Annotated in this window: 205 protein-coding genes, 2 tRNA genes, 4 pseudogenes and 1 riboswitch (2 of these 212 running past the window's edge); of the genes and pseudogenes, 87 read left to right on the top strand and 124 right to left on the bottom strand. The window is 70.5% G+C overall.

Features of this window, described 5'->3' with window-relative positions; genetic code table 11:
• From iolC to galE (ACIBW9_RS17855), 7 genes are all read left to right on the top strand, one after another.
• A protein-coding gene (gene iolC / locus ACIBW9_RS17885) for a 5-dehydro-2-deoxygluconokinase (protein WP_398955981.1) crosses the window boundary here: on the top strand, positions 1–141 show its 3' end. The gene continues 822 nt to the left of window position 1, outside the view; only the last 141 of its 963 coding nucleotides appear in the window; its start codon lies off the left edge, out of view; the stop codon is at positions 139–141.
• A 14-nt stretch (positions 142–155) separates the two neighbouring features.
• The gene (locus tag ACIBW9_RS17880; protein WP_398955979.1) at positions 156–1,034 is read left to right on the top strand and encodes a deoxyribose-phosphate aldolase; all 879 of its coding nucleotides are present in this window, start codon (positions 156–158) and stop codon (positions 1,032–1,034) included.
• 28 nt (positions 1,035–1,062) lie between these two features.
• Positions 1,063–1,977, top strand: a complete 915-nt coding sequence (iolB, locus tag ACIBW9_RS17875) for a 5-deoxy-glucuronate isomerase (protein WP_398955977.1) — start codon at positions 1,063–1,065, stop codon at positions 1,975–1,977.
• Positions 1,977–3,854 carry a 3D-(3,5/4)-trihydroxycyclohexane-1,2-dione acylhydrolase (decyclizing) gene (iolD, locus tag ACIBW9_RS17870; protein WP_398955975.1) on the top strand — a complete coding sequence of 626 codons (1,878 nt, stop codon included), beginning with the start codon at positions 1,977–1,979 and terminating at the stop codon, positions 3,852–3,854. The genes iolB and iolD overlap by 1 nt, the downstream gene beginning before the upstream one ends.
• Positions 3,855–3,894: 40 nt before the next feature.
• Positions 3,895–5,397: a CoA-acylating methylmalonate-semialdehyde dehydrogenase gene (locus tag ACIBW9_RS17865; protein ID WP_398955973.1), complete on the top strand. Its 1,503-nt coding sequence runs from the start codon at positions 3,895–3,897 to the stop codon at positions 5,395–5,397.
• Positions 5,398–5,429: 32 nt separating this feature from the next.
• Positions 5,430–6,212, top strand: a complete 783-nt coding sequence (locus ACIBW9_RS17860) for a GntR family transcriptional regulator (protein WP_398955971.1) — start codon at positions 5,430–5,432, stop codon at positions 6,210–6,212.
• Between the two features lie 95 nt (positions 6,213–6,307).
• Entirely contained in the window at positions 6,308–7,408 is a 1,101-nt protein-coding gene (gene galE, locus ACIBW9_RS17855) for a UDP-glucose 4-epimerase GalE (RefSeq protein WP_398955968.1), read from the top strand.
• On the opposite strand, the gene ACIBW9_RS17850 is transcribed toward galE (ACIBW9_RS17855), so the two are convergent.
• Both ACIBW9_RS17850 and ACIBW9_RS17845 read right to left on the bottom strand, forming a co-directional pair.
• A complete protein-coding gene (locus tag ACIBW9_RS17850) occupies positions 7,356–9,179 on the bottom strand; it encodes a glycoside hydrolase family 15 protein (protein WP_398955966.1) in 1,824 nt (607 codons plus the stop codon). The genes galE (ACIBW9_RS17855) and ACIBW9_RS17850 overlap by 53 nt on opposite strands.
• A 240-nt stretch (positions 9,180–9,419) precedes the next feature.
• On the bottom strand, positions 9,420–10,262 hold the full coding sequence (locus ACIBW9_RS17845) for a hypothetical protein (RefSeq protein WP_398955964.1): 843 nt from the start codon (positions 10,260–10,262) through the stop codon (positions 9,420–9,422).
• An 81-nt stretch (positions 10,263–10,343) separates the two neighbouring features.
• On the opposite strand from ACIBW9_RS17845, the gene ACIBW9_RS17840 reads away from it, so the two are divergent.
• From ACIBW9_RS17840 to ACIBW9_RS17795, 10 genes are all read left to right on the top strand, one after another.
• On the top strand, positions 10,344–11,789 hold the full coding sequence (locus tag ACIBW9_RS17840; protein ID WP_398955962.1) for a hypothetical protein: 1,446 nt from the start codon (positions 10,344–10,346) through the stop codon (positions 11,787–11,789).
• A complete protein-coding gene (locus ACIBW9_RS17835; RefSeq protein ID WP_398955960.1) occupies positions 11,789–12,784 on the top strand; it encodes a hypothetical protein in 996 nt (331 codons plus the stop codon). Before ACIBW9_RS17840 ends, ACIBW9_RS17835 begins: the two co-directional genes overlap by 1 nt.
• Entirely contained in the window at positions 12,781–13,926 is a 1,146-nt protein-coding gene (locus ACIBW9_RS17830) for a glycosyltransferase (protein ID WP_398955957.1), read from the top strand. The genes ACIBW9_RS17835 and ACIBW9_RS17830 overlap by 4 nt, the downstream gene beginning before the upstream one ends.
• Before the next feature lie 23 nt (positions 13,927–13,949).
• On the top strand, positions 13,950–15,401 hold the full coding sequence (locus tag ACIBW9_RS17825) for an RtcB family protein (RefSeq protein WP_398955955.1): 1,452 nt from the start codon (positions 13,950–13,952) through the stop codon (positions 15,399–15,401).
• Complete coding sequence (locus ACIBW9_RS17820; RefSeq protein ID WP_398955953.1) at positions 15,398–16,663, top strand: phosphotransferase family protein; 1,266 nt, start codon at positions 15,398–15,400, stop codon at positions 16,661–16,663. Before ACIBW9_RS17825 ends, ACIBW9_RS17820 begins: the two co-directional genes overlap by 4 nt.
• Entirely contained in the window at positions 16,651–17,964 is a 1,314-nt protein-coding gene (locus ACIBW9_RS17815; RefSeq protein ID WP_398955951.1) for an O-antigen ligase family protein, read from the top strand. Before ACIBW9_RS17820 ends, ACIBW9_RS17815 begins: the two co-directional genes overlap by 13 nt.
• Positions 17,961–19,400, top strand: coding sequence for a polysaccharide biosynthesis C-terminal domain-containing protein (locus ACIBW9_RS17810; RefSeq protein ID WP_398955950.1), 1,440 nt, complete (start codon positions 17,961–17,963; stop codon positions 19,398–19,400). Before ACIBW9_RS17815 ends, ACIBW9_RS17810 begins: the two co-directional genes overlap by 4 nt.
• Positions 19,321–20,298 carry a methionyl-tRNA formyltransferase gene (locus ACIBW9_RS17805; protein WP_398955949.1) on the top strand — a complete coding sequence of 326 codons (978 nt, stop codon included), beginning with the start codon at positions 19,321–19,323 and terminating at the stop codon, positions 20,296–20,298. The genes ACIBW9_RS17810 and ACIBW9_RS17805 overlap by 80 nt, the downstream gene beginning before the upstream one ends.
• Positions 20,295–20,957, top strand: a complete 663-nt coding sequence (locus ACIBW9_RS17800) for a PIG-L deacetylase family protein (protein WP_398955947.1) — start codon at positions 20,295–20,297, stop codon at positions 20,955–20,957. Before ACIBW9_RS17805 ends, ACIBW9_RS17800 begins: the two co-directional genes overlap by 4 nt.
• Positions 20,958–21,031: 74 nt before the next feature.
• Positions 21,032–21,667: a sugar transferase gene (locus ACIBW9_RS17795; RefSeq protein WP_398955945.1), complete on the top strand. Its 636-nt coding sequence runs from the start codon at positions 21,032–21,034 to the stop codon at positions 21,665–21,667.
• A 52-nt stretch (positions 21,668–21,719) separates the two neighbouring features.
• Here ACIBW9_RS17795 and ACIBW9_RS17790 read toward each other — a convergent pair whose 3' ends face one another.
• From ACIBW9_RS17790 to ACIBW9_RS17780, 3 genes are all read right to left on the bottom strand, one after another.
• Positions 21,720–22,280 carry a hypothetical protein gene (locus ACIBW9_RS17790; RefSeq protein WP_398955943.1) on the bottom strand — a complete coding sequence of 187 codons (561 nt, stop codon included), beginning with the start codon at positions 22,278–22,280 and terminating at the stop codon, positions 21,720–21,722.
• A 393-nt stretch (positions 22,281–22,673) separates the two neighbouring features.
• Positions 22,674–23,627 (bottom strand): LCP family protein, encoded by a 954-nt coding sequence (locus tag ACIBW9_RS17785; RefSeq protein WP_398955941.1) that lies wholly within the window; start codon positions 23,625–23,627, stop codon positions 22,674–22,676.
• Between the two features lie 77 nt (positions 23,628–23,704).
• Positions 23,705–26,335 carry a DegT/DnrJ/EryC1/StrS family aminotransferase gene (locus ACIBW9_RS17780; RefSeq protein WP_398955939.1) on the bottom strand — a complete coding sequence of 877 codons (2,631 nt, stop codon included), beginning with the start codon at positions 26,333–26,335 and terminating at the stop codon, positions 23,705–23,707.
• Positions 26,336–26,577: 242 nt separating this feature from the next.
• Here ACIBW9_RS17780 and ACIBW9_RS17775 point away from each other — a divergent pair, with 242 nt between their 5' ends.
• Positions 26,578–27,339 (top strand): TetR/AcrR family transcriptional regulator, encoded by a 762-nt coding sequence (locus ACIBW9_RS17775; protein WP_398955937.1) that lies wholly within the window; start codon positions 26,578–26,580, stop codon positions 27,337–27,339.
• 45 nt (positions 27,340–27,384) lie between these two features.
• Positions 27,385–28,386, top strand: a complete 1,002-nt coding sequence (locus ACIBW9_RS17770) for a glycoside hydrolase family 43 protein (protein ID WP_398956485.1) — start codon at positions 27,385–27,387, stop codon at positions 28,384–28,386.
• A 29-nt stretch (positions 28,387–28,415) separates the two neighbouring features.
• On the opposite strand, the gene ACIBW9_RS17765 is transcribed toward ACIBW9_RS17770, so the two are convergent.
• The 7 genes from ACIBW9_RS17765 to ACIBW9_RS17735 form a co-directional block, all read right to left on the bottom strand.
• Positions 28,416–29,714 (bottom strand): phosphatidylserine/phosphatidylglycerophosphate/cardiolipin synthase family protein, encoded by a 1,299-nt coding sequence (locus tag ACIBW9_RS17765; RefSeq protein ID WP_398955935.1) that lies wholly within the window; start codon positions 29,712–29,714, stop codon positions 28,416–28,418.
• A 234-nt stretch (positions 29,715–29,948) separates the two neighbouring features.
• Positions 29,949–31,820: an RICIN domain-containing protein gene (locus ACIBW9_RS17760; RefSeq protein WP_398955933.1), complete on the bottom strand. Its 1,872-nt coding sequence runs from the start codon at positions 31,818–31,820 to the stop codon at positions 29,949–29,951.
• A 74-nt stretch (positions 31,821–31,894) separates the two neighbouring features.
• Positions 31,895–33,631 (bottom strand): amylo-alpha-1,6-glucosidase, encoded by a 1,737-nt coding sequence (locus ACIBW9_RS17755; RefSeq protein ID WP_398955931.1) that lies wholly within the window; start codon positions 33,629–33,631, stop codon positions 31,895–31,897.
• Between the two features lie 177 nt (positions 33,632–33,808).
• On the bottom strand, positions 33,809–34,633 hold the full coding sequence (locus tag ACIBW9_RS17750) for a carbohydrate ABC transporter permease (protein WP_398955929.1): 825 nt from the start codon (positions 34,631–34,633) through the stop codon (positions 33,809–33,811).
• Complete coding sequence (locus tag ACIBW9_RS17745; RefSeq protein WP_398955927.1) at positions 34,630–35,622, bottom strand: carbohydrate ABC transporter permease; 993 nt, start codon at positions 35,620–35,622, stop codon at positions 34,630–34,632. Before ACIBW9_RS17745 ends, ACIBW9_RS17750 begins: the two co-directional genes overlap by 4 nt.
• A 10-nt stretch (positions 35,623–35,632) precedes the next feature.
• Positions 35,633–36,880 carry an extracellular solute-binding protein gene (locus ACIBW9_RS17740; RefSeq protein ID WP_398955925.1) on the bottom strand — a complete coding sequence of 416 codons (1,248 nt, stop codon included), beginning with the start codon at positions 36,878–36,880 and terminating at the stop codon, positions 35,633–35,635.
• A gap of 163 nt (positions 36,881–37,043) precedes the next feature.
• Positions 37,044–38,066 (bottom strand): LacI family DNA-binding transcriptional regulator, encoded by a 1,023-nt coding sequence (locus ACIBW9_RS17735; RefSeq protein ID WP_398955923.1) that lies wholly within the window; start codon positions 38,064–38,066, stop codon positions 37,044–37,046.
• Positions 38,067–38,473: 407 nt separating this feature from the next.
• Here ACIBW9_RS17735 and ACIBW9_RS17730 point away from each other — a divergent pair, with 407 nt between their 5' ends.
• Positions 38,474–42,088 (top strand): LamG-like jellyroll fold domain-containing protein, encoded by a 3,615-nt coding sequence (locus ACIBW9_RS17730; protein WP_398956483.1) that lies wholly within the window; start codon positions 38,474–38,476, stop codon positions 42,086–42,088.
• Positions 42,089–42,167: 79 nt separating this feature from the next.
• On the opposite strand, the gene ACIBW9_RS17725 is transcribed toward ACIBW9_RS17730, so the two are convergent.
• Positions 42,168–43,196: a LacI family DNA-binding transcriptional regulator gene (locus tag ACIBW9_RS17725; RefSeq protein WP_398955921.1), complete on the bottom strand. Its 1,029-nt coding sequence runs from the start codon at positions 43,194–43,196 to the stop codon at positions 42,168–42,170.
• Positions 43,197–43,810: 614 nt separating this feature from the next.
• On the opposite strand from ACIBW9_RS17725, the gene ACIBW9_RS17720 reads away from it, so the two are divergent.
• From ACIBW9_RS17720 to ACIBW9_RS17710, 3 genes and pseudogenes are all read left to right on the top strand, one after another.
• The gene (locus ACIBW9_RS17720) at positions 43,811–44,149 is read left to right on the top strand and encodes a putative quinol monooxygenase (protein ID WP_398955919.1); all 339 of its coding nucleotides are present in this window, start codon (positions 43,811–43,813) and stop codon (positions 44,147–44,149) included.
• 534 nt (positions 44,150–44,683) lie between these two features.
• A pseudogene (locus tag ACIBW9_RS17715) lies at positions 44,684–44,875 on the top strand (transcriptional regulator); the annotation flags it as partial.
• 185 nt (positions 44,876–45,060) lie between these two features.
• A complete protein-coding gene (locus ACIBW9_RS17710) occupies positions 45,061–45,330 on the top strand; it encodes a hypothetical protein (protein ID WP_398955917.1) in 270 nt (89 codons plus the stop codon).
• A gap of 50 nt (positions 45,331–45,380) precedes the next feature.
• Here ACIBW9_RS17710 and ACIBW9_RS17705 read toward each other — a convergent pair whose 3' ends face one another.
• From ACIBW9_RS17705 to ACIBW9_RS17685, 5 genes are all read right to left on the bottom strand, one after another.
• Positions 45,381–45,971, bottom strand: a complete 591-nt coding sequence (locus tag ACIBW9_RS17705) for an SUKH-4 family immunity protein (RefSeq protein WP_398955915.1) — start codon at positions 45,969–45,971, stop codon at positions 45,381–45,383.
• A 44-nt stretch (positions 45,972–46,015) separates the two neighbouring features.
• The gene (locus ACIBW9_RS17700) at positions 46,016–46,807 is read right to left on the bottom strand and encodes a nucleic acid/nucleotide deaminase domain-containing protein (RefSeq protein WP_398955913.1); all 792 of its coding nucleotides are present in this window, start codon (positions 46,805–46,807) and stop codon (positions 46,016–46,018) included.
• A complete protein-coding gene (locus ACIBW9_RS17695) occupies positions 46,804–47,532 on the bottom strand; it encodes a hypothetical protein (protein WP_398955911.1) in 729 nt (242 codons plus the stop codon). Before ACIBW9_RS17695 ends, ACIBW9_RS17700 begins: the two co-directional genes overlap by 4 nt.
• 127 nt (positions 47,533–47,659) lie before the next feature.
• A complete protein-coding gene (locus ACIBW9_RS17690; protein ID WP_398955909.1) occupies positions 47,660–49,471 on the bottom strand; it encodes a WD40 repeat domain-containing protein in 1,812 nt (603 codons plus the stop codon).
• Positions 49,472–49,482: 11 nt separating this feature from the next.
• Positions 49,483–50,328: a nucleic acid/nucleotide deaminase domain-containing protein gene (locus tag ACIBW9_RS17685; RefSeq protein ID WP_398955907.1), complete on the bottom strand. Its 846-nt coding sequence runs from the start codon at positions 50,326–50,328 to the stop codon at positions 49,483–49,485.
• A gap of 155 nt (positions 50,329–50,483) precedes the next feature.
• On the opposite strand from ACIBW9_RS17685, the pseudogene ACIBW9_RS17680 reads away from it, so the two are divergent.
• Together ACIBW9_RS17680 and ACIBW9_RS17675 are read left to right on the top strand one after the other, a co-directional pair.
• Positions 50,484–50,809: pseudogene (locus tag ACIBW9_RS17680) on the top strand (nuclear transport factor 2 family protein); the annotation flags it as partial.
• A gap of 636 nt (positions 50,810–51,445) precedes the next feature.
• Positions 51,446–53,734 carry a transglycosylase domain-containing protein gene (locus ACIBW9_RS17675; RefSeq protein ID WP_398956481.1) on the top strand — a complete coding sequence of 763 codons (2,289 nt, stop codon included), beginning with the start codon at positions 51,446–51,448 and terminating at the stop codon, positions 53,732–53,734.
• 10 nt (positions 53,735–53,744) lie between these two features.
• Here the strand turns inward: ACIBW9_RS17675 and glpK are convergent, their stop codons facing one another.
• Positions 53,745–55,259: a glycerol kinase GlpK gene (gene glpK / locus ACIBW9_RS17670; RefSeq protein ID WP_398955905.1), complete on the bottom strand. Its 1,515-nt coding sequence runs from the start codon at positions 55,257–55,259 to the stop codon at positions 53,745–53,747.
• A gap of 42 nt (positions 55,260–55,301) precedes the next feature.
• Positions 55,302–56,069 carry an IclR family transcriptional regulator gene (locus ACIBW9_RS17665; protein WP_398955904.1) on the bottom strand — a complete coding sequence of 256 codons (768 nt, stop codon included), beginning with the start codon at positions 56,067–56,069 and terminating at the stop codon, positions 55,302–55,304.
• A 146-nt stretch (positions 56,070–56,215) separates the two neighbouring features.
• On the opposite strand from ACIBW9_RS17665, the gene ACIBW9_RS17660 reads away from it, so the two are divergent.
• A complete protein-coding gene (locus ACIBW9_RS17660) occupies positions 56,216–56,650 on the top strand; it encodes an ATP-binding protein (protein ID WP_398955902.1) in 435 nt (144 codons plus the stop codon).
• Positions 56,651–56,676: 26 nt separating this feature from the next.
• On the opposite strand, the gene ACIBW9_RS17655 is transcribed toward ACIBW9_RS17660, so the two are convergent.
• Positions 56,677–57,054 (bottom strand): hypothetical protein, encoded by a 378-nt coding sequence (locus tag ACIBW9_RS17655; protein WP_398955900.1) that lies wholly within the window; start codon positions 57,052–57,054, stop codon positions 56,677–56,679.
• A gap of 272 nt (positions 57,055–57,326) precedes the next feature.
• Between ACIBW9_RS17655 and ACIBW9_RS17650 the strand changes: the two genes are divergently transcribed.
• Positions 57,327–58,073, top strand: coding sequence for an SDR family oxidoreductase (locus ACIBW9_RS17650; RefSeq protein ID WP_398955898.1), 747 nt, complete (start codon positions 57,327–57,329; stop codon positions 58,071–58,073).
• Positions 58,074–58,130: 57 nt separating this feature from the next.
• Here the strand turns inward: ACIBW9_RS17650 and ACIBW9_RS17645 are convergent, their stop codons facing one another.
• Positions 58,131–59,069 carry a Ku protein gene (locus ACIBW9_RS17645; RefSeq protein ID WP_398955896.1) on the bottom strand — a complete coding sequence of 313 codons (939 nt, stop codon included), beginning with the start codon at positions 59,067–59,069 and terminating at the stop codon, positions 58,131–58,133.
• A gap of 6 nt (positions 59,070–59,075) precedes the next feature.
• On the bottom strand, positions 59,076–59,984 hold the full coding sequence (locus ACIBW9_RS17640; RefSeq protein WP_398955894.1) for a hypothetical protein: 909 nt from the start codon (positions 59,982–59,984) through the stop codon (positions 59,076–59,078).
• A gap of 220 nt (positions 59,985–60,204) precedes the next feature.
• On the opposite strand from ACIBW9_RS17640, the gene ACIBW9_RS17635 reads away from it, so the two are divergent.
• Together ACIBW9_RS17635 and ACIBW9_RS17630 are read left to right on the top strand one after the other, a co-directional pair.
• Positions 60,205–60,696, top strand: a complete 492-nt coding sequence (locus ACIBW9_RS17635) for a DUF2975 domain-containing protein (RefSeq protein ID WP_398955893.1) — start codon at positions 60,205–60,207, stop codon at positions 60,694–60,696.
• Positions 60,696–60,917, top strand: a complete 222-nt coding sequence (locus tag ACIBW9_RS17630; protein ID WP_351468990.1) for a helix-turn-helix transcriptional regulator — start codon at positions 60,696–60,698, stop codon at positions 60,915–60,917. Before ACIBW9_RS17635 ends, ACIBW9_RS17630 begins: the two co-directional genes overlap by 1 nt.
• A 567-nt stretch (positions 60,918–61,484) precedes the next feature.
• On the opposite strand, the gene ACIBW9_RS17625 is transcribed toward ACIBW9_RS17630, so the two are convergent.
• Positions 61,485–61,558, bottom strand: a tRNA-Pro gene (locus ACIBW9_RS17625).
• 100 nt (positions 61,559–61,658) lie between these two features.
• Between ACIBW9_RS17625 and ACIBW9_RS17620 the strand changes: the two genes are divergently transcribed.
• From ACIBW9_RS17620 to ACIBW9_RS17610, 3 genes are all read left to right on the top strand, one after another.
• Positions 61,659–62,201, top strand: coding sequence for a DUF309 domain-containing protein (locus ACIBW9_RS17620; RefSeq protein WP_398955891.1), 543 nt, complete (start codon positions 61,659–61,661; stop codon positions 62,199–62,201).
• 84 nt (positions 62,202–62,285) lie between these two features.
• The gene (cobF, locus tag ACIBW9_RS17615; protein ID WP_398955889.1) at positions 62,286–63,062 is read left to right on the top strand and encodes a precorrin-6A synthase (deacetylating); all 777 of its coding nucleotides are present in this window, start codon (positions 62,286–62,288) and stop codon (positions 63,060–63,062) included.
• A 125-nt stretch (positions 63,063–63,187) separates the two neighbouring features.
• Positions 63,188–63,673 (top strand): hypothetical protein, encoded by a 486-nt coding sequence (locus ACIBW9_RS17610; protein ID WP_398955887.1) that lies wholly within the window; start codon positions 63,188–63,190, stop codon positions 63,671–63,673.
• On the opposite strand, the gene ACIBW9_RS17605 is transcribed toward ACIBW9_RS17610, so the two are convergent.
• The 4 genes from ACIBW9_RS17605 to rpmG form a co-directional block, all read right to left on the bottom strand.
• Positions 63,660–64,406 carry a cobalt-precorrin-6A reductase gene (locus tag ACIBW9_RS17605; protein ID WP_398955885.1) on the bottom strand — a complete coding sequence of 249 codons (747 nt, stop codon included), beginning with the start codon at positions 64,404–64,406 and terminating at the stop codon, positions 63,660–63,662. The two genes, ACIBW9_RS17610 and ACIBW9_RS17605, sit on opposite strands and share 14 nt — an antisense overlap.
• 94 nt (positions 64,407–64,500) lie before the next feature.
• Positions 64,501–64,623 carry a type B 50S ribosomal protein L36 gene (ykgO, locus tag ACIBW9_RS17600; RefSeq protein WP_398955883.1) on the bottom strand — a complete coding sequence of 41 codons (123 nt, stop codon included), beginning with the start codon at positions 64,621–64,623 and terminating at the stop codon, positions 64,501–64,503.
• Positions 64,624–64,658: 35 nt separating this feature from the next.
• A complete protein-coding gene (locus ACIBW9_RS17595; RefSeq protein ID WP_398955881.1) occupies positions 64,659–64,919 on the bottom strand; it encodes a type B 50S ribosomal protein L31 in 261 nt (86 codons plus the stop codon).
• A gap of 72 nt (positions 64,920–64,991) precedes the next feature.
• Positions 64,992–65,156: a 50S ribosomal protein L33 gene (gene rpmG / locus ACIBW9_RS17590; RefSeq protein WP_115910518.1), complete on the bottom strand. Its 165-nt coding sequence runs from the start codon at positions 65,154–65,156 to the stop codon at positions 64,992–64,994.
• Between the two features lie 123 nt (positions 65,157–65,279).
• Here rpmG and ACIBW9_RS17585 point away from each other — a divergent pair, with 123 nt between their 5' ends.
• Positions 65,280–66,131, top strand: a complete 852-nt coding sequence (locus ACIBW9_RS17585) for an HAD-IIA family hydrolase (protein ID WP_398955879.1) — start codon at positions 65,280–65,282, stop codon at positions 66,129–66,131.
• A 5-nt stretch (positions 66,132–66,136) separates the two neighbouring features.
• Here the strand turns inward: ACIBW9_RS17585 and ACIBW9_RS17580 are convergent, their stop codons facing one another.
• A complete protein-coding gene (locus ACIBW9_RS17580) occupies positions 66,137–66,910 on the bottom strand; it encodes a sulfite exporter TauE/SafE family protein (protein WP_398955877.1) in 774 nt (257 codons plus the stop codon).
• Between the two features lie 158 nt (positions 66,911–67,068).
• Positions 67,069–68,256 carry a thiolase family protein gene (locus tag ACIBW9_RS17575; RefSeq protein WP_398955875.1) on the bottom strand — a complete coding sequence of 396 codons (1,188 nt, stop codon included), beginning with the start codon at positions 68,254–68,256 and terminating at the stop codon, positions 67,069–67,071.
• Between the two features lie 152 nt (positions 68,257–68,408).
• On the opposite strand from ACIBW9_RS17575, the gene ACIBW9_RS17570 reads away from it, so the two are divergent.
• The 5 genes from ACIBW9_RS17570 (at position 68,409) to ACIBW9_RS17550 (ending at position 71,688) form a co-directional block, all read left to right on the top strand.
• On the top strand, positions 68,409–69,218 hold the full coding sequence (locus ACIBW9_RS17570; RefSeq protein WP_398955873.1) for a lysophospholipase: 810 nt from the start codon (positions 68,409–68,411) through the stop codon (positions 69,216–69,218).
• Positions 69,219–69,316: 98 nt separating this feature from the next.
• Complete coding sequence (locus ACIBW9_RS17565) at positions 69,317–69,799, top strand: Dps family protein (RefSeq protein WP_398955871.1); 483 nt, start codon at positions 69,317–69,319, stop codon at positions 69,797–69,799.
• A gap of 42 nt (positions 69,800–69,841) precedes the next feature.
• Positions 69,842–70,174 (top strand): DUF3140 domain-containing protein, encoded by a 333-nt coding sequence (locus ACIBW9_RS17560; protein WP_398955868.1) that lies wholly within the window; start codon positions 69,842–69,844, stop codon positions 70,172–70,174.
• Positions 70,171–70,818 (top strand): endonuclease, encoded by a 648-nt coding sequence (locus tag ACIBW9_RS17555; protein ID WP_398955866.1) that lies wholly within the window; start codon positions 70,171–70,173, stop codon positions 70,816–70,818. Before ACIBW9_RS17560 ends, ACIBW9_RS17555 begins: the two co-directional genes overlap by 4 nt.
• 57 nt (positions 70,819–70,875) lie before the next feature.
• A complete protein-coding gene (locus ACIBW9_RS17550; RefSeq protein WP_398955864.1) occupies positions 70,876–71,688 on the top strand; it encodes an SAM-dependent methyltransferase in 813 nt (270 codons plus the stop codon).
• A gap of 265 nt (positions 71,689–71,953) precedes the next feature.
• Here the strand turns inward: ACIBW9_RS17550 and ACIBW9_RS17545 are convergent, their stop codons facing one another.
• Positions 71,954–72,397, bottom strand: coding sequence for a MarR family winged helix-turn-helix transcriptional regulator (locus tag ACIBW9_RS17545; protein ID WP_398955862.1), 444 nt, complete (start codon positions 72,395–72,397; stop codon positions 71,954–71,956).
• A 70-nt stretch (positions 72,398–72,467) separates the two neighbouring features.
• Here ACIBW9_RS17545 and ACIBW9_RS17540 point away from each other — a divergent pair, with 70 nt between their 5' ends.
• A complete protein-coding gene (locus tag ACIBW9_RS17540) occupies positions 72,468–73,109 on the top strand; it encodes a maleylpyruvate isomerase family mycothiol-dependent enzyme (RefSeq protein ID WP_398955860.1) in 642 nt (213 codons plus the stop codon).
• A gap of 32 nt (positions 73,110–73,141) precedes the next feature.
• On the top strand, positions 73,142–73,495 hold the full coding sequence (locus tag ACIBW9_RS17535) for a hypothetical protein (RefSeq protein ID WP_398955858.1): 354 nt from the start codon (positions 73,142–73,144) through the stop codon (positions 73,493–73,495).
• A gap of 177 nt (positions 73,496–73,672) precedes the next feature.
• Here the strand turns inward: ACIBW9_RS17535 and ACIBW9_RS17530 are convergent, their stop codons facing one another.
• The 10 genes from ACIBW9_RS17530 to ACIBW9_RS17485 all read right to left on the bottom strand — a co-directional run bounded on the left by ACIBW9_RS17530 (position 73,673) and on the right by ACIBW9_RS17485 (position 83,661).
• Positions 73,673–74,362 carry an SDR family NAD(P)-dependent oxidoreductase gene (locus ACIBW9_RS17530; RefSeq protein ID WP_398955856.1) on the bottom strand — a complete coding sequence of 230 codons (690 nt, stop codon included), beginning with the start codon at positions 74,360–74,362 and terminating at the stop codon, positions 73,673–73,675.
• Complete coding sequence (locus tag ACIBW9_RS17525) at positions 74,359–75,234, bottom strand: cupin domain-containing protein (RefSeq protein WP_398955854.1); 876 nt, start codon at positions 75,232–75,234, stop codon at positions 74,359–74,361. Before ACIBW9_RS17525 ends, ACIBW9_RS17530 begins: the two co-directional genes overlap by 4 nt.
• Positions 75,231–76,598, bottom strand: coding sequence for an amidohydrolase family protein (locus tag ACIBW9_RS17520; protein WP_398955852.1), 1,368 nt, complete (start codon positions 76,596–76,598; stop codon positions 75,231–75,233). Before ACIBW9_RS17520 ends, ACIBW9_RS17525 begins: the two co-directional genes overlap by 4 nt.
• A gap of 22 nt (positions 76,599–76,620) precedes the next feature.
• A complete protein-coding gene (locus ACIBW9_RS17515) occupies positions 76,621–77,619 on the bottom strand; it encodes an alpha-ketoacid dehydrogenase subunit beta (protein WP_398955850.1) in 999 nt (332 codons plus the stop codon).
• Positions 77,607–78,587 carry a thiamine pyrophosphate-dependent dehydrogenase E1 component subunit alpha gene (locus ACIBW9_RS17510; protein ID WP_398955848.1) on the bottom strand — a complete coding sequence of 327 codons (981 nt, stop codon included), beginning with the start codon at positions 78,585–78,587 and terminating at the stop codon, positions 77,607–77,609. The genes ACIBW9_RS17515 and ACIBW9_RS17510 overlap by 13 nt, the downstream gene beginning before the upstream one ends.
• Positions 78,587–79,921 carry a M24 family metallopeptidase gene (locus ACIBW9_RS17505; RefSeq protein WP_398955846.1) on the bottom strand — a complete coding sequence of 445 codons (1,335 nt, stop codon included), beginning with the start codon at positions 79,919–79,921 and terminating at the stop codon, positions 78,587–78,589. Before ACIBW9_RS17505 ends, ACIBW9_RS17510 begins: the two co-directional genes overlap by 1 nt.
• 52 nt (positions 79,922–79,973) lie before the next feature.
• The gene (locus ACIBW9_RS17500; protein ID WP_398955844.1) at positions 79,974–80,630 is read right to left on the bottom strand and encodes a helix-turn-helix domain-containing protein; all 657 of its coding nucleotides are present in this window, start codon (positions 80,628–80,630) and stop codon (positions 79,974–79,976) included.
• 83 nt (positions 80,631–80,713) lie between these two features.
• Positions 80,714–81,568, bottom strand: a complete 855-nt coding sequence (locus ACIBW9_RS17495) for a Cof-type HAD-IIB family hydrolase (RefSeq protein WP_398955842.1) — start codon at positions 81,566–81,568, stop codon at positions 80,714–80,716.
• Between the two features lie 79 nt (positions 81,569–81,647).
• On the bottom strand, positions 81,648–83,054 hold the full coding sequence (locus ACIBW9_RS17490; RefSeq protein WP_398955840.1) for a cytochrome: 1,407 nt from the start codon (positions 83,052–83,054) through the stop codon (positions 81,648–81,650).
• 139 nt (positions 83,055–83,193) lie between these two features.
• Positions 83,194–83,661, bottom strand: a complete 468-nt coding sequence (locus tag ACIBW9_RS17485) for a potassium channel family protein (RefSeq protein WP_398955838.1) — start codon at positions 83,659–83,661, stop codon at positions 83,194–83,196.
• 246 nt (positions 83,662–83,907) lie between these two features.
• Between ACIBW9_RS17485 and ACIBW9_RS17480 the strand changes: the two genes are divergently transcribed.
• From ACIBW9_RS17480 to ACIBW9_RS17460, 5 genes are all read left to right on the top strand, one after another.
• On the top strand, positions 83,908–84,726 hold the full coding sequence (locus tag ACIBW9_RS17480) for a hypothetical protein (protein WP_398955836.1): 819 nt from the start codon (positions 83,908–83,910) through the stop codon (positions 84,724–84,726).
• Between the two features lie 113 nt (positions 84,727–84,839).
• Entirely contained in the window at positions 84,840–85,649 is an 810-nt protein-coding gene (locus ACIBW9_RS17475; RefSeq protein WP_398955834.1) for an SAM-dependent methyltransferase, read from the top strand.
• 39 nt (positions 85,650–85,688) lie between these two features.
• Positions 85,689–87,092 carry a glutamine synthetase family protein gene (locus tag ACIBW9_RS17470; protein WP_398955832.1) on the top strand — a complete coding sequence of 468 codons (1,404 nt, stop codon included), beginning with the start codon at positions 85,689–85,691 and terminating at the stop codon, positions 87,090–87,092.
• A 2-nt stretch (positions 87,093–87,094) separates the two neighbouring features.
• Positions 87,095–88,225, top strand: a complete 1,131-nt coding sequence (locus ACIBW9_RS17465; protein ID WP_398955830.1) for an amidohydrolase family protein — start codon at positions 87,095–87,097, stop codon at positions 88,223–88,225.
• Between the two features lie 15 nt (positions 88,226–88,240).
• Positions 88,241–88,777 carry an NUDIX hydrolase family protein gene (locus ACIBW9_RS17460; protein ID WP_115910498.1) on the top strand — a complete coding sequence of 179 codons (537 nt, stop codon included), beginning with the start codon at positions 88,241–88,243 and terminating at the stop codon, positions 88,775–88,777.
• Here ACIBW9_RS17460 and ACIBW9_RS17455 read toward each other — a convergent pair.
• Both ACIBW9_RS17455 and ACIBW9_RS17450 read right to left on the bottom strand, forming a co-directional pair.
• Complete coding sequence (locus tag ACIBW9_RS17455; RefSeq protein WP_398955828.1) at positions 88,740–89,570, bottom strand: DUF427 domain-containing protein; 831 nt, start codon at positions 89,568–89,570, stop codon at positions 88,740–88,742. The genes ACIBW9_RS17460 and ACIBW9_RS17455 overlap by 38 nt on opposite strands.
• 209 nt (positions 89,571–89,779) lie before the next feature.
• Entirely contained in the window at positions 89,780–90,139 is a 360-nt protein-coding gene (locus tag ACIBW9_RS17450) for an excisionase (protein WP_398955826.1), read from the bottom strand.
• Between the two features lie 68 nt (positions 90,140–90,207).
• Here ACIBW9_RS17450 and ACIBW9_RS17445 point away from each other — a divergent pair, with 68 nt between their 5' ends.
• The 4 genes and pseudogenes from ACIBW9_RS17445 to ACIBW9_RS17430 all read left to right on the top strand — a co-directional run bounded on the left by ACIBW9_RS17445 (position 90,208) and on the right by ACIBW9_RS17430 (position 93,168).
• Positions 90,208–91,179 (top strand): Clp protease N-terminal domain-containing protein, encoded by a 972-nt coding sequence (locus ACIBW9_RS17445; RefSeq protein WP_398955824.1) that lies wholly within the window; start codon positions 90,208–90,210, stop codon positions 91,177–91,179.
• A 51-nt stretch (positions 91,180–91,230) separates the two neighbouring features.
• Positions 91,231–92,238, top strand: a pseudogene (locus tag ACIBW9_RS17440) (sigma-70 family RNA polymerase sigma factor); the annotation flags it as partial.
• Between the two features lie 64 nt (positions 92,239–92,302).
• A complete protein-coding gene (locus ACIBW9_RS17435; protein WP_398955822.1) occupies positions 92,303–92,860 on the top strand; it encodes a dihydrofolate reductase family protein in 558 nt (185 codons plus the stop codon).
• Positions 92,857–93,168, top strand: a complete 312-nt coding sequence (locus ACIBW9_RS17430) for an EthD family reductase (protein WP_398955820.1) — start codon at positions 92,857–92,859, stop codon at positions 93,166–93,168. The genes ACIBW9_RS17435 and ACIBW9_RS17430 overlap by 4 nt, the downstream gene beginning before the upstream one ends.
• Positions 93,169–93,297: 129 nt before the next feature.
• On the opposite strand, the gene ACIBW9_RS17425 is transcribed toward ACIBW9_RS17430, so the two are convergent.
• Complete coding sequence (locus ACIBW9_RS17425) at positions 93,298–94,029, bottom strand: flavodoxin family protein (RefSeq protein WP_398955818.1); 732 nt, start codon at positions 94,027–94,029, stop codon at positions 93,298–93,300.
• A gap of 169 nt (positions 94,030–94,198) precedes the next feature.
• On the opposite strand from ACIBW9_RS17425, the gene ACIBW9_RS17420 reads away from it, so the two are divergent.
• Positions 94,199–94,651 carry an SRPBCC family protein gene (locus ACIBW9_RS17420; RefSeq protein WP_398955816.1) on the top strand — a complete coding sequence of 151 codons (453 nt, stop codon included), beginning with the start codon at positions 94,199–94,201 and terminating at the stop codon, positions 94,649–94,651.
• 8 nt (positions 94,652–94,659) lie between these two features.
• Positions 94,660–94,989, top strand: a complete 330-nt coding sequence (locus tag ACIBW9_RS17415; protein ID WP_398955814.1) for a TfoX/Sxy family protein — start codon at positions 94,660–94,662, stop codon at positions 94,987–94,989.
• A gap of 12 nt (positions 94,990–95,001) precedes the next feature.
• Here the strand turns inward: ACIBW9_RS17415 and ACIBW9_RS17410 are convergent, their stop codons facing one another.
• The 7 genes from ACIBW9_RS17410 to ACIBW9_RS17380 form a co-directional block, all read right to left on the bottom strand.
• Complete coding sequence (locus tag ACIBW9_RS17410; protein ID WP_398955811.1) at positions 95,002–95,985, bottom strand: aldo/keto reductase; 984 nt, start codon at positions 95,983–95,985, stop codon at positions 95,002–95,004.
• A 90-nt stretch (positions 95,986–96,075) separates the two neighbouring features.
• Complete coding sequence (locus ACIBW9_RS17405) at positions 96,076–96,738, bottom strand: NUDIX domain-containing protein (RefSeq protein WP_398955809.1); 663 nt, start codon at positions 96,736–96,738, stop codon at positions 96,076–96,078.
• A gap of 57 nt (positions 96,739–96,795) precedes the next feature.
• Positions 96,796–98,244: an alpha-amylase family glycosyl hydrolase gene (locus ACIBW9_RS17400; protein WP_398955807.1), complete on the bottom strand. Its 1,449-nt coding sequence runs from the start codon at positions 98,242–98,244 to the stop codon at positions 96,796–96,798.
• Complete coding sequence (locus ACIBW9_RS17395; RefSeq protein ID WP_398955804.1) at positions 98,241–100,994, bottom strand: MGH1-like glycoside hydrolase domain-containing protein; 2,754 nt, start codon at positions 100,992–100,994, stop codon at positions 98,241–98,243. The genes ACIBW9_RS17400 and ACIBW9_RS17395 overlap by 4 nt, the downstream gene beginning before the upstream one ends.
• 93 nt (positions 100,995–101,087) lie before the next feature.
• Positions 101,088–102,644 (bottom strand): protein kinase, encoded by a 1,557-nt coding sequence (locus tag ACIBW9_RS17390; protein ID WP_398955802.1) that lies wholly within the window; start codon positions 102,642–102,644, stop codon positions 101,088–101,090.
• Between the two features lie 301 nt (positions 102,645–102,945).
• Positions 102,946–104,034: an FAD-dependent oxidoreductase gene (locus ACIBW9_RS17385; RefSeq protein WP_398955800.1), complete on the bottom strand. Its 1,089-nt coding sequence runs from the start codon at positions 104,032–104,034 to the stop codon at positions 102,946–102,948.
• Positions 104,035–104,420: 386 nt separating this feature from the next.
• Positions 104,421–104,915, bottom strand: coding sequence for a PaaI family thioesterase (locus ACIBW9_RS17380; RefSeq protein WP_398955798.1), 495 nt, complete (start codon positions 104,913–104,915; stop codon positions 104,421–104,423).
• Between the two features lie 101 nt (positions 104,916–105,016).
• Here ACIBW9_RS17380 and ACIBW9_RS17375 point away from each other — a divergent pair, with 101 nt between their 5' ends.
• Entirely contained in the window at positions 105,017–105,484 is a 468-nt protein-coding gene (locus tag ACIBW9_RS17375; RefSeq protein WP_398955796.1) for a winged helix-turn-helix transcriptional regulator, read from the top strand.
• Positions 105,485–105,541: 57 nt separating this feature from the next.
• Here the strand turns inward: ACIBW9_RS17375 and ACIBW9_RS17370 are convergent, their stop codons facing one another.
• Together ACIBW9_RS17370 and ACIBW9_RS17365 are read right to left on the bottom strand one after the other, a co-directional pair.
• A complete protein-coding gene (locus ACIBW9_RS17370; RefSeq protein WP_398955794.1) occupies positions 105,542–106,090 on the bottom strand; it encodes a DUF1062 domain-containing protein in 549 nt (182 codons plus the stop codon).
• Between the two features lie 190 nt (positions 106,091–106,280).
• The gene (locus ACIBW9_RS17365) at positions 106,281–108,260 is read right to left on the bottom strand and encodes a heavy metal translocating P-type ATPase (RefSeq protein ID WP_398955792.1); all 1,980 of its coding nucleotides are present in this window, start codon (positions 108,258–108,260) and stop codon (positions 106,281–106,283) included.
• A gap of 110 nt (positions 108,261–108,370) precedes the next feature.
• Between ACIBW9_RS17365 and ACIBW9_RS17360 the strand changes: the two genes are divergently transcribed.
• Positions 108,371–108,730, top strand: a complete 360-nt coding sequence (locus ACIBW9_RS17360; RefSeq protein WP_398955790.1) for an ArsR/SmtB family transcription factor — start codon at positions 108,371–108,373, stop codon at positions 108,728–108,730.
• Here the strand turns inward: ACIBW9_RS17360 and ACIBW9_RS17355 are convergent, their stop codons facing one another.
• On the bottom strand, positions 108,731–109,900 hold the full coding sequence (locus ACIBW9_RS17355; RefSeq protein WP_398955788.1) for an acyltransferase family protein: 1,170 nt from the start codon (positions 109,898–109,900) through the stop codon (positions 108,731–108,733).
• Between the two features lie 134 nt (positions 109,901–110,034).
• Complete coding sequence (locus ACIBW9_RS17350) at positions 110,035–110,952, bottom strand: SGNH/GDSL hydrolase family protein (protein ID WP_398955786.1); 918 nt, start codon at positions 110,950–110,952, stop codon at positions 110,035–110,037.
• Between the two features lie 287 nt (positions 110,953–111,239).
• Here ACIBW9_RS17350 and ACIBW9_RS17345 point away from each other — a divergent pair, with 287 nt between their 5' ends.
• The 6 genes from ACIBW9_RS17345 to ACIBW9_RS17320 all read left to right on the top strand — a co-directional run bounded on the left by ACIBW9_RS17345 (position 111,240) and on the right by ACIBW9_RS17320 (position 117,853).
• Positions 111,240–111,491 (top strand): hypothetical protein, encoded by a 252-nt coding sequence (locus ACIBW9_RS17345; RefSeq protein ID WP_398956479.1) that lies wholly within the window; start codon positions 111,240–111,242, stop codon positions 111,489–111,491.
• A gap of 15 nt (positions 111,492–111,506) precedes the next feature.
• Entirely contained in the window at positions 111,507–112,694 is a 1,188-nt protein-coding gene (locus tag ACIBW9_RS17340; RefSeq protein ID WP_398955784.1) for an SPFH domain-containing protein, read from the top strand.
• Between the two features lie 160 nt (positions 112,695–112,854).
• Positions 112,855–113,976: a PP2C family protein-serine/threonine phosphatase gene (locus ACIBW9_RS17335; RefSeq protein ID WP_398955782.1), complete on the top strand. Its 1,122-nt coding sequence runs from the start codon at positions 112,855–112,857 to the stop codon at positions 113,974–113,976.
• Between the two features lie 145 nt (positions 113,977–114,121).
• The gene (locus ACIBW9_RS17330; RefSeq protein ID WP_398955780.1) at positions 114,122–114,811 is read left to right on the top strand and encodes a transglycosylase SLT domain-containing protein; all 690 of its coding nucleotides are present in this window, start codon (positions 114,122–114,124) and stop codon (positions 114,809–114,811) included.
• 136 nt (positions 114,812–114,947) lie between these two features.
• Positions 114,948–116,903: an ArnT family glycosyltransferase gene (locus ACIBW9_RS17325; protein ID WP_398955778.1), complete on the top strand. Its 1,956-nt coding sequence runs from the start codon at positions 114,948–114,950 to the stop codon at positions 116,901–116,903.
• A gap of 104 nt (positions 116,904–117,007) precedes the next feature.
• Positions 117,008–117,853 (top strand): trypsin-like serine peptidase, encoded by an 846-nt coding sequence (locus ACIBW9_RS17320; RefSeq protein WP_398955776.1) that lies wholly within the window; start codon positions 117,008–117,010, stop codon positions 117,851–117,853.
• Between the two features lie 134 nt (positions 117,854–117,987).
• Here the strand turns inward: ACIBW9_RS17320 and ACIBW9_RS17315 are convergent.
• From ACIBW9_RS17315 to ACIBW9_RS17275, 9 genes are all read right to left on the bottom strand, one after another.
• Positions 117,988–118,061: transfer RNA gene (locus ACIBW9_RS17315), tRNA-Pro, on the bottom strand.
• Positions 118,062–118,258: 197 nt separating this feature from the next.
• Positions 118,259–119,653, bottom strand: a complete 1,395-nt coding sequence (locus ACIBW9_RS17310) for an MFS transporter (RefSeq protein WP_398955774.1) — start codon at positions 119,651–119,653, stop codon at positions 118,259–118,261.
• 168 nt (positions 119,654–119,821) lie between these two features.
• Complete coding sequence (locus tag ACIBW9_RS17305; RefSeq protein WP_398955773.1) at positions 119,822–120,181, bottom strand: MmcQ/YjbR family DNA-binding protein; 360 nt, start codon at positions 120,179–120,181, stop codon at positions 119,822–119,824.
• 53 nt (positions 120,182–120,234) lie between these two features.
• Entirely contained in the window at positions 120,235–120,768 is a 534-nt protein-coding gene (locus ACIBW9_RS17300) for a GNAT family N-acetyltransferase (RefSeq protein ID WP_398955771.1), read from the bottom strand.
• Positions 120,765–121,349 (bottom strand): helix-turn-helix domain-containing protein, encoded by a 585-nt coding sequence (locus ACIBW9_RS17295; RefSeq protein ID WP_398955769.1) that lies wholly within the window; start codon positions 121,347–121,349, stop codon positions 120,765–120,767. The genes ACIBW9_RS17300 and ACIBW9_RS17295 overlap by 4 nt, the downstream gene beginning before the upstream one ends.
• Positions 121,350–121,412: 63 nt before the next feature.
• Positions 121,413–122,315, bottom strand: a complete 903-nt coding sequence (locus ACIBW9_RS17290; protein WP_398955767.1) for a LysR family transcriptional regulator — start codon at positions 122,313–122,315, stop codon at positions 121,413–121,415.
• A gap of 36 nt (positions 122,316–122,351) precedes the next feature.
• Positions 122,352–123,545: a glycine C-acetyltransferase gene (locus tag ACIBW9_RS17285; RefSeq protein ID WP_398955765.1), complete on the bottom strand. Its 1,194-nt coding sequence runs from the start codon at positions 123,543–123,545 to the stop codon at positions 122,352–122,354.
• Between the two features lie 36 nt (positions 123,546–123,581).
• Positions 123,582–124,610 carry an L-threonine 3-dehydrogenase gene (tdh, locus tag ACIBW9_RS17280; RefSeq protein ID WP_398955763.1) on the bottom strand — a complete coding sequence of 343 codons (1,029 nt, stop codon included), beginning with the start codon at positions 124,608–124,610 and terminating at the stop codon, positions 123,582–123,584.
• Between the two features lie 194 nt (positions 124,611–124,804).
• Entirely contained in the window at positions 124,805–125,146 is a 342-nt protein-coding gene (locus ACIBW9_RS17275; RefSeq protein ID WP_398955762.1) for a hypothetical protein, read from the bottom strand.
• 29 nt (positions 125,147–125,175) lie between these two features.
• Here ACIBW9_RS17275 and ACIBW9_RS17270 point away from each other — a divergent pair.
• Positions 125,176–126,216 (top strand): annotated as a pseudogene (locus tag ACIBW9_RS17270) (YbfB/YjiJ family MFS transporter); the annotation flags it as partial.
• A gap of 13 nt (positions 126,217–126,229) precedes the next feature.
• Entirely contained in the window at positions 126,230–126,835 is a 606-nt protein-coding gene (locus tag ACIBW9_RS17265; RefSeq protein ID WP_398955761.1) for a GPP34 family phosphoprotein, read from the top strand.
• 380 nt (positions 126,836–127,215) lie between these two features.
• Here ACIBW9_RS17265 and ACIBW9_RS17260 read toward each other — a convergent pair whose 3' ends face one another.
• The 7 genes from ACIBW9_RS17260 to ACIBW9_RS17230 form a co-directional block, all read right to left on the bottom strand.
• Positions 127,216–127,797, bottom strand: a complete 582-nt coding sequence (locus tag ACIBW9_RS17260; RefSeq protein ID WP_398955759.1) for a GAF domain-containing protein — start codon at positions 127,795–127,797, stop codon at positions 127,216–127,218.
• 60 nt (positions 127,798–127,857) lie between these two features.
• The gene (locus ACIBW9_RS17255; protein WP_398955757.1) at positions 127,858–128,457 is read right to left on the bottom strand and encodes a GTP-binding protein; all 600 of its coding nucleotides are present in this window, start codon (positions 128,455–128,457) and stop codon (positions 127,858–127,860) included.
• On the bottom strand, positions 128,435–128,806 hold the full coding sequence (locus tag ACIBW9_RS17250; RefSeq protein WP_030936141.1) for a DUF742 domain-containing protein: 372 nt from the start codon (positions 128,804–128,806) through the stop codon (positions 128,435–128,437). The genes ACIBW9_RS17255 and ACIBW9_RS17250 overlap by 23 nt, the downstream gene beginning before the upstream one ends.
• 2 nt (positions 128,807–128,808) lie before the next feature.
• Positions 128,809–129,243 (bottom strand): roadblock/LC7 domain-containing protein, encoded by a 435-nt coding sequence (locus tag ACIBW9_RS17245; protein ID WP_398955754.1) that lies wholly within the window; start codon positions 129,241–129,243, stop codon positions 128,809–128,811.
• Positions 129,244–129,317: 74 nt separating this feature from the next.
• Positions 129,318–131,510 carry an ATP-binding protein gene (locus ACIBW9_RS17240; protein ID WP_398955752.1) on the bottom strand — a complete coding sequence of 731 codons (2,193 nt, stop codon included), beginning with the start codon at positions 131,508–131,510 and terminating at the stop codon, positions 129,318–129,320.
• 384 nt (positions 131,511–131,894) lie between these two features.
• The gene (locus tag ACIBW9_RS17235) at positions 131,895–132,305 is read right to left on the bottom strand and encodes a VOC family protein (protein WP_115913750.1); all 411 of its coding nucleotides are present in this window, start codon (positions 132,303–132,305) and stop codon (positions 131,895–131,897) included.
• A 100-nt stretch (positions 132,306–132,405) separates the two neighbouring features.
• The gene (locus tag ACIBW9_RS17230; protein WP_266529597.1) at positions 132,406–132,798 is read right to left on the bottom strand and encodes a helix-turn-helix domain-containing protein; all 393 of its coding nucleotides are present in this window, start codon (positions 132,796–132,798) and stop codon (positions 132,406–132,408) included.
• A 251-nt stretch (positions 132,799–133,049) separates the two neighbouring features.
• On the opposite strand from ACIBW9_RS17230, the gene ACIBW9_RS17225 reads away from it, so the two are divergent.
• Positions 133,050–133,250: a hypothetical protein gene (locus tag ACIBW9_RS17225; RefSeq protein ID WP_398955749.1), complete on the top strand. Its 201-nt coding sequence runs from the start codon at positions 133,050–133,052 to the stop codon at positions 133,248–133,250.
• A 195-nt stretch (positions 133,251–133,445) separates the two neighbouring features.
• On the opposite strand, the gene ACIBW9_RS17220 is transcribed toward ACIBW9_RS17225, so the two are convergent.
• Positions 133,446–133,673 (bottom strand): hypothetical protein, encoded by a 228-nt coding sequence (locus ACIBW9_RS17220; protein ID WP_398955746.1) that lies wholly within the window; start codon positions 133,671–133,673, stop codon positions 133,446–133,448.
• Between the two features lie 528 nt (positions 133,674–134,201).
• On the bottom strand, positions 134,202–140,654 hold the full coding sequence (locus tag ACIBW9_RS17215; RefSeq protein ID WP_398955745.1) for an RHS repeat-associated core domain-containing protein: 6,453 nt from the start codon (positions 140,652–140,654) through the stop codon (positions 134,202–134,204).
• Positions 140,655–141,090: 436 nt separating this feature from the next.
• On the opposite strand from ACIBW9_RS17215, the gene ACIBW9_RS17210 reads away from it, so the two are divergent.
• Both ACIBW9_RS17210 and ACIBW9_RS17205 read left to right on the top strand, forming a co-directional pair.
• On the top strand, positions 141,091–146,070 hold the full coding sequence (locus ACIBW9_RS17210; protein ID WP_398955742.1) for a LamG-like jellyroll fold domain-containing protein: 4,980 nt from the start codon (positions 141,091–141,093) through the stop codon (positions 146,068–146,070).
• Between the two features lie 24 nt (positions 146,071–146,094).
• Positions 146,095–147,033: a LysM peptidoglycan-binding domain-containing protein gene (locus ACIBW9_RS17205; RefSeq protein ID WP_398955740.1), complete on the top strand. Its 939-nt coding sequence runs from the start codon at positions 146,095–146,097 to the stop codon at positions 147,031–147,033.
• Positions 147,034–147,594: 561 nt separating this feature from the next.
• Here the strand turns inward: ACIBW9_RS17205 and ACIBW9_RS17200 are convergent.
• Both ACIBW9_RS17200 and ACIBW9_RS17195 read right to left on the bottom strand, forming a co-directional pair.
• Positions 147,595–147,852: a hypothetical protein gene (locus ACIBW9_RS17200; protein WP_398955738.1), complete on the bottom strand. Its 258-nt coding sequence runs from the start codon at positions 147,850–147,852 to the stop codon at positions 147,595–147,597.
• 49 nt (positions 147,853–147,901) lie between these two features.
• The gene (locus tag ACIBW9_RS17195; RefSeq protein ID WP_398955736.1) at positions 147,902–149,128 is read right to left on the bottom strand and encodes an MBL fold metallo-hydrolase; all 1,227 of its coding nucleotides are present in this window, start codon (positions 149,126–149,128) and stop codon (positions 147,902–147,904) included.
• Positions 149,129–149,415: 287 nt separating this feature from the next.
• Here ACIBW9_RS17195 and ACIBW9_RS17190 point away from each other — a divergent pair, with 287 nt between their 5' ends.
• Both ACIBW9_RS17190 and ACIBW9_RS17185 read left to right on the top strand, forming a co-directional pair.
• Positions 149,416–150,594 carry a Glu/Leu/Phe/Val dehydrogenase dimerization domain-containing protein gene (locus tag ACIBW9_RS17190; RefSeq protein WP_398955734.1) on the top strand — a complete coding sequence of 393 codons (1,179 nt, stop codon included), beginning with the start codon at positions 149,416–149,418 and terminating at the stop codon, positions 150,592–150,594.
• Positions 150,595–150,737: 143 nt separating this feature from the next.
• Positions 150,738–151,358, top strand: coding sequence for a TetR/AcrR family transcriptional regulator (locus ACIBW9_RS17185; protein WP_398955732.1), 621 nt, complete (start codon positions 150,738–150,740; stop codon positions 151,356–151,358).
• A 48-nt stretch (positions 151,359–151,406) separates the two neighbouring features.
• On the opposite strand, the gene ACIBW9_RS17180 is transcribed toward ACIBW9_RS17185, so the two are convergent.
• The 3 genes from ACIBW9_RS17180 to ACIBW9_RS17170 all read right to left on the bottom strand — a co-directional run bounded on the left by ACIBW9_RS17180 (position 151,407) and on the right by ACIBW9_RS17170 (position 155,941).
• Positions 151,407–152,192: an SGNH/GDSL hydrolase family protein gene (locus tag ACIBW9_RS17180; RefSeq protein WP_398956477.1), complete on the bottom strand. Its 786-nt coding sequence runs from the start codon at positions 152,190–152,192 to the stop codon at positions 151,407–151,409.
• 300 nt (positions 152,193–152,492) lie between these two features.
• Entirely contained in the window at positions 152,493–153,392 is a 900-nt protein-coding gene (locus tag ACIBW9_RS17175; protein ID WP_398955730.1) for a peptidoglycan DD-metalloendopeptidase family protein, read from the bottom strand.
• 4 nt (positions 153,393–153,396) lie between these two features.
• A riboswitch (cyclic di-AMP (ydaO/yuaA leader) is annotated at positions 153,397–153,555 on the bottom strand.
• A 316-nt stretch (positions 153,556–153,871) separates the two neighbouring features.
• Positions 153,872–155,941, bottom strand: a complete 2,070-nt coding sequence (locus ACIBW9_RS17170) for an alpha-galactosidase (RefSeq protein WP_398955728.1) — start codon at positions 155,939–155,941, stop codon at positions 153,872–153,874.
• Between the two features lie 170 nt (positions 155,942–156,111).
• Here ACIBW9_RS17170 and ACIBW9_RS17165 point away from each other — a divergent pair, with 170 nt between their 5' ends.
• A complete protein-coding gene (locus ACIBW9_RS17165; RefSeq protein WP_398955725.1) occupies positions 156,112–156,909 on the top strand; it encodes a tyrosine-protein phosphatase in 798 nt (265 codons plus the stop codon).
• Between the two features lie 17 nt (positions 156,910–156,926).
• Here ACIBW9_RS17165 and ACIBW9_RS17160 read toward each other — a convergent pair whose 3' ends face one another.
• The 20 genes from ACIBW9_RS17160 to ACIBW9_RS17065 all read right to left on the bottom strand — a co-directional run bounded on the left by ACIBW9_RS17160 (position 156,927) and on the right by ACIBW9_RS17065 (position 177,974).
• Positions 156,927–157,037 carry a DUF6126 family protein gene (locus ACIBW9_RS17160; RefSeq protein WP_398956475.1) on the bottom strand — a complete coding sequence of 37 codons (111 nt, stop codon included), beginning with the start codon at positions 157,035–157,037 and terminating at the stop codon, positions 156,927–156,929.
• 11 nt (positions 157,038–157,048) lie between these two features.
• The gene (locus tag ACIBW9_RS17155) at positions 157,049–157,654 is read right to left on the bottom strand and encodes a helix-turn-helix domain-containing protein (protein ID WP_398955723.1); all 606 of its coding nucleotides are present in this window, start codon (positions 157,652–157,654) and stop codon (positions 157,049–157,051) included.
• A gap of 67 nt (positions 157,655–157,721) precedes the next feature.
• Positions 157,722–159,107 carry an aspartate aminotransferase family protein gene (locus ACIBW9_RS17150; RefSeq protein ID WP_398955721.1) on the bottom strand — a complete coding sequence of 462 codons (1,386 nt, stop codon included), beginning with the start codon at positions 159,105–159,107 and terminating at the stop codon, positions 157,722–157,724.
• Positions 159,104–161,038: a 1-deoxy-D-xylulose-5-phosphate synthase gene (gene dxs, locus ACIBW9_RS17145; RefSeq protein ID WP_398955719.1), complete on the bottom strand. Its 1,935-nt coding sequence runs from the start codon at positions 161,036–161,038 to the stop codon at positions 159,104–159,106. The genes ACIBW9_RS17150 and dxs overlap by 4 nt, the downstream gene beginning before the upstream one ends.
• A 27-nt stretch (positions 161,039–161,065) precedes the next feature.
• Positions 161,066–162,220, bottom strand: coding sequence for a flavodoxin-dependent (E)-4-hydroxy-3-methylbut-2-enyl-diphosphate synthase (gene ispG / locus ACIBW9_RS17140; protein ID WP_389078299.1), 1,155 nt, complete (start codon positions 162,218–162,220; stop codon positions 161,066–161,068).
• Between the two features lie 4 nt (positions 162,221–162,224).
• On the bottom strand, positions 162,225–163,247 hold the full coding sequence (hpnH, locus tag ACIBW9_RS17135; RefSeq protein ID WP_351468710.1) for an adenosyl-hopene transferase HpnH: 1,023 nt from the start codon (positions 163,245–163,247) through the stop codon (positions 162,225–162,227).
• 5 nt (positions 163,248–163,252) lie between these two features.
• The gene (locus ACIBW9_RS17130) at positions 163,253–163,894 is read right to left on the bottom strand and encodes a 1-hydroxy-2-methyl-2-butenyl 4-diphosphate reductase (RefSeq protein ID WP_398955716.1); all 642 of its coding nucleotides are present in this window, start codon (positions 163,892–163,894) and stop codon (positions 163,253–163,255) included.
• Entirely contained in the window at positions 163,894–165,900 is a 2,007-nt protein-coding gene (gene shc / locus ACIBW9_RS17125) for a squalene--hopene cyclase (RefSeq protein WP_398955714.1), read from the bottom strand. Before shc ends, ACIBW9_RS17130 begins: the two co-directional genes overlap by 1 nt.
• A gap of 116 nt (positions 165,901–166,016) precedes the next feature.
• The gene (locus ACIBW9_RS17120) at positions 166,017–167,081 is read right to left on the bottom strand and encodes a polyprenyl synthetase family protein (protein WP_351469142.1); all 1,065 of its coding nucleotides are present in this window, start codon (positions 167,079–167,081) and stop codon (positions 166,017–166,019) included.
• A 68-nt stretch (positions 167,082–167,149) separates the two neighbouring features.
• Complete coding sequence (gene hpnE, locus ACIBW9_RS17115; protein ID WP_398955712.1) at positions 167,150–168,580, bottom strand: hydroxysqualene dehydroxylase HpnE; 1,431 nt, start codon at positions 168,578–168,580, stop codon at positions 167,150–167,152.
• Complete coding sequence (locus ACIBW9_RS17110; RefSeq protein ID WP_398955710.1) at positions 168,577–168,714, bottom strand: DUF6380 family protein; 138 nt, start codon at positions 168,712–168,714, stop codon at positions 168,577–168,579. The genes hpnE and ACIBW9_RS17110 overlap by 4 nt, the downstream gene beginning before the upstream one ends.
• The gene (gene hpnD / locus ACIBW9_RS17105) at positions 168,714–169,664 is read right to left on the bottom strand and encodes a presqualene diphosphate synthase HpnD (RefSeq protein WP_398955708.1); all 951 of its coding nucleotides are present in this window, start codon (positions 169,662–169,664) and stop codon (positions 168,714–168,716) included. The genes ACIBW9_RS17110 and hpnD overlap by 1 nt, the downstream gene beginning before the upstream one ends.
• Positions 169,661–170,548: a squalene synthase HpnC gene (gene hpnC, locus ACIBW9_RS17100; RefSeq protein WP_398955706.1), complete on the bottom strand. Its 888-nt coding sequence runs from the start codon at positions 170,546–170,548 to the stop codon at positions 169,661–169,663. The genes hpnD and hpnC overlap by 4 nt, the downstream gene beginning before the upstream one ends.
• A 401-nt stretch (positions 170,549–170,949) precedes the next feature.
• Entirely contained in the window at positions 170,950–171,738 is a 789-nt protein-coding gene (locus tag ACIBW9_RS17095; protein WP_398955704.1) for an ABC transporter ATP-binding protein, read from the bottom strand.
• A complete protein-coding gene (locus ACIBW9_RS17090) occupies positions 171,731–172,660 on the bottom strand; it encodes an ABC transporter permease (RefSeq protein WP_398955702.1) in 930 nt (309 codons plus the stop codon). The genes ACIBW9_RS17095 and ACIBW9_RS17090 overlap by 8 nt, the downstream gene beginning before the upstream one ends.
• Positions 172,661–172,753: 93 nt before the next feature.
• The gene (locus ACIBW9_RS17085; RefSeq protein ID WP_398956473.1) at positions 172,754–173,626 is read right to left on the bottom strand and encodes a glycosyltransferase family 2 protein; all 873 of its coding nucleotides are present in this window, start codon (positions 173,624–173,626) and stop codon (positions 172,754–172,756) included.
• 5 nt (positions 173,627–173,631) lie between these two features.
• Positions 173,632–174,411 (bottom strand): CDP-alcohol phosphatidyltransferase family protein, encoded by a 780-nt coding sequence (locus tag ACIBW9_RS17080; RefSeq protein WP_398955700.1) that lies wholly within the window; start codon positions 174,409–174,411, stop codon positions 173,632–173,634.
• Complete coding sequence (locus tag ACIBW9_RS17075; protein ID WP_398955698.1) at positions 174,389–175,450, bottom strand: iron-containing alcohol dehydrogenase family protein; 1,062 nt, start codon at positions 175,448–175,450, stop codon at positions 174,389–174,391. The genes ACIBW9_RS17080 and ACIBW9_RS17075 overlap by 23 nt, the downstream gene beginning before the upstream one ends.
• Positions 175,438–176,190: a sugar phosphate nucleotidyltransferase gene (locus ACIBW9_RS17070; RefSeq protein WP_398955696.1), complete on the bottom strand. Its 753-nt coding sequence runs from the start codon at positions 176,188–176,190 to the stop codon at positions 175,438–175,440. Before ACIBW9_RS17070 ends, ACIBW9_RS17075 begins: the two co-directional genes overlap by 13 nt.
• Positions 176,187–177,974 (bottom strand): DUF5941 domain-containing protein, encoded by a 1,788-nt coding sequence (locus tag ACIBW9_RS17065; RefSeq protein WP_398955694.1) that lies wholly within the window; start codon positions 177,972–177,974, stop codon positions 176,187–176,189. Before ACIBW9_RS17065 ends, ACIBW9_RS17070 begins: the two co-directional genes overlap by 4 nt.
• Before the next feature lie 276 nt (positions 177,975–178,250).
• On the opposite strand from ACIBW9_RS17065, the gene galE (ACIBW9_RS17060) reads away from it, so the two are divergent.
• From galE (ACIBW9_RS17060) to idi, 3 genes are all read left to right on the top strand, one after another.
• Positions 178,251–179,216, top strand: a complete 966-nt coding sequence (gene galE, locus ACIBW9_RS17060; protein WP_398955692.1) for a UDP-glucose 4-epimerase GalE — start codon at positions 178,251–178,253, stop codon at positions 179,214–179,216.
• 149 nt (positions 179,217–179,365) lie between these two features.
• Positions 179,366–180,307, top strand: a complete 942-nt coding sequence (locus ACIBW9_RS17055) for a cation diffusion facilitator family transporter (RefSeq protein ID WP_398955690.1) — start codon at positions 179,366–179,368, stop codon at positions 180,305–180,307.
• Positions 180,308–180,562: 255 nt separating this feature from the next.
• Positions 180,563–181,156, top strand: a complete 594-nt coding sequence (gene idi, locus ACIBW9_RS17050) for an isopentenyl-diphosphate Delta-isomerase (protein WP_115910424.1) — start codon at positions 180,563–180,565, stop codon at positions 181,154–181,156.
• A 6-nt stretch (positions 181,157–181,162) separates the two neighbouring features.
• On the opposite strand, the gene ACIBW9_RS17045 is transcribed toward idi, so the two are convergent.
• Positions 181,163–181,675: an ATP-binding protein gene (locus ACIBW9_RS17045; RefSeq protein WP_398956471.1), complete on the bottom strand. Its 513-nt coding sequence runs from the start codon at positions 181,673–181,675 to the stop codon at positions 181,163–181,165.
• Positions 181,676–181,920: 245 nt separating this feature from the next.
• On the opposite strand from ACIBW9_RS17045, the gene ACIBW9_RS17040 reads away from it, so the two are divergent.
• Entirely contained in the window at positions 181,921–182,670 is a 750-nt protein-coding gene (locus ACIBW9_RS17040) for an enoyl-CoA hydratase/isomerase family protein (protein WP_398955687.1), read from the top strand.
• Here the strand turns inward: ACIBW9_RS17040 and ACIBW9_RS17035 are convergent.
• Positions 182,657–183,292, bottom strand: a complete 636-nt coding sequence (locus tag ACIBW9_RS17035; protein WP_398955685.1) for a DJ-1/PfpI family protein — start codon at positions 183,290–183,292, stop codon at positions 182,657–182,659. The two genes, ACIBW9_RS17040 and ACIBW9_RS17035, sit on opposite strands and share 14 nt — an antisense overlap.
• Positions 183,293–183,302: 10 nt before the next feature.
• A complete protein-coding gene (locus ACIBW9_RS17030) occupies positions 183,303–184,268 on the bottom strand; it encodes a GlxA family transcriptional regulator (RefSeq protein WP_398955683.1) in 966 nt (321 codons plus the stop codon).
• A 113-nt stretch (positions 184,269–184,381) separates the two neighbouring features.
• Here ACIBW9_RS17030 and ACIBW9_RS17025 point away from each other — a divergent pair, with 113 nt between their 5' ends.
• The 4 genes from ACIBW9_RS17025 (at position 184,382) to ACIBW9_RS17010 (ending at position 189,117) form a co-directional block, all read left to right on the top strand.
• Entirely contained in the window at positions 184,382–185,251 is an 870-nt protein-coding gene (locus ACIBW9_RS17025; RefSeq protein WP_398955680.1) for a hypothetical protein, read from the top strand.
• A 612-nt stretch (positions 185,252–185,863) separates the two neighbouring features.
• Complete coding sequence (locus ACIBW9_RS17020; protein ID WP_344400315.1) at positions 185,864–185,995, top strand: LPFR motif small protein; 132 nt, start codon at positions 185,864–185,866, stop codon at positions 185,993–185,995.
• Between the two features lie 100 nt (positions 185,996–186,095).
• On the top strand, positions 186,096–188,498 hold the full coding sequence (locus ACIBW9_RS17015; protein ID WP_398955678.1) for a Tex family protein: 2,403 nt from the start codon (positions 186,096–186,098) through the stop codon (positions 188,496–188,498).
• A 55-nt stretch (positions 188,499–188,553) separates the two neighbouring features.
• On the top strand, positions 188,554–189,117 hold the full coding sequence (locus ACIBW9_RS17010) for a putative glycolipid-binding domain-containing protein (protein ID WP_398955676.1): 564 nt from the start codon (positions 188,554–188,556) through the stop codon (positions 189,115–189,117).
• Between the two features lie 29 nt (positions 189,118–189,146).
• Here ACIBW9_RS17010 and ACIBW9_RS17005 read toward each other — a convergent pair whose 3' ends face one another.
• Both ACIBW9_RS17005 and ACIBW9_RS17000 read right to left on the bottom strand, forming a co-directional pair.
• The gene (locus ACIBW9_RS17005; RefSeq protein WP_398955674.1) at positions 189,147–190,787 is read right to left on the bottom strand and encodes an ABC-F family ATP-binding cassette domain-containing protein; all 1,641 of its coding nucleotides are present in this window, start codon (positions 190,785–190,787) and stop codon (positions 189,147–189,149) included.
• A 182-nt stretch (positions 190,788–190,969) separates the two neighbouring features.
• Positions 190,970–191,992: an oxidoreductase gene (locus ACIBW9_RS17000; protein ID WP_398955672.1), complete on the bottom strand. Its 1,023-nt coding sequence runs from the start codon at positions 191,990–191,992 to the stop codon at positions 190,970–190,972.
• 66 nt (positions 191,993–192,058) lie between these two features.
• Here ACIBW9_RS17000 and ACIBW9_RS16995 point away from each other — a divergent pair, with 66 nt between their 5' ends.
• Positions 192,059–193,015, top strand: a complete 957-nt coding sequence (locus ACIBW9_RS16995) for an FAD-dependent oxidoreductase (protein WP_398955670.1) — start codon at positions 192,059–192,061, stop codon at positions 193,013–193,015.
• 108 nt (positions 193,016–193,123) lie between these two features.
• Here ACIBW9_RS16995 and ACIBW9_RS16990 read toward each other — a convergent pair whose 3' ends face one another.
• Entirely contained in the window at positions 193,124–195,091 is a 1,968-nt protein-coding gene (locus tag ACIBW9_RS16990; RefSeq protein ID WP_398955668.1) for a Xaa-Pro dipeptidyl-peptidase, read from the bottom strand.
• Positions 195,092–195,287: 196 nt separating this feature from the next.
• Here ACIBW9_RS16990 and ACIBW9_RS16985 point away from each other — a divergent pair, with 196 nt between their 5' ends.
• Positions 195,288–196,775, top strand: coding sequence for a M1 family metallopeptidase (locus tag ACIBW9_RS16985; protein WP_398955666.1), 1,488 nt, complete (start codon positions 195,288–195,290; stop codon positions 196,773–196,775).
• A 93-nt stretch (positions 196,776–196,868) separates the two neighbouring features.
• Here ACIBW9_RS16985 and ACIBW9_RS16980 read toward each other — a convergent pair whose 3' ends face one another.
• Genes ACIBW9_RS16980 through ACIBW9_RS16970 form a run of 3 tightly spaced genes read right to left on the bottom strand, consistent with a single transcriptional unit; the run spans position 196,869 to position 199,770 of the window.
• Positions 196,869–197,777: a PfkB family carbohydrate kinase gene (locus ACIBW9_RS16980; RefSeq protein ID WP_398955663.1), complete on the bottom strand. Its 909-nt coding sequence runs from the start codon at positions 197,775–197,777 to the stop codon at positions 196,869–196,871.
• A 1-nt stretch (position 197,778) separates the two neighbouring features.
• Positions 197,779–198,261 carry a macro domain-containing protein gene (locus ACIBW9_RS16975; RefSeq protein ID WP_398955661.1) on the bottom strand — a complete coding sequence of 161 codons (483 nt, stop codon included), beginning with the start codon at positions 198,259–198,261 and terminating at the stop codon, positions 197,779–197,781.
• A 42-nt stretch (positions 198,262–198,303) separates the two neighbouring features.
• Positions 198,304–199,770, bottom strand: coding sequence for an amino acid permease (locus tag ACIBW9_RS16970; protein ID WP_398955659.1), 1,467 nt, complete (start codon positions 199,768–199,770; stop codon positions 198,304–198,306).
• 219 nt (positions 199,771–199,989) lie between these two features.
• On the opposite strand from ACIBW9_RS16970, the gene ACIBW9_RS16965 reads away from it, so the two are divergent.
• Positions 199,990–200,754, top strand: a complete 765-nt coding sequence (locus ACIBW9_RS16965; protein ID WP_398955657.1) for a MerR family transcriptional regulator — start codon at positions 199,990–199,992, stop codon at positions 200,752–200,754.
• A gap of 168 nt (positions 200,755–200,922) precedes the next feature.
• Here the strand turns inward: ACIBW9_RS16965 and ACIBW9_RS16960 are convergent, their stop codons facing one another.
• The 5 genes from ACIBW9_RS16960 to ACIBW9_RS16940 all read right to left on the bottom strand — a co-directional run bounded on the left by ACIBW9_RS16960 (position 200,923) and on the right by ACIBW9_RS16940 (position 207,179).
• The gene (locus ACIBW9_RS16960) at positions 200,923–203,097 is read right to left on the bottom strand and encodes a 3-hydroxyacyl-CoA dehydrogenase NAD-binding domain-containing protein (RefSeq protein ID WP_398955655.1); all 2,175 of its coding nucleotides are present in this window, start codon (positions 203,095–203,097) and stop codon (positions 200,923–200,925) included.
• 49 nt (positions 203,098–203,146) lie between these two features.
• Positions 203,147–204,361 carry an acetyl-CoA C-acetyltransferase gene (locus ACIBW9_RS16955; RefSeq protein WP_099932695.1) on the bottom strand — a complete coding sequence of 405 codons (1,215 nt, stop codon included), beginning with the start codon at positions 204,359–204,361 and terminating at the stop codon, positions 203,147–203,149.
• A gap of 40 nt (positions 204,362–204,401) precedes the next feature.
• Positions 204,402–205,544, bottom strand: a complete 1,143-nt coding sequence (locus tag ACIBW9_RS16950) for an acyl-CoA dehydrogenase family protein (RefSeq protein ID WP_398955653.1) — start codon at positions 205,542–205,544, stop codon at positions 204,402–204,404.
• On the bottom strand, positions 205,541–206,677 hold the full coding sequence (locus ACIBW9_RS16945) for a CaiB/BaiF CoA transferase family protein (protein ID WP_398955651.1): 1,137 nt from the start codon (positions 206,675–206,677) through the stop codon (positions 205,541–205,543). Before ACIBW9_RS16945 ends, ACIBW9_RS16950 begins: the two co-directional genes overlap by 4 nt.
• A gap of 121 nt (positions 206,678–206,798) precedes the next feature.
• Positions 206,799–207,179 carry an MmcQ/YjbR family DNA-binding protein gene (locus ACIBW9_RS16940; RefSeq protein ID WP_398955649.1) on the bottom strand — a complete coding sequence of 127 codons (381 nt, stop codon included), beginning with the start codon at positions 207,177–207,179 and terminating at the stop codon, positions 206,799–206,801.
• A gap of 90 nt (positions 207,180–207,269) precedes the next feature.
• On the opposite strand from ACIBW9_RS16940, the gene ACIBW9_RS16935 reads away from it, so the two are divergent.
• Positions 207,270–208,448, top strand: coding sequence for a saccharopine dehydrogenase family protein (locus tag ACIBW9_RS16935; RefSeq protein WP_398955647.1), 1,179 nt, complete (start codon positions 207,270–207,272; stop codon positions 208,446–208,448).
• A gap of 9 nt (positions 208,449–208,457) precedes the next feature.
• Here the strand turns inward: ACIBW9_RS16935 and mmpA are convergent, their stop codons facing one another.
• The 5 genes from mmpA to ACIBW9_RS16910 form a co-directional block, all read right to left on the bottom strand.
• A complete protein-coding gene (gene mmpA, locus ACIBW9_RS16930; protein WP_398955645.1) occupies positions 208,458–208,601 on the bottom strand; it encodes a morphogenic membrane protein MmpA in 144 nt (47 codons plus the stop codon).
• Positions 208,602–208,668: 67 nt separating this feature from the next.
• A complete protein-coding gene (locus ACIBW9_RS16925) occupies positions 208,669–209,043 on the bottom strand; it encodes a hypothetical protein (RefSeq protein ID WP_398955643.1) in 375 nt (124 codons plus the stop codon).
• A 52-nt stretch (positions 209,044–209,095) separates the two neighbouring features.
• Positions 209,096–209,791: an endonuclease V gene (locus tag ACIBW9_RS16920; protein WP_398955641.1), complete on the bottom strand. Its 696-nt coding sequence runs from the start codon at positions 209,789–209,791 to the stop codon at positions 209,096–209,098.
• A 106-nt stretch (positions 209,792–209,897) separates the two neighbouring features.
• A complete protein-coding gene (locus ACIBW9_RS16915) occupies positions 209,898–210,230 on the bottom strand; it encodes a plasmid stabilization protein (RefSeq protein WP_398955639.1) in 333 nt (110 codons plus the stop codon).
• Positions 210,231–210,284: 54 nt separating this feature from the next.
• Positions 210,285–211,358 carry a WD40/YVTN/BNR-like repeat-containing protein gene (locus ACIBW9_RS16910; protein WP_398955637.1) on the bottom strand — a complete coding sequence of 358 codons (1,074 nt, stop codon included), beginning with the start codon at positions 211,356–211,358 and terminating at the stop codon, positions 210,285–210,287.
• A gap of 250 nt (positions 211,359–211,608) precedes the next feature.
• Between ACIBW9_RS16910 and ACIBW9_RS16905 the strand changes: the two genes are divergently transcribed.
• Complete coding sequence (locus ACIBW9_RS16905; protein WP_115910400.1) at positions 211,609–212,025, top strand: SsgA family sporulation/cell division regulator; 417 nt, start codon at positions 211,609–211,611, stop codon at positions 212,023–212,025.
• Positions 212,026–212,066: 41 nt separating this feature from the next.
• On the opposite strand, the gene ACIBW9_RS16900 is transcribed toward ACIBW9_RS16905, so the two are convergent.
• Positions 212,067–212,900 (bottom strand): isocitrate lyase/phosphoenolpyruvate mutase family protein, encoded by an 834-nt coding sequence (locus ACIBW9_RS16900; protein WP_398955635.1) that lies wholly within the window; start codon positions 212,898–212,900, stop codon positions 212,067–212,069.
• Between the two features lie 75 nt (positions 212,901–212,975).
• Positions 212,976–213,647, bottom strand: a complete 672-nt coding sequence (locus tag ACIBW9_RS16895) for a GPP34 family phosphoprotein (protein ID WP_398955633.1) — start codon at positions 213,645–213,647, stop codon at positions 212,976–212,978.
• 298 nt (positions 213,648–213,945) lie between these two features.
• Between ACIBW9_RS16895 and ACIBW9_RS16890 the strand changes: the two genes are divergently transcribed.
• From ACIBW9_RS16890 to ACIBW9_RS16880, 3 genes are all read left to right on the top strand, one after another.
• Entirely contained in the window at positions 213,946–215,595 is a 1,650-nt protein-coding gene (locus ACIBW9_RS16890; protein WP_398955631.1) for an ABC-F family ATP-binding cassette domain-containing protein, read from the top strand.
• A 101-nt stretch (positions 215,596–215,696) separates the two neighbouring features.
• The gene (gene ddaH, locus ACIBW9_RS16885) at positions 215,697–216,473 is read left to right on the top strand and encodes a dimethylargininase (RefSeq protein WP_398955629.1); all 777 of its coding nucleotides are present in this window, start codon (positions 215,697–215,699) and stop codon (positions 216,471–216,473) included.
• A 215-nt stretch (positions 216,474–216,688) separates the two neighbouring features.
• Positions 216,689–217,663 (top strand): acyl-ACP desaturase, encoded by a 975-nt coding sequence (locus ACIBW9_RS16880; RefSeq protein WP_344400290.1) that lies wholly within the window; start codon positions 216,689–216,691, stop codon positions 217,661–217,663.
• Positions 217,664–217,732: 69 nt separating this feature from the next.
• On the opposite strand, the gene ACIBW9_RS16875 is transcribed toward ACIBW9_RS16880, so the two are convergent.
• Entirely contained in the window at positions 217,733–217,978 is a 246-nt protein-coding gene (locus tag ACIBW9_RS16875; RefSeq protein WP_398955627.1) for a WhiB family transcriptional regulator, read from the bottom strand.
• A 214-nt stretch (positions 217,979–218,192) separates the two neighbouring features.
• Between ACIBW9_RS16875 and ACIBW9_RS16870 the strand changes: the two genes are divergently transcribed.
• Positions 218,193–218,978 carry a VOC family protein gene (locus ACIBW9_RS16870; protein ID WP_398955625.1) on the top strand — a complete coding sequence of 262 codons (786 nt, stop codon included), beginning with the start codon at positions 218,193–218,195 and terminating at the stop codon, positions 218,976–218,978.
• Between the two features lie 21 nt (positions 218,979–218,999).
• Here the strand turns inward: ACIBW9_RS16870 and ACIBW9_RS16865 are convergent, their stop codons facing one another.
• Positions 219,000–219,677: an ANTAR domain-containing protein gene (locus ACIBW9_RS16865; RefSeq protein ID WP_398955622.1), complete on the bottom strand. Its 678-nt coding sequence runs from the start codon at positions 219,675–219,677 to the stop codon at positions 219,000–219,002.
• Positions 219,678–219,809: 132 nt separating this feature from the next.
• On the opposite strand from ACIBW9_RS16865, the gene ACIBW9_RS16860 reads away from it, so the two are divergent.
• Positions 219,810–220,160 carry a helix-turn-helix transcriptional regulator gene (locus tag ACIBW9_RS16860; RefSeq protein ID WP_398955620.1) on the top strand — a complete coding sequence of 117 codons (351 nt, stop codon included), beginning with the start codon at positions 219,810–219,812 and terminating at the stop codon, positions 220,158–220,160.
• A gap of 50 nt (positions 220,161–220,210) precedes the next feature.
• Here ACIBW9_RS16860 and ACIBW9_RS16855 read toward each other — a convergent pair whose 3' ends face one another.
• Both ACIBW9_RS16855 and ligD read right to left on the bottom strand, forming a co-directional pair.
• Entirely contained in the window at positions 220,211–221,248 is a 1,038-nt protein-coding gene (locus ACIBW9_RS16855; RefSeq protein WP_398955618.1) for a LacI family DNA-binding transcriptional regulator, read from the bottom strand.
• Positions 221,249–221,372: 124 nt separating this feature from the next.
• Positions 221,373–222,398, bottom strand: a complete 1,026-nt coding sequence (gene ligD / locus ACIBW9_RS16850; RefSeq protein WP_398955615.1) for a non-homologous end-joining DNA ligase — start codon at positions 222,396–222,398, stop codon at positions 221,373–221,375.
• 74 nt (positions 222,399–222,472) lie between these two features.
• Between ligD and ACIBW9_RS16845 the strand changes: the two genes are divergently transcribed.
• Entirely contained in the window at positions 222,473–223,543 is a 1,071-nt protein-coding gene (locus tag ACIBW9_RS16845; RefSeq protein ID WP_398955613.1) for an ATP-dependent DNA ligase, read from the top strand.
• Positions 223,544–223,638: 95 nt separating this feature from the next.
• On the opposite strand, the gene ACIBW9_RS16840 is transcribed toward ACIBW9_RS16845, so the two are convergent.
• On the bottom strand, positions 223,639–224,829 hold the full coding sequence (locus tag ACIBW9_RS16840; RefSeq protein ID WP_398955611.1) for a zinc-dependent alcohol dehydrogenase: 1,191 nt from the start codon (positions 224,827–224,829) through the stop codon (positions 223,639–223,641).
• A 262-nt stretch (positions 224,830–225,091) separates the two neighbouring features.
• Between ACIBW9_RS16840 and ACIBW9_RS16835 the strand changes: the two genes are divergently transcribed.
• Positions 225,092–225,216 carry the 5' portion of a DUF3048 domain-containing protein gene (locus ACIBW9_RS16835; protein ID WP_398956468.1) on the top strand. 823 nt of this gene lie beyond the right edge of the window, so 125 of the gene's 948 nt are visible here — the first part of the coding sequence; the start codon lies at positions 225,092–225,094; its stop codon lies beyond the right edge, outside the window.

Raw genomic sequence — 225,216 nt, 5'->3', positions numbered from 1 at the left:
CTGCTGGCCGGCTGGGAGTTGGCCGAAATCATGCGGTACGCCAACGCGGCCGGCGCCCTCGTCGCCTCCCGTCTCGCCTGTTCCTCCGCGATGCCCACCGAGGCCGAGGTCGAGGACCTCCTCGCGCGAGCCACCCTCTGAAACGGAGCTTCCCCTTGTCCCTCAGCCTCCCGGACCTCGTCTCGGTCAGGGCCCGCCATCCCGAGGCGATCGCCGAGGCGGCCGCCCGGCGCACGCGCCGCCCGCTCATCGGCGACAGCGGCCGCCTGATGATCGTGGCTGCCGACCACCCGGCCCGCGGCGCCCTCGGCGTCGGCGACCGGCGGCTGGCCATGGCCGGCCGCGCCGATCTGCTGGAGCGCCTGTGCGTCGCGCTGTCGCGGCCGGGTGTGGACGGGGTGCTGGCCACCGCCGACATCCTGGAGGACCTCCTCCTGCTCGGGGTGCTGGAGAACAAGGTCGTCATGGGGTCCATGAACCGCGGGGGCCTCGCGGGCGCCGTCTTCGAGATGGACGACCGCTTCACCGGCCACCGCGCCGAGGACATCGCCCGGCTCCGTTTCGACGCGGGCAAGCTGCTGCTGCGCATCGACTACGACGACCCGGGCTCACTGACCACGCTGGAGTCCACGGCCCGCGCGATCGACGACATGGCGGCCCACCGGCTGCCGCTGTTCGTCGAGCCGTTCATCTCCCGCCGGATCGACGGCCGGGTCAGCAACGACCTGTCCGCCGAGGCCGTCACGAAGTCCATCGCGATCGCCGCAGGTCTGGGCGGCACCTCCGCCTACACCTGGCTGAAGCTGCCCGTCACCGACGACCCGGACGACATGGGCGAGGTGCTGGAGACCTCCACCCTGCCGACCGTGCTGCTCGGCGGCGAGGTGGGCGAGGATCAGGAGGGTGCGTACGAGCGCTGGCGCAAGGCCCTCAGACTGCCGACCGTGCAGGGCATGGTCGTCGGGCGGTCGCTGCTCTACCCGGCGGAGGGCAGTGTGGAGACGGCGGTCGACACGGCCGTAGGACTGCTGTGACGTGGCTCGTGATACGGAGGAGTGCCCTATGACCTACCACCTGCCCGCCGGAAAGGCCCTCGGCGGCCCCTACGTCGTGGACGTCACCCCGGAGAAGGCCGGCTGGGGTTACTCCAGCCTGCGTGTGCTGGAGCTGCCGCCGGGCGGCGCGCACACCTTCGACACCGGCGACAGCGAGTGGATCGTGCTGCCGCTCAGCGGCGGCTGCACGGTCGCGGCCGCCGACGACTTCGGCCACGACACCTTCGAACTCACCGGCCGGGACAGCGTGTTCAGCGCCGTCAGCGACTTCGCGTACGTACCAAGGGACGCCCGTACGACGGTCACCTCCGCCGGCGGTGGACGGTTCGCCCTCACCGGCGCGCGCTGCACCCGTCGGCTGCCCGCCCGCTACGGCCCCGCCTCCTCCGTACCGGTGGAGCTGCGCGGCACCGGGAACTCCTCCCGCCAGGTCAACAACTTCGGCGCGGCAGCCCGCGCCGGAGGCGCTGATGGACAGGGTTTCGAGTGCGACAAGCTCATCGCGGTCGAGGTGATCACGCCGGGCGGCAACTGGTCGTCGTTCCCGCCGCACAAGCACGACGAGCACCGGCCGGGCGAGGAATCGGTCCTCGAAGAGATCTACTACTTCGAGTTCGCCGCCCACGACGGCATCCCCGGTCTCGGCTACCAGCGGGTCTCCCCCTCCGGGCAGGGCCGCAACACGGATGTGCTGGCCGAGGTGCGCGGCGGTGACGTCGTGCTGATCCCCGACGGCTGGCACGGACCCTCCATGGCCGTGCCCGGCCACGACATGTACTACCTCAACGTCATGGCGGGCCCGGAGCCCGAGCGTGCCTGGCTGATCTGCGACCACCCTGATCACGCCTGGGTCCGCTCCACCTGGCCCGAGCAGCCCGTCGACCCCCGCCTCCCCCTCTACACGGCCCCGGAGAAGTCCTGATGAGCACCACCACCCGCCGCCTGACCGTCGCTCAGGCCCTGGTGCAGTTCCTGTCGGTCCAGTACACCGAGCGCGATGGCGTGCGCCGGCGGCTGATCGCGGGCACCTGGGGGATCTTCGGCCATGGCAACGTCGCCGGGATCGGCCAGGCCCTGCTGGAGGCGGGCGAGGAGACGATGCCGTACCACCAGGGCCGCAACGAGCAGGCCATGGTGCACGCGGCCGTGGGCTACGCCCGCCAGCTCGACCGCCTGTCCGCGCAGGCGGTGACGACGTCCATCGGCCCGGGCGCCACCAACCTGGTCACCGGCGCCGCGCTCGCCACCATCAACCGTCTGCCGGTCCTGCTGCTGCCGGGCGACTACTTCGCCACCCGGGTCGCCGACCCGCTGCTGCAGCAGCTGGAGCATCCGACCGAGGCGGACGTGTCCGTGAACGACACCCTGCGCCCCGTCTCCCGCTACTTCGACCGCATCACGCGCCCCGAGGCCCTGATCCCCTCGGCCCTCAACGCCATGCGGGTGCTCGCCGACCCGGCCGAGACCGGTGCCGTGACTCTGGCTCTTCCCCAGGACGTGCAGGCGGAGGCGTACGACTGGCCGGAGGAGTTCTTCGCCGAGCGTGTGTGGCATGTGCGGCGGCCGGCTCCCGATCCGTACGAGTTGGCGGAGGCGGTGGCGGCGATCCGCGCGGCCGAGCGGCCGCTGATCGTCGCGGGCGGCGGCATCCACCACAGCCAGGCCGAGGACGCGCTCGAGGCGCTGGTGGACGCCACCGGTATCCCGGTCGCCTCGACCCAGGCCGGCAAGGGCTCGCTGCGCCACGACCACCCCGCCGACCTCGGCGGCATCGGGCACACCGGCACGGCGGTCTGCGACGACATCGCCCGTACGGCCGACCTGATCATCGGGGTGGGAACGCGCTACACGGACTTCACCACCGCCTCCAACACGCTCTTCCAGCGGCCGGAGGTCCGGTTCGTCAACCTCAACATCGCCGCGTTCGACGCTCACAAGCTGGCGGCGCGGACCGTGGTGTGCGATGCGCGTGCGGGGCTCACAGCGTTGACGGAGGCCCTCGCCGGTCACCGTGTGAACTCGGTTTACGAGGCCGAGTACCGCACCGGCAAGGAACGCTGGGAGCAGGTGGTCGACGCCGCTTTCACCGCCGCCGACGAGAACGCGGTACCCACCCAGACCCAGGTGCTCGGCGCCCTGGACGCGGTGGTCGGCGACGAGGACGTGGTGATCAACGCGGCCGGTTCGCTCCCCGGCGACCTGCACAAGCTCTGGCGGGCCCGCAGCCGGCGCCAGTACCACCTGGAGTACGGCTACTCCTGCATGGGCTACGAGATCCCGGCCGGCATCGGCGTCCAGCAGGCCGCCCCCGGCACCCCGGTGTGGTCCCTGGTCGGCGACGGCACGTACCTCATGATGCCGACCGAGATCGTCACGGCCGTCCAGGAGGGCCTGCCCGTCAACCTCGTCCTCATCCAGAACCACGGCTACGCCTCCATCGGCGGCCTCTCCGAATCGGTCGGCGGCGAGCGCTTCGGCACCGCCTACCGCTACCGGGCGGCCGACGGAACCTTCTCCGGCGCCCCCCTCCCCGTCGACCTGGCCGCCAACGCGGGCAGCCTCGGCATGGACGTACTGCGCGCCAAGACGGTCCGCGAACTGCGCGAGGCGCTCACCGCGGCCCGCGCCTCCGACCGCCCGACCTGCGTCTACGTCGAGACCGACACCGCCGGCCCGGCCGCTCCCCCGGCCGAGGCCTGGTGGGACGTTCCGGTCGCCGAGACCGCGTCCCGCGAGGCCGCCGTACAGGCCCGCGAGGAGTACGACCGGCAGGTCGCCGGGCAGCGCCGCCACCTCTGACCTCCCCACGCACGACCCCTTTGTGAAAGGCCCCCGCACCATGAAGACCATCACCCACTGGATCGACGGCAAGCCCGTCGAGTCCGCCTCCGGCCGCCACGGCGCCGTATACAACCCGGCGACCGGCGCACAGGAGAAGCAGGTCGGATTCGCGACCGTCGACGAGGTGGACGCCGCCGTCGCCTCCGCGAAGACCGCCTTCGAGACCTGGGGCGCCTCCTCGCTGGCCAAGCGCACCGCGATCCTGTTCAAGTACCGCGAGCTCCTCGACGCCCACCGCGACGAGATCGCCGAGCTGATCACCGCCGAGCACGGCAAGGTGCACTCCGACGCCCTCGGCGAGGTCGCGCGCGGCATGGAGATCGTCGAGCTGGCCTGCGGGATCAGCGTGCAGCTGAAGGGCGAGCTGTCGACGCAGGTCTCCACCCGCGTGGACGTCGCCTCGATCCGGCAGCCGCTGGGCGTGGTCGCGGGCATCACGCCGTTCAACTTCCCGGCCATGGTGCCGATGTGGATGTTCCCGCTGGCCATCGCGTGCGGCAACACCTTCGTGCTCAAGCCGAGCGAGAAGGACCCCTCGGCCTCCTTCCGCCTGGCCGAACTGGCCGCCGAGGCGGGCCTGCCGGACGGCGTCCTGAACATCGTGCAGGGCGACAAGGTGGCCGTCGACCGCCTGCTGGAGCACCCGGACATCGAAGCCGTCTCCTTCGTCGGCTCGACCCCGATCGCCAAGTACATCCAGCTCAAGGCGGTCGAACACGGCAAGCGCGTCCAGGCCCTGGGGGGCGCGAAGAACCACATGCTCGTCCTGCCCGACGCCGACCTGGACTTCGCCGCCGACCAGGCGATCAACGCGGCGTACGGCTCGGCGGGCGAGCGCTGCATGGCCGTCTCCGTCGTGGTCGCGGTCGGCGACACAGGCGACGAACTGGTCGCCAAGATCGCCGAGCGTGCGAAGAACCTGAAGATCGGCCCCGGCAACGACCCGTCCTCCGAGATGGGCCCGCTGATCACCCGCGAGCACCGCGACAAGGTGGCGTCGTACGTGACCTCGGCCGCCGAGCAGGGCGCGGAGGTCGTGGTGGACGGCACCGGCCACACGGTCGAGGGACACCCCGAGTGCGCGGACGGCTTCTTCATCGGCGTATCACTGCTGGACAAGGTGCCGCTGACGGCGGACGCCTACCGTGACGAGATCTTCGGCCCGGTCCTGGCCGTCGTCCGTGCCGACTCGTACGACGAGGCCATCAAGCTGATCAACGACTCCCGCTGGGGCAACGGCACCGCGATCTTCACCCGGGACGGCGGCGCCGCCCGCCGCTTCCAGCTGGAGGTCAAGGCGGGCATGGTCGGCGTGAACGTGCCGATCCCGGTGCCCGTCGGCTACCACTCCTTCGGCGGCTGGAAGGACTCCCTCTTCGGCGATCTGCACATCTACGGAGGCGACGGCATCGCCTTCTACACACAGGGAAAGGTGATCACCACGCGCTGGCCGGACCCGGCCGACGCGGGCATCAACCTCGGTTTCCCCAGCCACTCCTGACGTTTCGTCAGCACTCAGAGGGAGGTACGCCCATGGCGAGGACCGGCGGCACCACACGTGCCGCGACGGCCGCTGTCGACTCGCTGGACTTCGCCCTGGACCGGGGCAGTCCGGTGCCGCTGTACTACCAGCTGGCCCAGCAGCTGGAGGCGGCGATCGAGCACGGAGCGCTCGCCCCGGGCAACCTCCTGGGCAACGAGATCGACCTCTCGACGCGCCTGGGCCTGTCCAGACCCACCGTCCGCCAGGCCATCCAGTCCCTGGTCGACAAGGGGCTGCTGGTGCGCCGCCGAGGGGTCGGCACTCAGGTGGTGCACAGCCAGGTCAAGCGCCCGCTGGAGCTCAGCAGCCTCTACGACGACCTGGAGTCGGCCGGGCAGGGCCCCAGCACTCAGGTGGTGCGCAACGAGCGCGAGCCGGCTTCCCCGGACGTCGCGGCCGCGCTCGGCATCGCGGAGGGCAGCGAGGTGATCGCCCTGGAGCGGCTGCGCCTCACCCACGGCCAGCCGGTCGCCCTGCTGTGCAACTACCTCCCCGCGACCCTGCTGGAGCTCGACTCCGCCCGCCTGGAGGCGACCGGCCTGTACCGGATGATGCGCACCGCCGGCATCACCCTGCACAGCGCCCACCAGACCATCGGCGCCCGCTCCGCCACCGCCGAGGAGGCCGTCCGCCTCGACGAGGAGGAGGGCGCGGCCGTGCTCACCATGCAGCGCACGGCGTACGACGACACCGGGCGACCGGTCGAGTACGGGACGCACATCTACCGCGCGTCCCGCTACGCGTTCGACTTCCAGCTGCTGGTCAGGCCGTGAACCGGCGCTCTTGACTCCCGGGGCCGGAAAGTGCACTGTCTTGGGTATACGCCGTAAACATACGACGTCCTTCTCCTCCCGCCCGACGAGGAACCGTGGACAAGTACCGGCGAGCGCGTGCACGCCCGGGGGCCGCACCCTCCTGGGCTCCCTCCACCGTCCTCGTCACCGGCGGCGCCGGGTTCCTCGGCAGCCACGCCTGCGTCGAGCTCCTCGACCATGGTTACGAGGTGATCGTGGTCGACGACTACGCCAACAGCACACCCCATGTCTTCGCGCGGGTGGAGCGGATCGCGGGCCGGTTCGTCGGGGCCGTCTACGAACTGGACATACGGGACCGGCGCGCCCTGTCGGCCGTCTTCGACCGGCATCCCGTGGACGCCGTCATGCACCTCGCCGCGCTCAAGTCCGTGAGCGGATCGGTCGAGTCGCCGGTCGAGTACTACGACACCAACGTGGGCGGCACCACCTCCCTGCTGCGCACGATGCACGAGCACGAAGTCCACCGGCTCGTGTTCTCCTCCTCGTGCTCGGTCTACGGCGACGCGGGCGCGGGCCCACTCGCCGAATCGACCCCGGCAAGTCCGACCAACCCCTATGCGGCTTCGAAGCGTGTCTGCGAGCAGGTCCTCGCCGATGTGTGCCGGCGCCGCCCCGAGTACACGGTGCTGTGCCTGCGCTACTTCAATCCGGCCGGCGCGCATCCCAGCGGACTGCTCGGCGAGGACCCGCAGGGCGCCCCCGACAACCTCATGCCGCGCGTGGCGCAGGTCGCCCTCGGCCACAGCAAGCGGCTGCAGGTGTTCGGCGGTGACTACCCCACCCCTGACGGCACGGCGGTCCGGGACTACATCCACGTCATGGACACCGTCGAGGCGCACCGCATCGCGCTCGACCACCTCGCCGACGCCCCTGGCATGCATGTGTTCAACCTCGGCCTGGGGCGGGGCATTTCGGTCCTGGATGTGATCGACGCGTTCTCCGAGGCCAGCGCCAAGCCCATTCCGTACGAAGTCGGGCCGCGCCGTCCCGGAGACGTCGCCACACTCGTCGCCGACGCGAGCGCCGTCAGTCGCGCCTGGGGCTGGCGGCCCACCCGAACCCTTGCGGACATGTGCCGGGACGCGTGGCGCTTCCAGCGGCTCAACCCGAACGGGTACGCGGGCGCCGAGCGGCGCCCGGACCCGAAGCTCTGAGGGCGAACGCGGTCTCCACCAGGGCGATGTGGCTGAACGCCTTGGGGGCGTTGCCCAGTTGACGGCCCGCGTCGGGATCCCACTGCTCCGAGAGCAGGCCGACGTCGTTGCGCACGGCGAGCACGCGCTCGAAGAGGTCCCGGGCCTGTTCGACGTGGCCGGTCGCGGCAAGGGCGTCCGCGTACCAGAGGGAGCAGGACACGAAGGCGCCTTCCGAGCCGTGCACACCGTCCACTTCATGGACGCCGTCGCCGTCCGACGCGTAGCGCCGTACGAAGCCCCGTAGATCGAGCCGGCTCATCGCGCGGACGGTGCCGCGCATCCGCTGGTCGTGGGCGGGCAGGAAGCCGAACCGTGGCATCAGCAGGACCGACGCGTCCAGCGCCGACGAGCCGTAGGACTGCACGAAGCTGCACTGTCCGGGGTCCCAGCCCTCCTGGCAGACCTGGCGGTGCACCTCGTCCCGCATGGCGCGCCATTCGCCGGAGGAGCCGTTGCGGCCGAGCAGCTCCCCCATCCGCAGAGCGCGGTCGGCGGCCACCCAGGCCATGACCTTGGAGTGCACGAACTGCCGCCGCGGGCCCCGCATTTGCCACAGCCCCTGGTCCGGTTCGCGCCAGTGCCGCTGCAGATAGCCCATCATGGCCTCCACCAGATGCCACACATGGGCCGGCATCGGGATGCCGGCGCGCAGCGACAGCCAGAAGGTGTCGAGGACCTCGCCGTACACGTCCAGCTGGAACTGGTTCGCCGCGGAGTTGCCGAAGCGGACGGGCCGCGAGCCCTCGTAGCCGGCCAGCCAGGGCGCCTCGGTCTCGGGCAGCAGGCGCTGTCCGCCGACGCCGTACACGGTCTGCAGATCGCACGGGTTGCCGGCGATGGCCCGCACCAGCCAGTCCAGCCAGGCCGTCGCCTCCTCCCGGTAACCGCTGTGCAGGAGGCAGGACTGGGCGAAGGTGGAGTCGCGCAGCCAGCAGTACCGGTAGTCCCAGTTGCGCTCGCCGCCGATGCAGCCGGGCAGCGAGGTGGTGGGGGCTGCCACGATGCCGCCCGTGGGGGCGTAGATGAGCGCCTTCAAGGTGATCAGTGACCGCACCACGGCGTCCCGCCACGGCCCTTCGTAGCAGCACTGGGCGGTCCAGGTCCGCCAGTAGTCGGCCGTCTCCTTGAGCAGCGTCTCGGCCGGGAGGCTCAGCGGCGCGGGCGGTTCGGGCAGGTGCGAGGGCGACCACGCCAGCGTCAGCGCGAGTCGCCGTCCGGCCGAGACGGTGAAGTCGTAGACCGTGGCGTCGACGCCGCCCGGTTCCCGTACGGCCCCGTCGGCGCCCAGCCACACGGCGTCCGGGCCGGCGACCGCCACCGCGCACTGATCGACGGCCCGGACCCAGGGCACGACCCGACCCTGGTGGAAGCGCAGCCGCAGCTCGCTGCGCATGGACACGGAGCCCGAGAGTCCCTCCACCACCCGGACCAGACAAGGCACCCCCGCCCGCGGCGGCATGAAGTCCGTGACCCGCACCACCCCCGTCGGGGTCTCCCACCGCGAGTCCAGGACGAGCGTGTCGCGCCGGTACGACCGGTGCGCGCAGGGACCGCCGCCGACGGGGGCGACCCGCCAGAACCCGTTGCCCGGCGTGCCGAGCAGCGCGGCCAGGCAGGCGGGGGAGTCGAAGCGGGGCAGACAGAGCCAGTCGATGGAGCCATCCCGGCCGACCATGGCGGCTGTTTCCAGGTCACTGAGGAGGGCGTAGGCCTCGATGGGTGTGCTCATGACCGGAGAGGAACCCTCTCCCTCCCTTCAATCCCCAGCAGGACGATAGGGCATTCGGCGTATATTTACGCCGTATACGTACATCTTCTCCCCTCAGGACAGCGCGGTCAATCCGGGCGGTCCGGGGTCATCGCTGACGCTGATCGCCCGGACGGGTTGACGGCACCCCCAAGAGGGTCGAATCTGTATATATACGACGTAAACGTACAGATTTGGCCGCGCCCCCCGTGACCGTTGAGCTCAGGGAAGTGGGAAGAGTCCGTGCGGTGCCTCATTCAGCCTCTTCAGCACACGGAGCAGCTCCGGGTGGTCAGTCAGTTCGCCGCCCTTGTAGTGCCAGGAGAACGTCAGCTGACCCAGCCAGCGGGAGCGCTGCCACTGCGCGATCATCCCGGTCAGTTCGTCGGCCGTGGGCCAACGCCACTGCGCATAGGAGAACGCCTGGAGCATGCCCATGTAGCGGGTGACTCCCGCGGCGCGCAACCGGGACAAAGCCCGCGGGATCTTCGACCAGTCGCACGGCCTGGCCACCAGACATGGATACACATCGACACTCATCACATCCGTCGCGCCGCGGAACGCCGCGAACTGGTTCGGATCGTCCACGTTCACCAGCGTGAAGTGGTCGGTGTCCCGATCGAGGGAGCGCACCAGAGCCGACCGGGCGCGGACCTCGGCCGCAGCCCTTGGGCAGTTGAGGTCCGTGTTGGGCTCATCCGCCACGAAATAGCCGGCAACCCGGGACGAGCGGGCGAGTCCGTACCGCGCGAATCGCGTCCTGATCTCGCCGTCGCTCCACTTCCAGCGACAGCGAGCCTTGTCGTACCCGCCGAGCCACACCAGGGCACGCTGATCGGTAGTGATCTTCGAGACGTGTTCGGGCGTGACGTCGACCAACGAGTAGCCATAGCGCGCTGTGACCGGATCCGTGGTGTTGAGCGCCACGGAGAGGAACCCCGCCGCGAAGCCGTGGCGTTCGCGCTGCTCCCCGTGACAGGAGAGCGTGGCCACCAACAGGAGGGCTGCCGCGAGGACCGCACGGCTCTTGTGCCGCCATCCGCGCCGGACGTCGGACTTGGTCATCGGTCATCTCCCCCATCCGCTCGACATTCCGAACTTTTCCGACATTCAGACAAGAAAATGTGATCTTACTGAGGACGCACGATGGAATTCAACGAGACTCTGCGCCGCACCGTCAGCGGACGCTGGCGGGTGCTCGTACTGTTCATCGTCCTGCCGATGCTCGTTGTTGGAGCTCTCGGGCTCAGCAACCCGACTCTGTACGTCTCCAAGGCGCGCGTTCAAGCATCGGCAACGCTGCCTACGACGGATGTCCAGGCCAACGCGATGCTCAGCCGGGTGAGGGCCGTCGTCACCAGTGGCTCCGTCATCAGACCGGCTCTCAAGGACTCGAAGGTCGCAGACCGTACTCAGGCCCAGGTGGCCCGCGAGATCAAGGTCTCACGGCTCGGCGGCAGCGCCGTGTTCAACGTCAGGGTGACCGACCGCGATCCGAGAACTGCCGAGAAACTCGGGAGCGCGGTGTCGGAAGAGCTCGTGCATTTCTTCAACAACACCGGAAACCTGCTGGTCACACAGCTGACGGACCGTGAGAGCAAGCTCCAGGACCAGCGGACACAGATCGCCGCCCAGCTGCCCGATGCCAGGACCGCGTCGGAGTCCGGGCAGCTCACCGCCAAGCTCGGCTCCCTCGACCAGCAGATCCTCGACGTCCAGGCCTCACTACGTGCCGCGCAGGCCGCCGGCCTGGGCGACCGGACAGCCTCGCTGCTGTCCTCGGCCAGCGACGCAGAGCGGGTACCGCAACTCTCCGGCTCCACCATGGTTCTGGCCGGTGTGATCGGGCTGGTGGCCGGATTGGTGGCGGTGACGCTGCTCGAGGTGTTCCGGCCACACGTGGCGGGACCGGGCGCGTTCGCCCGCGAGCTCGACACGCCGGTCCTGGGCCGTCTCCCCGGCACCCGCCGCCGGTCCCAGGAGGGCGACAAACGGTCCCGCATCGACGACGAAACGGTCCTTGCGCTGCGCCGGGCTGCCGCCCGCGCCGGAGCGGGAACGGTCGTGCTGACCGGGCCTGGCGGCGAAGAACACCTGGCCCGCCTGGCGGTGGAACTCCGGACGCGGCTGGCCGGTTCGGGCGACTCCGCCGCTCCGGGGGACACCGAGCCCTTCGCACCCGGCCCCGACGGTCCGTACGGCGTCGGACCGAAGCCCGATGAGAACGGCGGACGCGATCGCCCGGCGCAGCTGCAGACACTGGCACCGGGGTTCGGGATCGCCTCCCTGGCGGACCGCCGCGTCGCCCAGGAGACCGCCGTGCGCGAGTCCACCGTTCCCACCGTCCAGGTCGCTGCACTGCACCAACTGGACACCGCCCATCACCCCGCCCCGCACGTCTTGGTCGCCGTGGAGCCCGAGCTTCCGGCCTACGCCGAGCTGGACAGAGTGAAGAACCTGGCGGCCACCACCGCCTGGCCGGTCATCGGGGTACTGGGCGATCCCGCGCACCCGCGTTCCGGTGAGGAAAGCCGGTTCGAGAGGCCTGCGAGCATCGCCCGCCTGGCGCGAGCCCGAAAGGAGGCGGGCTGATGCGCGCCATGCTCGTCCAGGCCGGGGAACGCCTCCTGGTCGACTGCCGTTGGGCACCGTTTGCCCGGTTGCTCACCGAAGGCGGCGCCCGGGCCTGGCGACCCCCGGACGGACTACCCGCCGATGTGCATGTCGAGGTGCAGCGGCAGCGCACCCCGTTCGACGTGCGCGGCTGGGAGCCGTTCACCCGCTGCGGCCATGCCCGGAACGGAGCGGTGGTGTTGTCCAATGCCTGTGGCAGCGGCTTCGACCTGCGGCTGACGGTCGGCGAGGGACAACTCCGGGTCGAGGCCCGGTGGCGACCACAGGTCCGGGAGCGTCTCGCCGCGACGCTGCTGCGCTCCCGCTTCCATCTGCTGGCCCGGGCGGTGCTGCTGCAGTACCCGGCCCTGTGGTGGGCAGGTTGCCGTGGGCGGGTGCCCCTGCATGCTTCCCCGGTCACCGTCGGCCCGATCGTGCCGTTGCTGGCCGGACCGGGCGGCATCGGCCGCTCGACGCTGCTGCTGGGCGCCGTCGCTGCCGGTGAACGCACCTGTTCCGACAACCTGTGCGTCACCGACGGCCGGACGTGCCACGGCCTGGTCGAACCGATGCGCGTCCAGGGTGGCAACGGTCGGCGCATGGCCTACGGGCGCACCGAGCGTCCGCTGCCCGGGCGGGTGGACGCCCTCTGCCCGGACCGGCTCGTGCTGTTGCGCCGCACAGCCTCGGCCGGCCCGGTGGTGCGTTCCCTGACCCCCGAGCGGGCGGCACGCGCACTGGCCGGCGCCACCTACCTGGCTGGGGAGCTGCGCCGCTACTGGCCCTTCGCCGCCTCCCTCGCGTTGGGCATCGGCCTGGGTCCGGCCCACCCACCGGTTGCCGAGGCAGCACGGGAGATCGCCCGGCGGCTTCCCGCTCACGAGCTGATACTCGGCGATTCGCCGGGGGAAGGACTCGCCGCGCTGTACGGCCTTGCCACCGAGGCTCCTGAGACGGTGGAGACACTCCCATGAAGACAGAGCAGAGACTACGAGTGGCCACCGTGATCACCCGGTTCGAGGCCGGAGCCGGCATCGTCGCCCTGCGCGGAGTGCAGGCCCTGGACCCGGCCGCGTATCGCACCACCATCGTCACCGGGAGCGGCGACCGGCTGCTCGGCCTAGCCTCCGACGCCGGCATCGAGGTCATCGTCGAATCCACCCTGCGCTCGCCGATCGCGCCCGCGGACGACATACGGGCCCTGCACCGGCTGACCCGCCTGTTCACCAGACGCGGATTCCACATCGTCCACACGCACAGCGCCAAGGCGGGCACGCTGGGACGGCTGGCAGCACACCGGGCCGGCGTGCCGCACATCGTCCACACCTTCCACGGGCTGCCCTACCACGAGTTCCAGTCTGCCGCCCGGCGCGGCGCATACATCCGCATCGAGCGGTACGTCGGTCAGCTCACCGACGCAGCTCTCTGTGTGGGCTCGGCCGTGTCCGTCGAGGTGGTGCGGCGCGGCCTGGTGCGCCCGGAGCGTGTGCGTACCATCGGCGTCCCGGTGGATCTCGACGCGCCGGTGCGGACACCGGCCACCCGGGCGCGGGCCCGCGAGGCGCTCGGGCTGACCGGCGCCGGCCCCGTGGTGGGGGCCGTCGGACGGCTCGCCCACCAGAAGCACCCCGAGGCCTTCGTCCGCGCGCTGGCCGCGATGCGCCGGCCCGGTCTCACCGGAGTGTGGATCGGCGGCGGCGAACTGGCCGATCGAGTACACAAGTTGGCCGTCCGCGAGGGCGCACCGGTGTTGTTCGCCGGGGAGCGCCCGGATGTGCCCAACCTGCTGCCGGCCTTCGACGTGTTCGCCCTGCCCAGCCGGTACGAAGGGCTTCCGGTCGCGATCGTCGAGGCGATGGTGAGCGGGGTACCCGTCGTGGCCACCGCTGTCAACTCGGTGCCGGACGTGGTCGTGCCGGGCCGCACAGGGCTGCTCGTGCCCCCGCAACGGCCCGACCTGCTCGCCCTCGCCGTCGGTCATCTGCTGGATCACCCGCGCGAAGCGGCCCGGCTGGCCGCCGAGGCCCGAGCGCGGATCGGCGACGGCTTCAGCAGCAAGGCGCTCGGCGAGGAACTGGCCGACGCGTACACCCCGCCTCGCGCAGCCCGCCCCTGACCGCCCGCACCCGAGGAGTTCCCGTGCGCGTCGACATCATCAGCGGACAGCAACCCGGCCCCGCCACCGGATCCCGGGCCGGCCTCGCCGTCTTCGACAGTGCCGAGGCACCAGCCGATCCGGCACTGCTCACCCGGGTCCGCGAAGGAACCGAGACAGCCGACCTGGCCGCGCCTCCGGTGGTACTTCCGGACTTCTGCCACAAGGGCAAGTCCGAAATGCCGTCGAGCATCGCCGTGGCCACCCGGGGGGCGATCCGGCCCGCCCTCACCGACGCCGCGCTCAACTGCGGCATGGCGCTGGCCGTGCTGGACGTGCCCCGGCCCTCCACGGCCGCGGTGGAGGAGTTCTATCGACGGGTCCGGCAACGGTACCCGGACCCGCCGCGCTGGAGATTCGAGCTCTCCCGTGCCGAGGTGCTGCGGGCCGCTGTGGAGGGCGCCCGGTTCTCCGCCGAGCGATTCGGCGTCGACGCCTCGGACGTCGACCGGATCGAGGAGTTCGGGAACCTGCCCGTCGAGGAGTACGGCGGTGCGCACCGCGCCCGCCGTGAACTGCCTTGGATCTGCATACAGTTGGCCCGGCTTCGGTTCGGCGGCATCGGCCCCAGCACACACTTCCTGGAACTCCAGGAAGTCGAAGAAGTGCTGGAACCGGGCATCGCAAGTCTGCTCGGGCTGCACCAGGGCCAAGTGACCCTGCAGTACCACAACGGCGGCGGCGTCCTCACCGGCCAGCTCGGCGAGCTGTATGCGCGGCGGCTGGCCGCCTCCCGGCAGCTACGCGCCGAAATGGCCGTGCAGAAGCCGCTGTCGCACCTGCTGCGGGCCGGCACCCTGGCCGAAGCCCGGCAGCGGTACGCGCTGTACTTCCGGCACGGTTGCCCCTCGGTGCCGATCGCGGGCGAGGAGGGCCGGCGGATGCTGCTCGCGCAGCGACTCGCCATGAATTACGGCTTCGCCTACCGTCTCGCCACCTACGCCTCGCTGCGCACCTTCGTCCGGCTGTCCTTCGGGGCCTCACTGCGACTCGTGGTGGACTCCCCGCACAACTCCGTCTACGAGGAACTCGTCGACGGCGAACCGGCCTTCGTTCACCGGCACAACGCGGCCCGGGCCTGGACGGCAGAGATGATGCCAGGGCACCCCGCCTTTGCGCGCACAGGCCAGCCGCTGCTGGTGCCCGGCACCAACCGCACCTCGTCGTTCCTGTGCGTCCCCGCTCCGCGGGCCCACCGCAGTCTCTACACCGCGTGCCACGGTACTGGCAGCATCATCAGCGATTTCGAGCGCAGCGGCCGCAGCGGACCTGACCCTCTGCACCGGCACACCCTGCGCTTCACCTACGACCACGCCGCACCGCGCCAAGTGCCCCAGCTCGACGACGCCGGGGTCGACGCCGCGCTGGCAGTCCTCTCCAGCAACGAACTGGTCCGACCTGTCGTCCGGCTCCGGCCGTTCGCGGTGCTGTCATGACGACCGCAACGCCCGCACGGGACCGGATGTGGCGCGAACTGCTCCCCGCGGGGCGGCGCTATGTGGTCCTGCCTTCCCGGCGGCACCCGGTCGTGGTCGCCGAGGACCGGGCAGCGGTGCTGTCCTATGTACGTGAGGCGCTGCTCGCGGTACCCCCGCCCCTGCCCGCATGGCTCTATCCAGCTGCCCGAGCCGCGCTGGCGGTTCCGCCGGTGCGGCGCTGCGTCCCGCGGCTGAAGGTCCCCTCCCTCGATGGCGACTGCCCTCCGGGCGAGGTCAGCCATCTGCTCGCCACCGCCGGTCCCCTGATCCTGCTCGATCACAGCCACGACCCGAACGCCCGGCTCGTTCTGCTGCTCTTTCCGCCCGGTTCAGCACTCCCCTCACTGGCTGTGAAGGTCCCGACCGGGCCCGACGCCGCGGCAGGCGTCGTCCGCGAGGCCGACCGGCTGCGGGCTGTGACGGCGCTGCCGCTCGGGGAGGCCCGGGCGGCCGTGCCCACCGTCGTCGGGCTGCTGCGACACGACGGCCTGCCTGCGCTCGTGACCACCGCACTGCCGGGCGTGCCCATGCTGGTCGCCTACCACCGTCCGGCGCACCACGCACGCCTGGCGCCGGTCCGCGCGGACTTCGCCGCGGCCGCGCTCTGGCTGGCCGCGCTGCAGTCGGCCACCGCCGGTGACACCGCGCCGGTGGATCTCGCGCCGCATGTGGCCGATGTCCTGGACCGGCGCCTGGGCAGCGGCCCCGATGCGGAGCGTGCCCAGGAAGTCCTGACGGCGCTGCGCCGCCGACTGCGCCGGTGCGCGGCCCCCCTGACCGCCGTACACGGGGACTTCTGGCCCGGGAACGTGCTGTTGCGCGGCGGCCGGGTCTCCGGAGTCGTCGACTGGGAGCGCGCCCGCACCGCAGGCAACCCGCTCGCCGATCCGGCCCGATTCGTTGTGGCCTACTGCGAATACCTCGACCGGCGTACCAGGCCCGGGCACCGGGTCCCCGGCCATCCGGCGCTGATCGCAGGAGAGCCCGGGGCAGCGCTGGCCTATGCCCTGGACGGCGCGGGCTGGTATCCGCGCCTGGTCCGCGGCTTCCTCACGGCGACGCTGCGACGGCTCGGTCTGCCCGCCACGTGCGGCCGGGACGCTGTACTGGCGGAGCTGGCCGCGACGGCTGCCGAAGCCACGGACCCGGAGTTCGCCCGCGCACAGGTCCGCGCGTTCACCCGTCTGGCCGTTAAGGAGGCGCCGTCATGGCCGCCGTGACCGAAACCGGGTTGCTGCCCCTGGCATCCCGGCCCGCAGCCCGGCCGGAGCCAATGGCCCGCACGGCGACGCTCGTCGCCTGCGCGGCCATGGTCTTCCAGCCGATCCTGCGCCCCGCCGGCCCCGGCAACAGCTCGCCGGTGGACCTGCTCACCGTGGCCACGGTACTGGTGGGTGCCCTGTGGGCTGCGACCTGCGGGCGAAGGCTGGGCGCACCCTACGGCGTGGCCGCGGCCCTGCTCCTGCTCAGCGGTGGCATCGCGGGCATCGCCGGACCGCTGCCGGGTATTTCACTGGTGAACCTGGTCAAGGAACTGGCGCTGATCGCCTGGTGCATCACGCTCTACAACCTCGCGCGCCGGCCGGGCGTTCTGCGTCTGCTCACCTCGGCGTTCGCGTACGCGGCCGTGGTCTGGGCGTCCGTCCTCGTGGCCGCGACGCTCGCCCAAATCACCGCCATCGAGGGGATATCCCCGACCGAGGGCGACCGCAAGCTGTTCACCCTGGGCGACCCCAACTACGCAGCCACATACTGGGTGGTTTCGATCTTCATGGTGTTCGCCGCCCAGCGGCCGCGCGCCCGCCTCCTGCGCTGGTTCGGCTACGCGATGCTGGTCTGGGCGCTGCTGCTGTGCCAGTCGAACGGCGGCATGCTCGAGCTCGGCGTGGGCCTGGTCTTCCTTGCCACCTACTGGGCGTACCGCAGGAGTGGACCTGCCGGTGCGGCCGCCGTGGTACTGGCTGTGGTCCTCGCCGGCATCGGCGCCCTCACGACGAACGCCGTGTCCGAGGTGCGGGACTGGGCCCAACTGTCGCAGCGCACGGAGCTGGTGAACACCGTGGGTCGCAGTGGAACGAGCACCGAGCAGCGGACCACGCTGATGCGCGAGAGCCTGCAGATGTACGAGGACGAATGGCTGACCGGTTCGGGACCGGGTACCACGAAACAGCTCTTCCAGGACCGGCAGTTCCCTTACGCCAAGGAAGCCCACAACGACTACATCGCGGCCCTCGTCGAACGCGGCCCGCTCGGCGTGATCGGCCTGTTGACCCTGGTGCTGTCGGCGGCCTGGCGGTCCGTCCGAGCCCTGCGCGCCCCGCCCGGCTCGCGTTTCGCCGCCCAGGTGCCCCGGCCTGCCGGACTCGTCGCGGCACTCCTGGGCCTGACCGTGGCAGGCGCGTACTACGAGGTCCTGCACTTCCGGTTCCTCTGGGCGCTGCTCGCGATGGTGGCCGTACTGGCCTCCGCACCCGAACCGGACGGGCCGGACCGTCCCGGCGCACACGGGGGGCTGCCATGACCGGGGCCGCCGGGCAGAGCCACGAGACCACGCAGCAGTCTCCGGCGCTGGGGCGCCGCAGCATGGTCGGCAACCTGGTCGCCCAGGGAAGCGCCGTGGCGGTGGTCTTCGTCGCGAGCCTGCTCGTCGCCCGGCTGTCCGGGGCCGAGGTGCTCGGCGAGTACGCCCTGCTGCGGGTGCTGCCCTGGCTGACGGGGGTCGTGGTGAGCTGCGGACTGCCGCTGGCGAGTGCGTACTTCCTGGCGGGCGAGCGACGCGACGATCCAGCGCTGCGGCCCACGCTGGCACTGCTCGCCGCGGCCGGGTCTGCCGCCGGTGCGCTGCTGTGGCTGGCCGCGGTGCCCCTGCTCGCCCCGCTCTTCCCCACCGTACCGGTGTGGCAGCTCACCCTGCTGGCAGTCACCGTGATCACGCAGCTGCTCACCGTGTGGGGCAAGGCCTGCTGTCAGGGACGAGCAGACATGCGGGGGGCCAACCTGGTCATCGTCGCGGAGGAGTTCCTCTTCCTGCCCGCCTACGGCGCCGCCCTGCTGGTCGGACTGCGCGATGCCGACGCGGTGGTCGCCGGACTCGTCGTCGGCGGCACGGCCGCCACGGTCACCTCGCTGGGCAGGCTGGCGCGCACCGGATTCGGACGCCGTTGGGGCCGGCCGTCGCACCCGCTCGCCCGGGAGGTTCTGCGCTACGGTGCCAGTGGCCAGCTGGGCAATGTGCTGCTGCTCGTCAACCTCCGGCTGGACTTCGTCATCGTGGACGCGCTGTCCGGTCCCGCCGTGCTCGGTGTCTACGCCGTCGCCTCCAAGTTCGCCGAACTGATGCGACTGCCCGCCCTCGCGATGCACTACGTGCTCTATCCGCGGTTCTCCCGTGCCGGTGCGCGGCGCGCGGGCGATGAGGTGCGCCGCCTCCTGCCGCGGGCCACGGCGCTGACCGCCGCGCTGGTACCGCTGATGGTGGGAGCCGCGGTGATCGCGCTGCCGCTGCTCTACGGGCAGAAATTCGACAGCGCCGTCGTGCCTGCCTGCATCCTGCTGGCCGGACTTGCCGTCGAGGGCGCGGCAGCCGTGTCCACGGCCTATCTGTTCGGCGTCGGCCGACCCGGGATGAACTCCTTGGGTATGGGGGTCGGCGTCGCCGTCACCGTCGTACTGGACTGGCTGCTCATCCCCCGGTACGAGGCTGTGGGAGCGGCCGTGGCGTCCAGCATCGCGTACTTGGTCACCACTGCAGTACTCGTGACCCTCACTCGTCTCGTGGTCAGGGCCCGCACCCGAACCCGAAGGAGCCGCTATGCGCAACCCGTCCTATCGGCCCTCCGCCGAACACCGACCCGGGCGCGTCGTCTTCATCGGCGCCGTGCACGAGGCCCAGGCGGCTCTGACGGCCCTGCTTCGGTCGCCGCTGGTCCGCGTCACGGCCGTGATCACGCCGCCTGACGAGAACCGGAACAGACTGTCGGGCGCCGCCGACCTGCCGGGTGCCGCCCGGGCAGCCGGGGTCCCACTCCTGCGCGAGAACGAGCTCAACACGCCGGAGATGGTGGCGAGGATCCAGGCACTGGACCCGGACCTGATGGTCGTCGTCGGCTGGACCCGGCTGCTCGGCCCCGAGTTGCTCTCCGTTCCGCGATACGGCTGCGTCGGCTTCCACGCGTCCCTGCTGCCGCGCCATCGTGGTCGCGCCCCGGTGAACTGGGCGATCCTGCGCGGCGAGCGGGTCACCGGCAACACGATGATGATGCTCGACCCTGGCGTGGACACCGGCGACATCGTCGACCAGCGCGCCGTGGTCATCGGGCCAGAGGACACCTGCGGCACGGTGTACGACCGGGTCGCGCAGGCCGGTGCCGACATGCTGCTGGCGCATCTTCCGGCCCTGCTCACCGGCACCGCGCCGCGCCGTCCACAGGATCCCGCCGAGGGAGACGTGCTGCCCCGCCGCACTCCCGCCATGGGGATCATCGACTGGGACCGCCCGGCGTCCGCGGTGCACGACTGGGTGCGTGCCCTGACCACGCCGTACCCAGGGGCGTTCGGCGTGCTCGACGGCGAGCGGGTGATGATCTGGCGTACTCTCCCGCCCAGCGGTGATGAGCCCGGTGGGCCGCCGGGATCGGTGCTCGCCGTGGAACCGGACCGCGGTGTTCTTGTGGCCACCCGCACCGGCGGGGTGCTGGTCACCAGGATGAGCAGCCCCTCCGAGCCGCCCCACCCCGCGGCGCCCTGGTCCCTGCGGGCCGGTGTGAGGCCCGGCCACCGGTTCGAGGCGGTGCCCGACGGGGTGGCCCGCTGGGTGCTCGGCGAGGGCCCGCGGCCCGAGGGGGTGACGCGATGAGCACCGTACTCGTCCTGGCCGCACACCCCGACGACGAACTCCTCGGGCCGGGCGGCACCCTCGCCCGGCACGTCCGGGACGGCGACGCGGTACACGCCGTCGTCCTCACCGAAGGGGCCTCGAGCCGGTACCGCGAAGGGCTCGCCGAGGATCTGGCCAAGTCGGCGCAACGGTCGGCGCAGGTGCTGGGGCTGGCCTCGCTGGAACTGTGGTCCCTGCCCGATCAGCGGCTGGACACGCTGCCCCTGATCGACGTGGTCCAGCAGGTGGAGACGGTCGTGGACGCGCTGCGCCCGGACCTGGTCTACACGCACTTCCCGGGGGACGTGAACTCCGACCACGGGGTCGTGGCCCGCGCCGCGTGGACGGCCTGCCGCCCCTATGTACTGCCCAGGCTGCGCAGGTTCGCCGTGTTCGAGACGCCGTCGTCCACCGAGTGGGCGTGGTCGACCGACGATGCGTTCACGCCGTCCCTCTACGCGGACGTCACGCGCACCCTCCAAGTCAAACTGGAGGCGATGAGCTGCTACGAGACCGAGTTGCGGGATCATCCGCACCCCCGGTCGCTGCGCGCCCTGCAGGAGCGCGCGGCGTACTGGGGCAGCCGGGTCGGGCGCCCGGCAGCGGAACCTTTCCAGGTACTGCGGGAGATGTGGTGATGATGGTGTCCGGGCGGATCCGGCCGGCGCCGGCCGGGACGCAGGTACGCGAGGACAGTCGGCTACGTCGTGCGGTGGACATCGGCGTCGCCCTGATACTGCTGGTGGTTCTGCTGGTGCCGATGATGCTGGTCGCCGTCCTGGTGCGGTGCACCAGCCGAGGGCCTGTCCTGTATCGGCAGTGGCGCGCGGGCCGGGGACTGCAGCCCTTCGTCATCCTGAAGTTCCGCTCGATGTCCGTCGGCGCCGACCGCGCGGGACCCGCGGTGAGCGGCAGCATGGACCCCCGCGTGACGCGGGTCGGGAGGTGGCTGCGCCGCAGTCATCTCGACGAACTGCCGCAGCTGGTCAACCTGTTGCGCGGTGACATGACACTTGTGGGTCCGCGACCGGAGGTCGAGCGGTTCCTGCCGTACTACACCCGGGGCGAGCTGCGACTGCTGGACGACCGGCCGGGCATCGTCGGCCCAGGCGCGCTGTACGTGGCGAAGCGCGGCGACGAGTTGGACGTTCCCGGCCATGCCGAGGAGCTTTATGTGGAGAGGCAGTTGCACACCAAGCTCGCCCTGGACCTTGCCTACCTGCGCGATCGCCGGCTCGCGACGGACGTGCAGCTGGTGGCGCAGGCGCTGTGTGTGAGCCTGCCTCGCTTCGCCGACGGTCGCTCCGCTCGCGTCGCAGCCCATGTCTCGCGCGGGTCGCGGGTCTGACCGGCTCCCCGGCCCGCGTTCCGACGCGGGCCGGAGAGCCGAGCCGGCTGTCTCAGGTGGCCCGGAAGGCCGCGGCGACTGCGTACCAGTCGGTCGAGGTGGCCAGGCCGAATCGTGCGTTCTGCGGGCCGGGCGCACTGGAGAGAATGCCCTCGATGGTGCATGACCTGCTGCCGTTGTAGGCCTCCAGGACCCCCTGGCTGCTGCCCGGCGTGACGGTGAGCGGTTGACCACCGGTGATCATCGCACCGAAGCCCAGTTCGCCACCGGGAACCGAGGCGGTCGGACCGGAGTCCGCGGAGGTTCCGATCCCCCGGCCCACCGCTCTCTGGTCCAGGGCGTTGGAGGTGGCCACCCCCGAGTACTCGGCGACCGCGCTCGGCAGATACGTCGGACCGGCTGCGGTCATGGTGACGGTCAGTGAGGCGGCGGCCCGGGTGTTCTGCACGTAGTACAGCGCGAGGTCCCCGCCCCCGTTGTTGAAGTGCTCGGACGCGGGCGCCCGGGTCCAGGCGCCGTTGACGTTGTCCGAGACATGCACCGTCCCTCGGGCGTTGTACTCGGCGAACCAGCCGACGACGAGGCCCCCGGACCGCACCTGCCCAGGCAGCACGACCGACAGGGAGGGGACTAGCTGGAGGTGGAGAACGCCTTGCCCTGGACGAAGGCCGGCGTGGCCGCCTGGGCCGTGGCCGGGAGCGCGATGAGCCCCGCCAATGCGAGGATTGCGGTGACGGCGCACCGGAGAACGGGTCGGAAAGCGGAAAGACGCAGTCGTCGGCGTCTTCGCACGGTTGCCTCTCACGTCCATCGGGCGGGGCAGCGCATACAGCGCCTGTCAGTCCCGGCCCAGCCTGGTGTGAGCGGCTCGAAGCGGCCAACGATGTTGCGTCATGCGCGTGAACACAGCAGAGCGAACGGGTGGAATTCACTCGGCGCGGGTCACGCGGTCGTCGTGTCCCGGACCGGGAACGCGCCGACGACCGGGGTGACGGTCGACCGGTCCTCAGGAACCCTTCTCGACCTCGTGCCAACGGACCCGCAGCTTTGCACGGTCGAGGATCAGGGCGTACTGCCCGCGGATCATCTCCGAACGGACGATGGGCGCGGTGGTGAACCGGGCGTCGGACTCGTCCAGGTGGCGCAGACCGATCACCAGGTCGCGCAGATCACCGTTGGACATCCGGTCGTCCACGCTGACCGCGCGTGTAACCGCGTCGAGCATACGGGCGGTGCCGAAGGGGTTGGTGAGACTGACCTTTCCGCGCATCTCGCCGACCAGGCTGCGCAGGAACTGCTGCTGGTGCTTGATCCGGTCCAGTTCGCCGCCGGGCACACCGTGACGTTGCCGGACGTAGGCCAGCGCCTCGTCGCCGTGCATGACGTGGGTACCGGCGGCGAAGTGCCGTTGCAGCACAGGGTCGTAGGAGTCCGCCGCCACGGTGATGCGCACGCCGCCGACGGCGTCCGTGAGGGCCTTGAAGCCGTGCCAGTCGATGACGCCGAAGTGGTCGACGCGCGTCCTGGTCAGCTGTTCCACCGTCTGGATCATGAGAGGCGGGCCGCCCCAGGAGAACGCCGCGTTGACCTTCGCCGAACCATGGCCCGGGATGGGCACCCAGCTGTCCCTCGGAATGGACATCACGTGGACAGTGCGCTTGTCGCCGCTCAGGTGCACCAGCATCATGGTGTCGCTCCGCTGAGCGCCATACCGCCACAGCCGGGTGGTCGCGTTGGTTCCGGTGGTCGGCCGCTTGGAGCGGCTGTCGACTCCGGCGAGCAGGAAGGTGGTTCCACCGTGGTGAGCGGTGGGTCCGGGCGGGCGTGGGCCGGTGGGGAAGGCGTCGGGAATGCGGGCGACCTGGTCTCCGTAGTGGTTGGTGCCCCACCACACCGCTCCCGCACCGAGGCCCAGCAGGGCGAGCACGGTGGCCAGTGCGAGCACCAGCAGTCTGCGCAACAGCCGGTGCCGTGACCGCGTGCCACCCGGAGGGCTGGGCCTCGGTGGCCATGGGGGCCACTGGCCGAGGGCGGGCATCAGAAGTCGTCCGGATACGGGTCGGTCAGGGCGGCGTGCGCGCGCTCCACCGGCTTCGCGGCAGGGAATCCCGGGAGAAGCTCTGCGAGGATGCGGCGCACGTCACCGGCGTCGTTGTGCTCCGCGGCCGTGTAAAGGGCGGGGAGTTGCCGGGCCAGAGCCGGCGGGCGGGCGACCGGCGTTGCGGCGAGGATGCGCGGGTGGGCGGTGGGTGTGTGCTTCTCCTGCGTGGAGAACAATGTCTCGTTCAGTTTCTCGCCCGGCCGCAGCCCGGTGAATCGGATGTTCACATCCGATACGTGCACAGAGCGAGCGAACTTGTGGACCAGGTCCACGATGCGTACCGGCCCGCTCATGTCCAGCACGAACACCTCCCCACCGCGGGCCATGCGTGCCGCTTCCAGGACCAGGCCGACGGCCTCTTCGACCGTCATGAAGAAGCGCGTCACGTCGGGGTGGGTGACGGTCACCGCGGAGCCGGTGCCCAGTTGTTCGGCGATGACGGAGAGCAGCGAGCCACGGCTGCCGAGCACGTTGCCGAAACGGACGGACGTGAGCACGGTACCGGGCGGGGCGTCCTGCTGACTGCTCTGCACGACGAGTTCGGCCAGCCGCTTCGTCGCCCCAAGGACCGACACCGGATCGGCGGCCTTGTCTGTGGAGATCAGCACGAAGCGCGCGGTTCCCACGGCGGCCGCGGCGCGGACCAGGTTCTCGGTGCCTCGCACGTTCGTCTTCACGCCTTCGCACGGGTGCAGTTCGAGCAGCGGCAGGTGTTTGTGGGCGGCTGCGTGGAAGACGACCTCGGGGCGCAGTTCGCGGAAGATCTGGTCGATGCGGGGGCGGTCGCGAATGTCCGAGATGACGATGTCGTCACTGCGCAGGGCATTGCCGTCAAGCTCCAGTTGCAGCCGGTGCAGGTTCGACTCGTCGTGGTCGAGCAGCAGCAGGCGGCTCGGGCCGAAGGCTCGTACCTGGTGACACAGCTCGCTGCCGATCGAACCACCTGCGCCGGTGACCAGTACCCGCCGCCCGGCGACAACCGACCGTGCCGCGGCGCTCACCACGTGCATCTCGGCGCGGCCGATGAGCGCTTGCACGTCGAGTTCACGCATGTCGCTGCCGACCACGTCACGGCGCAGGGCCGCGGTGAACGAGGGCAGGTAGCGCACGCTCGCTCCCTCGGCCTCCGCGGCCCGGGCGACGCGCCGGAAACGATCCGGGTCCAGCCCGGGTATGGCGACGACCACGGCCTCGATCCGGTGGTCGTGCACGGCCGATCGGGTGGCGTCGAGTTCTCCGAGTACGGGCAGGCCCCCGGTCACGTCGGCTCGGCGCTTGGCCGGATCGTCGTCGAGGAAGCCGACGGGATCCAGTCCGAAGGCCGGGGTGCGGGCCAGATCCCGGGCAAGCGCCCGCCCTGCTTCCCCGGCGCCGATCACCAGGGTGCGAAGTCCCGGCAGCCGGCGGGCAGCCGGCCGACCGGCGGTGGGCGGGGAGGCGTGCTCGGCCAGTGCCGCACAGACCCGATCCACGGCGGCCTCGGTGAGGTCCGGATACAGAGGCAGGGACAGCAGCTGGGGGAAGAGCTCGTCGGCGCCCGGCAGACCGCCCGGCGGGATGACAGTCCGGTCGCGGAAGTAGGGCAGACGGTGCAGCGGCAGGAAGTGGACGGAGGCGCCGATACGGTGCTCGGCGAGCCGCTCGATCAGTTCGTCGCGGGTCGTGCCGTACTCGTCGCGCACCCGCACCACGTAGAGGTGCCGGGCATGCCGACCGGGAGTGTCGGAGCGCAACGGTTCGAGGCCGGGAACGGCCGCGAGTGCTTCGGTGTACCGCTCCGCAAGGGCGTGACGGCGCCGCTGCCAGTCGTCGAGATGCCTGAGCTGGGCACGTCCCACGGCAGCCTGGACATCCGTCATGTTGGCCTTCAGGCCGTCCTCCTCGACGGTGTACCGCCAGCTGCCGCCCGGCAGGTTGCGGCGCCAGGCGTCCGCGGACATGCCGTGCAACCGGGTCCGTCGGATCCGCTCGGCGAGCGACGGGTCGTCGGTCGTGACCATGCCGCCCTCGCCGATCGGCAGGTTCTTGGTGGCGTAGAAGCTGAAGCAGGTCGCCCGGGACAGGCCGCCCACCGGCCGGTCGCCCACCGCCGTGCCCAGCGCATGCGCGGCGTCCTCGACGACGCGGGCCAGGGGCAGATGGGCGGCGTCCGCCAGTTCGGCGACCGGGGCGGGGGCGCCTGCGTAGTGCAGGACCATCATCGCCTGCGGACATCCGCAGGCCCGCGCCGCACGGACGACGGTGGCGGGTGTCACCAGTGCGGTGCGTGGGTCGACGTCGACCAGCACCGGTCTCAACCCGGTGTGCAGGATCGCCTGGGCCGCGCCGCAGAAGGTCACTGACGGGATCAGGACAGTTCCGCCGGGCGGCAGCGACAGGGCGCCCAGCGCCAGTTCGAGCGCTGCTGTGCAGGAGCTCACCGCGACTGCGTGCTCCACGCCGACGTACGCCGCGAACTCGCCCTCGAACCGCTCCGTCTCCGGGCCCGTGGTCACCCAGCCGGAGGCGAGCACACGCCTCGCCGCTCTCCTGGCCTCCGGACAGATCCGAGTGACGGCGAAGGGCACGCCATCGGCCCCTCCCCCGTGTGCGACAGCCCGTTGGCGGGGCCGCAGGCGATGAACTGTCATGGGGTTTCTCCCCGCGGTTCCTCGGTGGCCGTTCCTGGGGAATGGTTACGCCGTCGGACGGGCCGGCAGCGCGTCCATTCGATGTATATTTACGACGTATACGTACACTTTGCCCCTGAAGATGGATAGAGTCAACCTCGAAAGAGGACAAGGCGAGGCCGATCAGCGGGAGGCGAAGCATGGCCAGGAAGCAGGCCGCGGCACGCAGACTCGAAGAGGGCTCCGAAACCCGCCCTGCGCGCCGCGCCAGTGACCGCGGCCACTATGGTCGGCTGAGCCGGGAGCGTGTGCTGATCAGCGCGCTGGAGCTGGTCGACCGGGACAGCCTGTCGGCGCTGAGCATGCGTCGCCTCGGCGCCGAGCTCGGGGTGGAGGCGATGGCGCTCTACCGGTATGCGGCGAGCAAGGACGCCCTCCTCGACGGCCTCGTCGAAGCCCTGTACCTCGAGCTGGAGGAGCGCCTGGCAGCCGCCCCCAAAGCCGACTCGACGAACGCCGTCCCCGCCTGGCGCGCCGAACTCCACCGCATCGCCCGCGCCACCTACGACGTCTGCCTCGCCCACCCCCAAGCCGTCCCACTCCTCACCACCCGCATGCTCGCCGTCCCGCTCGCGCGTCGTCCGCTTGCCGTGCTCAAGGATCACGAGAGGGTGCTCGCGCTGCTCAGGGAGGCCGGGCTCGACGATGCCGGTACGGCGGCCGTCTTCCGGGCCTTCACGGCCTGGCTGCTGGGCTATGTGTCCGTGGAGCTGCGGCCCATGGTGGACAACCCCGACGAGCAGGACCCGGCGTTCCGTCTCGGTCTGCACCGCATGCCGCCCCAGGAGCTGCCCGGGCTGCGCGAGGCCGCCCCCGCCCTCACCGAGCCGGGCGGACCGGAGGGCCTTGCCGCGGGCCTGGACGCGCTGCTCGACCGGTTCGGGGAGATCGCCGGAAAGTAGGCATCCGTCGGAACGTATTCTTCGGCGGTGGCCGAGAACGAGCTGATGCAGCTTCCCGACATGCCGTTGCACGATCCGTTCATCGTCGCCGACAGGGCGACTGGCACGTACTACCTCTACACCTCCAACGAGCCGTCCGTATCGGGCGTGGACGGCACCGGCACGATGGTCTACCGCAGCCACGACCTGCGCGACTGGACGCGACCGGTCGTGGTCTTCCTCGCCGGCAACCAGAGCGGCAGCTGGGCGACGGACGGCGCGTGGGCGCCGGAGGTCCACGAACTGGACGGCAGGTACTACCTGTTCACCACCCTCCACAACGAGGACCGGCCCCTCCCGGTGCCCCCGGCCAACCAATGGGGCACACCGTTCCAGCTCCGCAACTACATGCGCGGCACCATCACCGCCGTGTCCGACTCGCTGCTGGGTCCGTTCACCGCCGTCGAGCCCGCCCGGCCCACCCCGCCCGAGAACCTGATGACCCTCGACGGCACCCTCCACGTCGACCGGTCCGGTCAGCCCTGGATGGTGTACGCGCACGAGTGGCTGCAGACCATCGACGGAACCATGGAGGCGGTCCGGCTGACCCCGGACCTGGCGGGAACCGTCGGAGATCCGGTCTTCCTGTTCAAGGGCTCGGACGCGTTCTGGCTCGGCGAGCAGATCCCCGCCGGCGTCCCGGCCCAGCTCCCGCCCTACATCACCGACGGCCCCCAGCTGCACCCCGCGCCCGACGGATCGCTGCTCATGCTGTGGTCGACGTACGAGAAGAACCTGGTCGGCAAGGACGGCACCGTCAGCGGCGGCTATGTGCAGACCTACGCCGTCTCCGAGTCCGGCGAGATCACCGGGCCCTGGCGGCAGCACCGGCCGCTGGTCCGGGACGACAGCGGTCACGGCATGCTGTTCCACACCTTCGACGGCCGGCTGATGATGGTCCTTCACCGCCCGTTCGAGAACGCCCGCGGGAAGCTGTACGAGATGCAGCTCGTCGGCCACGAGCTACGCGTGCTCCGGCAGCGGACGGACCTCGACGGCGGTGGATGACGGCCGAGAAGGGGTGGCAACGGGGCCCGTCAACCGCCGCAGGCTGAGCGGATCTTGTAGAACGTGCTCAGGTATTTGGCGTGGTACGACGCACTGGCGATCCGCACGATCGCCTCGTCCGCCGAGCGCAGCGACGAGCCGGTCAGGTTGGCGCTGCCCGTGTAGACGCGCGGTGTGATGTCGCCGCCGAAGGAGCCGTCGATCAGGATCTCCTTGTTGTGCGGGCGGACGTCGATTCCCGGGCCGTGGGGGATACGGCATCTGCGGTGCTGGATACCGGCGTTGGTCAGTTTGCCGGTGATCCTGCTGTCGCTCTCGGCGTAGACGATGTCGATCCAGCAGCCCCTGCCCCGTAGCTGAGCCAGCTTGTCGGCGACCTGGACGCGCGAGCCCTGGAAGCTGTGCATCACGATGCGGATGTCGGTCTGGTGCCGTTTCCCGTCCGTGCCGGTGTAGCGGCAGGCGACCTCGTCCAGCGAGTTGACGATGGTGTCGGTGGCCGGGTTGTTGTACGAGGAGTCACCGCGCGGGAAGAAGAAGCCGCGGTAGGCCGAGCCGGTCGGGGTGGAGAAGTACACGTGGTTGTCGCCGCCTGGGCGGGCGCGCGCGGTGCGCTGCTTCTCGTGGTACGAGGCGTAGCCGTCGTACACGGCGGCGTTCGCGAAGGTCACGGAGTCGTTGAAGGACTCGACCTTGTACCAGTCGGAGAGGTTCGAGGAGGTCTGGAAGACCACCTTCGAGTAGCTGGTGCCGTCGTCGAAGGGTCCGATCCTCGAGAAGATGAAGAACTTGTTGTGGTTGTAGGCGGGCTCGGGCGGGGCGACGCTCAGACAGCCGCGCTCGACGTCGTCCACGCCGTCCTGATCCTCGAACCTGTCGTCGCAGACGACGATCCAGGAGCGGGCGGCGTCGTTGGTTCCGAGCCCCGCCCGCAGCGACCGGAAGGCCGGATTGGGGAACTCCTTGCTGTCACCGTCCACATAGGTCGAGTCGTCGACGATGATCCTGACGTTCACGCCGCGCCGGTGGGCGGCGAGCAGCGCGTCGGCGACGTCCTGGTCCTGGAACTCGTGCATCGAGCCGCGGATCGTCGCTCCGGCGGGCGTCGCGTCGATCAGCCGGATGAGCTGGGTGAAGATCGCGCCCTGCTGCGCCGGCGTACCCAGGGGGTCGTTGAACACGGGCCCGTTGACGACGGGCTTGGTCAGTGCGGCGGCCGGTGCCGCACCGCCGACGAGGAGAGCGGCCACCAGATACAGCACGACGGTGACGAGCCGCAGCGCTCGGAGCGGACGGATCGGGCGCGGGACCGCGGTCGAACGGGTCATCTTCGCCTTCCTCGAGGTGAGTGCACGAGCGTTTCAGGCATGACCAGCTCAGTCGGATCACGGCGGCAGGACAATCACTTTGCGTCGTATGAGCCCGGCCGGCGGCGGGAGATCAGCCGTTCGGAGCAGTCGGTGTGCTCCACGAGTGGTGCGCGCCCGGCCTCGGCGCCCTGCGCACAGCACGGGTGGCCGTCCGGCGGCGACACCGGACGGCCGCACGTCTGTGAAGCGTCGTCAGCTCTTGCCGAGGAGCCGCCAGATCTGGTTCCTCTTGTTGTTCAGCGCGCTCGCCGGGTCACAGGTCCACTGGTGGATCACCGCGCCGGGCGTGGTGGAGACCCCGCTGACGTCGACGCACTTGCCGCTGTGCACCGCGACCAGCTGGTAGTCCTTGCTGTTGCCGAGCGCGGTCACCGGGTTGAGGGTGAACATCTGGTTCGTGGTGCCGCTGCAGGTCCACTGGATGACGGCGGCGCCGTCGGCCGTGGAGGCACCCGAGACGTCCAGGCACTTGCCGCTGTGCTCATCCACGATCGTGTAGGTGTTCGCCCGTCCGGCGACCGGCTTGAAGTCCAGCATCTGCTGGTAGCCGCCCTCGCAGGAGTACTGCTGGTACTGCGTGCCGTCGGCGGTGCTGAGGTTGGTGTCGTCCAGGCACTGGCCACTGTGCTGGGCCACCGCGACGGTGGAGACGGTGGTGTTCGACGGCGGCAGCAGCGTGACCGTGTAGCCGTCCGCGGAGTCCGTCCACGGCACGCTCACCGAGGCCGAGTTCCCGTTGACCGTCAGGGTCTGGTCCAAGACCGTCACCGGACTCGTCACCGCGCCGCCGCCGTTGTTCGGTATGCGCTGGACTATCGCGCGCACCCGGCTGTTCTCCACGACCGAGGTGGTGTCGAGACGGTTGAGGCTGACGGTGACGTTGCCCGTGTTGCCGTTGCTCCCGAGAAGGATCTTCGCGTTCCGCGCGGAGTTGTCCTTCGTCGCCAGCCCGTCGGTGTTCGTACCGGGCGTGAGGTTCACGATGTTTCCGGTCTGGGAGCCGTAGTACCGGTACAGGAACCACTCTCCGAGCGGCAGGTACTGGCCGGAGCTGTTCTTGGTGAGCAGGCCGGCCGCGTAGTCGTGCAGGCTGGGGCCCCCTCCCCAGTTGGAGCGCAGACCGTCGGCGCCGGCCCGCTCCAGGCGGCTGATGAACCAGCCGCCGCCACCGGGGTTCTGCTGCTCGCGCCCGGCGTACTCATTGATCTGGTACGGGCGGGTGTTGGTCAGGCCCGCGGCGGCGATGGTCGAGTTGGCGTTGGCGACGGCCGGGACGGGGTCGTGCGGAATGGCATGCCAGCTGTAGATGTCGGGGGCGACGTTGTTGACCTTGACGTAGTTCAGGTAGGTGGTCCACCAGGTGTTGGAGGAGCTGGGCGGGTTGGCCATGCTGGGGCCGACGATGAGCTGACCGGGGAGGTCGGCCCGCACGGCGGCGTGGAAGCGGGACCACATCTGCAGGTACTGGCTCTGGGACCGACCCCAGAAGCCGCTGAGCTCCGGCTCGTTCCAGAGGTCCCATTCCACCGTCATGTTGTTGGCCTTGACGTCGGAGATGAGCTGGTGGACGAAGTTGTCGAACAGCGTCCAGTTGCCGTTGTCGCCGGGAAAGCCCTGGCTGGTGGTGCCGTCGGCGCCCCACAGGTCGTGCGGCAGGATGACGAACGTGCCGCCGAGCGCCTTGGTGCGCTTGTACTGGGCGAGGGTGGCGTTCCAGCGGGTCTGGTAGTCGGCGAGGCTGGTGGCGTAGCCGCCACCGTTGAGCTGGGCGCCGCCGGCCCGCTCGAAGTGCCACTTGATGTCCTTGAAGAAGTGGTCCGGCGGCAGCGACCCGTCGGGGGTCATCCCGTACAGGGTGCCCGAGGCTCGGTAGGTGGGGGCGCCTCCGGCGACGGAGAAGTCGACGGCGACGGTGGTGTCCGCGGCCTGCGACGGACCGGCAGGTACCAGGGTGGCGGCCAGAGTGGCCAGGAGGACGGCCGCGGACGAGATGGCTCGGCGTGACGCGATGGCTCGGCGTCTGGTGCGCCGTGCGCGTCCGGACGGTGCGGAGAGCGACTTCATTGTGCGGCTCCTAACAGGGTGGGGGGGGAAGGACCGGGGACTGAACGGCCCCGGAGTTCGCGGAAGGCGGCCGGTCAGCGGCTGCCCCGGTGTGCGTGTGCTTCGGCCAGCAGGAGGTAGCTGCTGGCGGTCCAGGTGTAGGCCCGGTCGCGCAGGCCCGTTCCGGTGAGGGCGTCGAAGTTCTCGGCGAAGCCGTGGGTCTCGCACAGGGCGCGGAAGCGCGCGCTGACGTCGTCGGCCAGCCGGTGGTGGCCGGCGCGGCGCAGGCCGTCCTCGACCAGGACGGTGGCCGGGGCCCAGATGGGGCCGCGCCAGTAGCCGTCGGCGAGGTAGTGCGGGGAGGTGGTCAGTTCGGTGGCGAGGCCGTACGGGGTGAGGTGCGCCTTGATGTGGTCGGCCAGTGCGCTGCTGATCTCACCGGGCAGGTGCTCGCCCAGCACGATGGGCATCAGGTCGAGGAGACTCGCGCTGCCCCAGGTGTCCCCGCCGGCGGCTCCCCGGGCGACGAACCGTTCGCCGGTCCACAGCTGGTCGAGCAGCGCCGTCTGTGTCTCCTCGGCGGCGGCCGTCCATCGGAGCGCCGCATCCGCCTCACCCAACTCCTCGGCCAGTCCGGCGAGTTCGTGCAGCTGGAGGACGAGGAAGGCGGCCAGGTCGGCGGTGACGACCACCCGCTCCGGGTCGAAGGTGGTGGCGTTGTCCCAGCCGCTGTCGTTGCCGTGCTGGTAGTAGGGCAGCTCGGCGCCGGGGGCTCGACGTGCGGTGAGCCAGAAGTTCGTCCAGCGCTCCAACCGGGCGTACGCCTGGGCCAGTTGAGCCCGGTCGGGAGGTGTCGGCAGACGGCGGCGCAGGTGGCCGAAGGCCCAGCCGTGGATGGGGGGCTTGACGAAGTTGTGAAGGACCTCGGAGTGGGTGACCGAGTCGGGCAGGGCGCCTGCGGCGTCCTGGTGGTCGAAGGGGAGATGGAACTGATCCAGCGCAAGTTCCGGCGAACCCGGCGCCAAGGCAAGGGCGTTGAAGCAGTGGTCCCAGCTCCAGACCTTGTCCATCCAGTGCTTGGACATCAGCACGGCGGGCCGGGTGACCAGGCCCGTGGGCCGTACCGTCGCCGACCAGACCACGTAGGCCGCGAGTTCGGCGGCGGGGGTGGCGGACGAGCGCCAGGGGGCCACCGCGTCGACGAAGTCCGCGAACGCGCGCCGTGCGCTCTCCACGATCTCGTCGAAGGTCGCCGAGGACTCGTACGGCGGGCGGGCGGTGTCGAGTTCCTCGACAGTGATCTCCCAACTGCCGCCCACGTCCTCGGTGATGGCCAGACCGCGGTCGGCGCTGCCCAGGGCCTGGGCTCCGACCGCCTCCGTGAGGGTGCCGGACAGCACGGTCATGCGGTAGCGGCGACCGGTCTCGTACGACGTGAACACGTGCGCGCCCGCCGCCGGATCGTGGAAGAAGTACGTCCCGCTGAACGGGGTCAGTGCCTGCGCGGCGGCGTGGACGCCGATGCCCAGGCCGCTCCCCCGCAGCCGTACGGTGTCCGGCGACTCGTAGGCGAGGTCGACACGCCCGCTCTCACCGATCCAGCTGAGCAGGCCCGGCGTCGCCTCGACGCGGGTCTCGGCGCGGTCGCTGATCGCCGGGTTCACGGGGACCAGGCGCAGGACACCGTGCATACCGTTCTGGTGCGAGACGAGGTGGAGATCCTCGGCGTACGTCTTCTCCGCGATCACGGGCGAGATGTCGAACCAGGATCCGCGGGTGCTGAACGGAATGTCATGGACGGAAAAGGCCGGGCCGGTAGGGGCGGCGGTCATGTGGCGTGACTCGTTTCTGGAGCAGGGGCGACAAACGGGGGCACTGAGCAGACCAGCAGGAGCGCCACCGCCCTCAAGGGGCGCGGGGCTGTGTCTGATGTGCGGCTACCGCCGCGTGGGCGCGACCAGCCACGACGAAGCCGCAGACAACCGACAGCAATCCCAGTACTGGGCGGCTCAGTCCTTCACCGCACCGGCGGCGACGCCGGCCGCGACGTACCGCTGGGCGAGAACAAGAATCACCGCGGCCGGCAGCGAGGCCACGACGGCGGTGGCCATGATGGCGTTCCACTGCTGGTTGTTGTTGCCGATGTAGTGGTAGATGCCGAGGGTGATCGGCTCGTGGGCGCCGCCGTTGACCAGGGTGCTGGCGAAGACGAAGTCGGACCAGGACCACAGGAAGGCGAACAGGGACACCGTGACGACGGCGTTGCGGCTCATCGGCAGCACCACGGACCAGAAGGTCCGCAGCGCCATCGCCCCGTCCATCTGCGCGGCCTGGAGGAGTTCGCCGGGGATGCCGGACATGAACGCCGTGAAGATCAGCACCGCGAACGGGACGGCCAGGGTGGAGTCGGCGACGATCAGGCCGGGAACGGACTGCAGCAGCCCGAGTTGGAGGTAGATGGCGTAGAAGCCCATCGCCATGATGATGCCGGGGATCATCTGCGCGGCCAGCAGCACGAAGCTGAGGATGCCGCCGCCGCGCGGGCGCAGCTTGGCCAGTGCGTAGCCGGCGGGGGCGGACAACAGTACGGTCAGCAGGACGGTGCCCAGGCCGATGACGAGGCTGGTGCCGAGGTAGGGCAACTGCTCGTCGAGGACGGTGCGGTAGCCGGCCAGGGTGCCGTGCAGGGGCAGCAGGTCCGGTGGGCTCTTGCGCATGTCCTGGTCGCGGGTGAGGGACACGTTGAGCATCCAGTACACCGGGAAGAGCATGATCGCGGTCAGTACGACACCGATCGTGGTCTTCACCCACGTACGCCTGCGGATGCGGCTCATGACAGGGCCTGCTTTCTCTGCACCCGGACGTAGACCAGGCCGAAGACGAGCGCGGCGACCACGAGCAGGTTGCCGACGGCCGCGCCCGGGCCGAAGGCCGGCAGGAGGTTGCCGAAGCCGAGCTGGTACGACCAGGTGGCGAAGGTGGTGGAGGAGTCTGCCGGGCCGCCCTTGGTCATGATCCAGATGATGTCGAAGACCTTGAGCGTGTAGACCAGCCCGAGCAGCAGGGTGATCGCGGACACCGGGCGCAGCAGTGGGAAGGTGATGCTCCAGAACCGCCGCCAGGCACCCGCCCCGTCCAGCGCGGCGGCCTCGTACAGGCCGGCCGGGATGGACTGCAGACCGCTGTGGAGCACGACCAGGTTGAACGGGACGCCGATCCAGATGTTGGCGATGATCACTGAGGTCAGTGACCAGGACGGCGAGGTCAGCCAGTTCACGGGGTCGATGCCGACGGCGTGCAGGGCGGCGTTGACGATGCCGGAGTCGGTGTTGAGCATCCATGACCAGGTGGACGCCGACACGATCAGCGGCAGCAGCCACGGTACGAGGAACAGGGCGCGCAGGGTCGCGGAGAGCCGGAAGTGCTGGTTGAAGAAGACCGCGAGGGCGAGCCCGATGGCGTACTGGAAGACCAGGCAGACGGCGGTGAAGAGCGCGGTGTGCAGCAGGGCCGGGGCGAAGGTGGGGTTGTCGAAGACGGTGCGGTAGTTGGCGAGGCCGGTGAAGGGGGCGTCGCCCTGGACGAAGGAGCGGACGGTGTAGTTGCGCAGGCTGAGGTCGATGTTGCGGTAGAGCGGATAGGCGTAGAAGAGGGCGAGGTAGAGGGTCACCGGGGCGAGGAATCCCCAGGCCGCCCACTGGGTGGAGGCGGGCCGGCGGCGCTTGCCGGTGCGGGCCGGGGGCGGGGCGGCTGTGGCCGCCCCGTTCCGGTCGTCCGCGGCCCGGGGGTCCGGCGGACGGGTCGTCTGCTTCAGCTGCTTCATGGGGCTCATGTCACTTGGCCGCGGCCTGCGCCGAACTCAGCGCGTCCTTGGGCGACTTGGAGCCGCTGAGGGCGGACTGGACGGCCTTCCACAGCTGCTCGGAGATCTTGGGGTACTTGGTGCCCAGGTCGTCACTGGTGCGGCCCTTGGCGGCCTTGACGGCGTCGACCCACGGCTTCAGATCGGCGTTCGCGGCCACCTGCTTGGACTGGACCTCGCTGGTGGGGGCCACGTAGGACAGCGTGGTGTCGGTGTTGTAGAGGTTGTCGCCGCTGGTCAGACAGGTCACCAGCTTCTGGGAGGTGGCGTAGCGGCCACTGTCCTTCTGGACCGGGACGGTGACGAACTCGCCGCCGGTCGGGGCCGCCGCGCTGCCGCCCGTGGCCGCGGGGATGGGCAGGACGCCGTAGTCGAAACCGGCCTTCTTGGCGTTGGCGAGCTGCCAGGTGCCGTTCTCGCTGAACGCGTAGTCACCGCTGGCGAACTCCTGCCAGCTGGTGGTCTGGGTGTTGTTGAGGACCGAGTTGGGGGCGTAGCCCTGCTTGAGCCAGTCCTTCCAGAGGGAGAGCGCGGACACGGCCTGGGAGGAGTCGAGTGCGGTCAGCTTGGCGCCCGAGCCCCAGAACCAGGGCAGGAACTGGAAGCTGCCCTCCTCGGTGCCGATCGCGGAGAAGGTGATGCCCTTCTTGCCGGCCTGCTTGACCTTCGCGAGGGCCGCCGTGAGCGACGTCCAGTCCTTGATCGAGGCGACGTCCACGCCGGCCTTCTTCAGCACCGCCTTGTTGTAGTAGAGGGCCAGGGTGTTGGCGCCGATCGGCGTGCCGTAGGTCTTGCCGCCCGACTGGCCGGCCGCGAGCAGGTTGGGGTCGACCTTCGAGGTGTCCAGCTTGTTGTCGTCGGTCGTGGTGAGCACGCCCGCCTCCGCGAGGGTGGACACCACCGGGTTGTCGACGATCAGGACGTCCGGCGAGTTTCCCTGCTGCGCGGCCAGCAGCGTCTTGTTGCCCAGGTCGCTGGTGTCGAAGGCGGTCCGCTTGACCTTCACTCCGGCCTTGGTGCCGCACTGGTCGAGCAGCTTCGCCCAGTCCGAGCTCTTGTCGAACTGCGGGTACGGGTCCCAGATCGTGTACGTGCCGCCGCCGGCGCCCTTGGTGTCGGTGCTGCCCGAGCCGGAGGAGCAGGCGGTGGCGGAGACGGCCACGGCGAGCGCGGTCACGGCCGCGGCGGTCAGACGGCGCTGTCTGGAGGAGCTGTTCATGGCGAGGGTTCCTTTGTTCTGGGCATGCGGGTGCCGAGGGCAGGGGTGGCGCAAGGCCTGTCCCGGCAGCACGAGGACAGGCGGGCACGACGAACGGCGCAGTGTCGGGCGGTGCGAACGGCCGGTGAGATGAAAGGAGTTGAGGAGTACTGCGCGGGCGTGGTCAGGGCGCGGTGACGGTCCCGGCCGGCCCGGTGCTGGCCCGCAGGGAGATCGGCGGTGCGAGGAGGTGGTGGCGGGGCGGGGCGTCGGGGTGGTCGAGCCGTTCCACGAGCAGGTCGACGGCTCGCCGGCCCATCTCCTCCGCCGGTACGTCGGCGGCGGTGAGCTGCGGGGTCACCGTCTCCGCCCAGCGGCCGGCCACGACCCCGGTGACGGAGAAGTCGCGCGGCACATGGCGGCCCGCCTGGGCGAGCCCCCGGTACAGGCCGCCGAGAGCGGCCTCGTTCAAGGTGACCAGGCCGGTGGTGGCCGGGTCGTCGTGCAGGATCTGTTGCAGGCAGGCCTCGCCGGAGGCGGCGTCGTCCCCGCAGCAGTACGTCCGCACGGTCAGCCCGCGTTCGGCCGCGGCCTTGGTGAAGCCGTCCAGGCCGCGGTGTGCGGACTCGTATCCGGCCCGCAGCAGTTGCTCGGGACGGTTGACGAAGGCGATCCGACGGTGGCCGAGGTCCGCCAGGTGGTGGACGCACGCCGCCGCCAGCGCGGTGTGGTCCAGGCCGACCCACCAGCCGCCTTCCGGGTGGGCGGTACGGCCGATGGCGACGGAGGGGAAGCCCAACTCGGCCAGGTGGTCGACCCGGTCGTCCTCGAGCCTGATCTCCATCAGGATTGCGCCGTCGACCCGCCGCTCCCCCAGCAGCCGCTGGAACGAGCGGTCGCTGTCGACGCCGCTGGGTGAGAGCAGTACGTCGTAGTCGTAGGCCGCGGCGGCCTCCACCACGCTGCCGATGAAGTCGAGCTGCATACCGGTGTAGTGGTTGCCGGCGGGCGGGAAGACGAGGCCGATGGTGCTGGTGCGGCCGTTGGCGAGGGCGCGGGCGCTGGCGTTCGGGCGGTAGCCGAGCTCGTCGATGACCTGCTGGATCTTCCGGCGGGTGTCGTCCGAGACCGGGCGCTTGCCGCTCAGTGCGTAGGAGACGGTGCTCCGCGAGACACCGGCCCGGCGGGCGATCTCTCCGATGTTCACGGGCGCCTCCTCGCTCGAATCCTGCTCGAACCTTGCGCGAACCGGTTCGAGTTCTCCGTGGAGAGAGTACTCGCAAGTCGGGTATCGAACCGGTTCGCGTGAAGTGAAGGTAGGAATCTGACCGGACGCCTGTCAACACCTCTGACAACACTGCCGCGCCCGCCGGAAGGTCCGGGTTTGTTGGTGCGGGAGGGATTGCTGGCCGGGATTCCCGGTGCTAGCTTCCCCGAACCGGTTCGATGACCGATCGGAGCCGCCTCTTCCGCGCCGGCTGTACATGCTCCCTTGCCTGTGCGGCATGGCAGTCGAACCGGTTCGCAGCATGCCGATACGCCGACAGACAAGGATTGAGGACGCAATCCATGCCATCCGCTGACAGATCCGCCCGGCGCCGGGCCCCGGCCGCCATGGTGGTGGCTCTCGGTGCGGGCCTGCTGGCCGCACCGGCCGTCCCCGCGCAGGCAGCCGATACGCCCCGGCCCGCCGCCCACTACACCTTCGACCAGGACGACCTCGCCTCCGGCAAGATCACCGACAGCTCCGGCAACGGGCTGACGGCGACCCTGGTGAACGGCTCCACCGCCCAGTCCGTGGAAGGCTCGGACGGCGGCAAGGCGCTGTCCCTGCCCGGCGGGGCGCCCACCTCGGACGGCGCGTACGTCCGCCTCCCCCGCGAAGTGCTCGGTGACGCAAGCGACCTGACGGTCTCGGCCCGGGTGAAGTGGAGCGGGGACAAGTCGGCCTGGCAGCGGATCTTCGATCTGGGCACCGACACCGGCAAGTACCTGTTCACGACGCCGTACAACGGCAGTGTGCTGCGCACGGCCGTGACCACGGGCGGAGGGGGTGCGGAGGCACAGGTCTCCGGGTACGCGCCGCTGCCCGCCGACGGCTGGCGGACCGTCACCGTCACCCTCGACAGCGCCGCCCACCGGGTCACCACCTACCTGGACGGCGTGGCGGTCTCCTCCGCCGCGACGAACGTCAGGGCCAAGGATCTGCTGGACGGTTCGGCCACCGCGGCCGGCTACATCGGCAAGTCCTTCTACCCGGACCCGCTGCTCAAGGGCACGGTCGACGACTTCACGGTCTGGCACTCGGCGCTCACCGCCGAGCAGGTGGCCGGCACGGTCGGGACGCTACCCACCCTCGACCAGCTCTCGCAGACCTCCTTCGAGGTCCGTACGACGACCGGGACGGCCCCCTCCCTGCCCGCGGCCGTCCGCTCCTCCTTCTCCGACGGCTACGACCGCGACACCCCCGTCGCCTGGGACGCCGTACCGGCCGAGAAGTACGCGCAGCCGGGCACCTTCGCGGTGTCCGGTACCGCCGCCGGACGCGCGGTGAAGGCGACCGTGACCGTGGTCCGCGAGGGAGCCCTGACCGTCGACCTCGGCTCGGACACCGGCACGTTCCACGGCGGTGCCTCCGGCACCCTCTACGGCGTGTACGGGCCGGGCGTCCCCACCAACAACCTCATCGAGGGCATGGGCCTGCGCACCGTCTCCACCAAGGCGCAGGACGGTCCGCAGCACCCCGGCGCCGACGCGCTGGACGTGGTGAAGCCGCTGGCCGACTCCACCGACGGCGACGTGTACATCTACATGACGGACATCCACCGCGGCTTCCCGTACGAGTGGCCCGGCGCCACCCCCGCGGAGAAGCTCAAGCTCTACGAGGAGAAGATCGCCAAGCAGGTCGACCAGGTGCTGCAGCTGCCCAAGCAGTACCAGGACAACATCGTCTTCGTGCCGTTCAACGAGCCCGAGGGCAACATGTTCGGCACCGGCGAGTGGAGCTACGACAAGGTCAGCTGGCTGAGCGACCCCAAGGACTACTTCGCCGCCTGGGACTCCGCCTACAGGCTCATCAAGGGCAAGATGCCGGACGCCCGGATCGCGGGCCCCAACACCAGCATCCTCTACGACCAGGTGAAGGGCTTCCTCACCCACACCCTGGCCGCCGGCACGCTCCCGGACGTCGTCACCTGGCACGAGCTGAGCCACCCGGAGGCGGTGCGCGAGAGCGTGGTCAAGTACCGGGCCTGGGAGAAGGACCTGTTCAAGGGAACCGCCCGCGAAGGGACCCGGCTCCCCGTCAACATCAACGAGTACGCCTTCAACTACCACACCTCCGTCCCCGGCCAGATGATCCAGTGGGTGTCCGCGATCGAGGAGTCCAAGGTGGACGCCGACATCGCGTACTGGAACATCGACGGCAACCTCTCCGACTCCGCGGTGCAGTCGAACCGCGGCAACGGCCAGTGGTGGCTGCTGCACTCGTACGCCTCGATGAGCGGGCACACCGTGCAGGTGACCCCGCCGTTCCCCGGCCAGAACTACACCATGCAGGGCGTGGCCACGCTCGACGAGAAGAAGAAGCAGGCCCGGCTGATCTTCGGCGGCTCGACCGGCAAGGGCCACATCACCTTCGCGGGCATCCCCAAGAAGGTCTTCGGGGATCAAGTCCACGCCTGGGTGCGGGAGATCGACTGGAGCGGGCAGATCGGCGACAACTCCGGCCCGAAGCTGCTGACGGAGACGAACCTGAAGGTCGGTGCCGACGGGGCGGCCGTCGTGGACTTCGGCGAGGGCACGCTGCCGAGGCTGAAGGAGTCCTCGGCGTACGAGATCGTCCTCAGCCCGGCCGGCCAGGCGAAGGGCACGCAGTCCGCGCCCGTTCGCTGGCAGGGGTCGTACGAGGCGGAGGACGCGGCCCACACCGGGTCCGGCTACTCCAGGAACGGCCCCGAGGGCTCGACGGCCGACGTGTCGAAGTTCTACACCTCCGGCGGCTACGACGTCGGCGGCCTGCGCACCGGCTCGGACGTCACACTCGACTTCACGGTGGACGTGCCCGCGGACGGAACGTACGACCTCAGCGTCTTCGCCAACTCCCTCAACACCTTCGACAAGGTGAAGGAGCAAGGCCCCACCAACGTCTTCCTGCGAGTGGACGGGCAGGCGGGCAGCGAGCAGGAGCTGTACCTGCCGCTCGGCTACAAGTGGGTGGTGTGGGACCACACCGACACCAAGGTGCAGCTCACGAAGGGCAGGCACACCCTGACGCTCGCCGCGAAGAGCCTCGACGGCAAGCGCGCCACCAAGGGCGACGCCATCGTCGACCGCCTCACCCTGTCCCTGCCGGACCCGTCGGCGGCCACCGAGGTCCACGAGGGCGAACTGGCCTGGCTGGGTGGCGGGGCGCGGCCCGTCTACGACCTGCCGAAGGAGGCCGGGGCCCCCGCCACGGGCTCGGGCGCGGCCCGGCTCGCGAAGGGCCAGACGGCCACGTTCTGGGTCTACTCCCCCGCCGACCGCGAGGCCACCCTCGACGTCGGCACCCTCGGTGCCGCGGACGCTCGGCTGTCGGTCAACGGGCATGAGGTCCTGCACGTGACCAAGGCCAGGCACAAGGTCGCCGTCTCCCTCTCGGGCGGCATCAACAAGGTGACGCTGACCGGGAGTTCAACCGCCACCCTCGTCGACCGGCTGAGGGTCACACCCACCGAAGGCACACTCAAGACGCGCACATATGAGGCGCAGGACGCCAAGCTGGCGGGCTCGGCCACGCTGACCTCGCTGCCCCTGGCGACGGATGGTACGGCGATCACCGGCATCGGCGGGGACCCGGGCAACGGCAACACGGCGACGTTCTCCGTCACCGCGGACAAGCCCGGCCTGTACGCGCTGCGCATCCGCTACTCGAACCCCGAACAGTCCGAGGCCACCCACTACAACCCGGACCCGCTGGCCCGCCACGCCGACATCACCGTCAACGGCGGCACGATGCAGCGCGTCAGCTTCCCGCACACCTTCCACCAGGACAACTTCTGGGAACTGACGATCCCGGTCCACCTCGAGAAAGGCCAGAACACCGTCACCTTCCGCTCGGAGGAACTGCCGAACTTCGACGGCACTACGTACGCCTCCGACACCTTCCCGGGAGTGCTGCTCCGCTCCCGCTACGCACCGCTGATCGACCGGATCGTCGTGGCGCCCTATGCGCGGGAGGTGCGATGAGTTAGGCGCCGGGCGCTGCGGGCAGACCCCGGTTCCGCCAGGTTTGGCGGAACCGGGGTTTCGGTGTTTCCGACGGGGGTCACGTCGTGCCGCGGACTTTCAGGCTCGGTGTCAGGAAGATAGGGGGTGGCATTTCGCCCGCGAGGAGCTGGTCGACCTGGTGGATGGCCAGTTCGCCCAGGCGTCGCTTGTCGAGGTGGACGGTCGTCAGCGGCGGGTCGATCAGATCGACGACGCTCAGTCCGTCGTAGCCGACCAGTGCGCAGTCCTCCGGTACTTGGACGCCGAGCCGACGGGCGGCCCGGAGCGCGCCGATCGCCACCATGTCGTTGAAGGCGACCACAGCGGTCAGTTCCGGGCGCGCGGCATACAGCGCCTCGAACCCGGCGGCGCCCCCGGCCGGGGACTGCTCGGTCATGACGATCCAGTCCTCGTCGACCGGCAGCGCGTATTCGCCGGCGACTTCGAGGAAGGTCCGGCGCCGGACCAGCGGGGCGCTCAGGCACTCGCAGTCGATCAGGCCGATCCTGCGATGACCACGGTCGATGAGGTGCTGCAGCCCGGCCCTGATTCCCGTCGCGGTGTCGATGTGGACCAACGCGTGGTTCGACGAGTCCAGCCCGCGATCGACCAGGACCAGCGGCGTCCCGCCCAAGTACGGCTCGAGCTGCTCGTCGGGATGGCTGATGTAGCCGACGAGGGCGTCCACCTGCTGGGCGAGTGAGCGGACCAGTGCCAGCTCCCGGGACCGGTCGTTCTCGGTGCTGGCCACGAGCACCTGCCAGTCCCGTTCGTCCGCGGCCGCGATCACTCCTGCCACGAACTCCGGGAAGAAGGGGTTGACCACGTCGGGGACGACGAGCCCGACGGACACGACGTCCGGGCGGACCAGCCCCCGGCCGAACCGGCTGGGCCGGTACCGCAACTGCCTTGCGACATCGAGCACGCGTTGCTGTGTTGCCGGGTCGATCTCCCCCTTGCCGTTGATCGCCCGGGAGACGGTCTGGTGGGACACGCCCGCCGCCTGGGCGACGTCGCGGAGCGTGACGCGCTTGACGGTTCCCGCACCCCGCGCCCGCTGGTCTTCCGTACCCCGCTGTCCGGCCACGCTGCCCACTCACTTCTGTTCCTGTGCCGCCCTGCGTCCCAGTCAATCAGGTTCACCGGCCTGGCGTGCCGTCACCCGTCCGGCGGTGGGCGTTGACGGACTCTCCTCCCCTGGGCAACAATCACGTTACCGGTCACGTTAACGGTAACGAAGCAAGCGAAGGAGAACGCAGTGGCTTCATCGAGGGGTCCTCTGCCGCACGAACCCCACCCGGTGTTCCGTGGCGTGTTCAGCGGCTGGCATGCAAAGGCCGGCGCCTTCTCGGCGCTGCCGGACGCACCTGTCGAGCCGGATGATCCGCCGCCTTGGTGGCGGCAACTGAGGGTTCGGTGGCAGAAACCGAGCAGCGGCGGGTCTTCAGTCAGCCGGTACACGGCGCGGCCCCGGGGCTGCCCTGCTCCCGGGGACGGCCGCAGCTGACGAGAGGGCCCGCCCTTCGGTCGGGCGCACCGCCGCTGGCAGGTCGCCAAGGTGGCGCAGCCATGTGTGGCCTCGCAAGAGTGGTCCCGGAAGCACTCGCTGAGGACCCCGACGAGGCGACCATGTAATACGAAGAGCACGGCCACGCTGAACACAGCCGGTTCAGCCCACCACTCTCCCCGAGGAGCCCTGAGATGATCTTCATCACGGCGAAGTTCCGTGTCCTGCCCGAGCACGCGGACGACTGGCCGGAGATCGCCGCCGACTTCACCCGGGCGACGCGCGCCGAACCCGGCTGCCTCTGGTTCGACTGGTCCCGCAGCGTCGACGACCCGGCCGAGTACGTCCTCGTGGAGGCCTTCCGCGACGGCGAGGCGGGCGCCGCGCACGTCGGTTCCGAGCACTTCCGGACCGCCCAGAAGACGCTGCCGCCCTACCTCGCCGAGACCCCGCGCATCATCAACGCGACGGTCCCACAGGACGACTGGTCCTTGCTCGGAGAGATGGCCGTTCCTCGGCCCGCTGACGGATGAGGGCGGGTCAGTTGTCGCTGAGCAGCTGACCGAAGCCGGTGAGCATGGGCTCGTAGGCCGGTGTCGAAGGAGTGCTTCGCGCGCGTGTGGTCGGTCGGGGTCCGATCGAGTACGGCGCTGAGGTGCGGGGCTGTTCCGCGGGTGACGTCCCAGAACATGACCGGCGGTGGGACCGGGTCGAGGGCCGAGCCCAGGACGAAGCCTCCAGGGCGTTGACCAGGGGCATGACCTGGGCTTTTGGCGAATCCCGCGGCGAGCAGGAGTTCGGCGATCTTCTCTTGCATGGCGTGCATGAAGGGCTCAGCGAGCGGGGCGACGGCGAGCAGCGGCACCGCGCCGGGGTGAGCGGCGAACGCGGCGAGGCAGGAGCGGGCCCAGGCCTCCAGGGCCTGCTCCCAGGGCTGGGACCAGTCCTGGTCGGCGCCGCCGGTGGTCAGCCCCGGCTCCTCAGTTCCTGCTGTGGGTGAACACCCCCGGCGTGGTCGGCATCCTGGCCCTGCAGCCGCCGGCGGCGTGCGCCGTCTGCTTGCGGCCATGACGGAGGTCCCGGCGCTCGTCCTCGACCGCCGCAACGACGTCCTCGCCTGGAACCGGCTGGGCCACGCGCTGCTCGCCGGACACCTGCCACCCGACAGCCCCGGCACCCGAGGTGCCCGCGCCAACCTGACGCGGATGCTCTTCCTGGACGAGCACTACCGGGACCCGTACACGGACTGGGTCGAGGAGGCCCAGCTCGCCGTCGCCTCGCTGCGTCTGGTCGCCGGCCGGGCACCCGGACGACCGCCGACTGGCCGAGCTCGTCGGCCAACTCACCGTGCAGTGCGACGAGTTCGCCTCTCGCTGGGCCCGCCATCCGGTACGCACCTGCACCTCGGGGGTGAAACGACTGCGTCAATCCGCTGGTCGGCGCCATGGCCCTCAGCTTCGAGAACCTCGTCATCCCCGGCTCGTCCGGCCGGCGCCTGATCGCCTACACGGCAGAACCGGGCTCGCCCTCCGAGGCGGCTCTGCATCTGCTGGGCAGTGTCAGCGCGACGAGGACCACGGACGCCACCGCAGCAGTGCGAGGCCGGAAGGGCACGGGCCTTCCCGGAGAACCGGACGGACGCGATCAACAACAGGATCGGCCTTCAACAGGTCAGCCGACCACGCGAATTGACCTGGAGACAGCCCCGACCTGATCCGGGCGTCACTGTTCAGGCTGCACCGCGGGGGCGCCGGCAAGTGGTCCTCATTGGAAATGGTGTTCGGGGTCCACGATGTACGTGAGGATCCCGTGCCAGCGGGAGTCGGGGTTTTCCAGGGCCGCGGGATCCACGGACATCATTGCGCTTCGGACTCGGGCCTGCGCTGCCTCGGGGTCGTATGGCACCTCGATCTCGCTTTCCCATTCCGCGTCGAAGTGCGGGCGTTCCAGTTGGAGGAGGTACAGGAAGTGCACGAAGGAACGGAGCGAGCTGTTCCAGAGGTAGATCTCGGAATCGTCGGGCAGGCAGTAGACCCTGCCGGTGTCCGGGTCGAAGGCAATGCCGTCATAGGGGATCATGCCCAGCCCGATCCAGTTGCCCGCTCCCTCCGGGACGACGGAGTAACGGTCGGCGAGCTTCTCGTCCCAGTCCTCGACGCGCCCGAACCGTTCCGCGATCCCGTCCTCCATGTCGAACCACGGGTTGTCCCAGACCGGGATTCCCAGCGTTCCCAGGACTTCCCTGGCGTCGGGGTCACCGACAGCGGGAAGGTTCTCTTCCGGGGCAACCATCAGTTCGGCCGGATCGAAGACGGTCTCCAGCATCTCACGGGTGAGGGCGGGGGGACGATTCATACTCTTTCCCTGTCATTTATGGCCGGGCACGGACGCGTAATATATCATCTGCTGGCCTGCAGTTCGGGGAGATAAAACTGCATCTCGTCGTTCCCCGCACCGAAACTGTGCGTGACCTCAGTGTTCGGTAATCTCTCCGCCATCCAGGCACTACAGTTCACCCCGGTATCGCATGGCGCTCTTTCGGTATAGAGCTGGGTTATTCTGTTTTCCTCCCCCTGTCTCAGGAACGGAGTACCGATCATGCGCTCAGAATGCCGGTACCCGTTGCTGCGCGCGACCAGTATGAAATCGCCCTTGCCGTTCGCGCCGTCCACCCTGGCCGCGGCATAGTTGTTGCTTGTGAAGTTTCCCTTCCGGTCCAGGCCGCCATAGCCCTGGTCCGCGTGCCGGGCCATCTGGGTCGCCACGGAGAGGTCGGTGCTCCCCGCCGCCACCTGCTGCGACGACACCTGCGGCCGCGGAGTGTCCTTGCCCTCCTGGTCCGTTTTGAGCCGGGCATTCCGTTCTCCGAGCCTCGGGCGCCCGATGTTGGCTTCGTCGAGTCCCAGACGCTCCTTGTCCTCGGCCGTGAGCTCGGAATGACCACCGCCGGGATGCAGTCGGCGAATGCTTCCGTCGTCGGCCATGTGGTAGACCGGCGTCTCACCCTTGGCTAGCTTCTCGATTTCCGCCGCATGCTTGGCGTCTGCCTCAAGATAGTTGTGCGAGACTTTCTTCAGGCGGGCGTGTGTATCGTGATAGAGGGCCTTGATGGATTTGCCGGCGTCTTCGCCGAGTGTTTTACCCAGCTTCTTCGCGCCGTCCTCCAGCGCCGCGGTAATCTTGTTGGTCATTCGAACGTCATCCCGGCAGCCCGAATTCTGAACTCCTCCGCGTGCGCGGCGACCGTGCCGGCGTGTTTCTTCATCAGCTCGGCACGGTTCTGGAGTTCCTCCGGATGGACGGAGAAACCGGTCCCCGCTCCCCCGGCATCGGCCGTCACGCCGAGTGCGGACTCGGCGGTCTTGAACATCAAGCCGCTCGCCGCCCGCCCGACGACTTCGACCAGCGGGTTGACCGCGGCCTCGATGACCGCCCCGATGATGTATTGCTCCAACTGTTGCTCGAGGTAGTCCACGGCCTTTTCCGCCGCCTCCACGATCAGCACCTCGGCGGCCTCCGCCAGTCCGAGGGTGGCAACGGCGGCCGCCTGATCGGCCACGAACGATGCGGCCAGGACCACGAGCTCGGCGATGGCGGCTTCCTTCATGCCCACGATGACGTCGGCAGCCACGTCCAGCGCAGTGGCCACGGCGTGGCAGGCGGCCAGCAGCTCGGACATGTGGCCGTTCGACATCTGCCCCCACTTGGCGAGCAGCGCGTCGTAGGAGGGGCCCTGGTACACGTCGGCCATCTGCTTGATGGTGGCCGTGGAGTCCTGATGAGTCTCGTCCACCTTCGTGGCGAAGTCGCGTACGTGCTGAGCGAACTCCCGTACCTTGTCCTCGTTCACATTCGGCCAGTTGACACCGATGAACTGAAGCAACGAGACGACTTCTTCGGGTAGTTCAATCGCCAAGTTCCTGCTCCCCCGTCAAGTCCACCAAGAACTCAATCAGGTTCGCGCGCGACCTGATCGTTCCACGCCATGACGGGGCAAAGGTTCGACAATGAAAGCACTCCCCTCCCACGGGGCCAACGCCGTATCAGGCTGCGGGAGGGCTTTGGCTCCACAGCCGCTCGGCGTCCAGACTCAGTGCGTAGGAGCCCTCGCTGCCCCCGATCGTGAGGCAGAGCCGGGAATCGGAAAGGGCGGGCTGGTCCGCGACAGCCGGCGCAGGGGTGCAGGCGAGGGAGGAACACGGCAGAAGGAGCGGCAGGGCACGAACCCTGCCGGAAGGCAGATGCCACAGGTGAAGTGAGGCGTCGTTCCAGGCGACGGCGAGGAGAGGCCCGACGGAGGTCTGCTGGACGGTCATGGCCGTGGCGAGGGCGGGCCGCTGCTCGACGGGGCGGGGCATGGGGTCTGCCGAGGTTTTCCAGAGTCGTACTGTGCCGTCCATGGCCGTGCTCATCACCAGCGTCTGCCCGTCGCCGGAAAGAACCAAGCACGTGACCGCTGTGACGGGAGCGGAGTGCAGGACCCGTGAGAGGGGGGCAGCCTCACCGGCCTCCAGGCTCCATACGTGGACACTTCCCTGTTCGTCACCGAGCACGACGACCTTGCCGCAAGGGCTGTGGCCGAGGGCGCTGGGCCGCAGATCCGCATGTGCGAGACCGGCCCTGCCGTGGTGGGCCGCGATGCGGCCGAGGACGCCGCCCGGCTCCTCACCGACGGAGTGAAGAGCGCCGGTGTCACTGAGCAGAAGCGCGCCGTGTTCGCCGAAGGCCGCCATACCGTCGAGACGGGGCACACCGGCTGCGGTCCGTGGAACGGAGACGCGGTACGTGCCGGTACCGGCGTCCAGTTCGAAGAGGCTCCCCAAAGGATCAGCGGCCAGGATCGTTCCCGGCTTGCCGGGAACGGCCGCCAGGGCACTCACCGCCGTGTCCTGGCGGGCCCAGACGGCCGCCCAGGCGTGGTCTGCGAGGAGAGGCGACAGGTAGCGCGCGAGGAGGGGGCTGGACTCCAGGGCCGCCGCGTGGAGTACGGCCGCACGCTCAGCGGTCTCGTACTGCGCGTTTGAGAGGTGCGGCGCCGCCAGCTTCCATGTCTGCCGAAGTCCTCGGGGCGCGGGAATCCGCTCATCGGCCAGACACGCAGCGAGGGACACCGTCGACCCGTGGACCAGGAATCCGGGGTCACTCACGAGCCCGACAATGGCGGGCTCGGGTTCGGGCGCGGTCAGTGCCCGGTCCAGGGCATGTTCACGGGCAGTCCCGGACGCCTTGTCCCATTGCACGCGCCCCTCAGGAGTGCGTGGCAGCAGAGAGTCGTCTTCCGCGGTCGCAGCCGCAGTCGCACCGGCGTCCTTGAACGGCTCATCGCCGACATCGATGGTCGTGACGATCCCGGCGCCTGTCAGGCCGTCGAGGAAAGCGGTGTCGCCGACCTCGACGACGGCGCGGGTCTGCGGCAGCTCCAGAAGAGGTGCGAGAAGGTCACGGACCAGGGCCGCCGGATCGGCCGCCGGGCGGTCGGCCGGACCACGACCGGACCGGTGCAGATCCACCACCAGCACGAACAACGGCCTTTGGTCCACAGCGAGCCGCTCGAGCAGCCGCTCCGGCGCGAGCGGCCCGTAGCCGAGTTGACGCCCGAGCTCCCAGGCGACGGCGTCCGCGAAGAGCCCCTCGGCCAGGAGCGTCGCGTGGACGGTGGTCGAGGGATGGCTCGCGGAGCCGGCGAGGAACCAGGCCAGCAACTGGCTCTTGCCTCTGCCTCGCGCGCCACGCACCAGGCAGAGCCTGGACTTCTCCGGCGGTGCGCAGGCCGCCCACTCGAGCAGGGCCGGCCCGTGGGCGGCGGTGACCCCGTCGGGCGGCGGCCATCGCGTGATGTCCGGGCCCGTCGACACCGGCGAGAGGCTCACTGTTGTGCCGCCGTGCCGTCGTCCGCAGTGCCGGCGTTCTCGCGCAGCAGGCGGACGCCCTCCGCGCGCGAGTCGGCCGACTCCCCGTAGGAGAAGGTGTGTGTCATCTCTGCGTGCGGGAAGACCTCGGCCAGCCACATCGAGCAGTAGTGGCCCGGCATGAAGCAGGGCTGCAGGTCGGTGTGGATGCGCAGGACCTGCTCCGGACCGACGCCGGCGGCACGCAGCCTGTCCCACAACCGCTCTTCGGGGTGGGCGGCGATCGTGCCGGCCTGGGTGACGATCCGTTTGCCGTGCTCGGGGTCGACGTACTCGAAGGCCGCGTAGTTCTCCGCGCTCGCGGTGTCGCGGATGTCGTCCAGGACCCGGGGCCACCAGTCCTCCCGGTCGCCGAAGGCCGACGGGTCGCAGGCCTGCAGGCGTTCCTGAAGAGTCTCGAACGCCGAGGAGGCCACGGCGGGTTGATCGGTGGTGAGGACGGCGCGCAGGGCGTCACCCAGTTCCACGAGGCAGGAGGCGAAGGTCTGCGGGGAGGAGTTCACGAAGCGCCGCTCCTCGTCGTAGTCCAACAGCACCGCCCAGACAGCGCCGTGCGGGTCGACGCACAGTTCGAAACCGCCGTCGCTGCCGAGCCGCGCCCACGAGGCGCACTCTTCGCGGGCGACACGGCGCCCGGCTGCGGCGGCGTACGCGCCCAGCGCCACCACGTCGGTGTCGAGCGTGGAGAAGTAGGGGCCGACCCTCCGCGGTACCGAAATCCCGGCGAGGCGCTGCACGGCCGAGTCACCGGGCCCTTGGTCGCCCGTCGTATCGAAGGTCCGGAAGGTGGGTTCGTCGATCACCGGAGGTTGCTCCTTGGGCTCCGTACGCTGCGGGCTTGTCGGTGTCATCCGCCGGGATCGGCGCGACCGTCAGTATTACTCCAATCGGGGTTCTCATCGAACCAGAGGGGGAGGAGTGGCTCAACGCGGCGCGGTCGCCGGGCCCCTGTGCTGTCGTGGCGGCTGACGATGACGAGTTCGCCGCCTCCGCCGTCCCGGCCGACGTCGTACGCCGCCAGTACCTGGCCTCCGCAGCCGGTGATCTGGAGGCCCTGCGCGCCACCCCGGCCCCCGACGTGGAGTGGACGGAGATGGCCGGCTTCCCGCTGGCCGGCACCCACCGCACCCCGACCGCGTCACCTCCAGCGTCATGACGGACGTCGACAAGGCCACCGGCAAGCCGATCGACGTCCGCGTGGCACACCACTTCGTGGTCCGCGGCGGCCTGAGCGTCCGCTTCGAACAGTTCGTGGACACGGCGCTCGTGCTCGAGGCCGTGACGCCCTGCAGGGCCGGGTCGGTGAGCTGCTCGCGCGTCTTCACCGGCCGCTGGTCGAGGATGCGGCGGGCAGGGGTGACGCCCCTCGGCTGGAAGATGCGGCTGAGGTGCCGGGAGACGCCGAGTGCCTCCGCGGCCCGGTCCGTGCTCAGCCCGGGGTCGGACAGGTGCCGGTCGATGTGGGCGCGGGTCATGGTCAGCAGGGCAGACGCGGAAGAGTCGTGTACGGACGAGGTCCAGTCCGTCGCCTCGGTCCGTACGGGGTCCCCGCCACCGAGCCCGGTTGATCCACAGCGGGCGCAAGCCGTCTCGGTGCGAGCATGTCAGGGCCGGCCGACGCGCTCTGCCGGCGAGCCCGCCCATCGGCGGCGGGCACGAGAGGTGTGCGAAGGCCGACTGTCGCCAGAGGGCAACTCCCCCAAGCGGTCCGACCGTTCGCCTTGTCGGACATGGGTCGTGGACCCGTCCCGACCTGCCGGAAAGCCGCCCCCACAAACACCGGCACAGGCATGGTTCGGCCACAAAGGGGAAAATGCTATTCCATTAGTGGATTTACGGCACTTCGGAGCGGCGCGCCGCGTCCGGTTCGCGCCCCGAGGCGCACCCCCCGACCCTGCCGGCCTGAAGAACGGCGCAGGTATGAACAAGGGGGACAACGAGTCCGCAGGCAGACCGGTCGCCGCCTGGCGCAGGCAACTTCGCCGTGCGCGGCAGACCCGTCGGCGCGCCCGGCTGCTGCGCAAGGCGGCACGCGAGGCGATGCCCTGGTGGCGCAGGATGTTCCCCACCTGGCGCATGGTGCTCAGCAGCCTGCTCACCATGATCCTGCTCGCGGTCGCGTCGTTCTTCGCACTGTACGTGATCGTCCAGGTACCCGATCCCAACGCGTCGGCGGTGAGCCAGAGCAACGTCTACTACTACGCCGACGGCTCCGAGATCGGCCGTACGGGCGCGGTCAACCGCGAATCGCTTCCGCTGTCGGAGATCTCCGTCGCCATGCAGCACGCCGTGGTGGCCGCGGAGGACCGTACGTTCTACTCCAACAAGGGCGTGGACGCCCGCGGCATCCTGCGCGCGGCCTGGAGCACCGTCACCGGCGGAGGGCTGCAGGGCGGTTCCACCATCACCCAGCAGTACGTGCGGAACTACTACCTCACCCGCGAGCAGACCCTCGGCCGGAAGGTCAGGGAGGCCATCCTCGCGATCAAGGTCAATGAGACGCAGAGCAAGGACTCCGTCATGGCCGGGTACCTGAACACCAGTTACTTCGGCCGCAACGCCTACGGCATCCGCGCCGCCGCCCAGGCGTACTACGGCATCCGCGCCTCCCAGCTGAGCGTTCCTCAGAGCGCCTACCTCGCAGCGCTGCTCAAGGCACCCAGCAGCTACGACGTCTCCACCGCGACCCCGGCCCTCAGGGCCGCGGCCGTCGCCCGCTGGAACTACGTCCTGGACGGCATGGTCGACCTGGGCTACCTGGACAAGGACCGGCGGGCCGGAATGACCTTCCCGGAACCGAGGCCGCCCCGGCCCGCTCCCGGGGTCGGCGGCCAGGCCGGGTACCTCATCGACATCGCCCGCAAGTACCTGGTCGACCACGAGATCGTCGACGAGGCCACGCTCGGCTCGGGCGGCTGGCAGATCACCACCACCTTTGTGAAGAAGGACCAGCAGGCGCTGGTCGCGGCGGTGAACAAGGGTATGCGTGAGCTGCCGGGCACCCGTAAGGCCAGGTCCATCCGGGTCGGCGCGGCGTCCGTGGACCCGTCGACGGGACGGATCGTCGCCGCCTACGGCGGACCCGACTACGCCGTGCGGCCCTACAACGACGCCGTCCGGCACGATCTCCAGGTCGGCTCCACCTTCAAGCCGTTCGACCTCGCGGCCGGACTGGAGCACCACACCACCACTCAGGACGGCCGCGCCATCACTCCCGGCACCCGCTACGACGGCACCAGTCGCCACTGCGTGCAGGGCCTGCCCCGCGGTCTGCACTACTGCCCGCCCAACGAGGACGACCGCGACTACGGCCGGATCAGCCTGCGTACGGCGATGATGAAGTCCGTCAACGCCGTCTACGCGCAGGAGGGCGCCGACGCCGGACTCGCCCGTGTCCGCAGGGCCGCCGTCGCGGCCGGACTCCCCACCGACACGCCCGACATGGGCGCCACGCCCGCCCTGACCCTCGGCGTGGCCACACCGAGTCCCCTCGAGATGGCCGGCGCGTACGCGACCTTCGACCACCACGGCCGGCACATCGCCCCCTGGGCGGTGCAGAAGCTCACCCGCGACAACAAGGCGTACGACCTGCCCGGTCATGAGGCCACCCAGGCGTTCTCCCGCGCCACGGCCGACCAGGTCACCTCGGTGCTGAAGGGCGTCGTCAGCCCCGGGGGCACCGGCTACCTGGCCACCGCTCTCGGCCGACCGGCCGCCGGGAAGACCGGTACGACGGACGACAACCTCTCGGCATGGTTCGTCGGCTACACCCCCGAACTGACCACATCGGTGGCCATGTTCGCCGAGCAGCCCAAGGACCACACCCGGATCTCCCTCGGTGACGCCGCCGGCATCAGCCGGGTCAACGGCGGCTCCTATCCGACCCGGATCTGGACGGCGTACATGTCCGCCGCGCTGAAAGGCCGACCGGTGCACGACTTCCGTCTCAAGCTGCCCGCCCAGTCCCACAGCCCGCAGGCCGAGGCCAGGCCGCACCCGGCGAAACCGCCGAGCCACACCAGGACCCCCACTCAGACGACTCCCGCCCCTACGACGACCACGCCCACGCCGCCGCCGAGCACGCCCCCCGCGACCACGACTCCCCCGGCGCCCACGCCGACCGAGACCGAACCACCCACACCCACGGACCCGCCGCCGACCCCGACCACGCCACCGAGCGGGACCGGCACCAGTCCCCCGCCGCCCTGACAAGGGCACATCACGGCCGCTTCGGCGGCTGGATCCACCCCAGGGACCTCTCGACGGCCCGCTTCCAGCTGGCGTACTCCCACTCCCGCCGTCCGGGGTCCATGTCCGGCAGCCACTGGGCGGCCATGTGCCAGTTGCGGCGCAGCACCTGAAGGTCCGGCCAGTAGCCGGACGCGAGCCCCGCCGCGTAGGCGGCGCCCAGCGACACCGTCTCGTGGACGAGGGGCCGTACGACGGGAACGTCGAGCACGTCGGCCAGGATCTGCATGAGCAGATGGTCGGACGTCATGCCGCCGTCCACCTTCAGCTGCTTCAGGGCGAGCGCGGAGTCGGCGTTCATGGCGTCCACGACCTCGCGGGTCTGCCAGCCGGTGGCTTCCAGGACGGCCCGGGCCAGATGCCCCTTGGTGATGTACGAGGTGAGGCCGACGATGACGCCGCGGGCGTCGCTGCGCCAGTGGGGTGCGAACAGGCCGGAGAAGGCGGGGACGATGTAGCAGCCGCCGTTGTCCTCGACGGTGCGTGCCAGGGTCTCGATCTCGGGTGCGCTGTGGATCAGGCCGAGCCGGTCGCGGAACCACTGGACGAGCGAGCCGGTGACGGCCATCGGGCCTTCCAGGGCGTAGACCGTGGGCTGGTTCGCGATCTTGTACGCGACGGTGGTGAGCAGTCCGTGCTGGGAGCGCACGAGGTCGGTGCCGGTGTTCATCACCAGGAAGCTGCCGGTCCCGTAGGTGCACTTCGCCTCGCCGGGCGAGAAGCAGGTCTGTCCGAACAGGGCCGCCTGCTGGTCGCCGAGGGCGGCCGTGATGGGCACGCCCGGCAGGAGCGCGCGGGCCTCGCCGTAGCGTTCCGCGGAGGGACGGATCTCGGGCAGCATCGAGCGCGGCACGCCGAAGAAGTCCATCAGGGCTTCGTCCCAGGTCAGCGTGCGGATGTCCATGAGCATGGTGCGGCTGGCGTTGGTGGCGTCGGTGATGTGCAGGCCGCCGTCCTTGCCCCCGGTGAGGTTCCAGATCAGCCAGCTCTCGATCGTTCCGAAGAGCACCTCGCCGTCCCGGGCGCGCTGCTCCAGCCCGTCGACGTGGTCGAACAGCCAGCGGATGCGGGGTGCGGAGAAGTAGGTCGACGGGGGCAGGCAGCAGTGTTCGAGGAAGAACTCGTCCCCGGGCTGTTTTCGCAGTTCGTCGACGAGCGGGGCGGTGCGGGTGTCCTGCCAGACGATGGCCCTGCCCAGCGGGACCCCGGTCCGCGGGTCCCAGAGGACCGTCGTCTCGCGCTGGTTGGCGATCCCCACGGCCGAGATCTGTCCCGCGTCGATGCCGGCGTTCGACAGTGCCTCGGGTACGACGCGCTGGAGATTGCGCCAGATCTCGACGGCGTCGTGCTCGACCCAGCCCGGCCGCGGGAAGAACTGCTGATGCTCCCGCTGGGCGACCGACACCAGCCGTCCGCTGTGGTCGAACAGGATGCATCGCGTGGAGGTGGTGCCCTGGTCGATGGACATCACATACCGCTCAACCATGATCGGCCCTCCCTTCCGATGAGTCGCGGAGGTGCTGGGGGCCTACCAGCGGGCCGCGCCCAGGTCTCTGGAGATCGCACGTGCCGCCTCCCGCAGCACGGTGATCAGGGCCGGCTGAGGCCGGCCTTTGGTGTCGCAGATCCGTTCGACGGCGCCGGACACCCCGATCGCGCCCACCACCAGACCGCCCTGCCCCCGGATCGGCGCGGCGATTCCGGCTTCGCCCATGCTCATCTCCTGCACCTCGGCGCCCCACCCGAGCTCCCGTATCTCGGCCAGCGCACGGTTGATCTCCTCCGGGTGGACCAGGGTGTGCCGGGTGTACGGCTCCGGTGCGTCCTCCAGCAGGGGGTCGACGGGCGTCGCACCGAACGCCAGCAGGACCTTGCCGAGCGAGGAGGCGTGCAGGGGCAGCAGTGCGCCGACGTCCAGGGTCTGGAGGGTGTCGTCAGGGCGGAAGACATGGTGGATGACGAGCACCCTGCCCTCCAGGGGCGTGCCCAGGCGTACGGCCTCCCCGCTGCGGGCGGCCAGGGCGTCGGCCCAGTTGATGGAGCGCGACCGCAGTTCGTTGACGTCGAGATAGCTGGTGCCCAGGTGCAGCAGAGCAGCCCCGAGCTGGTACTTTCCGGTCGCCGGGTCTTGCTCCACGAAGTCCACGTGCTGCAGGGTGCGCAGGATTCCGTGGGCGGTGCCCTTGGCCAGACCCAGCGAGGACGCCACCTCGCCCAGTCCCATCCGACGGGATCCGCCGGCGAGCAGGCGCAGGATCGCCGCCGCTCGCTCGATGGACTGGACTGGGCCGGCCATGAAGCGATGGTAGTCCGAGTTTTACCGGTTTGGGACTGTCGTTCGGTAATGCCGACCCATGTTCGTTGACCGACGGATTTTCCCTCCTTAGCGTTCCATCAGCACGCCCGGTCCGCCGCCCCAGAGCTTCCCCGAGGAGGGAAAACATGACAGCAGCGCAGCTCGACGCCGCGCGCCGCGGGGAAGCCGAACACGTCTTTCCGCTGCCGCACGCGGCGGGAGCCGTCTCGGCCGTACGCCGCCACATACGTCAGATCCTCACCGACTGGAACCTGACCGCGGACACCGCCGAGGACGTACTGCTGGTGGCCTCGGAGCTGCTCACCAACGCCGTCGTCCACGCCCTGCCCCCGGCGACGCTGAGCCTCTCGCGAAGCCAGGTCGACAGGTGTGGAGCCGTACGCGTCGAGGTGACCGACATGGGACCGGCGGGACCGGCGGGGTCTCCCCCTTCCGCCGTCGACCCGGACGAGCACGGCCGGGGCCTCGGCATCGTCACCGCATTGGCGACCCGGTGCGGCGTACGCGTGCACTCGGGCGGGACGAGTCGGTGGGCGGAGCTGCAGGTGGGGCGGGGCTGAGGCGCACGACCTTCCTGGCCCGGTCGTCACACGAGCCAGCGGGCGGCGGCCTCGTAGGTGGTGTCGGGGGTGCCGTTGAAGGCGATCGCCGCATCGGGCGCGAGCCGCCGCACCAGATTGATCACCTGCTCCAGGAGTTCAACCTGATCGTCCGAGTGCCGCAGGCCACCGCCGACGGTGACGCACTCCCACGGATGGGCCCGCAGCGCAGCCCCGACGACCGCTTCCACGTCGTCGCTTCCGTCGAGGCCGATCAGGCACGTCCGCACGCCCACGCCATGCTGGGCGAACTTGGCCAGTCCCGCCTCGATCGCCTTGGCCACCGGCTCGGGATCCCACGGCCCGGGCAGCCGGTACGGATCAAGCCCGATGACGAGGACGCGGGGCGACGCAGTGGAGTCCATGTCCGGACGATAGGCGACCGGGTGCAAGCTCCTCCAGGCCGGCGAGGTGACGGTGGCGCCACTGGCCCTGGACGGCGGCCGCCCGCTCTCCGGGTGACGTTCCGGCCGTTCCCGAGGTGATTCCCACCCTGCTGGTAGAGATCTCGACCACTGGAAAACCCACAGGACAGGCAGCTGTCACAAAAACAGGCTCTGCCTTGTCTTCCCTGCTAGAGGCGTCGTTACAGGCACCTCGTTACAGAGATCAGGGAAAACCCGAGAGGAATTCCGTCATGAAGGTCGTAGTGATCGGTGGGACCGGGCTGATCGGCTCGAAGGTGGTCGCCGGGCTCGGCGAGCACGGGCACGAGGCGGTCGCGGCCGCGCCCAGCACCGGCGTCAACGCGCTGACGGGCGAGGGGCTGGTCGGCGTCCTGCAGGGCGCCTCGGTCGTGGTCGACGTCTCCAACTCGCCCTCCTTCGCGGACGAGGCGGTCATGGAGTTCTTCCGCACGTCCACGAGCAACCTGCTGAAGGCGGAGACCGAGGCGGGCGTCCGCCACCACGTGGCGCTGTCCGTCGTCGGCACCGAACGCCTCCAGGGCAGCGGCTACTTCCGCGCCAAGCAGGTCCAGGAGGACCTGATCAAGGCGTCGGGCATCCCCTTCTCCATCGTTCACGCCACGCAGTTCTTCGAGTTCGGGAAGGGTCTCGCCGACGGGATGACCGAGGGCGACGCCGTCCGGGTGCCCGCCGCCAAGATCCAGCCCATCGTCTCCGACGACGTGGCCGCGGCCGTCAGCCGCACCGCAGTCGGCGCCCCGGCGCACGGCGTGGTGGAGGTCGCAGGCCCCGAGGCGTTCCAGCTGGAGGAGTTCATCCGCATGGCCCTCGCCGCCCACGACGATGCCCGCAAGGTCGTCACCGACCCACAAGCGACCTATTGGGGTGCGGAGTTGACGGAGAACACGCTCCTGCCGGGCCCGGACGCGCATCGCGCCGAGACCCGGTTCGCCGACTGGCTCGCCCAGCAGAAGTAAGGGGAAGTCTTCAGGCCGCGATGGCGTCCTTGAGTGCCTTCAGCAGCTGCTCACGTGTCATCTTCGAGCGGCCGGCGATGTCGGCATCGGAAGCCCGCTGGTAGAGCTCGCTCTTGGACAAGGAGGAGAGGTTCTCGTCCTGCTGCTGCCGCGTGGGCGCGCGGTCAGCTGGTGGACCTCTCCGCGTCGCGCTCCGCCGCGGCGGGAATTCTTGGCGCGGGCTCCTTCCACGCTCTTCCGCAGGGCGTCCATGAGGTCGAGGACGTTGGTGGCGTCCGGCGGCTCGTCCTCGCTGACGACCTCCTCGCCGCGCCGCTTGGCGTCGACCAGGTCCTTGACGCGTTCTTCGAAGGTGTCTCGGTAGTCCTGGGGGTTCCAGTCGATGGTGAGGGTGTCGATGAGCTGCTGGGCGGTCTTGACCTCCTGGCCGGTGGTCTTGGTGCGGCGGTCGGGCAGCACGTCGGCCACGTCCTCCGGTTCGCGGACTTCGTCGGCCCAGTGCATGGTGTGCAGGACCAGGACCTTGCGCTGGGCGCGCAGGGCGGTCAGGTACTGCTTGCCGTGCATGGTGAAGGTGGCGACGCCGGCCTTGTCCGCCCGCTCCAGGGCGGTCCGCAGGAGTTCGTAGACCTTGAGGTTGTCCTTGCCGCGGGGGGCGAGGTAGTAGGTGCGGCCGAAGTACACGGGCTCGATGTCGGCGAGGTCGACGAAGCCGGCCATGTCGATCACCTTCGACTTGCCGGGGGCGATCTCGTCGAGTTCGGCCGGTTCGACGACGACGTAGTCGCCTCCGCCAAGGTCGTAGCCCTTGACGATGTCGCGCGTGTCGACCTCCTTGCCGGTGCGTTCGTTGACGCGCTTGTTGCGGATCCGGTCGGAGGTGCCGCGCTGCAGCTGGTGGAAGTGGACCGTGTGGTCCTCGGTCGCCGTGAACAGGGCCACGGGCACGCTGACCAGCCCCAGCGTCACCACTCCGCTCCAGACGGGTCGCGCCATCACCTCTCACCTCACCTTTCGTTTCACGTCCCGGCTGCGCCCCCGATCCGGCCCGCTCAGACGTTTGACCTGGGCGGCGGCGGATTCGGCGCGCCGGCGGGCCTCCCTGACCTGCCGGTCGGTGGCGCGGGCCTGCTCACGGGCCTTGCGGGCGGCCGACTCGGCCTCATGGTGTTCGCTCTCCAGTCGCTTGACCTCGTCGGCCAGCTCCGTCAGGCGCTGTTCGAGTTCGTCGGCGCGTGCCTGCGTGTCCCGCGCCTGCCGGTCGGCGGCCGCGGCTTCCTCCTGACGGGCGGCGAGGTCGCGTTCGGCGTCCTCAACCTGCTGCCGGGCCTGTTCGAGCCGTCGGCGCTGCTCTTCGCCCGCCCTGCTGCGGTCTCGCGCGGGCGGGGCCGGTGCAGGCTCGCGAGGACGCGGGCGCGCGCCCTCGGCAGCCTGCGGGAAGCCGACGGCCTGGTCGAAGGCTTTGACCAGGCGTCCACCGGCCCACTCCCGGGCGGCATCCGGGTCGGCGAGCACGGCGTGCAGGATGGTCTCGACCTCACGCTGGACGCCCTCGCCGACCGGGTGCCCGGCCTGCGAGGCCAGCTGGCGTGCCTGCCGGGACAGTGCGTTGATCAGGGCGTGCTGCCGACGGCTGAGTTCCCGCAGCTGCGCCCCGTCCAGGTCGCGGTGCGCCTGGCGCAGGCCTTCGCCGAGCCGCAGCAGCGCGTCGGTCTCCTCGGGCTGTTCACGGACGAGGAGGTTGCTCGCCCAAGCCGACAGGCTGGGACGGCGCAGCTTGCCGACCTCCCCTGCGAGGGTACGGTCACCGGCCCTGCGAGCCTCGGCCGCACGGGCGTCGCGGGCCGCGGTGAAGTCCTCCGGCTTCAGCGCGTACAGCTCGTCCGCGACAGTCTCCAGGTCCAGGTCCACCGCGTCCCTCCGTGCTCGACGCCAAGGGACGGGTTTCGCGGTTTCCAGGCCTTATGCCGGGTTCCGCCTCGAATCGTGGGGCTACGGCTGCCCCGAGTGCCCCTGCCGCTGTTGGCGGCGGCGCCCGCGAGGGCCGGCTGCCGACTCGTACTTGGCCCACCCGTTGCCCAATCTATCGATATTCGATAGATTCCCATCGCAACTCGATGGAGGCTGAGTCATGGGAAAGCTGGCAGTGCGTGCGCTGCGCGCAGTGCTCGTGGTGGTGTTCGGCGGCACCGTGTTCGTGCAGGCAGGAATGGTGTGGGCGCTGATCAGCAAGAACGACCCGGAGGAGGGGTCGCTCCCGCTGACCCCGCTGCGTGTGATCACGATCCTGGGCATGGTGTCGGTCCAGGTCGCCCTGGTCTGCGTAGGGCGGCTGGTGGCGATGGTGCGACGCGGAACCGTCTTCTCCCACGCCGCCTTCCGGTACGTGGACGGCGTGATCGGCGCGATCGTGGCGGCCTCCCTTGTGTGGTTCACGGTCACGGCCATCAATGCTCCCGGCCAGCGGGACGACCCGGGCGTCACCGTCATCATGGGCGGGATCGGCCTGGCCATCCTCGGGGTCGCGCTCATCGTGCTCGTGCTGCGGATGCTGCTCGCCCAGGCCGTCGCGCGCGACGTCGAAGCGGCACAGTTGCAGGCCGAGTTGGACGAGGTGATCTGATGCCGATCGCCGTCGACATCGATGTGATGCTGGCCAGGCGCAAGATGTCCGTGGGCGAACTCGCGGAACGCGTGGGGATCACGCCCGCCAATTTGGCGGTACTCAAGAACGGCCGTGCCAAGGCGGTGCGCTTCACGACGCTCGCCGCCCTCTGCGAGGTGCTCAAGTGCCAGCCGGGCGACCTGCTGCGCTGGGAGGCCGAGGACTCCGCCAGCGGATGAGGTTGCCCCCCTGGCGGGCGTGGAAACGCCGACACCACCGGCCATGACACGACATCTGCACCGCATGTGCCCCCTCCCCCCCGCTGGACGCAGTACCAGGACCACGGCCCAGGACCGGAGCCCCAGACCCACGGGACGGGAGGCACGGGCAGGGCACAAGACCGAGGTGAAGACCTTCATCGAGGCGAGCCCGAGCGGCCCGCCGAGGCCGGTGGGGCACGCCGGCATGAAGACGTTGACCTGACGGGCGAGGGGACAATTGCCGTCGGCGATACCCGCACCATCGTCTATGACCGCGCTCTCTTCCGCGCGGTCTACGAAACAAGGTCGTTGAGAAGGAACCCGAGACCGTCAACGGGAAGCGGGTTTGGCCGTTGCCCAAGCCTGTTCAGAGCGCGCTCGTGGTGCTGCTGCCTTCACGCCGCTCATGATCCCAGCTTGCTAGGGGCAAGCCGCCCGTGCGGTCTGTGAGAAATGGTGAGACCAGTGTCCAGAAAACGATCAAGGGCCTCGTCTCACATGATGTGATCCAAGGCCCTGACCTGCGACTACGTAGTCCTGTAGTAGTCGGGACGACAGGATTTGAACCTGCGACCCCTTGACCCCCAGTCAAGTGCGCTACCAAGCTGCGCCACGTCCCGGTGCGCTTCCCGCGGTGAACCGCGTGATCGCGCGGACAGCACTTTACCCCACGTGCGGGGCGGTGCCGAAGCGGGCTGGGGGCGCGGGACAATCGGGCCCATGGGCAGTACGGGACGCAGGAGCAGCGCGTCGTCGGGCCGGGTGGCCGGGGCGCGGGACCGGGACGGCGAGGGGCGGGCGCGCAACGCCCGGCCGCGGGACGGGCTCGGGCGGCCGCTGCCGTACGGCGCGGAAGGGGTCGCCCGGCAGCCCGAGGGCGTGGTGCGCACCCCGGAGCAGAGCGTCGTAGAGGCGCAGGACCTGCTGGACGGCGGCAAGCCCTTCCATGCGCATGAGGTGTTCGAGGACGCGTGGAAGTCGGGGCCGGAGGAGGAGCGGGAGCTGTGGCGGGGGCTGGCGCAGCTTGCCGTGGGGCTCACGCATGCGGCCCGGGGGAATGTCACCGGCGGCGCCCGACTGCTGCGGCGTGGTGCCGGGGCCGTCGAGCAGTGGGCGGCGGAATCCGGGCGCCGGCGGCCGTACGGGATGGATCTCGTGGGACTGGTCCGCTGGGGACGCGAGCTGGCGGACGACGTGGAGGGCGGAGGCGGGGTCATCGACGCCGGGGCGCGCGCGCCGCGGTTGCGTGGGCGGATCTCGTAGGGCCGGTGGGGGCTGCGGCCGTCCGTACCCGCTCGGCAGGGATGCGGTGTACGGACTGTCAGTGGTGTGCGGCAGACTCGGGGTGTGCGAAAGATTCATGTCATCGGTATCGGCGCGGGCGACCCCGACCAGCTCACCCTGCAGGCGGTCAGGGCGCTGCGGAGCACGGACGTGTTCTTCATCCTCGACAAGGGTGAGGTGAAGGACGACCTCACCCGCCTCCGCCGGGACATGCTCGATGCGCACATACCGGACGGGACGTCCTACCGGGTGGTGGAGGCGCGGGATCCGGAGCGGGACCGCAAGGCGGGCGGCGCGGCCTACTCGCCCGCCGTCGAGGACTGGCGCAGTGCCCGCGCCGGCATCTACGAGCGGCTGATCGCCGAGGAGTTGGGCGAGGACGAGAGCGGCGCGTTCCTGGTGTGGGGGGATCCGGCGTTGTACGACAGCACGATCGGAATTCTGGAGGAGGTACGGGAGCGGGGTGCCGTCGAGTTCGAGTACGACGTCGTGCCGGGCATCAGCAGTGTCTCCGCGCTCGTCGCCCGGCATCGCACCGGGCTGAACCGGGTGGCCCGCCCCGTCCAGATCACCACCGGACGGCGGCTCGCCGAGGGCTTCCCGGAGGGCGTGGACGACGTGGTCGTGATGCTGGACGCCCGCCAGACCTTCCGGCAGTACGCCGACGAGGACATCCACATCTACTGGGGCGCGTACATCGGCACCCCGGACGAGATCCTCGCCTCCGGGCCGATCGGTGAGACCGCACCGCGGATCGAGCGGCTGCGGGCCGAGGCCCGGGAGCGCAAGGGATGGATCATGGACACGTATCTGCTGCGCCGGCACCCCGGGGACCAGTAGGCATGGTGCTCTCATCGCCAAGCGTCTCCTGGTCGAGGACCTGAGCACCGGACTGCCTCAGCGGGCACGGGACTCCGCCTGAAAACCGGGTGCTCCGCGACGCGGACGGTCGCCATACTCGCCCCGTGTCTCCCGCGCCCGTCCGCTTCCACGACACCCGGCGCACGGCGTACGACTTCGCCGGTTCCGCCCTGGTGCGCTGCCCCCGCTGCGAGCGCGTCGCCCACTTCGAGCGGCGCCCGGGCCGGGCGGCGGACGCTCAGGGCCGTACGTATCCGGAACTGCGTCTGGTCTGCCGCTCCTGCGGTCTGTCCCGCATCGACACCGGACCGCACCGTGGGACACGGCGGCCCGGACAGGGCTGTTACAGGTCGGCCCTGTGGCTGCGGGCGCAGACCAGGCACGGTGAGCTGTGGGCGTACAACCTCGAACACCTCGACCTGATCAGGCGGTTCGTCGCCGCCGATCTGCGGGAGCGGGCGCCCTGGTACGACGCCGGGCGGAAGATGACGCTGGTCGCGAGGCTGCCCGCCTGGATCAAGAGCGCCAAGAACCGCACCGAGGTGCTGCGCGCGATCGACCGGCTGCGGGCGTCGGTCACTTCGGGCTGAGGCCCAGCCGGGCGAGGGCCTGCGGCACGTCGGGGACGGCGGTCACGCCCGCCGGCAACGGCGGCCTGCGTACGACGACCACCGGCAGCCCAAGGCCGCGGGCGGCCATGAGCTTGGCTGCCGTCGCCTCTCCCCCGCTGTCCTTCGTCACCACCACGTCGACCAGGTACTCGCTCAGCAGCGCCGTCTCGTCGTCCACCGTGAACGGCCCGCGCGCCAGCAGCACTTCCGTGTGCGGCGGCATCGGCGGCTCGGGGGCCTCCACGGACCGTACGACGAAGTGACGGTCAGTCAGGTGAGCGAAGGCGGACAGGCCCATGCGGCCCGTGGTCAGGAAGACGCGGGGACCGAAGCGCGGCAGCAGGTCCGCCGCCGCGGCCAGGGACGGGACCATGTGCCAGCGGTCCTCGGGGCCGGGCTGCCAGCCCGGCCGGCGCAGGACGACCGCGGGGACGCCGGTCGCCGACGCGGCCTGTGCCGCGTTCTCCGTGATGGCCTCGGCGAAAGGGTGCGTCGCGTCCACGAGGGCGTCCACGTGCTGGTCGCGCAGCCAGTCGGCCAGGCCCTCCGCCCCGCCGAAGCCTCCGACGCGTACCTCCCCTGCCAGCGCGCCCGGCCGGGTCACCCGCCCCGCCAGCGAGGTGGTGACGCGTACGCCGGGACGTGCCGCGAGCGCGGCGGCCAGTTCGCGGGCCTCGGTGGTGCCGCCGAGGATCAGGACGTGGGGGGACATGGGTGCGAGCGTACGAGGTCGGCGGTGGGCACGGCTGCGGGGGATGCGGGACAGCCGCCCGGTGGAGTACCGGACGGCCGTCTCGTTCATGCGCTCAGCCCTGGCGGGCCTTGAAGCGGGGCTCCTTCTTGTTGATCACGTGGACCACGCCCCGTCGGCGGACCACCTGGGCGCCCGGCTTGGACTTCAGCGAGCGCAGGGACTTGCGGACCTTCATGGTTCTGCTCTCCTCGGGTAGGGCGCGCAGCCGCGTCAGCGACGGGTCGCCGTGGAGCGGCCGTAGCGGCGCTCGAAGCGCTCCACGCGGCCCGCCGTGTCCAGGACCCGTGACCTGCCCGTGTAGAAGGGGTGGGACGCCGAGGAGATCTCGACGTCGATCACGGGATACGTGTTGCCGTCCTCCCACTCGATCGTCTTCGACGAGTCGGCGGTGGAGCGGGTCAGGAAGGTGACGTCCGCGGCGCGGTCACGGAAGACCACGTGGCGGGTGTCGGGATGGATGCGGGGCTTCATGGGGTTTTCCTTTCCGGGACCGCGGCCGGAGGGTGGTTCCTCAAGGCCGCGGCCTGGTCGTCGCGGGCTGCTTCAGCGCTCCTCGCGGAACTCGACGTGCGCGCCGGCCACCTGGTCGTACTTGCGCAGGACGAGTCGGTCGGGGTCGTTGAGGCGGTTCTTGCGGGTCACGTAGGTGACTCCGGTTCCGGCCGTCGACTTCAGCTTGACGACGGGGCGCGCGGTGCTGCGTGCCATGAGGTTCTCCCTTCGCCCACGCCACGGATCCTTGATCCGAGCATGTCAATCACAGCCGGTCCAACAACGGCTTCCGCCGTCGCATTCCCGGGGTGGCGGGCGGTGCGCGGCTATCTTCCAGGCATGGAATCAGGGCGTGAGTCCGTGAGTGGGTCTGGGCGTGAGTCCGTGCGTGCCGTTCTCATCGACATCGACGGGGTGCTCACCGTCTCGTGGGAGCCGTTGCCGGGGGCGGTCGAGGCGTTGCGGGGGATCCGCGAGGCCGGGTTCGGGGTCGCGCTGGTCACCAACACGACCTCCCGGACCCGGGCGTCCATCGCCGGGACCTTGCGGGAGGCGGGGTTCGCGGTCGACGCGGAGGACATCCTGACCGCACCCGTCGCCACCGCCGCGTATCTCGCCGAGCACTGCCCGGGGGCCCGGTGTGTGCTGCTGAACAGCGGGGACATCCGGGAGGATCTCGACGGGGTTGCGCTTTTCGACCCTGCGGATGTCGACCCTGACGATGCGGAGAGCGTGCCGGATGTCGTGGTCGTCGGGGGTGCAGGGCCGGAGTTCGACTACGACGCGCTCAACCGGGCCTTCGGGTATCTGCAGCGCGGGGCCCGGCTCGTGGCCGTACACCGGAATCTGTACTGGCGTACCGATGCCGGGCTGCAGCTCGACTCCGGGGCGTTCCTGGTGGGGCTGGAGCAGGCGGCCCGGACGGAGGCCGAGGTGACCGGGAAGCCGTCGGCGGCGTTCTTCGAGGCGGCGCTGGCGCGGCTCGGGGTGGGGGCGGCTGAGGCGCTGATGGTCGGGGACGACATCGAGTCCGATGTGCTGGCAGCTCAGCGGACCGGGATCAGCGGCGTACTGGTGAAGACCGGGAAGTATCTGCCCGAGACACATCGGGATGCGAGCGGTACGCCCGATCACGTCATCGAGTCGTTCGCGGATCTGCCGGGTTTGTTGCGGGGCTCGGCTGAGGAGTAGCCGGGTCAGCGGAGCAGCAGTTGCAGGCCGCCCACGATCGTCGCGGCGATCACCAGCTGTTCGAAGAGGCGCTGGTTGATCCGGTTCACAGCCCATTTGCCGAACAACGCACCGGGCACGACGAACACCGCGAGTGCGGCGTCGAGGAACAGCGAGCGGCCGTCGATCAGGCCGAGGCCGGCACTGAAGGGCACCTTCGACACGTTCACGATCAGGAAGAAGAACGCCGAGGTGCCCAGGAAGCCGAGCTTGCGGAAGCCCGCCGACAGCAGGTACATCGACATCACCGGGCCGCCCGCGTTGGCGACCATCGTGGTGAAGCCGCCGAGCACGCCGTACGAGCGGGCCTTGATCCGGCCGGACCTCGTGGCCACCGAGTCCGGCTCCTCGTCGGCCTCCGCCGTGCGCCGCCGCCACACCGTCACGCCCGCCATCAGCAACAGGATCGCGCCGATCGAGGTCCGTACGATCCCGTCGTCGGCCCACATCAGGAACACCGTGCCGACCACCACGCCCGCCGCGACCGCGGGGAACAGCCGCCACAGCGTGGGCCAGTGGGCGTGCCGCCGGTAGGTGAGGACGGCCAGGACGTCGCCGACGATCAGGATCGGCAGGAGTACGCCGGTGGAGGCGCGGGCGGGCAGCACCGCGGCGAAGATGGCGAGGCTCACCGTGTTGGCGCCGCTCACGGCGGTCTTGGAAAAGCCGACGAGGAGGGCTGCGCAGGCGAGGGCGGCGAACTCCCAGCCGGTTATGTGCCAGAGCGTCATCGTGTTCATGCGGGAACCGATGCTATGGGCAGCCGACGGGGCGTGTAAGTACCGTCTCGTTGGTTGGCACCCGGCGGTGGTGCGGCCGCTGCTGGGGGCTGCCGCCCCCAGACCCCCGCTCCCGGCCTGAACGGCCTCGTCCTCAAACGCCGGACTGGCTGGGTTGGCTAATGGCGTTCGACCAGCACCGCACTCCCCTGCCCCACCCCCACACACATCGTCGCCAGCCCTCGCTCCGCCCCCGTCCGCCGCATCCGGTGCAGCAGTGTCGTCAGGATCCGTGCTCCCGAGCAGCCCAGCGGATGGCCCAGGGCGATCGCGCCGCCGCTCGGGTTGACCAGGTCGGGGTCGATGCCGAGCTGGTCCACGCAGGCGAGGGCCTGGGCGGCGAACGCCTCGTTGAATTCGGCCTCCTGGATGTCGGCGACGGTCCAGTCGGCGCGGGCGAGGGCCTTGCGGGTGGCGGGGACCGGGCCGATGCCCATGACGTCGGGGTGGACTCCGGCCGAGGCGCCGGCGATGTAGCGGCCCAGGGATTCCAGGCCCAGTTCGTTGAGGGCTTCCTCGCTGACCAGGAGCAGGCCGGCGGCGCCGTCGTTCATCGGGGAGGCGTTGCCCGCGGTGACCGTGCCTCCGGCGCGGAAGACGGGCTTGAGGCGGGAGAGTTTCTCGTACGAGGTGTCCTCGCGGATGCCTTCGTCGGCGTCGACGAGCACGCCGTCGGGGCGCTCCACCGGGAGGAGCTCGTCGTCGAAGTGCCCGTTCTTGCGGGCGTCGGCGGCGCGTTGGTGGCTGCGCAGGGCGAACTCGTCCTGGCGTTCTCGGGTGATGCCGTAGCGGTCGGCGACCTCCTCCGCGGTCTCGCCCATGGACAGCAGGCCGTGGAGGTCCTTCATCGCAGGGTTGACCAGGCGCCAGCCGAGGCGGGTGTCGGCGGTCTCGATGCGGTGCGGGAGGGCCTCGTCGGGGCGGGGCAGGACGAAGGGGGCGCGGCTCATCGACTCGGAGCCGCCCGCGAGGACGATGTCGGCCTCTCCGGCGGCGATGGTGCGGGCGGCCGTCGTCACCGCCTCCAGGCCCGAGGCACACAGGCGGTTGACCGTGGCGCCGGGGACGGACGCGGGGAGGCCGGCGAGCAGGGCGGCCATGCGGGCGACGTTGCGGTTGTCCTCGCCCGCCTGGTTGGCGGCGCCCCAGTGGACGTCGTCGATGCGCGCCGGGTCGAGGGCGGGGACGTCGGCCACGAGGGAACGGATGACGTGCGCCGCGAGGTCGTCGGGGCGCAGGCAGGACAGGGCTCCGCGCAGCTTTCCGATGGGGGTGCGGCGGGCGGCCGCGAAGTGGACGGGGCGCACGACAGGACTCCTGACCGACGACACACTTAATTAGCGCTGCTAGTTTTGGAGTGTAGACCGCTGCCGCACCGCCTGGGAAGATCCCGGAAGGTCACCAGGGCCACCAGGCCACTCGGGACACCACGACCTTCACCGACGCAGCTGGAGGAGACATGGCCGACGCCCGCGAGCACACCGTCACCGGGAGCCACGGCTCGATCGCCGTACGCGAGTGGCCCCGGGAGCGGCCCCGGTATGTGGCGCTGGTCGTGCACGGCTACGGGGAGCACGCCGGCCGGTACGCGGAACTGGCCGGCGTGCTGGTCGAGCACGGGGCCGCGGTCCTCGCGCCCGATCATGTGGGGCATGGCAGGTCGGCCGGAGAGCCGGTGCTGGTCGAGGACTTCGAGGATGTGGTGGGGGACGTTCATCTCGTGGCGGGGTTGGTGCGGTCCCTGTACCCGGGGCTGCCTGTCGTGCTGATCGGGCATTCCATGGGCGGGCTGATCTCGGCCCGTTACGCACAGCGGTACGGCGACGAGCTCGCGGCGCTCGTGCTGTCCGGGCCGGTGATCGGCGCGTGGGAGCTGCCCGGGCAGCTGCTCGCGCTCGACGAGATCCCCGACACGCCCATCAGCCCGGCCTCGCTGTCCCGGGATACGGCGGTCGGGGCGGCGTACGTGGCCGACCCGCTGGTCTGGCACGGTCCGATGAAGCGGCCGACCGTGGAGGCGTTCGCGCGGACGCTGGAGACCGTCACCAAGAACGGTGATGTCGGGCGGCTGCCGCTGCTGTGGCTGCACGGCGACGACGACCGGCTGGTCCCGCTCCCCGGGAGCCGCGTCGGCGTCGAGCAGCTCAGCGGCGGCGATCTCACCGAACGGATCTATCCGGGCGCGCGGCACGAGGTGTTCAACGAGACCAACAAGGCCGAGGTCTTCGCCGATCTGTCCCGGTTCCTGGACGGTGCGCTCACGGGCTGAGACGGCACCGCCGGCGCCGCCCCCTGTTTGCAGGACTTCGCCACGGGCACCCGAGATCGCGTGGAGTGACCGCAATGACTGGAAGGAGAAGCGCCCTGATGACCGCGGTGAAGAGCACACTTCCGGAACCGGCCCGCAAGATCGCCGGTGACGCGCTGCAGAGCACTCTCGTCGATCTTCTCGGCCTCTCACTGATCGCAAAGCAGGTGCACTGGAACATCGTGGGCCCGCGGTTCCGCTCGATCCACCTTCAGCTCGACGAGGTGGTGACCACGGCCCGTACGTACGCCGACACGGTCGCGGAGCGCTCCTCGGCGCTCGGCCTGCCGCCCGACGGCCGGCCCGAGACGATCGCGGCGGCCTACACGCTGCCGGGCCCGAAGGACGGCTGGGTACGGGACACGGACGTCGTCCAACTGATCTCGGACGTGCTGGAGGCGGCGATCGGACGGCTGCGCGAGCGCATCGCCGCGACCGCCGAGCCGGATCCCGTCACCCAGGACCTGCTGATCTCCCTCACCGCGGAGCTCGAGAAGCAGCGGTGGATGTTCGACGCGGAGAACTGGCCGCGCGAGGACTGACCCGTCGCCGGCCGGACCATGCACGTACGGAAGAGGCACTCGATGACCGACGCCCTCGAACTCGACGCACTGTGGGACGACTTCCACCGCGCGGTGAACATGACCTCCCAGGAGCTCGCGGCCTGGCTGCGGGTGAGCGACGCCGACGAGAACACGGAGCCCCTGCCCGAGCAGGCGGGCACGTCCACAGGGCAGCATGTCCTCGCGATCCTGCAGAAGCGGCGCACGGACCTCACGGACGACGACGTCCGCGTCATGTACGAGGTCGTGGACACCGTGACGGAGGAGTCGGACCCGGAGAACGAGCCGGAGGCCGAGGACACCGACCGCCGGCACCGGCTGATGACGATCGGCCATGACCCGCTGAAGCCATGAGCGGGCGCAAGGACGTCGTCCGCGAACTGGTGCGGGCACATGGGCAGACGTTCGCCGAGGAGGCGGGCATCACGCTCAAGGACACCCCGCAGCCGCTGTACCGGCTGCTCGTCCTCGCGCTGCTGCTCAGTGCCCGCATCCGCGGGTCCATCGCCGTCGACTCCGCCCGCGAGCTGTACCGGGCGGGTCTGCGCGACCCGCGCCGGATGGCCGAGGCCGACTGGCAGCGGCGGGTGGACGCGCTGGGCCGGGGCGGCTACCGCCGCTACGACGAGCGCACCGCCACTCAACTCGGTGACGGCGCCCAGCTGTTGATCGAGCGGTGGGGCGGGGACTTGCGTCGGCTGCGGAAGGAGGCGGACGGCGACGTCGGCGAGCTGCGCCGTCTGCTCCAGGAGGTCCCCGGCCTCGGTCCGGCCGGGGCCGACATCTTTCTGCGCGAGGCCCAGCGGGTGTGGCCGGAAGCGGCCCCGTACCTGGACCGCAAGGCGCTCGACGGAGCGGAGCGGCTGGGTCTGCCGAAGGACCCCGACCGGCTGGTGAAGCTCGCCGGGAACACCCAACCTGCTGTGCTCGCCGCTGCCTTGGTGCGGGCGGCGCTCGACAAGGAGGTGGCCGAAGACAGTCTCCGTCGCGTGGCATGATCGTGTAACACTGCTCGCACACACGCCTTTTGGGCCTGTCGAGCAGAGGAGCTTCATGTGACGGGGACCGAGTCGGCCGCGCCGCGGATCGACACGACGAGGCCGCACCCGGCACGCGTCTACGACTGGTTCCTCGGCGGCAAGGACAACTACCCCGTCGACGAGGAGCTGGGCCGGCAGATCGCCTCGATCCAGGGGGACGCACCGCGGGCCGCCCGCGCCAACCGCCGCTTCATGCAGCGCGCCACGCGCAAGCTCGTCGAGCAGTCGGGAATCCGCCAGTTCCTCGACATCGGCACGGGCATACCGACCGAGCCCAACCTCCACCAGATCGCCCAGCGGGTCGCGCCGGACGCGCGCGTCGTCTACGTCGACAACGACCCGATCGTCCTCGCCCACGCGAGCGCCCTGCTGCGCGGCACCCCGGAAGGCGTCACCGAATACCTGCAGGCCGACGCCCGCGACCCCGCCACCATCCTCGAACAGGCGGGCCGCATCCTCGACTTAGACCGCCCGATCGCCCTGTCCCTGATCGCCCTGCTGCACTTCATCGCCGACGAGGACGGCGCCCACGACCTGGTGGGCACCCTCGTCGACGCCCTCGCCCCGGGCAGCTGCCTGGTCCTGTCCGCCATGACCGCGGACTTCGAGCCGGAGCACGTACGGCGGGGCATCGAGGCCTACGCGGCGGGCGGAGTGACCCTGGTGGCCCGCACGCACACCGAAATGGGCGGCTTCTTCAAGGGACTCGACCTCATCGAGCCGGGGATCGTGTCCGTGGTGGACTGGCACCCCGAGCTCGGCATGGGCGAGCCACCGGACGGCGAGGGGCCCGTGTCGCTGTACGGGGGTGTCGGCGTCAAGCGCTGACTCAGCTCTCATGTCATGGGGGCATGGCGGGTGTCGCACCAGGAGACGATCCGAGAGTGGATGGCACTCGCCGGGGCCTCGCCCACACCCTGACCCATCCGGACGCCTGCGGCATCTCTGCCGCGGGTGAGCGAGGGCGGAGCCCGGCCCACACGGCCAAGGCCTCTCATCGCCGGGCGATCATGACCGGGTCCTCAGCCCGGCTGACCCGCCGGGGCATCCGGAAAGCCTCTGCGGGACACCCTTTCGGGGCTGGATGCGGGTGTCAGCGGTGTGGATCGGTGATCTCCCGCAGCGCTTCCAGGGCCTGTCTCAGCTGCCGGGTGCGCACGGGGCCCAGGTGGGCCGTCCATTCCCCCTGGATGTCGCGGACGACGGGCAGGCTCAGTTCGATGAGTTCATGGCCCTGGGCGGTGATGGTGACCAGTCGGGCTCGTGCGTCGCTCGGGTCGGGCACGCGTCGGACGTAGCCGGCTCGTTCGAGCTGGTCGACGATCGACCCGATGGTCTGCTTGCTGAGTTGTGACGCCTCGGCCAGCTCGGCCAGCCGCGAGCCCTCCGGACGGATCCGCTGGAAGACCCGCGCCTGAGTGAGTGAGATGTCGTGCCCGGCGGACTTCAGGGCGGCCATCACGGCCGACTCCATGAAGCGGTACGGGATGAACATCAGGAGTCCCAGGTTGAGCTCGTCAGCGTCATCGTCGGTCATGCCGCCATCATTGCAGAAAGTCCGAACCTCGTACTAATATAGTCCGAGGTTCGGACCTTTGGGGGCTGTCATGGGCGACTCGAACGCTTACTGGTCTGCTGTACGCACGACCCGCCTGCGGATCGCTGACCTGCTGGAAGAACTCACCCCGGCCGAATGGGAACAGGAGTCCCTGTGCCGGGGCTGGCGCGTGCGGGACGTCGCGGGTCACCTCGCCCTGGTCCCCACCATCACCACCTGGGACATGGTCGCGGTCGCCCCGCGCGCCCGGTTCAACCCCGACCGGATCAATACCGTGCTGGCCCGCCGGCACGGCTCCCGTGAGCCCGCGGACCTGGTCGCCGCGATCCGCGGCCACGCCGACACCCGCCGCACGGCGAAGGTGCTGGACACCCGCAACGCACTGTTCGACGCCATCGTCCACAGCCAGGACATCGCCCTACCGCTCGCTCGGCAGTTCCCCGTCCCGGCCGAACACAGCCGTCGAGCACTGCGGCGGGTCTGGGCGATGGGCTGGCCGTTCCACGCCGCGCGCCGCCTGGCCGGCCTCGCTCTGCGGGCGACCGACACCGACTGGGCGGTGGGCGAGGGGCCGGAGATCGCCGGGCCCGCCCTGGCCCTGCTGCTGCTCTCGACCGGACGCACCGCCTGTCTGGACGCCCTGCGGGGCGACGGCGTCGACCGGCTCAAGTCCTCGCACACCAACCGCTGAGACGTCCACTCGCACGAGAAACGGAGCATCTGATGCGTCGCACCATCGGCATGACCCTCTGCGCAGTTCTCGCCGTGCTCGACCTGGCCGGCATCGTCGGGCTGTGGCAGCACCCCGGGCCGCCGCCCGGCATCGCCATCACCGGCGCGGTGCTGGGCGCCGTCACCCTGGCCTGCTACCGGTCCGCCGGCCGGGGCAACGTCCGCGCCCTGCGGGTCGTCGTCGGCTCGCGGGTGGTCTCGGCTCTGCTGGGCCTTCCGGTCTTCTTCACCGCGGACGCGCCGGGCTGGGCCCGGATCGTCGTGGCGGTCCTCATCGTCGCCACCGCCGTCGCCGTCGCGCTGCTGGCGCCCGCCGCCCGCCCGACCGCGGCCGAGCAGGCCTGACGCCACTGGCCACCACCCGGCGCGCTCCGACCGGCACCGCCGGACTGGACCCGCCCGAAGGTCCGCCTCAGCGGTTCAGCCGCAGGCTCTCCCTCACCCCCGGAAGGGCCCCGCGCCCATCGGCCGCTACCGATCCCCGCCGACGCGCGGTCGCGTAACGCTCCTCCAGGTGTCGGCTCACCCCAACAGCCACCCCCCGTCCACGCTCAACTCCACTGCGTTGACCGACCGGTTGCGCAGCAGGAAGTCCACCGAGTCCACCACGTCCGCCATGGTGGCGAGCCGTCCGGTCGGGGTCCTGGCGCGCAGGGAGGCCAGGACCTCCTCCGGCTTGGACTGCCAGTAGGGGCTGTCGCCCACGACGCCCGGGTGGACGGCGTTGACGCGGATCGGGGCGAGTTCCACCGCGAGCGTGTTCACCAGGCCCCGTACGCCCGCGTTCACCGTGGCCACCGTCGTGGCGCCGGGGTAGGGGCGCTCCTTGGCCTGGCCACCGAAGATGACGATCGCGCCGTCGTCGGTCATGCGCGGGCGCAGCACGTGCACGACCTCGGTGTAGCCGACCAGCTTCAGGGTGACCAGGCGCAGGGCGGCGGTGATGTCGTAGTCCGTCGCCCGGTTCTCGTCGCGGGAGACGCCCGCGAGGACCAGGTGGTCGACACGTCCGACGTCCGCCAGCGCCGCGGCGATCTCGCGCGGCCGGGACAGATCGAGGGCGAGGCCTCGCGCGCCGATCTCCTTGGCCACGGCTTCGGTGCGGTCGGGGTCGCGGCCGGTGAGGACCACTTCGTCGCCCCGCTCGGCCCGGACCCGGGCGAACTCGCGGCCGATGCCCGACGTGCCACCGACGACAACGACGCTGCTCATGACTCCAGGACCTCCCTCAGGTACTCCCAGTCCCGTGTGAACCGGTACGAGTGGCGCGGCGGCGGCTGCGGCGCCTGGGTCTCCAGCCAACGCAGCGGCCCCGTACCGGCGTTGGCGAAGCCGTGCACGCAGCCGGCGCCCGCCCAGGCGCAGTCGCCGGGCCCGAGCCGGTAGCGCTCGCCGTCGAAGACCGCGTCCGCCTCGCCTTCGAGGAAGTAGTACGTCTCCTCGAAGGGGTGGTCGTGGGTGCCGGCGACACCGTCGGGCGCGTACTGGACCATGAACATCGTCGAGGCGACCGCGCCGAGGTCGCTGTCGACCATCATCTTCACCGTGATGCCGCTGTAGACGAGCAGTGCGGTACGCATGCTCGCGGAGACGGCGAGAAGGTCCTGGGACTGTTTGCCGGGGTCCATCTGGGCGGGCTCGAAGTGGCCGAAGGTGCGGGTGCGCGGGTCGCGGACGTCGATGCGGACGGGGTTTCGCACAGGCAGGTCGCGCACGGCCTGGGTGTCGTGGCCGTAGCGTGCCCGCGGGACCGGCGCCAGCATGTCCGCCCAGCGTGCGGGTGTGTCCCCGGTGCCGCGCCAGGCGTGCGGGACGCCGGTCGGCAGGATGCCGTAGTCGCCCTCCTCCAGGAGGTACGAGCCGTCGGGCATGTCGAGGATCACGGTCCCGTCGAGGATGTGGAAGCTCTCCTCGTACGAGTGGACATGCGCCGACAGCGCGCCGTCCGGGCGCAGTTCGCACAGGCCGAAGCCGGTGTGCACGCTGCCGTCGTCCTCGCCGACCAGCGTGCGGCGCCGGTAACCGTGTGCGTCGTACGGCGGCTCGGCCGCGTCGGCGGCCCGCCGCACCAGATGCCGGGTCATGCGGTCGGCTTCGCCTCCTTCGCCTTTGCTTCCTTCGCCGCGAGCAGCCGGTCGCGGGACTCCTCGACGAGTTGCCGGGCGCGTGCGACGTCGGCCGTCAGCCTGCCGTCGCGCTTGCGGATCACACCGTCGACGATGACGGTCTCGACGTTGGAGACGTCCGCGCACAGCGTGACCGCGGAGGCGGCGTCGTGCACCGGCGCGATGTTCAGCGCGGTGGCGTCCAGGGCGACGACGTCGGCGCGCTTGCCGGGGGTCAGGGAACCGGTGCGGTGCTCCAGTCCCGCGACATGCGCGCCGTTGCTCGTCGCGATCTCCAGCATCTGACGTGCCGTCAACATGCTCTCCGGTACGGGCATGTTGGCCTGCCAGCAGTCGGCGTTGAGCCGGGCGCGCTCGGCGCCGAAGGCCGCGCGGATCTGGGTGAACATGTCGCCGGGCACGGTGGTGACGACGTCGATGCTCAGGGACGGTCGCAGTCCGTGCTCGATCGCCGCCATCACGGGCGGCCAGCCGTGCCCCATCTGGGTCTCCACCTGCGGCGCGATGGAGACCGTACCACCGCTGTCGGCGACCATCTGCCACTCGTCCTCGTGCAGGTAGCAGCAGTGGATGTAGGTGGTGTCCGGGCCGAGGAGGCCGAGGTCGTTGAGCTGTTTCACCATGCCGAAGCGGCCGGCCAGGCGGCCCATCGCCACATGCACGGTGATGGGGATGTCGAGTTCGCGGGCGAGGGCCCATTCGGAGGTGACGACGTCGTTCACGCAGAAGCCGGGGCCGCGGGTGGCGAGCGCCATGGTCAGCAGGCCGTCGTCGGAGGAGAAGTACTGGGCGCGGATACGTCGGACGTCGTCGCCCGGGATCGCGATCTTGCTCTCGAACCAGTAGTCGGCGAGGGAGGTGTTGGCGCTGCCGTATGCGTACTGGGCGCGGATGCCGGTCTCCGTGAGCGCCTGGATCGCGGCGTCCGGGTGCTCGGGCGTGTTGTTGATGTGGGACCAGTCGACGAGCGTGGTGATGCCGGCGTTGAGGCACTCCAGGGCACCGGCGAGGTTGGCCGCGTACACGTCCTCGGGGGTGTACAGCGGGGCGAAGGTGTCGAGGATGTCGACGAAGTAGTCGTCCAGGGTGGCGTCGGGGGCGACGCCGCGGATCGAGGCCTCCCAGGTATGGCGGTGGGTGTCGACGAAGCCGGGGATCACGATGCGGCCGGTCATGTCGAGGACCTCGGCGTCGGCGCTGATCTCCGGCCGTACCGCCGTGATCCGGCCGTCCTCGATGAGGACGTCCCCCCTCGGCAGATCCCCGACGGAGGGATCCATCGAGAGCACGTGCCCCGCGCGAAGCAGTATCCGATCGGTCATCGCGCTTCCTCCTCAGGGGTGTTCAGTACGCGGCGAGACTCCGCACCGCCGTCACGACCTTGTCCACGGTGGGAATGACCTGCTCCTCCAGCGCGTCGGCGAAGGGCAGCGGCACACACTCCCCCGCCACCCGGCGCACCGGCGCGTCCAGCAGCCCGAAGCCCTCGTCGGCGACGACCGACACGACAGTGGCGCCCCAGCCGCCCTGGAAGGGGTTCTCCTCCACGGTCACCAGCCGCGAGGTCTTCGCGAGGGAGGCGAGGACGGTGGCGACGTCGAGCGGGACGAGGCAGCGCAGGTCGACGACCTCCGCTTCGATGCCCTCCGCGGACAGCTGCGAGGCGGCCTTCAGCGCCACCGGGACCATGGAGGCGAGGGCGACGAGAGTGATGTCCGAGCCCTCGCGCACCACGGCGGCGCGCCCCAGCTCGACCACGTGACCCGGTGGCGCGGGCGCGCCCTTGCTCGCCAGCAGCCCCTTGTGCTCGAAGAAGACCACCGGGTCGTCACTGCGAATGGCCGCCGCCATCATGCCGATGACGTCGGCGGGCGTGGCGGGGGCGGCGATCTTCAGCCCGGGGACGGTCAGCGCCCAGTTCTCCGTGGCCTGCGAGTGCTGGGCGCCGAAGCCGAGCCCGCCGCCGTTGGCGGTGCGCACCACGAGCGGCACGGTGACCTGACCGCCCGTCATGTACCGCACCTTCGGTATCTCGTTGGCGAGGTAGTCCCAGCAGCAGGCCAGGAAGTCGGAGAACATGATCTCGGCGATCGGCCGCATCCCGGTCATCGCGGCGCCCATCGCCGCGCCCACGATGGCCTGTTCGGAGATGGGCGTGTCCCACACCCGCTCGGGCCCGAACTCCTTGAGCAGCCCGACGGTCGTCTTGAAAACCCCGCCCGCCTCGCCGATGTCCTCGCCGAGGCAGACCACGGCCGGGTCGCGGCGCATCTCCCGCGCGATGCCCTCGGCGACCGCCTCGCGGTAGGTGATGACGTCACGGTCCGTGCTCACGTCCGCCATGCCGCACCTCCGTCCGCCCATACGTCGGTGAACGCGTCGCCCGGATCGGGGAGCGGCGCGTTCTTCGCCGCCTCGACCGCCTGCTGTACGAGGTCACGGGCGCGCTCGTCGGCCGCGATGACCGTCTCCTCGTCCACCCCCAGCTCCACCAGCCTTCCGCGCGCGAGGTCCAACGGGTCGTGCTTGAGCCAGCGTTCGACCTCCTCGGCCGGGCGGTAGGTGGCCGGGTCGGCGCGGCTGTGCCCGAAGTGGCGGTAGGTCTCGGCCTCCAGCAGAGCGGGCCCGTCTCCTGCCCGGGCCCGCTCGGCGAGGCGGGTGACCGCCTCCTTAACGGCGAGGACGTCGTTGCCGTCGACGACCTCGCCGGGGATGCCGTACGCGGGCGCCCGGTCGGCCGCCGGGCGGGCGACGGCCGTGACGTCGGCGATCGGCGTGTACTCCATGTACAGGTTGTTCTCGCAGACGAACAGCACCGGCAGCTTCCATACGGCGGCCAGGTTGAGCGCCTCGTGGAAGGCGCCGATGTTGGTGGCGCCGTCACCGAAGAAGGCGACGGCCACCTGCCGCGTCCCGCGCAGCCGGGCCGACCAGGCCGCGCCGACGGCCATCGGCAGGTGGGCGCCGACGATGGCGTACGAGCCGAGCATGTTCATGGACGCCTTGGTGAGGTGCATGGAGCCGCCCTTGGCCCTGCACAGCCCCGTCGCCCTCTGCATGAGTTCGGCGAGGCACTCCTCGGAAGTGGCGCCGCGGGCCATCGCGTGGTGGTGGCCGCGGTAGGTGGCGAAGACGTAGTCGTCGGGGCGCAGGGCGGCGCTCGCGCCCACGGCGATCGCCTCGTGCCCGGCGGCGAGGTGGGTGGTGCCCTTGACCAGGCCGGACAGGAACAGGTCGTGGGCGGCCTTCTCCGTACGGCGGATGACGGCCATCTGCTCGTACAAGGCGAGGAGTTCGTCACGGTCGGACATCAAGTGCCCCCGTTGATACGGGTGTTGAGGTGGGACTGGGCCTCGCGGCGGGTGTTGAGCTCGCCGCCGACCGTCCAGTACTTGCGGCCCGCGACCAGCAGTTCCTCGGCGGGGAACTTGGTGATGACCTCGCAGCCGTCGGCGGTGACGACCAGTTCCTCCTCGATCCGGGCCGCCGACCAGCCGTCGGCGGCCGGCCAGTAGGTCTCCAGGGCGAACACCATGCCCTCTTCGAGGACTTCGGGGTGGTCGAGGGAGACCAGCCGGCTGAAGATGGGCTTCTCCCAGATGGACAGGCCGACGCCGTGGCCGTACTGGAGGGCGAAGGCAGCGGTCTCGTCGGCGAAGCCGAACTCCTCGGCGCGCGGCCACACCTGGACGATGTCGGCGGTGGTGGCGCCGGGCCGGACCAGGGCGATGGCCTGGTCCATGTACTCCCGGCAGCGGACGTAGGCGTCCCGTTGCGCGCGGGAGGCGCTGCCGACCGCGAAGGTGCGGTAGTAGCAGGTGCGGTAGCCGAGGTGGCTGTGCAGTATGTCGAAGAAAGCGGGGTCGCCGGGGCGGATCAGACGGTCGCTGTAGACGTGCGGGTGGGGTGAACAACGCTCCCCGGAGATGGCGTTGACGCCTTCGACGTACTCGCTGCCGAGGTCGTAGAGGACCTTGCTGACCAGGCCGACGCACTCGTTCTCGCGCACGCCCGGGCGCAGATAGCCGTACAGCTCCTCATACGCCGCGTCGACCATCGCGCAGGCCTGGGTGAGCAGGGAGATCTCGTCGCGGGTCTTGGTGCGGCGGGCCTCCAGGAAGACCTGCTGGCCGTCGACGACGTCGATGCCCTCGGCGCGCAGGGCGGCGAGGATCGGCATCTCGGCGACGTCGATGCCGAGGGGCTCGTTCGCGAGGCCGTGTTCGCGCAGCTCGGTGGCGATCTTGCGGGCCACGTCCTCGGCGATCCCGGCGTCCGGGTGGAAGGCGCCGCGCAGGGTGGAGATCCCTGCCCGGGCGCCGGTGGGCGGGCCCTCCTTGCCGTCGCTGTAGTCCAGCCACGGGTTGTAGAGCTGATGGTGGCGGGCCGCGGAGCCGAAGTCCCAGACGACCGGTTCGCCGCCGCGCACCAGCAGGGCGAAGCGGATCAGCTTGTCCATCGCCCAGGTGCCGATGTGCGTGGCGGTCATGTAGCGGATGTTGGCGAAGTCGAAGCTGAGCACCGCGCCGAGCGAGGAGCGGTTCAGGGTCTCGTTGAGCCTGGCCAGGCGCTGCTTGCGCAGCCGGTCCAGGTCGATGCGCTCTTCCCAGTCGACGGCGTTGGGTCCATATGTGCGGATCGCCATGGCGACCACCCCCACTCCGGAGTGAACGACCACGCCGGGCAGGTGTCAAGTGCTACTGAACACTCTGGCTGAACACGAACCAGACCCCGACGGCCGGTTCGGTTCCATCATTCCGGTAGCGGTGCGGGGTCGTCGACTCGAAACAGACGGCGTCCCCGGGGCCCAGCGTGTACTCGTCGAAGCCGAGGGTGAGGACCAGCTCTCCGGAGGTCACATAGCCGTACTCGGTGCCCGTGTGCCGCATCAGGCCGCCGGAGCCGGAGGAGGAGCCGCCGGGCCGGTAGGTCACCAGCAGGAAGTCGACGTCGGTGCCCGGAACATGCCCGAGCCGCTCCCACACGACCCCCGAGTCCAGCTCCAGCAGCTCCCGCTCCCCCGGTGTGACCAGCGGTCCGATGCGCCGGCCGGGGTCGGCGGCGAAGGCCGCGAGGGCGTGCAGGACGGTGGCGGGGGCGGCGGCCGCGGCCACGACCGGCGAGGCGGCGGCCTCGTCCTCGTAGCCGTCGAAGAGCGCCTCCACGGAGACCGACAGTGCGGTGGTGATGGCGTACAGCGTGCTCACCGACGGCTGGCTCTTGCCGGTCTCGATCTGGGAGACCAGGCTCGCGGAGACACCGATCTCCCGGGCGAGGGAGCGCAGGCTCACGCCTTTGGCCAGGCGTGCCTGCCGGATGCGCGCGCCGACGGGCGGCACGGCGGCAGGAGACACGGCTGCTCCCCTCTCGGGCGGACATGTGCAGCACCATTGAACAGCGGGGGTCGGCCGTGACACCAGGGTGCGCAGCCGACCGGCTAGAGGTTCAGCACGTGCGCGACGGTGCGCAGCACTCCGTTGTCGTTGTTGGACGGGGCGAGATGGCGGGCCCGGGTGATGACGTCCGGGTGGGCGTTGGCCATGGCGAAGGACCACTCGGCGGCGTCGAGCATCTCCAGGTCGTTGAGGTAGTCGCCGAAGACCATGGTCTGGGCGGGTGTGATGCCCAGGTCGTGCTGGAGTCGGCGCAGGGCTGCGCCCTTGTTGGCGGTGCGGTTCATGACGTCGACCCAGTGCTCGCCGGAGACGACCACCTGGTGGGTGGGGGTGAAGGACTGGAGCGCGGGTGCGGTGGTGTGCGCGGCGGAGCCGAAGTCGAAGAGAGCGACCTTGATGACCTCGTCGTCGAGCGCGGTGGCGTCCTCCACGACGCGGTGTTCGACGTAGTACTTGCGCACCTCCGCCAGGAACGCCTCGTCGCTGCGCTCGACGTAGGCGGAGCGCTTGCCGCAGACGACGGCGCCCACGTCCACGCCCCCGGCCACCAGCTGTCGTACGGCCTGCACGACGCGGCCCGCGACACCCGGCTCCAGGGGGTCCGAGCTGAGCTCCACGCCGTCGCGCACCACGTAGGTGCCGTTCTCCGCGATGAACACCATGCCCTCGGCGACCTCGGCGAACTCCCGGGCCAGGGTGGCGTACTGCCGTCCGCTCGCGGGGCTGAACAGCACTCCGCGCCGGCGCAGTTCGGCCAGCGTCTCCCACAGGCCGGGCGGGATCCGCTTGGCGTCGTCCAGCAGCGTGCCGTCCATGTCGGTGACGACGAGGCGTATGTCGGCGGAGCCGGTGTGCGGGCCGGAGGCGGTGAGGAGGGGCGAGGCGGCGGAGGACATGACCTGCTTCCGGTGGGGCGCGACGGGGCGCCGGACGGCTTACGGCGGTCCCGCCACCCTACGCGAGCTGCGCGGACGCTCAGCTTCCGGACCGGATCAGGCCCGTCAGATAGCGCCACAGCGACGAGCGCCGCTTGGCGGCCTGGTCCGGTGCCGGCGAGGCGTCCGGTGCCTCGGCCGCGGGTGCCGGCGCGAGAGGCAGCGGAGGCCCGGACAGTTCGTAGCGCACCGGCAGCGAGCGCAGCCCCCGCATGAACGGTGAGGAACGCCACGGCAGTTGGTCGACGGGCAGGGCGAGCTCCAGGTGCCCGAACCGTTCGAAGACACGGCTGACGCCCGCCGCAGCGATCGTCGACGCCAGCTCGCGGGCCGGGCACTGGCGGGGCCCCGCGCCCCAGGACAGGTGCGCGCGGCTGCTGATGCCGGCGCCGGGTGCCATCTGGCCGGCGAAGAGGGGGTCGGCGTGGGCGGCGGCGGAGGAGACCCACACGGGGTCACCGGCGTGGATGGTGTAGTTGCCGAGCCGGGTGTCCGCGGCCGCGAACCTCGGCACGAAGTTGACCAGCGGCGGCTTGCGCATGACCACCCGGTTCATGGTCTCGCGCACCATTCCCGCGGACAGGGTGGTGCGCACCCCACCCTCGCTGTCTCCCGCGATCACCTCGACGACCGTGTTGGAGATGAGGATGCCGACATGGTCGGAGGTCATGCCGAGCAGCATGAACAGTTCGCGGGCCAGCGCGTCGACGGAGAGGTCCGGGTGGGCGGCCAGCAGATGGGAGGGGAAGTCCTCGCCCGGCTTCTCGATCTTGGCGGCGGCCAGTTCGCTGAGCGTCACCAGCAGGCGGGCGAGGGCGGGTTCGGCGTCCGGGCCGGCGTCCAGCACCCGCCACATGTCCATCAGGGCGTCGTCGCCCTGCGAGCCCGGGAAGCCGAGCAGATGGCTCGCCGCCATCAGCGGCAGCGGGCGGGAGAACTGCGCCGACAGGTCGGCCATGCCCGTGCCGCCGCCCTGGGCGAGCAGGGAGATCAGCTCGTCGGCGTATCCGGTGACGGCCGCCTTGAGTCGCTTGGCCTGCGGGCTCCGCGCGTCCTGGAAGGGGCGCAGGGCCGCATCCCAGGCGCCGCGCAGCGTGCGGTATCCGGGGCCGCCCTGGATCAGGACGTGGTTGACCTCGAGGGAGGGGCCGAGCGGCCAGTCGGCGGGCACCCGGCCCTCCGTACGGGCCCGCCAGTTCTCCAGGCCCTTGGGCCAGCCGGCGTCGTCCTGGAGCACCTGCAGCGACTCGCGGTAACCGAGCACGAGCCACGCGGGCACACCCAGCAGGTCGACCGGCGCGACCGGGCCGTGGCGCTCCCGCAGCCGCTCGTAGACGAGCGCGGGACGGGTCTCGTAGTCCCGGGTCATCAGGGGTTCCGGAGCCAGGTCCTCCAGCCGCGTGCCGGCCCGCCCCGCGCCGCCCTCGTCGACCAAGTGGAACTCCATGCTTCCGCCGCCCCCCTTCGACACCGCCCGAAAAACAGTCCGCGGCGTGCGGGTACGCGCGAACCCGGGGGACCGTACCTCAGGCGTCACAGAAGTCACACGGCGGGGTACTCACGGGTAGCAAGGAGCGCTCTCGCCCTCAGTTCCGCTCGCCGCTCCCGGCCACCATCCGCTCCAGCCGGTCGAAGCGTTCATGCAGGGCACGGGCGGTCTCCTCGCCCAACTCGTGGGCGTGCAGGGCGAGATGGTGGCGGCGTTTCTGCTCCCGTCCGACGAACCAGGTGGCGAGGGCCGCGGTGACCATGCCGTATGTGGTGATTCCGACGACCATCACGACGGCGCCGATGACACGGCCGCCGAGGGTCACCGGGTAGAAGTCGCCGTACCCGACGGTGGTCGCCGTCTCGATCGACCACCACAGGGCCTGCGGGTACGTCCGCAGATTGGCGCGTGGTGCGTCCTGTTCGGCGGCGACGACGGCCCACGAGCCGATGAGCATCACCACGCCCAGCACGGCCGTCGCCCCGCCCGCCGCTTTCAGGTGCAGGGAGCGTCCCTGCCGACCGAGCAGCAACGCCACCGCCCTGGCGAGGAATCCGGGCAGCATGGTCACTCCTCGGTACGCGTCGGCATGGGGTCAGTGTCGCCGCGGGTGGAAGTGCGGGCATGCCGGGCGGCGCGTTCGAGTTGCCGTACCGCTGGGCCTGCTCACCCGGACGGACCAGTGCGCTGGTGGGGCAGTGGGGCGGATGGTGCGCTGGGAAGGCCACTTCTGTCACGTCTGTCACCGCTGTCACCCCTGTCACCCCTGTCACCCCTGTCACCTCTCCCGGCTTCTCCGGAGGCGTCCGTCATGACCCGTCGTCCGTCCCGTCTCCTCCGCGTGCTCGCCTCCGCGTCGACCGCGGCCGCGCTGCTGACCACCGCTGCTGCCTGTTCGGGCGGGGGCGGCGGCGGTGGTTCGACGGCCTCCGAGGTCACCGCCACCCCGCTCGCCCGGAACACGCCCACCGCCCCGGCCCGCCTCACCAAGTCCGCTGCACAGGCCGCGCTCATCACCGAGGACGACCTGGAAGGCGACTGGAACCAGGTCAAGGGCGCCGCCGCCTGGGGCGACACCCTGCTCGTCGGGAAGGTCGACGTCGCCCAGTTCCTGACCGCGAAGGCGAATGCCGCCGACTGTCAGCGGCTCCTCGACGCGCTCTACGACGACGACCTGCTGGGCAAGCCGAGCGGCGTGTCCGCGCTGACCGGCTTCGAGCAGGGCGACTCCCGTCTGCTCCACCAGGTCGCCGCCTACAACCCCGTCCGGCTGAGCGCCGCTTTGGCCTGGTTGAAGACCCTGCCGGTCAAGTGCGACCAGTTCACCGCGACCGACGCCAAGGGCGGCAAGCGGACGGTCCAGGTGACCTCCGCCTCGGTGCCCAAGCAGGGCGACGCCCGGCAGGGCCTGCATGTGACGGTGCAGGGGACAGCGGACGGCGCACCCGCGACCCTCACCCTGGACGTGGCCGCCGTACGCGTGGGCAACGACGCGATCACCGTCACCGCCGGTGGCCTGGCCGGGGGCGCGCGCCCCTCGCTGGAGCTGGCGGTGCGCACGGGTGCCCAGCGGCTCAAGGACGTCCAGAGCGGCAGGACGCCCGCCGCGGGTCCCGCCCGGAGCGGCTGACGGTCGGTCGACCGGCCCGTTCCGCACACCTGATCGGCCGATTCCCGGGACAGCGTGATCACCGGACGGCACAATGGCGGCGACGGCCACAGGTGTTGAGAAGGAGCAGAGTTGTGAGTGAGAGCCACACCCCGGGCGGGTCGGCGAGGCTGAACACCGGTGTGGCGCACAACGCGCGCGTGTGGAACTACTGGATCGGCGGCAAGGACAACTACGAGGTCGACCAGCAGGTCGGCGAGCACGTCGCCGGGATGTTCCCGATCATCCGGGAGATCGCCCGCGCGGACCGCTGGTTCCTGGGCCGGGCGGTGCGGTTCCTGGCCGAGGAGCGCGGGGTGCGGCAGTTCCTGGACATCGGCACCGGGCTGCCGACCGCGGACAACACCCACCAGATCGCCCAGCGGATCGCCCCCGACGCCCGCATCGTCTACGTCGACAACGACCCCATCGTGCTCGCCCACGCCCGCACCCTGCTGACGGGCACCCATGAGGGCGTCACCGACTACATCGACGCGGACGTCCACGACCCCGACGCCATCCTCGAACGCGCCTCCCGGACTCTCGACCTCACCCAGCCGGTCGCGGTGATGATGCTGGGCATCCTCAACTTCGTGCTGGACACGGAGAAGGCGCGCGAGATCGTACGGAAGGTCGTCGCCGCGGTGCCCTCCGGCAGCTTCCTGGTCCTCACCCACCCCACCTTCGACGACGACCTGGGCGGGGCGGGCCAGATCCCGGCGATGAAGTTCTGGAACGAGAACGCCACCCCGCCGATCACCGCCCGCAGCGGCGAGGACATCGCCGCCTTCTTCGAGGGGCTGGACCTCCTCGAGCCTGGCCTGGTGTCGTGCTCGCAGTGGCGTGCCGAGCCCGGATCGCCCGCCGTGGTACCGCAGTTCGGTGGGGTGGCCGTGAAACCCTGACGGAGCACCCCTGTCGGACGTGCCGAGCGTGGAGGACGTATGACGACCCTTGCCGACCCCGTCCCCGGCGGCCGCCCGGGTGACGTCGAACGGGCCACCGCGCTCGGCGACGAACTGTCCGGGCGGGGCGTGCACGGCATCGTCCTGGCGTACGTCGACACCGCGGGCGTCGGCCGGGTGAAGACCGTCCCGACGGCCAGGCTGGCCTCGGCGGCGGCCTGGGGCGTGGGCATGTCGCCGGTGTTCGACACGTTCCTGGCGAACGACTCCATCGTCTCCACCGACGTCCTGGGCTCCCCGGACGGCGACCTGCGCCTCTACCCCGACCTCGACCAACTCGTCGTCCTGGCCGGACAGCCCGGCTGGGCGTGGGCGCCGGTGGACCGGATCACCCAGGAGGGCGAGCCGCACCCGGGCTGCAGCCGCACGGTCCTGCGCCGCGTCGTCTCGGAGGCCGCCGACCGGCACGGCCTCACCTTCAAGGCCGGCATCGAGATCGAGTGGGCCGTCGGCCAGGGCCCAGCGGAGAGCGGCGACTTCGTGCCCGCGACCTCGGGACCCGCCTACAGCGCCACCCGCCAGGTCGAACTCAGCGACTGCACCGCCGACCTGCTGGCCGCGCTCGCCGCGCAGGGCGTGGACGTCGAGCAGATCCATCCCGAGTACGCGGCCGGGCAGTTCGAGATCTCCGTGGGCGCCCTCGACCCGGTGGCCGCGGCCGACCGGAGCGTGCTGGTGCGGCAGACCGTCCGGGCGGTGGCCCGGCGCCACGGGCTGGTGGTGTCCTTCGCCCCAGCGGTCTTCGCGCAGGGCGTCGGCAACGGCGGCCACATCCACCTCTCCGCCTGGCGCGACGGCGTCAATCTGCACTCGGGGGGCGAGGGCCGCCACGGCATGACGGCCGACGCCGAGTCCTTCGCGGCCGGGGTGCTCGCCCGCCTCCCGGCCCTCACGGCGGTGACCGCGCCCAGCCCGGCAAGCTATCTGCGCCTCAAGCCCTCCCAGTGGGCCGGGGTGTTCACCGCCTGGGGCCGCGAGACCCGTGAGGCCGCGGTGCGGGTCGTCACGGGCACGGCGGGCCTGCACGACCAGGCGGCGAACCTGGAGGTCAAGCCGGTCGACCTGGCCGCCAATCCGTATCTCGCCCTCGCCTGCCTCATCGCCGCCGGACTCGACGGCCTGACCTCGTCCACGCCCCTGCCCGAGGAGATCACCGGCGATCCGGCCCGCCTCGACCCCGCGGACGCGGCGGCCCGGGGCGTCCGCCGCCTGCCGGCCTCGCTCACCGAAGCCGTCGAGGAGTTCCGCAAGGACGAACTGCTGCGGACCGCCCTCGGCCCGGTCCTCGCGGACGCCGTGATCGCCGTACGACAAGGGGAGATCGCGGCGGCACACGGGATGGACGACGAGCGGCTGGCGGCGGCCTACCGCTGGAAGTACTGACCATGACCGGCCCGGTCCAAGAGGCGCTCGACGCACTGGAGTTGGTGGACCACCACTGCCACGGCGTCGTCACCGCCGACCTGCCCCGGGAGGACTTCGAGGACCTGATCACCGAGGGCTCGGCCTGGCCCGGCGTCTCCCCCTTCGACAGCCCGGTCGGGATCGCGGTCCGCCGCCACTGTGCTCCCCTCCTGGACCTGCCGCGCCACGCACCGGCCGACGAATACCTCGCCCGGCGCGCTGAGTTGGGCGGACAGGAGGTACACCGCCGTTTCCTCACCGCCGCTCGGACAAGCACGTTCTGCGTGGACACCGGGTACGCCCCGCAGCGCCTCACCACGCCCGCTGAGCTGGCCGAGACCGCGGGCGGAACGGCGTACGAGGTCGTACGGCTGGAGGGCGTCGCCGAGGCGGTGGCGGCGCGGGGAGTCGAGCCCGGCGACTACGGCGACGCCTTTCAGGCGGCGGCGCTGGAGGCCGTGCAGCGGCCGGGCGTGGTGGCGGTGAAGTCCGTGGCCGCCTACCGCACCGGCTTCGACCTGGACCCGGTGCGCCCCTCGCATACGCAGGTCACCGAGGCGGCCCGGCACTGGTCGGCGCGCGGCGGCCGGCTGGACGATCCCGTCCTCGTACGGCACCTGCTGTGGACCGCGGTCGACCTCGGCCTCCCCCTGCAGCTCCACACCGGCTTCGGCGACAACGACATCCGGCTGCACCGCGTCGACCCCAGCCACCTCACCGACTGGCTGCACCTGACCACCGGCACCATCCCGGTGCTGCTCCTGCACTGCTGGCCGTACCAGCGCCAGGCCGCCTATCTGGCCGCCGTGTTCGAGCACGTGTACCTGGACGTGGGCCTCACCCTCCACTACGTCGGCCCGGCGCGCGCCCGGGCGGTTCTGGAGGAGGCCTTGGAGATCACGCCGTTCCGCAAGCTGCTGTACAGCTCCGACGCCTACGGTGTGGCCGAGTTCTACTGTCTGGGCGCGCTCGCCTTCCGCCGCGGTCTGGCCGGTCTGCTGCAGGACCGGGTGGACGCCGACGAACTGAGTCTGCCGGACGCGCTGCGGTTCGCAGAGTGGGCGGGAGCACACAATGCACGCCGGGTCTACGGCCTTTCCGGCCCCTCCTGAAAGTATGATCAAGCAATGTCTGACATGACCGAAACCACGCCGGGCTGGCTCAGCTCCGACGATCTCGAGCTGGCACGCGCCCGTATGCCGATCCTGTACGTCGAGGCGGTGCCCGTGCGCGTCGACGACAGCGGCGAAGTCACCAGCGTCGGCCTGCTGCTGCGCATCGGCCCGGACGGGACGGTCAGCCGGACCCTGGTCTCCGGTCGCGTGCTGCACCACGAGCGGGTCCGTGACGCCCTGCTGCGCCACCTGGAGAAGGACCTCGGCCCGGTGGCGCTGCCCCGGATCCCGGCCTCGCTGCAGCCGTTCACGGTCGCGGAGTACTTCCCGACGCTGGGCGTCACGCCGTACCACGACCCGCGCCAGCACGCGGTGTCCCTGGCGTATGTCGTCCCGGTCACCGGCGACTGCCGGCCCCGGCAGGACGCCCTGGACCTGGTGTGGTTCAGTCCGCAGGAGGCCGTGTCGGAAGCGGTGCAGAGCGAGATGCCCGGCGGGCACGGGGTGCTGCTCAGGCAGGCCCTCGCCCACGTCGGCTGCTCTGTCTGAGCATCGTGCTGAAGGGTGTGACGGGGCGCTCCACGCGCTCCCCGTCCACGACGATGTCCGCCACCTCGTTGTAGAACGCCAGGAGCCCCTTGATCGTGCCCACGGCGGGCAGCGGGTCCGGGTAGCTCCAGACGACGTTCGGCGGCACGTCGGCCTCGCCGCGCAGCGACCAGTACTGTGCCGTGCCTTTGTAGGGGCAGCCGGTGTGGTGCTCGGTGGGTTCGAGAAGGTCGAGGCGGACGTCCTCGCGCGGTACGTAGTAACGGGTCGGCAGACCGGTCTCGAAGAGCAGCACGGGCCGGTGGGTGTCGGCGACGAGCGTGCCGCCGACCGACACCTGGACGTGCCGGCTGCTCGCGATGGCATCCACCCGCTTGTGGGGGTCACGGGGGTGGATGAAGATCTCTTCCTCCTCCTCGTACCAGTGGTCCAGGCCCCTGCCGCTGCGCCGGAACCACTCGAAGGCGATGTACTGGGCCAGGTCGGCGGCCGGGAAGGTCCAGGCGGCGTTCTCCAGCAGCTCACCGCCGGCTTCGAGGTCGTAGAAGATTGTGGATCCGGTGTGGGCGCCCGTCCGCGGGTTCTTCGCGGGGCGCAGCAGGTCCTCGCGTACGTCGGCGCGCGGGAAGGCGTACTGCGGTACGGGCAGCGTGGGCTCCCAGACGAGGACGGGGTGCCGGCTGTCGACGACAGTGACGTCACCCTTGCGGCCGCGCACCCAGCGCTCGCTGGGCTCCCACAGGAGGCCTTCGGGGGTGGTGCGCAGGGACCGTTCGGTGGGAAGTGCATTCATGGACCGCTCTCCTTCGGCTCGTCGTGCTCGGGGCGTCACATGGTCGCCGCGGCCGCTTCGCGCGGAGCGGCGCCGCCGAGGTCCGGCACATCACCATCCTCCACCTCCCGGTCCACCCGGCAGGGCGGAGCCGGGGGCAGCGGCGGAAGCACCGCCCGGACACCCCGTCCTCCCGCCACGGGGTCGTCCGCCGACGGCTCAGCAGGCCGTCACTTCCGCTCCAGCGCCGCGAGCCGCAGTTCGAGCTGGTCGACCCGGTGTCGTAGCAGGGCGACCTGGGCTTCCAGGCTGACTTCCCGCTCCGCCCGCCGCTGAATGCGCGGGGACGCGGCGGCGCGCTCGATCACCGCGTCCAGCTGGACCAGGCGCTGCGGCCCGTTCGGGCCGTCCACCAGCCGGGACTGGATCTCGCCGTTGCGGTACCAGGCGCGCAGGGCCGAGCGGGACACGCCGGTCTCGGCTTCGGCCTTCGCCAGCGTGACCCAGGGTTTCTCGTCCAGCTGCTCGAACAGCTCCAGCTCGTTCTGCCAACGCGCGAGCCGGTCCTCCCAGTCCGACGGTGTCTCCATCGCACCCTCCCTTCGACACGGTGACCCTATCAATACCAGTGTATTGACAGGGTTGAGACCATGGAGACATGACTTTCGAGAGGTTCACAGTGAAGGCCCGCCGGGTGGTCGTCGCGGCCCAGGAGCAGGCGAGGCAGCTCAACCACGGCCACATCGGCACGGAGCACCTCCTGCTGGGGCTGCTCGACGTGCCGGACGGCACTGCGGCGCAAGTCCTGCACCAGCTCGGGTACGACAAGGAGACCGCGCAGGCCGACATCGCCGCGGCGGTCGAGCCCGGCACGAAGGAACTGAGCGGTCACATCCCGTTCGCGGGGCGCGCGAAGAAGGTGCTGGAACTCGCCCTGCGCGAGGCGCAGCAGCTCCACCACAGCGACATTGGTACGGAACACATCCTGCTCGCCCTGGTCAGGGAGGGTGAGGGCGTCGGCGCGAAGGTGCTCGCCGAGCGGATCACTCCGGTCAGCAAGATCCGTGCCGCGGTGCTGGCCTCGGTGGAGGGGGCGCAGGACACCACGGCCGGCCCCTGGCCGAACGGCACACCCGCCACCGAGGACACCCTGTCCACCGCGGGCGCACTGGCCGGCGGCGCTCCGGTCGGCAGCCACCACCTGCTGGAGGCCATGCTGCGGGCGGAGAACAGCATGGCGGCCAGGGTGCTGCGCGAACTCGGCGTCGACCCGGACGCCGTGGCCGCCAAGATCGACGAACTGGACCCGGAGACGACCACGGACGCGAACCCGGAGGAGGCCGCCGCGCGCAAGATGGAGCTCCGGCTGGTCGACGACGAGGTGCACGTGATCCTGCGGGACCCGGCGACGGTCGCGGCAGCCAAGAAGGTGACCGAGCTGTCCGGCGGCCCGATCCCGGGCGTGGGGCCGGTCGCCGGCCTGTTCGTCCCGGTGTGGCGGTCGGCCGACCAGCTCCTCCAGCAGATCCAGCGCACGCTGGAACCGGAGCCCGAAGAAGACGACGGCTCCGCCGCGAGCAAGGTCGCCAAGGCCGTACGCACGGTCCTCACGCCCCGGCTCCGCCGGTGAACCGGGTGGTCGGCGGGCCGGGCCCGCCGGCGGGACGGGCGACGACCGGGGCTCGCTGAGTCCCGCCCCCGCCGGAAAAGCAGGCCTTCTTCCCACCGGGCTGAAGGCATGATGACCCCCATGGACCTTGAGCCGTACCGGGGCGAGTTGGTGGCGTACTGCTATCGGATGGTGGGCTCGTTCCACGAGGCCGAGGATCTGGTGCAGGAGACGATGCTGCGGGCGTGGAAGGCCCGCGAGCGGTACGACGCCTCACGCGCCTCGGTGCGGACCTGGCTGTACCGGATCGCGACCAATGTCTGTCTGACCGCGCTGGAGGGGCGGGCGCGGCGGCCGTTGCCGTCCGGGCTCGGTGCGCCGAGCGAGGACCCATGGGCGCCGCTCACGCCCTCCTTCGACATCCCGTGGCTGCAGCCGTTCCCCGACGCCCGCTACGACGTCGAGACGCGGGCCGATCTGCGGTTGGCGCTGGTGGCGGCGATGCAGCTGCTGCCGGCGCGGCAGCGGGCGGTGCTGGTGCTGCGGGAGGTGCTGGAGTTCAGTGCCGCGGAGGTAGCGGAGCAGCTCGGGACGACGGTCGCCGCCGTCAACAGCTCGCTGCAGCGGGCCCGCGCCGCGGTCGCCGACGCGGGCGATCCGGGAGAGGTGCAGGAGCCGGACGACGCGGAGGCGCGGGAGGTCGTCCAGCGGTACGCGCGTGCCTTCGAGGCGGCCGACGTTCCCGCCCTGGTGCGGCTGCTGACCGAAGCGGCCGTCCTGGAGATGCCGCCGGTGCCGCTGTGGTACCGGGGCCGCCGCGACTACGGCCTGTTCATGGAACGGGTGTTCGAGATGCGCGGGACGGGGTGGCTCACACGGCAGCTCACCGCCGGCGGCCAGCCCGCTCTCGCCGCCTACGCACCCGCCCAGGACGGCGGGCACCGGCTGCACACACTGCAGGTGTTCACGGTGGCCGGCGGGCGGGTCGCGCGGAACGTGGTGTTCGCGGATCCGCGTGTCTTCGAGGCGTTCGACCTGCCCGGGGAGATGTCCCCGGACGACTTCGGCCGCGGGCGATGAGTCCGGCCGGTGGCGCCGGTACATACCGGTGACCACCGATCGAGACTTCCGAGAGGACCTCGCCATGAGCGTCATCGTCATCGCCTTCACCACGCTGGACGGCTTCGTCTCCGACCCGGACGGCCGGGCGGGCACACCCGGCGGCGGCTGGATGTTCCGGCACGGCCCCGAGGCGGTCGCCGGGGACAAGTTCCGGCTCGGGCCCGCCCTGGACGAGGGGGTCCTGCTGCTGGGCCGCACCACCTGGGAGCTGTTCTCCCAGCTGTGGCCGCACCGCGACGACGCGTTCTCCGTGCGCGTGAACGCCGCCCGGAAGCTCGTCGCCACCCGCACCCTCACCGACGTCTCCGCCTGGGCCAACTCGCGGATCCTCACGGGTGACCTGGTGGACGCGGTCAAGCAGGAGAGGCGTGACGTGGTCGTCGCCGGCAGCCTCAGCGTCGTCCGTGCGCTGATGGCCGAGGACCTGATCGACGAATACCGCCTGATCACCTTCCCCACGATTCTCGGCAGCGGCGACCGCCTCTTCCCCACGGACGCCCCGCCCGTCCACCTCGCATGCGAGTCGGCGGAGCAGACGGGGCCCACCGTCCTCGCGCGCTACCGCAGGGCCGGACGATGACGGCGCGCTTCCTCGTCGTCTACGAGACTCCGCCGGACCCCGCGGCATTCGACCGGCACTACCGCGAGGTCCACCTCCCGCTCGCCCACAAGCTGCCCGGCCTGCGCCGCTACACCCTGGGCCGCGAGCCCACCGCCCTACGCGGGGGCGAACCACCCCATCTGGTCGTCGAGTTGGAGTGGGACACGGTCGACGAGCTGCGCGCGGCGTTCGCCTCCCCGGAGGGCCGCGCCTGCGCCGAGGACGCGGAGCGCCTGCGGCTGCTTGCGCCGATGCGCAGCATGGTCTTCACCGTGGGCGAGGCCTGAGACCGTCCCTTGTCGCGGGGGCCCAGGCTCGGTCGCGGTGAGGGAGCCCGTCCCGTTCCGGAAGACGAAGCTCCCCTCCCCCGCCTCCTCGTCCCGACTCGCCTGGCCGCGGCGGCCGGGGTATGGAGTTCAGCGGTGTTCGGGGTTCTCCGCGTCGAAGCGGCAGCCGGCGTCCCACTCGGAACGCTGGTTGCCGTGGGCGGGGATGCCCTTGGCGCGCTTCAGCATGGCGGCCAGATGCATCAGGTTCCACGTCATGAACGTGGTGTTGCGGTTGGTGAAGTCGTTCTCCGGGCCACCCGACCCGGGATCCAGATACGACGGTCCGGGCCCCGCCGCCCCGATCCAGCCGGCGTCGGCCTGCGGTGGGATCGTGTAGCCCAGGTGCTGGAGGCTGTAGAGGACGTTCATCGCGCAGTGCTTCACGCCGTCCTCGTTGCCGGTGATCAGACAGCCGCCGACCCTGCCGTAGTAGGCGTACTGTCCGGCGGAGTTGAGCAGCGACGAGCAGCTGTACAGCCGCTCGATCACCTGCTTGGTGACCGAGCTGTTGTCACCGAGCCAGATCGGCCCGGCGATGACCAGGATGTCCGCGGCCATCACCCGCTCGTACAGCGCCGGCCAGTCGTCGGTGGTGAAGCCGTGCTCGGTCATGTCGGGGTAGACGCCGGGGGCGATGTCGTGGTCGACGGCGCGGATCTCGGAGGTGGTGACCCCGCGCGACATCATGATCGACGCACTTTTGTCGATCAGCCCCTGGGTGTGGCTGAGCTGGGGCGAGGGCTTGAGGGTGCAGTTGATGAACAGGGCGGTGAGGTCCTCGAAGCGGTACGCCTCGTCGGTCGCGGGCGATGCGGTCATGGGCGTACTCCTTCGGACGGGATCGCCGGGGCGGGTCGAGCCGCGGCTCAGCAGCAGCCTCTCGCCGCGGCAGCGATTTGTCCTGCTCTGGCGCGACGGCGTAAGAGACCCGTCACATCGGGACGACGTACGCCGCGCGCCCGCCGCCCGGCGCGGGGATCCTGGGAAGGTGACGATCGACGTGACCGTGACACGCGTCATCCCGCTGTCGCCCGAGCGGGTGGCGGAGTACGCCATGGACTGGCGCCACGACGCCGAGTGGACGCAGGGGATTCGTACGGCGGAGCTGACGCGGGAGGCGGACGGGGGCGGCTTCGGCGTCGGTGCCGAGGTCACCCGGACGGCGTTCTTCCTCGGCCGGCGCATCGACTACGTGCTGAGTGTGGCCGCGCACGACTTCCCCCGGCTGCTGGACATGGTGTCGGTGGCGGGCCCGATGCCCATGCACGTGACGTACTCCTTCGAACCGGACCCGGCCGGCACCCTGGCCCGCATCCGGGTCCAGGGCGGCTCCGACGGGTTCTACCGGCTGGCGGCACCGCTCCTGGCCCGCCAGGTCCGCTCCTCCCTGCGCAAGGACCTCCGCGCCCTCGGACGCAGACTCACCCACCGCACGGATTGAGGCCCCTCATGGCGTACGACGAAGGACTCGCCGGACGGATCCGGCAGCACCTGGGGGCCGATCCCGGGGTAGCCGAGCAGCGCATGTTCGGCGGCATCGCCTTCCTGCTGCACGGCAACATGGCCGTCGGGGTGACCGGCGACGACCTGATGGTCCGGGTCGGCCCCGACGGGACGGACGCCGCGCTGGCCCGGCCGGGTGCCCGGCTGTTCGACATGACGGGCCGCCCGATGCGCGGATGGGTCGTCGTGGACTCCTCGGCGGTGACCGAGGACGGGACACTCGGCGAGTGGATCGACGAGGGATACGCCTTCGCCGCGTCTCTGCCGCCCAAGTGAGGGCGAGCGGTCTCAGTGCGCGGCGTCCAGCCTGGCGCGCTGCTCCGCCGTCAGTTCCAGGTCGACCGCGGCCAGGTTCTCCTCCAGCTGGGCGAGCGTCGAGGCACCGGCCAGCGGGATGACCGGGAGGTCGCCGCCCAACTGCCAGGCCAGCACGACCTGGTTGGCGGTGGCGCCGGTCTCGCGGGCGATCTCGTGCAGGACGGTGAGACGGGCCGGAGTGCCGGGGTGGTCGTAGTCGGCGGGCAGCCGGGCAGGGTGCGTGTAGCTGCCCTTGAGGAGCGGTGAGTACGCGACCAGGGTCAGGGCCGGGTCGGCCCGCAGATACGTCAGCAGGTCGGGGCCCGCGTGGCCGAGGCTGCCGTCCGGGAACATGTCGCTGGGTACGTCGGTGCGCGGGCGCAGATAGCTGTGCGCGTACTGGAGGACCTCGTAGCCCGGCAGCCCGGCCGCGGCGGCGATCGCGCGGGCCCGCTCCACCCGCCAGACGGCCTGGTTGCTGACGCCCAGCAGCCCCACCGTGCCCTCGGTGACCAGTTCCGCGAAGCCCTCGACCGTCTCCCGCTGGGGCACGGTCGGGTCGTCGATGTGGGCGTAGAGCAGGTCGAGCTGGTCGACGCCGAGGCGTTCGCGGCTGCGTTCGGCTGACTCACGGATGACCTTCGCCGAGAGGCCCTCCGGGTTGTCGATGTAGCTGGTACCGGGGGCCAGTGGGCGCGCGCCGAGCTTGGTCGCGATGAAGATCTCGTCGCCGATGCCGCGGCTGCGCCGCCAGCGGCCGAGGAGTTCCTCGCTCTGGCCGCCCTGGCCACCGTCCTCCCAGAAGGCGTAGTTGTCTGAGGTGTCGATGAAGTTGCCGCCGGCTTCGACGTACCGGTCGAGCAGGGCGAACGACGTCTCCTCGTCGGTCCGCGAGCCGAACAGCATCGCGCCGAGCGCGAGCACGCTCACCTCGCGGCTGGTGTGCGGGTCTGTTCCGATGGTGCGGTACTTCATGCCGGGTCCTCCCGTCCGTGCCCGTGGTTTCGGGCACGAACGGGAGTCTTCAGCTTGAAGCGCACACGAAGTCAAGGGGCCCCGCGGGCACTACTTGCTGAACGGGCCCTCCAGCGCCGCCCACTGCAACAGCATGATCGTCTTGGCGTCGGCGATCTCGCCGGTGCGGATCATCTCCAGGGCCCGGCGGAAGGGCAGTTCGACGATCTCGATGTCCTCGCCCTCCTCGTCGAGGCCACCGCCCTCGTGGGTACGGGTCGAGGGGCCGTAGGCGGCGGCGTAGAAGCTGACGCGTTCGGTGACCGACCCCGGGCTCATGTAGACGTCGAAGACGTGCTGGACCTCGCCGATGGTGTGCCCTGTCTCCTCCACCACCTCACGGCGGACGGCGAGTTCGGGGTGCTCGTCATCGTCGTCGAGGAGTCCGCCCGGTGTCTCGACCAGCATGCCGTCGGGGTGTCCGTTGACGTACACCGGGAAGCGGAACTGCCGTGTGAGCAGCACGGTTTCGCGGTCGGTGTCGTAGAGCAGCATGGTGGCACCGTTGCCGCGGTCGTGGGTCTCGCGCTGCTGGGTGGACCAGGTGCCGTCGGCGTGCCGGAAGTCGAAGGTGGTGGCGCGCTCGACGTACCAGTGGCTGGAGAGCAGTTTCACCTCCCGCACCTTCACACGGGGATTGCCGGTCAGGTCGAGTCCGGCGCGGTCCAGTCCGGTGCGGCCGCGGCGGTCCGGGGTGTCGATGCCGGCGGTCATCGTGGACCGCCGGCCTTGCGTACGTAGGTCATGGTCGCTGTCTACCACGGCCGCCGGTCAGGTCAGGGTCAGGACGTGCGAGTGCCAGGCCGGTAGGTCGACGAAGAGACCCGGGGTCAGTAGTTGTGCGCCGTCGCGGTCGTACATCTGGTGGGTGAGGAGGTCGGCCAGGTGGCAGGGGTGGCCGGTCAGGTCGGGCCAGGGCAGGGGGACTTGGCCCTGGGACGGGGTGTCGGAGTAGTTGACGATCACTAGGTGGCGGGTGGCGGGGCCGGTCCAGCTCCAGGCGAGCAGGTTGCGGTGGGTGTCGTTGTCCGGCCAGCCGGTGGTGGTGAGGAGGCGCCAGTCGCCTTCGCGTACGGCTGCCGCGGCAGGGAGCAAGTGGCCGTAGAAGGCGAGGAGTTGTTCGTCGGGCGGTTCCTGTGGGCGGCGGGCGAGGAAGACCGGTGGGCGGACCTTGCGGCCCTCGAACTGGCCCTCGTGCCAGAGCGTCGCGCCGGGCAGGGTGGCGATGGTGACGGCCGCGGCGCGCTCCCGCGCGCCCGGAAGGGTGGCGGCGGCCCGCGGCTCGTCGTGGTTCTCCAGGAAGCGGACCAGGCCGCGCTGGTAGGTGAGGTCGGCCTGGAGGTGGGTGCGGGTGGACTCGGCGCCCTCGTGGAGGAGGCGGTCGTAGAGCCGCTTGTCGTAGCAGTGGTCGAAGCCCTGCTGCTGCAGGGCCCGTTCGAGGTCCCAGTACGCCTCGGCGACGAAGAGGAGATCGGGGTGGTGCGCCCGGACGCGCGGGACGACGTACGGCCAGAAGTCGTCCGCGGGCGGCGGGCCCGCCCGGTCGCCCCAGGTCTTGGCGAAGACGTCGTTCATCAGCAGCATCGCCATGTCGCAGCGCACGCCGTCCGCCTGGTCGCCGATGGAGACGAGGGTGTCGACGGCCGCGGTGCGCAGGTCCTCGCTGAAGGCGTTGAGCTGGACGACGTCCGGCCAGGGGGCGAAGTAGGGGTCGCGTCCGTTGGCGTAGACATGTCCCCCGACGTCGAGGAAGGCCTCGGGTGACCGGGCCAGGTCCTCGCGGGTGCCCTGGATCAGGCGCTCCGGGTGCTCGGTGAGCCAGGGGTGGTCGGGGGCCACATGGTTGGGCACGTAGTCGAGGATCAACCGCACGCCACGGGCGGCCAGTTGGGCGCGCGCCTCGGCCAGGCCTTCCGGGCCGCCGAGGGAGGCGTCGACGACGTAGTTCCGTACGCAGTACGCCGATCCGGCGATGTCCGCCTCGGTGAGGTCCGGCAGCGCCTGGCGGAACGACGCGAGCAGGGACTCGTCTCGCAGGGCGATCGCGAGGCCGGCGGGACTGCGCTCCCAGACGCCCATCAGCCAGACGGTGTCGATGCCGGGCAGGGCGACCTCGTCCCAGACCTCGGCGGGGACATCGCCGAGGGTCACACGGCGCCCGTAGCGTCCGCTCAACTCCCCTAGCCAGACAATCGTGTTGATCTCGTGGATGACGGTCATGACAGGGGCTCCTCGTCGCCCGAGCCCGCAAACCGTTCGTCCCGGTCGTCCTGGTCCTTCACGGAGCGCAGGGACTCCCGGCCGCCCCGGTGCCAGTCGTCGGCGCTGATGGCGTGGAAGAGGGTCGCGGTGGCGGCCACCAGTCCGGTCCAGCCGGTCTGGTGGGAGGCTCCGAGACCCGCACCGTTGTCGCCGTGGAAGTACTCGTAGAAGAGGATCAGATCCTTCCAGTGGGGGTCCTTGGCGAACTTGGGCTGTGCGCCGTGGACCGGGCGGTGGCCGTCCTCGCCGGTCAGGAAGGTGGCGGTGAGCCGGTCGGAGATCTCGCGGGCGACCTCGTAGAGGTTCAGCCGGCGTCCGGAACCGGTCGGGCACTCCACGGTGAAGCCGGGGCCGTGGTAGCTGTGCAGGTTGAGCAGGGCGCGGATGAGGAGGAGGTTCACCGGGAACCAGACCGGGCCGCGCCAGTTGGAGTTGCCGCCGAACATGGCGGAGTCGGACTCGGCGGGCAGATAGCCGACGCCGAACGTCCGGCCGTTGACGTCGAAGTGGTACGGGTGCTCGGCGTGGTAACGGGAGAGGGACCGGATGCCGTGCGGGCCGAGGAATTCGTCCTCGTCGAGCATGCGGGCGAGGATGCGGCGCAGCCGGTCCTCGCCGAAGAGGGCGAAGAGGTAGCGGCCGTTCTCGTCGGCCGTGCCCAGGTCGTGCTGTTGGACGACGGCTTCGACGGCCGGGTGCCGCTGGATGAACTCCTTTGCTCCTTCCACGAGTTCGGGGAAGGTACGGTCGGCGCGGCCGCCGATGACGCTGGTCGCCGCGAGCGGTATCAAGCCGACCAGGGACCGCACCTTCAGCCGGGTGGCGGTGCCGTCGGGCAACCGTAGGACGTCGTAGAAGAAGCCGTCCTCCTCGTCCCAGAGACTGGCGTTGTCCTTGCCGATGCGGTTCATGGCGACCGCGATCCAGGCGAAGTGCTCGAACAGCATCTGTGCCTGCTCGACGTAGACCGGGTTGTCGACGGCGAGTTCGATGGCGATGTCGAGGAGGTTCTGGCAGTACAGCGCCATCCAGGCGGTGCCGTCGGCCTGGTCGATGTGGCCGCCGGTGGGCAGCGGGGCGCTGCGGTCGAAGACGCCGATGTTGTCGAGGCCGAGGAAGCCGCCCTGGAAGACGTTGTTGCCGTCGACGTCCTTGCGGTTGAGCCACCAGGTGAAGTTCTTCATCAGCTTCTGGAAGGCGTTCTCGAGGAAGGCGCGGTCGGCGTGGCCGGTGCGGTGCTTCTCGAGTTCGTAGACGAACAGGACCGCCCAGGCGTGCACGGGCGGGTTGACGTCGCCGAAGTTCCATTCGTACGCCGGGATCTGGCCGTTGGGGTGGAGGTAGAGCCGGCCCAGGAGGAGCTCCAGCTGCCCCTTGGCGAAGCCGATGTCGACCATGGACAGGGCGAGGGTGTGGAAGGCGAGGTCCCAGGCCGCGAACCAGGGGTACTCCCAGGTGTCCGGCATCGACATGACCTCGTCGTTGACCATGTGGTACCAGGCGCTGTTGCGGAGGTTCGGGTCGGCTGCGAGGGGGTCGACGCCGTGCTCGGCCAGCCAGCGCTCGACGTCGAGGTAGTAGTACTGCTTGCTCCACAGCATCCCGGCGAGCGCCTGACGCACCAGCCGCCGCTCGTCCTCGCTCATCCCGTCGGGGACCACGTCCTCGTAGAAGGCGTCGGCCTCGGTCCGGCGGATGTCCATGGTGGCCGCGAACTCCGCCCAGGGGTCGGCCAGTTCGCCGCCCGACAGCCGCAGCCGGACGGTCACGCTGTCACCGGCGGGGACGGTCAGGGTGTGGTGGAGGGCGGCCTTGGTGCCGGTCTGCGCGGGGTTGACGGCACCGGCCTCGCCGTGGACGACGCAGCGGTCGATGCCGTCCTTCACGTAGGGCGTGCTGTTGGGGCTGCCGAAGATCCGCTCGTTGTTGGTCTCGTTGTCGGTGAACAGGGCGGGGGCGTCGGTGTCGAAGTACAGCCACCGCGGGCCGAGTTCGTCGTGGTCGGCGCGGATGGCGTCCGCCGTCTTGGTGAGGTTCGGTACGGCGGTGCCGCCCGCCCAGGACCAGGTGTGCCGGAACCAGAGCGTCGGCAGGAGGTGGAGGGTGGCCTCGTCGGGGCCGCGGTTGTGCGCGGTGATCTCCACGAGCATGTCCTCGGGGCCGGCCTTGGCGTACTCGACGAAGACGTCGAAGTAGCGGTCCTCGTCGAAGATGCCGGTGTCGAGCAGCTCGTACTCGAAGTCGCGGCGGCCGCGGGCCTTGTTGGTGGCGACGAGGTCGGCGTAGGGGAACTCGCCCTGCGGGTACTTGTACAGGTACTTCATGTACGAGTGCGTGGGCGTGCTGTCGAGGTGGAAGTAGTACTCCTTGACGTCCTCGCCGTGGTTGCCCTCGGCGTTGGTCAGGCCGAACATCCGTTCCTTGAGGATCGGGTCGCGGCCGTTCCACAGGGCAAGAGAGAAGCAGAGCCGCTGCTTGTCGTCGCTGATGCCGGCGATGCCGTCCTCGCCCCAGCGGTAGGCGCGGGAACGCGCCTGGTCATGGGTGAAGTACGACCAGGCCTCACCATCGGGGCTGTAGTCCTCCCGGACGGTCCCCCACTGCCGCTCACTGAGGTAGGGACCCCAGCGGCGCCAGTCCACCCGGGACGTGTCGGCCTCGGCCAGCCGCTGCCGCTCGGCGCCCACCGTGCCACCGTCCGCCACCATCGCCGCCTCCTCGCCCAGCCCGGCATTGTTCCCAGACTCGGACGTCTCGGACGGGGCCGCAATGGGTGGGGGGCGGAGGGGTGGCGTGGAGGATCAGCTCTCGGCGGGCATCACCGTGCTGACCCCGCCCTTTGTGTCCGCCACCAGATAGCCGGTCTGGCCGTACTCGTTGCTGAGGTAGATCCTCATCCCGGTGGGAAAGCCGAAGGCGTTGCCCGGAAGGTTCAGCACCAGGTATCGGGTGTTCGCCTTGGGTACCTTGAGCCTCTTCTTCGCCTGGACCAGCAGCGAGGGGACCTTGTCCCAGTCGAAGCCGTCCAGGCGGACGGGTTTCTCTTCGCCGGACAGTGTGTCGTTGATGATGTCCTTCTGTACGCCCTGGCCAGGGCGGTAGGTGTACGAGTCGTACGCGATGCTGCTGCCCTTCACCATCACCCCGGCCCTGACGTACCCCGGGTAGACCGTCAGGTCGCCGAAGCGGTCCCGGCCGGTCTCCTTCTCGATGGCCGCGATCGCGGCCCGGATGCCCTGCGGGGTCAGCAGGTCGGTCGTGGCGGTCTGTTCCTCGGCAGTGGGAGAAGCGGTGGAGCCGGCTGAGGGCGTTGCCGTGGTGCGGGAGCCCGTGGTGTGGGAGCCCGAGGTCCCGGACCCGTGCGTGCCCGACGGCAGCAGGGTCCACACGAGTACGCCGGTGAGGGCGACTCCGGCGGCGGGCAGGACGAGCAGCGGCCAGCGGCGGCGACCGGCGGACACCGGGGTCGTCGGTGGCGCGTACTGCGGTGGGGCGTCCTGCGGCGAGGTGCCCCACGGGGGGACGGCCGGGGGTTGCAGGGGGAAGGACGTGGGGGTCTCGGGCTGAGCCTGCCGGGCCGCGTCGGCCAGCATCCGTTCCAGTTGCCGGGCGTCGGGGCGGGCCTGGGGGTCGCGGACGAGGACGCGGGCGAGGACGTCCGTCAGGGGACCGGCCTTGACCGGCGGCGGTATGTCGTCGGTGAGGACCGCGGCGAGGGTCGCAAGGGTCGTACCCCGGCGCAGTGGATGGTGGCCCTCGACGGCGACGTACAGCATCATCGCGAGCGACCAGAGATCCGAGGCCGCGCCGCCGTCCTTGCCGGAGACCCGCTCGGGTGCCATGTAGTCGGGGGTGCCGATGACCGAGCCGGTGGCGGTGAGGGCGGTGGCGTCGCGGATGGCGGCGATGCCGAAGTCGGTGAGCACCGGGCGCCCGTCGGGGCGCAGCAGGACGTTGGCCGGTTTCACGTCGCGGTGCTCGATGCCGGCCTCGTGGGCGGCCCGCAGCGCGACCAGCACTTCGAGGCCGATGCGTGCCGCCTCGACCGGGTTCATCGGGCCGAGGGCGAGGCGGTCGGCCAGGGAGCCGCCGGTCACGAGTTCCATGACGATCCACGGGTAGGTCCCGGGGCCGCCGTCGACGATGTGATGGATCGTCACCACGTTCGGGTGGTCGACCCGGGCCAGCGCACGGGCCTCGCGCAGCACCCGCTCGCGCAGCAGCCGTGCGGCCTCCGGGTCGTACTCGGCGAGGCCGGGGTCGGACGGCCGTACCTCCTTGATGGCCACACTGCGGTGCAGCATCAGGTCGGTGGCCCGCCAGACCATGCCCATGCCGCCGCCTCCGAGCCGTGCCATCAGCTCGAACCGTCCGTCGACAACCCGTCTCGCAGGGGTGTCTCTGCCCTCGTCGCTCATGCGCGGGAGCCTAGTGGGCCGCCCTGACAGCCGCGTCCATCCATTGGTGGGCGCCCCCGCACCGAGCTGGGCGTACTCATGGCCGACCTTGCCGCCCCGCCGGATGATCCGGGCGCCGTGTCCCGGCGGGGACGAAGACCGCCTCGCGTTCGTCGTCCATACCGCGGACCAGCGCGGTGGCCTGCACGTCGAGACCGCGTGCCGACCGGGCGAGGCTGGCCTGGCCGGTCGCCGCCGCGTCTTATGCCGTGCGCCCCAGCCGGAAGCGGGGGTGCGGTTCGGCGCGGCCGGTCGCGAGGTCGGCGGCCGTCGCGCCGATGAGCGGGGTGAACTTCGCGCCGTGTCCGGAGCAGGGGGAGACGATGACGAACGGGCCGTGCCGGTCGAGGACGAAGTCCTCGTCGGGGGTGGTGGTGTAGAGGCAGGTGGCCTCGGCGGCCGGTGCGGGGTCGAGGCCCGGGAGACAGTCGCGGACGAAGCCGCTGACCCGCGTCCGCGACGACGCATCGACGACTCCGCTGCGGGTACGGGCGGTGGTAGGCGTGCCGCGGTCGTGCTCGGCGACCTTGACCGTGGGCAGCGAGCCGCCGTCGCTTCCCGACGGCAGGCCGTAGAGGTGCAGCTCCCCGTCCCAGACCAGGGTCGGCCACTGTACGGACGGATCCCGCTGCGGGAAGTGGAAGACCTGCTGCTGGGTCACCTCCAACGGCGGCAGTGGTACGGGCAGTTCGAACTCCGGCAGCCAGGCGCCGGCGGCGATCACCACGGTGTCCGCGAGGACCTCGCGGCCGTCTTCGGTGCGCAGGAGCACCCGCTTCCCGTCTAGGACGTCGATGCCCGTGACACGGGTGCCGATGATCGCTTCCGCGCCGTGCTCGATCGCCCGCCGGACGCAGGCCACGACGGTCCGGTCGGCGTCGACGACGCCCGCGTCCGGGTGGTGGAGCACCGGGCCCGTGATGCGGATGTACGGCCAGCGCTCGGCGGCTTCCTCCGGGCCGAGGAGCTCATGGGGCACTCCGGCCGCGGTCAGGAGCTCCGCGATCCCCTTCGTGTCGCGCTCCTCCCCCATGTCGAGGCCACCGGTCGTGCGCAGCAAGGGAGTTGAGGTGTCGTGCTCCAGTTCCCGCCACTGCTCATACGCCTGCCCGGTCAGCTGTACGTAGAAGGGGTCGGCGTACGCCCGCCGGATGATCCGCGAGCTGCCGTGCGAGCTGCCATGCCGGTGGCCGATGTCGTACGCCTCGATCAGCGTGACCTCGTGGCCGCGCCGGGCCAGTTGCCAGGCGGTGGCCGCGCCCATCAGCCCGGCACCTACGACGGCGATCACAGACCCTCCCGGGGGATCCAGTTCGTGCCCGCGAGCGGGGCGCGGGCCATGGCGGCGGATTCGATGGTAGGGGCAACCAAGCCCTCGGGCTCGGGAGGCAGGAGGTGGGCTCCTTGCCGCGGGCGCAGGGGGGCTCTGGGCTCCCATGCTCAGCGCACGGAGGTGGTTCGCGAGGCGGCGACCGGCCTCGACGGGGGCCAGGCGGGCGGCGAGTTCCACACCCTGGGCCGACCCCGGGTCGGGGCCGTCCTGGCTGCCGTCGAAGTAGCCCTGCTTGGGGTGGTTGTCGCCAAGCGAGATGAGCGCTGCGGCGCCGATGGCGACGGCGCCCGCACCAAGCGCGAGGGCCTTGGCCATGCCCGCAGGATCAGGGCGGGAGCCGAGCCTCAGGCCCCCGGCACCGGGAACAGCATGCAGCTGCTCGTGGCGTGTGCGAGCAGGCGGTCCGCCGAGTCGAAGAGCTGCGCCTCGGCGAGTGCGGTGCGCCGACCGCTGTTGAGAACGCTGCCGACGGCGCGGACCTTGCCCGTGTCGGCGGTGATCGGGCGCAGGAACTTCACCGTCAGGTCGAGCGAGGTGTAGCCCATGCCCGCCGGCAGGGTGGACTGCACGGCGCAGCCGGCCGCCGAGTCGAGCATCGTGGCGTAGATGCCGCCGTGGACGCTGCCGATGGGGTTGTAATGCTCCTCGCCGGGCTCCAGCGAGAACACCGCGTGGCCGTGGTCGACCTCCTCGATCGACATGCCCAGCGTGGCGGCGATCGGCGGCGCGGGCAGCCGGCCGGCGAGGATCTCGCGGAGGAAGTGCAGGCCGGTGCCCTGCCCGACGGCGCCCGCCGAGATCGCGGGGTCGTCCCAGTCGTACGTACGAGAGCGTTCCATGCGGCTGCGGTTCCTCCCTGACCCACTGACTATGTTTCTCGAAGCTAGCTCTCCGGTCAGCTGACTGTCAATGTAGAAGCCAGGTGTTCTACGATGACGACATGAAGTGGCTCGAGATGAGCACCGAGAACTGTCCGGTCCAGCGCAGCCTCAACCTGATCGGCGAGAAGTGGTCGCTGCTGCTTCTGCGTGACGCCTTCAACGGGGTGCGGCGCTTCGACGACTTCCGCCGCCATGTGGGGCTGTCGGAGGCGGTCCTGTCCGACCGGCTGCGCAAGCTGGTCGCGGCCGGGATCCTGCGGACGGTGCCCTACCAGGAGCAGGGCAGCCGGACCCGCTACGAGTACCGTCTCACCGCCAAGGGCCGCGATCTGTGGCCGGTCATCGTGGCGCTGCGGCAGTGGGGCGAGGCGTACGTCGGGGATCCCGAGGGCCCGGTCCTGGAGGTCAGGCACCGCGACTGCGGCGCTCCGGTGCGGGTCGTGGTCGAGTGCCCCGAGGAGCACACCGCGCTCTCCCCGAGGGAGGTCACGGTGACGCCGGGGCCGGCGGCGCGCCTGCGGGACTGAGAGCCTGAAAGGCCCGTCCGGCGGAGCCGCCGGACAGGCCTGTGTCCCGGCGAGGGCTCAGCGCTTCAGCGTGAAGGTGAAGTCGCCGGAGAGCTTGCCGCCGAGTCGGACCGCCGAGACGAGCTTCCCGTCCGTGATGAGACGTTCGACCTCGGCCCGCGAGAGACCGCAGCCGTCCGCGATCAGCCGCACCGGCCGGACCGGGATCCGCGCGGCGAAGCGGACGCGGACGTCGATCACCTCGCGGTCCAGGTGATCCGTTCCGCCGGTGTCGAGGCGCCAGGCGCCGTCCCAGTCGAGGGCTGTGCGATTGCGGCACTGCAGAGCCGGGTCCTGGAGCAACTCCGCTGCCAGAACAGGGTCGTTGGCGTGCATGCGGTCCAGCAGCTCAGGTCGTACGCAGCGCACGTTCGTCCGGTCCAGGACCGTGAGCTTCGCCGTGTCCCCGCAACCGGTGCAGAGCACCAGCAGCCAGGCGTCGAGGAGCTTGTGGTGTGCGTTGACGCGAAACTTGCCGTTGGCCCGGAAGCGTTCGGACGCGCACGTGTGGCAGCGGCGCAGAACGCTCGGCAGGCAGGTGGGCATGACCACCCAGGTATTGAGCACAGAAGTACACCGGTTTCAGTGAGAAGTCCGCAGCAAGAAGCAGCGCGGCGCAACTGCGCGACGCGCGACAGATCAGCTCTCGGGGGGGCTCACACGGTGTACAACGGCACGTCCTTGCCTGGGCGACTCGGGTCGGCAGCACGGTAGGGCAGCACAGCGGTGCTGATCCACCGGTTTTCGACCGCGGACCTCAGCCGGACTCGGCGACCGCCCGCCGCCAGGCCCGCTCCCCCAGCAGCCGCAGCCCGTTGAGACCGACGAGGACGGTGGAGCCCTCGTGACCGGCGACGCCCAGGGGCAGCGGCAGGGTGCCTGCGAGGTCCCAGACGACGAGTCCCGCGATGAAGACCCCGGCGATCACCAGGTTCTGCACGACCAGCCGCCGGGCCCGGCGGGAGAGGGCGATCACCGCGGGGACGGTGGCGAGTTCGTCGCGGACGATGACGGCGTCCGCGGTCTCCAGCGCCAGGTCGGACCCCGCGCGGCCCATGGCGACACCGGTGTGTGCGGCCGTGAGGGCCGGGGCGTCGTTGACGCCGTCCCCGACGGCGAGCACCTTGCGTCCCGCGCGCTCCAGCTCCGTCACCGCGCTCACCTTGTGCTGCGGCAGCAGTCCTGCCCGGACGTCCTCGATGCCGACCTCGGCGGCCAGGTGCGCGGCCGCGCGCGGGTTGTCGCCGGTCAGCAGGGTCGGGGCGGTTCCGGTGAGGTGCGTGAGGGAGGCGACCGTGGCGGCGGCGTCCGGGCGCAACCGGTCGGCGAGGCCCAGGAGTCCGACGGGGACGCCGTCGGACATGACGAGGACCGCGGTACGGCCGGACTCCTCCAGGTCGGCCGCATGGACCGCCGCGTGCGCCGCCACGGCGTCGGTCGCGCCGCCGAGGAGCCGGGCCGGTGCGCCGACCGTGACCCGCCGCCCGTCCACCCTGGCCGTCACTCCGACGCCGGGCGTCGAGTCGAAGTCCCGCGCGGACGGCAACGGCAGCTCCCGCTCGCGCGCCGCCGCCACGACGGCCCGCGCCAGCGGATGCTCGCTGGGGTGCTCGGCGGCGGCCGCGAGCGTCAGCAACTCCCGGTCCCCCATGCCGGATCCGGGCAGCGGCCGTACGTCCGTCACGCGTGGGACGCCCTCGGTCAGCGTTCCGGTCTTGTCGAGCGCGACGGTGTCGACCTGGCCGAGCCGCTCCATCACCACCGCCGACTTGACCAGCACGCCGTGCCGTCCGGCGTTGGCGATGGCGGACAGCAGGGGCGGCATGGTGGCCAGGACCACCGCACACGGCGAGGCCACGATCATGAAGGTCATGGCCCGCAGCAGCGCCCCGGTCAGCTCGGCTCCGAAGGCGAGCGGCAGCAGGAAGACGGCGAGGGTCGCCGTCACCATGCCGAGCGAGTAGCACTGTTCGACCTTCTCGATGAACAGCTGGGTGGGCGCCTTGGTCCCGGACGCCTCCTCGACCATGCGGACGATCCGCGCCAGCACCGAGTCGGAGGCGTCCCGTTCGACGCGGACGCGGAGCGCGCCCGTGCCGTTGACGGTCCCGGCGAACACCTCGTCGCCGGGCTCCTTGAGGGCGGGCAGCGGTTCACCGGTGATGGTCGCCTGGTCGACCTCGCTCGCGCCGTCCAGTACGCGGCCGTCGGCGCCGACCCGCTCGCCGGGCCGTACGACAATGGTGTCCCCGATCGTCAACTCCTCCACGGCCACGGCCCGTTCGGAGCCGTCCGGGGCGATCCGGGTCGCCGTGGCGGGCGCCAGGTCCAGCAGTCCGCGCACCGAGTCCGCGGTCCGGGCCGTGGCCAGTGCCTCCAGTGCGCCCGAGGTCGCGAAGATGACGATCAGCAGGGCGCCGTCCATGACCTGCCCGATCGCGGCGGCGCCGAGGGCGGCGACGACCATCAGCAGGTCGACGTCGAGGGTCTTCTCGCGGAGCGCCTTGAGCCCCTCCCGGCCCGGCTCCCACCCGCCGGAGACGTACGCCGCCACGTACAGCGGCCCCCAGGTCCAGGCCGGTGCGCCGGTCAGCTGAAGCGGCAGCGCGAGCAGGAAGCAGACGGTGGCCGCGACGGCCCAGCGCACCTCGGGCAGCGCGAGCAGCCGGGTGCGCCGCGGGGACACGGGCGCGGTCGGGACCGGGGCGGCCTTGGGCGGAGTGAGCGTGGAGGTCATGCTCCGACCATACAGGAACACATGAAGACCCATTCATTTCTTCATGAGTGCAGGACCATCAGGGCATGGGTACGGGGCTACGGCCGTTCACCCTCCGTAGGATGAACGGCATGGGCCATGGAGCTGAAACCACCACCGCCGCAACGGCACGCGAGCGCCTGGAGACAGTGGGTGCCGCCGATGTGGCCGCCACGCTCCAGGCCCTGGCGACCCCGTCCCGGCTGCGCATCCTGGCCCGTCTGCAGGAGGGCCCGTGCGCGGCGACCGAACTCGCCGACGCGGTGGGCATGGAACAGTCCGCCTGCTCCCACCAGTTGCGCCTCCTGCGCAACCTCGGCCTGGTCACCGGCGAGCGCCGCGGTCGCTCGGTCATCTACGCGCTCTACGACAACCACGTCGCCGAGCTGCTCGAGCAGGCCCTCTACCACGTGGAGCATCTGCGGCTCGGCCTGCGCGACGGTACGGCCTAGCTAGGCCTCCTGGCCGTCCGGCTGCCGGACGACCGAGCGGCGCTCGGCGGAGGAGCGGCGGCGCAGCAGCAGGCGTCTCGCGGGGCGCTCCACGGCCTCGTACAGGACCCAGGACAGACCGAGGGACACGGCGAACACGACGGCCGTCACGGCCAGACCCGCCGACGGGCCGAAGAGGGGCTTCACGCCGAGCACGTTGGTCCCGGCGCGGAGCACGAGCAGGTGGACCATGTAGAACGCGAAGGAGAGCTCCCCCAGCCGTACCAGTCGCCGATGGCGCCACATCGAGGGCAGGCCGTGCAGGTCGGCGACGGCCGCCGCCGCGATGAGCAGGGCGAAGCCGATGACCGTGCAGACGGTGGCCGGGTAGCCGTCGGTGAGGTGCGGGACGTGCGGGACGAGGAAGTAGCCGATGATCGCGAGGGCGAGCGAGGCCTCCAGGCCGGGTCCGCGCCACCGGTCGAGCAGCACCAGCCGGGCGACGGCGACACCGAGGACGAACTCGGGCAGCCGAGCGGCGGGGAGGGAGTAGATCTGCTGGCCCAGCCAGTGGTGCGCGTCCACCCACGCCAGCCCCAGCACCGCCAGCACCGACGCCCCGGCCAGCGCCGCCGCGCCACGGGCGCCGAGACGGCGCAGCAGCAGCGCCAGCAGCGGGAAGACGGCGTAGAAGAAGGCCTCGCAGGCCAGCGACCAGCTGACCGGGTCCAGCGTCTGCCACCAGGGCCGCCACCAGGAATGCACCAGCAGGACGTTGGCGAGCCCCTGGCTCAGGGTCGGCTTGGACTGGTGGGCCAGCGTGTACGCCATGAGCAGCGCGATCGCGGCGGTGACCAGGTGCACCGGCAGGATGCGGGCGATACGGCGGCGCCAGAAGGCGGGCGCGCGGTCGCCGGGCCGGGCCGACCAGGTCAGGACGAACCCGGACAGCACGAAGAAGAACGACACCCCCGTGGCGCCGGCCCCGAACGCCCAGGTGACGAGGGAGCCGGCGGAGCCGTCGAAGTAGTGGAAGTTGTGCACGTGCAGTCCGAAGACCAGCAGCGCGGCCATCCATCGCAGGCCGGTGAGGGACGGCAGCGAGGGCGCCGGAGCGGACGGGGAACTCCTCGTGGTGGTCGTGGCCTCGGTGGTCGACGGCGTCCGGGGCGCCCTGGTCGCCGTCGTCATCGAATCACCTGCAGGGGACTGTTCGTGCTGTGCATGAAGCGGGGCATGAAGGGGAACGTTGCCCGTTCAGCATCTTTCATTCATCCCCGTACCCGACGTCACACCAATGGGGCCGAACCTCGGCACCCTGGCGCTCAATCGCGGCCGTGTCCCTTGCCCAGACGTTCGAGAACGGCACGCGCCATCGCTTCCTCACCCTTGGCGTTGGGGTGCGCGGGGGCGGCGGGCGAGGCCGGCTGGAGCGGTTCGATCCAGCGGACGTCGGGCGCCTTGCACATGTCGTGGCCCACCGTGGGCCCGTAGGTGTCGACGTACTCGGCACGGTCCCACTGGGCGACCAGCCGGAGCATCAGGTTCAGCCGCTTGCCGGTGTCCCGCAGATAGGCGAAGTCCTCGGCCGCGAACGGCACCGCGGGATAGCAGCCGCTGCCGTCGTCGGGCAGCAGGTCGGGGTAGCCGACGACGAGCACCCGGGCGTGCGGGGCCCTGGCGTGCACGGCCCGCAGCACCGCGTCGATCTTCGGTGCGGTCCGCGCGATGGCGAGCGTGAGCTGGTCGATGCCGGACGAGGCGTAGTAGCGCCGGCACGGGTCACCGGTCGGGTCCTGGGAGCTGAGGCGGGCGCAGGTGCCGATGATGGAGCTGAAACCGATGTCGTTGCCGCCGATCTGGACCGTCACCAGACCGGTGTCGCGGTTCAGCGCGTCCAGCTGGGGCTCGTTGGTGCCCTGCGCCTTCCACATGTTGTCGGTGGTCGCTCCGCTGCAGCTCACGTCCTTGAACGCGGTCGCCTTGCGTGCCGCCGCCACGATCGAGGGGTAATTGTGGTCGGAGCGGGCGCAGTCGGCGTCCACCTGCTGCGGGATGAGAGGGCCCGCCGTGTAGGAGTCCCCGAGCGACACATAGCGGGTGTCCCGGCCGTTTCCCCCTCCGTGTGCCGCGGCAGGCGTCGTGGACGCCGCGACGAGGGCGCAGCCGAAGAGCGCCGCCCCCACCGCCATCCCCCGCCGCCGGCGTCTCGCCGCTGAGCCCGAACGCGTGTCGTCCGCCATGCGATTCCTCCCCCTGAGACCCGGACGTCGCGCGGAGCCGCAGCAAGGCGCGGCATCACACGCGACGCAGCCTGTATACCGCCCGGTATGTCTTCGGGGCCAGAGGCGGGAGGCAGGCAACTGGCCTTTCCGCAAAGGGAATCCACCCGTTCCGGGGGCGGGAGGCCCCGCCGGGCGGGGACGGCGGGGCCCCTGCGGCGGCTGCCGGTTCGCCGAGCCCGTTGGGTCCCGGACCCAGGTAGGTCTATCGTCTGAATCGTGGGCCAGAACATAGGAGAGCGGCCATGATGCCGCAGGACGAAGCCGTGATCGGCTGCACGGGGAAGGTGCTCGTCGGAACGCGGGGATCCGCGGGGCCCGGCGAAATCCTGGTGCGGGTCAGAGGCGGTTCCGAGACCTTCCTCGCCTGGTCCGAAGATCCCCTGCCCACGGGGGCGACGGTGCTGGTGATCGAGTCGCGCGGATGTCGTGAGGTCGGCGTCATCGAGTGGGTGGATCCATTGGACGCGCTCGGTGGCGACGCCGCCGGCGCTGACTGAGGAGTAGAAAGAAACATGTTCGGATACCGCGTTCCCGCTCCCGACGAGGCGATGTTGATCTCGGGAGGCAGGCGGGGACTGGGGGGCGCGCCGTTCCGAGTGGTGACGGGGCACGGCAAGTTCGTGATCCCGTTCTTCCGCAAGACCCGGTTCCTCACCCTGTCGATGTGCGAGTCCGAGGTCACCGAGACCTGTGTGACCCGGCAGGGGATCGCCCTGCACGTCCGCGCCGTCATCGCGTTCAAGGTCGGCAACGACCACGAGAGCATCATCAACGCCGGTCAGCGCTTCCTCTCCGACCAGGACCAGATGTCGGTCCTGACCGGGCGGATCTTCGCCGGTCACCTGCGAGCGATCATCGGCTCGATGACGGTCGAGGAGATCGTCACCGAGCGGCAGAAGCTCGCCGCGGAGGTCCTGGACACCTCCAAGACCGAGATGGCGAAGATCGGTCTGATCGTGGACTCGCTGCAGATCCAGTCGATCGACGACGGCGACGCCGGATACATCGACGCGATGTCCGCACCGCACAAGGCGGCCATCCAGCGGCAGGCCCAGATCGCCCAGGCCCAGGCCACCCAGGCCTCGGTCGAGGCGGAGCAGGAGGCGGCCCGCAAGCAGGCCGAGTACGCCCGGCAGACCGCCATCGTGAAGGCCCAGTACTCGGCCGAGGTGGACCGCGCCCAGGCGCAGGCGGCCCAGGCCGGACCGCTGGCGCAGGCGCACGCCCAGCAGGAGGTGCTCGCCGCGCAGACCGAACTGGCGCAGCGCCAGGCCAAGCTGCGTCAGCAGCAGCTGGTCGCCGAGATCGTGAAGCCCGCCGAGGCCGAGGCCGAGCGGGTCAGGGTGCTGGCGGCCGCGGAGGCGCAGCGCATGAAGATCCAGGCCGAGGCGGCGGCCTCGTACGACCGGGTCGCCCTCGACCGGATGCTGATCGACCAGCTGCCGCAGATCGTGAAGGAGGCGGCGGGTGGCCTGGCCGGCGCCAACGTCAACGTCCTCAACGGCGCGGACGGTCTGGGCGAGATCGCCGCCGGTCTGGTCTCCCAGGGGTTGACCATCCTCGACTCGGTCCGCCAGAACCTGAACGGCCAGGACGCCACGGACGGGCGCCGGTCCGAGGAGAGCCCCGGCAACGGGCTGCTCCAGCTGCGCTCGGGCAAGGAGAGGAAGTCGGGCGACGGGCCGGTCGACGTCGACTAGGCGCTCCGCGGGTGGTGCCGCGATGGGTTGCCTGTCCTCTGCGGCGCCGTTGTGGCTGGTCGCGCAGTTCCCCGGGCCCCTTGGGGCGCGGAGAGCCGCAGCGGACTTTGTCCCGCCTGCAATACCGTAGAGGGTGATCACCACCTGACCGGGAGCCCCCATGACCGGTAACCGACGGAAGAGACCCGTCGAGGTCTCCGACGCCATCCAGCCGCCGAGCAACGCCGAGCTGGTCGTCGGCGTGGTGTCGGTGACGGTGCTGGTGGAGGTCCTGGGGGTGCTGTCCGGGTCCGAGGTGTGGCTGCTCGGGCTGCTGGTCTTCCTGCCGGGGACGGCGTCGGCGCTGTGCACCGTGCGGCAGACGGGGTTCGTCGCGGCGTGGACCTCGGTCGTCGTCACCACCACCGCGGTGGTGCGGGCCCCGGTGGGCGGGCACTGGCTGGACCGGCTGCTGCTGGTCCTGTTCACCCTGGCGCTCGGGGTGGCCTCCGTCTACGCCTGCCGTTGGCGCATCCGGCGCGAGCACGAGATGCTGCGGCTGCGCTCGACCGCCGCGGCCATGCAACGGCACATCCTGCACCCGCTGCCGCTGGTCACCGACGACGTGCTGGTCAACGGCGTCTACGAGCCCGTGCAGGAGGACCGGCTGGTCGGCGGCGACATCTACGACGTCGTCGACTCGCCCTTCGGCACCCGGGTGCTGATCGGCGACGTGCAGGGCAAGGGCCTGGCCGCCGTGGGCGCCGCGTTCGCCGTCATCGGCGCCTTCCGGGAGGCGGCCCACCGGGAACCCACGCTCACCGCGCTCGTCGACGCCCTGGACGCGGCGGTCGTCCGGCACAACTCCTACGCCGAACAGAGCGGCGACGACGAGCGGTTCGTCACCGCGCTCATCCTCGGCGTCGACGCCGACAGCGAGGTGCAGGTCGTCAACTGCGGGCACATTCCTCCCCGGTTGATGCACGAGGGCCTCGTCACCACTCCGTCGCTGGACTCGGGTGTCCCGCTCGGACTCGCCGAACTGGCCGCCGAACCCACGACCGTGGACTGGTTCGACTTCCCGGCCGGTTCGACGCTGCTGCTGACCACCGACGGCCTCACCGAGTCCCGCGCCGACGACGGCACGTTCTACCCCCTCGACGAGCGACTGACCAAGCACCTCGGCCTCTCCCCCACCGAACTGCCCCGGGCCCTGCACGAGGACGCCCTGGCGTTCACCGGCGCCGACCGCCGGCACGACGACATCGCCGTCCTGACCGTCCGCCGCTCCCCGCGCCTGTGACCACACCGATGTGAGCATCCACACCTCCTTCACCATTGCGCCACCCGCCCCCGCACGGCAGAGTGTTCGAACTGCCCCACAAGGCAGGCGAGTTGCCCGTGTACGTCACCGGCATGGCCGCACGGACGAAGCGGAAGGAAGACGTGTGAGCCCGATCTCGGTCCGGGGACTGGCAGTGGCTTCGGCCTCCGCGGTCACCGCTGTCGGAAGCGTCGTCGGAGCCACCTCGCCCGGCACCGCGCAGTCGAACGACGCCGAGGCGACGGCCGCGGGCTCGACGCTGCTCGCGGACCTGCCCGCAGGGCAGCAGGCCCAGGTACAGACCGCGTCCCTGACCCAGCAGGCCGACGCCCAGGGCGTCCAGGCGGACGCGAGCGCCAGGAAGGACGCCGAAGAAGCGGCCCGCAGGGCTGCCGCCCGGACCGCGGTCGCGAAGAAGGAGGCCGCGCGCAAGGCCGCGGCGGAGAAAGCCGCCAAGGAGCAGACCGAAACCAAGGCGGCCGCCGGCCACAGCAGCACCGTCGTCCCGGCCAAGAGCTCGTACACCGTCGCCGAGATCCAGGCGATAGCCCGGCAGATCGTGCCCGGCGGCCAGTTCCAGTGCTTCAGCAACATCGTGGACCGCGAGTCCGGCTGGAACATGCAGGCCCTCAACGCCTCCTCCGGCGCCTACGGCCTGATGCAGGCACTGCCCGGCTCCAAGTACGCCTCCGCCGGCTCGGACTGGCAGACCAACCCCGCCACCCAGATCAAGTGGGGCCTGAACTACATGAACAGCACGTACGGCAGCCCCTGCCAGGCCTGGGCCTTCTGGCAGACCCACCACGCGTACTGAACCGCGGCACGGCGCCGGTCGTGCGGCCGCGGTACACCTGATTCTCACCTGAATGTGAACCGGTCCCAGGCATCCCCGGCGGTGTCCTCGCCCTCTTGCACGTCGTACGGCTGACGCGCATTCGGGAAGGTTGTCCATGGGGGTCACCACCTCGGAACTCATCAGGCCGGTCCGGAGCACGGATGGCCCGCCGCCTGCGCGCGGGAAGGGGTTCGACGCCGAACTGGCCTGGTGGGCGATCATGCTGGCGGCGACGGTGCTGTTCACCTGGGACATCCAGCACAGCACCTACCACTCGTTCTACTCCGAGACCGCGCGCAGCATGACGGAGAGCTGGAAGGGCTTCCTCTTCGGCTCGTTCGACCCGGCCAATACGATCACCATCGACAAACTCCCGGGTTTCCTCTGGCCGCAGGCCCTGTCCGCGCGGATCTTCGGCTTCCACCCGTGGGCGCTGACGCTGCCGCAGGTCGTCGAGGGCGTCCTCTGTGTCGCCGTGCTGCACCGCGCCGTGCGCCGCTGGGCGGGGGAGAGCGCGGGACTCCTGGCCGCCGGCGCCTTCACGCTGACTCCCGTGGTCGCGGGGATGTTCCGCACGGAGGTCGAGGACCCGGCGTTCACCCTGTGCGTCCTGCTGGCCGCGAGCGCCACGCTGCGCGCCGCCCGTGAGGCCCGGCTGCGTCCGCTGCTGATGGCCGGGCTGTGGGTCGGCCTCGGCTTCCAGGCCAAGATGCTGGAGGCCTGGGCGGTGCTTCCCGCACTGGGCCTGCTCTACCTGGTGTCGGCCCCGGTGACGCTGCGCCGTCGGCTGACCCAGCTGGCGACGGCCGGAGCGGTGTGCGTCGCGGCGTCGGCGTCCTGGATGGTCCTGGTGTCCCTGACCCCGGCCCAGGACCGCCCGTTCATCGACGGCACGACCGACAACTCGGCGTTCAGCCAGGTCGTGGGATACAACTTCCTCAACCGTTTCGCCAGCCTCGGCATCAGCGCCAAAGCCACCGGCAGCGTCGCCGCGACGACCATGGCCGGCACCGCACCGGCACACTCCGGCGGCCAGTCCACCGGCCAGTGGGCCAAGATGTTCGGCCCTTCGCTCGCCTCCCAGGTCGGCTGGCTCTACCCGGTGGCCGCGCTGTCCGTGGTCTGCGGCCTGGTCTGGCTGCGCGGCAGGCACCGTACGGATCCGCTGCGGGCGGGCTTCCTGCTGTGGGGCGTGTGGCTGGCCACGTACTTCCTGGTCTTCAGTGCCGGCGCGGTCGGCGCGCATACGTACTACATGGGAGTGGTGGCGGTCCCGCTCGCCGCGCTGTTCGGTGGCGGCATCGTGCAGTTCTGGCGGGCCTGGCGGCGCGCCGACCGGACCCGTTCGTGGGCACTGCCGACGGCGGCGGTCGGCACCGTGGCGTGGTCGGCGTTCATCGCGACGCGGTACTCGTTCCTGCCGTGGCTGGCCCCCGCCGCGACCGTGGCGGGGGCCCTCGGGCTGCTGCTGCTCGCGCTGTCGCGCGCTCCCGGCCGGCGGCCACCCTCGCGGATCGCGGTACTGGGCATCGGGGCGGTCGTCGTCGGCATGCTGCTGCCGTCCGCCGCCTGGGCATCGACAGTCCTGGATCCGAAGTACGGCCACTCGGGCATGGGCGCGGCCGGACCGGTCTCCACCTGGCACCACCACCGGCACGCCTGGCCCCGTACGAGGAATCCGCACAAGAACACAGCGGCCAGGTACGACCACCGGACGGCGCTCACCCCCGAACAGCAGCGCTTCCTGGCCTTCATGAAGGCCCACCAGGGCCCTGCCACCTTCGTCTTCGCCACGACCAGCTGGCGCTGGGCCTCCCCCTACATCCTCTTCGCCGGCGCCAAGGTGCTCCCCATGGGCGGCTTCACGGGGGCCGCGCCCACGCCGACCAGCGCCGGGTTCCGCAACCTGATCGCCACCGGCCGACTGCGCCATGTCGTCCTGGGCGGCGCACCGACCGCCCCGGGCCGCGCCGCCGCGCAGTGGGTACGCGGCCACTGCGCACCCATGCCCCACCAGACGTTCCGTGTCTACGACTGCGCGCCGACCTCCGCCACGCCGAACAGGCGCTGACACATTGGTGAAATTGCGAAGTCCGACGCCCGTAAGGGTTTCACAAGAAATTCTCAGCCAAGTCGAGCGCCCGCCCTCACCTTCGTGAGACAGAGTGATCACTGATGGAGCGCATCTCACGCATCATGGTCACCTCGCGTCACGCGTTGCTCGGCGTCGTGATGATGTTCACCCTGGCCTCGTCGGTGTCGGCCGCGGAGGTCGGGCACAACCACTCGGGGCGGGCGTCGGAGGTCCCGTCGTCCGGCGGAAAAGCGGCTCTCGCGGGTCAGGCACGACCGCCGACACATGCCTTGGGGGCCACCGTCGACGTCGTCGCCGATCGTGCGTCGGCGCGGATCGGCGCACTGTTCGGCGCGGACCGGACCGACGACCTGGCGGGCGGACACTCCTGCACGGCCTCGGTCGTGCACAGCCCGCGGCGCGACCTCGTGGTCACCGCCGCGCACTGCGTGGGCGACGCCAGTACCGACCTGGTGTTCGTGCCGGGCTACCGGGACGGGCACGCGCCGTACGGGGTGTGGAAGCTGGACCACCGCTATCTGCCCGACGGCTGGACCAAGGACCAGGACGAGGACAGCGACCTGGCCTTCGCCACCGTCGACGAGCAGGACGGCAGGGCGATCGAGGACGTCGTGGGGGCCAACCGGTTCACGCCCGGCACGACCACGGGCGCCACCCCCGTGACCGTCGTCGGCTACCCCGACTCCCGAGAGACGCCCATCAGCTGTACCAACAAGCCGACCGCATACAGCAGCACCCAGCAGCGCATCGACTGCCCCGCCTTCACCCAGGGCACCAGCGGCAGCCCCTGGATCAACGACAGCGGCCAGGTCGTCGGAGTGCTCGGCGGCTACGACCAGGGCGGCGACACCGACGACGTGTCCTACAGCGTGACACTGGGCAGCCAGGCGGCCGCCCTGTACAAGACCGCCATCGGCAATCCGTGATCCACGCGCCCCCGAGGCGGAGGCACTGTCCCGCGCCGCCGGGCGGTCAGGACATGCCGACACGCCGCCATCAGGTGTCGCACAAACGCATCCAGCGGGTCTGCCACTGTCGGCAAACCCGCTGGTGAACACCGTCGGGACGACAGGATTTGAACCTGCGACCCCTTGACCCCCAGTCAAGTGCGCTACCAAGCTGCGCCACGTCCCGGTGCCCGTCTGACCTGGGGTTTCCCCCGGCCGAACGTGCATGGAAACCATACCGCACTCGGGTCGATGGTCGCGCATGGCTTTTGCGCCCGGCTGACGAGGAGCAGTCGGCGGTCGTGTGACCTGAAGCCAGGGTGGCGCCGGAGCGGGATGGCCGACCCGGGGCCGCAACCAAGCCGGGCAGGTGGGTGCCCGCCGTCAGCCCGTGGTCTGCGAGCGCGGCCGCCGGTCCACCACCCCGGCGCCCGTGGCCCCCGCCGGGGCGTCGGCGCGCATCAGGTTGCGTACCGCCGGTACCGACAGCAGGGAGATCGGGATGGCGAGGCTCATCGCTGCGGCGGCGAGGAGGACGTGGTCGGCGCCGACGGCTGTGGCGGCGGGGCCGGCGAGGGTCTGGCCGACCGGCATCATCGCCAGGGAGCCGGCGACGTCGTAGGCGTGGATGCGGTTGAGGACGTCGGGTGGGACCTGGGTCTGGACGCTCGTCGCCCACATCACGCCCCAGAAGGACATCCCGGCTCCGGCGACGGCCGCTCCGGCCGCCATGGCCGGTACGCCGAGCCCGGCCCCGACGGTCGCCGGGAACCCCGCGAAGGCGAACAGGGAGAGGGCACCGGCGCGCAGCATGCGGCGGGGACGCAGACGCAGCGCGAGGAGGCCGCCGATGACGGTGCCGGCGCCGAGGGCGGAGTTGACCAGACCGTAGGCGCGCGGGCCGTGCTGTTGTACGACCTCCGTCGCCACCAGCGGGACGGAAGGGCCCCAGACGGCGATCATGTACACGCACCACACGGCGATCACGCCCCACAGCCAGGTACGCGCTCTGAACTCCCGCCAGCCTTCGATCAGATCGGCCCGGAAGGCCTTGCCGCCACCGTTCCCCGTCGGGCCGCCGCCCGGAGCGAGCGGGGGCAGGCGGAGCAGCAGGAGGCACAGGGCGCTGACTGCATAGGTGGTCGCATGGGCCGCGAAGACGCCGCCGGGTGAGGCGAAGCCCACCAGAACGCCTGCGAGCGCGGGGCCCACGAGCTGGGCGGCGGACTCGGCGATGCGTATGGCGCCGTTGGCGCCCTGGACGTCGGAGGCGAGCCGGGGCACCGTACTGGCGACGCCGGGCTGGAACACGGCACCCGCGACACCGTTGACGAACCCGATGGCGCAGACCTCCCAGAGCACGACGTGACCGGAGTAGAACAGCGCCGCGGCGAGGGACTGGGTGCCGACGCGCACGAGGTCGGCGCCGATCATCAGCTTCCGCGTACTGAAGCGGTCGGCGATCACCCCGCCGAAGACCACGAGCCCGGCGAAGGCGACGGAGGTCGCGGCCATCGCGAGGCCGACCGCGCCCGCCCCGTACCCGTGCTGCAGCAGGCCCGCGGCGAGAGCGACGGGCAGCATGGTGTCGCCGAGCCGGGCGACGGCGCGCGCAACGAAGAACAGCGCGAAGTCCCGCGACCACACCGGCCGCCCGTCTCCCCGGGCCTCCCGGCCTTCGGCAACGATGTCACGCGGTCCGCCGACCGCTCCTTGCGAGCCGCCCTGCCGGCTCCCCGCCCCCGCCCCGGCCGCCGGCCCCGATGGTTGTGATGACATCCCGGTCACCCGTCCCACTCCCCGCCCCGATCCCCCATCTCCATCCCCATCCCCATCCCACGATCCGCCCACCCCGACGTCTCGGTGGTAGCCGAAGCCCCCTCCGCCCCGGCTCCCACACTCGACTTCGGATCATGCCACGCGCCACTGACAACGCTCGAAGCGTTTTCAGTCGGCGTCCGGAAGCCCCAACTCCGGGTAGGCGTCCAGCAGTCGGGGCGGAGCCGCCTGGCGCCAGGAGTCGGCGAGGATGTCGCGCAACTCGCCCTCGTCCTCGATGGCGTCGAGGCGGGCCCTCACCCAGGCGAACTGTGCCTCGTGGTCGGCGATCCAGAACTTTCCCGGCTCGGCCAGCACCAGTTCGTCGCGCTCCTCCTTGGGGCAGCGCACGGCGATGGAGGTCTCGTCCTCGGGCAGCGTGGCGAACATCTTCCCCGCCACCCGGAACGTGGGCATGCTCCAGGCGATCTTCTCCGTCGTGTCCGGCAGAGCAAGGCAGATACGGCGTACGTCTTCGGCATCCGGCATGCTCCGCACCGTAGCCGCTGCCACTGACAATCACCTGGTGAGAACGTCGGCAACTACCTCACGGGGCTGCTGGGTCCCAGCTTCTTGAAGTAGATCGACGTCGGGCGCAGCACGCCGTCCGGGGCGGCCGCGTAGTCCGGTATCGCGCCGATGCAGGTCCAGCCGGCCGCACGGTAGAGGTGCTCGGCGAGGCTGTCGGTCTCGGTGTCCAGGTGCAGCAGGGTGATGCCCGCCGCGGCGGCCGCCTCCTCGGCGGTGGTCAGGAGTGTGCGGCCGAGGCCCTGTCCCCGGGCGTCCCGGTGCACCATCAGCTTGACCAGTTCGGCGCGGTGGCGGCTGTTGGGCTTGTCCGGGAAGGCCAGGCTGACGGTGCCCACGACCCGTTCGCCGTCGTGCGCCGCCCACACGGCGAGCTGTCCGGCGGCGACCGCAGCGGCGCGCTCCTTCCACCAGGCGAGGGCGTCGGCACGGTCGAGCGGTGCGAGGAAGCCGATGGAGGCGCCGCCGTGCACGGTGTCGACGAGAAGGTCCGCCAACGCGTCCACGCGCGCGTGCAGTTCATCGCAGTCCAGGCGGTGCACGATCACGGCAGCACCACCGCGAGCACGTACCGCACGTCGTCCGGTCCCGCGCACCGGAACCGCGTCGGCCCCCACACCCGCAGCCGCAGACAGTCCCCGGAGCCGAGGTGGTGCTCCCTCTCCTGTGCCGTCACCTCGAGCGCTCCTTCCAGAACCCAGATGTGCTGTTCGAGGCCGGGCACGGGCGGCCGGTCGTACGCGATGTCCGCGCCCGCGGCCAGCCGTCCCTCGACCAGTTCGCCGCGCAGCCCGGCGTGCGGCGGCGACACGGAACGTCGTACGAAACCGGAGGCCCTGTCCTCCCAGACCTGCTGCTCGGCGGCCGGTACCAGCAGCGCGGGCTCCGCCTCCACCTCGCTGAGCAGCTGGGACATGGTCCGCCCGTACACACCGCACAGTCGGTTCAGGAGCGAGGCGGTGGGGCTGATCTCGGCGCGTTCGGCGCGGGAGAGAGTCGAGCGGCTGATACCGCTGCGCTCCGCCAACTCCCCCAGTGACCAGCCCCGTTCGGCCCGCAGCTCCGCCAGCCGGGCAGCGAGGCGGGCGTCGACCGGGTCGGGCCCGGTCTCGGCGATCTCTTGTTTCATATTCGGGATGCTATCCCGAATCAGAGACGTCATCCCGTGGCGCCCGTCACACTGCGGACCCGGCTACGCCCGCGCCGCCTCGTCCAGCGCCTCCAGTACCGGCCTGATCAACGGGTGCTCCTCGGCACCCCGGCGTACCGCCGCGAAGACCCGGCGGGTGGGTGCGACCCCGTCCACCGGTCGTACGACCACGCCCGTGAGGTCCATTCCGCGCAGCGCCGAGCGCGGGACGAGGGCCACGCCCGCGTCCGAGGAGGCGAGGGCGACGACGGCCCGGAAGTCGTCGGAGGAGTGTTCCAGGCGTGGTTGGAATCCGGCGCTCTCGCAGGCCAGGACGACCACTTCGTGACAGGGGTTGCCCGGGTACGGGCCGATCCAGGGGTCCTTGGCCAGGTCGGCCAGCGGGATCACGGCGGTCTCGGCCAGCCGATGGCTCACCGGCACGACCGCGTCGAAGGGCTCGGCGTACAGCGGTACGTGCATCAGGCGCGGGTCGTCGGCGGACGGCGCCCCGCGGTACTCGACCGCGACCGCGACGTCGACCTGTCGGTCCAGGACCATCGGCAGGCTGGCGTCGCCCTCGGCGTCCTGGACGCGGATACGGATGCCGGGCGCGGAGGAGGCGAGGCGCGCCACGGCCGGCGCCACGACCAGGGCGATGCCGGTCGCGAAGGACGCGACGGTGACCGTTCCGGCGGCGCCGGAGCTGTAGGCGGCGAGCTCGGCCTCCGCCCGCTCCAGCTGGGCGAGGACCGCGTTGGTGTGGCTGAGCAGGATCTCGCCGGCCGGGGTCAGCCGTACGCCCTTGGCGCTGCGCTCGACCAGGCGGTGGCCCGTCTCCTGCTCCAGCGCCGTCAGCTGCTGGGAGACGGCGGAGGGGGTGAGATACAGCGCGGCGGCAGCCGCCGTCACGGTGCGGTGGTCGGCCACCGCACGGAGGATGTGGAGCCGCCGCGCTTCGATCATGGGATCGATTATCTCAATATGTCCGGGACGGCCGGATCAGGCCTCCAGTTCCGCCCGTGCCGCCACGAAGGCGTCCACGGCCCGGTTGACGTCGTCCGTCGAGTGCGCGGCCGACAGCTGCACGCGGATGCGGGCCTGCCCCTGCGGCACCACGGGGTACGAGAAGCCGATCACGTACACGCCCCGCTCGAGGAGCAGCTCCGCGAGGCGGCCCGCCCTGGTCGCGTCGCCGATCATCACGGGGGCGATGGCGTGGTCGCCGGGGAGGATCTCGAAGCCCTCCTCGGTCATCCGGCGGCGGAACAGGGCGGTGTTCTCGGCGAGGCGGATGCGCAGGTCGTCCGCCGACTCGAGCAGGTCGAGGACCTTGAGCGAGGCGGCGGCGATCACAGGGGCGAGCGTGTTCGAGAAGAGGTACGGCCGTGAGCGTTGGCGCAGGAGCGCGACGATCTCGGCGCGGGCCGCGACATAGCCGCCGGACGCCCCGCCGAGCGCCTTGCCGAGGGTGCCGGTGATGATGTCGACGCGATCCATGACACCGTGCAGTTCGGGGGTGCCGCGGCCGCCGGGGCCGACGAAGCCGACGGCATGGGAGTCGTCGACCATGACCATGGCGTCGTAGCGGTCGGCGAGGTCGCAGATCTCGCGCAGCGGTGCCACATAGCCGTCCATGGAGAAGACGCCGTCGGTGACGATGAGCCGGCGCCGGGCGTCGGACGCGTCCTTCAACTGCCGTTCCAGATCGGCCAGATCACGGTTGGCGTAGCGGAGGCGGCGCGCCTTGGACAGGCGGATGCCGTCGATGATCGACGCGTGGTTCAGGGCGTCGGAGATGACGGCGTCCTCGGGGCCGAGCAGCGTCTCGAAGACACCGCCGTTGGCGTCGAAGCACGAGGAGTACAGGATCGTGTCCTCCTGGCCGAGGAAGGCAGAAAGCCGCGCTTCCAGCTCCTTGTGCACCTCCTGGGTGCCGCAGATGAAGCGGACCGACGCCATGCCGTAGCCCCAGCGGTCGAGGGCCTGGTGCGCGGCGGCGACGACTTCAGGGTGGTCGGCGAGGCCGAGGTAGTTGTTGGCGCAGAAGTTGAGGACCTCGCCGGGGCGGCCGCCCGCGGTGACGTTCACGGTCGCGGACTGCGGGGTGCCGATGACGCGCTCGGGCTTGTGCAGGCCGGCGGCGCGGATCTCGTCGAGGGTGGCGCGCAGGTCGTCGCGCACGGAGTCGAACATGGGGAAGCTCCTGAAAGTGCTGACGGGTGAAGGGAGTTACACGGTCCAGTCGAGGATGACCTTGCCGCCGCGGCCGCTCGCCGCGTCGGCGAACGCCGCCTCGAACTCGCCGTAGCCGTACCGGCCGGTGATCACGGGTGACAGGTCGAGGCCGGCTTCCAGCAGCACCGACATCGCGTACCAGGTCTCGAACATCTCCCGGCCGTAGATGCCCTTGATGGTGATCATCGAGGTGACGATGCGGGCCCAGTCGACCGGGAACTCCTGGGCGGGCAGACCGAGCATGGCGATACGGCCGCCGTGCGTCATGTTGGCGATCATGTCGCGCATGGCCTCGGGGCGGCCGGACATCTCCAGGCCGATGTCGAAGCCCTCGCGCAGCCCCAACTCCCGCTGCCCGTCGACGATTTCCGACTCCGCCACGTTCAACGCGAGGCTCACGCCGATCTTCCGGGCCAGCTCCAGCCGCTCCTCGCTGACGTCGGTGATGACGACGTTGCGGGCGCCCGCGTGCCGTGCCACCGCGGCGGCCATCAGGCCGATCGGGCCGGCCCCCGTGATGAGCACGTCCTCACCGACCAGCGGGAAGGACAGGGCCGTGTGCACGGCGTTGCCGAACGGATCGAAGATCGCGGCGACGTCGAGGTCCACCGGCACCCGGTGCACCCACACATTGGCGGCGGGCAGGGCGACGTACTCCGCGAAGGCCCCGTCGCGTCCGACGCCGAGCCCGACCGTGGCCCGGCACAGATGCCGCCGCCCGGCCAGGCAGTTGCGGCACTTCCCGCACACCAGGTGCCCCTCGCCGCTCACCCGGTCGCCGACGGCGATGTCCGTGACATCACGCCCGGTGTCCACGACCTCGCCGACGAACTCGTGCCCGGCCACCAGCGGCGTACGGATGGCCTGCTGCGCCCAGCCGTCCCAGGCCCGGATGTGCAGATCGGTCCCGCAGATGCCGGTCCGCAACACCTTGATCAGTACGTCACCGGGTCCGACGCCCGGCTCCGGCACGTCCGCGAGCCACAGTCCGGGCTCAGCCTTCTCCTTGACCAGCGCCTTCAAGCTACGGCTCCTCGGGGTGCGCCCCCGGACCCGGGCATGCCGAAGGCGCCCGTATCCGGGGAGAGGGGTGGAATCGCGTAGCAATCTGCCGCACGACGCCACCCCGGGTCCATCGAGCTTTTCTTAACCCGCGCCACAGCTCCGCTTCACACCCGGCCGGCAGACCTCGGACCTGCGCAGCGAGACCGACTTGATCATGGTTGCGCTTCCGCAGCTTTCACCTGCTCGATCTCTGCCCGTGCGGCCGCAAGCGTCATGGCGCCGGCGCACACCGCACGGTGCAGGGAGTTCTCCAACTGGTCGTCCGCCTTGGCCTGGGAGAACGGCACGGGGCGCAGGTTCGCCGGGTCGGACGGGGCCCCGCCCAGTTCCAGGGGGATGATGTGGTCTTCCTCGTAGTGCGAGGGGTCCTTGTCCGCCGCGCTGGACGCCGCGAGCTGCTGTCTCTTCAGCTGCTCGGTCACATTGACCGGCGGCCGTATCGTCGCCGTCCAGCCCGGCACGCAGATGGTCGAGTAGATCGTGGATTGAGTCACGGCCGGATTGAGGGCCCCGGTCGCACCACATGCCCTCGCTGGTGCGATCACGTGCCGTCCTGCGCGGCTCCCTGCTCGCGCTGACCGCGACACTCGCCGCGATGCCCGTCACCCACAGCACCGCGATGTGGGGCGTGCTGCGGCTGCTGGCCGGGGTGGCGAGCGCCCTGGTGTTCGTCGTGGCGGCCGGCTCTCTGCTGCACCATCTGCGCGGGCACCCGGCACATCTGCCCGGCTGGGCCATCGGCGGTGTCGGCGCCGGCATCGCGGTGTCCGGCCTGCTGCTCCTGGCCCTGCGGTCCGTCGCGGACTGGCGGGTCGCCTGGTGGGCCTCGGCCGCGCTCACGGCGCTGCTCACCGTCGGCGCGTGGAACCTGCGCCCGGAGGCGGCTGCGTCCGCGAGCAGCGGGGACCCGGAGAGTACGGCGCCCCGCACACACCGCTGGTTCGGCGCGCTGCTGGTGAGCTACTCCCTGGAGGGCATCGGCTACATCGTCGCCGGCACCTTCCTGGTCGCCGCGGTCGGCCAGGGCTCCCCCGGCTGGGTCGGCAGCGGCTCCTGGGTGCTGGTGGGGCTGGCCGCCGCCGTGTCCCCGGCGCTGTGGGCGCGGCTGGGACGACGCTGGTCCCGGCCCACGCTGCTGCTCGCCGCGCTGGTGGTGCAGGCGGCCGGCATCGCCCTGCCCGCCCTGATCAGCGGAACCGCTGCCGCGCTCGTCTCGGCGGTGCTGTTCGGCGGCACCTTCCTGGGCATCAGCATGCTCGCCCTGGCCACTGGGGCCCAGCTGCGCTTCCCCCGCTCGGTCGCGCTGCTCACCGCCGGCTACTCCGTCGGCCAGATCCTGGGCCCGCCGTTCGTCGCCCCGCTGCTGCACCACGGCTACCACCGGGCGCTGCTGCCGGCCGCCCTCGTGGTCCTCGCCGCGGCCGCCGCCGTGCTGCGGATCGGCTTCCCGCACCACATGGTCGTAGTACGACACACTGACCCGCCGCGGCAGCGAGAATCGACCGAGGAGGCCCGGCCTGCAAAGGCCGGCCCCGACGCTCTCGCCCCGCACTCGGCCAACTGACCTGGAGCCGCCGATGAACACCGCACGGGACCTCGCGATCGTCGCCCTGGACGCGGCGCCCAGCCACCAGGTCCAGCAGGGCGAACTGTCGCTCGCACTCGCGGGAGCCGAGGTGCTCGACCTCATCGAGGCCCTGGCACTCGCACTCGACGGCGACCGCATCCTCCCCAGCGCCCCGTCACCCACGGGTGACCGCCTGCTGGACGAGGCCGCGTCCTCCCTCGTACGACAGGAGCCGTACGAGTCGGTCGAGGAGTGGCTGTGGCGCCGGGGCCGCGGGCTGTCCTCGGCCTACGTCGACGACCTGGAGCGGGTGGGGCTGACCACCCGGCCGCGCGGGCGCCGGATTCCGCTGCGGGCCGGGCGGGCGGAGCTGGTCGACTCGCCGGCCCGACGGCAGGCCGAGGAGCGCTGGGCTTCGGGCGAGCCGGTCCTCGCCGCCCTGGCCGCGGCCGCGGGGCTCCACGAAGAGCAGGCGGCTGACCTGGACGAACTCTCCGGTGAGACGGTCACGACCGTGCTGGCTGCCGTCGGCGACGCGGTGATGGAGCTGGAGGCCGTGCGGCAGCGGAAGGGCATCGAGGACGCGGCGTTCGACAACGTGTGGCGCGGTTACTAGGCGCTCCGCGGGGGGCCGCGATGGGCCGTCGATCATGTGCGGCTCCGTCGTGGCCGTCGCGCCCCGCGTCGGGGCCGCAGCTAGATACGGCCCCGCGCCCCTGGAACGCCGCTGCCGACCCGCGGCGGACTTCGCCGGGCCCTCTTGACGCCAGTCGAAACCCGTGGCCCCCGGCAGCGCCCAGAGAGCTTGGCGAACATGACCTGACCCTCCGGCCGGGCCGCCACCGCCCGGGCCACCTCGCGGGTGTTGCTCGGTTCCAGGGTGAGGTGGCCGAAGAGGCAGTCCGACACGGTGCCGCAGCCCTGCCGGGCGGCCTCCGTCTCCTCGAAGAGCCGCCGCAGCCGCTGCAGTGGTTGCCCGGACAGCCCCTGCGCGCGTCACAGCAGCGGAAGCCCGTCCGCCTCCCGTCGCTCCAGCCGGGCGACCAGGTCGGCCGCCGTCGACTTGATGGTCTCCAGGCCCGGTCTGCCCCAGGGGCGTGGCTCCACGTCGACGACGCACACGGTGCCCAGCACCATCCCCGTACTGTCGATCAGCGGCGCGCCCAGATAGGAGCGGATGCCGAACTCGTCAACCACCGGATTGCCCGCGAACCGCGGATAGTCGCAGACGTCCTCCAGGACCAGCGCCTTGCGCCGCACCACCACATGGGGGCAGAAGCCGTGGTCGCGGGCCATCTCGCGGCCCAGCACGGGCGTGCTGCCGTCCGCCTTGACCACGGGCCGGGCCACGTCCGAGAGATGCAGGCCCGCGAAGAACTGCCGGTTCTCGTCGATGAAGTTGACCATGGCGTACGGCGTCCCGGTGAGCTCGGCGAGGTGGTCCGCGTAGGCGTCGAGGGCGGGGTCCGGGTGTTCTGCGAGGCCCAGTTGCCCAAGGCGCCGGGCCCGGGCGGGGGCCTCCTTGTCCTCGGGGGTGAGCAGCAGACGACCGGCCGGGCGCGACGGGTCGTACCTCATGAGCGGGCTCCGTCACTGTGGACGCAGGGCATATACGGGCTCCGTGGCGGTGTGCGGGGATCACATGTGGGCGCCGTGGCTCGGCGCGTGTGCCGGGGCGTGGGCGATGAGGTGCCGTACAAGGGTCAGGAGGGTCTGCACTCCTGAACTGGAAATCCGGGCGTCGCAGCGCACGACGGGGATCGCGGGGTCGAGGTCGATGGCGGCGCGGACCTCCTCGGGGTCGTAGCGGTACGAGCCGTCGAACTCGTTGATCGCGACGATGAAGCCGAGGCCGCGCTGCTCGAAGAAGTCGACCGCCGCGAAGCACTCCTCCAGGCGGCGGGTGTCGGCGAGGATGACCGCCCCGAGCGCGCCTTCGGAGAGCTCGTCCCACATGAACCAGAACCGCTGTTGCCCGGGCGTGCCGAACAGGTACAGCACATGTTCCCGGTCGAGGGTGATGCGCCCGAAGTCCATGGCCACCGTCGTCTCGACCTTGTTCTCGATCCCCTCGAGGGAGTCGGTCGCGGCGCTGACCGTGGTGAGCAACTCCTCCGTGCTCAGCGGCGCGATCTCGCTGACCGCGCCCACGAAGGTCGTCTTGCCTACTCCGAACCCGCCCGCCACCAGGATCTTCAGTGCGGTGGGGAAGGGGTCAGAGCTGTCGTCGTAGTCCATCGAGCACTGCCTCCAGAAGGGCCCGGTCAGTCGGGTTGTGGTGGAACTCGGGTGGCTTGGTGGTGAGCGCCCCGCAGTCGACGAGGTCCGACAGCAGCACCTTGGTGACCACGGCCGGGAGCTTCAGTTGGGCGGCGACCTCGGCGACCGAGACGGGCGCTCGACACAGATCGAGCGCCTGCGCGTGTTCGGGGCCGAGGTAGCCGAGGGGGGTGGCTCCGGTGGCCATCACGTGCGACAGGAGGTCGAGCGCGATGGTGGGCCGGGTGCGGCCGTTGCTGACCGTGAAGGGGCGCACCAGCCGACCGGCCGCGTCGTCGAGCCAGGGCCCGTCGCCGACCGCCGCCACGCTCAAGGCCTCATCGCCGTGGATTCGACGGCGGGCTGCCGGGGCGCGGTGACCAGGTAGGGGCGGACGCTCTTGACCAGCATCGCCATCTCGTAGCCGAGCACCGCCGCGTCGGCCTCGCGACCGGCCAGCACGGCGAGACAGGTGCCGGAGCCGGCGGTGGTCACGAACAACAGCGTCGAGTCGAGTTCGACGACGACCTGGCGGACGTCTCCGCCGTCGCCGAAGCGGACCCCGGCGCTGCGGCCGAGGGAGTACAGGCCGGAGGCCAGGGCGGCCATGTGGTCGGCGCTGTCCGGGTCGAGGCCGTGGACCGACTTCACGAGCCCGTCGCAGGACAGAAGTACCGCACTGGTCGTGTGGGGTACGCGCTGCACGAGGCCGCTCATCAGCCAGTCGAGATCGGATACATGGCCGGTGGGCGCATCGCTCGCCATGGTGGATCGACTCCTTGGGGTACGAAGGTCTGCGGGAGCGGTGGGGGTGGTAGCGGGGGTGGGAACAGGGGTGGTCATCCGGCTGGTGCGCTCCCGTCGTGCCGGCTGGGACGGTCGGTGTCACGCGCGGACGCGGGGCGCGCCTCGGCTATGTGGGCCGGATCCCTGTGCGATACGTCACTGGAGGGCGGCGGGGTGGTGGCTGTGACGTCCGTGTGGAGCAGGTCCAGGGCCGAGTTCGGGGGGATGGGCGCGCCCGCTGTGTGCGTCGGGTCGGTGCGGGGGCGGGCCTCGATGCGCACCGTCTGCTCCATGGGCTCGACGGACGTATAGGTGGACTCCGTGTGCGCCGACTCCGGGTGCGCTGACTCCATGTGTGCCGACCCCATGGGTGACGCCCCCGTATGCGGCGACTCCATGTGCGGCGACGCCATGTGCGGCGAGGCCATGTGGTCCGGCTCCAGTTGCGCCGACGACGCCGTCTGTACGGCCCTGGTGTACTCCGCTGTGTACTCCGAGTGCTCCGCGTATTCGGTGGACTGCGACTCGAGGTTCTGCTGGGCCTCCGCCAGACCGATGCCGCGCTGGAAGGCGGCCATCAGGCCCGGATCGTGGCCGGCGAGGAACTCCGACTCCTGGCGGGGTGCCGGGCCGTCCCGCAGCTGGGGTGCGATGTGCTCCTGGGCGCGGCGGCGCGGCAGTTGGGGCTTGCCCATGGTGCCGCGGACCGTGCCGGTGCGGGGCGTGGGCGGTGTGCCCGCGTTCTCCGCGAGGAGCCGCCGGTCGTCCGGCCGGATGCCGGGCAGGGCCTCCGCGGGATTGGCCCGCTCCTCGTCGGCGGCGCGCACCGGGAGCGGCGCCGCTCCGCTGCCGGCCGCCGTGCTGCCGCCCAGCGGGCCGCCGTTCGGCACGGCGGCCGTGGACTGCGCGTGGGGCTGGGGTGTGACCCGGGGCTCGGGCGGAGCCTGTGACTGGGAGCGCGGCGGTACGGACGGCTCGGGCATCCCCATCATCACGCCCGTGCCGCTGTGCGGCTGCCCCGCGCCCCCGGGAACACCCGGCGTCGGGCCCAGCAGCCCCTGCGGTACGACGAGCACGGCCTGTACCCCGCCGTAGATGTTGGTCTGCAGCCGGACGTTGATGCCGTGCCGCCGCGCGAGCTGCGAGACCACGAACAGCCCGATGCGGCCGTCCGCGAGCAGGCTCGCGACGTTGACCTGGTCGGGGTCGGCGAGCAGGGCGTTCATCTTCTGCTGCTCGCCGACCGGCATGCCCAGGCCGCGGTCCTCCACCTCGACGGCGAGTCCCGAGGTGACGAGGTTGGCGCGCAGCAGGACCTGGGTGTGCGGGGCGGAGAACACCGTGGCGTTCTCGACGAGTTCGGCGAGCAGGTGGATGACGTCGGCGACGGCGTGGCCGCGCAGGGTGCCGTCGATCGGCGGCACCAGCTTCACCCTGGAGTACTGCTCGACCTCGGCGATGGCGGAGCGCAGCACCTCGGTCATGGAGACGGGGTTGCTCCACTGCCTGCGGGAGACGGCGCCGCCGAGGACGGCGAGGTTCTCGGCGTGCCGGCGGATCCGGGTGGCGAGGTGGTCGACGTGGAAGAGGCCCTTGAGCAGGTCGGGGTCCTCGATCTCGTTCTCCAGCTCGTCGAGGATGGAGATCTCCCGGTGCACCAGCGACTGCAGGCGCCGGGCGAGGTTGACGAAGACCTCGAGCTTCTGTTCGCTGCCCGCCTGGCTGGAGAGCTGGGCGGCCTGGACGACGGCGGTGACGGCTCCGTCGTACGCGCGGGTCAGGTCGGCGGCGAGCAGCTCGAAGTCGTCGGCATCGTCCGGCGGAGAGCTGCGCGGCTTGCGCGGGGGCGGGCTGTCGCCGCGGCGCAGTGACTCGACGAGGGCGCGCAGGTCGGCCTCGCCGCGGACGCTGATCCGGCGCAGGGCGCCGAGACGCTCGCTCACCGACTTGGCGGTGCGGTCGGCGGCGACGGAGGCGATCAGGATCCCTGCGAGCGCCACCGCGGCGGCTCCGGCGAGCACGCCCCACAGGGTGAGGCCGGGCCGTGCTCCGGTGCTGCGGACGGTGAACAGGACGGCCGCGCTCGCGCTCAGGGCGACCGCCATCGGCGGCAGCACGGCGAGCCGCAGCAGTTGGGGCCGTATGCGTGTCTCGGGCAGCGAGGGGACGGGACGGGCAACCGGCCGTCCGTGCCGCCCGCCCTCGCGGCGGTCTGCGCGTGCGGCCGGTGCGCGAAGGTGAGACATCGGTGTCCTCGTCGTACTGATCCGTCGGTGCCTTGGGCGCGTACTGCGCGGTTCGGGCATGCGTCGCCCGATGGACACTCACAGTAGTCGGCAACGCATCATGTGCGGTGGGCAGTTGACAAAGTCCCACGCACAGGGTCCCGCTCTGGTATGAGGGCTCGTACGACAGACCGATAAACCCAGCGGACATGTGATCCCGCTGGACGAGGGATCGATCAGAGCTGGTCAGAAGCGGTCGCCAGGAAAGGGTGAGGGCCGGGGAGCGACTGCTCCCCGGCCTTCACCGAATGCTCTTTTCTGTTCGCCCGACACCCCGCGGGGACCGTTTCGGGACGCTCACGCGTCTTCGGAAGCCATCCCCCGAACGTCACGCAGCGTATAGATCTAGCCCTTCGGCTGGGTGAAGCGGATGCTGTTGCCGAAGGGGTCGCGCAGGCCGCAGTCGATACCGTACGGCCGCTCGGTGGGCTCCTCGGTGAACTCGACGCCCTTGGCCTTGAGGGTCTCGTACGTCTTGCGGCAGTCCTCGGTCCGGAAGATGAGGAAGCCGCCCGTCGCCCCCTTGGTGAGCAGTTCGCGGACCTGTTCCGCGGTCTCCTCGGACAGCCGCGGCGGGCCCGGGCGCTCCAGCAGGACCTCGCGGTCGGGCTGGCCGGGGACGTTGATGGTGAGCCAGCGCATGAAGCCGAGGTCGGCGTCGGTGTTGACCTCCAGGCCGAGCTTGCCGACGTAGAAGTCGAGGGCCTCGTCCTGGTCGAGGACGTAGATCTGCGAGTGCGTGATTGCTGTGAACATGAGCATCACGCTACGGGCCCGGCCCTGCGAAAACTTATCCAAAACTGCTCCGTCCCCGAAGACGAGCGAAGGTCGAAACGACCGGACGGACGAGGGGCTGTCAGGCGCTCGGCCGCATCCACGCCATCGTGAAACAGGTGGGGACGTCCAGGGCGACGGCCTGTTTGCGGTACTCCCTGGGTGAGCGGCCGACGACGTCGCGGAAGGTGCGGCTGAAGGTGCCAGGGCTGCCGAAGCCGACCTCGAAGCAGATGTCCGTGATGCTGCGGTCGGTCTCCCGGAGCAGGAACATGGCGCGCTCGACGCGTCGGCGCTGCAGATAGCGGTGCGGTGTCTCGCCGAACGTGGCGCGGAAGGTGCGGGCGAAGTGCGCCGGGGAGACATGGGCGATCCGGGCCAGGGCGGGCACGTCCAGCGGCTGGGCGTAGGCGCGGTCCATCGCGTCCCGGGCCCGCAGCATGCGACGGTTCGTTTCTTCTGCGGCGCGGCTCACGGCGCCATCACACCATGGTTCGCCGCATGGCTCCGCATGGGCCGTGAGGGCCCCTCGCCAGCCTGGTGAGGAGAGAGGCCGCCGTTCGACGGCCCGACCGGAAGGAGCCTTCATGGAGCTTCCACACGACGAGGTCGCCGTCGCGCGTCCCGGCGACCGACGGCCCAGGCCCCCGACAGCAGGAATGGACCGGCAGGAGGCGTTTCGCCACCGACGGCATGTGGTCGGGATTCGTCCGCACCGAACCCGGGATGACCTCCGGCCGGCATCACCACGGCGAGCACGAGTCGGTGATCTACGTCCTCACCGGGGCGCTGCGGATGGAGTTCGGCCCGGACCCGCTACGGCATCCTCCTCGACGGCGCGTAGTCGTCCTGCTCCCGGTTACCGTCGCCTTCCACCTCTTCCAGCGCCACTTCGTCGCGGGCATCGCCACAACCGGCGTGAAGTGACCCGCGCCCGCTGCCGACCCCACCTCGCCACCACGAACCGCCCCACTGGCATCGACCAACCTCATCGAACCGACGGCGCCCCATCGTGAATGGCTGTGCTCCTGCACGGCGCCTTTCCGGCCGTCCCCGCTTTCAAGACCCACTGTGCCCGTCAACCCAGGCCCCGGGTGTAACCAAGCTCCGGCAAATGCACAATCAATCGCGCGCAAGCCCCGTGAACATGGCAAGCGCAGAACCAGTAAAAATCACCGCTGCCGCCAAACTCAACCGGCGACTGCCAGAATCCACTGCAACAAAAGAGACAATAAAGCCAAGACCCAACAGAAGAGCGGCCACCGCTTTCCACCAGAGCTTCAGACACACCATCCGTGCACCAATTGCGACGCACGTCGCAACGAGTACGGCGCAATAAGCGTCCAGCATTGAGCACTCAGCTCCCGCGCTCTTGAAAGCCCACCCAACGGCACTAATACAAAAGGTACACCTAGATTACAATGATGTAAAAATAGAGAGGTATTGCTACGCAAAAGACGCCGACGATGATCAGCGTATTTCGCGCGGATCCGAATCGGGGCTCGCCCGACCTCCTAGCAAGCAGATCGCGAAGACCCCGCACATTAAACAGGAGGGACACTCCAAAGCTCATGATGATCCCCGCAAGGAGGACCGCAATAATCAAACCCATCGAGATCCCTAGCTGCCACTATTGCAATGATTAGACATTTTGAAACCAGCCTCGGCGAACGAAAGATTTGGGCGGACATGCAAGACTTTCGAGATTATCCCGTTCGATCAGGACAACGAAAGAGGAGATACTTCTCTCAGGTGTCTGTACGGATAGACAAGAGGGTGCCCACGCTCGGTCGGAAAACGGTCGCATGGGCACCCCTTTGTCTTCAACGAGCCTTCAAGGGACAGACAGTAGCCTGCAGCCTGTGGGCGGGCAAGCCCCTACCAGGTCCCGCTCCAGCCTTCTCCGTGCGTGTAGCCGCCGCCCATTGTTGTGGGTCCTTGCAGTGCGATCCCCATGCCCCCAGCCCATCCAAACGTGTAGTAGTACCCGCCCGAATTTCTTTGCCCCACGCTGAAACTGAAGCCAGCCCATCCATCGGCCACAGTTATGCCACCTAGTTGGCGACCTTCGTCATCCGGGGTGGCTGTGCTGAAGCCCACAGAGGCACCGAGCCATTCCTTGAAGAACTTCGTCGCCCCCTTCAGCGTATCGAAGGTCAATCCACCCGTGATTCCAGCAGATACCGTTCGCTGCTGGGCGGTTGCGCCAGCGCACACCATCATGCAGCCGGACACGCTCGCGTAAGTATGCCCGAACAGCCAGTGCACCTCCTGGCAGGCGTCGTCGCCCTTGGCGCAGCCCTTAGGCCCTGATGCTCCGTCATCGTCCGCTCCACCTTGCGGGTGCATGAGATCCACGATCTGTGACTGGCAGTCGAGGCCACAGTCAGAAGGCAAGGGGCCGAGGAAGACCAGGCCCGAAACGGGCCGCATCAGATGCTTCTCGAGGGCAGCGTAGGCGCGCTTGTCGTTCGCCTCGGCCTGTGCAAGGTATTTCTGAGCCTTGCAGTACGAATCACAGCCGTAATACGCAGGGCGACCTCGACTGAAGTCATAGTGGCCCATGTCGGAGAGATTGAGGCCTCCGTATCGCGGGTTGCCGTTGTCGTCGACCATGTTGCCGTTGCTGTCGAATCCTCCCTGGTAGACCCAGTTGTTTTCAGCCGTGAGCCACGTACTGCCGTCGTCGCCCTCGTCGGTGCCGCTGGAGGCGGAGTCCCCTCCGTCGCCATTGATATCACCAGGAATCATGGCGCCGGAGGGATCGCTGCCCGTGGTCGGGTCATTTCCTGCGTAGTCGTATCCGCCGAGCTGGTTGGGGTCGGTGTTCTCCAGGAGTGGGTCCGGGGAGAGGAATCGGCCGCTGGCGGGGTTGTATTCTCGGGCGCCGAGGTTCTCCAGACTGGTGGTGGGGTCGGGGGTTCCGCCGATGTAGCCGGTGTCGCCAGGCCAGCTGGGCGCGGTGCCACGCGCCGTGCCGAAGGGGGCGTACTGGCGGCGGGAGACCTTGAGGGTCTGGTAGTCGAGGGCGAGTATGTCGGTGCCCTGAGGGTTAGGGATGAGGTACTGGATGTCGCCGTTGCTGGAGCGCTCGGCGGTGGTGGTGCCGCCGATGGTGTAGTAGCGAGTGCCCGTGAGGGACTGGGTTCCGGTGTTCTCGACGATCTGTTCGTTCGCAGCGCCGAGAAAGAGCGTGGCTTGGCCAGGGTCGGTGCGCAGGGCGAGGTTGCCGTCCGCGTCGTACAGGTAGCCGGTGGTGCCCGAACTGGTGGTGTCGGTGGTGAGCTTGCCCTGATCGCTCCAGGTCAGGGTCTGGTCGCCGGTGGCACCGCCGCTGATGCTCTTGGTGTTGCCGGAGACGTCGTAGGTGTAGCTGGCTGTGTTGTTGGATGCACCCGGTCCGGTGGCGGTGGTGTTGGTGAGGGTATGGGGCTGGTCCGAGCTGGAACCGGCCGTGGGGTAGTGGTAGCTGGTGGTGGTGTCGTTGGCGGTGTTGCCGCCGGTGTCGTGGTCGGTCTGAGTGTCCCGGTTCCCGGCGGCGTCATAGGTCCAGCTCTGCCAGTAGGGGTTGGGGCCTCCGACGGTGCCGCTGTTGCCCGGGGTCGGGGTCGCTGAACAGGTGTCGGTCGCGGTCCAGGCGGCCGACAGGCGAGTGGCGTAGTCGTAGGTGTAGCACTGGGTGTCGGTGGTCGCGCCGCCGTCTTGCTTGTCGGTGGTCGAGACGATCAGCCCGGCGCCGGCGGAGACCGCGGTGTTGCTGTGGCCGTAGGTCGTGTCGTCGACGACCTGGCTCGTTCCGGAGTCGGTGGTCTGAGCCTCGGTCAGGGCGTGGGTCTGCGCGTCGTAGATGAGCCCAAGGGCGACCCAAGTTCCGGACGGTCCCATGGTGTACTGCAGGGGCTGTCCGTATTCGGAGTAGCCGACGGACTGCACGTAGTCCCACGCGGTGGTACCGCTGCTGGACATGCCGGTGGGCTCGCTGTAGTTGTCGTATCCGTAGGCAACAGTCTCGGCAGGTAGCCCGCCGGAAGCGGGATCGCCCTGGGAGGCGATGTTGCCGATGAGTGTGTACGTGTAGGACGTGGTGTAGCCCCCGGAGGGAGCGAGCGCGCTCTCGTTGGACGGCAGGTTTGCCAGCGTCTCCCGGACGGCCTGCGGTTTCGCCATGCTCGTGTAGGCGAGCACGGTGTTGGTGACTGCGGGGCTGGCGGTGCCCATCTGGTAGGACGTGGACGCAGTGGGGTAGCTCTTCTTGAGCGTGTCGTAGGTCCAGGCACCTATCTGGTTACTGCTCGATGCGCTGGCGTTGCCAGTGGTGTCGTACGCGGCCGTCTTGCGGCCGTCGTTGTCGTAGGCATACGTGGTCTGCTTGCCGCGGGCGTCAGTGATCGTGGTGAGTTGCCCGGCGCTGTCGTAGGTGCTCCGGCTCAGCCCCGTGTCGGGGTCGGTCGCGGACGTCTGGTTGCCGAGCAGGTCGTACGTCCAGGACCAGTTGTTGCCGCCCGGGTCGGTCTCGGTGGCCCGCTTGCCGTCCGGGAAGTAGGTGTAATGCGTGTCCGAGTAGTCGGAGGCCGGGTCGTTGACCGGGTCGGCGGGGACGCCGGAGTGGTACTGGTACAGGTCGGTGGTACGGCCGCGGGCGTCGGTCTTGACACTCTCTGCAGTTCCTCCCTTGGGGGGAACCGTGGTGGTGAAATTGCCGCCGTAGGTGTAGGTGGTCTGCCAGGTCTGGCTGCCGAGGGCGTACGCGGTGGCGGCCGTTTTGCGGCCGGCGCCGTCGTAGGTGTAGCCGGTCTCGGAGGGAATCTGACCGTCCTGGGCCTGGACCAGTGTGGCGTCGGGCGCTGCGCCGTTGTAGTACGGGGCGGTGGACTTGGCAGTCCAGCCGTTGGTGTCGTAGACGGTGTCGGTGACGAGCCGTCCGCCGTCCGCGGTGGCAGTCTGGTTCTCCCTGGGGCGCAGCAGCGCGTCGTAGAGGGCCTCGCTGGTGCGGTACGTCGATCCGTCGTTGTTCAGGTTCTGTGTGGTGACCACGGACGGGGCGCTGTTGGAGAGTGTGTAGCTGTACTTCAGGCTCGGATTGGAGATGCCGGGCTTGAAGACGGCGGTCAGCCTGCCGAGCGCGTCGTATTGCTCCTTGGTCACGTAGCTGGCGGGGTCGGTCTTCTGCAGCGGCAGCTCGCGCAGCGCGTCATAGGTCGTGGTGGTGGCGTAGGTCATCGGGTCGGTGACCGTGATGGACGTCGGTTCCGCGCCGGTGGCCGGTGTGTAGGTGACGGTGGTCTTGTGGTTGTCAGCGTTTGTCGACGTCAGCGCGCGGCCGTACTCGTCAACGCTGGTGGACTCAGTGGAGTAGGTGGGGGTCGAGCCGCTGTAGGAGATGGCTCTTTGCACCATCGTTGCATCGCCGATGGTGGGCGCGGAGCCAAGGGTGGTGGAGTTGTCGTAGTAGGTGCGAGTGTCCGAGACCCCGTCTCCCGGCAGCGACGGTGTGGTGGAACAGTTCACCGATACGGTGCTGGTCTCGTCTTCCTTGTCGAGGATCCAGGCGCTGGTGTTGTCGGCGTAGCTGGTGGTGGTGCACAGGTCGTCGGAAGCGGTGGAGACATCCCCTTGGTCGTCGGTCCTGGTGACCCGGCCGTAGGAGTCGTGGGTGTAGTCGGTCTCGGTCTGCCGGGTGCTGCCGGAAGCCAGTGGGGTGTACACCAGCTTCTGGCTCTCGCCGGTGAGAAACGCCTTCTGGCTGGGCAGGCCGGTCAGGGCGTGGGTGGCAGTCGCCGCGGAGGTCCAGGGATCGGTGATGGTGTCGGTGACTTCCTTGCCGCTTCCCCAGCCGTTGTAGGTGATCGTCTCCAGCGTCATGCCGGCGTACTGGGCGAGGTCCTTCACGGCGGCGTCACCGCGGGAGTCGGTGAGGGACACCGACCGGGTTCCGCTGTTGGGCAGCGTGTCGCCGTCCATGCCACGGAAGTAGGTGTAGTCGGCCTCTGTGACCGGGTCGGGTGCGGTGCCTGTGCTGACCTTCATGCCCTGGTAGCCACGCCACTGGTTCCAGGTGCGCTCGTTGGACGGGGTCAGTGGGTTGTCGTCGTAGTGCCAGGCCGGCGAGCCGATCGGCGTGTAGTGGGTGGCGATGGTGTCGTTGACCCCGCCGCCGGTCGGGTCCTGCTGGGTGACGCCCGTCACGACGTACTTGTTGAACCAGTCCTCGATCGGTGACGTCTGGCCACCGGGTGTCCAGTAAGACGGGTAGCACAGTTGGGTGTTCTGGCTGGGGTCCGACGGTGTGCCGGATCCGCAGGCGGCTGACGAGTAGGCGACGCTGATCGTCGCGCCTGTCTCGGTGGTGATGGTGTTCAGGCGCTGCCGGGTGATGGGCGGATAGCCGTCGGTGGTATTGACCCGGTTGGCCAGCGGCGCGCCGCTGAGCGTGACGGGTGGAACGGAGACGGAGGACGTCGATCCGCCGGCGCTCGTGTCCTGGCCCGTGCGGGTGATCGAGGACAGCCACAGTGACGGTGTGGTCGCGTCGCCTGTGGCCGGGAAGGAGTGAGCGAAGGTCCAGGAGTCGACGTTGGTCTCGGTAGTGCCGACCAGAGCCTGGGTCTGGATGCCGGTCAACTCGTACTCCGACCAGAAGGTGGGTGAGTTGACCGAGCACGAGGATCCGTTGGTGCAGTTCAGGTCATACGGCACGTCCGGCCACTGGGAGGCCGTCGAGGAGGACAGGGTGGAAGTGGCACAGCCGCTGGAGGAGGTGTTGCAGCGGCCGTTGACCGTGAAGAGCACCTGGGCGGACGGCGAGGTGGAGTACACATGGCCCGCACGCTGCCCGTACATGATCTTGTTGAGGTAACCGCCGCGGATGTAGCTGGTGTTGGCGGTGGTGCCCAGGTCTCGGGCGTAGTAGTTGGTCTCGGTGGTGTAGAAGTACGAGACGGTGTCCTGGTGCGGGTCTACGACGTAGTCGAGGTTCCAGCGGTAGGCCTGCTGGCACCAGGAGTTGGCGAAGGTGGAGTTGTAGCAGGGCTGCCCGGAGGCGGTGGCGAAGACCGGTTCGGTCCACACCGAGTTGGTGGCGGTGTTACCGCTGGCGTATCCGGGCAGCTGGTTCTGCCCGAAGTAGTACTGCGTGCCGTTCGGGGTCGTCACGACCCAGTACTCGCCGTTCTGGGCGCCGTTGGAGGCACCGGTCTTGTACTCCACGCGCTCGTTGGCATCGTTCTGTGCGTGCCAGGCGCCTGTGGAGTCGTCCTTGACCAGCGTCGTCGTCCGGCCGTCCAGCGACAGGGTGATGGTGTTGTCCGACGACCAGCAGTTGTCCCAGGTCTGGGTCGCCCCGGAGGGATTCTGATGGCATGACTGGTACGACCGCTCGATGAACCCCGGGCTGTAGTCGAACCCGTCGCCGATCCACGACGCCTGGTTGTTGGTGGACGAGGTCAGGCCGTCCTGCGACTGCGAGTCGTAGCCGAGCGAGACACTGGGGTGGAGATCGCCGGGCGCCGGGGGCAGAGAAATGGGGTACGACCAGGTGAAGGCGTCCGTGCTGCCGCCTGCCTGCCAGGAGCTGGAGGGTTGCAGGGAGGTGGCCGTGAAGTCGCCTCCGCCACCGCCGGATGACGAGGTCGCGGCCAGCACCATCACGCTGTTCTGCGTCATCGAGCTCATCGGCGCCGTCGGCGCCTTCTGCTTCGACGTTCCCGCCGAGGAGTCAGGCGTGACGCTCGCGGCGGTGTGCCCGGCCTGGGACTGACCAGCGGGAAGGGCAAGGTCCGCACGGAGCCGCCCGAACTTGCCGTCGTTCACCGAGGACAACGGCTTCTGGGTACGGCAGCGTGCCAGGTGTGGTGTGGTCAGTGCGCAGGCGGGCAGTGCGACGAGGTGCAGCCGGGACGCCCAGTCCGCTCCGAAGGCGGAGACAAAATTCCGGTATTCCAGGGACAGTTGGACAGCGCCCGCGGTCGTGGCGGCATCCGTCTGGTTGACCGTCATGAGCACGCCGTTCACTCCGGCCGCGGTGGCCTTCGCACGAGGCAGGACCTGCACCCGCACTCCCGAGGGAGTGTGCGGCGCGGCGGTCCCGGCGTGGGACCGGCCCTTCGTGGAGTGCGCTGTGGCAGGACCGACCCACACCGGCAGAGAGCCGGCCCGCACCGGGGGCTTCCGCTTCGTGCCGGCCGTCGCCGGGCGCAGGCCTTCGGGCGCCAGCGTCACCTGGGCGCTCCCACTGGGCCAGGAGACCACTGACGGCCGGTAACGCGGCATCGCCTTGGGCTTGTGGTAGTGGGAGACGACCGGAGTGACCGGGACCGACTTGTCATGCCGCACTGACGGTGGATGGCGATGCACGGCGGCCGCGACCGGGGTTGCCTGGAGTACTCCCACGCAGAGGAACGCGGTCGTGGCGAGGGCGGTCAGCGCGCGCGAAGCCGTACGGCTCCGCCACCGTCTGCCCGCCCCGCCCACCCCGCCGCGTCTGCCTGATCTGCCGCCTCGGTCGTTACCGGAAGCCACAAGTCCCCCTCACATTGACGGTGGCTCAATTCAGCCCTGCGGACGCTAACAACAGGGCGTTTGGGCTGAGTAGCCCCGCCAGAGGGCCTTAGTTGATCTATTACCTACGTCAATTCGGCACACAGCGATCACAAATGGTGCCAATCCTCTCCCCGTGTGCTGCACATGCTCTGGCTTTGACTCTGGCGGGCTCCTAGCGTCTGTCCGAAACCCGATCACCGGGCTCACTGGAACAGGGAGACATCACCTGATGCACCCACAACGCGCCACCGGCAGACGCAGACCGGGCGTACGGCGGCGAACAGCGCTGACCGCGGCACTCGCCGTGACCGCGGTCATGGCGGCGGGCACCTCGGCCTACGGCACGGTTCCGAGACCGCCGGTGGGGACCCAGGCCCACTACTCCACCGGTCGCTCGGCACCGCTCGCGCACAGCAGCCACCGCTCCGGCCTGACGCCCATGCGCAACGGCTACGGTGCGTCGGGGTCGGCTGAGAGGGTGATGCAGGCCGCATCGAAGAAGGCCGCCCGGACGGGACGACCGACGACGGTCGGCTCGCTGACCACTGCCGACCAGCAGATCACCGCCCGTCCCCAGGGCGGGTTCGTCCTGACGTCGAACCCGGAGCCGGTGCGCGCCCGCAAGCACGGCACCTGGGTGCCGGTCGACCTGCGTCTGCACCGGTCGGCGGACGGCACGTGGTCCCCGGCCGCCACCGCGTACGGCACCGAGTCGTTCTCCGGCGGTGGCCGTACGCCGCTCGTCACCACGGCCTCCGGCGGCCAGGACATGGCCGTCACCTGGCCTGGCACGCTGCCGGCCCCGGTCGTCCACGGGGCGACGGCCACCTACCGCTCGGTTCTGCCCTCGGTCGACCTGGTCGTCTCCGCCACGCCCTCGGGTGGCTTCACCGACACGCTGGTGGTGAAGTCGGCGGCCGCCGCGAAGAACCCGGCCCTGGCCACCGTTCGGCTGGGTGTCAAGGTGACCGGCGGTCGGCTGGCGCAGCGCGGCAACGGCGCGCTGGCGATCCTCGACTCCCGCAGGCGTGAGGTGATGGACGCCGCCACACCGTTCATGTGGGACTCCAACACCACCCTGCACGCCCCCGCCGGAAAGAAGACGGCCGAGCCGGCGAGCGGCGCCAAGATCGGTCCGGACGCCTCGGACGCGTCACACCCCGGCCTGGCCGCGCGCGTCGTCCCGGTGCGGACCCGACTGTCGGCGTCCACGCTCTCGCTGATACCCGACAGGCGGACGCTGTCTGCCGCGTCCACGGTGTTCCCGCTGTACATCGACCCCACGTTCAACTGGCATCCCTACGACCCGGCTGCACCGGCCTTCGACGAGGTCAAGCAGGGCTGCCCCGGTTCCTCGTTCTACAACCAGACCGGCTCGACCGCGGACGGCGGCAATCTCGGGGTCGGCTACAACGGCTGGCCCGACGGCTGCAGCACCGGCAAAGAGCACGCGATCTACCAGTGGCGGCTGTCCTCGACCATCTGGGGCGCTCACATCAACAGCGCCACCGTGGAGGCGCAGGAGATCTACTCCGCGTCCTGCGGAGCGGGCACGTACACGGTCAACCTGCACTGGTCGGGCGGTATCGGCTCGGGAACGGACTGGAGCAACCGGCCCGGGTACCTCAACTACTCGACCTCGACGGGCTTTCCTCGGGCCTACAACCCCACCTACTGCCCGAGCAACGGCTCGGTGAGCGAGGGCCTGGACGTCACGACTCCGATCCGGAACATGGCCTCCGGACACGGCACCTCGTTCGCCGGCACTCTCAGCGAGGACGGGGCGGAGTCCCGCGGCGATGACCTGGGCTTCTCCCGGTTCTCCCACAACCCGGCGCTCCAGATCGAATACAACATCGTCCCCTCCGCGCCCAGCGCCGCCTCCATGTCAGCGGTCTCCGGAGCCGACGACGCGGCGTGCGACACCACCGCGCCGTATCCGTACATGGGCAAGACCATCGCGAGCACCCCGCCGGTACTCAAGGCCAAGGTGTCGGACGGCGACGGCGACAAGCTGCAGGCCACCTTCCAGTACTGGGTCAACGGATCCTCGACCAAGTACACCGGGCTCAGCGGCGACAACCTCTCCAGCGGCTCCACCGCCAGCTACACCGTGCCGTCCAGTTTCATCAGTTCGCTGACCAGCGGGCAGGTGGTCGACTGGCAGGCCAAGATCAGCGACGGTGAGGACTCCACGTCCTACAGCCAGTCCCCGACCTGCCACTTCACCGCCGAGCCGACCGCGCCGGACACTCCGACCGTCACCTCCGAGAACAATCTCTTCCCCGACACCCACAACGGTGGCGGCGCAGGAGCCGCCGCGGGAACCGCGGGGAAGTTCGACCTCGCCACCAGCGGCGGCGCGAGCGCGACGAAGTTCGTCTACAACCTCGACCAGCCGCCCCCCACCAGCAACCCGCCCGCCAACGAGACCGTCACCGCGACCAACAACGCGGCCACTGTGACCGTCACCCCGCCCTCCCCCGGCCCCCACACCCTGTGGGTCTACGCGGTGGACGCGGCCGGGGACTTCTCCGGCGGCTACGGCTACGCCTTCGTGGCCACCGGCCACGCAGGCAGCAGCTGCACCAGCCTGCCGACGTGCATGAACAACACCGCGATCAGCCCGGACAGCAACATGTCCGAGGGTGCCGCCGACGGAAATGCCAGTTTCTCCGCCACCGACCTGACCAACGCCGGCTGGACCAGCGGAGGGAAAGTCACGATCGACGGAGCCACCTTCACCCTTCCGGCCTTCGGTTCGGGCCAGAAGGACAACGTGCTGGCCGCCAACCAGACCGTCACCTACAGCGGCTCGGGCAACGCACTTGTGTTCCTGACGACCTCCACCAACGCCAACCTCGCCGACCCCGGAGCCATCCAGGGCGACACCACCGCACCGTACGTGCCCGCGGACACCGGCGTCTCCGGCTCCTACTGCTTCTCCGGTACCGACCCGGACGACGTGTGCCCAGCCAGCGGCACCATCACCTACACCGACGGCACCAGCACCACCTACTACCTGACCACGCCCGACTGGATCAGCGGTCCGGCCACGCTGGCCGCCGTGGCGCTGCCGCACTGGAACAAGCCGTCCGGCCAGGTCTCCAACAGCGCCTACCAGCCGAAGATCTACCCGTTCGCCGTCCCCATCGACCCGAGCAAGACCATCGCCTCGGTCACCCTGCCCGACGTTTCCGACCATGTCGGCAACGGCACGCAGGCGTTGCACATCTTCGGCATGGCCACCCGCAACACCACAGCCGGAACCCCCGAGGCGAACGGCAGCACCGCAGCGGCGGCATCCGGCCAGTCCTGGACCGGCGCGTGGGCCAACGCGAACGAGGGCCAGTACAGCAACCAGGGCGGCAACTACTCCAACCAGACCATCCGCATCGCGCTCAAGCCCTCGGTCTCCGGCGGCACGGTCCGGGTCAAGCTCGACAACGCCCTCGGCACCAGCAAATTGTCCATCGGGCACGCCACCATCGCGCGCGACTCCGGATCCGGCTCCCCCTCGGCCACCCCGAGCGGCACCCCGACGGCACTGACCTTCGGCGGCAGCCAGTCGGTCACGATTCCCGAGGGCGGGATGGTGTACAGCGACCCGCTGAACTTTACCGTCACCGCGGGCCAGTACCTGCTGGTCTCCTACCAGCTCTCCAACACCGTGCCCTACCTCGTACAGCACTCCTACGCCAACAACGCCTACGAGTACCTGACCGCGACCGGCGCCGGTGACAAGACGACCGACACCACCGGAACGCCGTTCTCCGGTACCGGCACCTTCCAGGGCTGGTTCAGCGACCTCGCCACCGACGTGGACGTCTCCACCGCCCAGATTCCCACACAGGCGGTCCTGGGTGACGGCCTGATCGACCCGTTCCAGCCGAACACCACCCCGACCAACACCAGCGGCTACCGCGTCTCGGACACGCTGGCAGGGGCCGAGCCCAGTACTCCCAACCCCTACGGCACGATCGCCGAGGGCATCGAATCCAACCAGCTCATGGGGGACGACCCGGAGACCTACAACGGCAGCACAGTCGGCGGCCCCTCGGCCCTGTCCCGCATCGACCGGGACATCCTCGACCAACCGGGCATCAGCAACGTCGTCCTCTACGAAGGCCTGGAGGACCTGCTGTTCGGCCGAACCGACGCGGATCTGGAAGCAAACGGCTACACCGCCCTGCTCCAGCAACTCCAGGGCTGGGGCATCGCCACCACCCTGACCTCACTCACCCCGTGCGACGGATACGCCGGTGACGGCGCCACGCCCAACGACCCCTGCAGCAGCACGGTCGACGGGTATCGCACCAACGTCAACGGCTGGCTGAGCGGCGGCAACCTGGGCAGCCCCTGGTCGACCCCCGCGGTCTACTACGCCGACTTCGACGCCGCCGTCGCCGTCCCCGACACCAGCAACGGCGAGGAGAAGCTCCACGCCCAGGCCGACCCGGGCGACCACGTCAACATCACCAACGCCGGCTACGCGGCGGAAACGACAGCGATCCTGTCCCCGCACGACACCTGGTCGCTCGACGACGGCACCAACTACACCACCGCCAACGACACCGCGCCCACCGACACCCCCCACACCGTCAACGACACCACCGGCGTAGGCAGCAACACCCTGAACCTGAACGGCACGACCACCTGGACCAGCGACAGCACCCGCGGAGAGGTACTGTCCTTCGACGGCAGCACCGGTTACGCCGCCAGCAACGGGCAGGTCCTCAACACCGCCGGAAGCTACTCGGTCTCCGCCTGGGTCGATCCCGCCTCGCTGCCCACGCACAACGCCACGGTCGCCGGACAGGACGGCAGCCAGGCCAGCCCCTTCTACCTTCAGTACAACTACGCCATCAAGGGCAGCCCCGGCTGGGCCCTCACCCTCACAGGTGGCGACACCGCCAGTCCGGCCTTCACCGACGCCTTCGCCTCCGGAGCCACCGCGAACACCTGGACCCACCTGGTCGGCGTCTACAACGCCGCCGCCAAGACGGCCCAGCTGTACGTCAACGGCACACTCGCCGCAACCGCGACCAACGTGACCTCCTGGAGCGCCACCAACGCGTTCTCCATCGGTCGCTCGAAGTACAACGGGAACAACACCGACTTCTTCCCCGGCGCCATCAGCGACGTCCAGGCGTGGAACTACGCGCTGACCCCCAACCAGGTCACCGCCCTCTACCAGCAGATCCAGTAACGGCAAAGGAAAAACAGCAAACCCATGTCCTTCAACACCGGATCCGGCCGGCACGCCAAGCCACGCCCGGCGCGCATGCGTGCCGCCATGGCCACCTCGGCACTCGCCGCCGCAACCGCCGCGGGCAGCGCCCTCGCCGCAGCCCCAGCGCAGGCCGCCACACCGACCTCGGTCACGGCAACGGCCACGACCACGTACACCGTCAAAGCGGGCGACACCCTGTCCAGCATCGCGCAAAACCAGCACGTGCCCGGCGGTTGGCAGGCGATCGCCCAGGCCAACCACATCGCCAGCCCGTACACCATCTACCCCGGCGAGCACCTCGTGCTTCCGACCGCCTCCAGCGGATCGACGGCGGCGCTGCCCTTCCCCGTCCCGGTCACGGTCGGCAAGGCGACACAGGTCATCACCGTCCAGGCACACGGCTCCTACGCCACCGTCATCGCGTGGCAGAAGAGCGGAACGACCTGGAAGCAGGTCTACTCCACCACCCACGCCCGGGTCGGGGCGAACGGGGTGACCGACGGCGCCACGCGCAAACAGGGCACCGACACCACGCCGACCGGCACGTACACCATCACCCAGGGCTTCGGCGTCGGCGCCAACCCCGGGACGAAGATGCCCTATCACCATGTGGCGTCCGACGACTGGTGGGTCGAGGACCCCTCCTCGCACTACTACAACCAGATGCGCACCTCGGAACAGGGCGGCTTTCCCCTCACCGAGTCAGGCGTGCACGGCAGCGAACACCTCATCAACTACCCCACTCAGTACCACAACGCCCTCGTCATCAACTTCAACTCCAACCCCGCCGTCCCCGGACGCGGCGCCGGGATCTTCCTCCACGACCTCGGTCCGCAGGCCGGCCCCACAGCAGGATGCGTCGCCCTGCCCGCCACAGCCATGACCGAGATAATCCGCTGGATCGATCCCGCCCAGCACCCGGTGATCGCCATTCACTAGCACCCACGGCGGTGACGTACCGCGTCTGGGGGGGGGGGGGGGGGGGGGGGGGGGGGGGCGCCCCCCCCCCCCCCGCCCCCCCCCCCCCCGCGCCGCGCCCCCGCCGGGGGGGGGGGGGGGGGGGGGGGCGGCGCCACCCCCCCCCCCCCCCCCCCACCCCCCCCCCCCCCCCCCCCCCCCCCCCCCCCCCCCCCCCCCCCCCCCCCCCCGGCGCCCCCCGCCGCCCCCCCCCCCCCCCCCCCCCCCCCCCCCCCCCCCCCAGACGGAGCCACATTCCGGACCTGGGAGAGCAGATAAGGATACTGGTCGCAGAGAGCGGGATCCCCGAACTCCCCGAACTCGAAGCTCGCGCCCTCATTGGGCCCGGTCGGCCGCTCACCGAACCACGGAACCTGCGCAACCGCTCCGGTCACGCCACCCGGGTACAACCCGATCATGGACTCAAGCGCGACGTGGACGTGCTCAAGGAGTTCATCGTGACCGCAGTGGAGGCGGCAGGTCGGTTGTCCGGTGTCCACTGGGACGTCGTCAATCTCTGGGCTTATGGCGGCGACGGCGGATTCACGCTGTCCCGGGCGGCGGCTGCATGGAAGCCACCCTGACTGGGAACCGTTCGAGCAGCCGCATCCGGCCACCGTCGAGCCCCACCGGCTCTACCTGCGCAGCACCATGGCGCCCGAAGCTCTCGACCTTTGGCAGGTCGCCCGGGTCGAGGTGTGCACAGACTGCGACGCCCGCGAGCGGTTCCTCCTGCACAGGATCGACGAAAGCAGCAAGCAGATGATATCGATCTGCGGCCGCGATCACGAAATCCCGCATGCCCTCCCCTGACGCTGTCGAACGGCTGGCGACCTCAGCTCGTCCATGATCAGACCTCGCCCACAAGATCGAGATCCTCACGGGTCGTCTTCGAGGCAAGCGCCGGGACGGGCCACTCATGGTCCGGCACGTACCCCACACCCCGCCACCACGGCTCGACGGGCAGCACCCCGGCCGGCTCGAACGGCTGCCCCGGAACAGGAAGCGCAACCGCCTGCCCCACCGCATCAGCGGCGACCTTGGTCCACTCGCCAGGCTCGGCCCACGGATGGAACGCCAGGTTGAACGTCCCCCAGTGGATCGGCAGCAGTACACCGCTGGGCTCGCCTTGCTGCAGGTCAAGGTGCGCTTGGACGCCCTGGACAGGACTCATGTGAATGTCCGGCCACGCGCCCGGCAGCGGCGTGGAATCCGTGTGGTTCTTGGGCCAGAAATCGGAGTAGGCGCCGATCTGGATCATCGTGGCGTCGAAGGGTCCGTGCGCGGCGCCGATGTCCTTGAAGCCCTCGAAGTAGCCGGTGTCGCCGCTGTGGAAGATCCGGTGCTCGTCCCCGGCGACGGACCAGGAGGCCCACAGGGTGTGCTGGGTGTTGCGCAGGCCGCGGCCGCAGAAGTGGCGGGCCGGGGTGGCGGTCAGGGTGAGGCCGCCGACCTTGGTCGCCTCGTGCCAGTCCAGCTCGCGCAGCCGGTCGGCGGAGACGCCCCAGTGTTCGAGGTGGGCGCCGACGCCGAGGGGGACGGCGAACAGCGTGTCCGTGTCGGCCAGCGCCTTGATGGTGGGCAGGTCCAGGTGGTCGTAGTGGTCGTGCGAGATGACGACGACGTCGACCGGGCCGAGCGCGGCGATCGGCAGCGGCGCCGGGTGCAGTCGCTTGGGGCCGACGAAGGAGAAGGGGGAGCAGCGCTCGCCCCACACGGGGTCGAAGAGCACCCGCTGTCCGTCGATCTCGGCGAGCACGCTGGAGTGGCCCATCCAGGTCAGCCGCAGTCCGGTGGCAGGCGGCTTCGCGATGTCGGCGAGCGTGGTGGGGTGCACCGGGATCGTGCCCTTGGGGGCGCGCCGGGGGCGCTCGTCCTTGTCGAAGAAGACCTTCGCCAAGTCCAGCGTGGAGCCTGAGGGCCGGATCCGTGCGGTGCCTCCGGGATTCTGGAAGACCCCGTCCTTGAAGTGCGGTGATCTGCGGATGCGCGCGAGGCGCTCACCGCTCGGGTCCGCGCCGAAGCCCGCGGGCTGCAGCGCGCGGAGCCCGGAGCTCAGGGAACGGAAACCGGACACGGTACCTCCAGATGGGGTCGATGAGGCATTCCATTATGGTCGGCTCCTCCGACAACACCTGGTCGTCCGGGTCGCTGCGGGCTCATTCCAAGGAAAGCCCAAAGGTTGCCCACCTCTTGGTGAACGGCGGACCGTCGGCGTCCATTCCCGTCGCCCGGCCGGCGCCGAGATGATCGATCCGCCCGTTGACAGCGTGTGGCCCCGATTCCGATACTGACTGCCGATTCAGTAAAAGGGGCTTTCGGCACTCTGCCGCCCCCCTTGATCACCAGCCGCGAGGAGCTCGCATGACCGCCCCCCTGATGTCGGTCACCTGGACCGACCACCTCACCGGCCGCCAGGGCTTCCTGGTCGTCGACCGGCTGGTGCGCGGTGTCTCCAGCGGCGGACTGCGCATGCGCGCGGGCTGCACCCTGGACGAGGTGGCCGGGCTCGCGCGCGGGATGACCATGAAGGAGGCGCTGCACTACAACCCCGAGGGCCGGTACGTCCCCCTGGGCGGCGCCAAGGGGGGCATCGACTGCGACCCTCAGGACCCGGGGGCGTACGCGCTCCTGGTGCGCTATCTGCGCGCCATGAAGCCGTACGTCGAAAGCTTCTGGACCACCGGGGAGGACCTCGGTCTCAGCCAGGACCTGGTGGACCGGGCGGTGGCCGAGGCGGGGCTGGTGTCGTCGATCCAGGCCGTGTATCCCCTGCTCGACGACGAGGCGGAGGCGCGGCGGCGACTCGCGGAGGCGTTCGCGATCGAGGTGGACGGCATCGGACTTGACGAGCTGGTCGGCGGGTGCGGGGTCGCCGAGTCGGCGCTCGCGGCCCTCGACCGGGCCGGGGTGGCGTACGCCGGGACGCGGGTGGCCGTGCAGGGGCTGGGCACGATGGGTGGGGCGACGGCGCGTTTCCTGGCGCGCGCCGGGCTCAGCGTCGTCGCCGTTGCCGACATCAAGGGCACGATCGCCAACCCGGCCGGTCTCGACGTCGAGGCGCTGCTCGCCGCTCGGGACGCGTACGGCGCCGTGGACCGGGCGGCCCTGCGCCCCGGCGACCGTGAACTGCCCGGCGACGCCTGGCTGTCGGTGGAGGCCGAGGTGCTCGTGCCCGCGGCGGTCTCGTACGCGATCGACACCGCCGACCAGGAGCGGATCACCGCCCGCTGGATCGTCGAGGCGGCCAACATGCCGGTACTGCCCGAGGCGGAGGAGCTGCTGGCCGCGCGCGGGGTGACCGTGCTGCCCGACGTGGTCGTCAACTCCGGGACCAACGCCTGGTGGTGGTGGACCCTGTTCGGCGACATCGGCCCGGACGCTCAGGAGGCGTTCACCCACACCCGCCGCTCGATGCGCGCCCTGACCGAGCAGATGCTGGCCCGCGCGGAGGCCGACGGGACGACCCCACGAGCGGCCGCCCACGCCATCGTCGCGGACCGGCTGCCGGTGATCGCGGAACGCTTCGGCTGGTACCGGTGACGACGGTCCTGGCAGGTGTGCCGGCCGTCCCGACCGCCCGGGAGACCACAAGCGGGACCACGGCCGTCGCAGCGCACCGTCTCGAACCCGCCAAGTGCCGACCTCGCCCGGCGTCACCAGCGGCGACGGAATAGGGTGACCGCGTGGCGAGAGTGCGGTTGAGTGTGGCCGAGCGGCGCGAGGAGTTGCTGCGGGCCGCCATCGGGCAGATCGAGGCGCGGGGTGTGGCGGCGGTCAGGATCGCCGACGTGGCCTCGGCGCTCGGTGTGAGCAACGCGCTGGTGCTGTACCACTTCTCCACCAAGGAGAAGCTGGTCGCCGCCGCCTTCACCTTCGCGGCCGAGGACGACCTCGCGCAGCTGCGCAAGCTGCTCGGCCGCCGTACGACGGCGCTGCGGCGACTGCGGTCGGCGGTGCGCTGGTACGCGCCGACGGGCCAGGCCAAGGGCTGGCGGCTGTGGATCGAGGGCTGGGCGGTGGCGCTGCGCGAGCCCGCACTGCGGGAGGTCACACGTGACCTCGACAGGCAGTGGAAGGCGGCGATCGCCGAGGTCGTCGCGGAGGGCGTGGCCGCGGGCGAGTTCGACTGCCCGGACCCGCACGGCGCGGCCCTGCGGCTGACCGCCCTGCTGGACGGCCTCGCCGTGCAGCTGACCTCGTACGCAGGTGCGGTGTCGCGGGCGCGGGCGCAGGAGTGGGTGGACGAGGCACTGGCCCGCGAACTGGGGCTGGAGCGGGCGGCGTTGACGGCTTCGGAGCACTGAGCCCCCGCACTCGGCGGAGGCTCAGTGCTCCGGGCCGCTCCACCGCTCTCAGGCCACCGAAGCGATCCGCATCTTGATGTCGTCGGGCGACAGTGCGCCCTTCGCCGTGACGTGGTCCCCGGACGACTCGCCGCGCAGCCGGCGGCCGATCCACGGCACCAGGTACTCGCGCGCCCAGTGCACGTCGTCCCGTCGCACCTCGAGGGTGCCGCGCGGCGGGAGCGGCGGCCAGGGCTGGTCGGGGTCGGCCGGCACCTCGAGGCCGAGGACCTGCCCGGCGCGCAGCGCCACGCGCGTGTGCCCCTCGGGTGAGAGGTGGAGGCGGTCGCCGTCCCACGCCCTGCGGTCCTGGACGCTCTTCAGGGACCACAGGTCGAGGACGGGACAGCCGTACCGGTCGGCGATGGCACGGACATGTCCGTTGTACGTGGCGATCTTGCCGCGCAGATGCTTGAGCACGGGGACGCCTCGGGTGTCGAAGCCGGTGGTCACCATGACCGTGCCGGCGACTTCGGTGAGCCGGGCCACCGCCCGCTCGAAGCGCTCGGCGACCTCGTCGGGGTCGGTGCCGGGACGGATGATGTCGTTGCCGCCCGCACAGAAGGAGACCAGGTCCGGCGCCAGTCCGACGGCCTGTGGTACCTGGTCCTCCACGATCTGGTCGAGCAGTTTGCCGCGCACGGCGAGGTTCGTGTACCTGAAGTCGCCTTCGGGTCGCCGGTCGGCGAGAAGCACCGCGAACCGGTCGGCCCAGCCGACGAACGCCCCGTCGGGGCCGGGGTCGCCGACGCCCTCGGTGAAGCTGTCCCCCACCGCAACGTACGACCCGATCACTGATCTGCTGTCACTCTTCGAATCGTCTGCCACATCGACCATGATTCACCTTCGAATGTGACCTACGCGACCGTAGGAAAGGGTTGACGCGCGGTGAGATAAGCCACTTCTAAAGTGTTCACCAAGCCCGGAATAACCCTCCGACCAGGGATGTTGAGGCGTCAGCGAACCTCCATGCGGTCCGGAAGGCCAAGTGCCCCCTGGTGTACGGCTGCTGGTCGGTGTACGCGCCGAAGGCCGGACCCGGGGATCGGGGTCCGGCCTTCGGCGGCGTGTCAGGCAGGTGGTCGCGAGGCGAGGTCAGCCGACGCCGACGCCCTTGGAGCGGAGGTAGGCGACCGGGTCCACGTCGGAGCCGTAGTCGGGCGTGGTGCGGATCTCGAAGTGCAGGTGCGGGCCGGTCACGTTGCCGGTCGCGCCGGAGAGGCCGAGCTGCTGGCCCTCGGCCACGGTCTGGCCGACCGAGACGGAGATCTGGGACATGTGGCCGTACTGGGCGTAGTAGCCGTCGGCGAGCCTGACGACGACCTGGTTGCCGTAGGCGCCGCCCCAGCCCGCGGAGACGACGGTGCCCGCACCCACGGACTTGATGGAGGTGCCGGTCGGGACGACGAAGTCGACGCCGGTGTGGTACCCGCTGGACCACATGCTGCCGGCCACGTGGTAGCCGGTGCCGATGGTGCCGCCGGTCACCGGGAGGGTGAAGCCGGTGGGGGCGGACTCGGAGGCCTTGCTGACGGCCGCCTTGGTCGCCGACGAGGACGACTTCGAGGCGGACGAGGGCGACGACTCGGTGGTGTCCGTCGTGGCCTTCCGGCCGATCGTCAGCTTCAGGCCCGGGTGGATCAGCGACGGGTCGCCGCCGACGGCCCGGCGGTTGTCCGAGTAGAGCTTGTGCCAGCCACCGGCGACATGCTGCTCCTCGGCGATCTTCGAAAGGTAGTCGCCGGTCCGCACCGAATAGGTCCGCACGCCCGCATTGCCGGCGGCGCTCTTCCGGGTCGCCTTCTTCTCGGCGGCCGGAAGGGACTGGACGGCCTTTTTCGAAACCGTCTGGGAAACGGACTGAGTCGTGGCGGCATGGGCGCCGGTGGCCCCCATGAGCGGGAGAGCGAGTGCGGCGCCACCGGTTCCGGCGACGGCGATGGAGCGGGTGAAGCGCTGGGGCTTCGGACGGCGGTGCTTACCCTTCGCGGGCATGACGAATTCCTCTCCGGCGCCTGCGAGGTGAGCTGTCGGGTTCGGGCTGGAGATGCCCGGCCACGCATGCGACGCGGCTTTACCCCTAGCCGTTCCGGAGACCGGAACAGGCGGTTGTACCTGTGGGTCCCCCGCTCCTGCCGTTCACGGGTGAGTTCTGCGGGCACCGGGCGGCGGCAGGATTGGGCGTCCGTCCGGATTGGTGGCGAACGTAAGCGACCAGGACGCAAAGGAACAAGTGCTGGTTCCCCGGGAATGCGTTTCCATTGCTCCCTCGAGAGAAATCCCGGTGACCCTGCGTGAATTCCCGGGTGATCGTCTCCACCAAACACCCTTGTAACGCACCTGAATTACGTGGACATGACGCGCCACACACCGTCACGGATATGACGCTCCTCACGTGACCCTGCTCCAGCATCCCCAATTCAGGAGCGAGTTGGAATGAAGAGGCCGAAGGGGCGCCAATCCGGACAGAAGGCTCAGATGCGCCGCAGACGGAAAACTGCCGCGTCGAAGTCACCGCGCAGTCCGGTACGCAGTCCGTGATGCAGCAGTACGGCACCGCTGTGGGTTTCACCCGTTTCAGGGCATTCATACGAGGCTGTCGGGTCGAGGCCTTGCAGCCGCAGTGCCGGTACGGGCTCGCCATGACTCTGCGCCTGCAGCCAGGCGAGGACGACCGCCTCGTCACCGCGCACGTACTGCACCGCACTCAGTCCGCCCCGCGGCGGCCGGAGCCGGTAGAGGTCGCCGTGCTGCACCAGCGGCCGGATCTCCTTGTAGAGCGCCACCCATTCGCCGGCCTCGGCGAGCTCCTCCTCGGTCCACCGGGTGAGGTCCCCGCCGACCCCGAGCACGCCGGCCATGGAGCTCACGAACCGGAAGCGCAGCGAGCTGACCCGGCCGTTGAGCTGGGTGTTCGGGCTGTCGGTGACCCAGGCGGCCATCACCCGCGCGGGGTGGATCTGGCTGAAGCCGTGCTGGATGGCGAGCCGGTCGAGCGGGTCGGTGTTGTCGGAGGTCCACACCTGGTCCGTACGGCTCATGATCCCTAGGTCGATCCGGCCACCGCCGCCCGAGCAGGACTCGAAGGCGACATTCGGGTGGGCCGCCCGCAACCGGTCCAACAGGGCGTACAGGGCGCGGACATGATCGACCCAGAGGCGCTGCGGGTAGGGCTCCCCGGGCCAGCCCGCGTCGGTGAAGCAGCGGTTGAAGTCCCACTTCACGTAGTCGATCGGGGCACTGGAGAGCAGCGCGTCGAGCTGCTCCCAGAGGTATTCCTGGACGTCCTCACGGGCCAGGTTCAGTACGAGCTGGTTGCGGAATTCCGTCCGCTTTCGTCCCGGTTGGAACTGCACCCAGTCGGGGTGGGCGCGGTAGAGCTCGCTGTCCGGGTTGACCATCTCGGGCTCGACCCAGATGCCGAACTGCATGCCGAGGGCGTGCACATAGTCCGCGAGGGGCTTGAGGCCGTTCGGGAAGCGGTCCCGGTTGACCGTCCAGTCGCCGAGTCCGGCGCGGTCGCTGGTGCGCTTGCCGAACCAGCCGTCGTCGACCACGAACAGCTCGACGCCGATCGCCGCGGCCCGCCGCGCGAGGGTGCCCTGCTGCTCCTCGGAGATGTCGAACTCGGTGGCCTCCCAGGAGTTGAACAGCACCGGCCGGTCCTGGTCGGCGTCGGGGATGACGTATGCGCGCTGGTAGGCGTGCCAGGCGCGGCTCGCGCCGCCGAAGCCGCCGTCGCTCCACAGGCCGGCGAAGACAGGGGTGGTGTACGACTCCCCCGGCTCCAGGCGCAGCAGCCCGGAGTCGTCGTAGCCGACCCCGCCGGTGATCTGCACGCGCGCGTCCGGGAGTTGCGCCACCGCGATCCGCCAGGAACCCGACCAGCCCAGGGCGCAGCCGTAGACCTCGCCGCGTTCCTCGGTGGCGTCGGTGTCGAGGGCCACCCAGGGCAGGTGCTGGTGTCCGGTGTGGCCGCGGCGGCTGCCGATGATCTTCTCACCGTAGGTGAGAGGCGAGGCGGTCAGCCGGGACTCGGCGGCCCAGCGGCCGTGCAGCTGGGACAGCCGCCACTCCTCGCGATCGGGCAGCGTCCAGGTCGCGGAGTCCGCGCGCAGCAGCTCCAGGGCGGGCCCCTCGTTGTCGAGGGTCACCCAGCGTTCCACGACGTCGTGCCGCATCCGGTAGTGCAGCGTGATCGCGAGCCCGCCGTCCCGGAAGCCCAGCCGGAGGTGGTCGCCCTCCGCCTCGTACTGCTCGAAGCGCCACTCGGTGCCGCGCCGCTCGTCGCTGCGCACGGACAGGGCGGGCCGCACGAAGCGGGGGCCGCCCTCCACCGGGTACTCCTCGCGCCCGTCTAGCGGGGACTCGAAGGGCCAGTAGTCGGGCAGCGGGCGGACGGCGAGTGCCTCGGCGTCGGCGAGCGTGATCCGGGGGCCCCAGTGCAGGTGCAGCAGCTCGTCGTCCCCGGTCAGGTGAACGGCGTAACTGCTGGCCGGCCCCGAGAGGACCCATGTACGGCCGTTGTCTGCGATCTCCAGCATCAAGCCCTCACACATTCGAACAGGTGCGACCAATCCGCAACATCATCAAGGCACGGGAGGCCTGGTCGCAACGCCTGTGGACAACTCATTGCCTCAGGAAGCCATGTCGTATCGTCGGGAGAGCGCCCGACGACGAGCCGCGCCGACCGGGCGGACTGGGAGGAGCCCCCGTGACGCAGCAGATCCCGTCGACCGAACCCGAGCTGGCCGGAGTCCGCAACTTCCGCGATGTGGGAGGACTTCCGACGGTGGACGGGCGGCGGGTGCGCCACGGGGTGCTGTTCCGCAGCGGCCACCTCGCGCACGCGACCGAGGAGGACGCGGAGTTCCTGTCCTCCCTGGGGCTGCACACGATCTTCGACTTCCGCAACGCGGCGGACCACAAGCTGGAGGGCCCGGACGTCGAGCTGCCGGGCGTGCGCAATGTGAACCTCCCCCTGTCGGACCCGGCGGACGGCGCCGGGTTCTGGAAGATGGTCAGGGAGGGCGAGATCGAGCAGCTGCGCGAGCTCCTCGGCGACGGCAAGGCGGCGAACCGCATGATCGTCTCCTATCGCAGGATCATCAAGGAGCGCACCGCCGAGCACGCGCGTGTGCTGCGCTCGCTCGCCGACGACAGTGTGCCCGCCCTGATGCACTGCGCGGCGGGCAAGGACCGCGCGGGTCTGTCCATAGCCGTGACCCTGCTCGCGCTGGGCGTCGAACGCGAGGCGATCGTCGCGGACTACCTGGAGTCGAACGCCAAGCACCGCCGCTACAAGGTGCGCCGCAGCAGCAGCTCCGCCGCGGCCTACTCCCCCGAGGTGATGGAGTTGCTCAGCCCCCTGTTCGAGGCGCGTATCGAGTATCTGGCAGCGGCCTTCGAGACGATCGAGGGGACATGGGGCGACGTCGACACCTATCTGGAGCAGGGCCTGGGGCTCACCCCGGAACTCCGCGGGCTGCTGCGCGAGCGGCTGCTCGACTGATCGCGCGGGCCACCCCGCTACTTCGCCCCCACCTCGAACAGCAGGTAGGCGAAGGCCGCGAAGAGGTGCCCCACGGCGATGTAGATGATCAGGCGCACCCACAGGGCACGAGGGAACTTCTCCTCCATGTTGCTGTTGCTCAAGGCATCTCTCCGGTGATCGGGCCCAGGCACAGCGTGGCCGTCGGGCTCTGCAGCAGGGTGTGCACGAACAGGAGCTCCACGCCGTCGGGATCCTGGGCGGCGAGCCGGTGCGGGGTCAGCGAGTCGAAGTGCGCGCTGTCACCGGGGGCGAGCCGGTGCGTGGTGTCCCCGAGGCGCAGCCGCAGCCGCCCCTTGAGGACGTGCAGCCACTCCTCGCCGGGGTGCACCCGCACGATGTCGCCCTGCGAGCCGTGCGGGACGTGGACCCGCAGGGCCTGCATCCCGCGGCCGGGCGCGCCGGCCTGGAAGTAGGTCCAGCCGCCGGCGGCGGTCGGTTCCATGTCGGCGGCGCGCACCACGGCGTCCCGGTCGGCGACCGTCTCGCCGAGCAGCTCCGACACCGTCGTACCGTAGATGCGCGCGAGGGCCAGCAGCATCGGCAGCGACGGCTGGCGCTGCCCGGTCTCCAGCCGGGAGAGATGGGCCGCCGACAGCCCGGCGGCACGCGCCGCGGCCTCCAGAGTGAGGAAGGCACGGCGGCGCAGCGCGCGCAGCTGGGGTGCGACAGCGGGAAGCTCCGCTTCGGCCTCCTGAGAGCTCATGCCCTCCCTTCAGCCGGAGCTTTGCCCCTGCGGCAAATTTCTTGCCTCAGAGGCAATGCCGCTGGGCCTACCGGTTGGCGACCGCCTGCTTCACCAGCGTCTTGCTGAAGTCCCACATCAGGCCTCCGCCGCTGTGCGCGTCGTCCATCACGGCGGTGAAGGCGTCGACGAAACGGTCAACGTCCTCCTCACCGATGGTCAGCGGCGGGATCAGCTTGATCACCTCCAGGTGGTCGCCGGAGACCTGGGTGAGGATCCGGTGCCGCTGCAGCAGCGGTACCACGACCATCTGCGCGAACAGGCCCTTGCGCGCGGCCTGCAGCATCGTCCAACGGCTGCGCAGCTTCAGTGACTTGGGCCGCCCGAACTCGATACCGATCATCAGGCCGCGGCCGCGGACGTCCGCGAGCAGCTCGTACTTGTCGATCAGGGCGCTGAGCCGGGATTTCAGCTGCTCTCCGGTTGCGCGCGCGTTCGCGACGATCTGCTCGTTCTCCATGACGGACAGCACGGCGAGGCCCGCCGCCATGGCCTGGGCGTTGGACCCGAAGCTGGCCGAGTGGACCAGCACCCGGTCCATCGACGAGTAGACCTTCTTGAAGATCCAGTCCTTGCCGAGGGTGGCGCCGACGGGCACATAGCCGCCCGAGAGGGCCTTGGCCACGCACACCAGATCCGGCTCGACGCCCTCCTCGTGCTGGTGGGCGTAGAAGTCCCCGGTCCTGCCAAGGCCCGTCTGCACCTCGTCGGCGATGAGCAGCGCCTTGTGCTTGCGCAGCAGCTCCTGCGCGGCACGCAGATAGCCGGGCGGGGCCTCGTACACGCCCTTGCCCTGGATCGGTTCGACGATCAGGGCGGCGACGTCGCCTTTCTTCAACTCCCGCGCGAGAGCGTCGAGATCGCCGAGCGGTACGGCCGTGTCGGGCAGCAGCGGGGCGAAGCCGTCGCGGAAGCCGTCCTCGCCGTTGACCGAAAGCGATCCGGTGGTCAGGCCGTGGAAGGCGTGGTCGCAGTACAGGATCCGCGGCTTCCCGGTGGTGTACCGGGCGAACTTCAGCGCGGTCTCCACCGCCTCCGTACCGCTGTTGCCGAAGAACACGCGGTCCAGGTGCGGGCTGTAGGCGAGCAGCTTCTCGGCCAGCAGTCCGGGCAGCGGCTGGCAGTCGAAGCGGGTGAGGTCGGCGAGGGAGGCGTCGAGGACGTCGTGCAGCGCCTTGCGGACGACGGGGTGGTGGCGGCCCAGGCCCATCACCCCGAACCCGGCGAGCATGTCCAGGTAGTCGTTGCCGTCCGCGTCCCAGAAGTGGGCGCCCTCGGCGCGCTCGTAGACCTTGTCGAAGCCGATGGTGTGCAGCATGCGCGGGAGCTGGTGGTTCAGGTACTTCCCGTGCAGCTCGTAGCGCTCGGCTCCGCGCTCGGCCAGGAGTGCGCCGAGGTCGAACTCCTTGGTCATTCAGCCCTCTCCTTGACTGTGCCGTCCAGCTGTTCCTTGACGGCCAGGGTGTCCTCGGCCTCCTTGACGGCGAGGCTCGCGCTGATCCGTCCGGCGACCTCGACGGGCGTGAGGCCGATGTCGGCCAGCACCTCCCCGCGCTTGGCGTGCGCGAGGAACTGCTCCGGGATCCCGAACCGCCGTACCGGCACGTCGACTTCGGCGTCCCCGAGGGCCAGAGCCACCGCGGCGCCGACTCCGGCCGCCCGGCTGTTGTCCTCGACGACGGCCACCAGCCGGTGCTCGGCGGCGAGCCCAGGGAGCGCCGGGTCGACGGGCTTGACCCAGCGCGGGTCGACGACGGTGCACGAGATGCCGCGCGCCTCCAGCAGCTCGGCGGCCTGCAGACACACGGGCGCCATCACGCCGACGGCGACCAGCAGCACCTCGGGGGTGTCCGGGCCGCGGTGCAGGACGTCGAGGCCGCCCACCCGGTCGATCGCCGGGATCTCGGGACCGACCGACTCCTTCGGGAAGCGGACCAGTGTGGGCGCGTCGTCGACGGCGACGGCCTCCCGCAACTGCGCCCGCAATTGGTCGGCGTCGCGCGGCGCGGCGATCCTGAGCCCCGGCACGACCTGGAGGATCGACATGTCCCACATGCCGTTGTGGGACGGCCCGTCGACGCCGGTGACGCCGGCCCGGTCCAGCACGAACGTCACGCCGCAGCGGTGCAGGGCCACATCCATCAGCAGCTGGTCGAAGGCACGGTTGAGGAAGGTGGCGTAGACGGCGACGACCGGGTGCAGCCCGCCGGTCGCGAGGCCCGCCGCGGACACGGCCGCGTGCTGCTCGGCGATGCCGACGTCCCACACCCGGTCGGGGAAGCGGGCGGCGAACTTGCCGAGCCCCACCGGGTGCAGCATGGCCGCCGTGATCGCGACGACGTCCTCCCGCTCCTCGCCGATCGCGACGATCTCGTCGCCGAACACCGAGGTCCAGGAAGGTCCGCCTGCGGGCGCGAGGGGCTCGCAGGTGAGCGGGTCCATCACGCCGACGGTGTGGAAGTGGTCCTCCTCGTGGGCGATGGCGGGCTCATAGCCGCGGCCCTTCTCCGTCAGGCAGTGGATGAGGACCGGTCCGTGGAAGCGCTTGGCGCGCCGCAGCGCCGACTCGACGGCCCCGATGTCGTGCCCGTCGATCGGGCCGACGTACTTCAGGCCGAGGTCCTCGAACATGCCCTGCGGGGCGAAGGCGTCCTTGAAGCCCTTCTTGGCGCCGTGCAGCGATTCGTAGATGGTGTTGCCGACGACCGGCGTGCGCAGCAGGACGTCCTTGCCCCAGGCGAGCACCTTCTCGTAGCCGTCGGTGGTGCGCAGGGTCGCCAGGTGGTTGGCGAGGCCGCCTATGGTCGGCGCGTACGAGCGCTCGTTGTCGTTGACGACGATGATCAGCGGGCGGTCCTTGGCGGCCGCGATGTTGTTCAGCGCCTCCCAGGCCATGCCGCCGGTGAGGGCGCCGTCGCCGATGACCGCGACGACGTGTCCCTTCTCGCCCTGCACCTCGCGGGCCTTGGCGAGTCCGTCGGCCCAGCCGAGCGCCGTGGAGGCGTGGCTGTTCTCCACGATGTCGTGCTCGGACTCCTCACGCGAGGGATAGCCGGACAGGCCGCCCTTTCCGCGCAGCTTGGAGAAGTCCTTACGGCCCGTCAGGATCTTGTGTACATAGCTCTGGTGGCCGGTGTCCCAGACGATGCGGTCGACGGGCGACTCGAAGACCCGGTGCAGCGCGATGGAGAGTTCCACCACCCCCAGGTTGGGCCCGAGGTGCCCGCCGGTCCTGGCCACCGCGTGCACCAGGAACTCTCTGATTTCTTCGGACAGTTCGCGAAGCTCCGTCTCGGACAGCGCCTTCAGGTCGCGTGGTCCCCGGATGTTCTCCAGAATGGTCACGCTCGGGCCCCCTTCGGTCCGTGCTGTTCAGCTCACGGTGACGGCCGGCTCCCCCGACGCGCCGTCCTGTTCCATCTGTTCGGCGATCTTCATCGCTTCCTCGATGAGGGTCTCCACGATCTTCGACTCGGGTACGGTCTTGATGACCTCGCCCTTGACGAAGATCTGCCCCTTGCCGTTGCCGGAGGCGACGCCCAGGTCCGCCTCCCGCGCCTCACCCGGGCCGTTGACCACACAACCCATCACGGCTACCCGCAACGGGACTTCCATGCCCGTCAGTCCGGCCGTGACTTCGTCGGCCAGTTTGTAGACGTCGACCTGGGCACGACCACAGGACGGGCAGGAGACGATCTCCAGCCGGCGCTGCTTGAGGTTCAGCGCCTCCAGGATCTGCAGGCCGACCTTGACCTCCTCGGCGGGCGGGGCGCTGAGCGAGACCCGGATGGTGTCGCCGATGCCCTGCGAGAGCAGCGCCCCGAAGGCGACCGCCGACTTGATCGTGCCCTGGAAGGCGGGCCCTGCCTCCGTCACGCCGAGGTGCAGCGGGTAGTCGCACTGCGCCGCGAGCTGCTTGTACGCCTCGATCATCACGACCGGGTCGTTGTGCTTGACCGAGATCTTGATGTCCCGGAAGCCGTGCTCCTCGAAGAGGGAGGCCTCCCACAGCGCGCTCTCGACGAGCGCCTCCGGAGTCGCCCTGCCGTACTTCTGCAGCAGCCGCCTGTCCAGCGACCCGGCGTTGACCCCGATCCTGATCGGCGTGCCGTGGTCCTTCGCGGCCCGCGCGATCTCCTTCACCTGGTCGTCGAACTTCTTGATGTTGCCGGGGTTCACCCGCACCGCGGCACATCCGGCCTCGATGGCGGCGAACACGTACTTCGGCTGGAAGTGGATGTCCGCGATCACCGGGATCTGCGACTTGCGGGCGATGGTCGCGAGGGCGTCCGCGTCGTCCTGGGTGGGACAGGCGACACGGACGATCTGGCAGCCGGAGGCGGTGAGTTCGGCGATCTGCTGCAGGGTGGCGCCGATGTCCGAGGTACGGGTCGTCGTCATCGACTGCACCGACACCGGAGCGCCGCCCCCGACCGCCACCGGCCCGACATGGATCTGCCGCGACACGCGCCGCTCGGCGATCGGCCGGGCCGGTACCTCGGGGACGCCCAAGGAGATGGCGGTCATCGTGTCACTCCCGGTTTCCGGAGACCGTCTCGCGCATCGCGCGCAGGGACTCCTTCAGGGAGCCCATGGTGGCGAGGACGGCGGTGGGCTCGTAGCCGCAGTGCGCCATGCAGTTGGCGCAGCGCGGGTCCTTGCCGCGGCCGTACTTGTCCCAGTCGGTCTCCTCGATCAGTTCGCGGTACGTCGGCACATACCCGTCGCTCATCAGGTAGCAGGGGCGCTGCCAGCCGAAGAGCGAGTAGTTGGGGATCGCCCAGGCCGTGCACGGGAAGTCGACCTTGCCCTCGAGGAAGTCGAGGAACAGCGGCGAGTGGTTCAGCCGCCACTTGCGGCGGTTGCCGCCCGCGAAGGCCTTCTTGAACAGCTCACGGGTCTGCTCCACACCCAGGAAGTGCTCCTGGTCGGGCGCCTTCTCGTAGGCGTAGGCGGGCGAGATCATCATCTCGTCGACCTTGAGGTCGTCGTTGAGGAAGTTGAGCACCTCGATGACGGTCTGCGGGGTGTCCGTGTTGAAGAAGGTCGAGTTGGTGGTGACCCGGAAGCCGCGCCGCTTGGCCTCCTTGATCGCCTCCACGGCCTCGTCGAACACACCCTCCTTCGCCACCGACTCGTCGTGCCGCTCGCGCAGCCCGTCGATGTGCACGGCGAAGGCGAAATAGGGGGAGGGCTTGAACTTGTCCATCTTCTTGCGCAGCAGCATCGCGTTGGTGCAGAGGAAGACGTACTTCTTCCTCGCCACCAGCTGCCGCACGATCTCATCGATCTGAGGGTGCATCAGGGGCTCGCCGCCCGCGATCGACACCATGGGGGCACCGGACTCGAGCACCGCCCCGACGGCCTGCGCGACCGGCATGCGCTGCTTGAGCACACCCGCCGGATGCTGGATCTTGCCGCAGCCCTCGCACTTCAGATTGCATGCGAAGAGCGGTTCCAGCTCCACGATCAGCGGAAACTTGTCCCGCTTGCGGAGCTTCTGTTCAGCCAAGTACGTAGCGACCTTGATGGACTGACGCAGCGGCATGGCCATCTGGCTCACCTCCTGGGGAGCAGCAAAGAACGGTGCCATTCGAAGAAAGCTGGAAGTACGGCACGAAGGACACGGAAAGCTGATATTCCACCGCGGACCGTGCCGATTCGAACAAGTTCATGTTCAGGAGCGTCCACGACCACCCGCACGGCCGCAACCGGGCGCGGGCCGGTGCGCACGGCGCTCAGAAGCGTCGCCGCGGACTCCATGTCGACCGCGATCGCGCCGGTCGCGAGCAGATCCGACCGCTCGTGACCACGTACCACATGGTCGGAGCCGGTGACGGGGCCGGTGTGGACGGTCCGCCCGGGCACCGCACGCCCGAGCTCCTTGACCAGCAGATCGGCCCCCACGCACGGAACGGTTCCGTCCGGGTCCCGGGTCTCCTCGGCGACGACCAGGTCCCCGGGGTGCATACCGGGGGCGAGCCCCGCGCAGAAGCCGGTGGCCAGTACGGCGGCCCCGCTCCAGGCCGGGTCAGCGAGCATCCGGGTGACGGAGCGCTCGGCCGCCCTGGGCCCCATGCCCGTACGGAGCAGGGTGACGGGCCCGCCGGCCCCGCCGCGGTCGCCGGCGCGCAGGGCGAGGTGCTCGATGCCGAGCGCACAGGCGATCAGCAGCGGGGCCGGGGCGGGCAGGGTGCTCATCAGCCCCCCTCGGCCTCGGCGAGAGGCTTCTTGGAGAAGGGCTCGCCGTTGACGTACCGGCCGAGTGCGGTCAGCGGGAAGACCTGCCGGTAGAGGTGGTAGTTGATCGAGAAGTCCCAGGGGAAGCCGGTCCCGGTGAAGTACGGCTCGTCCCAGGAACCGTCCTCCCGCTGGGTGGCCGCGAGCCACTCCACACCGCGCTCGACGGCCTTGGAGTCCTTCTCCCCCGCGGCCAGCAGCGCCATCAGCGCCCAGGCCGTCTGCGAGGCGGTGGAGGCACCCCGGCCGCTCCACTCCTTGACGTACTTGTAGGAGCGCAGGTCCTCGCCCCAGCCGCCGTCCTCGTTCTGCACCGACTCCAGCCAGGCCACGGCCCGCCGGATCGCCGGGTGCGAGCCGGGGAAGCCCGCCGCGACGAGGGCGGGTACGACCGATCCCGTGCCGTAGACGTAGTTGACGCCCCAGCGCCCGAACCAGGAGCCGTCCGGTTCCTGCTCGGCGAGCAGCCACTCGATGCCGCGCCGGGTACGCGGGTCGTGGGCGAGGCCCTCCACGGCCAGCATCTCCACCACGTGCGCGGTCACGTCCGCGGACGGCGGGTCGATGACCTCGCCGAAGTCGCAGAACGGCAGCCGGTTGGGGAAGGGGCTGGTGTTGTCGACGTCGAAGGCGCCCCACGCCCCGTTCTTCGACTGCATCCCGAGGTTCCAGCGCACACCACGCCCGATCGCCTTCTCCACCCGCTCCGGGTCGTGGTGCTTGACGCGGCGCAGCGCGAGGACGACCTCGGCGGTGTCGTCGATGTCGGGGTAGTTGTCGTTGTGGAACTCGAACGCCCAGCCGCCGGGCGGCAGTTGGGGTCTCCTGACGGCCCAGTCTCCGGGCCGGACGATCTCCTCGCCGAGCATCCAGTCCGCCGCCTTGACCAGCTGCGGATGGTCGGCGGGCACACCCGCGTCCACGAGCGCGATGGTGGCGAGGCAGGTGTCCCACACGGGCGACTGACAGGCCTCGATCATCCGGGCGCCGTCCTCGCGCCACACGGCGAAACGGTCCAGCGAGGCCAGGCCCTCGCGCAGCACCGGATGTTCGAGGTCGTAGCCCAGCAGATACAGGGCGATCACCGAGTACACGGCCGGCGGCTGGATACCGCCCCAGCAGCCGTCGTTCTCCTGCCGCTCGATGATCCAGCGGGCGGCGGAGTTCATGGCCGCCTTGCGCAGTCTGCGCGGGATGACCTTGCGCGCCTGGTGCAGCACCTTGTCCAGGCGCTGGAACGCGCCGTCCCAACTCGCCACCGGGGCAAGGGGCTTGGGCGGGTTCGGGTTGGCCGGGTCGGTGTGCAGCTCGTCGAGCGGGAAGGGCGCGGGCCGCACCGGTCGCTTCGCGGAGACGACCGTCAGCGGGACGATGGTCTGCCGGGCCCAGCACCCGAAGTCGTAGATGTTGAGCGGTACCCACGTGGGGAAGTAGATGAGCTCCGGCGGGAGTTCGGGCAGGTCCTCCCACTTCCACCAGCCGAACAGGGCGAGCCAGATCCGGGTGAAGACCCGGGCCGCGGCGATGCCGCCCTGCTCGCGGATCCAGGCGGAGGCCTTCGCCATGTGCGGGGCGTCCGGCGTGTCGCCCGCCAGCCGCAGGGCGACGTATGCCTCGATGGTGGTGGAGAGTTCTCCCGGTCCGCCGTAGAAGGTGGCCCAGGTGCCGTCCTCGCGCTGCTCGCCGCGGATGAACAGGGCGGCGGCGTGCGCGGTGTCCTCGTCCAGGATGCCCAGGAACTGCCGAAGGAGCAGGTCCTCGGCGTCCATGGTCACATTGGTCTCGAGGTCGCCCTTCCACCAGCCCTCGGGGTCCTGCCGGGACAGCAGGAACTCGGTGGAGCGTCGGACGGCGCGTACGGCGGCATCGCGCGCCCCCGCCGCCACGGGGCTCGTGCTGTCGGTTTCGCTGGCCGCGGCTGCCCGGGGCGGCAGGGCCCCGGTGCTTCCGTCGGTCGTCGCTGTCATGGCTTCCCCTTCGTGCAGTCGTACACATCGTGCTGCTGTGGGTCCGCCGTCGGCCGGTGCTCGTGTTCCCGCGACACCGGCCGGCGACTACGCGAGGGCTATTCGACCGATAGTGATCATCTCTTTCGTACGACGACGAAGTCGGCGAGCGCCGTGAACCGGTCCCGCACCGGGTCGGGCATGTCGATGGCGTGCAGCGCCTGGATGGCGGTGTTGTGCTGACGACGCGCCTCTTCGGCGGTCCACTCGCGGCCGCCCGCCTCCTCGATGAGGGCGGCACGGGAGGCGAACTCCTCCTCGGAGAAGTTCTCGAAGTCGCTGCTCTTGGCGTCGGCGGCGAGGATCTCACCGAGCCGCTCGGAGGCGGATCCGCCCGCCGCGAGCGCCGCCACGACCGGCAGGGACTTCTTGCGCTGGCGCAGGTCGCTCCAGGTCTGCTTGCCGGTGGAGACCGGGTCGCCCCAGATGCCGAGCAGGTCGTCGACGGCCTGGAAGGCGAGGCCCAGGTGGTAGCCGTACTTCTCCAGGGTGTCGGCGGTGCGGTCGTCCGCGCCGCCGAGCACCGCACCGATGGAGGAGGCGCAGGCGAGCAGCGCGCCGGTCTTGTTGCCCTCCATCTCCAGGCACTCCTCGACGCTCACGCGGTCGCGGTGCTCGTAGGAGATGTCCTGCGCCTGGCCGTCGATCAGGGCGCGGGTGGCGGTGGTCAGCCGGCGGGTGGCGCGACCGGCCTCGACGGTGCCGAGTTCCAGCAGGATCTCGTTGGCGAGGGCGAACAGGGCGTCGCCGACGAGGATCGCCTGGGCGGGGCCGTGCACCTTCCAGACGGTGTCGCGGTGGCGGCGCTGCTCGTCGCCGTCCATCAGGTCGTCGTGCAGCAGCGAGAAGTTGTGGACGAGTTCGACGGCCACGGCGCCGGGGATGCCGACCTCGGGTGCGGCGCCGGTGACCTCGGCGGACAGGACCGCGAGTGCGGGGCGCACGGCCTTGCCACCGTCGCCTTCGGCGGGGTTGCCCTCGGCGTCGATCCAGCCGAAGTGGTAGGCGGAAACGGTGTCCATGGGAGGGGCCAGGCGGTCGACGGCCGCCCGCAGTACCGGTGTGGCAAGGGTCCGGCCGCGCTCAAGGAGCGCGGTCACGTCCACTGCGGTCGCTCGATCGGCCGTCTCGGCCGGGGGCACAGTGGGCACAGTCTCTCCTCTTGTTGCGGTACCGGGGGTGCGGGGGCCTGCCGCGTGCTGATCGAGCATCACGCCGCCTCCTCGACGTCGAAGAGGTGACTCGGGCGGGGCCGGCCCAGGGTGGCGAGGGCGGCGTCCGCCGCACTCACTCCACTGCGGACCGCACTCTCCATGGTCGCGGGCCACCCGGTGGCGGTCCACGCTCCGGCCAGGTAGAGGCCGGGGGCTTTGGTACGGGCGCCGGGCCGCAGCCGCCCGACGCCGGGTGTGGGGGCGAACGTCGCCGTGCGCTCCCTGGTCACGAAGAAGTCCTTCACCTGCGCGCCGCGCGTGCCCGGAAGGAGCCGTTCCAACTCGGGCAGATAGCGCTCGCGCAGCACGGCGACCGGTTCGTCGATCTCGTCGTGGGCCGCCGACTGGGACAGGGCGAGGTACTGGCCCTCGCGCAGACCGGAGGCCTCGGTGCGGTCGAAGACCCACTGCACGGGGGTGCCCAGGGCCGCGAAGAACGGCTTGTGCAGCACCTTGCGGTCGTAGACGACATGGACGTTGAGGATCGGCGCGGTGCCGATCCGAAGAAGATTTTCGGGGGCGTCCAGCGCGCCCTGAGGCAGCAGGTCGTGGGCCTCGCGCTGGGGTACGGCGAGCACGACGGCGTCCGCGGTGAGGGTCTCGCCGGGAACCTGAACGCTCCAGCGCCCGTTTTCGTCAGTGAGGATGGAGGTGACGCGTGTACGGACCTCGGTACGGACGCCCGCGGAGTCGAGCGCCTTGCGGGCGAGCCGGTCGTGCAGTTCGCCCAGCGGGACGTGCGCCCATCCGATGTCGGCCGCGCCCGGGTCGGACAGCAGACCGGTCTTGAACACCATTGCGGCGAGCCCCAGCGAGGCGTCGCCCGCGACCGCGTTGAGGGTGGCGACCCCGACCAGGTCCCACAGGGCCTCGACGGCACGCGCCGACTGACCGTGCGCGGTCAGCCAGCTGCCGAAGTCCTGCGTGTCCAGGTCCGGATCGGCGAGGTCGAGCCCCTTGAGCGCGAGCGCGGCCCGGCCCACCTTGGCCCGCTCGGCGAGCGAGAGATGCGGATAGGTGGCGAGGCTGCGCCCCAGGTGCAGGGGCACCGGCAGGGCGTCGCGCCGCAGTCTGCCGAGCCGTCGTCCCTCGGGCTTGTCCACGTCGAGCACGGGCACGTCGAGACGGTCCTGCAGCGGTGCCAGCGCCGTGCCCTCGATACGGTCGAGGAACCAGCGGTAGGCGGTGCAGCAGCGCAGATAGACGTGCTGCCCGTTGTCGACGGTCAGTGCGCCGCGCTGGAAGGAGAAGGCCAGGCCGCCGAGGCGGGGCCTGCCCTCGATCAGGGTGACGCGGACTCCCGCGTCGGCGAGTGCGAGTGCGGCGGTGATCCCGGCCAGCCCGCCGCCGACCACGACGGCGTCCCTTGCGGAACGCCCCGCCGGATCCGCGAGCGGCTCGTCGCCCCGCGTGCCGTCGTCGCTCATCGTGCACCCTCCCCTGCGCGAACGCCGTGGTTGAACGGTTCACGGCCGACCGCTGCAGTCAGGGACGCCGTCCCCGCCCGGAGGGTTGCGTGCCGCTTTTCGTCGGCGACATCACCTTGGCCCTGTTTGTCCATCAGGCGCGCCTCCTGACGGTCCTCCGCGTCACATGCCGGGCGTCCAGCCCGGACAGTCCACGCACGGCGACGTAGGCCTTCTCCCGGCCGGGCAGCGAGACCCGGCCGCGCAGCACGGCCTCCGGGTCGCGCTCGATGCGGTCGAGCAGCCGCCGGTAGATGCCGGCCATGGCGGCGACGCAGGCGCCGCTGCGCCGGTCCAGCATGGGCAGCAGCCGGTAGCCCTCGGCGAAAAGGGCGCGGGCCCGTCGCACTTCGAAGTGCACGAGGCCCGCGAAGTCGGATCCCTCGGGGGGTGTCGGCCCGCTGAACCCGGCCGAGCACCCGAATTTCGCGAGGTCGTCGGAGGGCAGATAGGTGCGGCCGCCCTCGGCGTCCTCGCGGACGTCTCTGAGGATGTTGGTGAGCTGCAGCGCGAGGCCCAGGGTGTCGGCGTACTCCGGCGCACGGTCGGCGCCACGCGCCCCGGGTTCGGTGCCGAACACGCCGAGCGAGAGCCGTCCGATGGCGCCCGCGACGCAGCGGCAGTAGACCTTCAGGTCGTCCCAGGTCTCGTAGGTCTCGCCGCGCACGTCCATCAGCACGCCGTCGATCAGCTCGTCCAGGCCGTCGAGCGGGATCGGGAAGGTCTCGGCGGCATGGGCGAGGGCGACGGCGACCGGGTCGATGTCGTCCTCGGCGACCGACCCCTCACGCACCCGGGTCAGCAGCGCCCGGGTGTCCTCGAGTCTTTCCGCCTTGACCTCGCCGGCCAGTGCGCCGTCGCCGATGTCGTCGACGCGCCGGGAGAACGCGTAGAGCGCCGACATCGCGCGGCGCTTGGGCGTCGGCAGCAGCCTGATGCCGTAGGCGAAGTTACGGGCCTGCTGTCCGGTGACGGTCTCGCAGTAGCTGTAGGCGGCGAGTACCGGTGCGGACACGTGTTGTTCCGACTCCACGGTCCGGATCACCCCTCTCCTCGCAGAGTCACGCCCACCTCGCGCAGCAGCTGGACCTTGCCGGGCTTGGGCGGGCCGGGAAGTACGTCGTATTCCGCGGCGGCGATCGCCTTGACCGCCGCCCTTCCCCCCGCCACGAATCCCGCGAGCAGCAGCTTCAACCTGCCGTGGACGCTACCCACGAGGGGGGCGCCTTCATTCAGGAGATCGCGGGCGCGTTGTGCTTCGTACGCAACCAGTGCGCGCAACGATGCGCCCGCGGTGGGCGTGGCGAGATCCGCCTCCTGGACATGGAAGTGCTTCATGTCCTCGGCGGGCAGGTAGATGCGGTCGCGGCCGAGGTCCTCGGCGACGTCCTGCAGGTGTTCGACGATCTGGAGGGCGGTGCAGATCGCGTCCGAGAGGCGGATGCGTTCGGGCGTCGAGGTGCCGGTGACGGACAGCACCAGGCGGCCGACGGGATTGGCCGACAGCTCGCAGTACGCGAGCAGGTCGTCGTACGTCTCGTAGCGGCTGACGAGCTGGTCCTGGCGATTGGCGGCGATCAGGCCGAGGAAGGGCTCGGGGGTGAGCGAGCAGCGGCGGACCGTGTGCTGGAGGCGGCGCAGCAGGGGGTGGTGCGGGGTCGAGTCGAAGACCCGGTTCAGGTCGGCCTCGAAGGCGTCCAGGAGCAGCAGCCGGTCCTCGGCGTCCTCGGGCGACACGCCGAGCAGACGGGCGTCGGCGCCGCCGGGGGCCAGGTCGCCGTCGCCGATGTCGTCGACCAGACGGGCGAAGCCGTACACGGCCATCAGGTCGGCGCGCCAGGCCCTGGGCAGGAAGAAGGGTGCCACGGGGAAGTTCTCGCCCGCGGCCTTGTCGAGCGTGTCGCGCTCCGGATCAACGGCATGCGACATGCCGGTTCCCGTCACCGGTGACTGCCCGGCGCGGGGACGGCACATGCTGCGTTCAGCTGGGGAGTTTCCGTAGCCATTGCCGTCACATCTCCCGTTCTACACTGCCGACCCAATGCATACTATTTCGGACACGCCGCCCGGCCGTCCGCGCGGCTGTCCCGGCTGGGGGTGTCGCGCCTTATCGCCCCACTTGCCGCGTTTCGGGACCGGTACAGCTTACGTTGTACAACGCAGCGAGGTTCCCTGGGGTGTCCTGCACATCACAACAACACACCGATTGGCGTCAAGATTCCTAAGGCGAGACCGAGTTGACGTTTCCTTTGCAGACGCGGGGCCCCGCCGCAGAGGTTGCGGCAGGGCCCCGCGATCCGTCCTGGCCGATGCGTCCAGGCCCGGATGCACTACTTGCCGGTGAACTTCTCGTACTCCTTGAGAACCTCTTCGGTCGGCCCGTCCATCCGCAGCTCACCGCGTTCCAGCCACAGGACGCGGTCACAGGTGTCGCGGATCGACTTGTTATTGTGGCTGACGAGAAACACCGTGCCGGCCTCCTTGCGCAGCTCACGGATGCGTTCCTCGGAGCGCTTCTGGAACTTGCGGTCACCGGTGGCCAGCGCCTCGTCGATCATCAGGACGTCGTGGTCCTTGGCGGCGGCGATGGAGAAGCGCAGTCGGGCCGCCATGCCGGAGGAGTAGGTGCGCATCGGCAGGGTGATGAAGTCGCCCTTCTCGTTGATGCCCGAGAAGTCGACGATCCCCTGGTAGCGCTCCTTGATCTGCTCGCGGGACATGCCCATGGCGAGCCCGCCCAATATGACGTTCCGCTCGCCGGTCAGGTCGTTCATCAGGGCCGCGTTCACGCCCAGCAGCGAGGGCTGGCCATTGGTGTAGACGCGGCCCTTCTCCGCCGGGAGCAGCCCGGCGATGGCGCGCAGCAGGGTCGACTTGCCGGAGCCGTTGGAGCCGATGAGTCCGATGGCCTCGCCGCGGTAGGCGACGAAGGAGACGCCCTTGACGGCGTGCACCTTGCGCACCCCGCGCTCCTCGCCGCGCTTGATGATGCGGCTGAGGGCGGCGGTGGCGCTGCCCTTGCCGGTCTTGGCGCCGTGCACGCGGTAGACGATGTGGAGCTCGTCGGCGATGACGGTCGGGATCCGCTCGCCGGTCCCCTGGTCGTTCTGCTCAGCCACGGCCGTACCTCTCCTCCGCCTTCCAGAAGTACAGGAACCCGCCGACGGCGAACAGGGCCGCCCAGCCGCCCGCGACCATCCAGACGTGGTCGGGCAGGTTCTCCGAGCCGTAGCCGTCGATGAGCGCGAAGCGCATCAGGTCCATGTAGAGGGCGGCCGGGTTCCACTGCAGGACGTTCGCCAGCCACTGCGGCTTGTCGGCCAGCATGATCGGGATGGAGAACATCACGCCGGACGCGTACATCCACGTCCGCATCACGAACGGCATCAGCTGGGCGAGGTCCGGGGTCTTGGCGCCCGCACGGGCCATGATCAGCGCGAGGCCGGTGTTGAACAGGAACTGCAGGGCCAGCACCACGGGGATCAGCAGCCAGGACAGGTCCGGGATGCTGCCGAAACCGATCGCCACGGCGAACAGCACGATCATCGAGAAGAGCAGCTGCTGGAGCTGCTGCAGCGCGAAGGAGATCGGCAGCGAGGCGCGCGGGAAGTGCAGCGCGCGCACCAGGCCGAGGTTGCCGGAGATCGCCCGCACGCCCGCCATCACCGAGCTCTGCGTGAACGTGAACACGAACACGCCGGTGACCAGGAACGGGATGTAGATGTCGCGCGGCAGTCCGCGGTTGGCCTTGAGGAGCATGCCGAAGATGAAGAAGTACACGGCCGCGTTCAGCAGGGGCGTGGCCACCTGCCACAGCTGGCCCAGCTTCGCCTGGCTGTACTGGGCGGTCAGCTTCGCCCGGGAGAAGGCGAGGATGAAGTGACGCCGGTCCCAGAGCTGGCGGACGTACTCGACAAGGGGGGGCCGGGCGCCGCTCACGGTCAGCCCGTACTTGGCGGCCAGCCGGCTCGCCGGGAGGCCCTCGTCGGGCGACACGGCCGCGCCCAGGGCGACCCTGTCGTCGTGCGTTGTCTCACTCACTGGTGGAAACTTTCGTCTTCGGGGTGCGCAGCCTGTGCGGGCATGCGCAGGAGCCTTGGCCGGGTGGGGCGATTGCTCACAGGAACGAGCTTGTCAGATCACCGGAGGTCGGCCCAGCCGGGTCAGCCGCCACACGGTACGCCACTTCATCGGCCTGCGTGGCCCGCAGGGAGTCGTCCAGCCTTCCCTGAACCCGCCGAACCATGCCTTCAGGGCGGGCCGCGAGGGGCGGCGGACGAGGGTGAGCAGCAGCCAGACCCCGAGGTAGACCGGGACCAGCGGGGCCGGAAGGTTTCGGCGGGCCAGCCAGACCCGGTTGCGGGCGACCATGCGGTGGTAGACCGCGTGCCGCGAGGGCGCGGTAGTCGGGTGGTACAGCACCATGTCGGACCGGTAGTCGATCATCCAGCCCGCGTCGAGGGCCCGCCATGCCAGGTCGGTTTCCTCGTGGGCGTAGAAGAATTCGTCCGGGAGTCCGCCGACTTCGGCAAAGACCTTGGTACGGACGGCGTTGGCGCCGCCGAGGAAGGTGGTGACCCGGGAGGAGCGCATCGGGTCGGCGGCGCGCAGGCGCGGCACGTGGCGGCGCTGGGTGACCCCGGTGTCGGGGTCGGCGATGCGGAAGCTGATGATGCCCAGCTTCGGGTCGGCCTCGAAGGCCCGGCGGCACAGCTCGGCGGTGTCGTGCTGGGCGAGGAGTCCGTCGTCGTCGAGGAACATCAATATGTCGACGTCGCGGCCGCTGGGGCCGAAGGCCTCGACGCCGACGTTGCGGCCACCGGGGATGCCGAGGTTCTCCGGCAGCTCGATCGTACGGACGCCCTCGGGGACGTCCGGGACGGGCGAGCCGTTGCCGACCACGACCACCTCGACCGTGTCGCCGTCCTGCTTGGCGACCGAGTCGAGCAGGGCGCGGAGCTCGTCGGGGCGGTTGCCCATGGTGATGATCACCGCGCCGACCTTCATGCCGCTCACTTCAGCCTGCTGGAGGCGAGGATGGACACCAGGTGCAGCAGGGTCTGCAGCAGCGCGATGCCGGCGAGTACGGCGACGCCGAGGCGGGAGAAGAACAGGTCGCCGCGCACCTGGTCGACGACGGCCAGGGCCAGGATCAGCAGGGACGCCTCGATGCCGAGGATCAGGCGGTGGAACTTGAACGCGGCAGCGGCCCGGCGGGCCAGCGCCATGCCGGAGGAACGCATCTCGGCGGCGGCTTCCTGGACCGGCGGCTTGCCCGTCTGGTGCCGGGCGACACCGACCAGGTCGGTCTCGGCCTTGATCAGGATGGCGCCGAGCGCGGCCAGGGTGCCGAGGAAGGCCCACAGCCAGTCGATACGGCCGCTGCCCCACAGGTCGGCGGCGCGCAGCCCGAAGCCGACGAGGACGGCGGCGTCGGTGAGGTAGGCGCCGACCCGGTCCAGGTAGACGCCGCTGAGCGAGTACTGCTTCTTCCAGCGGGCGATCTCGCCGTCGACGCAGTCGAGGAGCAGGTACATCTGCACGCAGACCACGCCGAGCACGGCGCCCGCGATCCCCGGCACCAGCAGGGCCGGGGCGGCGAGCACACCGAAGACGGTCATCAGATACGTGAGCTGGTTGGGCGTGACCCTGGTGTTCACCAGGTAGCGGTCGACCCGCAGGGACACCTCACGCATGTAGAGGCGTCCCATCCAGTGCTCACCGCTGCGCCGGTCCTTGACCCCTGCGGGGTGGACGACCGGACGGAGTTCAGCTACCGATGGCCTTGACATAGTCGGCGTAGATGTCCTTGATCTGGTCGGTTTTCAGGTCGAGGTGTTCGAGGATGGTGTAGCGGCCGGGCCGGGTCTCCGGGGCGAACTCCACGGCGCGGACGAACTCGTCCACCGTGAAGCCGATCTCCTCCGGCAGCACCGGAAGCCCGTGCCGGCGCAGCACCTCGGCCGTGTACGCCGACTCCTCGTGCGCGCCGCGCAGATACATCGCGAAGGCGGCGCCGAGGCCGCACTGCTCGCCGTGGCTGGCGGCCCGCTTGGGGTAGAGCAGGTCGAAGGCGTGGTTGATCTCGTGGCAGGAGCCGGAGGCGGGGCGCGAGTCGCCGGAGATCGACATCGCGATGCCGGTGAGGACCAGCGCCTCGGCGAGCACCTGGAGGAAGTCGTTGTCGCCGATGCCGCCGGGGTGGCGGAGCACCGCCTCGCCCGCCTGACGGGCCATGGCGGCGGCGAGGCCGTCGATCTTCTCGCCGTTGACGCGGTGGGACAGCTCCCAGTCCGCGATCGAGTTGATGTTGGAGACCGCGTCGCCGATGCCGGCGCGCACGAACCGCGCCGGGGCCTGGCGGATGACGTCGAGGTCGATGACGGCCGCGATCGGGTTGGGCACGCCGTAGGAGCCGCGGCCTGCGTCGTTGTCGAGGGTGGCCACCGGCGAGCACAGCCCGTCGTGCGCGAGGTTCGTCGGCACGGCGACCAGCGGCAGGCCGACCCGCGCCGCGGCGAACTTGGCGCAGTCGATGATCTTGCCGCCGCCGAGGCCCACGACCGCGTCGTAGCGGCCGGCCTTTATGTCGCCGGCCAGCCGCACCGCGTCGTCGAGGGTGCCACCGCCGACCTCGTACCACGTGGCACCGGGCAGGGTCGGGGCGATGCGCTCGCGCAGCCGGGCACCGGAGCCGCCGCTGACGGCGACGGCGAGCCGGCCCGAGGTCGAGATGCGCTCGTCGGCGAGCACGCAGGCCAGGTCGTCGAGGGCACCCGGACGGATGTCCACGACGAGCGGCGAGGGGATGAGCCGGGTCAGTACTGGCACGCGATCTCCCGTCCGCGGGCGAGATCGTCGTGGTTGTCGATCTCGACCCACTTGACGTCGCCGATCGGCGCCACGTCGATCCGGAAGCCGCGGTTCACCAGTTCCTGGTACCCGTGCTCGTAGAACTGCTGCGGGTCGGTCTCCCAGACCGCCTTCAGGGCGTCGGCCAGCTCGGGGGCGGCGTCGCCCTCGATGAGGGTCACGCCGATGTACTCGCCGGTCGCCTCCGCCGGGTCCATCAGCTTGGTGATCTTCGTCATGCCCTGCTCGGGGTCGACGACGACCTTCATCTCCTCGTCGGCCAGGTTCTTCACCGTGTCCAGGGCGAGGATGATCTTCTTGCCCTCGCCGCGCGCGGCGAGCAGCGTCCTCTCCACGGAGACCGGGTGGACGGTGTCGCCGTTGGCGAGGATCACACCGTCCTTGAGGGCGTCACGGCCGCACCACAGGGAGTAGGCGTTGTTCCACTCCTCGGCCTTGTCGTTGTCGATGAGGGTGAGCTTGAGGCCGTACTTCGCCTCCAGGGCGGCCTTGCGCTCGTACACGGCCTCCTTGCGGTAGCCGACGATGACGGCGACCTCGGTCAGGCCGATCTCGGCGAAGTTGCCGAGGGTGAGGTCGAGAACCGTGGGTTCGCCCTCTATGCCCGCGGGGCCCACCGGCACCAGCGCCTTGGGCAGGCTGTCGGTGTAGGGGCGCAGACGGCGTCCGGCGCCGGCCGCCAGCACGAGGCCGATCATGCGGGTTCTCCTTCATCGTGTACGGCGGGGGCCCCGGAGGACACCCAGAAGTGGATGCTCTCGACGAGCACCACCAGGGCGACGGCCACGGCGAGCACCGCGAGCGCGACCTTGAACTGCGAGGCGGTGAGCGCGGCGGCCAGGACGGTGACCAGCAGCGTCCGCCCTTCATGCCCCCCGATGGCGCGCACCAGCCAGGCCGGGGGCGCTCCGGCGTTGCCGCGGATGCGGTACACCGTGTCGTAGTGATGGTAGGCGACGGCCGCCACCAGCCCGAAAGCCGCGAGAAGCGCCCTGTTCACGTCCGCTTCGGCCGCCAGGATCAGGACGGTGCCGTATTCGGCGGCGCGGAACAGCGGCGGGACGAGCCAGTCGAGGGCGCCCTTCAGCGGGCGGTGCAGAGCCTGACCTGCGGTGTTCGCGTACACGAGGGCGCCGATGACGGGGGCCCAGGTCACCCCGGAGAACAGGGACACGGCGAGAACGACCGTGCCCGCCAGGGCGATCAGAAGTGAACCCCCGAGCTGGCGGGGGGTCACACGGCCCAGGAAGGAGGCGAGCGGACCGTTGTCCGCGAGGTCAGCCAGTGCCTCCGCCGCCCGGTCCGTGCGCTGCGCCTTGCGGGTCAGCGACCGCAGCACCCGCCCCGCCGTGGTGTACGTCGCTGCGCACGCGCAACCGATGAGCAGCACGTAGAAGGTGACGCGGGGTGTCGTGACCGCCGTCAGGACCGCGATCATCGCCCAGCGCTCACCGATCGGCAGCACGATCATGCGGCGCACCCACACCGTCCAGCCGACGCTGTCCAGCCTGCCGGAAAGGGCCGCCGTGGGGCTGGTGTTGGCGGTGGCGTCGTGGTTGGCCTCGTTGAAGGAGAAGTCGACGACGTGCCGCCAGATCTGCAGGAGTATCGCGCCGAGCGCCAGCGCCCATACGTCGTCGCCGCCGCGGGCCGCTCCCAGCGCCAGGCCCGCGTAGTAGGCGTACTCCTTGGCCCGGTCGAAGGTGGCGTCCAGCCAGGCGCCGAGCGTGGAGTACTGCAGGGAGTAGCGGGCCAACTGGCCGTCGGTGCAGTCCAGTACGAAGGACGCGATCAGCAGGACGCCCGCGGCGACGAAGCCCGTCCGGGTGCCGGTGGCCGCGCAGCCCGCCGCGATCAGCGCGGTGAGCAGGGAGGCGGTGGTGACCTGGTTGGGGGTCAGGCCGCGGCGGGCGCACCAGCGGGCGATGTGGCGGGAGTAGGGGCTGATGAAGAACGTGGTGAAGAAGCCGTCGCGGGACTTCACCGCCGACTTCAGGCGTACGGCCTCGTCGTCGACGTTCGCGACGGCCTGCCGTGCCTCGTTGCGGGACTGCGGGTCGGTGGGGACGGCGGCGACCAGGCTGCCGAGTTCCGGGCGGTGCACATCGGCGCCGTCGCTGTCGAGGGCGGTGACGATGCGGTCGGCGAGGCTGTCGACGGCGAGTGCCGTACCGCCGCCGGCCGAGTTCTCGCGGGCCATGGCACGGGTCAGGGTCTGGCGGCCGGCCGGCTGGGCCGTGACGGCGCCCGGGATCGCGACGAGCGGGAAGCGGGGGTCGGTGAGGCCGAGGCGCAGGGCGTGCAGATGGCCCACGAAGCGGGCGTCGACCACGGCGACCCGCTGGTCGCCGGGGACCTGGGCCAGCAGTGTCTCGGCGTCGGCGGTGTCGGCGGCGATCCGTACGTCGAAGCCGAGGGACCGCAGATCGCCCTCGATCGACGATCCGGGGACCGGCTGACCGGTGAGGATGGCGGTCGACAACCGAACTCACTCCCTGGGTGCCGACGCGCCGGCGCCGGTCATGTGCATGGTTGGCGCCCCTTGGCTGCACCAGGCGGGCGGCATGTCGGCAGAGGCTATCGGATGTCGGGGGAGCGGAGTTCACCGCCCGTTCACGGGCCGATCAACGCCGTCTCCTCTGGCCTTTGCCGTGGTCATCATCGGTGATCCGGGGTCCCGCCGACAAACCGCGGTGCCCAGATCAGGCATCCGGGACATTGGGCAGCGCCGGATGGGGTCGGCATAGGGTGGGCGACCATGACATGGCTGATCACAGGCGGAGCGGGATACATCGGGGCCCATGTGGCGCGGACCATGACCGGCGCCGGGGAGCGCGTCGTCGCACTCGACGACCTCTCGGCCGGGGTCCCCGAGCGGCTGCCGGCGGACGTGCCGCTCGTCGTGGGCTCGACGCTCGACGGCGACCTGCTGAAACAGGTGTTCGCCGAGTACGGGGTGACCGGCGTCGTCCACCTCGCCGCGCGCAAGCAGGTCGCCGAGTCCGTGGCGCTGCCCACCCGCTACTACCGGGAGAACGTCGGCGGTCTCGCGACGCTCCTGGAGGCGGTCGCCGAGGCCGGGATCGGGAAGTTCCTGTTCTCCTCGTCCGCGGCCGTCTACGGCAACCCCGATGTGGACCTCATCACCGAGGACACAGCGTGCGCGCCGGTGAACCCGTACGGCGAGACCAAGCTCACCGGTGAGTGGCTGGTCCGGGCGGCGGGCCTGGCACACGGAATCTCCACGGTCTGCCTGCGCTATTTCAACGTGGCGGGCGCCGCCGCACCCGAGCTGGCGGACACGGGCGTCTTCAACATCGTCCCCATGGTCTTCGACCGGCTCACCCGCGACGAGGCCCCGCGGATCTTCGGCGACGACTATCCGACGCCGGACGGCACCTGCATCCGCGACTACATCCACGTCGCCGATCTGGCCGAGGCGCATCTGGCCGCGGCACGGCGGCTCGCCGGCCGCAGCGGTGACCTCACGGTGAACATCGGCCGCGGCGAGGGCGTCTCCGTCCGCGAGCTGATCACCGTCATCGGCGAGGTGACCGGCGACCGGCGACCGGCCGTCGTCGAGGGCCGCCGCCCCGGGGACGCGCCCCGCGCGGTCGCCTCCGCCGCCCGTGCGGCAGCGGAGCTCGGCTGGACCGCACGGCGCGGGGTGCCCGAGATGGTCGAGTCGGCGTGGCAGGGCTGGCTGCTGCACCACGGCAGGTGACAGCGCGGCACGGGAGGTGAGGCTGCCCTGACCTGCATATCGTTTACGCAGGTCAGGGCACATGACAACGGTGTTCAGTGCCGCGTTGCCCGATACCCCCCGCCCGTAGTTCACTGTCATCCCGGGCGCAACACAGGAAGGCGGCTGCCATGGGGGCTGGGCACGATCACGGGCACGGGCACTCGCATGCCCCGCCCAACGGTACGGCAGCGGCGGCGTACCGCGGGCGGCTGCGCGTCGCGCTGTCGATCACGCTCACCGTCATGGTCGTCGAGATCGTCGGCGGTCTGCTCGCGGACTCGCTCGCGCTGATCGCGGACGCCGCCCACATGGCGACCGACGCCCTCGGCCTGGGCATGGCGCTGCTGGCGATCCACTTCGCCAACCGCCCGCCGAGCGGCAACCGCACCTTCGGGTACGCCCGCGCCGAGATCCTCGCCGCGCTCGCCAACTGTCTGCTGCTGCTCGGCGTCGGCGGCTACGTCCTGTACGAGGCGATCCAGCGGTTCTTCACCCCGGCCGACACCGCGGGCGGGCTGATGATCGTCTTCGGTGCGATCGGCCTGGTCGCGAACATGATCTCGCTGACGCTGCTGGTGCGCGGCCAGCAGGAGAGCCTGAATGTGCGCGGGGCGTTCCTTGAGGTCGCCGCCGACGCGCTCGGCTCCCTTGCCGTGATCATCTCCGCGCTGGTGATCCTTGCCACCGGCTGGCAGGCCGCCGACCCGATCGCCTCGCTCGTGATCGGCCTGATGATCGTGCCGCGCACCTGGAAGCTGCTGCGCGAGACCCTGGACGTCCTGCTGGAGGCGGCCCCCAGGGACGTCGACATGGCGGACGTACGCGCCCACATCCTGGACCTGGACGGGGTCGAGGACGTCCACGATCTGCACGCCTGGACGATCACGTCCGGGATGCCGGTGCTGTCCGCACACGTGGTCGTACGTTCAGACGTCCTGAGCGCGATCGGCCACGAGAAGATGCTCCACGAGCTCCAGGAGTGCCTCGGCGACCACTTCGACGTGGCCCACTGCACCTTCCAGCTGGAACCGGGCGGGCACGCGGAACACGAGGCGAGGGTGTGCCATTGAGGCAGGTGTGCCGCCACTTGGCCGGAATGCAGCCGTCCGGCGTGACCCGGCGTCGTTAAGCCTCACAGCGTTGCCCCGGACGGTTCCCCGCCGACCGGCAGGGGCACGATCAACTACCGGGCCCTTCTTCCGGTCTTCAACCGGTGACGGCCGTGCCCGCGCCGTGCGCGGGACATGCGGGCGCGCCGCGAAGTGCCGGGAGTGCCGGATTCGTACGGCAGACTTGGGGCGCGAAGACCGATGTGAAGGATGGGTATGCCGATCACACCTGCTACCGCGACGCACACTTCGTCGAACGGCGCCGCAGACGCGATTTTGCTGGAACTGGTCGACGAGAACGGCGTCACGATCGGCACCGCGGAGAAGCTCGCCGCCCATCAGCCGCCGGGGCAGCTGCACCGCGCCTTCTCCGTCTTCCTCTTCGACGAGCGCGGCAGACTGCTGCTGCAGCAGCGGGCCCTGGGCAAGTACCACTCCCCCGGCGTGTGGTCCAACACCTGCTGCGGCCACCCCTACCCCGGCGAGGCGCCCTTCGCGGCGGCGGCCCGCCGCACGTACGAGGAGCTGGGTGTGTCCCCCTCGCTGCTCGCCGAGGCGGGCACGGTCCGCTACAACCACCCCGACCCCGACTCGGGCCTGGTCGAGCAGGAGTACAACCACCTGTTCGTCGGCATGGTGCAGGCGCCGCTTCGGCCGGACCCGGAGGAGGTCGGCGCGACGGCCTTCGTGACGCCCGCGGAGCTCGCGGAGCGCCACGCCAAGGACACCTTCTCTTCCTGGTTCATGACCGTGCTGGACGCGGCCCGCCCGGCCGTCAGGGAGCTGACCGGGCCGTCGGCCGGCTGGTGACCTCCGTCAGAGCACCCGCAGGGGTTTGAGCGGCAGGGCGGCCCAGATCACCTTGCCGCCGCTCGACGTGTGCTCGACGTCGCACACCCCGCCCGCCTCCCGGGCGACCTCGCTGACCAGGAGCAGCCCCCGGCCGCCCTCGCCGCTGTGGTCGGTCTCCAGAGCGGTCGGGCGGTAGGGGTGGTTGTCCTCCACGGACACCCGCACCCACTCGGCGCCGACGGCGACCTCCACGGCGAGCATCGGCGAGAGCAGCGCCGCGTGCCGGACGGCGTTCGTGACCAGCTCCGAGACGATCAGCAGCAGGCCGAACACCAGATCGTCGGAGACGGGCACCCCCTGGCGGTGGAGCAGGTCCCGCACGGCGTGCCGCGCCTGCGGGACGGAGGCCTCGATGGCAGGGGCGGTGAACCGCCAGACGCCTTCGTACGGCAGCGGGTCCGCGGGCGGCCCCGGGTCGCGGGGCTCGTAAGCGCCGCCTTCTGGGCGTGGGCCGGACCCGCGCCCATGGTTGTCCATCGTCCGGTCGCCACCCTTGCGCTCGATTGTCACCACACGTCGAGTGTTGGGAACGACCCACGGCACTCCGGATGACTGAACACAAGTCAGCAGGTATCGAGCACTTATGACCGTTGGCGTATGACACGGTCAGTTGTGGGACTGGTCCTGTCACGCTTCAGCCGACTTCGCGAACTCTTCGGGTTGTACGGGTTAGGACGCCCCCTTCTTGATCACCTGCCCGGCGCTGCGGCTAGCATCCGGCCATGGAGCCCCAGCTGCTGCACAGCGTCACCGACTCGGTCGCCACCGTCGTCATCCACCACCCGGCGAAGCGCAACGCCATGACGGCCGCGATGTGGGCCGCCCTGCCGCCGCTGCTCGACACTCTCGGGGCGGATCCGGGCGTACGGGCTCTGGTGCTGACCGGGGAGGGCTCGACGTTCTGCGCGGGCGCCGACATCTCCACGCTGCAGGGGTCACCGGAGGAGGCGCAGGGGCTCGCGGTGCGGGCCGAGGAGGCGTTGGCCGCCTTCCCGAAGCCGACGCTGGCCGCGATCCGCGGGCACTGCGTGGGCGGCGGGTCGCAGCTGGCGGCGGCCTGTGATCTGCGCTTCGCCATGGAGGGGGCGCTGTTCGGGGTGACGCCGGCGAAGCTGGGGATCGTGTATCCGGCGTCCTCCACGCGCCGTCTGGTGTCGCTGGTCGGTCCGGCCGCCGCCAAGTACCTGCTGTTCTCCGGCGAGTTGATCGACGCGGAGCGGGCGCTGCGCACCGGGCTGGTGGACGAGGTGCTGCCGCAGGGCGAACTCGCCAAGCGGGTCGCCGAGTTCACCCGGATCCTGGTGTCGCGTTCGCAGCTCACCCAGGCCGCCGCGAAGGAGTTCGCGAACGGGCGCACCGACCGGGACGCGTACTGGACGCAGCAGGCGCGCGGCAGCGGCGACACCGTGGAGGGAGTCGCCGCGTTCCTGGAGCGCAGGCAGCCGCGCTTCACCTGGACTACGTCAGGATGAAGCGGCTCTTGGAGCGGAACTCCTCGACGAGGTGCGCGGGCGCCTTCTCGGGGGAGCCGGCGTCGTAGGGCGGCTGCGGGTCGTACTCGGTCAACAGCTGGACGGCCTGGGCGTGTTCGTCGCCGGCGATCCGCCCGAGCAGGGTCAGGCCCATGTCGATGCCGGAGGAGACACCGGCCGCGGTGACGTACTTGCCGTCGAGGACCACCCGCTCCCCCGTGGGCTCGGCGCCGAACTGCTTCAGGAAGTCCAGGGCCAGCCAGTGGGAGGTGGCGCGCCGGCCCCGAAGGAGCCCGGCCGCGGCGAGCAGCAGGGAGCCCGTGCACACGGATGTCGTCCAGGTGCTGGTGGCATCGGCGGTGCGCAGCCAGTCCAGGAGGGTCTCGTTCTCCATCTGCGGGGTCTGTCCTGGGCCGCCCGGGACGATCACGATGTCGGGGCGCTCCACCTCGGCCAGGGTCTTGTCCGCGACGATCGCGAGGTTTCCGGTGTCGGTGCGGACGGGACCGGTGCGTTCGGCGACGAAGACGGTCTCCGCGTCGGGAAGGCGCCCCAAAGTCTCGTACGGGCCCACGGCGTCCAGAGCGGTGAAGCGGTCGAAGAGCAGGACGGCGATCTGCATCGGGTTCCTTTCAGGGGGTGGGTACGGGGCGGAAGCGGCGGCGGTACTCGGCCGGGGCGGTGCCGAGGGTCCTGACGAAGGCGCGGCGCATGGCCTCGGGGGTGCCGTAGCCGCTGGCACGGGAGATCTCCTCGATGCCGTCGGCCGTGTCCTCCAGGAGGCGGCGGGCGTGTTCGAGGCGGACGCGGTCGACATAGCGGCCCGGGGTCATGCCGGTCTCCGCCTGGAAGGCGCGGGCGAAGTGGCGGGGCGAGAGGGCGGCGCGGGCGGCCAGGGACTCGACGTCCAGGTCCCCGTCGGGATGCTCGGTGATCCACTGCTGGACCTCGCGCAGCGGTTCGCGTCGGGCGGTCTGGGCGGCGAGCTGCGCGCTGAACTGGGCCTGGTTGCCGGGCCTGCGCAGAAAGACGACCAGGTGGCGGGCGATGGTCAGCGCCACCTCCCGACCCAGGTCCTCCTCGACCAGGGCGAGCGCGAGGTCGATGCCGGAGGTGACACCGGCCGAGGTGAAGACGTGGCCGTCGCGCACATAGACGGGGTCGGGGTCGACCTCGACGGACGGGTGGTCGCGGGCGAGCTTGTCGCAGTACGCCCAGTGGGTCGTGGCGCGGCGCCCGTCCAGCAGGCCAGCCTCCGCGAGCAGGATGGCGCCGGTGCAGACGGAGACGAGGCGCTCGGCGCGCGGGCCGCACTCGCGCAGCCAGCCGGTCAGCCGTGGGTCACGCCCCGGACGGCGGGTGCCCTGGCCTCCCGGCACCAGAAGGGTGTGCGGGGCGGGCGCGTCCGCGAGTGCCTGGTCGGGTACGAGGGTCAGGCCGCTGGAGGTGCGGACGGGTGCGCCGTCCAGGGAGGCCGTACGGAGGCGGTAGCTGCCCGGGCTGTGCAGTTCGGCGCCCGCGAAGACCTCGAGGGGGCCGGTGACGTCGAGGCTCTGGACGCCGTCGAAGAGGACGAGCAGGACGGTTCGCTGCGGCATACCCACGATTCTTGGCAGCCGGGTGGATGGCCGCAATGACGGGTTCCCCACCTTTCCTGCCATCCGGTACGCGGCACTGGAGCCCGTACCGACCAGTCGGTAACCTTCCCGGCATGACTACTGCCGCCCTCGATCCGCATGCCGGTCGCCGCTGCCACAACGCGCTCAACTCCCTGCACGCGACGTACTACTTCTCGCCCGACCTGGGCAGGGAACTGGGCGCTCTCGGCATCACGCACCCGAGGGCCGTGAACTTCGCGGCCCGGGCGGCCGCGCTGGGGCCGGTCGGCCCGGGCACGGTGGCGGCAACGTTCTACAACTACAAGTACGAACTCGTGGCTCGGTATGTGCCCGCCGTGTGGGAGACCGCCACGCCCGGCCAGATCCTGGCCGCACGCGCGCGTGCCGTGGACGCCACCCTGCGGCGCCTGCTGGGCGAGGACACCGTGGGGTCCGAGGAGATGGCGGAGGCGGCGCGGCTGGCGCTGCGGGCCGCCGAGGCCTGTTCGCGCGCGGCCAGGCCGCTGTACTCCGCGTATGCCGACCTGCCGGTGCCCGACCAGCCGCACCTGGCGTACTTCCACGCCGCCACACTGCTGCGGGAGCACCGGGGCGACGGGCATCTCGCCGTCCTGATGTCCGCGGAGCTGGACGGTCTGGAGGCCGTGGTGACCCACACCGCGACCGGCAAGGGCATGTCGCCGAAGTGGGTCTTCGGCAGCCGCGGCTGGAAGCAGGAGGACTGGGACGCGGCCAGCGGGCGGCTGCGCGAGCGCGGTCTGCTGGACGAGGCGGGCGAGCTGACGGAGCGGGGCGTCGCGCTGCGGGCGCACATCGAGACGGAGACGGACCGCCTGGACCGGGCACCGTACGAGCACCTGGGGCCAGGGGGCGTCGCCCGCCTGACGGAGCTGGCAGCGGGCTTCGCCCGAGCCGCCCTCGCCGCCGGGGCCTACCCGGCGGATCTGATCGGCAAGGGCTGACGAAAGCCCAGGCAGAGGCCGTCACCCGGCCGACACAGCACGGGACAGGCCTCGCGCGGGTCGCGCTCGCCGCCGAGGCCCATCCCGCCGATCTGACCAGCAACAGCTGACAAGACCCAGACACAAGGCATCACCCGGCCGACACACCACGGAACAGACCTCAAGCGGACCGCACCCGCCGCCAACGCCCATCCCGCCGATCTGACCAGCAACAGCTGACAAGACCCAGACAGAGGGCATCACCCGGCCGACACAGCACAGAACAGGCCTCGCGCGGGTCGCGCTCGCCGCCGAGGCCCATCCCGCCGGTCTGATCGGCAAGCCCTGGCGTAAACGCCAGGCAGAGAGCATCACCCGGCTCGACGAAGCACGGGATCGCGGGGGTCGCGCCGCCGCCAGGGGCCCACTCCCGCGGATCTCATTGGTAAGCGCTGATGAAAGACCGCGGCAGAAACCGTCGCCCGGCCGACGAGGCCGGGTCCGCGCGGGCCGCACTCGCTGCCCTGGCCCACCCGACAGATCTGATCGGCAAGCACTGACGAAACACGGGTACCCGGACCTCGCCCCGGTCGCCTCGGCCGGGTGGAAACCGGGAACAGAGAGGGGAATTTCGTGTTCCGCGCCATTGCAGACGTGCTGCGACAGATCGGCGGAGCGATCGCCACCGTCGTCACACTGCCCTTCCGGGCTGTGGCCCGGCTCTTCGGCGGAGCCTCGAGTTCCGCGCGGGGCCACGGGGCCTGATTCCGCCGTCCCGCCTCGCCGGTTGCCGCCCTGATCCCCGACTGTCGGTGCCGCCTGCCACAATTGCGGCGCAACCTCAGTGAGAAGGCGGTACGGGATCGTGACGACACCCGGGTCCAGCGCAGTCGGGACCATCGAAGGCAGGATCGCCGAGGAACTCGGCGTACGGGAGCGGCAGGTCAGGGCTGCCGTGGAGCTGCTCGACGGCGGTTCGACGGTGCCCTTCATCGCCCGCTACCGCAAGGAAGCGACCGAGATGCTCGACGATGCGCAGCTGCGCACGATCGAGGAGCGGCTGCGTTATCTGCGGGAGCTGGAGGAGCGGCGGACCGCGATCCTGGAGTCGGTGCGCGAGCAGGGCAAGCTGACCGCGGAGCTGGAGGCGCAGATCCGCGGCGCCGAGACCAAGGCGCGGCTCGAGGACATCTACCTGCCGTACAAGCCGAAGCGCCGCACCAAGGCGCAGATCGCGCGCGAGGCCGGGCTCGAACCGCTCGCCGAGAGCCTGCTCGCCGACCCGACGGTCGAGCCGCTCGCCGCGGCCGCCGCGTTCCTCGACCCGGACACGGGCATCGTCGAACCGCAGGCCGCCCTGGACGGCGCCCGTGCGATCCTCACCGAGCGGTTCTCCGAGGACGCCGACCTGATCGGCGAGCTGCGCGAGCGCATGTGGGTGCGCGGGCGGCTGGCCGCCAAGGTGCGGGAGGGCAAGGAGGAGGCGGGCGCCAAGTTCGCCGACTACTTCGACTTCGCCGAACCGTTCACCGAACTGCCCTCGCACCGCGTTCTCGCCATGCTGCGCGGCGAGAAGGAGGAGGTCCTCGACCTCGTCCTGGAGCCGGAGGAGCCCACGGACGGCCCCTCGTCCTACGAGGGCATCGTGGCCGCCAGGTTCCAGATCGCCGACCGCGGCCGTCCCGCCGACAAGTGGCTGACGGACACGGTTCGTTGGGCCTGGCGCACCCGCATCCTGGTGCACCTCGGCATCGACCTGCGCCTCAGGCTGCGCACGGCCGCCGAGGACGAGGCCGTGCAGGTGTTCGCCGCGAACCTGCGCGATCTGCTGCTCGCCGCCCCGGCCGGCACGCGCGCCACCCTGGGCCTGGACCCGGGTTTCCGTACGGGTGTGAAGGTCGCCGTCATCGACGCCACCGGCAAGGTGGTGGCCACGGACGTCATCTACCCGCACGTGCCGGCGAACAAGTGGGACGAGGCGATCGCCAAACTGGCCCGTCTCGCGAAGGAACACGCGGTCGAGCTGATCGCGATCGGCAACGGTACGGCGTCCCGCGAAACCGACAAGCTGGCCGGTGAACTCATCACCAGGCACCCCGAGTTGGGTCTCACCAAGGTGATGGTGTCCGAGGCGGGCGCGTCCGTGTACTCGGCGTCCGCGTTCGCCTCGCAGGAGCTGCCCGACATGGACGTGTCGCTGCGCGGCGCCGTCTCCATCGCGCGCCGCCTCCAGGACCCGCTCGCCGAGCTGGTGAAGATCGACCCGAAGTCGATCGGCGTCGGCCAGTACCAGCACGACCTGTCCGAGGTGAAGCTGTCGCGCTCGCTGGACGCGGTGGTCGAGGACTGTGTGAACGGCGTCGGCGTGGACGTCAACACGGCCTCGGCCCCGCTGCTCGCCCGGGTCTCCGGCATCACCTCCGGGCTGGCCGAGAACATCGTGGCGCACCGTGACGCCAACGGCCCCTTCAAGTCGCGTACGCAGCTCAAGAGCGTGGCCCGGCTCGGCCCCAAGGCCTACGAGCAGTGTGCGGGCTTCCTGCGGATCCGCGGCGGCGACGATCCGCTGGACGCCTCCAGCGTGCACCCGGAGGCATACCCGGTCGTGCGGCGCATGGTGAAGACGTCCGGGCAGGAGGTGGCGTCGCTCATCGGCAACACGGGCGTGCTGCGCTCGCTGAAGCCGGGTGAGTTCGTGGACGAGAAGTTCGGTCTGCCGACCGTCACCGACATCCTCAAGGAGCTGGAGAAGCCCGGGCGCGACCCGCGGCCCGCCTTCAAGACGGCCACCTTCAAGGAGGGCGTCGAAAAGATCTCCGACCTGGCCTCGGGGATGGTCCTGGAGGGCGTGGTCACGAATGTGGCGGCTTTCGGTGCGTTCATCGACATCGGTGTCCACCAGGACGGGCTGGCGCATGTCTCCGCGTTGTCCAAGACGTTCGTCAAGGACCCGCGGGACGTGGTGAAGCCCGGGGACATCGTCAAGGTGAAGGTGCTGGACGTCGACATTCCGCGCAAGCGGATCTCGCTGACGCTGCGCCTCGACGACGAGGCCGCGCCGCAGGGAGACGGCGGCGAGCGCCGGCAGCGAGGGGCGCGTCCGCCTCAGCAGCGGCAGCAGCAGCGTCAGGGCGGCGGCCGTGGTGGGCAGGGCGGCGGCCGTGGCGGGCAGGGCGGCGGTTCGCGCCAGGCGGCGGCGCCGGCCAACAGCGCGATGGCCGATGCTCTGCGCCGGGCCGGGTTGGTTGATCCGAAGGGTAAGCGGTGAGCTGAGGGAGAGGTCGTGGGGGCGCTTCGCGCCCTTTCAGACCTAAGGTGACGGCATGGTCACATCGCATGCCGTCACCTGGGAAGTGCTGGAGAGCCGGGGGTACGAGACCGCCTGGGTCGAGTTCGGCGATGGCTCGCTGCGGGCCCGCGGGCGGGCCGTCGGGGTCGTTCCGGAGCCGTACTGGATCTCGTTCGAGCTCGAGACCGCGGCGGGGTTCGTGACCCGGCGGCTGGCGGTCACCGCGGAGACCGAGAGCAGTACCCGCACTCTCGATCTGCGGCGCGACGACACCGGGTGGTGGACCGCGGACGGCGAACCGGTGCCCGGTGTCGAGGGTGCGCTCGACTGCGATCTGGGACTGTGCCCGCTCACCAACACCATGCCGGTGCTGCGGCACGACCTTCATCGGGCGCCCGGCGAGCGGGAGTTCCTGATGGCGTGGGTGTCGGTGCCGGGACTGGTGGTGCGGCCCTCACAGCAGACCTACACCCACCTCGGGCGCACCGACGGCGGCGGCCATGTCCGGTTCACGTCCGGCGAGTTCCGCAGTGACCTGGAGTTCGACGCGAACGGCTGCGTCGTCGACTATCCCGGGCTGGCGACGCGCCTGCGCTGAGTCCCTTTGCGGCTTTGCCGCAGCCGGCGCTAGCGCTCCGTGACCTTTCCGTCCGCCACCTCAAGCCGCCGGTTCACATGGACCGCGTCCAGCATGCGGCGGTCGTGGGTGACCAGGAGGAGGGTGCCCTCGTAGGCGTCCAGGGCCGACTCCAGCTGTTCGATGGCCGGCAGGTCGAGGTGGTTGGTCGGCTCGTCGAGGACGAGCAGGTTGACGCCCCGGCCCTGCAGCAGCGCCAGCGCGGCGCGGGTGCGTTCGCCCGGGGAGAGGGTCGCCGCCGGGCGCAGCACGTGGTCGGACTTCAGGCCGAACTTGGCCAGCAGGGTGCGTACTTCGACCGGCTCGGTGTCCGGTACGGCGGCGCAGAACGCGTCCAGCAGGGCCTCCGTGCCGTGGAACAGCTTGCGGGCCTGGTCGACCTCGCCGACCAGGACGCCGGAGCCGAGGCTCGCATGGCCCGCGTCCAGGGGGATCCGGCCGAGCAGCGCGCCCAGCAGGGTCGACTTGCCGGCGCCGTTCGCCCCGGTCACCGCCACCCGGTCCGCCCAGTCGATCTGCAGGGACACGGGGCCGAAAGTGAAGTCGCCGCGTCGTACCTCCGCGTCCCGCAGGGTGGCCACGACGGCGCCCGAGCGCGGGGCCGACGCGATCTCCATGCGCAGCTCCCACTCCTTGCGCGGCTCCTCGACCACGTCGAGCCGCTCGATCATGCGCTGGGTCTGCCGGGCCTTCGCGGCCTGCTTCTCGCTGGCCTCGCTGCGGAACTTGCGCCCGATCTTGTCGTTGTCGTTGCTCGCCTTGCGGCGGGCGTTCTTGACGCCCTTGTCCATCCAGGAGCGCTGCATCTGGGCGCGGTCCTGGAGGGCGGCGCGCTTGTCGGCGTACTCCTCGTAGTCCTCGCGGGCGTGCCGGCGGGCGACGTCCCGCTCCTCCAGGTAGGCCTCGTAGCCGCCGCCGTAGAGGTTGATCTGCCGTTGGGCGAGGTCGAGCTCGAGGACCTTGGTGACGGTGCGGGTGAGGAACTCGCGGTCGTGGCTGACGACGACGGTGCCGGCGCGCAGGCTCTTGACGAAGCGTTCCAGGCGCTCCAGGCCGTCCAGGTCGAGGTCGTTGGTCGGCTCGTCGAGGAGGAAGACGTCGTAGCGGGACAGGAGCAGGGAGGCGAGTCCGGCGCGGGCCGCCTGGCCGCCGGACAGGGACGTCATCGGCTGGTCCAGGTCCACGGCCAGGCCCAGGGAGTCGGCGACCTCCTCGGCCCGCTCGTCCAGGTCGGCGCCGCCCAGGTCGAGCCAGCGCTCCAGGCTGGTCGCGTACGCGTCGTCGGCGCCGGGTGCTCCGTCGACCAGGGCCTGCGTGGCCTCGTCCATCACACGCTGCGCCTCGGCGACACCGGTACGGCGGGCGAGGAACTCCCGGACGGTCTCCCCGGGGCGCCGCTCCGGCTCCTGCGGGAGGTGGCCGAGGGTCGCGGTCGGCGGGGAGAGCCTGAGTTCCCCCTGCTCCGGGGCGAGCAGCCCCGCGAGCATCTTCAGCAGCGTGGACTTGCCCGCGCCGTTCGCGCCGACCAGCCCGATCACGTCTCCGGGCGCGACGACGAGGTCGAGCCCGGAGAAGAGGGAGCGGTCGCCGTGGCCGGCGGCTAGGTTCTTGGCGACGAGGGTGGCAGTCACAGCGTGTGATCCTAATAGGCGGAGCAGGTCGCACGCGTCGGCGTTTCGCGGTGCGACCCGTACGGGGCGCGGTGCTGTGTCGATGTGCGGCTCCGCGTGGGCGCACCCCGCCACAGCGGGCCCACAGCCGCCCGACGGCACATCGCGGCACCCACCTCGTCCCGGCGCTCCCCAGCGGAGCGCTACCGCGCCATCGCCTCCACCAGCACGCTCCCCGCCGTCCGTGCCACCACGAACGACTCCCCCTTCACCGCCTTGGCGTCCAGGGCGATGCGGTGGCGGCCCGGTTCGAGGACGCCGTCGAAGACCTCGTGGGTATGGGTGCGGTAGAGGCGGTCGAGGCGGTACGCGGTGAGGCGGACCCGGCAGGGTGAGGTGACCTCGACGCCCGCCTCGCCGTCGGCCGCCACCAGGCTGGTCAGACGGCGCTGCTGTGCCGGGCTGCGGTCCAGGGCGTGTTCGATCTGGGCGACCAGGAGCGGCACGATCGGGGCGAGGCCCTCGACGTACACCACGTCGACGCCCGCCTGTTCGAAGGAGCGGCGTACGGCGGTGCGTTCCTCCTGGGTGACGGCGCGGCCGAAGGCGACGGCGCCGTAGGCGCGCAGTTCGTCGGCGGGGACGCCGTCGGCGTCGTGGGCGATGTCAGCGCCGATGCCGATGGTGCGCAGCGCGGCGGCGAGCTTGGCGAGCAGGGCGACGCGGGCGCCGATGAGCAGGACCCGGCGGCGGGTGCCCGGGGACGCGCCGTCGAGGAGGGCGGCCAGCGCCTGGCGGTACTCGGCGCCCTGGAAGCGGAAGGGCCCGATGCCGTGGTAGCCGTTGAGTTCGAGGTCGGCGTGTTCGTCGGTCTGCCAGGCGAAGTCCCGCCAGATGTAGTCCTCGCCGTCCCGCTCGATGATGGCGGTGACCGCGCCGCACGCCAGGTCGGCGCATTCGGGGCAGCCGTAGATGACGTAGCGGCCGTCCGGAAGCGGTGGGTCCGCCTCCAGGAGGAGGCTGCGGACGTGTTCGGTGAAGATCGCGGGTGGGATGTCGGAGGCGAGCGGGGAGACCGCGTCGAGGTCGGAGAGCTGGAACAGCAGCGGACGTCCGTCGACGATGAAGTCCACGAAGTCCCGGTGCACTTGGTAGTCACCGTTGGCGAGGACTCCACCGGCACGCATCGCCGGTGCCAGGCCGAAGGTCGCGTATGCGGCAGACATGCTGTGAGTATTCCCGCAGTGGGAGCTGTCTGAGCACGGCATGACACATTCCGCTAACGTCCCTGCGTGGACAGCGTGTGGAACAACGATGTCATCGTGGTGGGCGCCGGGGTCATAGGGCTGACGACGGCCGTCGTCCTCGCCGAGCGCGGCGTACGGGTGCGGGTGTGGACGCGGGATCCCGTGGCGGCGACCACCTCGGCGGTTGCGGGCGCGCTGTGGTGGCCGTACCGGATCGAGCCGGTGGCGCGGGCGCGCGCCTGGGCCCTGCAATCGCTCGATGTGTACGAGGAGTTGGCGGCGCGGTCCGAGTCGACCGGCGTACGCATGGTCGAAGGAGTACTGGGCGAGGCGGATCTCGACCGCGCCGAGGCCTGGGCGGCCGCCCGGGTGCCCGGGCTGCGGGCCTCGACGGCGGAGGAGTACGCCGGGAGCGGGCTGTGGGCGCGGCTGCCGCTCATCGACATGTCGGCTCATCTGCCGTGGCTGCGGGAGCGGTTGGTGAAGGCGGGTGGGCTGGTCGAGGAGCGTACGGTCACGGACTTCGCGGAGGCGGACGCGCCGGTGGTCGTCAACTGCACCGGGCTGGGGGCGCGTTCGCTGGTACCGGATGCGTCGGTGCGGCCCGTGCGCGGGCAGTTGGTGGTGGTGGAGAACCCCGGCATCCGCACGTGGCTCACTTCCACCGGCGCGGACGGGGAGATGGCGTACTTCTTTCCGCAGCCGGGGCGGTTGTTGCTGGGCGGCACGGCGGATGAGGATGCCTGGTCGTTGGTACCGGATCCGGAGGTGGCCTCGGCGATCGTACGGCGGTGTGCCGCGCTGCGGCCGGAGATCGCGGGGGCGCGGGTTCTGGAGCACCGGGTCGGGCTGCGGCCCGCGCGGTTCGCGGCGCGGCTCGAGCGGGAAGTTCTGCCCGGCGGGCGGGTGTTGGTGCACAACTATGGGCATGGCGGGGCGGGTGTGACCGTGGCGTGGGGGTGTGCGGAGGAGGCGGCCGGGTTGGCTTGCCCGGCCGCCTAGCGCTCCGCGGGGTGCGCTGTGTGTCGTCTGCGGCTGTGTCGTGGCTGGTCGCGCAGTTCCCCGCGCCCCTGACGGAGCGCTACCGAACCGCGCGGGACTTCGCGCTGCTCAACCGATGGGCGGCCGGCCGTCTCCCGGTACGCGGTGCATGGTGCTCGGGTCGCGTACGCCCTTCAGCGTCGTTGCCGCGGGTGCCGTCGCCGTCTTGCCGGAGGTGGCACGCGCGAATGCTGCCGCGCCGCCCACCAGCGGGACGTCGGCCGAGGTGTGGGTCAGGTCCAGGGTGAGGGTGGGCTTGTCGGTCGGGGGGTCGATGAGGTCCTTGTCGGTGCCCGCGATGATCAGGGCGAGGCGATGGCCGGCCGGGACGACATGGTCGGTGGCCGCGAGGTCCAGGGTGATGGTGTACGCCTTGCCCGGGGTCAGCGGTACGCCCTTGAGGTCGGAGGCGTAGTTGCCGAGGTCGGCCCAGCCCCGGCTGAACACCGTGTAGTCGACGGCGGTCTTCTTGGCCTCGGTGGCCTTGAAGCAGGCGCTGTCGCCCGCCGTGCTCGCGCCCCAGCAGGTGCGGTCGGTGAGGGTGGTGATGCCCTCCGCGGAGTCGGCGTAGTCACGGATGGTGTCCGGGCCGAGGTCCACGAGGACGGCGGAGAGGTGGGCCGTCTTCGTGGTGGGGATCGCGGTGACGGTGACCTTGGAGGAGCCGGACAGGCGCAGGTCGTGGGTGAGGGGCTGGGTGACGAAGCCGGCCTTGTCGGGGGTCGACGTGTCGATCTTCGCGGCCCAGTCGGTCTCGCTCAGCTGCGGGTTGTCGGTGAAGGTCTCGGTGCCGTCACCCTTGGTGAGGCCGAGGGTGCCGACGCCCGCCAGGGTGCCCTGGTCGGGCCGCAGGGTCGTGCTGCGGGTGCCGCTCGGGGGCCAGGACTGCGAGGTCACCCACTGGTCGGGGTGGCGTTCGATGTCGGCCATCGGTTCGCGGTCGATGCCGTTGTCGTAGCCGAGGAGCTCGTGGTCGAACCAGCGGTGCAGGGTGTCGACCCAGGCGGCGCGGCGGAAGTCGAAGGGGTCGACATGGCCGGTCTGGGAGAGCCAGATCTTGCGTTCGACGCCGTTCTTGGCGAGGGCGTTCCACCACTGTCCGAAGTGCTTGGTGCGGACGTTGAGGTCCTGCATGCCGTGCACGAGGAAGACGCTGGCCCGCACCTTGCTCGCGTTCCTGACGTAGTCACGTTCGGTCCAGAACGGCGTCCAGTCGCCGGTGCGTGGCGCCCCGTCGACGATCTTCTGCTGGACGGCGGCGCACTTGGCCCGGGCGTCGGGGCTGTCGACGTAGTTCGAGAGCCAGTCGGGGCCGGAGTCGTAGAGCGGGGCGCCCTTGGCGAAGTAGTAGTCGTACCAGGAGGAGATGGCGCTGATCGGGACGATGGTCTTGAGGCCCCTGACGCCGGTGGCGGCGACGCCGTTGGCGATCGTGCCGTCCCAGCTCTTGCCGATCATGCCGGTCTTGCCGTTGGTCCAGGTCGCCTTCGCGGTCGTGGTGCCGGTGCGGGTCGTGTACGCCTTGGCCCGGCCGTTCAGCCAGTCGACGACGGCCTTCGCGGACTGGATGTCGCTGCGGCCGCCGACGTCCACGCAGCCGTCGGAGCGGTTGGTGCCGGCGAGGTCGACGCCGACGAAGGCGTAGCCGCGGGGCACGAAGTAGTTGTCGTAGAAGAGCGGCATCTGGACGACGTTGCCGTTCGCGTCGTACGTCTTCTTCTGGCTCTCGTTGCCGCGGCCGCAGCAGGAGTAGTAGGGGCTGGCGTCCATGATGACGGGAACCTTGCGGCCCTGCTGGGCGGGTTCGCGGGGGCGGACGATGTCGACGGCGACCCGGTCGGCCTTGCCGTCACCGTCCCCGTCGAGTCCGGTGTCCACCCATACGGCCTCGCGGATGGCGTTGTCGTAGGAGTAGACGGGGCGGCTCTCCTGCGGGGCACTGTGAGCCGCCGCGGGGGTGAGGAACGCTGCCATGAGGGCGGCGACGGCCGCCGCTGCGAGCGGTCTCCAGGTCGTGAAGCGCATGCGTATGGGCATGCGCGGACGGTACAACGGTCAACTCGCGTACAGAAGAGTGCAATCGGACGCCTGTGAGGTCCCTGAGGCCGTGGGGTCGGCGGCTCATGTCGGCCGAATGGCGATCGTGTGACACGTGGGGCCATGGACATGCCCGGGGACACAGGGACTGAATAGGCTCCGAACAGACTTCGTACTCCTACGACTTGGAGCTTTCGTGCACCGCAGAATCATCACGCCGGGCGCACTCGCAGCCGCGTCGCTGATGCTGGCGATCCCGGCGTCGGCCGCGAGCTACTCCCCCGGCGCACCGGGCATCGGCGACCCCTACTACCCGGCCTACGGCAACGGCGGATACGACGTCTCCCACTACGACCTGCGGCTCCAGTACCAGCCCGGCACCGACGAGTTGGCGGGTACGGCGACGATTCTGGCGAAGACGACGCAGGATCTGTCGAGCTTCGACGTGGACTTCCTGCTGGACGTCAGCGAGGTACGGGTCAACGGCGTCAAGGCGTCCTTCGCCACCTCGGGCCAGCACGAGCTGGTGGTGACGCCGAAGTCGCCGCTGGCCAAGGGCACGCCGATCACCGTGGTGGTCCGCTACAGCGGAGTGCCGTCCACCAAGAGCGCGTACGGGTTCAACACCTGGCACCGCACGCCGGACGGGGCGGTCGCGGCGGACGAGCCCGAGGCGGCCTGGTGGTGGTTCCCGAGCAACGACCACCCGCTGGACAAGGCGACCTACGACGTGTCGGTGGCCGTGCCGGACGGCACCCAGGTCATCTCCAACGGCACGCTGCAGTCGACGAGTTCGAAGCTCGGCTGGACCCGTTACAACTGGCGGGAGAACAAGCCGCAGGCCACCTACTTGGCCACGCTGGCGGTCGGCAAGTTCGACATCACGACCAGCACCTCCGAGGGCGGTGTGCCGGTCGTCAACGCCTACAGCAAGGACCTCGGCGACAACGACGCGGCCGCGCGGGCGAGCGTGGAGCGCACCGGGGAGCTCGTGGACTGGCTGAGCGGCTACTTCGGGCCGTATCCCTTCAGCTCGGCCGGCGGGTACGTGCCCAACACGACCACCGGGTACGCGCTGGAGACGCAGACCCGCGTGTACTACAGCCCGAAGCAGTTCGCGAACGGCTCCAACACCTCGGTGGTCGTGCACGAGCTGGCGCACCAGTGGTACGGCGACAGCGTGTCCCTGAAGGGTTGGAAGGACATCTGGATCAACGAGGGCTTCGCGCGGTACGCGCAGTGGCTGTGGTCCGAGCACGAGGGCGAGGGCACGACGCAGCAGCTCGCCGACTACGTGTACGCCTCGCACCCCGCGGACGACGCGTTCTGGACGGTCAAGCCGGGCGACCCCGGTCCTGACAACCAGTTCGACATCGCTGTCTACGACCGGGGCGCGCTGGCGGTGCAGGCGCTGCGGAACGCCGTCGGCGACGACGCGTTCTTCGCCATTCTCAAGGGGTGGCCGCAGACGCACGCGTACGGCAACGCTTCTGTCGCCGACTTCCAGGCGTACGCCGAGCAGGTGTCGGGGAAGTCGCTGTCCTCGTTGTTCGACACGTGGCTGTTCCAGCCGGTGAAGCCTGCGGCGTCGGCGGCGAAGGCAGTGGCTGTCGCCAAGTCGGCGGCTGCTCCGGTGCGGCCGAAGTCGTGGAAGCAGATCGAAGCGACGAACGACGTCCACTGAGGATCTGGCAGGTTCGGGGGTGCGGGGACTGCGGGCCGGATGTGGCTGGTCGCGCCCCGTGGCGGAGCCGCTGATGTCACAGCCTCGCGCCCCTCATCGGCCCGCTGCACTGACCGCTTCTAGGAGTTCCTCTCGGCTCATTGCCTCCGTCTCCGTCGAAGGGATCGTGCAGGCGTGGGCGCCGGCGATGCTGCCGTACAGGGCGCAGCGCTGTGGGGTTTCGCGGTTCAGCCAGCCGTGCAGGAAAGCCGCGGCGAAGGCGTCGCCCGCGCCGTTGGAGTCCACCACCGGGGTGGGCGGTGCGACGGGCGGTACATGGGTCAGCTCTTCGTCGGCCAGGAGGTACGCGCCCTTCGCACCGGCCGTGGCGACGACCACCTGGGCCCGGCCACGGTCGGCGATCCGGCGCATCGTGCGCTCGGGGTCGGAGAGCGCGGCGGCGGACAGGAAGACGACGTCCGCCGCTTGCGCGAACGGCTCGTGGTACGGGTTCTTCCCGTCCCAGTCGTGCAGGTCGGTGGAGATGGTGGCGCCCGACTCGCGCAGGAGCGGCAGCGCATCGGCGCAGGGCTGGGTGATGGCGACGTGCGCGTGGCGGCTCGCCCCGGCCAGAGCACGGACCGTGTCCTCCGGGAAGCGGTCCTCACCCTGCGTACGGCTCACGTCGTACAGCGACAGGCGTCTGCCGTCCGGGCCGACCAGGTTGACCGCGCGCTTGGTGCCGGCGGGGTGGGGGACGGCGGTGAGGGCGATGCCGTTGTCCCGGTGCAGGGCGCGGACGAGGTCGCCCTCGGGGTCGCCACCGAGCATGTCGAGGTGATGAACGCGCAGACCGAGCGCGGCGAGCCCCAGGGCGACGAAGTCGCCCGTCTGTCCGGCACGGGTCCGGATCCCACGCTCGATCATGTAACTGTCGGCGTACGGCAGCGGCAGCTCCGGCACGTACACGATGGTGTCCACGCCGGCACCGCCCAGCACGAGGACGTCGGTGTCACGACTCAACTCAGGCCTCCCCGTGGTCGTAGACAGTGACCTGCACGCCCCGCTTCACAAGCCGCTCGGTGACCAGCGGTTCGATGCGGGACCACTTGCCGCCGGCCAGACCGCAGCCTATCCGGGGCATGTGGACGGAGGCGCCCAGTTCCAGAGCCCTGTCGGCGAGTGCGCCGAGGGCCGCGTCGATCGCCTCGTAGCGCACCGGGACGCCCTTGCTGCCGGTCCGGGTCCCGCGCTGGCCGACCATGTTGGCCACCCACACATGCGGCTCGACCTGGACGAACTGGGCCGCGCCGAGCCCGAAGTCGTTCGCCGCGCGGTCGCGGTGCCAGGCGCGGTACGCCGCCTCCGGCTCGGGCCAGCGGCGTGACACGGCCAGGACGAAGCCCTTTCCCCATCCCCCGAGGTCGTTACAGACATGGGCGATCACCTTGACGCCCTTCACCGACGGAACGGTGGCGTCACCCCGGACGTAGTTGATCTCCGACATGACGCCACCGTAGGCGATGCCACTGACAGTGGCTCTGGCCTGCTACTTCGTCAGGTCGGTCAGTTCCTGGTCGCCGTTGCGTACGACCCTGCGGCGTACCGCGAACCAGCCGGCGACCAGCATGGCGGCGATCACCGGGATGAGGAGGAGGGTCTTGCGGCCGACCTCGGGGTCGTTCCACATCAGGGCGAGCACGGCGAGCAGGAAGGCGATCGTGGTGATCTCCGTGGCCGGGCTGCCGCGGAGGCGGAAGGACGGGCGGGTGACCAGCCCGGCCTTGGCGCGGCGGACGAAGACCAGGTGGCAGATCATGATGATCACCCAGGTCGAGACGATGCCGAGGGAGGCCACGTTCAGCACGATCTCGAAGGCCTGGCTCGGCATCAGGTAGTTGAGGCCGACGCCGAGCACGCACACCGCGCAGGTGAGCAGGATGCCGCCGTAGGGGACCTGGCTGCGGTTCATGCGCGCCGTGAACCTGGGCGCCGAGCCCGCAGTCGCCATGGAACGCAGGATGCGGCCCGTCGAGTACAGACCCGAGTTCAGCGAGGACATCGCGGCCGTCAGGACCACCAGGTTCATCACGTCGCCCGCCGCCGGGATGCCGATCTTCGACAGGACCGTGACGAAGGGGCTCTCGTCCGCCGAGTACACCGAACCCGGCAGCAGCACGGCCAGCAGGACGACGGAGCCGACGTAGAAGAGGCCCACCCGCCACATGATGGAGTTCACCGCGCGCGGGACGACCTTCTCCGGCTCCGCGGTCTCGCCCGCGGCGACGCCGACCAGCTCCAGTGCGGCGTACGCGAAGATCACGCCCTGCATGACGAGGACGACCGGCATCAGACCGTGCGGGAAGACACCGCCGTGGTCGTTGATCACGGACAGGCCCGGCGTGTGTCCGCCGACCTCGTGCCGGGTGGCCAGCAGGAAGACGCCGATCAGCATGAACCCGACGAGCGTGGCCACCTTGATGATCGCGAACCAGAACTCCATCTCGCCGAAGATCTTCACCGAGATCAGGTTCACGGCGAGGACGACGGCCAGCGCGACCAGGGCGAGCACCCACTGCGGGATGCTCGTGAACATGCTCCAGTAGTGCGTGTACAGCGCGATCGCCGTGATGTCGGCGATTCCGGTCGTCGACCAGTTCAGGAAGTACATCCAGCCGGCGACGTACGCGCCCTTCTCGCCGAGGAACTCGCGTGCGTACGACACGAAGGAACCGGAGGAGGGGCGGTAGAGGACCAGTTCGCCCAGCGCCCGGACCACGAAGAAGGCGAAGATCCCGCACACCAGGTAGGCGAACGCCAGGGCCGGGCCCGCGTTGTGCAGGCGGCCGCCGGCGCCCAGGAAGAGGCCGGTGCCGATGGCGCCGCCGATGGCGATCATGTTGACATGGCGGGCCTTGAGGTCCTTGCTGTAGCCGGCGTCTCCCGCGTCCGCGGGCGCCTGGGCCGCGTCGGTCCGGGTGGCGGCCTGTGCCGTGTCCACGGCGTCCTTGCTCACAGGTGCTTCCACTCTCTGGTGCGCCCGAGCGGGTCGCGCTCGGGTGTCCGGACGTACTCGGTCCTCGCTCTTCGGTGGAAGACGCGGACCAACGCGGCACCTTCCCCCAGGTGCGGCGCGCATGCGATGGCACAGATCACACAGCGGTACTTCTCACAAGCCCCACCGGCCCCTCGTACCGGGTTTCGCAGTACTGGTGTGACAGCGATACTGCTGCACATGACGACCGACACCGACACCGACCGGGACGGCGACACCGCGGAGCCGTCGCTCACGATCGACGAACTGGCGGCGCGGGCCGGCGTCACGGTCCGCACGGTCCGGTTCTACGGCACCAAGGGGCTGCTGCCGCCGCCGGTGATCGGTCCGCGCCGGGTGGGCCGCTACGGACAGCGGCACGTGGCCCGGCTGGCACTGATTGACGAGCTGCAGCACCAGGGCATGACGCTGGCGGCGATCGAGCGGTACATGGCGCAGCTGCCGCCCGGCCTCAGCCACCACGACCTGGCGATCCACCGGGCCGTGGTGGCGTCCTGGGCGCCGGACACCGTGGAGACCGTGAGCGCGGCGGAGCTGCGGCGCCGGGCCGGGCGGCCGCTGACCGAGGACGAGGTCGAGCGGCTGTGCGCCATGAACGTGATACGGCGCGACGGGGAGTCGTACCGCGTCGACTCCGGCCTGCTCCGGCTCGCCGTGCAGCTCCTCGACGTACCGCTGTCCGAGGAGGCGATCCTCGCGGCGCGCAGGGTGCTGGTCGAGCACTCGCGGGCCGCCGCGCACGAGCTGTCCCAGCTGTTCCGGGGCGAGGTGTCCGAGCGGGCGGAGCAGGACGTGAAGTCGCTGTCCGCGCATATGCAGCCGATCGTGGTGCAGGCGCTGCTGACGACCTTCCAGCGGTCGCTGAAGGAGGAGGTGCACCAGTGGCTGGACGCCTCACTCGACCTCCCGGAGCGAGGCGTCTCGGAGGAAGGCGGAGCCTCGTGACCGCGTCCCGTCCTCTGGGGGCTGCCGCCTCCAGACCCCCGCTTCGGCCTGAAGGGCCTCGTCCTCAAACGCCGGACGGGCTGAAAAGATCAAGCACCGCCCGGCAAAGATCAGCCCCTCCGGCGTTTGAGGAGCGGGGGCCCGGGGGCCGGCCCCCGGGTCGGGACGTCACGCGTCCGTGAACCGCTCCCCCTTCTCCGCCTTCTCCACCAGCAGCGCAGGCGGCGTGAACCGCTCTCCATAGCGGTCCGCAAGCTCACGCGCGCGTGCCACGAAGCCCGGCAGCCCGCCCTCGTACCCGTTGATGTACTGCAGGACACCGCCCGTCCAACCGGGGAACCCGATCCCGAAGATGGACCCGATGTTCGCATCGGCCACCGACGTCAGGACCCCCTCCTCCAGCAGCTTCACCGTGTCGAGCGCCTCGGAGAAGAGCATCCGCTCCTGCATGTCCCGGAACGGGATCTCATGTCCCGGCTTGGTGAAGTGCTCGCGCAGCCCGGGCCACAGCCCCGCCCGCTTGCCCGCCTCGTCGTAGTCGTAGAAGCCCGCTCCCCCGCTGCGCCCCGTGCGCGCGAACTCGTCGACCATGCGGTCGATGACCGCCTCGGCGGGGTGCGTCGGCCAGGTGCCGCCGGCCTCCTCCACGGCCCGCTTCGACTCGTTGCGGATCTTCCGCGGGAGCGTGAGCGTCAGCTCGTCCATCAGGGAGAGGACCTTGGCCGGGTAGCCCGCCTGGGCCGCCGCCTGCTCGACGGACGCGGGCTCGATGCCCTCGCCGACCATCGCGACACCCTCGTTGATGAAGTGGCCGATGACGCGGGAGGTGAAGAAGCCGCGGGAGTCGTTGACGACGATCGGGGTCTTCTTGATCTGGCGGACCAGGTCGAAGGCGCGCGCGAGGGCCTCCTCGCCGGTCTGCTCGCCCTTGATGATCTCCACGAGCGGCATCTTGTCGACGGGCGAGAAGAAGTGCAGACCGATGAAGTCGGACTGGCGCTCCACTCCCTCGGCCAGCGCGGTGATCGGCAGGGTCGAGGTGTTGGAGCACAGCAGTGCGTCCGGTTCGACGAGGTGCTGGATCTCCTGGAAGACCTTGTGCTTGAGCTCGGGGTTCTCGAACACGGCCTCGATGACCGCGTCGCAGCCCGCCACGTCCTGCGGGTCAGCCGTCGGCGTGATGCGGGCAAGCAGCGCGTCCGCCTTCTCCTGCGTCGTACGGCCCCGGGAGACCGCCTTCGCGCACAGCCTCTCGGAGTAGCCCTTGCCCTTGACGGCCGCCTCGAGCGACACGTCCTTCAGGACCACCTCGATGCCCGCGCGGGCGCACGCGTACGCGATGCCCGCGCCCATCATCCCGGCGCCGAGGACGGCGACCTTGCGGACCGGACGCGGCTCGATGCCCTTGGGGCGGTTGGCGCCGGAGTTGACGGCCTGGAGGTCGAAGAAGAAGGCCTGGATCATGTTCTTGGAGGTCTGGCCCGCGGCCAGCTCCACGAAGTAGCGCGCCTCGATGACCTGCGCCGTCTCGAAGTCGACCTGGGAGCCCTCGACGGCCGCGGCCAGGATGTTGCGCGGCGCCGGGTAGGGGGCGCCGTTCGTCTGCTTGCGCAGGCTGGCCGGGAAGGCGGGCAGGTTGGCCGCGAACTTGGGGTTGGCGGGGGTACCGCCGGGGATGCGGTAGCCGGGCTTGTCCCAGGGCTGCTGCGAGGCGGGGTTGGCGTCGATGAAGGCGCGGGCCTTGGCGAGCAACTCGTCCTGGGTGGCGGCCACGTCGTCGATCAGGCCGTTCTCCAGGGCGCGCTGCGCGTTGTACTGGGTGCCCTGCAGCAGCACCTTCAGCAGCGCGTCGGCGATGCCCAGCAGGCGTACGGTGCGCACGACGCCACCGCCGCCGGGCAGCAGGCCGAGGGTGACCTCCGGGCAGCCGATCTTCGTGCCGGAGGTGTCGAGGGCGACCCGGTGGTGGCAGGCGAGCGCGAGCTCGTAGCCGCCGCCCAGGGCCGCGCCGTTGATCGCGGCGACGACCGGCTTGCCGAGGGTCTCGATGCGGCGCAGGTTGCGCTTGATCGCCATGCCACCGTCGAAGAGGTCCTGCGCGGTCTCGGGGGTGACCCGGATGAGGTCGCGCAGGTCGCCGCCGGCGAAGAAGGTCTTCTTGGCGGAGGTGAGGATGATGCCGCGGATGGAGTCCTTCTCGGCCTCCAGGCGGTCGGTGATCACGGCCAGGGAGTCGCGGAACGCCTGGTTCATGGTGTTCGCGGACTGGTTCGGGTCGTCGAGGACGAGGGTGACGACGCCGGTGCGGTCCTGTTCCCAGCGGATGGTGGTGCTCTGCGTCATGACGGGGGTCTCCGTAGAATCTCTGAAGTCGCTTGGTTCCGCCGGGGGTTCAGATGCGCTCGACGATGGTGGCGATGCCCATGCCGCCGCCGACGCAGAGGGTCGCGAGGCCGTAGCGCTTGTCCTGGCGCTCCAGTTCGTCGACGAGGCTGCCGAGGATCATGGCGCCGGTCGCGCCGAGCGGGTGGCCGAGGGCGATCGCGCCGCCGTTGACGTTGACCTTGTCCAGGGACAGGCCCATGTCCTTCACGAAGCGCAGGACGACCGCCGCGAACGCCTCGTTGATCTCGACGAGGTCGATGTCGTCGATGGTCAGGCCCGCCTTGGCGAGCGCCTTGCGGGTGGCGGGAGCGGGGCCGGTGAGCATGATGGTGGGTTCCGAGCCGGAGACGGCGGCGGAGACGATCCGCGCGCGCGGGCGCAGTCCGTACCGCTCCCCCACCTCCTTCGAGCCGATCGCGACCAGCGAGGCGCCGTCGACGATGCCGGAGGAGTTGCCCGCGTGGTGGACGTGGTCGATCTTCTCGACCCAGTGGTACTTCTGCAGGGCCACCGCGTCGAAGCCGCCCAGCTCGCCGATGTCCGCGAAGGACGGCTTCAGCTTGGCGAGGGAGTCGGCGGTGGTGCCCGGGCGCAGGTGCTCGTCGTGGTCGAGGACCGTCAGACCGCTGCGGTCCTTCACCGGGACGACGGAGCGGTCGAAGCGGCCTTCCTTCCAGGCCGTGGCCGCCCGCTCCTGCGAGAGCGCCGCGTACTCGTCGACGTCACGCCGAGAGAATCCCTCGATGGTGGCGATCAGGTCGGCGCCGATGCCCTGCGGCACGAAGTTGACGGCGAGGTTGGTCATCGGGTCGTTGAACCACGCGCCGCCGTCGGAGGCCATCGGCACCCGGGACATGGACTCGACACCGCCCGCGAGGACCAGGTCCTCCCAGCCCGAACGGACCTTGGCGGCGGCCATGTTGACGGCCTCCAGACCGGACGCACAGAAGCGGTTCTCCTGCACTCCGGCGACCGTGTCCGGGAGGCCCGCGGCGACGGCGGCGATGCGGGCGATGTCGGAGCCCTGGTCGCCGACCGGGCCGACGACGCCCAGCACGATGTCGTCGATCGCCGCCGGGTCGAGGCCCGGGAAGCGGCCCTGGATCTCGTGGATGAGCCCGACGACCAGGTCGATGGGCTTGGTGCCGTGCAAGGAGCCGTTCGCCTTGCCGCGGCCGCGCGGGGTGCGGATCGCGTCGTACACGTACGCTTCGGTGCTCACTGGAAGGCCTTTCGGGGTGAGGGTGGCCGGGCGATGAGCTTCAGCCCAGCAGGGAACGGCCGATGATCTCCTTCATGATCTCGGTGGTTCCGCCGTAGATGGTCTGGATACGGCCGTCGGTGAAGGCCCGGGCGACCGGGTGCTCGGTCATGTAGCCGTAGCCGCCGTGCAGTTGGAGGCAGCGGTCGGCGACCCGCTTCTGCAGTTCGGTCGCCCACCACTTGGCCATGGAGGCGTCCACCGCGTCGAGCCGGCCGGCCGAGTGCTCCTCCACGCAGCGGTCGAGGAACGCGCGCGTGACGGCGCACTCGGTGGCCATCTCGGCCATCTCGAAGCGGATGTGCTGCTTGCTGGCGAGCGGCCGGCCGAATGCCTCACGCTCCTTGACGTACTCGGTGGTGATCTCCAGCAGGTGCTCGGCGGCCGCGATCGCGGCGACGGCGATGCTGAGGCGCTCCTGCGCGAGGTTGGTCATCAGGTGACCGAAGGCGCCGTTGAGCGTGCCGAGCAGGTTCTCCTTGGGCACGCGCACGTCGGTGAAGAACAACTCGGCCGTGTCCTGCGCCTTCTGGCCGATCTTGTCGAGGTTGCGGCCGCGCTCGAAGCCGTCCGTGCCGCGTTCGACGACGAGGAGGGACAGGCCGTGGGCGCCGCCCTCCGGTGTCGTCTTCGCCACGACGATCACCAGGTCGGCGAGGATCCCGTTGGAGATGAACGTCTTGGCTCCGTTGAGCAGCCAGTGGTCGCCCCGGTCCTCGGCGTGCGTACGGATGCCCTGGAGATCGGACCCGGCGCCGGGCTCGGTCATGGCGATGGCGGTGATGATCGAGCCGTCGCAGAAGCCGGGCAGCCAGCGCCGCTTCTGCTCGTCGGTGGCGAGGCCGGTGAGATACGGGCCGATGACGTCGTTATGCAGGCCGAGGGCGAGCCCGGGAGCGCCCGCGCGGGTGAACTCCTCGGCCAGTACGGTGGCGTAGCGGAAGTCGGAGCTGCCGCCGCCCCCGTACTCCTCGGGCACGGCGAGTCCGAGCAGGCCCTGCTTGCCGGCCGCCCGCCAGGCGTCGCGGGAGACGATGCCGTCCTTCTCCCACTGCTCGTAGTACGGCAGCACCTCTCTGGCCAGGAAGGCACGCACGGTCGCGCGGAACGCGTCGTGCTCGGGGGCGAAGATCTGCCGTTTCATTCCGGGCCCTTCAGGAGGTCAGGTACGTCCCAGTCGCGCGCCACGTCGGCCGTGTCGGCGCCGGGCTGTGCGGGGCCGGTGCGTACGGCCGTGGGGGTGGCGGAGAAGCGGGGAGCGGGGGCGGGCTGGGTGATGCCGCCGTGGTCGGTGAAGGTGCCGCGGGCGGCGAGGTGCGGGTGGTGCGGGGCCTCGCTCAGGGTCAGCACGGGCGCCACGCATGCGTCGGAGCCCTCGAAGACGGCCGTCCACTCGTCCCGGGTGCGGGATTTGAAGCCGGTCGCGACCGCCTCGCGCAGTTCGCCCCAGCGGGTCCAGTCCTTGCGGGCGTCGGCGTGCTCCGGGATGCCGAGGGCGCGCACGAACTCGTCGTAGAACTGCGGCTCCAGGGCGCCGACGGCCATGTACTTGCCGTCGGCCGTCTCATAGGTGCCGTAGTAGGGGCAGCCGCCGTCCAAGAGGTTGGCGCCGCGGCGGTCCTGCCAGCCGCCGGCGGCGAGCATGCCGTGGATCATCGCGGCGAGGTGGGAGGTGCCGTCGACGATGGCGGCGTCGACGACCTGGCCGGTGCCGCCCGCACGCGCGTGGTGGAGGGCGGCGAGGACGCCGACGACCAGGTAGAGGGAGCCGCCCGCGTAGTCGCCGAGGAGGTTGGCGGGGACGGCCGGGGGCTCGTCCGGGCTGCCGATCATGCCGAGGGTGCCGGTGAGGGCGATGTACGCGATGTCGTGGCCCGCGCGGTGGGCGAGGGGGCCCTGCTGGCCCCAGCCGGTCATGCGGCCGTAGACGAGTTTCGGGTTGCGGGCGTGGCAGGCCTCGGGGCCCACGCCGAGGCGTTCGGCCACTCCCGGGCGGTAGCCCTCGATGAGGATGTCGGCGCGCGCGGCGAGGTCGAGGACGCGCGTGGGGCCGTCCGCGGACTTCAGGTCGACGATCACCGAGCGCTTGTTGCGGTTGGTGATGTCGTACTCCGTGTTGATCGCGAGCCCGACGCCACCGGGGCGGTCCACACGGACGACGTCGGCGCCCAGGTCGGCGAGGAGCATGGCGGCGAACGGGCCGGGCCCGATACCGGCCAGCTCGACCACGCGCACGCCGGACAGCGGGCCGTGTCCAGGCGTCCTTGCCTCTGCCATGCAGTCCCCAGGGGTTGTGACACAACTGCTGTAACACTAGTGATGTTAGGAACACGTTCCAGCGGACACAAGACCCGGGAGAGCAAGCGCTTAGCCAAGTTGTCCGGAGGAAGCAGGCGGCTCAGCGAGCGTCCAGGTCCGCTATCAGCCGCTTCGGCGCGATCACCCGGTAGCTCTCCTCCACCCAGTCGCACAGCAATTCCGCCACCGGGGCGCCCTGCTCCGCGAGCGGGATGCGGACCCAGCCGGCCTTGCCCAGCCCGTACCCGGCGGGTTCCGCGCCCGGGGCGGTGAGGGCGTGCGCATGGGCCGCCTCGTCCCTGAGCTTCACCGTGACGCCCAGCGGATGACTGCCGTCATCCACGCCCAGGAACACGAACACCTTGCTGTTGACCTTCGCCACGGTCTCGCCCCACGGGTGCTCCTCGACGGCACCCGGCAGCCCGAGGGCGAATTCGCGCACCTTCTCCCACTTCTTCAGGGCATTCCTCGGCACGGTCACCGCTTACCTCCGGGCTCGTCGTCGGGCTCCGCACTCTTCACGCTAGCCTCGGCCACCGACAACGGCGCGTGCTGCGGACCGAGGGGTGTCATGAGCAGGCTGAACAGGACGGACCGTCCGTACGACATCGTGCTCTTCGGAGCCACGGGCTTCGTCGGGACGCTCACCGCGCAGTACCTCGCCGCGCACGCCCCCGAGGATCTGCGCTGGGCGATCGCGGGCCGCAGCGAACAGAAGCTGGAGCGGCTGCGCGAGCGGCTGCCCGGCAACGGGAAGGTCGGGGTGCTGCGGGCGGACGTGGCCGACCCGGCGTCGCTGCGCGAACTCGCGGAGCACGCGCGCGTGGTGGCCACGACGGTGGGACCGTATGTGACGTACGGCGAGGAGCTGGTCGCCGCCTGCGCGGACAGCGGTGCGGACTATCTCGACCTCACAGGTGAGCCCGAGTTCGTGGACCTCATGTACGTCCGCCACGATGCACGCGCGCGTGAGACCGGCGCACGGCTGGTGCACGCCTGCGGGTTCGACTCGATCCCCCATGACCTGGGCGTGTACTTCACCGTGCGGCAACTGCCCGAGGGGGTGCCGCTGGCGGTGGACGGGTTCGTGACGGCGGACGCCACCTTCTCCGGCGGGACCTTCGCCTCGGCGCTGAACCAGTTCTCGCGGGTGCGGTCGATGCTGGCCGCCGAGCGGGACCGCAAGCGGCACGAGCCGCGCCTGGTGGGGCGGCGGGCCGCCGCGCCCACGGGGGTGCCGCGGTTCGCGAAGGAGGTCGGCGCGTGGGCGCTGCCGCTGCCGACCATCGACGCGCAGATCGTGGGCCGTTCCGCGAGGGCCCTGGAGCGCTACGGCCCCGACTTCCGCTACCGCCACTACGCGGCGGTGCGGCATCTGCCCGTCGCCGTGGGCGGGATCGCGGCCGTCGGCGGCCTCTTCGCGGCCGCCCAACTGCCGCCCGCGCGGCGCTGGTTGTCCGACCGGCTCAAGCCCGGCGAGGGGCCGAGCCCCGAGAAGCGGGCCAAGAGCTGGTTCAAGGTCCGCTTCGTGGGCGAGGGCGGCGGCCGGCAGGTGCTCACGGAGGTCGCGGGCGGCGACCCCGGCTACGACGAGACGGCGAAGATGTTCGCCGAGTCTGCGCTGTCGCTGGCCTTCGACGACCTGCCCCCGACGGCCGGTCAGGTCACCACGGCGGTCGCCATGGGTGACGCGCTGACCGAGCGTCTGCGCGGGGCGGGCCTCACCTTCCGGGTGGCCGCAAGCCGCTGAACAGGCCTCTCAGGACCACCCCGCCACCGTGTAGAGCATCCCGGCGATCCAGCCGAGTCCCGCCAGCACGGCAAGGACCAGCGCGGCCGTCACGGCACGCTCGACGGGACGGTCGGGATCGGCGAGGGGCTTGGGAGCACGGTGCGTCGTCATGGGGCACAGCCTGCCGACCGGCGCACCGCGCCCACATCCGTACGGGTACTCAGTGCGGATACTCAGATCACCCGTCGAGCGGCTCCGGCGGCCGCTCGCCGAGCGCGTCCGCGATCCGGTCCCGCACGTCGCGGTCGGGCGCTGCGCTGGCGAGCTGCCAGGCGAGAGGGCCGATCTGCCACCCCGCGTGGTGGTCGAAGAACGGAGGAGGCCCGGCCTCGTTGTGGGCGACCTTGCCGACCAGCTCCGCGAGGCGGAACAGGATCCGCTGCTCCTGCGTGAACTGCTCCTCCTCCGCCCATCCGCGGCGGACCAGCTCGAACACCTCGCGTCCACGGCTCCACCGGTCGCGGTCCCCCGCGCACTCCAGGGCCGCCTCGATCACCGGCGTCCGCCCCTGCCCCGGGGCCGCCGCCCGGAGCACATGGCCCGCCCAGGTCACCGGATCGGACTGACGCTCGAACAGGGTCCGCCGCGGCGCGGTCGGCCAGGGGTCACCTCGGGGCGGCGGCCTCCCGCAATGCCTTGCGGCACAACGCGTCCGCCCTGCGGGTGGTCTCCGGCAGGCGGTACTTCGGAGTCAGGGCCAGCGTGTGGGCGCAGGCGTTGTCGAGGTTCACCCGGTGGCCCACGGACACGAAGACCGGCTTGACGGCGTCGCGGGTGCGCAGGGCGCGGCCGACCTCCTCGGTGTCCGCGAGGAGGGGTGAGGTGCTGCCGCGCGGGGCAGCCGGATCGGCGTGGGTGAAGGTGAAGGGGTTCTTCGCGACGCCGATCGTGGGCAGGCCGGTCAGGACCCCGAGGTGGCTGGCCAGGCCGAAGCGGCGCGGGTGGGCCAGGCCGTAGCCGTCGCAGACGACCAGGCCGGGCGGGCACGGCAGGGCGTCGAGGGCGGCAAGGACGGTGGGGATCTCGCGGAAGGCGAGCAGGCCGGGGACGTACGGGAAGGAGATGCGGCCGACCGCCGTGGCTTCCGCGACGACCTCCAGGGTCGCCGCGTCCAGGACGACCGCCGCGGCGGCGACGACGTCCCGCTCGTCGTCGTACGCCACGTCGACCCCGGTGACATGGCCGGTGCCCGGCGGCGGTCCCGGCTCGTCGAGCACCACCTGGGTCCGCAGTCGGTCCTGTACGGCACGGGCCTGTTCCTCGGTCGCGGGCCAGTCCGCGGGGATGGGTACGGTCGTCATGATGGGACGAGCGTACGGCCCCTGAGCGGGCGTCGGACGCGTGGCGCCGGGCGCACGAACCCCCGCGACGGCGGGATGGTCCCCGCTGTCGCGGGGGACGAGGAGCTCAGCCCTTCTTCGCGTTCAGCGCGCGCTGCAGCTGGTCCTTGTTCATGTTCGAACGGCCCTCGATACCGCGTTGCTTGGCCTCGTTGTACAGCTGGTCGCGGGTGGGGCCCTGGGAGCCCTGGCCGGACCGCTGGCCACCGCGCCTGCCGGATGACATGTCCTTCGTGGAGCTGCGGCTGGCGGACTTGGACTCGCCGGACCGGGCACGTTCCTTGTTCACCGTCCGCGCCGCGATCTCCTTGGCACGTCCGGTGCTCTCACCCCGGTCCTGCGCGCTCTTCTTGATGTGCTCGTACTGGCGCTCACGCTTGGAGCTGGAACCTGCGGGCATGCTCGCTCACTCCTTTCGCAGTCCGCGACCGAGTACCCGCATTCACCCCATGCGTCACCGCTCCAGACGAGCCACCCGCCCTTGCTCCCCCGCCGCCCAGCAGCCCAGGTCCGCCGTGCAGTCCACGGTGTCGTAAGAGCCCGTGTCGACGGTCCGCCAGGTGCGGCCGCCGTCGGTGGTCAGGTCGGTACCCGTGGGGCCGACCGCGAGGGCCGCGGTGCGGCTGTGCGGGAGCCAGGCGGCGCCGGAGCGATAGGCCGGCGGCGGGGTGGCGGCGGACTGCCAGGTGCGGCCGCCGTCCGAGGTGCGGGCCGCGGCCTGCGGGGAGGACTGGTCGGGGCGGTAGTCGCCGCCGACCGCGAGGCCGTGGGTGCGGTCGCGCAAGGCGAGCGCGAACACGCCCTTCGCCGGATCGCCCGCCGGGATCGGTGTGTCGGTGGCCGTCCAGGTGAGCCCGCGGTCGGCGGAGTGCAGCACGCGCGCGCGTGCACCGCCGCCGGTGGCCAGCCAGACGTCCGAGGGGCCGGAGGCGACCAGGCACTGCCCGCTCGCCGCGAAGCCCGCCTCGCCGTCCAGGGCGGCCGGCATGCCGTCGCTGGGGAGCACCTTCCAGGAGCGGCCCCCGTCGCCGGTCGACAGGATGCGGAACTTGCCGTCCACCGGGTCGCTCAGGGCGAGGCCGTGGCGGCGGTCGAAGAAGGTGAGGCAGTCGTAGAAGGCGTTGGGGTCGGTGTTGCGGAAGGACTCGGTCCAGGTCGTGCCGCCGTCGTCGGTGCGGTACACGCGGGAGGCCTCGCCCTCGCCGATGGCCAGCACCACGGCGCGCCGCGCGTCGAACGCCTCGATGTCCCGGAACTGCAGCTCGCCGGCGCCCGGCGGCGAGACGTTCCGCCAGCTCGCGCCGCCGTCGGAGGTGCGCAGCACGGTGCCGCCCGTCCCGGCCACCCAGGCGGTGTCCCGGCTGACGGCCGACAGCCCCCGGAAGCGCACACCGCTCGCGCCGGTGTCCTTGAGTTCCCAGTGCGGCGCCCGTCCGGATTGCTGTGCCTGTGCGGGCACGGCGGTCAGGGCGGCCAGCGCCGCCGAGCACACCGCCCCTGCGGCCACTGACCAAAACGCACGTCTCATTCGTCGCCTGTTCCCCATACGCCTCATGGCGGGCGAAGCTATCCGACACCCCCGACCCCGTCCAGATGGCGGCCCGTTCCACAACTGCCCATCGGTGCACGGGAAATGGACTGCGTCACTCCTGTGCATGAATGCGGTGACGCAGGTCACTAGACATGGGTGTGCACGGATTGGCTGATTCCAGCGTCTCTAGCAGTGCCCGGCCCAATCCGCTCGGAAGTCCGTCCAGACGTCACAAGGGAGCAAGGCGTTGTCCACCGTCATCGAACAACCCGTGGAGGCCCGCCTCGTCGCCGCCGCGCCGCGCATGCCGAGCATCCCGGCGAAGCTGCACTACGACCGCAGCGACCCGTTCGCGGTCCGTATGACCTTCCCGGCGCCTGCCACCCTGGAGGGCGTGGAGGTCTGCTGGACGTTCGCCCGCGACCTCCTCGCGGCCGGTCTGCACGAGCCGGAGGGCCACGGCGACGTGCGCGTGCGGCCGTACGGCTACGAGCGCACCGTCCTGGAGTTCCACGCCCCCGAGGGCACCGCCGTCGTGCACGTCCGGTCGCACGAGATTCGTCGGTTCCTCGACGCCACGAGTGCGCTGGTGCCGGTGGGGCTGGAGCATCTGCAGCTGGATCTGGACCACGACCTGGCGGAACTGATTCGGGACGCCTGCTGAGCGCTGCGTCGGCAGGTGCCCCGCCGGGTCGGTGCGCGCGGTCAGCGCAACGCCAGCAGCTTGTTCAACTCGCCGTAGTCAAGGCCTCCCTCCAACGCCCCGTACGTCCCCGCTCCCAGCAGCTCCCGTGTGGCGCGATGGACCAGGGCGTGGGCCGACTGGGCGATGGCCGAGCCCACGCTTACGCGGGCGACTCCGAGGGCGGCCAGTTCGGGGATCGGCGGGGCGCCGGGGCCGGTCATGACGTTCAGTGGGCCGTCGATGCCGTCGACGAGGAGTTCGACCGTCTCGGGGTCGGTCGGCCCCGGGACGAAGATGCCGTCGGCGCCCGCGGCGAGGAAGGCCGCCGCCCGCTCCAGGGTGGCGTCCACTGTGCCCGCACCCCTGAGGAAGGTGTCGATCCGGGCGTTGACGAACAGCGGCACCCCTGCTGCGTCGGCGGCCTCCCGGGCGGCCGCGATCCGCTCGACCTGTTCGCCGACGGGACGCAACGGCCCCGCCCCGGTCTCGTACAGCGCGTCCTCGACGTTCACGCCCACCGCGCCCGCGGCGAGCACCGCGCGGATCGTGTCGGCGACGCCCGCGGCGTCCTGTGCGTAGCCGCTCTCGACGTCCGCGCTGACCGGTACGTCGACCGCGGCCGCGATGTCCGCGACGGCGGCGAGGGCCCGGTCGCGGTCCAGCCGGTCGCCGTCCGCCGATCCGAGGGCCCAGGAGAGCCCCGCGCTGGTGGTGGCGACCGCGGCGGCACCCGCGTCCTCGACGATGCGGGCGCTTGCGATGTCCCAGGCGTTGGGCAGCACGAGCGGCTTGCCCGGCACGTGCAGCGAGCGGAAGGCCAGAGCACGGTCACGGAGAGGGTTCTCGGTCGTCATGCGGCTCACTCAACCAGCCGCTCCCGGGCGGCGGCTGGCAGGAATCCGACATCTGCGTGAGGCGCCGGGACCGGCTCAGTCGCCGGTTGCCGCGACGACCGCCGTCGGGGACGCGGTCACCGCGGTGTGCACCTCGGTGACGACCTTCCGCAGCGCGGGCGCCGCCGCCCCGCTGCGCTCGGTCAGCTCCGCCACGCGCGCGTGGAGGCGTTTGCGGTCCTTGCCGGGCACCAGCGTGGGCAGCTCCGCGGCCGCGGCGAGGGCGGCGACGGCCGCGTCCCGGTCGGAGACCTCCGCCACCGGCACCGGGCCCTCCAAGGCCTGCCGCGCCCCCGTCTGCAGCGCGTCCACGACGTCCGCCCGCGCCAGTACGTGCTCCACGCTCGGGAAGACCCCGAGGACCCGCTTCTTCTCCGCCCGCAGACAGCCTTCCGCCGTCAGTTGCTCCCGTACGGCGTCGAGGGTCACGCGCGCGTGCAGCGTCACCCAGGTCTGCCAGCGGTGCGGCCGGGACTCGCGGACCAGCTCCAGGAGCCCGTCGAGGACGGCGTCCCCGGTGAGCGAGTCCATGTCGGCGGGTGTGGCGATGCCGCCCTCGTCGACGAGCAGACCACGCTGGGCCAGTTCGGTGAGGGCGCCGGCCCGCACCAGGTGGTGCAGGCGGGCGGCGGCGGTGACCTCGGCGGTGTCGGTGTCCCAGGCCAGCAGGTAGAGCCGGGCGGGCAGGGAGAGCGGGCCGTTGGGCACGGGGACTCCTTCGTGCGAAGAGGGCGGGTTCACGTTAATTCCGTTGACAGCCCACCGACCGCCTCCTACGGTGTACAGCGGTTCTGTTGCCGTCGATTGGAGAAGGACGTTGCTCGTCTGAGGTCCTGAGACACCGTGTCACACACATGAGGTGTGTGCGCTGCGTGCGACCTCGGCGTTCGAGCCGTCCTGACGGAGCAGGCCTTTTTCGTGCCTCTGGGCTCTCCTCTCCCGCCGTGGTCTGCGGTGTCTCTCTACGCGTTTGCCCCTGACCGCACCAAGCAACCGCGAGGCCCGTATGTCTACTTCTCTCACTTGTACGTCCCTGTCCTTCGCCTGGCCCGACGGCACCCCCGTCTTCGAGGGCCTCGATGTCTCCTTCGGTCCCGGCAGGACGGGGCTCGTCGGCGTCAACGGGTCCGGGAAATCGACCCTGTTGAAGCTGATCGCCGGTGAGCTCGCCCCGGCCGACGGCGCCGTGCGCGTCGCGGGCGAGGTCGGCTACCTGCCGCAGAACGTCACCCTCGACACCCAGCTGCGCGTCGACGAGGCGCTCGGCATCGCCGCACAACGGGCCGCGCTGCACGCCATCGAGTCGGGCGACGTGGCCGAGGAGCACTTCGAGACGGTCGGCGACGACTGGGACGTGGAGGAACGCGCGCTCGCCACGCTCGGCGAGCTCGGCCTCGGACACATCGAGTTGGACCGCACCATCGGCGAGGTGTCGGGCGGCGAGTCGGTGCTGCTGCGGCTGGCCGCACTGCTGCTGCGCCGCCCGGACGTCCTGCTCCTGGACGAGCCGACCAACAACCTCGACCTGTACGCGCGCAGGCGGCTGTACGCGGCCGTCGAGTCCTGGCCGGGAGTGATGATCGTGGTCAGCCACGACCGCGAACTCCTGGAACTGGTCGACCAGATCGCCGATCTGCGCTCCGGGGAGGTCACCTGGTTCGGCGGCAACTACTCCGCGTACGAGGAGGCTCTCGCCGCCGAGCAGGAGGCGGCCGAGCGGATGGTGCGCGTCGCGGAGGCCGACTTCAGGAAGCAGAAGCGCGAACTGGTGGATGCCCAGGTCAAGTTGGCCCGTCGCAAACGGTACGGGCAGAAGATGTGGGACCAGAAGCGCGAGCCGAAGATCGTCATGGGTGCCCGCAAGCGCGCGGCGCAGGAGTCCGCGGGCAAGCACCGCATCATGCACGAGGAGCGGCTCAGCGATGCGAAGGAACGGCTCGACGAGGCGGTGGAGGCCGTACGGGACGACGACGAGATCCGCGTCGACCTGCCGTACACGGCGGTACCGCCGGGCCGTACCGTCCTGACCCTCATGGACCTGCAGCTCGCGTACGGCGCGCAGGTGGCCGGCGGTCTTGAGCTGCGCGGCCCGGAGCGGGTGGCGCTGATCGGGCGCAACGGCTCCGGCAAGACGACGCTGCTGCGCACCATCGCCGGGGAGCTGGCGCCGATGGCGGGCGAGGCGCACGCGCACGTGCCGCTGCGTTTCCTGCCGCAGCGGCTCGACGTGCTCGACGGCGAGCTGTCGGTCGCCGAGAACGTGGCCCGGTTCGCGCCGGCCGCCACCAACAACCGGGTCCGGGCGCGCCTTGCCCGGTTCCTGTTCCGGGGCGCCCGCGCCGACCAGAAGGCGGCCACCCTGTCCGGCGGCGAACGCTTCCGGGCGGCCCTGGCCGCGCTGATGCTGGCCGAACCGGCACCGCAGCTGCTGATGCTCGACGAGCCGACGAACAACCTCGACATGGCGAGCGTGCGGCAGCTGACGTCGGCCCTGGAGTCGTACGAAGGGGCGCTGATCGTGGCCAGCCACGACCTGCCGTTCCTGGAGTCGATCGGGATCACCCGGTGGCTGCTGCTGGACGGTGAGCTGCAGGAGACGACGCCTGAGGCGATCGGACAGCCGCCGATCGGGCGTCTCAGGAGGGGCACAGCCTGACAACGAGGGTTTTGCCGTCGCGGATCGGCGCTGCATGATGGCGGACCGGGTGTCGCGTCATGGGCGCCCGGTCTGCCGTCCCGCCGATTCGGAGTCCCGTCGTGCCCAGCAAGAAGGCCCTCGTCCGCCGCCCGAGCCCCCGCCTCGCCGAAGGGCTGGTGACGCACATCGAGCGGGAGAAGGTCGACTTCGATCTCGCGGTCGAGCAGTGGGAGGCGTATGTCGAGGCCCTGCGCGAGCACGGCTGGGAGACGATCGAGGTGGACCCGGAGGACGACTGCCCGGACTCGGTGTTCGTCGAGGACACGGTCGTCATGTACAAGAACGTCGCGCTGATCACCCGCCCCGGCGCCGAGTCCCGGCGGGACGAGACGGCCGGTGTCGAGGAGGCCGTCGCCCGTCTCGGCTGCTCGGTCAACTGGATCTGGGAGCCGGGCACCCTGGACGGCGGCGACGTGCTGAAGATCGGCGACACGATCTACGTCGGCCGGGGCGGCCGCACCAACGCGGCCGGCGTCCAGCAGCTGCGGGCCGCCTTCGAACCGCTGGGGGCGCGGGTCGTCGCCGTACCCGTGAGCAAGGTGCTGCATCTGAAGTCGGCGGTCACGGCGCTGCCCGACGGGACGGTCATCGGGCACATCCCCAAGGTGGACCGGCCGTCGCTGTTCCCACGCTTCCTGTCGGTGCCAGAGGAGTCGGGCTCGCATGTGGTGCTGCTCGGCGGCAGCAAGGTGCTGATGGCGGCGAGCGCACCGAAGTCGGCGGAGCTGCTCGCCGACCTCGGTCACGATCCGGTCGTGGTGGACATCAGCGAGTTCGAGAAGCTCGAGGGCTGTGTGACATGTCTCTCGGTACGTCTGCGGGACCTGTACGCCTGACGGGTGCGACGACCACCCTTTCAGCCCTGGGACCTGCGGGTCCTGGGGCTTTTCGGCGTTCCTTGGAAGTCCTATGAAACACGGCCTGATCAGGGATCTTTACACCGCGCTTAACCTACGGCTTCGTAACCTACGGTTTCGTAGCCTACGATCCCGTAGGTTCCGGCCCCGCTCGCCGGTCTGTCCCCCTTGTTGCGCGTCCCCCTGGAGTTCCCGTGACGATCACTTCCCCGCACCTCGGCAGCCCCGCCGTCTGGACCGACGCCAAGCTGCTGTACGCACTGGAGGAAGTGGTCGAGACGGAACTCAACCGGCATCTGAAGGTCGCCAAGGACTGGATGCCGCACGAGTACGTGCCCTGGTCGGACGCCCGTAACTTCCCCGGCCTGTTCGAGGACGGCGAGGCCTGGGACAAGGAGCAGTCCAAGGTCACCGAGATCGGCCGGATCGCGCTGGTGGTGAACCTGCTCACCGAGGACAACCTGCCCAGCTACCACCACGAGATCGCCTCGCTGTTCGGCCGTGACGGCGCCTGGGGCACCTGGGTGCACCGCTGGACCGCCGAGGAGGGCCGGCACGGCATCGTGATGCGCGACTATCTGCTCGCGTCGCGCGCGGTGGACCCGGACAAGCTGGAAGCGTTCCGGATGGCCCACATGAGCGAGGGCTTCGAGTCGGACAACCGGCACTCGATGCTGCACTCGGTCGCCTACGTGGCCTTCCAGGAGCTCGCGACCCGTATCTCGCACCGCAACACCGGCCACCAGTCCGGCGACCCGGTCTGCGACCGCATGCTGGCGCGGATCGCGACGGACGAGAACCTGCACATGGTCTTCTACCGCAATCTCCTGAAGGCCGCCTTCGAGCTGGCTCCCGACCTGACCATGCAGGCGGTCCGGGACGTCGTGGTGAACTTCCGGATGCCCGGCCACGGCATGCCCGGCTTCGAGCGGTTCGCCGCGCAGATGGCGATCGGCGAGGTCTACAACCTGCGCATCCACCACGACGACGTGCTCCAGCCGGTCCTGCGCTTCCTGAAGATCATGGAGATCGACGGCCTCGGCCCCGAGGGGCAGCAGGCCCAGGACGAACTCGGACTGTTCCTCGGCGGGCTGGACGCGGAGGCCCTGAAGTTCGACGAGAAGCTGGCGGCACGCAAGGCGCGCATGGCGGCACGCGCCGCAGGCTGACGGCACACCTGACCCCAGGCCCGGCTTCGGGCCGGGAAGCGGCCGGTACGCGCGTGCCTACCGGCCGCTTCAGCGTGTCGTCCGCCTGAGCTCGAGGCGTTCCTTCTCCGAGAGGCCACCCCAGACGCCGAAGCGTTCGTCGTTCTGCAGGGCGTACTCGAGACAGGCGGGGCGCATCTCGCACATGCCGCAGATGCGCTTCGCCTCACGCACCGAGCTGCCCGGCTCAGGAAAGAAGAAGTCCGCCCCCGTCTGCGCGCACAGCGCCTGAGCCTGCCAGGCGAAGTCGGCCGGGGTGATGGTGTCGATCTGCATGAACGAGATCGTGCCGGGAGCCGAAAAACGTTCGATCAACGCGTCATCAACGCCGCCCGGCGGGGCCCCCGGCCACCCTGATGGTGGGCCCGGACCCGCCGCGGTGCACGGCGGCGCGCGGAAGCCGGTGGAAAGAGGGCTCCGGCAGCGATTGTCAGTGCGCGGTGCAAGACTCGGCAGTGCAGACAACGGGACCCTTTCGAGGAGGGCGAAGATGCTCACCACCCGTTTCGTCAACGGCGCTCCCAACTGGCTCGACGTCGGCACCTCCGACATCGACGGCGCCATCTCCTTCTACGGCGGTCTCTTCGGCTGGCGGTTCCGGTCGGCCGGGCCGGACGCCGGTGGATACGGCTTCTTCCAGCTGGACGGGAAGACCGCGGCGGGCGGTATGCAGACCACGCCCGAACAGGGCCCGCCGTCCTGGACGGTGTACTTCCAGAGCGGGAACGCCGAGGCCACCGCCAAGGCGGCCGAGCAGGCGCACGGCAGTGTGCTGATGCAGCCCATGGACGTGATGGGCGAGGGACACATGGCGATCCTCGCCGACAAGGCGGGCGTGCCCTTCGGCATCTGGCAGCCCGGCCGGACCAGGGGCGTGGACGTGGCGAACGAGGCGGGGGCGCTGTCCTGGGTCGAGCTGTACACCCCGGACATCGCCGCGGCCGCCTGGTTCTACCACGAGACGCTGGGTCTGGAGACGGCGGCGGTGGACTTCCCCGGTGGCACGTACACGACCCTGAACCCCGCCGGGGGCGGCGAGGACTCCATGTTCGGCGGCATCGTCCCGCTCGCCGAGGACCCGTCGGAGGACCGTGCCTACTGGCTGCCGTACTTCGAGGTGGCCGACACGGACGCCACGGTCGCCAGGGCACAGGAACTGGGCGGCGAGGTCCGCGTCCCGGCCACCGACATCGAGGGCGTGGGCCGCTTCGCCAAACTCGCCGACCCCTACGGCGCCCGCTTCGCGGTGATCAGGAGCGCTCCGCCGCAGACCTGAGCTGACGAGGACACCTGACGGTCATCCCAGCGGGACGGCCGCGCGCGCCTGGGCGACCGCGGCCGCCAGCTGCTGCTGCACCTCCTCGGGCAGCGGCGTGCCCTGAACGGTGCCGACCAGGTCCTGGGCCAGGACGTGCAGCTTGGTGTTGGTGTTCTGGGAGGCCGTGACGAGCACGGTCCACGCCACCTCGGGGCTCAGACTGAAGGAGGCCATCAGGATGCCGCGCGCCAGATCTATGGCAGGCCGGGTCTGCATCGCCCGTCGCAGCTCGGCGACCTCCTTGCGCAGCTCCTGATCGACCGCCTCCGGCGCCTTCAGTCCGTCACCGGCGGCATCCGGCTCGGTGCTCCCTGCCTCGGAGCCGGGGCGTGCGAACAGCTCCCGGGCGCCGGTCAGCTCCAGCAGCCGGTCGACCGGAGGGCCGCTGGCGCTGATGGTGATCGTCTTGCCTTCGTCCAGGGCCTTCCGCCGCAGACCGAGCAGCAGGTTGAGGCCGGAGCAGTCGCAGAAACCGATGGCGCTCAGGTCCAGGTCGATGCCGCTCGCCGAGCCGTCCAGGGCCTCCGTCAGGTCATGTTCGAGCTCTCGGCCGCCGTGGTCGAGCTCACCGCACACCCGGACGTTCATGCGATCACCGTCCGGCACCACGTCGATCGTCACCAGGCATGTCTGCGCGGACTGCGCAGGCTCCGGCATGGCCTTTTCTCCCTCGAGTGCTCGTCCGTCTCCGCTCCCAAGGTTCCCCTCTTCCCCCGCACACGTCAAGAAATACATGAAATCAAGTACGTGCTTTTGAATGCGCGAATAGTGAGTCGCTACAGTTGGCACATGGATGGAGTGCCCGAGCCACACACCGGATGGACGTTCATCACGAATCACGCGCGCGTACTGGCAGCCATCGCCGACAACCACAGCGCCCGGATCCGCGACATCGCCGCACACTGCCGCCTCACCGAACGCGCCGTCCAGAAGATCATTTCCGACCTCGAAGAAGCCGGCTATCTCTCCCACACCAAGGAGGGACGGACCAACACCTACCGGATCGATCCCAGCAAGGTCCTGCGCCATCCCGCCGAGGCCGGACTGACCGTGGCAGCGCTGCTCTCCCTGCTCGTGCAGGACGAGGCGGACCGCTCCACCAGCTCACCCAGCAGCATGTGGACCCAGGTCACGGCCTGACGGCACCACGGCCGGCCGGGCTGCCCACGCACGGTGCAGATGCATTCGGCTCAGGCCGAGGCCCGTCGCACGAGTGTCGTCGGCAGGACCACGCCGGCCGGTACGTCTGCGGCGCCCTGGCCGGTGGAGCGGGGACCGAGACGGCGCAGCAGCAGCCGGGCCATCAGCCGGCCCATCTCCTCGATGTCCTGACGCACCGTCGTCAGCGGCGGATCGGTCTGCTCGGCCACCGGCAGCATGTCGTCGAAGCCGATCACGGCGACGTCCTCGGGCACCCGCCGCCCGCGCTCACGCAGCACGCGCAGCGCACCCGCCGCGGTCAGGTCGTTGGCGGCGAACACGGCGTCCAGGTCGGGGCGGCGCTCGAGGAGTTCACGCATCGCCCGCTCACCGCCGGCCGGGGTGAAGTCGCTCTCGACGATGAGCCGGGGATCGGCGTCGACCATGACGTCCCGGAAGCCGTCGAGCCGGTCCGCCGCGGACGTCTGGTCGAGGGGCCCGGTGATGTGCGCGATCCGGGTGCGGCCGAGGCCGGCGAGATGGCGTACGGCCTCGCGGGCGCCGCCGCGGTTGTCGCTGTCGACGTACACCACCCCGCTGCGGCCGTCGCTCCAGCCGGGCCGCCCGCCGAACACGGTCGGCACGCCCGCGTGCTGGATCAGCCCGGGCAGCGGGTCGTCGAGGTGCAGGGAGAAGACGAGCGCGCCGTCGACATGGCCGCCGGCGAGGTAGCGGCCGACGCGGGCGTGGTCGTCGCGGCCCTCGGTGAGCAGCAGCACGAGCTGGTTGTCGTGGGCCGTCAACTCCTTGCTGATACCCCTCAGTTGCAGCGCGAAGAAGGGGTCGGCGAAGACGCGGGTCTCCGGCTCGGCGATGACCACGGCCACGGCGTCGTGCCGCCTGGTCACCAGGGAGCGGGCCGCCTGGTTGGGCACGTAGCCGAGCTCCTCCACCGCCCGCCGCACCCGTGCCACCAGGGGTTCCCTGACCCCGTCACCGCCGTTCACCACGCGTGAGACGGTCGCCCGGGACACGCCCGCCCGGGCGGCCACGGCCTCCAGTGTGGGGCGCGGCGCTGTGTCGGTCACTTCGGGCTCCTGCTCCTGCTCGACGGTTGCCGATCAGGATAGCTCCGGGCGGGCAGCGCGGTGAGAGCGCTCTCCGATCATCGGGATCCGCCGGGGCGCCCAGTCCTTCTCCCCGCCGCGCCCGTCAAGGGGCTGCGGGCGGCTGCTTCTTCGCCCGGCTCGGCTGTACCCGCTTGGGCTCCCCCGGCATCTTGGGGTACTCGGGCGGGTACGGCAGATCGCCCAGCCCGTGGTCGTGCTCGTCGCGGCGGGCGAGTTCGAGCAGGGCCTCCAGGGAGAAGCGCCGGTCGTCCATGTCCGCGTGCACATCGCCGAGTTCGGCGAAGCGCGCGGGCATGGTCGCGATGTCGAAGTCCCGCGGGTGCGCGACGCCCACCTCGTCCCACCTCAGGGGCGCCGAGACCGGGGCGTGCGGGCGGGGTCGTACGGAATAGGCGGAGGCGATGGTGCGGTCGCGGGCGGTCTGGTTGTAGTCGATGAAGATCTTCTCGCCCCGCTCCTCCTTCCACCACTTGATCGTCACCTGGTCGGGCATCCGGCGTTCCATCTCCCGGCCCACGGCGATGGCGGCGCGGCGTACCTGGGTGAAGGTCCAGCGCGGTTCGATCGGCACGAAGACATGCAGGCCGCGGCCGCCGGAGGTCTTCGGGAAGCCCTTGAGCCCGCCGAACTCGTCGAGGACGGCGCGCAGTTCGTGGGCGGCGCGGACGGCGTCGTCGTAGTCGGTGCCGGGCTGCGGGTCGAGGTCGATGCGGAGTTCGTCGGGGCGGTCGACGTCGTCGCGGCGCACCGGCCAGGGGTGGAAGGTGAGCGTGCCGTACTGGGCGGCCCACAGGACGGCGGCCTCCTCGGTGGGGCACATCTCGTCGGCGCTGCGGCCGCTCGGGAAGGTGATGTGGGCGGTCGGGATCCAGTCGGGCATGTTCTTGGGCGCCCGCTTCTGGAAGAAGTTCTCGCCGGTCACTCCCTCCGGGTAGCGCTCCAGGGTGGTGGGCCGGTCACGCAGGGCGCGCAGGATGCCGGGGCCGACCGCGATGTAGTACCGGGCGAGGTCCAGCTTGGTGAAACCGCGCTCCGGGAAGAAGATCTTGTCCGGGCTGGACAGGCGGACGGTGCGGCCGCCCACTTCCAGTTCCACCGCTTCACCCATGCGGCCACGGTAGGCGTACCTGATAAACCTCGCATACCGGGCGACAAGCGGCGTATGCGAGCAGAATCTGAACCATGGATCTGCCGGTGATGCCGCCCGTGAAGCCGATGCTCGCCAAGTCGGTGGCACACATTCCGCGGGACATGCACTACGAGGCCAAGTGGGACGGCTTCCGGGCGATCGTGTTCCGCGACGGGACCGAGGTCGAGCTCGGCAGCCGTACGGGAAAGCCGCTGACCAGGTACTTTCCCGAGCTGGTGGCCGCGTTGAAGGAACGGGTGCCCGAGCGGTGCGTGCTGGACGGGGAGATCGTCATCGCCCGGGAGGGCCGGCTCGACTTCGACGCGCTCACCGAGCGCATCCACCCGGCGGACTCCCGGGTGCGGATGCTCGCGGAGAAGACCCCGGCGTCGTTCGTGGCCTTCGATCTGCTGGCCCTGGCGGACGAGTCGCTGCTCGATGTGCAGCTGACCGACCGGCGGGCGCTGCTGGAGCGGGCGCTGGCCGAGGTCACCGCGCCGGTCCACCTCGCGCCGGCCACCACCGACATCGACGTGGCGCAGAGCTGGTTCGAGCAGTACGAGGGGGCGGGCCTGGACGGGGTGATCGCCAAGCCGCTCACCGGCCGCTACCTCCAGGACGAGCGCGCCATGTACAAGATCAAGCACGAGCGCACGGCGGACGTCGTCGTCGCGGGCTACCGCTTCCACAAGAGCGGCCCGATCGTGGGCTCACTGCTGCTCGGCCTCTACGACGACCGGGGCGCCCTGCAGCACGTGGGCGTGTCGGCGGCGTTCCCGATGAAGCGCCGCGCGGAGCTGGTCGAGGAACTGGAGCCCCTGCGGATGGAGGACGTCGCGGGGCACCCCTGGGCGGCCTGGTCCGACGAGACGGCGCACGAGACGGCCCGGCTGCCCGGCGCCCCGAGCCGCTGGTCGAGCAAGAAGGACCTGTCCTGGGTACCGCTGAGACCGGAGCGGGTGGCCGAGGTGGCATACGACCACATGGAGAACGGGGCGCGTTTCCGGCACACGGCCCGCTTCCGCCGCTGGCGCCCGGACCGCACCGCGGAGAGCTGCACCTACGCCCAGCTGGAGGAGCCGGTGCGGTACGACCTGGCGGAGATCTTCGGGGGCGGGGCCTGACCGGCGGTGCCGTGCCGCCCGGGGGCTCCGCCCCCAGACCCCCGTATCGGCCTGAACGGCCTCGTCCTCAAACGCCGGACGGGCTGAATCGCTCCCTACGGCGTCATCAGCACCTTGACCGCGCCGTCCTGCTTGCGCTGGAACATCTCGTACGCGTGCGGGGCATCGGTCAGCGGCAGCCGGTGGGTGGCGAAGTCGTCGACGCCGAGGGGGTCCTCGTCCGTCAGATACGGGATGATCTCGTCGCTCCAGTGGCGCACGTTGGCCTGGCCCATGCGGATCTGGATCTGCTTGTCGAACAGGGTGAGCAGCGGCATCGGATCGGCCGTGCCGCCATAGACGCCGACGAGGGAGAGCGTGCCGCCGCGGCGGACCAGTTCGATGGCGGTGTGCAGGGCGGCGAGGCGGTCGATGCTGAAGCGTTCGGCGAGCGGGCCCGCGATCTTGCGGGGCAGCAGGGCCGAGGCCTGCTGGGCCAGCCGTGCGGCCGCGCTGCCGTGGGCCTCGGTGCCGACCGCGTCGATCACGGCGTCGGGGCCGCGCCCGTCGGTCTCGTCGCGGATCGCCTGGACGAGCTCCTTCTCGCTGTCGAAGCTCCGCAGGTCGAACGTCTCCACGCCGCGCGCCTTCGCCCGGCGCAGCCGGTCGCCCACCAGGTCCACCCCGAACACCCGCCCGGCGCCGCGCACTTGGGCGACACGACAGGCCATGTCACCGATCGGCCCGAGACCGAGCACGGCGACGCTGCCGCCCTCGGGGATCCCCGCGTACTCGACCGCCTGCCAGGCGGTGGGCAGGACGTCGGAGAGATAGACGAAACGGTCGTCCGGCGGCCCTTCCGGGACCTTGATCGGTCCGTACTGCGCCTGCGGCACCCGCAGGTACTCCGCCTGGGCGCCCGGCACCGCGCCGTACAGGCGTGTATAGCCGAAGAGAGCGGCACCCATGCCCTCGCCGGTCACCTGTGTGGTCTCGCACTGCGTCGGCAGCCCCGTCAGGCACATCCAGCAGTTGCCGCACGCGATCTGGAACGGCACCACCACCCGGTCGCCCACCGCGAGGTCCGGCACCGCGGCCCCGACCTCCTCGACGATGCCCATCGGTTCGTGTCCCAGGATGTCGCCCGGTGTCATGAACGGGGTGAGCACTTCGTACAGATGCAGATCGGAGCCGCACAGCCCCGTCGAGGTGATGCGGATGACGGCATCGGTCGGCTCCTGGATGCCCGGATCGGGCACCTCCTCCACCCGTACGTCCCGCTTCCCCTGCCAGGTCACAGCCTTCATCGCGTGGCGCTCCCTCCATCGCATGGGTGTGTCTGCTCCTGCGGTGCCGCCCGGGTACCCGCCCCGCCGCTTCCCGAAGCGGGATCGGCGGTACGGCCGGAAACAGGGCCCGCGCGGGTCAGGGCCAAGGGGCGTATCGAACGCGCGCAATCAGAACTGACCGGGCATGGGCATCAATGAACGTATAAGCGCACAATCATTGGCACGGGATGTGGTGGCCAGGGTGAGCACGGGACGGTGGGTGCGTCCGCGACGCGCCTCGATGACAGTGGCGCTGCTGGCCGCCACGGCGACGGCCGCTCTGGCGGCAGGCTGCACACATCAGCACGGCCCGGCGCAGGACGGACGCGGCCGGACGCAGACGCCCGGGGAGCCGAAGGAGACCGC

The sequence above is a fragment of the Streptomyces sp. NPDC049541 genome (assembly GCF_044465725.1).
In the GTDB taxonomy this organism is placed as follows: domain Bacteria; phylum Actinomycetota; class Actinomycetes; order Streptomycetales; family Streptomycetaceae; genus Streptomyces.
The sequence above is the reverse complement of the archived record's forward strand: the minus strand, read 5'-3'. Positions and strand labels throughout refer to the sequence as shown.

What these genes read in the sequence shown, in the direction of transcription:
- ACIBW9_RS17435 (WP_398955822.1), top strand. Translation starts at nt 92,303, where the DNA reads ATGAGCGTCATCGTCATCGCCTTCACCACGCTGGACGGCTTCGTCTCC.
- ACIBW9_RS17535 (WP_398955858.1), top strand. Translation starts at nt 73,142, where the DNA reads ATGCGTCGCACCATCGGCATGACCCTCTGCGCAGTTCTCGCCGTGCTC.
- ACIBW9_RS17505 (WP_398955846.1), bottom strand. Translation starts at nt 79,921, where the DNA reads ATGGCGATCCGCACATATGGACCCAACGCCGTCGACTGGGAAGAGCGC.
- hpnH (WP_351468710.1), bottom strand. Translation starts at nt 163,247, where the DNA reads ATGGCCATGCCGCTGCGTCAGTCCATCAAGGTCGCTACGTACTTGGCT.
- ACIBW9_RS17205 (WP_398955740.1), top strand. Translation starts at nt 146,095, where the DNA reads ATGTCCTTCAACACCGGATCCGGCCGGCACGCCAAGCCACGCCCGGCG.
- ACIBW9_RS16965 (WP_398955657.1), top strand. Translation starts at nt 199,990, where the DNA reads ATGACGACCGACACCGACACCGACCGGGACGGCGACACCGCGGAGCCG.
- ACIBW9_RS17030 (WP_398955683.1), bottom strand. Translation starts at nt 184,268, where the DNA reads ATGCCGCAGCGAACCGTCCTGCTCGTCCTCTTCGACGGCGTCCAGAGC.
- ACIBW9_RS17155 (WP_398955723.1), bottom strand. Translation starts at nt 157,654, where the DNA reads ATGAGCTCTCAGGAGGCCGAAGCGGAGCTTCCCGCTGTCGCACCCCAG.
- ACIBW9_RS17080 (WP_398955700.1), bottom strand. Translation starts at nt 174,411, where the DNA reads ATGTCAAGGCCATCGGTAGCTGAACTCCGTCCGGTCGTCCACCCCGCA.
- ACIBW9_RS17810 (WP_398955950.1), top strand. Translation starts at nt 17,961, where the DNA reads ATGACCGGGGCCGCCGGGCAGAGCCACGAGACCACGCAGCAGTCTCCG.
- ACIBW9_RS17295 (WP_398955769.1), bottom strand. Translation starts at nt 121,349, where the DNA reads ATGAAACAAGAGATCGCCGAGACCGGGCCCGACCCGGTCGACGCCCGC.
- ACIBW9_RS17835 (WP_398955960.1), top strand. Translation starts at nt 11,789, where the DNA reads ATGCGCGCCATGCTCGTCCAGGCCGGGGAACGCCTCCTGGTCGACTGC.
- ACIBW9_RS17255 (WP_398955757.1), bottom strand. Translation starts at nt 128,457, where the DNA reads ATGGACTACGACGACAGCTCTGACCCCTTCCCCACCGCACTGAAGATC.
- ACIBW9_RS17605 (WP_398955885.1), bottom strand. Translation starts at nt 64,406, where the DNA reads ATGTCCCCCCACGTCCTGATCCTCGGCGGCACCACCGAGGCCCGCGAA.
- ACIBW9_RS16945 (WP_398955651.1), bottom strand. Translation starts at nt 206,677, where the DNA reads ATGGCAGAGGCAAGGACGCCTGGACACGGCCCGCTGTCCGGCGTGCGC.
- ACIBW9_RS17525 (WP_398955854.1), bottom strand. Translation starts at nt 75,234, where the DNA reads ATGACCCGGCATCTGGTGCGGCGGGCCGCCGACGCGGCCGAGCCGCCG.
- ACIBW9_RS17635 (WP_398955893.1), top strand. Translation starts at nt 60,205, where the DNA reads ATGGGAAAGCTGGCAGTGCGTGCGCTGCGCGCAGTGCTCGTGGTGGTG.
- ACIBW9_RS17850 (WP_398955966.1), bottom strand. Translation starts at nt 9,179, where the DNA reads ATGAGCACACCCATCGAGGCCTACGCCCTCCTCAGTGACCTGGAAACA.
- ACIBW9_RS17630 (WP_351468990.1), top strand. Translation starts at nt 60,696, where the DNA reads ATGCCGATCGCCGTCGACATCGATGTGATGCTGGCCAGGCGCAAGATG.
- ACIBW9_RS17310 (WP_398955774.1), bottom strand. Translation starts at nt 119,653, where the DNA reads ATGTCATCACAACCATCGGGGCCGGCGGCCGGGGCGGGGGCGGGGAGC.
- ACIBW9_RS17425 (WP_398955818.1), bottom strand. Translation starts at nt 94,029, where the DNA reads ATGACCGCATCGCCCGCGACCGACGAGGCGTACCGCTTCGAGGACCTC.
- glpK (WP_398955905.1), bottom strand. Translation starts at nt 55,259, where the DNA reads ATGGTTGAGCGGTATGTGATGTCCATCGACCAGGGCACCACCTCCACG.
- ACIBW9_RS16890 (WP_398955631.1), top strand. Translation starts at nt 213,946, where the DNA reads ATGTCTACTTCTCTCACTTGTACGTCCCTGTCCTTCGCCTGGCCCGAC.
- ACIBW9_RS17665 (WP_398955904.1), bottom strand. Translation starts at nt 56,069, where the DNA reads ATGGCCGGCCCAGTCCAGTCCATCGAGCGAGCGGCGGCGATCCTGCGC.
- ACIBW9_RS17490 (WP_398955840.1), bottom strand. Translation starts at nt 83,054, where the DNA reads ATGGAGTTCCACTTGGTCGACGAGGGCGGCGCGGGGCGGGCCGGCACG.
- ACIBW9_RS17225 (WP_398955749.1), top strand. Translation starts at nt 133,050, where the DNA reads ATGACCTCCGGCCGGCATCACCACGGCGAGCACGAGTCGGTGATCTAC.
- ACIBW9_RS17650 (WP_398955898.1), top strand. Translation starts at nt 57,327, where the DNA reads ATGAAGGTCGTAGTGATCGGTGGGACCGGGCTGATCGGCTCGAAGGTG.
- ACIBW9_RS17340 (WP_398955784.1), top strand. Translation starts at nt 111,507, where the DNA reads ATGTTCGGATACCGCGTTCCCGCTCCCGACGAGGCGATGTTGATCTCG.
- ACIBW9_RS16975 (WP_398955661.1), bottom strand. Translation starts at nt 198,261, where the DNA reads ATGTCGGAGATCAACTACGTCCGGGGTGACGCCACCGTTCCGTCGGTG.
- ACIBW9_RS17260 (WP_398955759.1), bottom strand. Translation starts at nt 127,797, where the DNA reads ATGAGGTACGACCCGTCGCGCCCGGCCGGTCGTCTGCTGCTCACCCCC.
- ACIBW9_RS17395 (WP_398955804.1), bottom strand. Translation starts at nt 100,994, where the DNA reads ATGGTGGCGGACGGTGGCACGGTGGGCGCCGAGCGGCAGCGGCTGGCC.
- ACIBW9_RS17365 (WP_398955792.1), bottom strand. Translation starts at nt 108,260, where the DNA reads ATGACCTCCACGCTCACTCCGCCCAAGGCCGCCCCGGTCCCGACCGCG.
- ispG (WP_389078299.1), bottom strand. Translation starts at nt 162,220, where the DNA reads ATGACCGCCATCTCCTTGGGCGTCCCCGAGGTACCGGCCCGGCCGATC.
- ACIBW9_RS17570 (WP_398955873.1), top strand. Translation starts at nt 68,409, where the DNA reads ATGGCCGACGCCCGCGAGCACACCGTCACCGGGAGCCACGGCTCGATC.
- ACIBW9_RS17325 (WP_398955778.1), top strand. Translation starts at nt 114,948, where the DNA reads ATGGGGGTCACCACCTCGGAACTCATCAGGCCGGTCCGGAGCACGGAT.
- ACIBW9_RS17800 (WP_398955947.1), top strand. Translation starts at nt 20,295, where the DNA reads ATGAGCACCGTACTCGTCCTGGCCGCACACCCCGACGACGAACTCCTC.
- ACIBW9_RS17460 (WP_115910498.1), top strand. Translation starts at nt 88,241, where the DNA reads ATGTCTGACATGACCGAAACCACGCCGGGCTGGCTCAGCTCCGACGAT.
- ACIBW9_RS17350 (WP_398955786.1), bottom strand. Translation starts at nt 110,952, where the DNA reads ATGGCGGACGACACGCGTTCGGGCTCAGCGGCGAGACGCCGGCGGCGG.
- ACIBW9_RS17545 (WP_398955862.1), bottom strand. Translation starts at nt 72,397, where the DNA reads ATGACCGACGATGACGCTGACGAGCTCAACCTGGGACTCCTGATGTTC.
- ACIBW9_RS17755 (WP_398955931.1), bottom strand. Translation starts at nt 33,631, where the DNA reads ATGACCGCCGCCCCTACCGGCCCGGCCTTTTCCGTCCATGACATTCCG.
- galE (WP_398955692.1), top strand. Translation starts at nt 178,251, where the DNA reads ATGACATGGCTGATCACAGGCGGAGCGGGATACATCGGGGCCCATGTG.
- ACIBW9_RS17110 (WP_398955710.1), bottom strand. Translation starts at nt 168,714, where the DNA reads ATGGACAAACAGGGCCAAGGTGATGTCGCCGACGAAAAGCGGCACGCA.
- ACIBW9_RS17540 (WP_398955860.1), top strand. Translation starts at nt 72,468, where the DNA reads ATGGGCGACTCGAACGCTTACTGGTCTGCTGTACGCACGACCCGCCTG.
- ACIBW9_RS17775 (WP_398955937.1), top strand. Translation starts at nt 26,578, where the DNA reads ATGGCCAGGAAGCAGGCCGCGGCACGCAGACTCGAAGAGGGCTCCGAA.
- shc (WP_398955714.1), bottom strand. Translation starts at nt 165,900, where the DNA reads ATGACAGCGACGACCGACGGAAGCACCGGGGCCCTGCCGCCCCGGGCA.
- ACIBW9_RS17730 (WP_398956483.1), top strand. Translation starts at nt 38,474, where the DNA reads ATGGTGGTGGCTCTCGGTGCGGGCCTGCTGGCCGCACCGGCCGTCCCC.
- ACIBW9_RS17745 (WP_398955927.1), bottom strand. Translation starts at nt 35,622, where the DNA reads ATGAAGCAGCTGAAGCAGACGACCCGTCCGCCGGACCCCCGGGCCGCG.
- ACIBW9_RS16990 (WP_398955668.1), bottom strand. Translation starts at nt 195,091, where the DNA reads ATGCCCATACGCATGCGCTTCACGACCTGGAGACCGCTCGCAGCGGCG.
- ACIBW9_RS16900 (WP_398955635.1), bottom strand. Translation starts at nt 212,900, where the DNA reads ATGACGACCGAGAACCCTCTCCGTGACCGTGCTCTGGCCTTCCGCTCG.
- ACIBW9_RS17240 (WP_398955752.1), bottom strand. Translation starts at nt 131,510, where the DNA reads ATGTCTCACCTTCGCGCACCGGCCGCACGCGCAGACCGCCGCGAGGGC.
- ACIBW9_RS17355 (WP_398955788.1), bottom strand. Translation starts at nt 109,900, where the DNA reads ATGACGACGGCGACCAGGGCGCCCCGGACGCCGTCGACCACCGAGGCC.
- rpmG (WP_115910518.1), bottom strand. Translation starts at nt 65,156, where the DNA reads ATGGCACGCAGCACCGCGCGCCCCGTCGTCAAGCTGAAGTCGACGGCC.
- ACIBW9_RS17815 (WP_398955951.1), top strand. Translation starts at nt 16,651, where the DNA reads ATGGCCGCCGTGACCGAAACCGGGTTGCTGCCCCTGGCATCCCGGCCC.
- ACIBW9_RS17045 (WP_398956471.1), bottom strand. Translation starts at nt 181,675, where the DNA reads ATGGACAACCATGGGCGCGGGTCCGGCCCACGCCCAGAAGGCGGCGCT.
- ACIBW9_RS17380 (WP_398955798.1), bottom strand. Translation starts at nt 104,915, where the DNA reads ATGGAACGCTCTCGTACGTACGACTGGGACGACCCCGCGATCTCGGCG.
- ACIBW9_RS17415 (WP_398955814.1), top strand. Translation starts at nt 94,660, where the DNA reads ATGGCGTACGACGAAGGACTCGCCGGACGGATCCGGCAGCACCTGGGG.
- ACIBW9_RS17840 (WP_398955962.1), top strand. Translation starts at nt 10,344, where the DNA reads ATGGAATTCAACGAGACTCTGCGCCGCACCGTCAGCGGACGCTGGCGG.
- ACIBW9_RS17430 (WP_398955820.1), top strand. Translation starts at nt 92,857, where the DNA reads ATGACGGCGCGCTTCCTCGTCGTCTACGAGACTCCGCCGGACCCCGCG.
- ACIBW9_RS17305 (WP_398955773.1), bottom strand. Translation starts at nt 120,181, where the DNA reads ATGCCGGATGCCGAAGACGTACGCCGTATCTGCCTTGCTCTGCCGGAC.
- ACIBW9_RS17410 (WP_398955811.1), bottom strand. Translation starts at nt 95,985, where the DNA reads ATGAAGTACCGCACCATCGGAACAGACCCGCACACCAGCCGCGAGGTG.
- ACIBW9_RS17495 (WP_398955842.1), bottom strand. Translation starts at nt 81,568, where the DNA reads ATGTCCTCCGCCGCCTCGCCCCTCCTCACCGCCTCCGGCCCGCACACC.
- ACIBW9_RS17560 (WP_398955868.1), top strand. Translation starts at nt 69,842, where the DNA reads ATGACCGACGCCCTCGAACTCGACGCACTGTGGGACGACTTCCACCGC.
- ACIBW9_RS17720 (WP_398955919.1), top strand. Translation starts at nt 43,811, where the DNA reads ATGATCTTCATCACGGCGAAGTTCCGTGTCCTGCCCGAGCACGCGGAC.
- ACIBW9_RS16875 (WP_398955627.1), bottom strand. Translation starts at nt 217,978, where the DNA reads ATGCAGATCGACACCATCACCCCGGCCGACTTCGCCTGGCAGGCTCAG.
- ACIBW9_RS16960 (WP_398955655.1), bottom strand. Translation starts at nt 203,097, where the DNA reads ATGACGCAGAGCACCACCATCCGCTGGGAACAGGACCGCACCGGCGTC.
- ACIBW9_RS17530 (WP_398955856.1), bottom strand. Translation starts at nt 74,362, where the DNA reads ATGAGCAGCGTCGTTGTCGTCGGTGGCACGTCGGGCATCGGCCGCGAG.
- ACIBW9_RS17820 (WP_398955953.1), top strand. Translation starts at nt 15,398, where the DNA reads ATGACGACCGCAACGCCCGCACGGGACCGGATGTGGCGCGAACTGCTC.
- iolB (WP_398955977.1), top strand. Translation starts at nt 1,063, where the DNA reads ATGACCTACCACCTGCCCGCCGGAAAGGCCCTCGGCGGCCCCTACGTC.
- ACIBW9_RS16840 (WP_398955611.1), bottom strand. Translation starts at nt 224,829, where the DNA reads ATGAAGGCTGTGACCTGGCAGGGGAAGCGGGACGTACGGGTGGAGGAG.
- ACIBW9_RS17620 (WP_398955891.1), top strand. Translation starts at nt 61,659, where the DNA reads ATGGGCAGTACGGGACGCAGGAGCAGCGCGTCGTCGGGCCGGGTGGCC.
- ACIBW9_RS17290 (WP_398955767.1), bottom strand. Translation starts at nt 122,315, where the DNA reads ATGATCGAAGCGCGGCGGCTCCACATCCTCCGTGCGGTGGCCGACCAC.
- ACIBW9_RS17710 (WP_398955917.1), top strand. Translation starts at nt 45,061, where the DNA reads ATGGCCCTCAGCTTCGAGAACCTCGTCATCCCCGGCTCGTCCGGCCGG.
- ACIBW9_RS17455 (WP_398955828.1), bottom strand. Translation starts at nt 89,570, where the DNA reads ATGAATGCACTTCCCACCGAACGGTCCCTGCGCACCACCCCCGAAGGC.
- ACIBW9_RS17565 (WP_398955871.1), top strand. Translation starts at nt 69,317, where the DNA reads ATGACCGCGGTGAAGAGCACACTTCCGGAACCGGCCCGCAAGATCGCC.
- ACIBW9_RS17480 (WP_398955836.1), top strand. Translation starts at nt 83,908, where the DNA reads ATGACCCGTCGTCCGTCCCGTCTCCTCCGCGTGCTCGCCTCCGCGTCG.
- ACIBW9_RS17345 (WP_398956479.1), top strand. Translation starts at nt 111,240, where the DNA reads ATGCCGCAGGACGAAGCCGTGATCGGCTGCACGGGGAAGGTGCTCGTC.
- ACIBW9_RS16950 (WP_398955653.1), bottom strand. Translation starts at nt 205,544, where the DNA reads ATGAAACGGCAGATCTTCGCCCCCGAGCACGACGCGTTCCGCGCGACC.
- ACIBW9_RS17320 (WP_398955776.1), top strand. Translation starts at nt 117,008, where the DNA reads ATGGAGCGCATCTCACGCATCATGGTCACCTCGCGTCACGCGTTGCTC.
- ACIBW9_RS17035 (WP_398955685.1), bottom strand. Translation starts at nt 183,292, where the DNA reads ATGCAGATCGCCGTCCTGCTCTTCGACCGCTTCACCGCTCTGGACGCC.
- ACIBW9_RS17520 (WP_398955852.1), bottom strand. Translation starts at nt 76,598, where the DNA reads ATGACCGATCGGATACTGCTTCGCGCGGGGCACGTGCTCTCGATGGAT.
- ACIBW9_RS17265 (WP_398955761.1), top strand. Translation starts at nt 126,230, where the DNA reads ATGAACACCGCACGGGACCTCGCGATCGTCGCCCTGGACGCGGCGCCC.
- ACIBW9_RS17025 (WP_398955680.1), top strand. Translation starts at nt 184,382, where the DNA reads ATGACTACTGCCGCCCTCGATCCGCATGCCGGTCGCCGCTGCCACAAC.
- hpnE (WP_398955712.1), bottom strand. Translation starts at nt 168,580, where the DNA reads ATGAGCGACGACGGCACGCGGGGCGACGAGCCGCTCGCGGATCCGGCG.
- ACIBW9_RS17210 (WP_398955742.1), top strand. Translation starts at nt 141,091, where the DNA reads ATGCACCCACAACGCGCCACCGGCAGACGCAGACCGGGCGTACGGCGG.
- ACIBW9_RS17040 (WP_398955687.1), top strand. Translation starts at nt 181,921, where the DNA reads ATGGAGCCCCAGCTGCTGCACAGCGTCACCGACTCGGTCGCCACCGTC.
- ACIBW9_RS16910 (WP_398955637.1), bottom strand. Translation starts at nt 211,358, where the DNA reads ATGAGACGTGCGTTTTGGTCAGTGGCCGCAGGGGCGGTGTGCTCGGCG.
- ACIBW9_RS17150 (WP_398955721.1), bottom strand. Translation starts at nt 159,107, where the DNA reads ATGACCAAGGAGTTCGACCTCGGCGCACTCCTGGCCGAGCGCGGAGCC.
- ACIBW9_RS16860 (WP_398955620.1), top strand. Translation starts at nt 219,810, where the DNA reads ATGGATGGAGTGCCCGAGCCACACACCGGATGGACGTTCATCACGAAT.
- ACIBW9_RS17000 (WP_398955672.1), bottom strand. Translation starts at nt 191,992, where the DNA reads ATGTCTGCCGCATACGCGACCTTCGGCCTGGCACCGGCGATGCGTGCC.
- ACIBW9_RS17770 (WP_398956485.1), top strand. Translation starts at nt 27,385, where the DNA reads ATGCAGCTTCCCGACATGCCGTTGCACGATCCGTTCATCGTCGCCGAC.
- ykgO (WP_398955883.1), bottom strand. Translation starts at nt 64,623, where the DNA reads ATGAAGGTCCGCAAGTCCCTGCGCTCGCTGAAGTCCAAGCCGGGCGCC.
- ACIBW9_RS17055 (WP_398955690.1), top strand. Translation starts at nt 179,366, where the DNA reads ATGGGGGCTGGGCACGATCACGGGCACGGGCACTCGCATGCCCCGCCC.
- ACIBW9_RS17830 (WP_398955957.1), top strand. Translation starts at nt 12,781, where the DNA reads ATGAAGACAGAGCAGAGACTACGAGTGGCCACCGTGATCACCCGGTTC.
- ACIBW9_RS17485 (WP_398955838.1), bottom strand. Translation starts at nt 83,661, where the DNA reads ATGCTGCCCGGATTCCTCGCCAGGGCGGTGGCGTTGCTGCTCGGTCGG.
- iolD (WP_398955975.1), top strand. Translation starts at nt 1,977, where the DNA reads ATGAGCACCACCACCCGCCGCCTGACCGTCGCTCAGGCCCTGGTGCAG.
- ACIBW9_RS17360 (WP_398955790.1), top strand. Translation starts at nt 108,371, where the DNA reads ATGGGCCATGGAGCTGAAACCACCACCGCCGCAACGGCACGCGAGCGC.
- ACIBW9_RS17705 (WP_398955915.1), bottom strand. Translation starts at nt 45,971, where the DNA reads ATGAATCGTCCCCCCGCCCTCACCCGTGAGATGCTGGAGACCGTCTTC.
- ACIBW9_RS17405 (WP_398955809.1), bottom strand. Translation starts at nt 96,738, where the DNA reads ATGACCGCCGGCATCGACACCCCGGACCGCCGCGGCCGCACCGGACTG.
- ACIBW9_RS17845 (WP_398955964.1), bottom strand. Translation starts at nt 10,262, where the DNA reads ATGACCAAGTCCGACGTCCGGCGCGGATGGCGGCACAAGAGCCGTGCG.
- ACIBW9_RS17580 (WP_398955877.1), bottom strand. Translation starts at nt 66,910, where the DNA reads ATGAACACGATGACGCTCTGGCACATAACCGGCTGGGAGTTCGCCGCC.
- ACIBW9_RS17220 (WP_398955746.1), bottom strand. Translation starts at nt 133,673, where the DNA reads ATGCTGGACGCTTATTGCGCCGTACTCGTTGCGACGTGCGTCGCAATT.
- hpnC (WP_398955706.1), bottom strand. Translation starts at nt 170,548, where the DNA reads ATGTCGCATGCCGTTGATCCGGAGCGCGACACGCTCGACAAGGCCGCG.
- mmpA (WP_398955645.1), bottom strand. Translation starts at nt 208,601, where the DNA reads ATGACGACGCACCGTGCTCCCAAGCCCCTCGCCGATCCCGACCGTCCC.
- ACIBW9_RS17700 (WP_398955913.1), bottom strand. Translation starts at nt 46,807, where the DNA reads ATGACCAACAAGATTACCGCGGCGCTGGAGGACGGCGCGAAGAAGCTG.
- ACIBW9_RS17660 (WP_398955902.1), top strand. Translation starts at nt 56,216, where the DNA reads ATGACAGCAGCGCAGCTCGACGCCGCGCGCCGCGGGGAAGCCGAACAC.
- ACIBW9_RS17645 (WP_398955896.1), bottom strand. Translation starts at nt 59,069, where the DNA reads ATGGCGCGACCCGTCTGGAGCGGAGTGGTGACGCTGGGGCTGGTCAGC.
- ACIBW9_RS16935 (WP_398955647.1), top strand. Translation starts at nt 207,270, where the DNA reads ATGAGCAGGCTGAACAGGACGGACCGTCCGTACGACATCGTGCTCTTC.
- ACIBW9_RS17335 (WP_398955782.1), top strand. Translation starts at nt 112,855, where the DNA reads ATGACCGGTAACCGACGGAAGAGACCCGTCGAGGTCTCCGACGCCATC.
- ACIBW9_RS17450 (WP_398955826.1), bottom strand. Translation starts at nt 90,139, where the DNA reads ATGGAGACACCGTCGGACTGGGAGGACCGGCTCGCGCGTTGGCAGAAC.
- ACIBW9_RS17555 (WP_398955866.1), top strand. Translation starts at nt 70,171, where the DNA reads ATGAGCGGGCGCAAGGACGTCGTCCGCGAACTGGTGCGGGCACATGGG.
- ACIBW9_RS17170 (WP_398955728.1), bottom strand. Translation starts at nt 155,941, where the DNA reads ATGCTGGAGATCGCAGACAACGGCCGTACATGGGTCCTCTCGGGGCCG.
- ACIBW9_RS17390 (WP_398955802.1), bottom strand. Translation starts at nt 102,644, where the DNA reads ATGGCACGGCTCGGAGGCGGCGGCATGGGCATGGTCTGGCGGGCCACC.
- ACIBW9_RS17245 (WP_398955754.1), bottom strand. Translation starts at nt 129,243, where the DNA reads ATGGCGAGCGATGCGCCCACCGGCCATGTATCCGATCTCGACTGGCTG.
- ACIBW9_RS17740 (WP_398955925.1), bottom strand. Translation starts at nt 36,880, where the DNA reads ATGAACAGCTCCTCCAGACAGCGCCGTCTGACCGCCGCGGCCGTGACC.
- ACIBW9_RS16915 (WP_398955639.1), bottom strand. Translation starts at nt 210,230, where the DNA reads ATGCCCGCAGGTTCCAGCTCCAAGCGTGAGCGCCAGTACGAGCACATC.
- ACIBW9_RS17585 (WP_398955879.1), top strand. Translation starts at nt 65,280, where the DNA reads ATGGAATCAGGGCGTGAGTCCGTGAGTGGGTCTGGGCGTGAGTCCGTG.
- ACIBW9_RS16845 (WP_398955613.1), top strand. Translation starts at nt 222,473, where the DNA reads ATGGATCTGCCGGTGATGCCGCCCGTGAAGCCGATGCTCGCCAAGTCG.
- ACIBW9_RS17375 (WP_398955796.1), top strand. Translation starts at nt 105,017, where the DNA reads ATGAAGTGGCTCGAGATGAGCACCGAGAACTGTCCGGTCCAGCGCAGC.
- ACIBW9_RS17465 (WP_398955830.1), top strand. Translation starts at nt 87,095, where the DNA reads ATGACCGGCCCGGTCCAAGAGGCGCTCGACGCACTGGAGTTGGTGGAC.
- idi (WP_115910424.1), top strand. Translation starts at nt 180,563, where the DNA reads ATGCCGATCACACCTGCTACCGCGACGCACACTTCGTCGAACGGCGCC.
- ACIBW9_RS17175 (WP_398955730.1), bottom strand. Translation starts at nt 153,392, where the DNA reads ATGCCCGCGAAGGGTAAGCACCGCCGTCCGAAGCCCCAGCGCTTCACC.
- ACIBW9_RS17010 (WP_398955676.1), top strand. Translation starts at nt 188,554, where the DNA reads ATGGTCACATCGCATGCCGTCACCTGGGAAGTGCTGGAGAGCCGGGGG.
- ACIBW9_RS17860 (WP_398955971.1), top strand. Translation starts at nt 5,430, where the DNA reads ATGGCGAGGACCGGCGGCACCACACGTGCCGCGACGGCCGCTGTCGAC.
- ACIBW9_RS17160 (WP_398956475.1), bottom strand. Translation starts at nt 157,037, where the DNA reads ATGGAGGAGAAGTTCCCTCGTGCCCTGTGGGTGCGCCTGATCATCTAC.
- ACIBW9_RS17595 (WP_398955881.1), bottom strand. Translation starts at nt 64,919, where the DNA reads ATGAAGCCCCGCATCCATCCCGACACCCGCCACGTGGTCTTCCGTGAC.
- ACIBW9_RS16920 (WP_398955641.1), bottom strand. Translation starts at nt 209,791, where the DNA reads ATGACGACCGTACCCATCCCCGCGGACTGGCCCGCGACCGAGGAACAG.
- ACIBW9_RS17515 (WP_398955850.1), bottom strand. Translation starts at nt 77,619, where the DNA reads ATGGCGGACGTGAGCACGGACCGTGACGTCATCACCTACCGCGAGGCG.
- ACIBW9_RS17130 (WP_398955716.1), bottom strand. Translation starts at nt 163,894, where the DNA reads ATGAGCACCCTGCCCGCCCCGGCCCCGCTGCTGATCGCCTGTGCGCTC.
- ACIBW9_RS17200 (WP_398955738.1), bottom strand. Translation starts at nt 147,852, where the DNA reads ATGCGGGATTTCGTGATCGCGGCCGCAGATCGATATCATCTGCTTGCT.
- ACIBW9_RS17085 (WP_398956473.1), bottom strand. Translation starts at nt 173,626, where the DNA reads ATGAAGGTCGGCGCGGTGATCATCACCATGGGCAACCGCCCCGACGAG.
- ACIBW9_RS17285 (WP_398955765.1), bottom strand. Translation starts at nt 123,545, where the DNA reads ATGTTCGACTCCGTGCGCGACGACCTGCGCGCCACCCTCGACGAGATC.
- ACIBW9_RS17470 (WP_398955832.1), top strand. Translation starts at nt 85,689, where the DNA reads ATGACGACCCTTGCCGACCCCGTCCCCGGCGGCCGCCCGGGTGACGTC.
- ACIBW9_RS17675 (WP_398956481.1), top strand. Translation starts at nt 51,446, where the DNA reads ATGAACAAGGGGGACAACGAGTCCGCAGGCAGACCGGTCGCCGCCTGG.
- ACIBW9_RS17655 (WP_398955900.1), bottom strand. Translation starts at nt 57,054, where the DNA reads ATGGACTCCACTGCGTCGCCCCGCGTCCTCGTCATCGGGCTTGATCCG.
- ACIBW9_RS17750 (WP_398955929.1), bottom strand. Translation starts at nt 34,633, where the DNA reads ATGAGCCGCATCCGCAGGCGTACGTGGGTGAAGACCACGATCGGTGTC.
- ACIBW9_RS17190 (WP_398955734.1), top strand. Translation starts at nt 149,416, where the DNA reads ATGACCGCCCCCCTGATGTCGGTCACCTGGACCGACCACCTCACCGGC.
- ACIBW9_RS17510 (WP_398955848.1), bottom strand. Translation starts at nt 78,587, where the DNA reads ATGTCCGACCGTGACGAACTCCTCGCCTTGTACGAGCAGATGGCCGTC.
- ACIBW9_RS17235 (WP_115913750.1), bottom strand. Translation starts at nt 132,305, where the DNA reads ATGTTCACAGCAATCACGCACTCGCAGATCTACGTCCTCGACCAGGAC.
- ACIBW9_RS16865 (WP_398955622.1), bottom strand. Translation starts at nt 219,677, where the DNA reads ATGCCGGAGCCTGCGCAGTCCGCGCAGACATGCCTGGTGACGATCGAC.
- ACIBW9_RS17400 (WP_398955807.1), bottom strand. Translation starts at nt 98,244, where the DNA reads ATGACCGTCATCCACGAGATCAACACGATTGTCTGGCTAGGGGAGTTG.
- ACIBW9_RS17070 (WP_398955696.1), bottom strand. Translation starts at nt 176,190, where the DNA reads ATGATCGGCCTCGTGCTGGCGGCCGGCGCCGGACGCCGTCTGCGCCCC.
- ACIBW9_RS16870 (WP_398955625.1), top strand. Translation starts at nt 218,193, where the DNA reads ATGCTCACCACCCGTTTCGTCAACGGCGCTCCCAACTGGCTCGACGTC.
- ACIBW9_RS17760 (WP_398955933.1), bottom strand. Translation starts at nt 31,820, where the DNA reads ATGAAGTCGCTCTCCGCACCGTCCGGACGCGCACGGCGCACCAGACGC.
- ACIBW9_RS17865 (WP_398955973.1), top strand. Translation starts at nt 3,895, where the DNA reads ATGAAGACCATCACCCACTGGATCGACGGCAAGCCCGTCGAGTCCGCC.
- ACIBW9_RS17445 (WP_398955824.1), top strand. Translation starts at nt 90,208, where the DNA reads ATGACTTTCGAGAGGTTCACAGTGAAGGCCCGCCGGGTGGTCGTCGCG.
- ACIBW9_RS17765 (WP_398955935.1), bottom strand. Translation starts at nt 29,714, where the DNA reads ATGACCCGTTCGACCGCGGTCCCGCGCCCGATCCGTCCGCTCCGAGCG.
- ligD (WP_398955615.1), bottom strand. Translation starts at nt 222,398, where the DNA reads ATGGGTGAAGCGGTGGAACTGGAAGTGGGCGGCCGCACCGTCCGCCTG.